This is a genomic window from Stenotrophomonas sp. YJH_SMC_27 (assembly GCF_059369815.1).
Genome location: NZ_JCAFTA010000001.1, coordinates 338298 through 561434, shown reverse-complemented (window position 1 = coordinate 561434; position 223137 = coordinate 338298). Strand labels below are relative to the sequence as shown.

At 64.7% G+C, this 223137-nt stretch carries 205 protein-coding genes, 8 tRNA genes, 1 other RNA gene and 3 pseudogenes (2 of these 217 running past the window's edge); 115 read left to right on the top strand and 102 right to left on the bottom strand.

The window, feature by feature from the left end:
• The 12 genes from AC5P7R_RS02640 to AC5P7R_RS02585 form a co-directional block, all read right to left on the bottom strand.
• Nucleotides 1-127 carry the start of a Gabija anti-defense Gad2 family protein gene (locus AC5P7R_RS02640; RefSeq protein ID WP_155029028.1) on the bottom strand. It extends 530 nt beyond the left edge of the window, so only the first 127 of its 657 coding nucleotides appear in the window; it begins with the start codon at nt 125-127; its stop codon lies beyond the left edge, outside the window.
• 10 nt (nt 128-137) lie between these two features.
• Nucleotides 138-386: a hypothetical protein gene (locus AC5P7R_RS02635; protein WP_004154588.1), complete on the bottom strand. Its 249-nt coding sequence runs from the start codon at nt 384-386 to the stop codon at nt 138-140.
• A gap of 165 nt (nt 387-551) precedes the next feature.
• On the bottom strand, nt 552-2183 hold the full coding sequence (locus tag AC5P7R_RS02630; RefSeq protein WP_004154589.1) for a toprim domain-containing protein: 1632 nt from the start codon (nt 2181-2183) through the stop codon (nt 552-554).
• Complete coding sequence (locus AC5P7R_RS02625; RefSeq protein WP_004154591.1) at nt 2170-2349, bottom strand: hypothetical protein; 180 nt, start codon at nt 2347-2349, stop codon at nt 2170-2172. The genes AC5P7R_RS02630 and AC5P7R_RS02625 overlap by 14 nt, the downstream gene beginning before the upstream one ends.
• Entirely contained in the window at nt 2346-2732 is a 387-nt protein-coding gene (locus tag AC5P7R_RS02620; protein ID WP_004154592.1) for a helix-turn-helix domain-containing protein, read from the bottom strand. Before AC5P7R_RS02620 ends, AC5P7R_RS02625 begins: the two co-directional genes overlap by 4 nt.
• Before the next feature lie 11 nt (nt 2733-2743).
• Entirely contained in the window at nt 2744-3106 is a 363-nt protein-coding gene (locus AC5P7R_RS02615; protein ID WP_004154593.1) for an N-acetylmuramoyl-L-alanine amidase, read from the bottom strand.
• A complete protein-coding gene (locus AC5P7R_RS02610; RefSeq protein WP_049444495.1) occupies nt 3107-3544 on the bottom strand; it encodes a RusA family crossover junction endodeoxyribonuclease in 438 nt (145 codons plus the stop codon).
• A complete protein-coding gene (locus tag AC5P7R_RS02605) occupies nt 3528-4193 on the bottom strand; it encodes a hypothetical protein (protein WP_004154595.1) in 666 nt (221 codons plus the stop codon). The genes AC5P7R_RS02610 and AC5P7R_RS02605 overlap by 17 nt, the downstream gene beginning before the upstream one ends.
• Nucleotides 4193-4351, bottom strand: coding sequence for a hypothetical protein (locus AC5P7R_RS02600; protein ID WP_154267700.1), 159 nt, complete (start codon nt 4349-4351; stop codon nt 4193-4195). The genes AC5P7R_RS02605 and AC5P7R_RS02600 overlap by 1 nt, the downstream gene beginning before the upstream one ends.
• Nucleotides 4351-4635 (bottom strand): hypothetical protein, encoded by a 285-nt coding sequence (locus tag AC5P7R_RS02595; RefSeq protein ID WP_005412421.1) that lies wholly within the window; start codon nt 4633-4635, stop codon nt 4351-4353. The genes AC5P7R_RS02600 and AC5P7R_RS02595 overlap by 1 nt, the downstream gene beginning before the upstream one ends.
• Nucleotides 4628-4771, bottom strand: a complete 144-nt coding sequence (locus tag AC5P7R_RS02590; RefSeq protein WP_005412422.1) for a hypothetical protein — start codon at nt 4769-4771, stop codon at nt 4628-4630. The genes AC5P7R_RS02595 and AC5P7R_RS02590 overlap by 8 nt, the downstream gene beginning before the upstream one ends.
• 44 nt (nt 4772-4815) lie before the next feature.
• Entirely contained in the window at nt 4816-7251 is a 2436-nt protein-coding gene (locus AC5P7R_RS02585; protein WP_004154598.1) for a DNA-directed RNA polymerase, read from the bottom strand.
• A gap of 561 nt (nt 7252-7812) precedes the next feature.
• Here AC5P7R_RS02585 and tig point away from each other — a divergent pair.
• The 11 genes from tig (at nt 7813) to AC5P7R_RS02530 (ending at nt 17107) form a co-directional block, all read left to right on the top strand.
• Complete coding sequence (gene tig, locus AC5P7R_RS02580) at nt 7813-9108, top strand: trigger factor (RefSeq protein ID WP_227854106.1); 1296 nt, start codon at nt 7813-7815, stop codon at nt 9106-9108.
• A gap of 75 nt (nt 9109-9183) precedes the next feature.
• On the top strand, nt 9184-9810 hold the full coding sequence (clpP, locus tag AC5P7R_RS02575; RefSeq protein WP_019659528.1) for an ATP-dependent Clp endopeptidase proteolytic subunit ClpP: 627 nt from the start codon (nt 9184-9186) through the stop codon (nt 9808-9810).
• A 126-nt stretch (nt 9811-9936) separates the two neighbouring features.
• Nucleotides 9937-11226: an ATP-dependent Clp protease ATP-binding subunit ClpX gene (gene clpX, locus AC5P7R_RS02570; protein WP_004154600.1), complete on the top strand. Its 1290-nt coding sequence runs from the start codon at nt 9937-9939 to the stop codon at nt 11224-11226.
• Between the two features lie 143 nt (nt 11227-11369).
• Nucleotides 11370-13820, top strand: a complete 2451-nt coding sequence (gene lon / locus AC5P7R_RS02565) for an endopeptidase La (protein WP_021202276.1) — start codon at nt 11370-11372, stop codon at nt 13818-13820.
• A 217-nt stretch (nt 13821-14037) separates the two neighbouring features.
• Nucleotides 14038-14310 (top strand): HU family DNA-binding protein, encoded by a 273-nt coding sequence (locus AC5P7R_RS02560; RefSeq protein WP_005408270.1) that lies wholly within the window; start codon nt 14038-14040, stop codon nt 14308-14310.
• 11 nt (nt 14311-14321) lie between these two features.
• Nucleotides 14322-14396: transfer RNA gene (locus tag AC5P7R_RS02555), tRNA-Val, on the top strand.
• A gap of 25 nt (nt 14397-14421) precedes the next feature.
• A tRNA-Asp gene (locus AC5P7R_RS02550) sits at nt 14422-14498 on the top strand.
• 83 nt (nt 14499-14581) lie between these two features.
• A tRNA-Asp gene (locus AC5P7R_RS02545) sits at nt 14582-14658 on the top strand.
• An 87-nt stretch (nt 14659-14745) separates the two neighbouring features.
• A tRNA-Asp gene (locus AC5P7R_RS02540) sits at nt 14746-14822 on the top strand.
• Nucleotides 14823-14927: 105 nt separating this feature from the next.
• Nucleotides 14928-15004 (top strand) — tRNA-Asp (locus tag AC5P7R_RS02535).
• Between the two features lie 147 nt (nt 15005-15151).
• A complete protein-coding gene (locus AC5P7R_RS02530; RefSeq protein ID WP_197574830.1) occupies nt 15152-17107 on the top strand; it encodes a peptidyl-prolyl cis-trans isomerase in 1956 nt (651 codons plus the stop codon).
• Nucleotides 17108-17314: 207 nt separating this feature from the next.
• Here AC5P7R_RS02530 and AC5P7R_RS02525 read toward each other — a convergent pair whose 3' ends face one another.
• The gene (locus AC5P7R_RS02525; protein WP_021204522.1) at nt 17315-18514 is read right to left on the bottom strand and encodes a lytic transglycosylase domain-containing protein; all 1200 of its coding nucleotides are present in this window, start codon (nt 18512-18514) and stop codon (nt 17315-17317) included.
• Nucleotides 18511-19275, bottom strand: coding sequence for a hydroxyacylglutathione hydrolase (gene gloB, locus AC5P7R_RS02520; RefSeq protein WP_021204521.1), 765 nt, complete (start codon nt 19273-19275; stop codon nt 18511-18513). Before gloB ends, AC5P7R_RS02525 begins: the two co-directional genes overlap by 4 nt.
• 11 nt (nt 19276-19286) lie before the next feature.
• Between gloB and AC5P7R_RS02515 the strand changes: the two genes are divergently transcribed.
• Genes AC5P7R_RS02515 through dnaQ form a run of 3 tightly spaced genes read left to right on the top strand, consistent with a single transcriptional unit; the run spans nt 19287 to nt 21133 of the window.
• Complete coding sequence (locus AC5P7R_RS02515; RefSeq protein ID WP_019659522.1) at nt 19287-19931, top strand: class I SAM-dependent methyltransferase; 645 nt, start codon at nt 19287-19289, stop codon at nt 19929-19931.
• A gap of 13 nt (nt 19932-19944) precedes the next feature.
• Nucleotides 19945-20397 (top strand): ribonuclease HI, encoded by a 453-nt coding sequence (gene rnhA, locus AC5P7R_RS02510; RefSeq protein ID WP_019659521.1) that lies wholly within the window; start codon nt 19945-19947, stop codon nt 20395-20397.
• 4 nt (nt 20398-20401) lie between these two features.
• Nucleotides 20402-21133 carry a DNA polymerase III subunit epsilon gene (gene dnaQ / locus AC5P7R_RS02505; RefSeq protein WP_019659520.1) on the top strand — a complete coding sequence of 244 codons (732 nt, stop codon included), beginning with the start codon at nt 20402-20404 and terminating at the stop codon, nt 21131-21133.
• Nucleotides 21134-21243: 110 nt separating this feature from the next.
• On the opposite strand, the gene AC5P7R_RS02500 is transcribed toward dnaQ, so the two are convergent.
• Complete coding sequence (locus tag AC5P7R_RS02500; protein ID WP_019659519.1) at nt 21244-21948, bottom strand: PP2C family protein-serine/threonine phosphatase; 705 nt, start codon at nt 21946-21948, stop codon at nt 21244-21246.
• 164 nt (nt 21949-22112) lie between these two features.
• On the opposite strand from AC5P7R_RS02500, the gene AC5P7R_RS02495 reads away from it, so the two are divergent.
• The 20 genes from AC5P7R_RS02495 to AC5P7R_RS02400 all read left to right on the top strand — a co-directional run bounded on the left by AC5P7R_RS02495 (nt 22113) and on the right by AC5P7R_RS02400 (nt 49116).
• Nucleotides 22113-22203 (top strand) — tRNA-Ser (locus AC5P7R_RS02495).
• Between the two features lie 391 nt (nt 22204-22594).
• Complete coding sequence (locus AC5P7R_RS02490; RefSeq protein WP_223224815.1) at nt 22595-23506, top strand: BrxR family transcriptional regulator; 912 nt, start codon at nt 22595-22597, stop codon at nt 23504-23506.
• Nucleotides 23507-23568: 62 nt separating this feature from the next.
• Nucleotides 23569-24069: a BrxE family protein gene (locus AC5P7R_RS02485; RefSeq protein WP_032968954.1), complete on the top strand. Its 501-nt coding sequence runs from the start codon at nt 23569-23571 to the stop codon at nt 24067-24069.
• Between the two features lie 2 nt (nt 24070-24071).
• Nucleotides 24072-24860, top strand: a complete 789-nt coding sequence (locus tag AC5P7R_RS02480) for a DUF1819 family protein (RefSeq protein ID WP_049450114.1) — start codon at nt 24072-24074, stop codon at nt 24858-24860.
• The gene (locus AC5P7R_RS02475) at nt 24841-25416 is read left to right on the top strand and encodes a BREX protein BrxB domain-containing protein (protein WP_049450111.1); all 576 of its coding nucleotides are present in this window, start codon (nt 24841-24843) and stop codon (nt 25414-25416) included. The genes AC5P7R_RS02480 and AC5P7R_RS02475 overlap by 20 nt, the downstream gene beginning before the upstream one ends.
• Nucleotides 25417-25444: 28 nt before the next feature.
• A complete protein-coding gene (brxC, locus tag AC5P7R_RS02470; protein ID WP_070426722.1) occupies nt 25445-29074 on the top strand; it encodes a BREX system P-loop protein BrxC in 3630 nt (1209 codons plus the stop codon).
• A gap of 17 nt (nt 29075-29091) precedes the next feature.
• Entirely contained in the window at nt 29092-31182 is a 2091-nt protein-coding gene (locus tag AC5P7R_RS02465; RefSeq protein ID WP_070426723.1) for an ATP-dependent DNA helicase, read from the top strand.
• Nucleotides 31179-32618 carry a DUF7017 domain-containing protein gene (locus AC5P7R_RS02460; protein ID WP_070426724.1) on the top strand — a complete coding sequence of 480 codons (1440 nt, stop codon included), beginning with the start codon at nt 31179-31181 and terminating at the stop codon, nt 32616-32618. The genes AC5P7R_RS02465 and AC5P7R_RS02460 overlap by 4 nt, the downstream gene beginning before the upstream one ends.
• A 13-nt stretch (nt 32619-32631) precedes the next feature.
• The gene (locus AC5P7R_RS02455) at nt 32632-34524 is read left to right on the top strand and encodes an Eco57I restriction-modification methylase domain-containing protein (RefSeq protein WP_049450105.1); all 1893 of its coding nucleotides are present in this window, start codon (nt 32632-32634) and stop codon (nt 34522-34524) included.
• A gap of 353 nt (nt 34525-34877) precedes the next feature.
• Nucleotides 34878-36452 carry a type II restriction endonuclease subunit M gene (locus tag AC5P7R_RS02450; RefSeq protein ID WP_197653666.1) on the top strand — a complete coding sequence of 525 codons (1575 nt, stop codon included), beginning with the start codon at nt 34878-34880 and terminating at the stop codon, nt 36450-36452.
• Nucleotides 36449-38257, top strand: coding sequence for a DUF262 domain-containing protein (locus AC5P7R_RS02445; RefSeq protein WP_049450101.1), 1809 nt, complete (start codon nt 36449-36451; stop codon nt 38255-38257). Before AC5P7R_RS02450 ends, AC5P7R_RS02445 begins: the two co-directional genes overlap by 4 nt.
• Nucleotides 38254-40779, top strand: a complete 2526-nt coding sequence (locus AC5P7R_RS02440; protein ID WP_070426727.1) for a PglZ domain-containing protein — start codon at nt 38254-38256, stop codon at nt 40777-40779. The genes AC5P7R_RS02445 and AC5P7R_RS02440 overlap by 4 nt, the downstream gene beginning before the upstream one ends.
• Before the next feature lie 5 nt (nt 40780-40784).
• On the top strand, nt 40785-42893 hold the full coding sequence (gene brxL / locus AC5P7R_RS02435) for a BREX system Lon protease-like protein BrxL (protein ID WP_032968948.1): 2109 nt from the start codon (nt 40785-40787) through the stop codon (nt 42891-42893).
• Between the two features lie 341 nt (nt 42894-43234).
• Nucleotides 43235-44191: a DUF932 domain-containing protein gene (locus tag AC5P7R_RS02430; protein WP_049450099.1), complete on the top strand. Its 957-nt coding sequence runs from the start codon at nt 43235-43237 to the stop codon at nt 44189-44191.
• Nucleotides 44191-44700 carry a JAB domain-containing protein gene (locus AC5P7R_RS02425; RefSeq protein WP_004146430.1) on the top strand — a complete coding sequence of 170 codons (510 nt, stop codon included), beginning with the start codon at nt 44191-44193 and terminating at the stop codon, nt 44698-44700. The genes AC5P7R_RS02430 and AC5P7R_RS02425 overlap by 1 nt, the downstream gene beginning before the upstream one ends.
• Before the next feature lie 122 nt (nt 44701-44822).
• On the top strand, nt 44823-45812 hold the full coding sequence (locus AC5P7R_RS02420) for a YqaJ viral recombinase family nuclease (protein ID WP_049450097.1): 990 nt from the start codon (nt 44823-44825) through the stop codon (nt 45810-45812).
• Complete coding sequence (locus tag AC5P7R_RS02415) at nt 45806-46693, top strand: recombination directionality factor (protein ID WP_004146434.1); 888 nt, start codon at nt 45806-45808, stop codon at nt 46691-46693. The genes AC5P7R_RS02420 and AC5P7R_RS02415 overlap by 7 nt, the downstream gene beginning before the upstream one ends.
• Before the next feature lie 319 nt (nt 46694-47012).
• Nucleotides 47013-47318, top strand: coding sequence for a helix-turn-helix transcriptional regulator (locus AC5P7R_RS02410; protein WP_004146436.1), 306 nt, complete (start codon nt 47013-47015; stop codon nt 47316-47318).
• Nucleotides 47318-47662 (top strand): hypothetical protein, encoded by a 345-nt coding sequence (locus tag AC5P7R_RS02405; protein ID WP_070426734.1) that lies wholly within the window; start codon nt 47318-47320, stop codon nt 47660-47662. Before AC5P7R_RS02410 ends, AC5P7R_RS02405 begins: the two co-directional genes overlap by 1 nt.
• Entirely contained in the window at nt 47659-49116 is a 1458-nt protein-coding gene (locus tag AC5P7R_RS02400; RefSeq protein ID WP_004146440.1) for a YfjI family protein, read from the top strand. The genes AC5P7R_RS02405 and AC5P7R_RS02400 overlap by 4 nt, the downstream gene beginning before the upstream one ends.
• 102 nt (nt 49117-49218) lie before the next feature.
• Here the strand turns inward: AC5P7R_RS02400 and AC5P7R_RS02395 are convergent, their stop codons facing one another.
• Together AC5P7R_RS02395 and AC5P7R_RS02390 are read right to left on the bottom strand one after the other, a co-directional pair.
• Nucleotides 49219-49968 carry a MobA/MobL family protein gene (locus AC5P7R_RS02395; RefSeq protein ID WP_004146441.1) on the bottom strand — a complete coding sequence of 250 codons (750 nt, stop codon included), beginning with the start codon at nt 49966-49968 and terminating at the stop codon, nt 49219-49221.
• A gap of 255 nt (nt 49969-50223) precedes the next feature.
• A complete protein-coding gene (locus AC5P7R_RS02390) occupies nt 50224-51930 on the bottom strand; it encodes a DUF4113 domain-containing protein (RefSeq protein ID WP_495203186.1) in 1707 nt (568 codons plus the stop codon).
• Between the two features lie 68 nt (nt 51931-51998).
• Between AC5P7R_RS02390 and AC5P7R_RS02385 the strand changes: the two genes are divergently transcribed.
• On the top strand, nt 51999-54221 hold the full coding sequence (locus AC5P7R_RS02385) for an AAA family ATPase (RefSeq protein WP_495213725.1): 2223 nt from the start codon (nt 51999-52001) through the stop codon (nt 54219-54221).
• Nucleotides 54222-54569: 348 nt separating this feature from the next.
• Here the strand turns inward: AC5P7R_RS02385 and AC5P7R_RS02380 are convergent, their stop codons facing one another.
• Nucleotides 54570-55709 carry a hypothetical protein gene (locus AC5P7R_RS02380; RefSeq protein ID WP_495203185.1) on the bottom strand — a complete coding sequence of 380 codons (1140 nt, stop codon included), beginning with the start codon at nt 55707-55709 and terminating at the stop codon, nt 54570-54572.
• An 8-nt stretch (nt 55710-55717) separates the two neighbouring features.
• On the bottom strand, nt 55718-56953 hold the full coding sequence (locus AC5P7R_RS02375) for a tyrosine-type recombinase/integrase (protein ID WP_231914951.1): 1236 nt from the start codon (nt 56951-56953) through the stop codon (nt 55718-55720).
• 881 nt (nt 56954-57834) lie between these two features.
• On the opposite strand from AC5P7R_RS02375, the gene AC5P7R_RS02370 reads away from it, so the two are divergent.
• The gene (locus AC5P7R_RS02370) at nt 57835-58239 is read left to right on the top strand and encodes a DUF6165 family protein (protein WP_019659518.1); all 405 of its coding nucleotides are present in this window, start codon (nt 57835-57837) and stop codon (nt 58237-58239) included.
• Nucleotides 58240-58257: 18 nt separating this feature from the next.
• Here the strand turns inward: AC5P7R_RS02370 and AC5P7R_RS02365 are convergent, their stop codons facing one another.
• On the bottom strand, nt 58258-59304 hold the full coding sequence (locus AC5P7R_RS02365; RefSeq protein ID WP_058980312.1) for a glycosyltransferase family 9 protein: 1047 nt from the start codon (nt 59302-59304) through the stop codon (nt 58258-58260).
• Between the two features lie 20 nt (nt 59305-59324).
• On the opposite strand from AC5P7R_RS02365, the gene AC5P7R_RS02360 reads away from it, so the two are divergent.
• Nucleotides 59325-60074, top strand: coding sequence for a 3-deoxy-D-manno-octulosonic acid kinase (locus AC5P7R_RS02360; protein WP_021204519.1), 750 nt, complete (start codon nt 59325-59327; stop codon nt 60072-60074).
• Nucleotides 60074-60841, top strand: coding sequence for an MBL fold metallo-hydrolase (locus AC5P7R_RS02355; RefSeq protein WP_206621799.1), 768 nt, complete (start codon nt 60074-60076; stop codon nt 60839-60841). The genes AC5P7R_RS02360 and AC5P7R_RS02355 overlap by 1 nt, the downstream gene beginning before the upstream one ends.
• A gap of 150 nt (nt 60842-60991) precedes the next feature.
• Here AC5P7R_RS02355 and ffs read toward each other — a convergent pair.
• Nucleotides 60992-61088, bottom strand: an RNA gene (ffs, locus tag AC5P7R_RS02350) — signal recognition particle sRNA small type.
• A gap of 300 nt (nt 61089-61388) precedes the next feature.
• Between ffs and AC5P7R_RS02345 the strand changes: the two genes are divergently transcribed.
• Both AC5P7R_RS02345 and AC5P7R_RS02340 read left to right on the top strand, forming a co-directional pair.
• Complete coding sequence (locus AC5P7R_RS02345; RefSeq protein ID WP_021204517.1) at nt 61389-61706, top strand: DMT family transporter; 318 nt, start codon at nt 61389-61391, stop codon at nt 61704-61706.
• Nucleotides 61707-62064: 358 nt separating this feature from the next.
• Nucleotides 62065-72966, top strand: a complete 10902-nt coding sequence (locus tag AC5P7R_RS02340) for an autotransporter-associated beta strand repeat-containing protein (RefSeq protein WP_495213723.1) — start codon at nt 62065-62067, stop codon at nt 72964-72966.
• Between the two features lie 56 nt (nt 72967-73022).
• On the opposite strand, the gene AC5P7R_RS02335 is transcribed toward AC5P7R_RS02340, so the two are convergent.
• The gene (locus tag AC5P7R_RS02335; RefSeq protein ID WP_031270818.1) at nt 73023-73466 is read right to left on the bottom strand and encodes a GNAT family N-acetyltransferase; all 444 of its coding nucleotides are present in this window, start codon (nt 73464-73466) and stop codon (nt 73023-73025) included.
• Nucleotides 73467-73819: 353 nt separating this feature from the next.
• Here AC5P7R_RS02335 and AC5P7R_RS02330 point away from each other — a divergent pair, with 353 nt between their 5' ends.
• The gene (locus AC5P7R_RS02330) at nt 73820-74194 is read left to right on the top strand and encodes a DUF3592 domain-containing protein (protein ID WP_021204514.1); all 375 of its coding nucleotides are present in this window, start codon (nt 73820-73822) and stop codon (nt 74192-74194) included.
• Between the two features lie 499 nt (nt 74195-74693).
• Here the strand turns inward: AC5P7R_RS02330 and AC5P7R_RS02325 are convergent, their stop codons facing one another.
• The 4 genes and pseudogenes from AC5P7R_RS02325 to AC5P7R_RS02310 all read right to left on the bottom strand — a co-directional run bounded on the left by AC5P7R_RS02325 (nt 74694) and on the right by AC5P7R_RS02310 (nt 77103).
• Nucleotides 74694-75695 (bottom strand): type II toxin-antitoxin system PemK/MazF family toxin, encoded by a 1002-nt coding sequence (locus tag AC5P7R_RS02325; protein ID WP_227854109.1) that lies wholly within the window; start codon nt 75693-75695, stop codon nt 74694-74696.
• A gap of 120 nt (nt 75696-75815) precedes the next feature.
• Nucleotides 75816-76787 carry a TIR domain-containing protein gene (locus AC5P7R_RS02320; RefSeq protein ID WP_227854110.1) on the bottom strand — a complete coding sequence of 324 codons (972 nt, stop codon included), beginning with the start codon at nt 76785-76787 and terminating at the stop codon, nt 75816-75818.
• A gap of 28 nt (nt 76788-76815) precedes the next feature.
• A pseudogene (locus AC5P7R_RS02315) lies at nt 76816-76926 on the bottom strand (DUF6538 domain-containing protein); the annotation flags it as partial.
• Between the two features lie 84 nt (nt 76927-77010).
• Nucleotides 77011-77103 (bottom strand) — tRNA-Ser (locus AC5P7R_RS02310).
• A 143-nt stretch (nt 77104-77246) separates the two neighbouring features.
• On the opposite strand from AC5P7R_RS02310, the gene dnaX reads away from it, so the two are divergent.
• The 4 genes from dnaX (at nt 77247) to AC5P7R_RS02290 (ending at nt 80760) form a co-directional block, all read left to right on the top strand.
• A complete protein-coding gene (dnaX, locus tag AC5P7R_RS02305) occupies nt 77247-79295 on the top strand; it encodes a DNA polymerase III subunit gamma/tau (protein WP_227853055.1) in 2049 nt (682 codons plus the stop codon).
• Nucleotides 79296-79301: 6 nt separating this feature from the next.
• Nucleotides 79302-79622 carry a YbaB/EbfC family nucleoid-associated protein gene (locus AC5P7R_RS02300; protein WP_019659509.1) on the top strand — a complete coding sequence of 107 codons (321 nt, stop codon included), beginning with the start codon at nt 79302-79304 and terminating at the stop codon, nt 79620-79622.
• 111 nt (nt 79623-79733) lie between these two features.
• Nucleotides 79734-80333: a recombination mediator RecR gene (recR, locus tag AC5P7R_RS02295; protein WP_058979448.1), complete on the top strand. Its 600-nt coding sequence runs from the start codon at nt 79734-79736 to the stop codon at nt 80331-80333.
• A gap of 67 nt (nt 80334-80400) precedes the next feature.
• Nucleotides 80401-80760 carry a histidine triad nucleotide-binding protein gene (locus AC5P7R_RS02290; protein WP_005408300.1) on the top strand — a complete coding sequence of 120 codons (360 nt, stop codon included), beginning with the start codon at nt 80401-80403 and terminating at the stop codon, nt 80758-80760.
• 76 nt (nt 80761-80836) lie between these two features.
• On the opposite strand, the gene AC5P7R_RS02285 is transcribed toward AC5P7R_RS02290, so the two are convergent.
• The 4 genes from AC5P7R_RS02285 to AC5P7R_RS02270 are packed head-to-tail and all read right to left on the bottom strand — an operon-like array spanning nt 80837 to nt 85203.
• Nucleotides 80837-81364 (bottom strand): Slp family lipoprotein, encoded by a 528-nt coding sequence (locus AC5P7R_RS02285; protein WP_019659507.1) that lies wholly within the window; start codon nt 81362-81364, stop codon nt 80837-80839.
• Nucleotides 81361-83310 carry a transglutaminase TgpA family protein gene (locus tag AC5P7R_RS02280; protein WP_021202629.1) on the bottom strand — a complete coding sequence of 650 codons (1950 nt, stop codon included), beginning with the start codon at nt 83308-83310 and terminating at the stop codon, nt 81361-81363. The genes AC5P7R_RS02285 and AC5P7R_RS02280 overlap by 4 nt, the downstream gene beginning before the upstream one ends.
• Complete coding sequence (locus tag AC5P7R_RS02275; RefSeq protein WP_031269638.1) at nt 83303-84226, bottom strand: DUF58 domain-containing protein; 924 nt, start codon at nt 84224-84226, stop codon at nt 83303-83305. Before AC5P7R_RS02275 ends, AC5P7R_RS02280 begins: the two co-directional genes overlap by 8 nt.
• A gap of 23 nt (nt 84227-84249) precedes the next feature.
• On the bottom strand, nt 84250-85203 hold the full coding sequence (locus AC5P7R_RS02270) for an AAA family ATPase (RefSeq protein ID WP_021202627.1): 954 nt from the start codon (nt 85201-85203) through the stop codon (nt 84250-84252).
• Between the two features lie 42 nt (nt 85204-85245).
• Between AC5P7R_RS02270 and AC5P7R_RS02265 the strand changes: the two genes are divergently transcribed.
• A complete protein-coding gene (locus AC5P7R_RS02265; RefSeq protein WP_019659503.1) occupies nt 85246-87081 on the top strand; it encodes a glycosyltransferase family 39 protein in 1836 nt (611 codons plus the stop codon).
• A gap of 102 nt (nt 87082-87183) precedes the next feature.
• Here the strand turns inward: AC5P7R_RS02265 and AC5P7R_RS02260 are convergent, their stop codons facing one another.
• A complete protein-coding gene (locus tag AC5P7R_RS02260) occupies nt 87184-87753 on the bottom strand; it encodes a Maf family protein (RefSeq protein ID WP_019659502.1) in 570 nt (189 codons plus the stop codon).
• Between the two features lie 113 nt (nt 87754-87866).
• On the opposite strand from AC5P7R_RS02260, the gene AC5P7R_RS02255 reads away from it, so the two are divergent.
• From AC5P7R_RS02255 to AC5P7R_RS02190, 14 genes are all read left to right on the top strand, one after another.
• Nucleotides 87867-88376, top strand: a complete 510-nt coding sequence (locus tag AC5P7R_RS02255) for a YceD family protein (protein ID WP_019659501.1) — start codon at nt 87867-87869, stop codon at nt 88374-88376.
• Between the two features lie 107 nt (nt 88377-88483).
• Nucleotides 88484-88678: a 50S ribosomal protein L32 gene (gene rpmF / locus AC5P7R_RS02250; protein WP_005408308.1), complete on the top strand. Its 195-nt coding sequence runs from the start codon at nt 88484-88486 to the stop codon at nt 88676-88678.
• 91 nt (nt 88679-88769) lie between these two features.
• On the top strand, nt 88770-89747 hold the full coding sequence (locus tag AC5P7R_RS02245) for a beta-ketoacyl-ACP synthase III (RefSeq protein WP_019659500.1): 978 nt from the start codon (nt 88770-88772) through the stop codon (nt 89745-89747).
• 76 nt (nt 89748-89823) lie between these two features.
• Nucleotides 89824-90606, top strand: a complete 783-nt coding sequence (locus tag AC5P7R_RS02240; RefSeq protein ID WP_019659499.1) for a BUD32 family EKC/KEOPS complex subunit — start codon at nt 89824-89826, stop codon at nt 90604-90606.
• 147 nt (nt 90607-90753) lie between these two features.
• Entirely contained in the window at nt 90754-91698 is a 945-nt protein-coding gene (gene fabD / locus AC5P7R_RS02235) for an ACP S-malonyltransferase (RefSeq protein ID WP_019659498.1), read from the top strand.
• Between the two features lie 81 nt (nt 91699-91779).
• Complete coding sequence (gene fabG, locus AC5P7R_RS02230; RefSeq protein WP_005408312.1) at nt 91780-92523, top strand: 3-oxoacyl-ACP reductase FabG; 744 nt, start codon at nt 91780-91782, stop codon at nt 92521-92523.
• A 152-nt stretch (nt 92524-92675) separates the two neighbouring features.
• Nucleotides 92676-92915 carry an acyl carrier protein gene (acpP, locus tag AC5P7R_RS02225; protein ID WP_005415509.1) on the top strand — a complete coding sequence of 80 codons (240 nt, stop codon included), beginning with the start codon at nt 92676-92678 and terminating at the stop codon, nt 92913-92915.
• Nucleotides 92916-93057: 142 nt separating this feature from the next.
• Nucleotides 93058-94320: a beta-ketoacyl-ACP synthase II gene (gene fabF / locus AC5P7R_RS02220; protein WP_019659496.1), complete on the top strand. Its 1263-nt coding sequence runs from the start codon at nt 93058-93060 to the stop codon at nt 94318-94320.
• 92 nt (nt 94321-94412) lie between these two features.
• Complete coding sequence (locus AC5P7R_RS02215; protein WP_227854112.1) at nt 94413-95777, top strand: aminodeoxychorismate synthase component I; 1365 nt, start codon at nt 94413-94415, stop codon at nt 95775-95777.
• 246 nt (nt 95778-96023) lie between these two features.
• Nucleotides 96024-97085 (top strand): endolytic transglycosylase MltG, encoded by a 1062-nt coding sequence (gene mltG, locus AC5P7R_RS02210; protein ID WP_019659494.1) that lies wholly within the window; start codon nt 96024-96026, stop codon nt 97083-97085.
• The gene (gene tmk, locus AC5P7R_RS02205) at nt 97082-97747 is read left to right on the top strand and encodes a dTMP kinase (RefSeq protein WP_019659493.1); all 666 of its coding nucleotides are present in this window, start codon (nt 97082-97084) and stop codon (nt 97745-97747) included. Before mltG ends, tmk begins: the two co-directional genes overlap by 4 nt.
• Nucleotides 97744-98700 (top strand): DNA polymerase III subunit delta', encoded by a 957-nt coding sequence (locus AC5P7R_RS02200; RefSeq protein WP_227854113.1) that lies wholly within the window; start codon nt 97744-97746, stop codon nt 98698-98700. The genes tmk and AC5P7R_RS02200 overlap by 4 nt, the downstream gene beginning before the upstream one ends.
• On the top strand, nt 98697-99050 hold the full coding sequence (locus AC5P7R_RS02195; RefSeq protein WP_004146965.1) for a PilZ domain-containing protein: 354 nt from the start codon (nt 98697-98699) through the stop codon (nt 99048-99050). Before AC5P7R_RS02200 ends, AC5P7R_RS02195 begins: the two co-directional genes overlap by 4 nt.
• Nucleotides 99051-99225: 175 nt before the next feature.
• A tRNA-Val gene (locus tag AC5P7R_RS02190) sits at nt 99226-99300 on the top strand.
• 69 nt (nt 99301-99369) lie between these two features.
• Here AC5P7R_RS02190 and AC5P7R_RS02185 read toward each other — a convergent pair.
• On the bottom strand, nt 99370-100269 hold the full coding sequence (locus tag AC5P7R_RS02185) for a DUF6216 family protein (protein WP_180876260.1): 900 nt from the start codon (nt 100267-100269) through the stop codon (nt 99370-99372).
• A 576-nt stretch (nt 100270-100845) separates the two neighbouring features.
• Here AC5P7R_RS02185 and AC5P7R_RS02180 point away from each other — a divergent pair.
• Complete coding sequence (locus AC5P7R_RS02180; RefSeq protein WP_103283119.1) at nt 100846-101226, top strand: tautomerase family protein; 381 nt, start codon at nt 100846-100848, stop codon at nt 101224-101226.
• A 34-nt stretch (nt 101227-101260) separates the two neighbouring features.
• Here AC5P7R_RS02180 and AC5P7R_RS02175 read toward each other — a convergent pair whose 3' ends face one another.
• A complete protein-coding gene (locus AC5P7R_RS02175) occupies nt 101261-101503 on the bottom strand; it encodes a hypothetical protein (RefSeq protein ID WP_227854114.1) in 243 nt (80 codons plus the stop codon).
• A 145-nt stretch (nt 101504-101648) separates the two neighbouring features.
• On the opposite strand from AC5P7R_RS02175, the gene AC5P7R_RS02170 reads away from it, so the two are divergent.
• Nucleotides 101649-101864: a hypothetical protein gene (locus tag AC5P7R_RS02170; protein ID WP_227854115.1), complete on the top strand. Its 216-nt coding sequence runs from the start codon at nt 101649-101651 to the stop codon at nt 101862-101864.
• 536 nt (nt 101865-102400) lie between these two features.
• On the opposite strand, the gene AC5P7R_RS02165 is transcribed toward AC5P7R_RS02170, so the two are convergent.
• Nucleotides 102401-102976: a hypothetical protein gene (locus AC5P7R_RS02165; RefSeq protein ID WP_021202618.1), complete on the bottom strand. Its 576-nt coding sequence runs from the start codon at nt 102974-102976 to the stop codon at nt 102401-102403.
• A gap of 241 nt (nt 102977-103217) precedes the next feature.
• On the opposite strand from AC5P7R_RS02165, the gene AC5P7R_RS02160 reads away from it, so the two are divergent.
• From AC5P7R_RS02160 to AC5P7R_RS02150, 3 genes are all read left to right on the top strand, one after another.
• On the top strand, nt 103218-103613 hold the full coding sequence (locus AC5P7R_RS02160) for a DUF2946 family protein (RefSeq protein WP_227854119.1): 396 nt from the start codon (nt 103218-103220) through the stop codon (nt 103611-103613).
• 129 nt (nt 103614-103742) lie between these two features.
• Nucleotides 103743-105881 carry a TonB-dependent receptor gene (locus tag AC5P7R_RS02155; protein WP_478436238.1) on the top strand — a complete coding sequence of 713 codons (2139 nt, stop codon included), beginning with the start codon at nt 103743-103745 and terminating at the stop codon, nt 105879-105881.
• Nucleotides 105882-105892: 11 nt separating this feature from the next.
• Nucleotides 105893-107398 carry a PepSY domain-containing protein gene (locus AC5P7R_RS02150; RefSeq protein ID WP_227854117.1) on the top strand — a complete coding sequence of 502 codons (1506 nt, stop codon included), beginning with the start codon at nt 105893-105895 and terminating at the stop codon, nt 107396-107398.
• 9 nt (nt 107399-107407) lie between these two features.
• On the opposite strand, the gene AC5P7R_RS02145 is transcribed toward AC5P7R_RS02150, so the two are convergent.
• Nucleotides 107408-108541, bottom strand: a complete 1134-nt coding sequence (locus tag AC5P7R_RS02145) for an MFS transporter (protein ID WP_227854118.1) — start codon at nt 108539-108541, stop codon at nt 107408-107410.
• Nucleotides 108542-108552: 11 nt separating this feature from the next.
• Entirely contained in the window at nt 108553-109329 is a 777-nt protein-coding gene (locus tag AC5P7R_RS02140) for a DeoR/GlpR family DNA-binding transcription regulator (RefSeq protein ID WP_021202613.1), read from the bottom strand.
• A gap of 159 nt (nt 109330-109488) precedes the next feature.
• Here AC5P7R_RS02140 and smqnr point away from each other — a divergent pair, with 159 nt between their 5' ends.
• Nucleotides 109489-110136 (top strand): SmQnr family pentapeptide repeat protein, encoded by a 648-nt coding sequence (gene smqnr, locus AC5P7R_RS02135; RefSeq protein WP_111098575.1) that lies wholly within the window; start codon nt 109489-109491, stop codon nt 110134-110136.
• A gap of 3 nt (nt 110137-110139) precedes the next feature.
• Here smqnr and AC5P7R_RS02130 read toward each other — a convergent pair whose 3' ends face one another.
• Nucleotides 110140-110814, bottom strand: coding sequence for a class I SAM-dependent methyltransferase (locus AC5P7R_RS02130; RefSeq protein WP_111098574.1), 675 nt, complete (start codon nt 110812-110814; stop codon nt 110140-110142).
• A gap of 134 nt (nt 110815-110948) precedes the next feature.
• Entirely contained in the window at nt 110949-112328 is a 1380-nt protein-coding gene (locus AC5P7R_RS02125; RefSeq protein WP_021202610.1) for an aminotransferase-like domain-containing protein, read from the bottom strand.
• Nucleotides 112329-112461: 133 nt separating this feature from the next.
• Here AC5P7R_RS02125 and AC5P7R_RS02120 point away from each other — a divergent pair, with 133 nt between their 5' ends.
• Nucleotides 112462-113349 (top strand): DMT family transporter, encoded by an 888-nt coding sequence (locus AC5P7R_RS02120; RefSeq protein WP_111103384.1) that lies wholly within the window; start codon nt 112462-112464, stop codon nt 113347-113349.
• A 25-nt stretch (nt 113350-113374) separates the two neighbouring features.
• Here the strand turns inward: AC5P7R_RS02120 and AC5P7R_RS02115 are convergent, their stop codons facing one another.
• Nucleotides 113375-114298, bottom strand: coding sequence for a LysR family transcriptional regulator (locus AC5P7R_RS02115; protein WP_058979452.1), 924 nt, complete (start codon nt 114296-114298; stop codon nt 113375-113377).
• A gap of 106 nt (nt 114299-114404) precedes the next feature.
• Between AC5P7R_RS02115 and AC5P7R_RS02110 the strand changes: the two genes are divergently transcribed.
• Complete coding sequence (locus AC5P7R_RS02110; protein WP_155029053.1) at nt 114405-115922, top strand: MFS transporter; 1518 nt, start codon at nt 114405-114407, stop codon at nt 115920-115922.
• A 279-nt stretch (nt 115923-116201) separates the two neighbouring features.
• Here the strand turns inward: AC5P7R_RS02110 and AC5P7R_RS02105 are convergent, their stop codons facing one another.
• The gene (locus tag AC5P7R_RS02105; RefSeq protein ID WP_005415530.1) at nt 116202-116606 is read right to left on the bottom strand and encodes a GFA family protein; all 405 of its coding nucleotides are present in this window, start codon (nt 116604-116606) and stop codon (nt 116202-116204) included.
• 170 nt (nt 116607-116776) lie between these two features.
• Between AC5P7R_RS02105 and AC5P7R_RS02100 the strand changes: the two genes are divergently transcribed.
• Entirely contained in the window at nt 116777-117751 is a 975-nt protein-coding gene (locus tag AC5P7R_RS02100) for an Lnb N-terminal periplasmic domain-containing protein (RefSeq protein ID WP_227852035.1), read from the top strand.
• The gene (locus AC5P7R_RS02095) at nt 117751-119772 is read left to right on the top strand and encodes an esterase/lipase family protein (RefSeq protein WP_021202605.1); all 2022 of its coding nucleotides are present in this window, start codon (nt 117751-117753) and stop codon (nt 119770-119772) included. The genes AC5P7R_RS02100 and AC5P7R_RS02095 overlap by 1 nt, the downstream gene beginning before the upstream one ends.
• 87 nt (nt 119773-119859) lie before the next feature.
• On the opposite strand, the gene AC5P7R_RS02090 is transcribed toward AC5P7R_RS02095, so the two are convergent.
• Nucleotides 119860-121281 carry an MFS transporter gene (locus AC5P7R_RS02090; protein ID WP_227854427.1) on the bottom strand — a complete coding sequence of 474 codons (1422 nt, stop codon included), beginning with the start codon at nt 121279-121281 and terminating at the stop codon, nt 119860-119862.
• A gap of 29 nt (nt 121282-121310) precedes the next feature.
• Here AC5P7R_RS02090 and soxR point away from each other — a divergent pair, with 29 nt between their 5' ends.
• Entirely contained in the window at nt 121311-121745 is a 435-nt protein-coding gene (gene soxR, locus AC5P7R_RS02085) for a redox-sensitive transcriptional activator SoxR (RefSeq protein WP_021202603.1), read from the top strand.
• Between the two features lie 84 nt (nt 121746-121829).
• Here the strand turns inward: soxR and AC5P7R_RS02080 are convergent.
• Nucleotides 121830-122459: pseudogene (locus AC5P7R_RS02080) on the bottom strand (short chain dehydrogenase); the annotation flags it as partial.
• A 71-nt stretch (nt 122460-122530) separates the two neighbouring features.
• Between AC5P7R_RS02080 and AC5P7R_RS02075 the strand changes: the two are divergent.
• Nucleotides 122531-123406 carry a LysR family transcriptional regulator gene (locus AC5P7R_RS02075; protein WP_021202602.1) on the top strand — a complete coding sequence of 292 codons (876 nt, stop codon included), beginning with the start codon at nt 122531-122533 and terminating at the stop codon, nt 123404-123406.
• 59 nt (nt 123407-123465) lie between these two features.
• Here the strand turns inward: AC5P7R_RS02075 and proC are convergent, their stop codons facing one another.
• Nucleotides 123466-124287 (bottom strand): pyrroline-5-carboxylate reductase, encoded by an 822-nt coding sequence (gene proC / locus AC5P7R_RS02070; RefSeq protein ID WP_021202601.1) that lies wholly within the window; start codon nt 124285-124287, stop codon nt 123466-123468.
• An 18-nt stretch (nt 124288-124305) separates the two neighbouring features.
• Nucleotides 124306-124983 (bottom strand): YggS family pyridoxal phosphate-dependent enzyme, encoded by a 678-nt coding sequence (locus AC5P7R_RS02065; protein WP_111098568.1) that lies wholly within the window; start codon nt 124981-124983, stop codon nt 124306-124308.
• Nucleotides 124984-125070: 87 nt separating this feature from the next.
• On the opposite strand from AC5P7R_RS02065, the gene AC5P7R_RS02060 reads away from it, so the two are divergent.
• From AC5P7R_RS02060 to AC5P7R_RS02050, 3 genes are all read left to right on the top strand, one after another.
• Nucleotides 125071-126108: a type IV pilus twitching motility protein PilT gene (locus tag AC5P7R_RS02060; RefSeq protein ID WP_006422551.1), complete on the top strand. Its 1038-nt coding sequence runs from the start codon at nt 125071-125073 to the stop codon at nt 126106-126108.
• Nucleotides 126109-126207: 99 nt separating this feature from the next.
• The gene (locus tag AC5P7R_RS02055) at nt 126208-127350 is read left to right on the top strand and encodes a PilT/PilU family type 4a pilus ATPase (RefSeq protein WP_019659468.1); all 1143 of its coding nucleotides are present in this window, start codon (nt 126208-126210) and stop codon (nt 127348-127350) included.
• Nucleotides 127351-127531: 181 nt separating this feature from the next.
• Complete coding sequence (locus tag AC5P7R_RS02050; protein WP_019659467.1) at nt 127532-128515, top strand: aldo/keto reductase; 984 nt, start codon at nt 127532-127534, stop codon at nt 128513-128515.
• Nucleotides 128516-128577: 62 nt separating this feature from the next.
• Here the strand turns inward: AC5P7R_RS02050 and AC5P7R_RS02045 are convergent, their stop codons facing one another.
• A complete protein-coding gene (locus tag AC5P7R_RS02045; RefSeq protein WP_021202599.1) occupies nt 128578-129474 on the bottom strand; it encodes a LysR family transcriptional regulator in 897 nt (298 codons plus the stop codon).
• A gap of 484 nt (nt 129475-129958) precedes the next feature.
• Between AC5P7R_RS02045 and AC5P7R_RS02040 the strand changes: the two genes are divergently transcribed.
• Together AC5P7R_RS02040 and AC5P7R_RS02035 are read left to right on the top strand one after the other, a co-directional pair.
• Nucleotides 129959-130171 carry a DUF4287 domain-containing protein gene (locus AC5P7R_RS02040; protein WP_111098566.1) on the top strand — a complete coding sequence of 71 codons (213 nt, stop codon included), beginning with the start codon at nt 129959-129961 and terminating at the stop codon, nt 130169-130171.
• Between the two features lie 110 nt (nt 130172-130281).
• Nucleotides 130282-130989 (top strand): YitT family protein, encoded by a 708-nt coding sequence (locus tag AC5P7R_RS02035; protein ID WP_029379885.1) that lies wholly within the window; start codon nt 130282-130284, stop codon nt 130987-130989.
• An 85-nt stretch (nt 130990-131074) separates the two neighbouring features.
• Here AC5P7R_RS02035 and AC5P7R_RS02030 read toward each other — a convergent pair whose 3' ends face one another.
• Both AC5P7R_RS02030 and AC5P7R_RS02025 read right to left on the bottom strand, forming a co-directional pair.
• The gene (locus AC5P7R_RS02030) at nt 131075-131620 is read right to left on the bottom strand and encodes a DNA-3-methyladenine glycosylase I (RefSeq protein WP_227854428.1); all 546 of its coding nucleotides are present in this window, start codon (nt 131618-131620) and stop codon (nt 131075-131077) included.
• Nucleotides 131617-133422 carry a DUF4153 domain-containing protein gene (locus tag AC5P7R_RS02025; protein ID WP_188250358.1) on the bottom strand — a complete coding sequence of 602 codons (1806 nt, stop codon included), beginning with the start codon at nt 133420-133422 and terminating at the stop codon, nt 131617-131619. Before AC5P7R_RS02025 ends, AC5P7R_RS02030 begins: the two co-directional genes overlap by 4 nt.
• Before the next feature lie 91 nt (nt 133423-133513).
• Here AC5P7R_RS02025 and AC5P7R_RS02020 point away from each other — a divergent pair, with 91 nt between their 5' ends.
• The 4 genes and pseudogenes from AC5P7R_RS02020 to AC5P7R_RS02005 all read left to right on the top strand — a co-directional run bounded on the left by AC5P7R_RS02020 (nt 133514) and on the right by AC5P7R_RS02005 (nt 136271).
• On the top strand, nt 133514-134080 hold the full coding sequence (locus AC5P7R_RS02020) for a YqgE/AlgH family protein (RefSeq protein ID WP_058979385.1): 567 nt from the start codon (nt 133514-133516) through the stop codon (nt 134078-134080).
• Nucleotides 134073-134567: a Holliday junction resolvase RuvX gene (gene ruvX, locus AC5P7R_RS02015; RefSeq protein ID WP_005415547.1), complete on the top strand. Its 495-nt coding sequence runs from the start codon at nt 134073-134075 to the stop codon at nt 134565-134567. The genes AC5P7R_RS02020 and ruvX overlap by 8 nt, the downstream gene beginning before the upstream one ends.
• Before the next feature lie 16 nt (nt 134568-134583).
• Nucleotides 134584-135534, top strand: coding sequence for an aspartate carbamoyltransferase catalytic subunit (locus tag AC5P7R_RS02010; protein ID WP_021202595.1), 951 nt, complete (start codon nt 134584-134586; stop codon nt 135532-135534).
• 246 nt (nt 135535-135780) lie between these two features.
• Nucleotides 135781-136271: pseudogene (locus AC5P7R_RS02005) on the top strand (REP-associated tyrosine transposase).
• Nucleotides 136272-136424: 153 nt separating this feature from the next.
• Here the strand turns inward: AC5P7R_RS02005 and AC5P7R_RS02000 are convergent.
• The 16 genes from AC5P7R_RS02000 to AC5P7R_RS01925 form a co-directional block, all read right to left on the bottom strand.
• The gene (locus tag AC5P7R_RS02000; RefSeq protein ID WP_227854429.1) at nt 136425-137222 is read right to left on the bottom strand and encodes a carboxylesterase family protein; all 798 of its coding nucleotides are present in this window, start codon (nt 137220-137222) and stop codon (nt 136425-136427) included.
• 70 nt (nt 137223-137292) lie between these two features.
• On the bottom strand, nt 137293-137559 hold the full coding sequence (locus AC5P7R_RS01995; RefSeq protein WP_021202593.1) for a hypothetical protein: 267 nt from the start codon (nt 137557-137559) through the stop codon (nt 137293-137295).
• A 59-nt stretch (nt 137560-137618) separates the two neighbouring features.
• Nucleotides 137619-138980 (bottom strand): magnesium transporter, encoded by a 1362-nt coding sequence (gene mgtE / locus AC5P7R_RS01990; RefSeq protein WP_019659456.1) that lies wholly within the window; start codon nt 138978-138980, stop codon nt 137619-137621.
• Nucleotides 138981-139174: 194 nt separating this feature from the next.
• A complete protein-coding gene (gene ptsP / locus AC5P7R_RS01985; protein WP_021202592.1) occupies nt 139175-140944 on the bottom strand; it encodes a phosphoenolpyruvate--protein phosphotransferase in 1770 nt (589 codons plus the stop codon).
• A 2-nt stretch (nt 140945-140946) separates the two neighbouring features.
• Nucleotides 140947-141216: an HPr family phosphocarrier protein gene (locus AC5P7R_RS01980; RefSeq protein ID WP_005408385.1), complete on the bottom strand. Its 270-nt coding sequence runs from the start codon at nt 141214-141216 to the stop codon at nt 140947-140949.
• Nucleotides 141209-141601 (bottom strand): PTS sugar transporter subunit IIA, encoded by a 393-nt coding sequence (locus AC5P7R_RS01975; RefSeq protein WP_019659454.1) that lies wholly within the window; start codon nt 141599-141601, stop codon nt 141209-141211. Before AC5P7R_RS01975 ends, AC5P7R_RS01980 begins: the two co-directional genes overlap by 8 nt.
• A 487-nt stretch (nt 141602-142088) precedes the next feature.
• A complete protein-coding gene (rapZ, locus tag AC5P7R_RS01970; protein ID WP_019659453.1) occupies nt 142089-142973 on the bottom strand; it encodes an RNase adapter RapZ in 885 nt (294 codons plus the stop codon).
• 27 nt (nt 142974-143000) lie between these two features.
• Nucleotides 143001-143951, bottom strand: coding sequence for an HPr(Ser) kinase/phosphatase (gene hprK, locus AC5P7R_RS01965; protein ID WP_019659452.1), 951 nt, complete (start codon nt 143949-143951; stop codon nt 143001-143003).
• Nucleotides 143948-144400: a PTS sugar transporter subunit IIA gene (locus AC5P7R_RS01960; RefSeq protein WP_019659451.1), complete on the bottom strand. Its 453-nt coding sequence runs from the start codon at nt 144398-144400 to the stop codon at nt 143948-143950. Before AC5P7R_RS01960 ends, hprK begins: the two co-directional genes overlap by 4 nt.
• Nucleotides 144401-144421: 21 nt before the next feature.
• Nucleotides 144422-144739 (bottom strand): ribosome hibernation-promoting factor, HPF/YfiA family, encoded by a 318-nt coding sequence (gene hpf / locus AC5P7R_RS01955; RefSeq protein ID WP_004147311.1) that lies wholly within the window; start codon nt 144737-144739, stop codon nt 144422-144424.
• A gap of 58 nt (nt 144740-144797) precedes the next feature.
• Entirely contained in the window at nt 144798-146219 is a 1422-nt protein-coding gene (locus AC5P7R_RS01950; RefSeq protein WP_021202591.1) for an RNA polymerase factor sigma-54, read from the bottom strand.
• A gap of 39 nt (nt 146220-146258) precedes the next feature.
• Entirely contained in the window at nt 146259-146978 is a 720-nt protein-coding gene (gene lptB, locus AC5P7R_RS01945; RefSeq protein ID WP_019659449.1) for an LPS export ABC transporter ATP-binding protein, read from the bottom strand.
• Complete coding sequence (lptA, locus tag AC5P7R_RS01940; protein ID WP_019659448.1) at nt 146978-147529, bottom strand: lipopolysaccharide transport periplasmic protein LptA; 552 nt, start codon at nt 147527-147529, stop codon at nt 146978-146980. The genes lptB and lptA overlap by 1 nt, the downstream gene beginning before the upstream one ends.
• A gap of 103 nt (nt 147530-147632) precedes the next feature.
• On the bottom strand, nt 147633-148208 hold the full coding sequence (gene lptC / locus AC5P7R_RS01935) for an LPS export ABC transporter periplasmic protein LptC (RefSeq protein WP_019659447.1): 576 nt from the start codon (nt 148206-148208) through the stop codon (nt 147633-147635).
• The gene (locus AC5P7R_RS01930) at nt 148205-148753 is read right to left on the bottom strand and encodes a KdsC family phosphatase (protein WP_134732236.1); all 549 of its coding nucleotides are present in this window, start codon (nt 148751-148753) and stop codon (nt 148205-148207) included. Before AC5P7R_RS01930 ends, lptC begins: the two co-directional genes overlap by 4 nt.
• Nucleotides 148754-148819: 66 nt before the next feature.
• Nucleotides 148820-149821 (bottom strand): KpsF/GutQ family sugar-phosphate isomerase, encoded by a 1002-nt coding sequence (locus AC5P7R_RS01925; RefSeq protein ID WP_134732238.1) that lies wholly within the window; start codon nt 149819-149821, stop codon nt 148820-148822.
• A gap of 54 nt (nt 149822-149875) precedes the next feature.
• On the opposite strand from AC5P7R_RS01925, the gene AC5P7R_RS01920 reads away from it, so the two are divergent.
• The 3 genes from AC5P7R_RS01920 to AC5P7R_RS01910 are packed head-to-tail and all read left to right on the top strand — an operon-like array spanning nt 149876 to nt 151713.
• Nucleotides 149876-150106: a BolA family protein gene (locus AC5P7R_RS01920; RefSeq protein ID WP_005408396.1), complete on the top strand. Its 231-nt coding sequence runs from the start codon at nt 149876-149878 to the stop codon at nt 150104-150106.
• A 21-nt stretch (nt 150107-150127) separates the two neighbouring features.
• Nucleotides 150128-151399: a UDP-N-acetylglucosamine 1-carboxyvinyltransferase gene (gene murA, locus AC5P7R_RS01915; RefSeq protein ID WP_126930492.1), complete on the top strand. Its 1272-nt coding sequence runs from the start codon at nt 150128-150130 to the stop codon at nt 151397-151399.
• Nucleotides 151396-151713 (top strand): hypothetical protein, encoded by a 318-nt coding sequence (locus AC5P7R_RS01910; protein ID WP_032957609.1) that lies wholly within the window; start codon nt 151396-151398, stop codon nt 151711-151713. The genes murA and AC5P7R_RS01910 overlap by 4 nt, the downstream gene beginning before the upstream one ends.
• A 114-nt stretch (nt 151714-151827) precedes the next feature.
• Here the strand turns inward: AC5P7R_RS01910 and AC5P7R_RS01905 are convergent, their stop codons facing one another.
• From AC5P7R_RS01905 to purM, 7 genes are all read right to left on the bottom strand, one after another.
• Nucleotides 151828-152511, bottom strand: a complete 684-nt coding sequence (locus AC5P7R_RS01905) for a DUF3108 domain-containing protein (RefSeq protein ID WP_171952374.1) — start codon at nt 152509-152511, stop codon at nt 151828-151830.
• A gap of 2 nt (nt 152512-152513) precedes the next feature.
• A complete protein-coding gene (locus tag AC5P7R_RS01900) occupies nt 152514-153332 on the bottom strand; it encodes a DUF3108 domain-containing protein (protein ID WP_155029070.1) in 819 nt (272 codons plus the stop codon).
• A gap of 68 nt (nt 153333-153400) precedes the next feature.
• Nucleotides 153401-154060: a phosphoribosylglycinamide formyltransferase gene (gene purN, locus AC5P7R_RS01895; protein ID WP_134735833.1), complete on the bottom strand. Its 660-nt coding sequence runs from the start codon at nt 154058-154060 to the stop codon at nt 153401-153403.
• A complete protein-coding gene (locus tag AC5P7R_RS01890; protein ID WP_019659439.1) occupies nt 154057-154716 on the bottom strand; it encodes a DUF2238 domain-containing protein in 660 nt (219 codons plus the stop codon). The genes purN and AC5P7R_RS01890 overlap by 4 nt, the downstream gene beginning before the upstream one ends.
• 40 nt (nt 154717-154756) lie before the next feature.
• Nucleotides 154757-155179, bottom strand: a complete 423-nt coding sequence (locus tag AC5P7R_RS01885) for a hypothetical protein (protein ID WP_111102984.1) — start codon at nt 155177-155179, stop codon at nt 154757-154759.
• Nucleotides 155176-155664 carry a hypothetical protein gene (locus AC5P7R_RS01880; RefSeq protein ID WP_227854464.1) on the bottom strand — a complete coding sequence of 163 codons (489 nt, stop codon included), beginning with the start codon at nt 155662-155664 and terminating at the stop codon, nt 155176-155178. Before AC5P7R_RS01880 ends, AC5P7R_RS01885 begins: the two co-directional genes overlap by 4 nt.
• Before the next feature lie 21 nt (nt 155665-155685).
• Nucleotides 155686-156744 carry a phosphoribosylformylglycinamidine cyclo-ligase gene (purM, locus tag AC5P7R_RS01875; protein ID WP_134732241.1) on the bottom strand — a complete coding sequence of 353 codons (1059 nt, stop codon included), beginning with the start codon at nt 156742-156744 and terminating at the stop codon, nt 155686-155688.
• 99 nt (nt 156745-156843) lie between these two features.
• Here purM and AC5P7R_RS01870 point away from each other — a divergent pair, with 99 nt between their 5' ends.
• The 3 genes from AC5P7R_RS01870 to hda are packed head-to-tail and all read left to right on the top strand — an operon-like array spanning nt 156844 to nt 159856.
• The gene (locus AC5P7R_RS01870; RefSeq protein ID WP_019659435.1) at nt 156844-157983 is read left to right on the top strand and encodes a DUF2066 domain-containing protein; all 1140 of its coding nucleotides are present in this window, start codon (nt 156844-156846) and stop codon (nt 157981-157983) included.
• Nucleotides 157980-159149 (top strand): AI-2E family transporter, encoded by a 1170-nt coding sequence (locus tag AC5P7R_RS01865; protein WP_111099197.1) that lies wholly within the window; start codon nt 157980-157982, stop codon nt 159147-159149. The genes AC5P7R_RS01870 and AC5P7R_RS01865 overlap by 4 nt, the downstream gene beginning before the upstream one ends.
• A complete protein-coding gene (hda, locus tag AC5P7R_RS01860) occupies nt 159149-159856 on the top strand; it encodes a DnaA regulatory inactivator Hda (protein ID WP_021202582.1) in 708 nt (235 codons plus the stop codon). The genes AC5P7R_RS01865 and hda overlap by 1 nt, the downstream gene beginning before the upstream one ends.
• 553 nt (nt 159857-160409) lie before the next feature.
• On the opposite strand, the gene murU is transcribed toward hda, so the two are convergent.
• The 4 genes from murU to AC5P7R_RS01840 form a co-directional block, all read right to left on the bottom strand.
• A complete protein-coding gene (gene murU / locus AC5P7R_RS01855) occupies nt 160410-161120 on the bottom strand; it encodes an N-acetylmuramate alpha-1-phosphate uridylyltransferase MurU (RefSeq protein WP_021202581.1) in 711 nt (236 codons plus the stop codon).
• On the bottom strand, nt 161117-162142 hold the full coding sequence (locus AC5P7R_RS01850; RefSeq protein WP_021202580.1) for an aminoglycoside phosphotransferase family protein: 1026 nt from the start codon (nt 162140-162142) through the stop codon (nt 161117-161119). Before AC5P7R_RS01850 ends, murU begins: the two co-directional genes overlap by 4 nt.
• A 63-nt stretch (nt 162143-162205) precedes the next feature.
• The gene (locus AC5P7R_RS01845; RefSeq protein ID WP_019659430.1) at nt 162206-162475 is read right to left on the bottom strand and encodes a GlsB/YeaQ/YmgE family stress response membrane protein; all 270 of its coding nucleotides are present in this window, start codon (nt 162473-162475) and stop codon (nt 162206-162208) included.
• A 70-nt stretch (nt 162476-162545) separates the two neighbouring features.
• A complete protein-coding gene (locus AC5P7R_RS01840) occupies nt 162546-164039 on the bottom strand; it encodes a M20 family metallopeptidase (RefSeq protein ID WP_021202579.1) in 1494 nt (497 codons plus the stop codon).
• 199 nt (nt 164040-164238) lie between these two features.
• On the opposite strand from AC5P7R_RS01840, the gene AC5P7R_RS01835 reads away from it, so the two are divergent.
• The 4 genes from AC5P7R_RS01835 (at nt 164239) to AC5P7R_RS01820 (ending at nt 167388) form a co-directional block, all read left to right on the top strand.
• Complete coding sequence (locus AC5P7R_RS01835) at nt 164239-164565, top strand: ComEA family DNA-binding protein (protein ID WP_032955193.1); 327 nt, start codon at nt 164239-164241, stop codon at nt 164563-164565.
• 351 nt (nt 164566-164916) lie between these two features.
• Nucleotides 164917-166002: a L,D-transpeptidase gene (locus AC5P7R_RS01830; RefSeq protein ID WP_206621317.1), complete on the top strand. Its 1086-nt coding sequence runs from the start codon at nt 164917-164919 to the stop codon at nt 166000-166002.
• A 17-nt stretch (nt 166003-166019) separates the two neighbouring features.
• Nucleotides 166020-166745 carry a murein L,D-transpeptidase catalytic domain family protein gene (locus AC5P7R_RS01825; protein ID WP_227853963.1) on the top strand — a complete coding sequence of 242 codons (726 nt, stop codon included), beginning with the start codon at nt 166020-166022 and terminating at the stop codon, nt 166743-166745.
• A gap of 34 nt (nt 166746-166779) precedes the next feature.
• A complete protein-coding gene (locus AC5P7R_RS01820) occupies nt 166780-167388 on the top strand; it encodes a HutD/Ves family protein (protein WP_021202577.1) in 609 nt (202 codons plus the stop codon).
• A gap of 213 nt (nt 167389-167601) precedes the next feature.
• Here the strand turns inward: AC5P7R_RS01820 and AC5P7R_RS01815 are convergent, their stop codons facing one another.
• The 13 genes from AC5P7R_RS01815 to AC5P7R_RS01755 all read right to left on the bottom strand — a co-directional run bounded on the left by AC5P7R_RS01815 (nt 167602) and on the right by AC5P7R_RS01755 (nt 181005).
• Entirely contained in the window at nt 167602-169206 is a 1605-nt protein-coding gene (locus tag AC5P7R_RS01815) for a sulfite reductase subunit alpha (protein ID WP_021202576.1), read from the bottom strand.
• Nucleotides 169203-170174 (bottom strand): FAD:protein FMN transferase, encoded by a 972-nt coding sequence (locus tag AC5P7R_RS01810; RefSeq protein ID WP_031269621.1) that lies wholly within the window; start codon nt 170172-170174, stop codon nt 169203-169205. Before AC5P7R_RS01810 ends, AC5P7R_RS01815 begins: the two co-directional genes overlap by 4 nt.
• A gap of 52 nt (nt 170175-170226) precedes the next feature.
• Nucleotides 170227-171030, bottom strand: coding sequence for a DUF4198 domain-containing protein (locus tag AC5P7R_RS01805; RefSeq protein ID WP_021202574.1), 804 nt, complete (start codon nt 171028-171030; stop codon nt 170227-170229).
• A 74-nt stretch (nt 171031-171104) separates the two neighbouring features.
• Nucleotides 171105-171623, bottom strand: coding sequence for a DUF2271 domain-containing protein (locus AC5P7R_RS01800; RefSeq protein WP_021202573.1), 519 nt, complete (start codon nt 171621-171623; stop codon nt 171105-171107).
• A 26-nt stretch (nt 171624-171649) separates the two neighbouring features.
• Entirely contained in the window at nt 171650-172288 is a 639-nt protein-coding gene (locus AC5P7R_RS01795; protein WP_021202572.1) for a PepSY-associated TM helix domain-containing protein, read from the bottom strand.
• Between the two features lie 176 nt (nt 172289-172464).
• Nucleotides 172465-174885, bottom strand: coding sequence for a TonB-dependent receptor domain-containing protein (locus AC5P7R_RS01790; RefSeq protein WP_197574778.1), 2421 nt, complete (start codon nt 174883-174885; stop codon nt 172465-172467).
• Between the two features lie 145 nt (nt 174886-175030).
• Complete coding sequence (locus tag AC5P7R_RS01785; RefSeq protein WP_021202570.1) at nt 175031-175432, bottom strand: hypothetical protein; 402 nt, start codon at nt 175430-175432, stop codon at nt 175031-175033.
• Between the two features lie 164 nt (nt 175433-175596).
• Complete coding sequence (locus AC5P7R_RS01780) at nt 175597-176274, bottom strand: Fe2+-dependent dioxygenase (RefSeq protein ID WP_134735822.1); 678 nt, start codon at nt 176272-176274, stop codon at nt 175597-175599.
• Between the two features lie 10 nt (nt 176275-176284).
• Nucleotides 176285-177004, bottom strand: coding sequence for a tetratricopeptide repeat protein (locus AC5P7R_RS01775; protein WP_227853960.1), 720 nt, complete (start codon nt 177002-177004; stop codon nt 176285-176287).
• 68 nt (nt 177005-177072) lie between these two features.
• On the bottom strand, nt 177073-179379 hold the full coding sequence (locus tag AC5P7R_RS01770) for a TonB-dependent receptor (RefSeq protein ID WP_478436240.1): 2307 nt from the start codon (nt 179377-179379) through the stop codon (nt 177073-177075).
• A gap of 148 nt (nt 179380-179527) precedes the next feature.
• Entirely contained in the window at nt 179528-179932 is a 405-nt protein-coding gene (locus tag AC5P7R_RS01765) for a hypothetical protein (RefSeq protein ID WP_019659414.1), read from the bottom strand.
• A gap of 204 nt (nt 179933-180136) precedes the next feature.
• Nucleotides 180137-180469: a non-heme iron oxygenase ferredoxin subunit gene (locus AC5P7R_RS01760; protein ID WP_010483575.1), complete on the bottom strand. Its 333-nt coding sequence runs from the start codon at nt 180467-180469 to the stop codon at nt 180137-180139.
• Nucleotides 180466-181005 carry a GNAT family N-acetyltransferase gene (locus tag AC5P7R_RS01755; RefSeq protein ID WP_021202565.1) on the bottom strand — a complete coding sequence of 180 codons (540 nt, stop codon included), beginning with the start codon at nt 181003-181005 and terminating at the stop codon, nt 180466-180468. The genes AC5P7R_RS01760 and AC5P7R_RS01755 overlap by 4 nt, the downstream gene beginning before the upstream one ends.
• Nucleotides 181006-181246: 241 nt before the next feature.
• On the opposite strand from AC5P7R_RS01755, the gene AC5P7R_RS01750 reads away from it, so the two are divergent.
• From AC5P7R_RS01750 to AC5P7R_RS01680, 15 genes are all read left to right on the top strand, one after another.
• Nucleotides 181247-184672, top strand: coding sequence for an RHS repeat domain-containing protein (locus AC5P7R_RS01750; protein WP_495213714.1), 3426 nt, complete (start codon nt 181247-181249; stop codon nt 184670-184672).
• The gene (locus tag AC5P7R_RS01745) at nt 184596-186560 is read left to right on the top strand and encodes a fibronectin type III domain-containing protein (RefSeq protein WP_495213713.1); all 1965 of its coding nucleotides are present in this window, start codon (nt 184596-184598) and stop codon (nt 186558-186560) included. The genes AC5P7R_RS01750 and AC5P7R_RS01745 overlap by 77 nt, the downstream gene beginning before the upstream one ends.
• 3 nt (nt 186561-186563) lie before the next feature.
• Nucleotides 186564-187523, top strand: a complete 960-nt coding sequence (locus AC5P7R_RS01740) for an RHS repeat-associated core domain-containing protein (protein WP_227853957.1) — start codon at nt 186564-186566, stop codon at nt 187521-187523.
• A 3-nt stretch (nt 187524-187526) separates the two neighbouring features.
• Entirely contained in the window at nt 187527-187730 is a 204-nt protein-coding gene (locus AC5P7R_RS01735) for a hypothetical protein (RefSeq protein ID WP_010485953.1), read from the top strand.
• A 134-nt stretch (nt 187731-187864) separates the two neighbouring features.
• Nucleotides 187865-188065 carry an SH2 domain-containing protein gene (locus AC5P7R_RS01730; RefSeq protein ID WP_146205522.1) on the top strand — a complete coding sequence of 67 codons (201 nt, stop codon included), beginning with the start codon at nt 187865-187867 and terminating at the stop codon, nt 188063-188065.
• 166 nt (nt 188066-188231) lie between these two features.
• Complete coding sequence (locus AC5P7R_RS01725; RefSeq protein ID WP_146205521.1) at nt 188232-188687, top strand: hypothetical protein; 456 nt, start codon at nt 188232-188234, stop codon at nt 188685-188687.
• Nucleotides 188688-189373: 686 nt separating this feature from the next.
• Nucleotides 189374-190333 carry an RHS repeat domain-containing protein gene (locus tag AC5P7R_RS01720; protein WP_227853956.1) on the top strand — a complete coding sequence of 320 codons (960 nt, stop codon included), beginning with the start codon at nt 189374-189376 and terminating at the stop codon, nt 190331-190333.
• Entirely contained in the window at nt 190330-190797 is a 468-nt protein-coding gene (locus tag AC5P7R_RS01715; protein ID WP_054171181.1) for a hypothetical protein, read from the top strand. Before AC5P7R_RS01720 ends, AC5P7R_RS01715 begins: the two co-directional genes overlap by 4 nt.
• Nucleotides 190798-191282: 485 nt before the next feature.
• The gene (locus AC5P7R_RS01710; RefSeq protein WP_146205519.1) at nt 191283-191726 is read left to right on the top strand and encodes a hypothetical protein; all 444 of its coding nucleotides are present in this window, start codon (nt 191283-191285) and stop codon (nt 191724-191726) included.
• A 105-nt stretch (nt 191727-191831) separates the two neighbouring features.
• Entirely contained in the window at nt 191832-191990 is a 159-nt protein-coding gene (locus tag AC5P7R_RS01705) for a hypothetical protein (RefSeq protein ID WP_258306704.1), read from the top strand.
• A gap of 536 nt (nt 191991-192526) precedes the next feature.
• Complete coding sequence (locus AC5P7R_RS01700; RefSeq protein ID WP_227852009.1) at nt 192527-193033, top strand: hypothetical protein; 507 nt, start codon at nt 192527-192529, stop codon at nt 193031-193033.
• Nucleotides 193034-193719: 686 nt separating this feature from the next.
• A complete protein-coding gene (locus AC5P7R_RS01695) occupies nt 193720-194202 on the top strand; it encodes a hypothetical protein (protein ID WP_227853955.1) in 483 nt (160 codons plus the stop codon).
• A 31-nt stretch (nt 194203-194233) separates the two neighbouring features.
• The gene (locus AC5P7R_RS01690; protein WP_495213712.1) at nt 194234-194695 is read left to right on the top strand and encodes a hypothetical protein; all 462 of its coding nucleotides are present in this window, start codon (nt 194234-194236) and stop codon (nt 194693-194695) included.
• 431 nt (nt 194696-195126) lie between these two features.
• On the top strand, nt 195127-195399 hold the full coding sequence (locus tag AC5P7R_RS01685; protein WP_478419253.1) for a hypothetical protein: 273 nt from the start codon (nt 195127-195129) through the stop codon (nt 195397-195399).
• A 57-nt stretch (nt 195400-195456) separates the two neighbouring features.
• A complete protein-coding gene (locus AC5P7R_RS01680; protein ID WP_010483559.1) occupies nt 195457-195759 on the top strand; it encodes a hypothetical protein in 303 nt (100 codons plus the stop codon).
• 176 nt (nt 195760-195935) lie between these two features.
• Here AC5P7R_RS01680 and AC5P7R_RS01675 read toward each other — a convergent pair whose 3' ends face one another.
• The 5 genes from AC5P7R_RS01675 to AC5P7R_RS01655 form a co-directional block, all read right to left on the bottom strand.
• Nucleotides 195936-197192: a cysteine desulfurase gene (locus tag AC5P7R_RS01675; RefSeq protein WP_227853953.1), complete on the bottom strand. Its 1257-nt coding sequence runs from the start codon at nt 197190-197192 to the stop codon at nt 195936-195938.
• Nucleotides 197189-198451, bottom strand: coding sequence for a Fe-S cluster assembly protein SufD (gene sufD / locus AC5P7R_RS01670; protein WP_021203138.1), 1263 nt, complete (start codon nt 198449-198451; stop codon nt 197189-197191). The genes AC5P7R_RS01675 and sufD overlap by 4 nt, the downstream gene beginning before the upstream one ends.
• A complete protein-coding gene (gene sufC / locus AC5P7R_RS01665) occupies nt 198451-199215 on the bottom strand; it encodes a Fe-S cluster assembly ATPase SufC (RefSeq protein ID WP_021203137.1) in 765 nt (254 codons plus the stop codon). The genes sufD and sufC overlap by 1 nt, the downstream gene beginning before the upstream one ends.
• Before the next feature lie 74 nt (nt 199216-199289).
• A complete protein-coding gene (gene sufB / locus AC5P7R_RS01660) occupies nt 199290-200765 on the bottom strand; it encodes a Fe-S cluster assembly protein SufB (protein ID WP_021203136.1) in 1476 nt (491 codons plus the stop codon).
• Between the two features lie 17 nt (nt 200766-200782).
• Nucleotides 200783-201238: an SUF system Fe-S cluster assembly regulator gene (locus tag AC5P7R_RS01655; RefSeq protein WP_021203135.1), complete on the bottom strand. Its 456-nt coding sequence runs from the start codon at nt 201236-201238 to the stop codon at nt 200783-200785.
• 206 nt (nt 201239-201444) lie between these two features.
• Here AC5P7R_RS01655 and AC5P7R_RS01650 point away from each other — a divergent pair, with 206 nt between their 5' ends.
• The gene (locus AC5P7R_RS01650; RefSeq protein WP_026346957.1) at nt 201445-201912 is read left to right on the top strand and encodes an SET domain-containing protein; all 468 of its coding nucleotides are present in this window, start codon (nt 201445-201447) and stop codon (nt 201910-201912) included.
• 161 nt (nt 201913-202073) lie between these two features.
• Entirely contained in the window at nt 202074-202616 is a 543-nt protein-coding gene (locus AC5P7R_RS01645; protein WP_019659400.1) for a type 1 glutamine amidotransferase domain-containing protein, read from the top strand.
• Between the two features lie 72 nt (nt 202617-202688).
• Here the strand turns inward: AC5P7R_RS01645 and AC5P7R_RS01640 are convergent, their stop codons facing one another.
• The 4 genes from AC5P7R_RS01640 to AC5P7R_RS01625 all read right to left on the bottom strand — a co-directional run bounded on the left by AC5P7R_RS01640 (nt 202689) and on the right by AC5P7R_RS01625 (nt 204971).
• Nucleotides 202689-203285, bottom strand: coding sequence for a YceB family lipoprotein (locus tag AC5P7R_RS01640; protein ID WP_019659399.1), 597 nt, complete (start codon nt 203283-203285; stop codon nt 202689-202691).
• Between the two features lie 82 nt (nt 203286-203367).
• A complete protein-coding gene (locus AC5P7R_RS01635) occupies nt 203368-203916 on the bottom strand; it encodes a hypothetical protein (protein ID WP_021203134.1) in 549 nt (182 codons plus the stop codon).
• Nucleotides 203917-203971: 55 nt separating this feature from the next.
• The gene (locus AC5P7R_RS01630; protein WP_019659397.1) at nt 203972-204280 is read right to left on the bottom strand and encodes a DUF3861 family protein; all 309 of its coding nucleotides are present in this window, start codon (nt 204278-204280) and stop codon (nt 203972-203974) included.
• 292 nt (nt 204281-204572) lie between these two features.
• Nucleotides 204573-204971: an HU family DNA-binding protein gene (locus tag AC5P7R_RS01625; RefSeq protein WP_005408442.1), complete on the bottom strand. Its 399-nt coding sequence runs from the start codon at nt 204969-204971 to the stop codon at nt 204573-204575.
• 372 nt (nt 204972-205343) lie between these two features.
• On the opposite strand from AC5P7R_RS01625, the gene AC5P7R_RS01620 reads away from it, so the two are divergent.
• Nucleotides 205344-205775, top strand: a complete 432-nt coding sequence (locus AC5P7R_RS01620) for an OsmC family protein (RefSeq protein WP_019659396.1) — start codon at nt 205344-205346, stop codon at nt 205773-205775.
• Between the two features lie 99 nt (nt 205776-205874).
• Here the strand turns inward: AC5P7R_RS01620 and AC5P7R_RS01615 are convergent, their stop codons facing one another.
• Together AC5P7R_RS01615 and AC5P7R_RS01610 are read right to left on the bottom strand one after the other, a co-directional pair.
• A complete protein-coding gene (locus AC5P7R_RS01615; protein ID WP_478436245.1) occupies nt 205875-206753 on the bottom strand; it encodes a PhzF family phenazine biosynthesis protein in 879 nt (292 codons plus the stop codon).
• A 113-nt stretch (nt 206754-206866) separates the two neighbouring features.
• The gene (locus AC5P7R_RS01610) at nt 206867-207742 is read right to left on the bottom strand and encodes a PhzF family phenazine biosynthesis protein (protein ID WP_227853952.1); all 876 of its coding nucleotides are present in this window, start codon (nt 207740-207742) and stop codon (nt 206867-206869) included.
• A 75-nt stretch (nt 207743-207817) separates the two neighbouring features.
• On the opposite strand from AC5P7R_RS01610, the gene AC5P7R_RS01605 reads away from it, so the two are divergent.
• The 4 genes from AC5P7R_RS01605 (at nt 207818) to AC5P7R_RS01590 (ending at nt 213860) form a co-directional block, all read left to right on the top strand.
• Nucleotides 207818-210412: a bifunctional aspartate kinase/diaminopimelate decarboxylase gene (locus AC5P7R_RS01605; protein ID WP_021203041.1), complete on the top strand. Its 2595-nt coding sequence runs from the start codon at nt 207818-207820 to the stop codon at nt 210410-210412.
• A 76-nt stretch (nt 210413-210488) separates the two neighbouring features.
• On the top strand, nt 210489-211841 hold the full coding sequence (gene murL / locus AC5P7R_RS01600; RefSeq protein ID WP_111098231.1) for a UDP-N-acetyl-alpha-D-muramoyl-L-alanyl-L-glutamate epimerase: 1353 nt from the start codon (nt 210489-210491) through the stop codon (nt 211839-211841).
• Nucleotides 211822-213231 (top strand): UDP-N-acetylmuramoyl-L-alanine--D-glutamate ligase, encoded by a 1410-nt coding sequence (murD, locus tag AC5P7R_RS01595; RefSeq protein WP_478436246.1) that lies wholly within the window; start codon nt 211822-211824, stop codon nt 213229-213231. The genes murL and murD overlap by 20 nt, the downstream gene beginning before the upstream one ends.
• A gap of 95 nt (nt 213232-213326) precedes the next feature.
• Nucleotides 213327-213860, top strand: a complete 534-nt coding sequence (locus AC5P7R_RS01590; RefSeq protein WP_111101861.1) for a hypothetical protein — start codon at nt 213327-213329, stop codon at nt 213858-213860.
• Nucleotides 213861-213920: 60 nt separating this feature from the next.
• Here the strand turns inward: AC5P7R_RS01590 and AC5P7R_RS01585 are convergent, their stop codons facing one another.
• Nucleotides 213921-214514, bottom strand: a complete 594-nt coding sequence (locus AC5P7R_RS01585; RefSeq protein ID WP_227853950.1) for an SMI1/KNR4 family protein — start codon at nt 214512-214514, stop codon at nt 213921-213923.
• A 133-nt stretch (nt 214515-214647) separates the two neighbouring features.
• Between AC5P7R_RS01585 and AC5P7R_RS01580 the strand changes: the two genes are divergently transcribed.
• Nucleotides 214648-215439 (top strand): dienelactone hydrolase family protein, encoded by a 792-nt coding sequence (locus AC5P7R_RS01580; protein WP_155029096.1) that lies wholly within the window; start codon nt 214648-214650, stop codon nt 215437-215439.
• A 288-nt stretch (nt 215440-215727) separates the two neighbouring features.
• Here AC5P7R_RS01580 and AC5P7R_RS01575 read toward each other — a convergent pair whose 3' ends face one another.
• Entirely contained in the window at nt 215728-216726 is a 999-nt protein-coding gene (locus AC5P7R_RS01575; RefSeq protein ID WP_049452246.1) for a polyprenyl synthetase family protein, read from the bottom strand.
• Between the two features lie 214 nt (nt 216727-216940).
• On the opposite strand from AC5P7R_RS01575, the gene AC5P7R_RS01570 reads away from it, so the two are divergent.
• Complete coding sequence (locus AC5P7R_RS01570; RefSeq protein WP_227853949.1) at nt 216941-218554, top strand: alpha-glucosidase family protein; 1614 nt, start codon at nt 216941-216943, stop codon at nt 218552-218554.
• A 230-nt stretch (nt 218555-218784) separates the two neighbouring features.
• Here AC5P7R_RS01570 and AC5P7R_RS01565 read toward each other — a convergent pair whose 3' ends face one another.
• Together AC5P7R_RS01565 and AC5P7R_RS01560 are read right to left on the bottom strand one after the other, a co-directional pair.
• Nucleotides 218785-221541 (bottom strand): TonB-dependent receptor, encoded by a 2757-nt coding sequence (locus AC5P7R_RS01565; RefSeq protein ID WP_227853948.1) that lies wholly within the window; start codon nt 221539-221541, stop codon nt 218785-218787.
• A gap of 275 nt (nt 221542-221816) precedes the next feature.
• A protein-coding gene (locus tag AC5P7R_RS01560) for a glycoside hydrolase family 97 protein (protein ID WP_227853947.1) crosses the window boundary here: on the bottom strand, nt 221817-223137 show its 3' portion. It continues 734 nt past the right edge of the window; 1321 of the gene's 2055 nt are visible here — the last part of the coding sequence; the start codon falls outside the window, past its right edge — the gene reads right to left on this strand; the stop codon is at nt 221817-221819.

Below are 223137 nucleotides of genomic sequence, written 5' to 3'. Positions count from 1 at the left end.
AGTCGATGTCCTTGATTTCGGTCCCGTCGTAGAACGCGCGCAGGCTTCCGCCACCCAGGATGACCAGGTGGCGGACTTCGGCCGGCAACACGTCGAACAGGGACCGAGCGTGTTGCTCGGCAGTCATGGTTGGTCCCTTAGCGGATCAGGTTGGTGAAGCGCTCGGCAACACGCAGTGCGCGCTCGGCTTCTACCTCGTGCTCGTCGGCCTGCGAGTGCAGGACATCGGCCTTGTCGCGCAGCGTCGAGGCGGTGGCGATGCGGTCGGCGCTGATCTTGAACAGCTTGTCCACCTGGCCCTCCAGCACCTTCACCACGTCGGTCACGGTGTCCTTGCGGAACGGAGCGGTCAGCAGGTCGATTGCGATGGCGACGATCTCTTTCATTGGGGTAGTTCCTCGGCTTTGATGTGGATGACCACGCGCCGCCCTGGCTTGCCGTACATGACACGGCAGGCTTGGTCGGAGCGCGGGAGTTGGTAGGGGAGAACGAGGCTCTCAGCGAAGGAGAGCGGCGCATCAGCTGGGATGAAGCCGACGACCGAGCGGCCGTCAGTAGTCGGAGGTGGATACATCGGATGACTCGTCGGCGAAGTCGCCGTATTCGCCCGGAGCATCTGCATTGAGCAGGCGGCCGGATGCGTGGTCGTAGCTGTAGTAGAGAACCTGGCCGTTCGACTGGCCGGTGAAGCGATCCTTGAGGACGCGGAAGGTCGTGCAGTTGCGCTCGGCCTCGTTCTCGGCCTGGGTGTTGCGCTCCAGGCCGAACGCGAAGTGCGTCCAGAAGCCAATCGCGCGGCTGCCCTTGAAGTGACGGAGCATCACGCGCCCGCCTTCCTCGTGGGGCTTGCCTTCCGGCGTGGCGAGGTGCGAGACCAGGTAGATGCAGATGAGGTGGCGCTGCGCGAACTGCGCGATCTTCGCCATCGTGTCCTCCAGCATCTTCCGCTCGTCCTCGGCACCGGCCGCGAACGACGTGAGGTTGTCGAGGACGATGTGCTTGACGCCCTCGGCGACGACCATGTGGGCCATCTTGGCTTCGATCACGTCCCACTCGGACGAGCCGAAGTGGTCGTAGATGAACACCTGGCCCTTGTCGAGAATCTCGAACGCGGCTTCCAGTTCCTCCTGCGTCCAGCTCCCATCGGGAACGTGGAAGCGGCGGCCTGCAACCTTGCCCGCCATGCGCTTCGCCGTCTCGACCGGCTGCTGCTCCAGGAAGAACAGGCCAACACGGTCGCCGGTTTCCTGCGCGATGAAGGCTGCTTCCTCCATCAGCCAGTCGGTCTTGCCGATGCCGGTGCCTGCGCCGAAGGTGTAGACCTCGCCGTACCGCTTCCCGTAGGTCAGCGCGGTGAGGCGCGGGTCGTGCCAGGGCATGCCCATCGAGACCGGCTTGAGTGCCTTCTCCTTGAGGGAGCCGAATGTCACCACGCCATCGGGGCGCTTGGTCTGCGCTTCGTAGATGGCGCGAGTGATCGCTTCGGCGTCGCCACGCTGGAGCAGCTCGTTCGGGTCTTTCGCTGGGAGCTGTGCGATCTTGGCCTTACCGGGAGTCAGCAGCAGCGCCACTTCCTGCGCGGCGGCCTGGCCCGGTTCGTCCATATCGAACATGAGCACAACCTCGTCGAAGCCGTTGACCCACTCCAGCTCGCGCTTGATGGACTTGGCTGCGCCTTGCGCCCCGTTCGGGACGGACACCACCGGCCAGCGGAGGCCGAGTGCCTGCGCCACGGAGAGCGCGTCGATCTCGCCTTCGGTGATGACGAGGCGTCGCCCAGGTTCGTAGAGGTGCTGGCCGAACAGCCCGCACGCCTTCGAGTCGCCGATGAACGAGAACTTCTTGTCGGGGTAGCGGAGCTTCTGCGCGACGATGCCGCCATCGCGCTTGTAGTTGGCGATCTGCACTGTCTTGCCGTGCTTGTCCTTGCCGATCCAGTAGCCGTACTTACGGCATGCTTCCTCAGTGATACCGCGCTTCGCCAGGGCTTGCGGTTCACCCTTCGCAAAGTCGCTCATGGTTTTCCTGCTGGTGGGTTGAGAGACCTCCTCGCCTTCGGCTGGCTCGTAGTGACCGCAGCCGAAGCAGTAGCCGTGCCCGTCGCTGTAGCGCGCAAGGTTGTCCTTGCTGCCGCAGTTCGGGCACGGCTCTTTGTGGAGGTATTCGGAGTCAGCGCTTTGCACGCTCCACGGACCACATGCGCTTGCGGTAGGAAATGCCGAGGCGACGATTCAGCGCACCCTTGACGGTGCGGCCCAGGCCGCGGAACGGCTTGTCGGCGCGCGCCCATGCGCGCTCGAAAGCCAAGCGCATCGCGGACGGAATGACGGTGGTGGCGGTGTTGGTCATGCGTTCTTCTCCAGCAGGAACTTGGTGAATGCGGCGACTTCTTCGGTCGCATCGTTGGCGTCGAGGCCCAGCTCGTCGGTGCAGTAGTTGCGATACAGCTGGAGCAGCGCATCGACGCGGTACTGCTTCGGAGCGCGGCGCGCTTCCAGGAGCGGAGCCTTGCTGCGCCGCTGACGGCGCGACAGGCGATAGCGCGTGTACCGCTGCCCCGAGGCGTCCTCGCAGGTCTGCGTTTCGATCTCGAAGCCAGCAGCGCGCAGCTCATCGACGCGCGAGGCGAGGCGGCGGATGCGGTAGACGCCTTCGGCCTGCCACGAGGTCAGGTGCGAGTGGCGACGCAGGTGATCCAGGACGACCTGGGTTTGCGGGGGCAGCGGTTTCACGTTGGGTTCTCCTATCGAGGGAAGTCAGGTGCCCACACAACGGGCTTGCCGTAGGCGGCGAGCAGGCGTCGCAGCGCGGCGTGTTGGGCTTCGGTGAAGTTGTCCTCGGGCTGCATGGCGTCGTTGACGCCGCCCAGGAGGCAGACTTGGTATGCGGATTGGTTGTGCTTACCGGCGAGAGCGCCGGGCTGATTCAGCGGGCGACCGTCGTAGATCGAGCCGTCACGTTCGATGACGAAGTGGACGGCGATCTTCGAGTAGCCCTGCGAGCGGTGCAGGCGTGCGAGTTCTTCGCCGGTCGTGACCTGCTCGGGGCGGGTCATGCTGGCGAGGACGAACAGCGCCTCTACCGATTCCAGAGGTTTGAGGCGCACTTAGAGTTTGTAGAGGTGGACTTCGGTGCGTGGCTCTTCGTCCGGCTGCGCCCAGCGCTTACCGGAGAGCAGCCACATGACTTGCTTGTCGTCGGCCCAATAGCCGGTGGCTTTGGTCACAACGTCCATCGGCCCCTTGGCGAGGTTGTCCACGTCGCCCTTGGGAAACGCGGCCTTCGAGGTCTTGGCGCGTTTGCATACCGCGATGATGACCACTAAAACCGGATCGGTCGGCGACAGGTCCAGGTCACCGGCTGGCAGATGCTTCTCTGCGGCTTCCTTCCAGGTCTTGTAGGTCTTGCCGTAGTAGACGCCCCAGCGCGAAACCTTCGGGCGCGAGGCGGGCACCGGGTCAAACGGGAACGTGAGGGAGGCCAAATGCTTGGCCCCCCTCGCGGTGTCCACGATGACCGACAGCGGATCAGTAGTCGCCGTCATCGCCCTCGTCGTCGGAGTCGCTGTCGTCGTCCGAGTCGTCATCGCTGTCGCTGAACGGCGCGCTGTCGGCGGCCTCGTAGCCGTCCTCCTCGCCGAAGCCGTAGTCCTTGGCGTTGCGCTGGCCGAACTCGACCAGCTCGATCACCTGGACGGCGACCATGTAGCAGGTCAGGTAGAACTTCTTGGCCGATTCGACGAACGAGCCGCCGATCTCGTAGGAGACCTTGAGTTCGCTGCCGCCGCCGATCTGCGGCGGGTTGTCGATCTTCTTGCCGCGGGCGTCGAAGATGTCCGGGCGCATGGTGAACTTCTTGCCGGTGCGCTTGCTGACGCCGCTGGCCTTCATCTTGAACTTCACCAGCACGCGGCCGGTGTCATCGCCGTTCTCGTCGGTTTCTTCGGTGAACACCGGGGCCACTTCGGCACCCTTCTTCTTCTTCGGGTTCTCGCTCAGGAACTCCTGGAACAGCTCGTCGCGCCGGGTTTCCAGCTTCTTCGCCAGCGCCTTGAAGTCCTTGTCGTTCGGGTCGAACGCCAGGCTCACGGTGTATTCGCCTTCCGGCTTGAACTTGGTATCCGGTTCGTTCAGGCGCGGCCACACGGCGGTGCCCTTGGGGGAGACGAATCGTTCGCGCTTCTTGGTTGCCATCAGTTGTCGGTCTCGTAGTTGGTCGGGAGATAGATGCCCGCGCGCCACAGGTCAGCGGCGGCGGTCAGCGGGGTGTCGGCGGAAATGCCGAAGGCTTCGTCGATGTCGAAGCCGATGAGCGCCTCGTCGATGAAGGCGTCGGTGATCGGGTCACGCATCACGGGTAGTGCGGTTTCAGCTCGCGCTCCGCGTAGCGGCGCACGGCGTTGAGGGTGTTGACCTGCCGGTAGCGGCAGTCCTGCTCCATGCGCGAGACGACCCGCAGCACTTCCATCGGATCGAGGCCGAGCACTTCGCAGAAGTTCTTGAAGGCGCACGCCAAGCCGATCACCTGATCGGCCGGGTGGCCGAGGGACTGCACGCTGTCGATCACGACGAAAGCGCCGCGTGCGGCGCTCTCGGCAGAACGTGAGTGCAGTCCGTCGATGACGCGATCACGCACCTGCGTGCAGCTCCGTCATGCGGTGCTTGAACTCCTCGACCGTGCCGTGTTCGGCCGGGTTGTAGATGCCGAGGACAACACCGAAGTGGTCCTGGGCAACGTAGGTGTTCAGTGCGTGCTGGTAGTTGATGCTCATGTGGATGTTCTCGTTTGGGGTATCAATTGCCAAAGGGGGATGGACTAGGCAAAGAAATAGCGCGACTCCAGCACCAGGCTGAGGTCCAGGTCGCCATGCGGCGGGAGGGGTGGGAGTTTCTCTGCCGCTTCTGGCGGGAGCTGCTCGACGAGTTGCTGTCGGAAGTCGGCCAGTACGTCGCCGCTGTACTGATCGACGAACGCCTGTCGGAGTGCGGCGGCGAGGATTGCTGCCTTGCCCGCGTGCGTACCGTAGGAGTCGTGGATCATTGCGAACGACTCGATGCCGTTCTCTGCCGCGAGGCAGGTGGTCAGCATCATGTGGCTGGCGTCGCAGGAGTGGACGAAGTTCGGGCTGATCCCGAGGGTCTGCCTGCGACGGTCGAGCTTAGTACCGCCGATGTTGACCACTAAATTCACCTCGCGGCCTCCGACGTGCGGCCGGATGCGGACGCCTTCCTCCTCGCGGTACTCCTGGAGGACCGGGAAGCCAGCCGGGGTCGTCCAGCTCACCGGCAGGTCGGCCGACGAGGCGACCTTAGAGGCGTCGCGCAGCCAATCCATCGCCGCGCGGGCTGCGATCACGACCTCGCCGATGCACTCCCACAGCAGGGTCGCCAGATACTCGGCGGTCTCCCAATCGTCCTCCATGCCCAGCTTCTTGAACTTGGAGAGCACCTGGGCGCGCATGCCTGACTTCGTGACGCCGTAGGGCAGCGTCATCACCGGCTGCTTCACGATGTCGCGGGTGAGCTGGCCGTCCAGCTTGATCGCCAGCGGGTCACCGCCCTCGGCGCGGGCGCGCAGCTTCTCCTGGGCCACGTCCTTCACGCGCGAATAGATGTCGGCGGGCTTCGGTTGCGGGATCAGGTTGGTGGCTGCGCCGCCCACGGAGTCGCGGAGCATGGCCGAGAAGTTCTGGAGGCCGTTGCAGGAGCCGTCGAGCGCGATGGGCAGATGGGAGACGTGATCGCGGCCGTTGAGGCTGTAGCCGAGCCACTCGAAGCACGCGGCCAGCGCGCAGAACGGGCTGTCGGCATCCATCCAGAAGCGTTGTCCGTCCAGCGGATCGAGGGCGCTGTCGAGAATCTGCTCCTCGTGCTCGCGCACCCAGGCCACGCGCTCCTCGAACGACACCTTGTCCACGCCGAAGCAGTTGGCGACGTGGATGGCGAGCCAGTAGGCACCGTCCTCGCCGAGCGGCACGCCTTGGGCGAACGTCAGCAGGCCCTTGGCCGCATCGTCGCCCTGCGGGGTCAGCGTCGGGGGCAGGGGGTAGCACCGGCCGCGGAAGTCGAGGTTGTGCGGGAAGTAGATCGCGGGGTACTCGGCGAACTTCTCCGCCAGGGCGATCTTCTGCGCGGCGGCCAGGCGGGTGGACACGCTGCGCGCGTTGGCCTCGTAGACCTTGGCGCGGTCGCGCTTCCATTCCTTGAACTCGTCGGCGTGGTGCTCCTTGAAGTAGTCCGGGTCGGTCTCCAGCAGGGCAGGGCGGCTCGGCAGGTCCATCAGCTCGCGCTCCGGCAGCCCGGCGACACCGCCGCCTGCGTTCCACAGCTCGCGCATGACCTCCAGGACGGGCACGTTCACCTTCCAGGCGGTTGCCTGGATGGCATTGAGGGCCTGGTAGACGTTGGGCATATCGACCAGCGCCAGCTCGCGCTTGTAGGCGCGGTTGCGGGTACGCACGAGGTCAGCCCGGCCGCCGATGTCGGTCAGGTAGCCGCCGTCGCGGGGCGTGGTCCACGGACGGGGCGGGACGACCATCGGCAGCAGCACCGGCTGGTACAGGGCGGCGCTGTCGTGGGCCTTGGTCAGCCAGTCGAGCACCTTCTGATTCCCGGCGATGAGCAGGTGGCGCTTGCCTCGCTCGGCCACGGTGACCAGCTCGACCAGCCCGGTCGCCTCGACGAACAGCTCGATGAGCTTCATGCCCACCAGCAGCGCGTCCTTGTCGGACAGGTAGAGGCGCTTGTCGTCCTCGGGGGCGAACTCGGCGTCGGCGATGACGTGCCGCATGACGGCGGTGGAGTGCCGGGCCGAGGTGGACTTTTTGAGCTGCTCCTGGACCACCCGGTACAGGCCGGGGTGCTTCTCGCGGAGCAGGGAGAAGTTGATCTCGTTGGCGACCTCGTGGCCCAGGGTGATCGCCACGGACACCGCCTTGCGGTGATCGGCGACCAGCGCGTTGACGCAGGTGAAGCTGGTCAGATAGGCGAGGGCGTGGGGGTTCAGGTGGCGGATGAACTTGAGGGCGGCGTGGCGCTTGCCCGGCTTGCCGGTGTCGGCTTCGGCCACGAACGCCATGATCGCGGCGGCGGTGGCGTCGATGCTCTCCATGACCAGCTTGCGGCCGGGGCCGGTCTCGGCCTCCTGGCGCTGCTCCCTGATCTTCTCGTAGCGGGCAATGCCCAGGCTGGTGCTTTCCTTCTCCAGTTCGAGCTGGGCGGCGTGCAGGTCGTTCTCTTGCCAAGTCGTCATCGTTTGCCCTCGGGGGATGCAAAAGTCAAAACGGGAGGACCGCACCGGGGGCTGCCCGGTACGGTCCTGAGTGGTTCGGTTGTTGGTCCTGGGTGGACCTATGTGGAACTGTAGTAGTCCTCGGTGGTGAACAGCAATGAGTAGTTCTGAATGGTTGTCCTAGGAGGAGGTCCGCCGAAGATGACCACTTTATTCGGCGTCACCTGGTGTCACCTGTCGTGGCACCCGGCGTCACCTATATGTCACCCGAAGCGTCACCTGATAGACTGGAAAGCTGTAAGTAGTTGAGTGGTCAGGACTAAGCGGCAGGGGCTTCGGGATTTAGGTTCCAGTGCCGCAAGGCGTGGGGGTTCGAGTCCCCCCTTTCGCACCAGTGCCGGCCTGTCCCCGCCCTGATCGGGCCATCTGCGCCCCTTGACCGGCACGCGCTGGCAGTGCAGGCCGAATTGGGCGAAACTAAAGGGCTGCGGCAAGCAGGCGCGTCCCAGACGTCGCGTCCTTACAACCGTTTCATCCCAATCATCGAGCCGGGGGCGTGGGCCACCGGTGGCAGGAGTCAACATGCAAGCTTCGATCGAATCCACCGGCAACCTGGAACGCCGCCTGAGCTTCTCGCTGCCGGAAGAGCGTCTGCAGAGCCACATCGCCGGCCGCTTGGGCGAAATCGCCCGTACCACCCGCATCAAGGGGTTCCGTCCGGGCAAGGTGCCGGCCAAGGTGATCGAGCAGCGCTTCGGCGCGCAGGTCCGTGGCGAGGCGCTGGACGGCCTGCTGCGCGAAACCTTCGACGCGGCCGTGCGCGAGCACGACCTGCGCGTCGTCGGCAGCCCGCGCATCGACAAGGGCGACGAGGGTGAATTCTCCTTCGTGGCCACCGTGGAAGTGGTGCCGGACTTCGGCGACATCGACGTCAGCAAGCTGACCGTCGTGCGTCACACCGCCGAGATCACCGAAGCCGACATCGACCAGATGATCGAGAACCTGCAGAACCAGCGTCGTACCTGGGCCCCGGTCAGCCGTGGTGCACAGGAAGGCGACCTGGTCGCGGTGGAAACCTGGTCGCAGGCCGGCGAAGAGCGCCTGCCGGCCGAGGGCGCCGAGAAGGGCTCGATCGTTCTCGGCCAGGGCATGATGTTCGACACCATCGAAAAGGGCCTGGTCGGCCTGGCCAAGGGCGAAGAGAAGACCCTGGACGTCGAGTTCCCGGCTGATTGGCGCGTGCCGGTGCTGGCCGGCAAGACCGTGCAGGTCACCGTCAAGGTTGCCGAAGTGTCCGAGCCGGTCGTGCCGGCGGTCGACGAAGCCTTCATCAAGAGCTTCGGCGTGAAGGGTGGCGACGTCGCGCAGTTCCGCAGCGACATCCGCGCCAACCTGGAGCGTGAGCTGAAGGGCGCGCTGATGAACCGCCTGCGCCGTGAAGTCGGCGAGCAGCTGATCGCGGCCTACTCGTCGGTCGAAATGCCGCCGCGCCTGGTCGAGAACGAAGCCCGCGCCATGCTGGCCCAGCAGGTCGAGCAGCTGCGCCGCAACGGCCAGAACGTCGGCGAGATCCCGGCCGATGCCCACGAAGGCTTCAAGGACGCTGCCGCCAAGCGCGTGCTGGTCGGCCTGCTGGTCGGTGAAGTGGCCCGCATCAACGACCTGCGCCTGGAAGCCAAGCGCCTGAACGAAACGATGCGTCTGATCGCTTCGACCTACGAAGAGCCGGAGCAGGTCATTGAGATGTACCGCAACGACCCCCAGCTGATGTCTGGCCTGCAGAACCGTGTGATGGAAGAGCAGGTGATCGACTGGATCGCCGAGCGTGCCCAGCACACCGAAGAGAAGCTCTCGTTCCAGGACGCGATCCGCCAGTAAGCCGGCGGATCACCGGATGCCCCGCGCCTTTGCCGGCGCGGGGTTGTTGCCCCCCCAAGATAGGTACCTCACGTAATGGACAACCGAACCAAAGCCCTGAACCTGGTTCCGATGGTGGTCGAGCAGACCAGCCGCGGCGAGCGTGCCTACGACATCTATTCGCGCCTGTTGAAGGAGCGTCTGATCTTCCTCGTGGGCCCGATCGACGATCACATGGCCAACGTGGTGGTGGCGCAGTTGCTGTTCCTGGAATCGGAAAACCCGGAAAAGGACATCAACATCTACATCAACTCCCCGGGTGGCGTGGTCACCGCCGGCATGGCGATCTACGACACCATGCAGTACATCAAGCCGAATGTGAGCACCACCTGCATCGGCCAGGCCGCCTCCATGGGCGCCCTGCTGCTGGCCGCGGGCGAAGCGGGCAAGCGCTACGCGCTGCCGAACTCGCGCGTGATGATCCACCAGCCGCTGGGTGGCTACCAGGGGCAGGCCACCGACATCGACATCCATGCGCGAGAGATCCTGACCCTGCGTTCGCGCCTGAACGAGATCCTGGCCAAGCACACCGGCCAGTCGCTGGAGACGATCGCCCGCGACACCGAGCGCGACAACTTCAAGAGCGCCTTCGAGGCGCAGGCCTACGGTCTGGTCGACCAGGTCCTGGAGCGTCGTCCGGATGAGTCGATCCAGGCCGGTTGACCGGCCTTCACGGGGCCATGGAGGCCCCGTTCCTGCAGGGTCGGGCGGGACTGGTGTCCCCTCGGCCCTGTGCTATTCTCGAATCGAACCCCCGTTCAGCGGGTGGGGTAACTGGGTAAGCGAAGCATGAGCGAAGACCGCCAAGGTCGTTCCACGGACACCGGCAAGATCCTCTACTGCTCTTTCTGCGGCAAGAGCCAGCATGAAGTGCGCAAGCTGATTGCGGGTCCGAGCGTATTCATCTGCGATGAGTGCGTGGAGCTGTGCAACGACATCATCCGTGAGGAGCTTGAGGAGAAGGCGCAGTCGGCACGCAGTTCGCTGCCCAAGCCGCGCGAGATCCTCGAGGTCCTCGACCAGTACGTGATCGGCCAGAACCGCGCCAAGCGCACCCTGGCCGTGGCCGTCTACAACCACTACAAGCGCATCGAGAGCCGGCAGAAGAACGACGACGTCGAACTGGCGAAGTCGAACATCCTGCTGGTCGGCCCGACCGGTTCGGGCAAGACGCTGCTGGCCGAAACCCTGGCCCGCCTGCTCAACGTGCCGTTCACCATGGCCGACGCCACCACGCTGACCGAAGCCGGTTACGTGGGCGAGGATGTGGAGAACATCATCCAGAAGCTGCTGCAGAAGTGCGACTACGATGTCGAGAAGGCGCAGCAGGGCATCGTCTACATCGATGAAATCGACAAGATCTCGCGCAAGAGCGAGAACCCGTCGATCACCCGCGATGTATCCGGCGAAGGCGTGCAGCAGGCCCTGCTGAAGCTGATCGAAGGCACCGTGGCCAGCGTCCCGCCGCAGGGCGGCCGCAAGCATCCGCAGCAGGAATTCCTGCAGGTGGACACCAAGAACATCCTGTTCATCTGCGGCGGCGCGTTCGCCGGGCTGGACAAGGTGATCCAGGCGCGTTCCACCGACGTCGGCAGCATTGGCTTCGGCGCCAAGGTGAAGAGCAGCGAGCGCAAGCAGGAAGTGGGCAAGGTGCTGGCCGAAGTCGAGCCGGAAGACCTGATCAAGTTCGGCCTGATTCCCGAGTTCGTCGGCCGCCTGCCGGTGGTCGCGACCCTCGAGGAGCTGGACGAGCCGGCCCTGATCAAGATCCTGACCGAGCCGAAGAACGCCATCACCAAGCAGTTCAAGAAGCTGTTCGAGATGGAGAACGTGGAGCTGGAGTTCCGTCCGGACGCACTGTCGGCCATCGCCAGGAAGGCGCTCAAGCGCAAGACCGGCGCCCGCGGCCTGCGCACGATCGTCGAATCGGTCCTGCTGGACACCATGTATGACCTGCCGTCGCAGGAGAACGTCAGCAAGGTGGTCGTGGACGAATCGGTGATCGAGCACAAGTCCGAGCCGTACCTGATCTACCAGACCCCGGCGGCCCCTGAACAGAAGGCCGCAGGCGCCGAGTGATCCTTCCAGGTTGTTGATTGGAAAGGATTTTAAAGGAATGCCTTGCATCTGAAAGCCGATGGCCCCATAACGGGGCCATCGGCTTTTTTTGTCTCCGGAAGATGCCCTCCCGGAGGCGGTTTTCCCCCTTCCCTGGAGCCCCCATGGCCCGTTCCCCAAGTGAAACCCTCGACCTGCCGGTCCTGCCGCTGCGCGACGTAGTGGTGTTCCCGCACATGGTCATCCCGCTGTTCGTCGGCCGTGACAAGTCCATGCACGCGCTCGAACAGGCAATGGAGGCGGACAAGCGCATCCTGCTGCTGGCGCAGAAGTCGGCCGAAACCGACGACCCGCATGCGGCCGACCTCTACCAGGTCGGCACGCTGGCGCAGGTGCTGCAACTGCTGAAGCTGCCCGACGGCACCATCAAGGTGCTGGTCGAAGGCCTGTCGCGCGTGCAGGTCACCCACGTCGACGAGCGCAACGGCTCGCTGCACGGCCAGGCGGTGGAGATCGAGGCCACTGACGAGCGCGAAGCGCGCGAGGTCGAGGCCATCGCCCGCTCGCTGATGTCGCTGTTCGAGCAGTACGTGAAGACCAACCGCAAGCTGCCGCCGGAGCTGCTGCAGACGCTGTCGGGCATCGATGAGCCGGCGCGCCTGGCCGACACCATCGCTGCGCACATCAGCGTGCGCCTGGCCGACAAGCAGCGCCTGCTGGAAACGCTGGCCGTCGGTGACCGCCTGGAGATGCTGGTCGGCCTGGTCGACGGCGAGATCGACGTGCAGCAGATGGAGAAGCGCATCCGCGGCCGCGTGAAGTCGCAGATGGAGAAGAGCCAGCGCGAGTACTACCTCAACGAACAGATGAAGGCCATTCAGAAGGAACTGGGTGACCTGGACGACGCGCCGGGCGAGCTGGAAGAACTGGCCCGCAAGATTGCCGAGGCCGGCATGCCGAAGGCGGTTGAAGCCAAGGCGCGCAATGAACTGAACAAGCTCAAGCAGATGTCGCCGATGTCGGCTGAAGCCGCCGTCGTGCGCAACTACCTGGAGTGGCTGCTGGGCGTGCCGTGGAAGAAGCGCAGCAAGGTGCGCAAGGACCTGAAGGTGGCGCAGGACACCCTCGATGCCGATCACTACGGCCTGGAGAAGGTCAAGGAGCGCATCCTTGAATACCTGGCGGTGCAGTCGCGCGTGAAGCAGATGAAGGGCCCCATCCTGTGCCTGGTCGGGCCGCCGGGCGTGGGCAAGACCTCGCTGGGCCAGTCCATCGCCAAGGCCACCAACCGCAAGTTCGTGCGCATGTCGCTGGGCGGCGTGCGTGACGAGGCCGAGATCCGTGGCCACCGCCGTACCTACGTCGGTTCGATGCCGGGCCGCATCGTGCAGAACCTCAACAAGGTTGGCAGCAAGAATCCGCTGTTCGTGCTGGACGAGATCGACAAGATGTCGATGGACTTCCGTGGCGATCCGTCGTCGGCGCTGCTGGAGGTGCTCGACCCGGAGCAGAACAACGCGTTCAACGACCACTACCTGGAAGTGGACCTGGACCTGTCCGAAGTGATGTTCGTGGCCACCTCGAACTCGCTCAACATTCCCGGCCCGCTGCTGGATCGCATGGAAGTGATCCGCATCCCCGGCTACACCGAGGACGAGAAGCTCAACATCGCCACCCGTTACCTGGTGCCCAAGCAGGTCAAGGCCAACGGCCTGCAGCCGGAAGAACTGGAGATCGGCAGTGACGCCATCCAGGACATCGTGCGCTACTACACGCGCGAATCGGGCGTGCGCAACCTGGAACGCGAGATCGCCAAGATCTGCCGCAAGGTGGTGAAGGAGATCGCGCTGGCCGGCCCGCAGCCGGTGAAGGCGAAGAAGGGCGCGAAGAAGCCCAAGGCGCTGGTCAATGTGTCCAGCAAGAACCTGGACAAGTACCTGGGCGTGCGTCGCTTCGACTTCGGCCGTGCCGAGGAAGAGAACGAGATCGGCCTGGTCACCGGCCTGGCCTGGACCGAGGTCGGCGGCGACCTGCTGCAGATCGAATCGACGCTGGTGCCGGGCAAGGGCCAGCTGATCCTGACCGGCCAGCTCGGCAACGTAATGAAGGAATCGGCGTCGGCCGCGCTGTCGGTGGTGCGTTCGCGCGCCGTGGGCTTCGGCATCGACAGCGACTTCCTGCAGAAGCACGACGTGCACCTGCACGTGCCCGATGGCGCTACGCCGAAGGACGGCCCGAGTGCCGGCGCGGCGATGGTCACCTCGCTGGTATCGATGCTGACCAAGGTGCCGGTGCGTGCCGACGTGGCGATGACCGGTGAGATCACCCTGCGTGGCCGTGTCACCGCCATCGGCGGCTTGAAGGAAAAGCTGCTGGCCGCATTGCGGGGCGGCATCCGCACGGTCATCATTCCGGAAGAGAACCGCAAGGACCTTGCAGACATTCCGGCAAACGTTACCCGCGATCTGCAGATCGTGCCGGTGAAGTACATCGAGGAAGTGCTGGACCTGGCGTTGGAGCGCCCGTTGGCACCGAAGAAGGCACGCAAGAGTGCGCAGCGTGTCACGGTGCGCAGCAAGGCCAAACCGAGTGGAAGTGCGCGCGTCAAGCATTGACGCGCACCGTCCAATGGCCCGAAACCCGCGTCGTTGCTGGCTTTCCAGCTTGCGTGGGGGTAGGGCCACTGGTATAAAAGCAGCACTCGCGAATGAGTGATCGCTGTCAGCGATGACTGAATCGGCGAACCGTTTCCACATGGCGGCCGCATGCAGAAGGCGTGCGGTTGCTTCCCTGTCGAATAAGCGGAACCCACCGCCAAAGGAGTTGTAGAGAATGAACAAGACCGAATTGATCGATGCCGTTGCTGAAGCTGCGGACCTGACCAAGGCCGAGTCCAGCCGCGCTGTCGATGCCGTCGTTGCTGCCATCACCAAGGCGCTGAAGGACGGCGATGCGGTCACCCTGGTTGGCTTCGGTACCTTCCAGGTCCGCGACCGTGCTGCCCGCACCGGCCGCAACCCGAAGACCGGCGACACCATCAAGATCGCTGCTTCGAAGAATCCGTCGTTCAAGGCTGGCAAGGCTCTGAAGGATGCTGTAAACTAAGCGGCTCGCTGGGGTGCTTAGCTCAGCGGTAGAGCGTCTCCTTTACACGGAGAGGGTCGGGGGTTCGAAACCCTCAGCACCCACCACAGCACCGCGGTAACGTTTGAGTGTGGAGCGGTAGTTCAGCTGGTTAGAATGCTGGCCTGTCACGCCGGAGGTCGCGGGTTCGAGTCCCGTCCGCTCCGCCATTCAACGAGGCCTCCGGCCAAAAGCTGGAGGCTTTGTTTTCTCCCAGGTCCAGGCCGATGGGAAAACAAAAAAGCAACAATGCGGAGCGGTAGTTCAGCTGGTTAGAATGCTGGCCTGTCACGCCGGAGGTCGCGGGTTCGAGTCCCGTCCGCTCCGCCACTACATCAAGGCCCCCGGCCTAAAGCTGGGGGCCTTGTCTTCTCCCCGGAAAGTTCGGGAAGAAGGCGAATAGGTTCTTGCAAGAACGGAGCGGTAGTTCAGCTGGTTAGAATGCTGGCCTGTCACGCCGGAGGTCGCGGGTTCGAGTCCCGTCCGCTCCGCCATTGCAGAGTCTTAAATCCCTGTGAAAAAACTTTGAAAAAAGTGTTCATCGGGCTGGGTTTCCAGGGAGTCTTCGGATATACTGGGCGCCTGCAAAGTTTCAGCGCGGAGCGGTAGTTCAGCTGGTTAGAATGCTGGCCTGTCACGCCGGAGGTCGCGGGTTCGAGTCCCGTCCGCTCCGCCAACCCTAAAAGCCCTCGGCGCAAGCCGGGGGCTTTTTCTTTAGGCCGTCGCAAAGTGATGCGCAGGCCGCGCCGCCGCTGCTTTTGGTCCCTGCGGCGAAGCGGGTTACACTGCCGGGCTCGCCAATCAGGCCTTGTGATTCCTCACCATGCTGCAGAAACTCCGCGACAAGACCTCAGGCTGGATCGTCACCGTGATCCTGGGGCTGCTGATGATTCCGTTCCTGTTCGTGATCGACAACAGTTACCTCGGTGGCGTTGGCGCTCAGAACGTGGCCAAGGTTTCCGCCCCGCCGACCTGGTGGCGTTCGGCACCGTCGTGGTGGCCGGTGCGCATGCTGTGGCAGCACCATGAGATCAGCGCGCAGGATTTCCGCACCCGTTTCGAGCAGGAGCGCATGCGTGAGCGCCAGCAGCAGGGCGAGAACTTCGACCCGCGCGCTTTCGAGAGCACCGAAAACAAGCTGGCCGTGCTCGACCAGCTGATCGATGAGCAGGTCGTGCGCCTGGTCGGTGAACAAGCCGGCGTTGTCATTGGCGATGGTGCGGTGCGCGAGTACATCGCCACCATCCCGGCCTTCCTCGATTCGAACGGCAAGTTCAACGAAAACAACTATCGCCTGGCCCTGGCCGGTGGCAATCCGCCGCGTACCCCGACCCAGTTCCAGGAACTGGTGCGCGAGAGCCTGCAGCAGTCGGTGATCCCGTCGGGCCTGCAGAATTCGGGCTTTGTCACCCAGGCCGAAACCGAGCGCCTGCTGAAGCTGCTGGGTGAAACCCGCGACGTCGAACTGGCCGCGTTGCCGGAAGTACCGGCTGACACCGCGCCGGTGACTGACGCGCAGATCAAGCAGTGGTACGACAGCCACGGCAAGGATTTCCGCCAGGCCGAGAGCGTCTCGCTGGAATACGTCGAGATCAACGGTGCGAACCTGCCGGCACCGACTCCGGCCGATGAAGCGACCCTGCGCAAGCGCTATGAAGAAGAAAAGGCGAAGTTCACCTCGCCGGAGCAGCGCCAGGCCTCGCACATCCTGATCACCGGTGACGGCGCCGAAGCCAAGGCGAACAAGCTCGCTGCCGAAGCCAAGGCGGCCGGTGCCGACTTCGCTGCGCTGGCCAAGGCCAATTCGGAAGATCCGGGCTCCAAGGACCAGGGCGGTGACCTGGGCTGGGTCGAGCGCGGTGCGATGGTCAAGCCGTTCGAAGACGCACTGTTCGCTGCCAAGGCCGGTGACGTGATCGGCCCGGTCAAGACCGACTTCGGCTACCACATCATCAAGGTCGCCGCGGTGCGTGGCGGCGAAGGCAAGTCGTTCGAGGAAGTACGTGACACGCTGGCCGCCGAGCAGCTGAAGGCCGACGGCGAACGCGGCTTCAACGAGCTGGCCGGTCGTCTGGTGGATGCCATCAACAAGAGCCCGAGCGATCTGGCCGCTGCGGCCAAGGAAGTCAACCTGCCGCTGCAGACCCTGGGGCCGATCACCCGCGCAACCGCCAGTGGCATCGCCGCTGACCCGGCCGTGCTGCGTGCCGCCTTCTCTGAAGTGCTGGTGCAGGACGGCACTGCCAGCGACCCGATTGCGCTGGGCGGCGCGACCAACCACAGTGTGGTCATCCGTGTGGCCGCCCATACCCCGGAACAGGCCCTGCCGCTGGACAAGGCCCGCGAGCAGGTGATCGCCGCGATCCGCGCTGACCGCCAGCGCCAGGCCAGCGACAAGGCCGCCGACGCTGTGCTGGCCAAGCTGAAGGCGGGCGCCACCCTGCAGTCGCTGGCCGCAAGCGAGAAGCTGCAGCTGAGCCCGATGCCGGGCCTGCCGCGCAGCCAGCCGGTGCCGACCCCGGAAATCAACCGCGCCATCTTCAGCGCGCCTGTGCCGGCCGAAGGCAAGCCGAGCTACGGCAAGGTCGACGTCAACGGTCACGCGCTGCTGTTTGCAGTGAACAAGGTCAACCCGGGCGACATCAAGGAAGTGACCGCCGAGCAGCAGAAGCAGCTCAAGGAGCAGCTGAGCCAGATCGATGGCATGGCCGCAGCCAAGGCCTACGTGGATGCGATGCGCAAGAAGTTCATGATCCAGACCACCGAAGCGAACCTGTAAGCCTCGCGGCGAGCAGATCGAAGAAGGCCCGGCATTGCCGGGCCTTTTTTGTCTTCGCGTCGTTGGTGTCGCGGTTGCGCTTTGGTAGTGGTCGAGCTTGCTCGACCGCCTTTTGTAGAGTCGAGCCGTGCTCGACTGCATCTGCTGCGCGCAGGCATGAAAAAGCCGAGCATGGGCTCGGCTCTACAGGAGGGCCTGGCTGGCGCGTCAGTCCTCGACGCGCAGCACCGCGCCCGGCTTCAGCACGCTGCTGCCACTCAGGCCGTTCAGTGACAGCAGCGCCTTCACCGGCATGCCATAGCGACGGGCGATGGTCCATGCCGACTCGCCATCGCGCACGGTGTGGCGGCGGCTGCGCGGGCGATCGGCAATCGTGGCGACGGTCTTGGCCGCCTGCGGCGTCGGTGTGGTCGTGGCAGCCGGTGCGGTGCTGGCCACCAGCGTGGTCGCGGTTTCCGTCAACGTCGCATTGGCGGCCGAGACCGGGGCCAGCACCCGGGTGGTTCCCGAGGCACGGTTGCCGGCGGCCAGGGCCGGGTTGAGGCGGGCGATCCTGGCAGGGTCCAGGGCGCGTTGTGCGGCCCACTGCTGGATGCTGGTGCCGGCCGGCAGGGTGTGGTCCTTCAGCACCGGCACGGTGCGGTCCAGCGAGGCCATCACGCCGGGCTGGTCTTCCACGTCCTCCAGCACGCAGGCCAGGGCATGCAGCTTCTCGACATAGGCATGGGTGACCGGTGACAGGCCGGGCAGCGCCGATGGCTTGGCGTTCTGCGCGTTCATGCCGGCCTTGCGCATGGACTGCAGGACCCGGTACTCGCCGGCGTTGTAGGCCATGGTGGCCAGGCGCCAGTCGCCGCCGAACATGCCGTGCAGGGTCTTCAGGTAACGTACCGCGGCCTGGGTGGAATCGACCGCCGACAGGCGGCCGTCGTAGCCGTTGGACATGGGCACCCGATGGTTGCGCGCGGTGGTGGCGATGAACTGCCACAGGCCCGTCGGACCGCTGCCATTGCGTGCATTGGGCCGATAGCCACTTTCCACGAACGGAATCAGTGCGAATTCGGTGGGCAGGTTGGCCTTGCGCAGCTCTTCGACCACGTAGCCGAACAGCACCAGCGCATCGTCATCCTGGTTGGCCAGGCGTGAGGGAGCATGGGCGAACTGCTTCTGCCAGCGCGGGCTGGTGGCCTCGGCATCGCAGCTGGGCTCGGCCAGGCCGTCGCGGAAGCTTGTGAAGATCTCCTGGCCGTTGCGTACCGAAGCGGCCGGCAGCGCCGATGGATCCAGCGGCAGCGCAGCGGCAGCGGTCAGGTTCTGGCTGATGCCTGCGCCCAGCGACTGTGCGCCTGCGGTTCCTGCCAGCCCCAGCGCAAGGCCCAGGGCCAGCGGCAGACTTCGGCGCATCATGCGCGGAAGCCGTCTTTCCAGTGCCGGAGACCGGCCATCACGTCGACGTCGTCCACGACGTCACGGCCCAGGTGCGCCGCCACCGACGCACGGATCGGCGCCGCGTGCACACGCAGGAAGGGATTGCAGTCGAATTCGCTGGCCAGGGTTACCGGCAGGGTGGAACGGTCATCGCGGCGCATGGCCAAAGCCTCCTCTTGGCGCTGCCACAGGGCAGCGTTGGCGGGGTCGACATGCCGCGCGAAGACGGCATTTGACACGGTGTACTCATGAGCGCAACAAAGCAGCAGTTGCGCGGGCAGGGCACCCAGCTTGCGCATCGACGCCAGCAGCTGGGACGGCGTACCTTCGAACAGGCGTCCACAGCCCAGGCTGAACAACGAATCTCCGCTGAAAAGATGTTCAGCAGTGTGAAACGCGATGTGGCTGCGGGTATGCCCGGGCACGGATAGTACGTGGAACGTCCGGCCCAGTGCCTGAACGCGTTCACCTTCACCGACGCGGTGGGTCGCAGTGGGAATGCGCTCCTCGACCGGCGCGATCACCCGGACGCCGGGAAAACGCGCCTGCAGCGCGGGCACGCCACCGATGTGGTCATCGTGATGATGGGTGAGCAGGATCGTGTCCACGCGCAGGCCCTGATCGGCCACCGCAAGCACCGGCGCGGCATCGCCGGGATCGATGACCACGGCGGCGCCATCGTCGTCGATCAACGTCCAGATGTAGTTGTCCGCAAATGCGGGCAGGGCAGTCAGTCGCATAGAATTGGACCATGCCCGCGCTGCAGAGCACCCGTCAAGCGAGCCAGACCCCGTGGTTCGACAGTGAACCGGCGGAATCCCTGCGCGTGCTGGAGCGGCAATTACTGCTGCCGCAGCTGTCAGTGCTGCCGGCACAACCCTGGTTGTGGATCGCGCCAAGCGCGTGCTGGCTTGATGATGCGCAGCTCGGCGGGCGTGGCCTGCGCCTGTTCCGGCAGGGGCAGGGCTATGCCGGCGATACCCGCTGCGCACTGCCGCTGCCGCTGGCCAACGAGAGTGTCAACGCGATCGTGCTGCAGCATGTGACCACCGGCGATGCCGACCAGCTGCTGGATGAGTGCGAGCGCGTGCTGATGCCGGGCGGCCACCTGTGGCTGAGCAGCCTCAACCCGTTCAGCCCCTACCGTACACATTGGCGCCAGCACGGACTGGTGGTGCGCACGCCGCAGCGGATTCGCCTGCTGCTCGGCCGCCACGGGCTGGAGTGCGACGATATGCGTTACATCGGCCCCCTCTGGCGCGGTGCCGGCAGCCGTCGCCCGGGCGGGTGGGCGCCACTGCGCGCGGCCTGCCTGTTCCATGCTGAAAAGCGCACGCTGGCCCTGCCCGGGCCGACACCGCTGCCGGTGCGCTGGCACGGCACCGTAGCCACCTGATTCTGGAGTTGTATTGAAAACCATCGAAATCCACACCGACGGTTCCTGCCTTGGCAATCCCGGCCCCGGCGGCTGGGCTGCACTGCTGCGCTACAAGGGCCATGAGCGTGAACTGAGCGGCGGCGAAGCGCACACCACCAACAACCGGATGGAGCTGATGGCCGCCATTTCCGGGTTGGAGACGCTGACCGAGCCGTGCAACATCGTGCTCTACACCGATTCGCAGTACGTGCGGCAGGGGCTGACCCAGTGGATGCCGGGCTGGATCCGCAAGAACTGGAAGACCGCCGGCGGTGAGCCGGTGAAGAACCGCGAGCTGTGGGAGCGCCTGCATGCGGCCACGCTGCGGCACCAGATCGACTGGCGCTGGGTGAAGGGCCACTCCGGCGATCCGGACAATGAGCGGGTGGATACCCTGGCCCGCAACGCGGCCATCCAGATCCGCGACGCCAGCCCGGTAAACTGAGCCCATGCGTCAGATCATCCTCGATACCGAAACCACCGGCCTGGAGTGGAAGAAGGGCAACCGCATCGTCGAAATCGGCTGCGTGGAGCTGTTCAAGCGCCGCCCGACCGGCAACAACTACCACCAGTACATCAAGCCGGACTGCGAGTTCGAACAGGGCGCGCAGGAAGTCACCGGCCTGACCCTGGAGTTTCTGGCTGACAAGCCGGACTTCGCGCAGATCGCCGATGAATTCCTTGCCTTCATCGATGGCGCCGAGCTGATCATCCACAACGCGGCGTTCGACCTGGGCTTCCTCGACAACGAACTGTCGTTGCTGGGCCCGCAGTACGGGAAGATCACCGATCGCTGCACGGTGATCGATACCCTGGTGATGGCGCGCGAGCGCTTCCCGGGCCAGCGCAATTCGCTGGATGCGCTGTGCAAGCGGCTGGGCGTGGACAATTCGCACCGTGCGCTGCATGGCGGCCTGCTCGATGCGCAGATCCTGGGTGACGTCTACATCGCGCTGACCTCGGGGCAGGAAGAGATCGGATTCGGCCTGGGGGATGACGATGGCGGTGGCGCCGGTGCGGCGCTGCAGGCCTTCGATACCAGCAAGCTGCTGCCGCGCCCGCGCGTAGTGGCCACGCCGTCGGAGCTGGAAGCGCATGCCGCGCGGCTGGAGCGGTTGCGCAAGAAGGCCGGCCACGCGCTGTGGGATGGCCCGAAGGTGGAAGAACCCGTCAGCGCGTAATACATCGAGGTAGTGCCGGCCGCTGGCCGGCATCTACGTGATACGGGGTTTCCCGGTGAGCCGGCCAGCGGCCGGCATTACCGCATCCACGCGTGGCGTGGATCTACCGGTCAATGGCAGCGCACCAGGATCACGCTGATGTTGTCGCGGCCACCGCCGTCGAGTGCGGCTGCGACCAGCGTGTCCACGCATTCCTGCGCGCTGGCATCTTCGTAGGCGAGGGTGCGGGCGATACTGCGGTCGTCCACCTCCTCGGTCAGGCCGTCACTGCACAGCAGCAGCTGCATTCCCGGGCGCAGTTCACCGCTGGTGGTGGCCACGTTCAGGTGTGCCGGATCGGTCACGCCCAGCGCCTGGGTAACCACGTTGCGATGCGGATGCGCACGCGCCTGTTCGGCGGTCAGGTTTCCCTGCGCGACCAGTTCCTGCACCACGCTGTGGTCCTGGCTGAGCTGTGCCAGCTGTCCATCGCGCCACAGGTAGGCGCGGCTGTCGCCGACCCAGGCCACTTCATAGCGGTTGCCCTGCACGCGCGCGGCGACCACGGTGGTGCCCATCGGCAGGCTGTCATTGCGACGGCGTGAGGTGCGGATGATCTCTTCGTCGGCGGTGCGGATGGCCTGGGCCAAAGGCGCGCCACGGCGTATCTCGCGCACGATGGTTTCGCGTGCCAGCGCGCTGGCCACTTCACCGCAGGCGTGCCCGCCCATGCCATCGGCCACCAGCCACAGGGCCAGCTCGCTGTCACCGTAGTAGGTGTCCTCGTTGAGCTCGCGGCGCATGCCGGGGTGGGTGAGGTGTCCGAATTCGATCATGGGGGCTGGGGCAGGGTGTTGCTGGGGAGACAGGCATCATCGGGTGGCCGCACGCATCCGGCAAGGCATGCGCCCAGGAAATTTTCACTTCATGGGCCGGAATGACTTGTCGTCGGCCTCACTTCCTCGTATGATGCGCGTCCCCGGTTCGCCGGGGACCACCCGGAGAGGTGGCAGAGTGGTTGAATGTACCTGACTCGAAATCAGGCAGGCGTTTATAGCGCCTCGGGGGTTCGAATCCCCCCCTCTCCGCCAGATAATTGAACTAAGCCCTTGAGTTTCAAGGGCTTTTTTCATTTCTGGCTTAGCTAGTATGCCATCTGGTATGCCATGGGAAGCTGGCTGCTGCTGGACCATTCTGGACATCTTGGAGCCTATAAGCGGCGCGCATCGGCCTTGCTGGTCAAAGCGTTCGCATGCCAGTGCTTATGGCAGCTAATCTTGATACCTGTTGTGGCCTGATGGCCGCTAGTCGAGCTTATTCAGGTAGAGATGGGCTTCGAAGGAAGATGGTTATCAAAATGCAACCCTTGTGCGATCATCATGCTAGTGTCCGGGTAGTTGCTGATGGATAGCAGGCTTTCACCGATGGATCCACAAGGAATTGCTGACCCGGATGTGCGATCTTTCCGGGTGCACACGGATGATGAACGAACGCTTCACAGATTTGACCCAGCCACAGCGCGATCGTCTCGCGTTCGTGGAATTGCGCGTGCGCTTCATCGGGGAGATACGCCGTCAGGACTTGGTCACGCGGTTTGGCATCCAGTCCGCCGCCGCATCCAGGGACTTGGCGCTGTACAAGGAGTTGGCCTCGGGCAACATCGACTACGACTCCAAGGTCAAGTCCTACGTATTGGGGCCGGACTTCCAGCCCATCTTCGACTTCCCTCCGGAGCGGGTGCTGTCGTGGTTGACCCAGGGCTTTGGCGACGGTGAGCCTATGCGGCTCAAGGCATGGGTGATGAGCGAGAGCCCGTCACGGCTCGCGCATCCGGATCTGGACGTGCTAGCGAGCGTGACCCGGGCGATCCACCAGGAGTGTCCGCTCGGCATTGAGTACTGCTCCATCTCCAGTGGTCGCACCGAGCGGGAGATCGTCCCGTTCGCGTTGATCGACAACGGCTTGCGCTGGCTCGTCCGCGCCTTCGACCGCAAATCGCAGGAATTCCGGGATTTCGTCATTAACCGGATCAAGTGCCCCGTGGCGCTTAAGGCGCAGCTAGTGGCGCCCCACGAGATGAGTGATCAGGACATCCAGTGGACCAGGATCGTGGAACTGGAGTTGGTGCCGCACCCCAATCAACCCCGTCCCGAGATCGCGGAGATGGATTACGGCATGACTGGCGGCATGGTGAAGATGAAGCTTCGGGCAGCGACTGCCGGCTACATCCTGCGCAAGTGGAGCGTCGACTGCACCGCAGACCACAGCCTTCGTGGGCCGGAGTACAGACTATGGCTGAAGGACCACTTGGCCTTGTACGGCGTCAAGAACGCCGTGCTGGCACCAGGGTATGCACCCTTGGATGCGGCCCGAGCAGGAGCGGAATGTGACTGAACAATAGCTACCACTGCCGGCGCCGGTCGCGTCGGTAGAACAAACGAATGACGAGAATTGAGATGAAAGAATCCTACCTACCGACATTGCTGCAGATGAGGATGCTTGTCGGCTTCCTTGGCGAGCGTGCTCAGTACGCCTGGTGGCCAACGGCGTTCTATGAGGCATCAAACAAGCTCTTCCTGGAGCCGGTCTTCTCGAAAACGTCTCGCCTCGCTCAGTACCACGGTGTGCTGGAAGCAGCCAGACGATTGCACGACGAGCATTTGAGCGTGGGTAGCTACCACCTGTTCCGGTTGCCCGAAGAGGTCGAGCAAGACCTGCACGCGACCGTGCAAAGTAGCGTGGGAGAAGAACTCGCCAGCCAGGCGCCACAAAGCAAAGAGGCTGCGCTTGATGCGTTGAAGCGATTGGCTGCCACGGGCGGCACTTCCAGCGTGGGTCCAACGGCGGTCGGGGGCATCAAGGATCTCGATTCCACCGACACACTGAAGGCTATCGCTGCGGCCTATCTATCGGCGTTCACACAGAACGCCAAAACTTATCCGTATCTGGTGGGGTGATCGTGGCCGACAACACGCCCTACACGACTCAGTTGCAAGCAGGCCTTGGGCTCGTCAACGAAACCAAGACGCTGCTCGACCTGTGGTCGCCTGGCATGTCGGCGAACCAGTTGCATCAGGTCGCACTGGAATCGGGTCGATTCCCCACCGTTACCGCGCGCCGACTTCGCAACATCGTCGTCGAATGCTTCGCTCCACGCTATCTCGTGGCAGGTGGTGCACCAGCAGCACATCTCAAGCGGCTGTCCGCAACGATATCCACGGCTGACCTGACGCAGCTCATGCTCGTTTTTACGAGTCGGGCCAACCCGATCCTTGGCGACTTCGTGCGCCATGTTTACTGGGCTCGATACGCCGGTGGATACACACAGATCACCAATGAAGACGCGCGGACCTTTGTCGAGCGCGGCATTGATGACGGCAAGACCATCAAGCGCTGGTCGGAAACCACTGTACGGCGTGTCTCCGCCTATCTGACCGGATGCTGCGCCGACTACGGAATGCTCGAACGTGGACTGCGCTCAAGCCGTCGCATCCTGCCGTTCCGTATTTCGCCAGCCGTGGCCGCGTACTTGGCCTACGAACTGCATTTTTCCTGTGTCGGTGATAACGCCCTGCTGACTCACGAAGACTGGCAGTTATTTGGCTTGGCGCGCGAAGACGTGCTGGAAGAAATCAAACGACTCTCGCTGAAGGGTTTGCTCATCGTCCAGGCTGCTGGCGACGTGATCCGCATCAGCTGGAAACAACAAGACATGGAGGCGCTCTGCGATGTCCTCACTCAAGGCTGATTTCGACGAGTTGCGCGAGCGCATCCGGCACGGGCGCGAGCTTGGCCATGCGAGCTTCGAGCCGATTTATTACCTTGTCTTCCCACCAGAGCAGATCCTCGAGGTGAAGCGGCAAACGCCCGCTTGGGTGGCCAAGCTGCACCAGGAAGGCTGGGACGTGCACACGTTCTCCATCGCTGAACAGATCTGGGCCCTACTGAAAGACGACCCGTTCTGGTCGCTGTGCGTGATGGAGGACAAGTCAGCGCCCTTGGATTGGCCACGTACCAACAAGGCGCTGGCGGACATCCTGACGGCGGATAACGGCCTGCTGAAGCGGCTGGAGGATGCCCTGCAGCCGCTCGAAGCCCAGCAGAACGCGCTGCTGTTGGTAACGGATCTTGAGGCACTGCATCCGTTTATGCGCATCGGCGCCATCGAAAGCCAGCTCCAGGGCAAGTTTCACGTACCGACGATTTTTCTGTACCCCGGCGTGCGAACCGGCAAGACACGCCTGAAGTTTCTCGGCTTCTACCCGGAAGACGGCAATTACCGCTCCGTCCACGTCGGCGGCTGAACAGACAAAAGAACCCTGGGACAAACCTATGACCATTCGCTCACTCTTCGATCCAAGCAAGGACATCTACCGGACCATCGAAAAGGTCATCACCTATGGCGCCTCGCAAGAAGGCCGCCTCAAGGCTGAGATCTCTGAATACGTGGTCACCGAGAGTATTGAGGAGCAGTTCCGCAAGCTCCTCGATCGCATGCAGCTTGCGATGGAGTCCGGTGGCGAAAATGAGGTGGGCGTCTGGGTCTCTGGCTTCTACGGCTCCGGTAAGAGCTCGTTCACCAAGTATCTCGGCTTGGCGTTTGATGATCAGCGCACCATCGACGGCACGCCGTTCATCAACTACCTGCAAGACCGCCTGCACAAGCCACAGACCAAGGCGCTCCTCAGCACTGTAGCGAAGCGCTTCCCGGCTGCAGTGGTCATGCTGGACCTCGCCAGTGAAATGCTCGCTGGCGCCACGATGGAAGACGTCTCCACCGTCCTCTACTTCAAGGTACTGCAGTGGGCTGGCTACTCGCGCAACCTGAAGGTTGCCGCTTTTGAGCGCATGGTCGAGAAGGACGGTCGCACGCCCGAACTCCATGAGCGTATCGCCCAGGCGCTGCCAGGTGCCACCTGGGCTCGCGTGCAGAACAACCCACTGGCCATCGACGGCTTGATCCCGAAAATCGCCCATGAGATGTACCCGGCACTCTTCCCGGAGGCCAAGTCATTCTCGTCCAGCACCGAAGGCTTCTTCCAGTTCGAAGACCAGCGCGTGCAAGAGATGATCGACATCGTCCGCGAGAAGAGTGGTAAGCAGAACATCATCTTCATCGTCGACGAAGTCGGCCAGTACGTGGCCTCACGCGACAACCTGATCCTCAACCTTGATGGCCTGGCGAAGAACCTCAAGAGGCTGGGCGACGGCAAGGCCTGGATCATCTCTACCGCGCAGCAGACGCTGACGGAAGACGACCCGCGCGCCGCGCTGAACTCCGACAAGCTCTACAAGCTGAAAGACCGCTTCCCGATTCAGATCGACCTTGAATCGAGCGACATCAAAGAGATTTGCTACCGCCGTCTGCTCGGTAAATCGCCAGCGGGCGAGACCGAGCTTGGCAAGCTTTTCGATGCCCATGGTCAGGCGCTGCGACACAACACCAAGCTGCAGGACGCTAAGTACTACGACGCAGACTTCAGCAAAGAGAGTTTCACCAATCTCTACCCGTTCCTGCCGGCGCACTTCGACATCCTGCTGCACCTACTCGGCGCGCTCGCAAAGTCCACCGGCGGCATCGGTCTACGCTCTGCGATCAAGGTAATTCAGGATGTCCTGAAAGGTGAAGGCGGTTCCAAGGCCATGGCCGATCAGCCCGTGGGCTGGCTGGCCACCACGGTGACGCTGTACGACGAACTGGAAAAGGACATTCGCCGTGCCTTCACGTCCATCCACCAGGCGGTCGGCAAAGTGCAGATTCGCTTCCCGGATTCACAGCTACATCAGGACATCGCCAAGTCCGTCGCCGTGTTGCAGATCCTCGGCAACTTGCCAGTCTCGGTGCAGAACGTCGCCAGCCTGATGCATCCCTCCGTCACGGCACCTTCGCAGCTCGACACGGTCAAGAAAGCCGTCGAAGAGATGCTGAACGATGTGCATGTGCCGCTCGGCGAGAAAGATGGCAACCTCGTGTTCCTCAGCGAGAAGCTGCGGGATATCGAGCAGGAGCGAGGCGCGATTGCGTTGCGCACCGTGGATGTGAAGCGCATCTTCAACGATGCGCTGCGCGAGTCCTTCGATCCGCTGCCTCGCGTCAGCCTCCACGGCACGATGGCCGTCGCAACGGGCCTGAAGGTCCAGGCCGGCAGCGCCATCACCAGCCTGGCCGGTGATCAGAGCACCATCCAAACCGTTGTTGAGTTGGTGCCAGCCAGTGACTACGACACCGCCAAGAACCGGATGCTGGATGATTCCCGCAGCCGGGCGGGTCGAAACGTCATCGGGCTCTTGGCTCGCGCAAATTCCGAACTCGACGATCTGGCGAACGAAATCTATCGCTGTCAGCGCATTGCCGAGCTGCACCGCAACGAGCCCGACCAAGAGGTAAAGGACTACTGCACCGGCCAGCTCGACCGTGCTGCCAAGCTGGCGACCCAGCTCCAGAGCAAGATCAAACAAACTCTGCAAGCCGGCTCGTTTGTGTTCCGCGGCCAGGCCACGGCGGTGTCGGCACTGGATGCTGATTTGCTGGAGGCCGCCAAGAAGCTGCTCTCCGACGTTGCTGACCAGGTGTTCGACCGGTACGTAGAAGCCCCAGTACGTGCCGGAACCGACACCGCCGAGAAATTCCTGAAGGTCGCCAACCCCGCGGCCATCAGCAGCGCGCTGGACCCGCTCGGTTTGGTGCAAACCGTGGCCGGTCGTGCCTCGTTCAAAACCGACCATAAAGCGATGATCAGCATCCGCGACTACATCGACAAGCGCGGCACGGTCGATGGCAAGCGCCTGCTCGACGACTTCAGCAGCGCCCCGTTCGGCTGGTCGCCGGACACCACGCGCTACATCGTCGCGGCCATGCTTATGGCTGGAGAGATCAAGCTCAAGGTCTCGGGACGCGAAGTCACGGCCGCTGGGCAACAGGCCATCGATGCCCTGAAGACCAACAACTCCTTCAAGCAGATCGGCGTGGCCCTGCGCGACGAGCGCCCGTCCATCGAAACGCTCGGTCGGGCGGCAGAGCGGCTCACTGAACTGGTCGGTGACATGGTGATCCCGCTTGAGCAAGAGATCAGCAAGGCGGCGGCCAAGCACTTCACGCGCTTCCAGCACGATTACGGCTCCTTGGCTGAAAAGCTCAGCGGCCTTGGGCTGGCGGGTAGCGAACGCATCCGTACTTTGAACCAGGACATTGCCGATGTTCTGTTTACAGATGCGTCAGATGCTCCACAGCGTCTGGGTGCCGAAACCTCCGCCATTTACGACAATCTCAAGTGGGCGCTGGAAGTGAAGCGAGCGTTCGACAATGGGCTCGACGCTACCTTGCGTGACTTGCAAGCTCATCGTCGCGACATCGAAGCCTTGCCGGACACTGGCGTGCCAGGAGAGCTGCGCCGCGAACTTGCCGAAGACTTGGGAACCCTGTCAGAGCGCTTGGGCAAAGAAGACTTCTACAAACACACCACCGACTTCAATTCGCAGCTAACCCATCTGAAGGGCCGTTTGCGCGATGCGGTCATCACGCTCTCCGATCAGCAAAAGCTGCGTTTGAAGGAAGGGGTCGAGGATCTGCAGCGCATCACTGAGTGGGAAGAACTCACCCAGGAGGAGCGCGGCAACGCCGTGAACCGGTTGGATGGGCTTGCTCTGTCAGCCACCCAGGATCTGGCCGGACTTAAGAAACTGCTGGCTCGCGACTACGACATCAACAGCACCCTCGACGATCTTAAGCGGTCGATCCAGCGGCAGGGCCAGGAACGTCTGCGCCAGCGCATGGAGGAAGAACGCGTCAAAAACGGAGAAGAAGGTCCGGCCAAGCTGACAAAGTCGATCGCGATTCCCGTGACGATGACGTCGGCTGCGGACATTGATGCGCTGATCCAACAGCTACAGGAAATCAAGGCACAGCTTGGCCTTTATGTAGAGGCGGAAATCAACTTTGTGATGCATGGTCAGGGCGCGTGAGCTGCATGGAAATACAATTGACCGGAGAGCAGTCCGCCGCGCTGGATGCCATTAGAACCTTTCTTCTTGATGACACTCGAGATGCTTTTGTCCTGCGTGGCAGTGCAGGCACTGGTAAGACCACACTTGTTGCCCAACTGGTCAAAACTCTAGAGGAGATGAACCTTTCCTGCAGCCTCCTGGCACCGACAGGCCGGGCAGCCCGAATTCTGGGCAACAAGATCAAGCAAATCACTGGAAACTCTGGATACGAAGGGTCGACTATCCATCGGGCGATTTACATGCTTACCAATTTGGAGGTGAATGAAGGGGCCGAGACGGCTAACGACCCGGGGATGCGGATGATCTTCCCGTTGAAGGAGGAAGAACCGGTTGTTTCCTTGTTTGTGATCGACGAATCGTCAATGGTTGGAGATAAGGAGAATCACGGTGATTTCATGCAGTTCGGTTCAGGCCGATTGCTCCTGGATATCGTGACCTTTGCCCGAATGAACAGATCAGGTCGCACAAAGAATCACCTTACCAAGCTGCTTTTCGTCGGCGATCCTGCGCAGCTACCTCCGGTTGGAGAAAATGCGTCACCGGCCTTGTCAGATGCGTATCTGAGTGAGCAATTCAAGTTGAAGGTGGATTCGTTCGATTTGAAAAATGTCATGCGTCAGGCGCAGGGCAGTGCCATTCTCGACCGCGCGACGGAGTTGCGCGACGCGATGCTGGCCGAGCGGTTCAATAAATTTTCACTGCAGCCCAATGGACAGGATATTGAACAGGTAGATGCCCAAAGAGCCGTCGATCTGGTCGTTCAATGGTTGCAGACAAAAACTTCTAACGTCGCAGTCGTGCACTCTAACGCCAATGCGCTGGACTACAACCGTAACATCAGAGATCGTCGTTGGGGCGATGCCAGTCTGCCTATCCAGGTGGGCGAAACGCTGTTAATAAACAAAAACTCAACAACGCACGAACTCAGCAATGGCGATCTGGTCAAGGTCATAGAGGTGGGAGCAGACGCACAACGTGTGCCAGTAAATCTCAAGGGAGGCCACCATGTTGAGTTGTGGTTCCGCAATATCACCGTTGCTTTTCGTGATGCGGATGGCAGCGTCATCCAGACAAACTGCCTGGTACTAGAGAACTTGCTAGATTCGCCTAACCGTGAATTGACCCCGTTGGAGCAGCGGGCGCTTTTGGTAGATTTTCGAAAGCGCCACCCTGACCTGCATCCAAAGTCGGCTGAATTCCGCAAAGTTATCCGTGACGACCCGTACTTCAACGCGCTCCAGGTCAAGTACGGCTATGCCATGACCTGTCACAAGGCGCAGGGCGGGGAATGGAATACTGTCCTTGTTGACTTCGGGTCCGGCAGGGGCTCTCGCAATGCATCGTTCTTTCGTTGGGCTTATACGGCCATCACGCGAGCAGCCAAGAAACTGATCATCGTGAATCCCCCTGACTTCACACCCACCGGTGACATCGCCTGGACTGGCTCATCAGGCGCGTCTGAAAAACCTGAAAAGGCTGGACTTCAGGAGCTCATGACTGATCCAGACTGGCAGAGGCTTTCGTTCACACCCGCTATTGCCCCCTTGATGAAAACCCATCAGCAGTTACGCCTGGTGTGGGGGGCTCAAGGCATCGAAATTGAACAGTTGCAGCACTTGCAGTATTGCGAGCGCTACACCCTTTCGCGCAATGGCAAACGCGCCGTAGTTCAGTATTACTACAATGGCAAATTACAGGTCAGTCGCTCTGGATCTGTTCCTGGCGCCTTATCAGATAGTCAATTGGCGGAGGATGCGCTCACATCGCTTGGTGTGCTGGCTGCCAAATCCAGCACGGAGCAGCCAAGCCAGTTCATACAAGAGTTTCTGGATGGTCTGGATAAAGCTATTGCCGAATCGGGAATTCAACGTATCGGTCAAAAGTCGATGCCGTATCGGCTGCGATTGAGCTTTGCTGATGCTTGTCGCAAAGGTGAGATTGATTTCACTTACGACGGCGCCTTTACTTGGACGGCTGCTCAGGAAGTCGGCGGCCCAGGCAGTAGCCACGGCCTCTATGAGGAAGTACAGCGCTTGATGACGGCGCAAAAAGAGGAAAACCAGTGAGCTCCAGTGAAATCTTTGCACTTCGCAAGCAAAAACGGCATGCAGAAGCCCTGGATTTGGCCAGGTCGGAGTACCCCCAAAACAATGCTGACGTATGGTTTCTTCGAGCCTACGCATGGGCGCTGTATGACCATGTAAAAGAAATCGTCGATCGTTACGAGACAAAGCAGCTATCTCCTGCGGCGTTATCTGGCCAACTGTCACCGGACATGCGCGAGTTCTCGCACATGGCTGACGCACTGCGTGGCGATAGTGCTTTTTCACAATTTCTTCGCCTTGCGGGGAAGGCATCCAAGGATTGGTCTGAATTTCTTCTTTTTGCCCGCTGGGTGGGAAACGAAAGTTTTTCAGAAGAGGACAAGAAGCCTTTCGTCAATGAGGCAGGAAAGACTGTAGATAGTTTGTATAAACGCTTCATACGTGCCGTCTGTCGTGAGACAGTGGCTAAGGCTGTCGATCCTCAGTCGGATCCGACGCTGAATGAGTGGGGTCTTGGCGTTTTGGAACAAGCGCTAAAGAATGAGCCAAACGACCAATGGCTCAACTACTACCAGAGCAAACTGCACCTGGCCAACGGCGAGCCAGACCTTGCGATCAAGCGATTGACGCCAGTGTTACGTCGACAGTCGCGCGCGGCTTGGCCATGGGCGCTACTAGGCGAGATCCTGGAAGTTGAGCACCCACAGGATGCGTTGACTTGTTATGCCCATGCAACCCAGCTGGCTCGGGAGGAGCAGGAAGTCGCAAGGGTTCGAATCCATTTGGCACAGCGCCTCGCGCTTGCGGGCCGTTTCAATGAGGCAGCACTACAGGCGAACCTGGCACTGCAGTACAGGGAAAAGCACGCCTATAAGGTGCCCCAGGAACTGCATCAACTGCTTACCAGTGACTGGTATCAAGACGCACTCGCCAATAACTCTCTACAGCCGCTGCCGAAAGCTGAGTCCAGTGCACGTGCATTGCTTCAACAACTGGACCGACAAAACCTTACCTACACTCGCGGTGTCATTGACCACATCAATGCAGAAAAGGGGCTCAGCTATATAGCGACCGGCGCCGCTACCGGCCTCGGGCTTTTGCATAAAAAGTTTCCCACAGTGGCAAGCTTGTTGCCAGGTACTGTAGTGGAGATTGGGCGTGCAGAGGTTGAAGGCCAAGCTCTGGATTGGCGAATATCAGAGGTTCAAACCATTCCTGGCCTGTTTGAAATTTTTAGCGGCACTTTGAATAGGCAGGAGGGAAAAACATTTGCATTCATCAGCACCAGCCGAGATGACGTCTTCGTCGCCCCAGAGATGGCAGAGACCTTTACTCCTGAGGTGCAATACGACGTCACCTGTCAGGCCATTCGGCGTACCAACAAGCAGGGTAAGACCGGCTGGCGTGCTGTGAAATTCATCGAGAAAAAAGAGCAGCAGCTCTCCGCTGACTTCTAAGAGACAGGCATACATGGCCTTCGACCAAACAACAAGAAACCGCCTCCAGCGCTTCGTCAACGATGCGCGCCGGGTGCTGGAAGAGGAATTCACCCGCCAGCTGCAGAACGACTATGGCATGGACCCGAACGCGGGCACCGTGGCGGAGCTAGCCAGCTTGCGCCATATCAACGACGCCCAGCGCGAATCCGCCCGCATCCTGCGCGACACCCTGGCCCACTACACCGCTAGTGGCGACATGAATGCTACCCAGGGGCTGGACCGCATCGTCCGCGAGCAAGCCTTTACCGTGCTCAACCGCCTGGCGGCGCTGCGCATGGCGGAGGCGCGTGGCCTACTGGTTGAGTCGGTCGGCAACGGCTTCCAGGCCAAGGGCTTTCAGCTCTACGCCCGGCTGGCTGGCACCGGCCTGGGCGAAACCGGCGATGCCTATCGCACCTACCTGTTCAGTGTGTTCGATGAGCTGAGCCAGGACTTGCCTGGATTATTCGACCGCTACTCACCGCAGGGTCGCCTGTTCCCGCGCGAAGCCGCGCTGCTGCAGGTGCTCAACCTGATCAACGATGCCGACATCGCCCCGCTATGGAGCGAGGACGAAACCATCGGCTGGATCTACCAGTACTTCAACTCCAAAGAAGAGCGCAAGGCGATGCGCGATGCGTCGCAGGCGCCGCGTAACAGCCGCGAGCTGGCGGTACGCAACCAGTTCTTCACGCCGCGCTACGTGGTCGAGTTCCTGGTGGACAACACCTTGGGTCGGCTGTGGTTCAACGCCACGGGAGGCGATACCGATCTGCGCGAGCATTGTCAGTACCTGCTGGTCAAGCCCGACGAAATGCGCCAGGCCGCTACCAAGCTGCGCGATCCGCGCACGCTGAAGCTGCTGGACCCGGCCTGCGGCTCCATGCACTTTGGTCTGTATGCATTTGACCTGTTCGCTGAGATCTATCGCGAGGCCTGGGCCTGGGAGCAGCAGCACGGCCCCGGCTCGCTGGATGTTTCGACCCAACCCCAGGCTGCACTCAAGCCAATGAGCCAGACCTACGAAGATGAGGCTGCATTTCTGCGAGATGTGCCGCGCCTGATCATCGAACACAACATCTATGGCGTGGATATCGACCCGCGTGCCGCGCAAATCGCTTCATTGGCGTTATGGCTGCGGGCACAGCGTGCTTGGCACGATGCCGGTGTCAAAGCCAAAGACCGCCCGCTGATCGGGCGGGGGCATGTGGTGGCCGCGATTGCACCGCCGGCAGAGCGTGAGTTGCGCCAGCAGTTCGTGACCAACCTCGATCAGCGCGACGCCGAGCTGTTCGAGAAGACCCTGCGACTGCTCAAGGGCCTGCCGGAGCTCGGAGTGCTGCTCCAGGTCGAGCGCGAGTTGCCGCATTTGATTCGGCAGGTCTATGTGGGCAAAGGCACCGGCCTGTTTGCTGTGCAGGAGCAGGAGAACTGGCAGCAAGCGGAGGAGCGACTACGCGAGGCACTTACTGAGTTTGCCCAGGCGGCAAAGTCGACGTACCAAGGGCGCCTATTTGCGCAGGATGCGCTACAGGGCTTGCGGCTCATCGATCTGTGCCGAGAAGTGTTTGATGTGGTGGTGATGAATCCACCGTTTGGCGCGCTGGCTGCCAAGACCAAGGATCAACTCGCCAAAGCCTATCCGCGCAGCAAGAACGATTTGCTGGCCATTATGGTGGAGCGTGGCCTGGAACTGCTGCGCCCCGGCGGTCGCATCGGCGCCATCACCTCGCGCACTTGTTTCTTCCTCTCCAGTTTCCAGAAGTGGCGTGAGCAGGTGGCCTTGGGTATTGCCAAGCCAGTAGTCATGGCCGACCTGGGGCATGGCGTGATGGACGACGCGATGGTCGAAGCCGCCGCTTACGTATTGGAGAAAGCCGCGTGACGATCTTCTTGAGATTATTGGCAAGCTCTGAAAAGGAGCAAGAGTTGGCCTCAGTAGTCCGGGCAGTGAGAGCTGGCGGCCTAGATGCTAGGGTTTATGTCCGTGACACATCTGTATTCTCGATGGTTCCGAGTTCTCCATTTTCGTATTGGGAGGCTCAGTGTTTCCTAGAGGCATTCGGCCAAACCCCTCCTTTCGAGTCGAATGGTCGGAGAATATTCAAAGGGGCAGCCACTAGCGACAACTTCAGATTTGTCCGTACTTCGTGGGAGTGTAGTGCTGATCAGAGACTCTGGTTTCCCTACGCTAAAGGCGGTGGGTACTCTCCCGTTTACTCGGACGTCCCGCTTCTCGTGAATTGGGCCAATAACGCCGCTGAAATGGAAGCGGAAGTCCTCAAGAAATACCCATATTTGAACGGTGATGCGGACTGGGTTCTTCACCGAGAATCCTATTACTTACAGCCAGGCATTACTTGGCCGGCTCGAACAACAAGTCAACTCGGTATGCGGGCTATGCCTGCCGGTGCTGTTTTCGGTCATAAGGGACCGGCTGCATTCTTGGAAGAGCATAATGACGATGATCTGTTGAGTTTGCTTTCTGTCTGTATATCAGCCCCTTTCTTGCGATTGATAGGTTTGCAGCTTGCAGCGGGGGATGCGGCTGCACGTTCGTACGAAATCGGGACAGTCCAGCGGACGCCGATACCCGATATCTCAACGGATTCGAAGCACTTATTGGCTGTATTGGGGAGGGAGTATTGGCGCTTAAAGCGCACCCTGGACACCATCGAAGAGACGTCTCACGCGTTTGCGCTGCCCGGTGCACTGCGCGCTCGCCTGGGCGATTACGACCCACCAGCCATTGAAGCTGAGCTGGCTCGCATTCAGTCAGAGATCGACGCCATTGCCTTTGATCTCTATGGCTTTAGCGAAGCCGACCGCACTACCGTGCAGGGAAGCCACGTCGAAGCCAACCAGGGCGATGTAGAAGCCAGCAGAGACGAGGAGAGCGAGGACGATGACAGCGCTACGCCAATCGACCAAACGGCTGGCTTACTGAGCTGGGCCGTCGGCGTGGCCTTTGGCCGCTTCGACTGGCGCCTGGCTACGGGTGAGCGCGCTACGCCTGCTGAGCCAGAACCATTCGAACCACTACCGGCGAAAAGCCCCGGCATGCTCCCCGACGGTACCGCACCTTTTCATGCGTATGCGGGCATCCTGGTTGACGACCGAGGGCACCCGCATGACCTCGCGCGCTTGATTGAGGAAATTCTTGTTCGCGTCGAGGTGCCCGTACCGGAAGACGTGCGCCGTTGGCTGCAACGGGATTTTTTCGCCTTTCATCTACAGCGCTACTCCAAGAGTCGCCGCAAAGCGCCCATCTATTGGCCGCTGTCCACGACGTCCGGCAGTTACACCCTGTGGGTCTATTACCCCAGCCTTACCAGCCAGACGCTGTACACCGCCATCAATGACTTCGTTGAGCCCAAGCTCAAACAAGTCGGTGGCGACGTGACGGTGCTGCGCAATATGGGTTCTGCCCGCACTCGTGACGACGAGAAGCAGTTCGAGGCGCTGCAAGCCTTCGAGTTGGAACTGATCGAGCTGCGCGACACCCTGCTCAAGCTGGCGCCCACCTACAACCCCAACCACGACGACGGCGTGCAGATCAGCGCCGCACCGCTGTGGCCGCTGTTCCGGCACAAGCCATGGCAGAAGGTGCTCAAGGACACCTGGGCCAAGCTAGAGAAAGGCGACTACGACTGGGCGCACCTCGCCATGAACTACTGGCCCGATCGTGTTCGAGAGAAGTGCAAGACTGACAAGTCTCTGGCTATCGCGCATGGGCTGGAGGATCTCTACATCGAGCCCGAGGCCAAACCCAAGAAGGCGCGCGGCAAGAAGAAGGCCGGGGGTGATGAATGATTCAGGATGTCAAAGCGCTGCCGGTCAGCTTCTACTTCAGCCCCGATGGGACCACGTCGTTCTTCATTCCCAAGTACCAACGCGAGTATGTATGGGGCGGCAAGAACTGGGACGCGCTGTTCAACGACCTGGAGGAGTCGCCCAGTGGGCACTTTCTGGGCTCCATCATCTGCGTGAACACCCAGCAAGATGGCATGGCCGGCGGCCGACTTGAGCTGATCGACGGCCAGCAGCGGTTTACCACCATCAGCTTGTTGTTCTGTGCGTTCTACGACAAGCTGAATGCCATTCCGAATCCGGATCGCCGTCTGCTGGTGGAGCTGGACAACCTGGAAAGCCGCATCTTCGTCCGCACTTCTGGCCAGTGGCGTCTGGAGCCCAGCGAGCAAGCGCAGAACAAGACAGATTTCCAGAAGGTGCTGAGCGATCTGTTTCCCAAGCAGGTGAAAGCGCCGAAGGGCTTGAGCAATTTCGGAAACCGCCGCATTGCGCGCGCCTACCGCTACTTCTGTGAGCGACTGGAAGGGCTCAGCCAGGACAGCGCACTGGCCCTGCTGGAAAAGCTCAAAGCGGCCATGCTGGTCAAGATCGAGGTGCGTAGCCATTCCGACGCATTCATGTTGTTCGAGTCGATCAACAACCGGGGCAGCCCGCTCTCGGCCATCGACATCATCAAGAACAACCTGCTGGCCGAGTTGGACAAGCGCCCGGACTACGGCATTGACCGAGCGTTTGACGAGTGGAAAGACCTGATCGACCAGTTGCCCGACCCGGCGGTGCAGGAGCGCTTTTTGCGTCAGCTGTACAACATGTTCAAGTACCTCAAGCGGGTCGAGGTCAAAGGCTGCACCCGCGCCACGCGCTCGAACCTGATCACGATCTACGACACCCTGCTGCGCAAGCGCCCGGTCTGGCTGTTCGGCGCGCTGCAAGCCAAGGGCAAAACCTACTCGGCACTGCTCAACCCCGCCGTGGCGCGTGCGGAATGGGGCGACGCTGCCGCAGCGGCCTTGCAAGACTTGCAGCGCCTGGGAGCCGCGCCGGCTTACGCATTTTTGCTGTGGGCCAGCCAGGTGGCGCAGAGCCAGAAATGGACTGAGGGTGATGCGGTGAGCCGTCTGGCCGCTTTGCTCACCAAGTGGTTCTTTTGGCGCAACCTCACCGATATGCCGCCCACTCGCGAACTCGACCCGATGTTCATGGAACTGGTCAGCCACTTGCTGACGCAGATTCGCGGTGGCGAGATCACGGCGCTGGACGGCTTCATCCAGCAGAGCAGTAATTGGTTGCTGGGACGGGCAGCCCCACAAGATGTTTGCGAGTCGCGCCTCAAGGGCGATGTGTACCTGGAGAATTACGACGCCACGCGGTTCATGCTCTGCAAGCTGGAAGAGACACACCAAACCCGTGAAAACAAACGCGACCTGTGGGTGCATGACGCCAATGATCGCCCCGTTTTTACCGTCGAACACATCCTGCCGAAGACCGAAAACTTGGGGCCGGGCTGGGTGACGATGCTCGAAGGGAACCAGAAAGGCACTGCGGCTGCCATTCGCGAGCGCTGTGCGCACCAGCTCGGCAACCTGACCCTGAGTGGCTACAACTCCAAGCTCGGCACGATGGAATTCTTGAAGAAGCGCGATCGCAAGAACGATCAGGGTGATTTCATTGGCTACCGCAACGGCTTGTACCTGAATGCCGACTTGGCCAGCCGAGATGATTGGAACGAGGCCGCCATTACGGCGCGAACAGACAAGATGCTCAAGGAGGTGATGTCCATCCTGAGCCTGCGGGAGAACAAATGACGATTGCAGAATTCATTCGAGAAAGCGTGCTGCGGCCGCGCCTTAAGCAAGCGGGTGCCTTGGTGGTGTATGACGCCGACAAGCGCTACCGCGAGCAGTGCTTCGACCTAGCAGCCGAGAAGGTTCGGGTCATCGATGCATCTGAAAGCAGCATCGAAAGTCGCGAGGCTGCGCTGCTGGCACTGCGCGAGGTGGGGCAACCCAAGGCGCCACTGGAAGGTGTGTTGATCTATGTGCCCACCAAGCGCCCAGAAACCGACGAGCAGAAGCAAGCTGATCCATTCGCCGTATACGCAGAATGCGGCGCGGTGTTCCCGCAAGATGATGGGGACGAGTATCTGAGCCTGTGCCTGCGTGCTAAGCCAGATTACGCGACAGAAATTCGAAGCCTATTTGTGCGCGAACCACGACCGCAGTATGCGGTGATTGACGCCATTGGCGGCGGTGTGAGTTGGCCCCAGTTGCGAGCCACATTGCGGGTGGAGTCGGGCCGCGAGATTCTGGCCGCACTGCTGGCCCCGAGTGCCAGTCAATCCGAGGCACTCAAGGGGCAGGAGGGCTGGGTGCAAGAGGCGCTTGATTTCCTCCGAGCCACTCTGGGCCTGAGCGTGAAAACGCGCGGCAAGACCTGGTCCGCCCTGGCGGATGAGCTGTGGCGCTACGTACTGTTCAGCGAGTTCGTGTTTGATTTGCCGGTGGCGTTGCCGGACACCTTGAAGGGGGTGCCGCACGCACCGATGGAAGCCAAACCCATCGTCGAGGATGTGTGCGACCGTCTGCGCAGCGACCCGAAGTCACGCGCGATATACATCGAGCGCGCCGAGACCACCGAGGCGGAGCTCAACCTGACCGATCTGTGCGGTGCGATTGAAGACCTGGGCGAACGCGACACCTTCCCCTTCGAAGAGCGGACCTTCCTGCGCACTGCGATCAAGGGCATTGTCAGCGGTGACACCGATGCCACGCGCCGTGTGCTGACCCGCCACAAGAGTTCGGTATGGCTCGGCAAGGGCGAAAGCCAGGCCCAGTGGGAGCTGGTGCGGTCTGGCTTGAGCCTGGTTGAGGCCTGCGACGATTTTGAGCGCCAGCTACCGGATCACGCCCGCTCGCAAGCGGAGCTGATTGACTTCTACCTGGGCAGTCTGCGTGAAGCAGATCGCTTGCAGCGCGAGTTTGAGCAAGCCGCAGGCGACTTCCTCGACCAGCACGGCTTGATGCATGAAGTGATCAGCCAGGCTCGAGCGCGCTATCGGCGCCTGGCCGAAAAGGTCCAGGGCGTGTTCGTGAAGCACGTCGAGACTACGGGATGGCCGCCGACTGGGCGCCTGGCCAATGCCGATGCCTTTGATCGGCTGGTAGCTGATCGACTCAAGGAAAGCGGACGCAAAGTGGCCTACCTGATGGTGGACGCCCTGCGTTACGAGTTGGGCGTGGCCCTCGAAAAGCTGCTGGCGGAAGACGGTCCCGTCGAGTTGCAAGCGGCCTACGCACAGCTGCCGACCATCACCCTAGTGGGCATGGCGAGCTTGCTGCCGGGCGCTCGCACGGGTTTGACCCTGGCGCTGGAGAGCGACTCACTCCTGCCCAAGCTGGCGGGGGCGCCGGTGGGCAACGTCCCGCAGCGCATGAATGTGCTGGCCAAGCGGTATGGAGATCGCTTCGCGGAAATGCCGCTTAATGATTTTGTCCGTGGTAAGCCGAAGATCGCGGAGACCGTCGATCTGCTGGTGCTTCGCTCCACGGAAATCGACAGCCAACTGGAAAGCAACCCAGAGACAACGCTCGGGCTGATCCCTGGCACGCTGAAGCTGATCCGCGTGGCACTGCATAAGCTGCGTGGCATGGGCTTCAAAGAGGCGGTCATCGTCACCGACCACGGCTTCTTCCTGAACGCGCAAGCAGAAGCTGGCGATGTGTGCGTGAAACCGCAAGGCAAGTGGCCGGTGAATGCCCATGACCGCATGATGCTGGGCGACGGCACAGCGGATGGTCACAGCTTGGTTGTCAGTGCAGAGAAGGTCGGCATTCGCGGTGATTTCACCCAAGTGGCACTACCGCGCAGCATGGCGCCTTATCGCTCAGGGCACCTGTATTTCCACGGCGGAGCATCCCTGGCCGAGGCCGTTGTGCCGGTGTTGGTGGCCAGGTTGGATACCGCTGCTCATGCGGAACTGCGCAAGGTGGTGGTGGAGTTGAGCTACAAGAACGGCGCCAAACGAATAACTACGCGATTGCCGGTCATCGAAGTGATACTGGTGGCCGACGACATGTTCTCGCAAGACATGAGCGTGGAGATCTTGCTGGAAGCGCAAGACAGCAAGGGCAATGTGGTGGGAGAGCCGCGCCCAGGTGGCGATGTGAACCCCGCGACCAGAACTTTGACCCTGATGCCAGGCCAGCGCAAGCAGATTGCGCTGCGAATGGATGATGAGTTCAGAGGCAAGTTCTCGGTCAAAGCGCTGAACCCAACGACTCTGGCTGCCTACAGCAATCTGGCGCTTGAAACCGACTATACGGAATGAGCCCTATGGACGAACTCGACCAAAAACTAAACGCCACATTCGACGGCAAGGTGCTTCGCAAAGACCTGCTGCATCGAATCAAAAAAGGCACCAACGTCCCGACGTTCGTCCTGGAGTTCCTCCTTGCCAAGTATTGCGCCAGCAATGACCAGGCAGAGATGGATGCTGGCATGGAGGCCGTGCTGTCGTCACTGCAGGAGAACTACGTTAGGCCGGACGAGGCCAACGCCGCGCAGTCCAAGGTCGCCACCAAGGGCAAGCATCGCTTCATCGACAAGGTCCATGTCCGTTACGTCGAAAAAGAAAAGCGCCACTGGGCATCGCTGGAGAACTTCAACTCGCAACGCATCGCGATTGGTGAAAAATTCTACCGCGACAACGACAGGTTGCTGGAAGGTGGCATTTGGGCGGAGGTGACCCTGGCGCACAACGACATAGATGAAGACGACTATGCGTTTTCCATTGAGGATCTGCGGCCGATCCAGCTGACTCGTTTTGACTTCGACCGTTATGCAGAGGGGCGCGGGGCATTCACGCGTGATGAGTGGCTCGCGGCGGTGTTACGCTCTGTGGGACTGGAACCCAGCAAGCTCTCGAAGCGCGTGCAGATGCACTTCATCGCCAGGTTGGCTGCGCTGGTTGAGCCCAACTACAACTACATCGAGCTGGGACCACGCGGCACCGGCAAGTCCTATTTCTTCAGTGAATTCTCGCCCTACGCCACCTTGATCTCGGGCGGCCAAGCGACCAAGGCAACGCTGTTCTACAACAACGCGCGCCGCAAGGTGGGCTTGGTTGGCTTCTGGGACACGGTTGCCTTTGACGAGGTTGGCGGGATCAAAGTGCGCGATCCGGACACCATCCAGATCATGAAGGACTTCATGGCCAACGGGCGCTTTTCGCGCGGGGCTGAGGTTATTGCTGATGCCAGTTTGAGCTTCGTTGGCAACATCGACGTGTCCGTGCAGCAGGTGGTCAACTCTAACGAGCACGATCTTTTCCAGCCGTTGCCGCCAGAGCTCGACTTGGCCGTGATGGACCGTTTCGCCGCGTACATTCCAGGCTGGGAGATGCCGAAGAACAGCAGCGAGTTCCTGACCAGCAACTACGGCTTCATCACTGATTATTTGGCCGAGGCCTTCCACTACCAGTTCAAGCACACGAATCGGTATGAGGAAGTGAGCAAGCGCATTCGGCTCGGTAAATCAATCGAGGGGCGCGACGAGAAAGGTATCAAGAAGACCGTCTGTGCATTCTTGAAGGTGCTGCACCCCAACGGGCCGCCGACGGATGAGGAGTTCGAGGAATACGTGGCCTATGCCACGGAGTGCCGCCGCCGCGTCAAGGAGCAGATGAACAAGCGCAAACCGGATGACGAGTTTGCCCGGATCAATCTGTCTTACTTCAAGGCCAGCGGTGAGGAGGTGGTGGTCTTCTGCCCTGAGTCCAAAGATGCATCGGCAACACAGGAGCCAGCTCGCCGTCGCTTGAATCAGGCGGATGGGCAGCCGACTGAGGCAGTCGAAGTGCAACCCACTGCACAAGCGGCACCTGCTGCACTGGAGACTCCAGCGGGCCCGACCCCGGTATCACCGGCCCCGGCTTCGATTGCGGTTGGGCCGTCACCGATCGAGCTCAAGGAACAGCACTTCACCATCCTCTATGGCGACACCGGGTACAGCTATGAGTCGATCCTCGGCCCCTACCTCCAAGGCGCGAAGTCTGTCGTGATCGAAGATCCGTACATTCGTCTGCAACACCAGATTCAGAATTTCGTGCGCTTCTGCGAAACGGTGCTGAAGGCTGGAACCGTGAAGAAGATCAGCCTGATCACCGGCTACGACGATAAGACCCAGTTGGCCGACATCGCTGAGAAGCTCGATGAGTTGAAGCAGAGCCTGCTGGAATTGGATGTCGAGCTGGAAGTGAAGTTGAACCCGAACATGCACGACCGAGAGATTCGTATCGACAACGGCTGGGTGATCAAGATTGGCCGGGGGTTGGACTTCTTCCAAAAGCCCGGAGGGTGGTTCGAGGTAGGCGTAAATGATCTCAGTTTGCGTAAATGTCTTGAGACCAAGGTTGATATATTCAGGGTTGGAATAAATATTTGACCTGATTTTCCATAAAAGAAATTCAGTTTAATTTTATTAATATGATTGTAAAAAATCTCAAGCACATATCATTTTGATGAGGCTGGCGGCTGCTGGCTTCGCGTGTAGATGCTCCGCGATGATGCATCTGCTTTGGATATGGCTGTATGAAAGAAAGATCCGATTGTCTGTACTGTGTTTTGGTCGTCGCAGCATCCATCATCGCTGCGGTTGCTCGATGTGCTCTGTCTTCGGGCAGTGAAGACATCGACCCTTTTAATTGATACTGCATTGGCATACGCACAAGGCCCGGCATCGTCCGGGCCTTGTGCGTTTGTGCCGTAAGAAGCGAGGAAAATACGATGCATCTGGTTGAAACAATGGCCTATGCCGGTGCTAAGCCGTGGCACGGTCTGGGCAATAAGCTTGAACAGCAACAGCCCATTGAGGTCTGGAAGCGTCAGGCAGGCATGGATTGGCAGATCGAGGACTCCGAGGTCCGCTTCATCACGGGTAGCAATGCCATCGGTGCCATCCACTCCTTCCCGGAGCAGAAAGTGCTCTATCGCTCCGATACCAGGGAGCCGTTGGCAGTCGTCTCCAAGCGGTTCAAGGTGGTCCAGCCGGGAGAGATCCTGGAGTTCTACCGTAATCTGACGCAGCACAGTGGCTTTGAACTGGAGACGGCGGGTGTGCTCAAGGGTGGCAAGAAGTTCTGGGCCATGGCTCGTACGGGCCAGAGCACGTCGCTGAAGGGGCGTGACCGGGTGGATGGCTATCTTTTGCTTGCTACTGCCTGTGACGGCACGTTGGCCACCACGGCGCAGTTCACCTCGGTGCGGGTGGTGTGCAACAACACCTTACAGATCGCTCTGGGAGACAGCAGCGGAGCCATCAAGGTCCCGCACCGCAGTCAGTTCGACCCGGATGCTGTGAAGCGCCAGTTGGGGATCACCGTCTCGACCTGGGACAACTTCGTGTCTCGCATGAAAGCCATCTGTGACCGTCCAGTTGACCCCGATACGGTCGATGGTCTGTTGCGACGGGTGCTTACCTACCAAGGCCAGGGCACCACCGCTGAGGTCGTCAACGAGCAGGCGCTGGCCAGTGTCCGTGCCCTGTATGAGGGCGGCGGTCGAGGCGCGTTGTTGCCTTCCAGCCGTGCAACGGCCTGGGGCGTACTCAACAGCGTCACGGAGTACGTTGACCACCACCGACGAGCTCGTAGCGATGATCACCGCCGTGATGCGGCATGGTTCGGTGCTGGAGCTCAGCTCAAGCAGCGCGCGTGGGATGAAGTGATGAAGTTGGTGGCCTGATGGAAGCGCAGGCCTATCACATGACCACATTAGGGGCCGGATCCAATGAGGAGGAGAGCAGGATCCGGGTACGTGAGGACAGGACGATTGCGAGGGCGCTGCAGATCCTGCAGAAACGGGCATCGTTGCCAGGGGAGGTGCTGGGAGGAGCAACCCAGGGTGCATTGTTCTTCCGGCTACGTCTGGGAGGCGAAAACCGCGAGCATTTCGAGGTTGCCTTTCTCAACACGCAGTTCCAGCTCATCGCAGTTGAGCGGCTTTTCTCAGGGACGATTGATGCAGCCGAGGTCCATCCTCGGATCGTGGTTCAGAGGGCACTTGCCCACAATGCATCGGCGGTACTCATGGCTCACAACCATCCAAGCGGTAGCTTGCAGCCCTCTGCGTCAGATCGGGCAGTCACGGCGCGGCTGAAGGCTGCCTTGGACACCGTGGACGTGAGGCTGTTGGACCATTTCGTTGTCACCAGCCATGAGGTGGTCTCGATGGCCTCTCAAGGCATGGTCTGACAGAGCTGCAGCGATCAGTGCTGTCGCTTCGCCCATTCATCTTGCCCACATCGATAGCTTGAAATGAAAGACCTGACCAAGGCCGCCCATCAAGGCGGCCTTTTCTATTCCGGAGATTGCCAATGAGCAAGCACACCGCGTTGCGTTTGGTTGATACGCGTTCACTGGATCGCCAGCAGTGGCTGGAGGTCCGCAATGGCGGCATCGGTAGTTCGGATGCTGCCACCGCCGTCGGGTTGAACCCCTACAAGAGCCAGCTGGAGCTGTGGCAGGAGAAGACGGGCCGCAAGCCAATGGAAGAGATCCCCCCTGGACAAGAGGATCCCCGCTACTGGGGAACCCTGCTCGAACCCATGGTGGCCACGGCCTACCAGGAGCGCACGGGGAACCGGGTACGTCGGGTCAACGCCGTTCTGCAGCACCCGACCTTTCCGCACATGCTGGCCAACCTCGATCGAGAGGTAATTGGTTCCCCGGGGGTCCAAATCCTTGAGTGCAAGACAGCAGGGGAGTTCGGCTCTCGGTTGTGGAAAGACGGGGTTCCCGAGTACGTGCAGCTGCAGGTACAGCATCAGTTGGCAGTGACGGGGAAGCAGGCAGCAGATGTGGCAGTGCTGCTGTGTGGCCAGGCGCTGAGGATCCACCGTATTGAGCGAGACGAAGAGATCATCAGCCGCTTGGTGGTATTGGAGGTCCGGTTCTGGGAGCACGTCATCAATGACATCGAGCCACCAGCCGATGGCTCGGAGTCAGCGGCCAGGGCGTTGCGGAGCTTGTACCCAGGCAAGGACACCGTTGTCGATTTCAGTCAGGACCCGGAATTGGTCGAGACCTTCACCAACCTTGTCTCGTTCACTGAGGCAGTTGCAGAGCAGGAACAGCAGGTAGAACTGCTCAAGCAGACACTGCAGCAAGCCATGGGGGACGCTTCCATTGCCCGGTTCGGCTCACTGGGAGAAGTCATCTACCGCCGTAGTAAGGATGGCACGTCACTGGATACCAAGCGGCTCGCAGCCGAGCACCCGGAGATCGCTGCGGCCTACACGGCAGTCCGTCCGGGGTCGCGCCGATTCCGGATCAACACCACGATCAAAGAGGTCACATCATGCTGAAGGGACTGGCCATAACGCCGCCCGTGATTGGGCGTATTTCCATCGGCCGGGTAGTAGAGCGCAATGGCAAGCGGCTGCCCGAAAAGGACGACCAGTTCACCCTCACCAGCCAGGTACAGAACCGTGATGGCTGGGTGCTGCACCCGCTGGATGAAGAGCTGCGGAAGGCATCGGAGGGTAACAAGCTGCGATCCATCCCGGTGCGCCTGCTCTTCGACGATCCAACCCTGAACCTCCGGGCTGACTATTCGCTGTTCAATCGCGAGAACGGAAGACCGCTGTGTGTAGGCAATGGAGACACCTGCCGGCGTGCTGGGCCTGAAGGCATGGAGACGTTGCCTTGTCCTGGTCCGGATGGGTGTCAGTTTGCCAGTGGGGGCTGCAAAGCCTATGCCCGCTTGAATGTGGTCATTGGGGACGGGGCGGGGGATGTGATGGGTAGCTTTGTTCTGCGCACCACCTCCTACAACACCATCCGCACACTGGCAGCACGGCTGCACTACCTCAGTGCAGTGTCGGGCGGAAGGCTGTCTTGTCTGCCGCTCGAGCTGAAGCTGCGGGGCAAGTCCACGACGATGAGCTACCGATCAGCGATCTACTACGTCGATCTGGTGGTTCGGAGCGGGCTGACGCTCGAACAGGCTGTCGCAGAGGCGATTGAGCGACACGCAACAAGAGCTGCAGCGGGGATCGACCAAGCTGCACTGGATGAGGCGGCGAGACAGGGCTTCGCTAACGGGGCCTTCGAGGACCTGGACGAAGACGTGCCGGCCGTGGTCGAGGAGTTCTATCCATCAGGCCAGGGTGAAGTTGTGCAGGTATCAGCGAACGGAAGTCTCAAGGACAGACTGAAAGCGCAAGCGTCTCGGTTGGTGTCGTAGGAGAGCCGTACCGGTACGGATCTGTATCAGGTACGGACAAGAGGCAGTTCAGGTCCTGAGCGGACATCGGATGGAACGGACCGGTTTGTGGGCGCAAAGGACGAGACATGCCAGGGAGCGAAAGCTCCCTGGTATGTAAGTGTTTGATTTTTCTTTGATCTGGTCGGTTGTGCGCGTCCCTGGAAAAAACCTGGATTTTTTTTCCCTGTACCCCCAACAGCAGCATATCGACACTGATCACGTCGGAGGCCAATCACCTTCGATAGGAAACCGGCCGGATTCCTTCCTGAAACGTTCAACACAACGAAGGAATCAACAAATGAAGCACATGACGTCCAGTCTGCGCCAGGGCGTAGACAAAAGCATGACTTTGGCCGAAGAGAACAACAGTGCTGGGAAAGCAGGTTGGCCGGATAGTCCGACGCTGCGTCTGAAGGAGCTGATCAAGCTGCTCCGCGTCAGCAGGAGCAAGGCATACGAGCTGATGAAGACCGATCCGGACTTCCCGAAGGGCATTCCGCTCTATGACAGCGAACTGTCCCCGAAGTTCTACTGGACGCATGAGGCAATGGCATGGGTAGAAGGCCGTGCAGTGAAGTTCCGTCGTGCGAAGGAGGAGAAGTGATGATGGCTAATTTTGCAGTCCACTCTTCGCCGCTTGACGCGCTCACGCACGCTTTGAGTGAACAGTCGACCAAGGGGAAGGGCAAGCTGGAGCAGGACTTCAGGCAGGCCTATCCGATCCTGGAACAGCACATCGCAAAGAAGATGAGCAAGAAGATCTTGGTAGAGCAGTTCAATGCTGCGTACAAGCATGATCTGAACCTGATTCAGTTCCGCAAGCTGCTCAAGGAGGAGCGTTTTCGTCGCCATGCGGAGGGCGATGCTGCTCGGTGCCAGAGCTGTGGCCATCTGTTGGTTGAGGTTGAAGAACAGACCGCGGTTGGCTCGACAGAGGAGGATGCATGATGACAACCAATTGGCAGCGTTATGCCCCCAAATATCCCCTGGAAACCTTTCACCATGTTGCTCGTGAGGCAGGCCTTGAGCTCCTTCGCAACGTTCAAGTTCCCGACGCCATGGTTGGCATGGGTCTTATCAATGCCATTTCGATGGCGTGCCAAGGTCTGATTGATGTCAAGTTGCCGACCGGACAGATCAAGCCTGTAACCCAGAACTTGATGCTTGTGGCTGAGTCTGGTGAGCGCAAGTCCACGGTGTTCGAGCTACTGCAGGCGCCTTTCCGCGATGCAGACACGAAGGAGATGGCTGCGTTCAAGCAGCAGACTGAGGCTTATGAGATCGACTATGGACTCTGGACGGCCAAGATGAAGGGGCTGAGGAGCGCGATCAGTAAAGCAGTTGCTGCTGGCAAGTCTGTCGAAGCACTCGAGGCACAGCTGAAGGAGTTTTCAGAAAAGAAACCTCTGCAGCCCCGCCTGCGTTGCTTCCTGAGGCAGGACATCACGGCCAAGGCCATCATGGAGGCCGTTCAGGGTGATGGTGAGTCCATCGCCATCACGACTGACGAAGGTCATATGCTGTTCAAGAGCGAGGCAATGGCGAATGTGGGCCTGCTCAATCGTCTCTGGGATTCGCCAGGAATGATGCCGTTGGATCGTGCGGAGAACGAGCATCTGATTGCGATGAATCCGCGCGTTTCTGTGAGCATCATGACCCAGTACGAACCGTTCAAGCAGTTCCTCAATAGGCGAGGCTCTGTTGCAAAGGGGAGTGGACACTGGGCACGCTATTTGGTTGCGTGGCCTCGCTCCATGATGGGCTACCGGCGAATCGAGGACGTAGAACCGGTGTGGGAGCATTTGCCGGCATTCCATGAGCGAATCGCGGAGCTGTTGTTCAAGTACAAGGAGCGGTCAGCCTCGGGCGCCATTGCTCGTGAAGTGGTGTCCTTCTCCATCGATGCCAGGGCACGCTGGGTAGAGTTGGCATCAGAAACTGAGTCTTTGCTGCGCGACGGGGAGTACTTGAGTGATATCAATGACTTCGCGGCAAAGATCATGGAGATCGTGGCACGACTCGCTGCATCGATGCAGTACTTCAGTGGAGAGGGAGGTGACATCACCCTCGATACGATCAATCGTGCCTTCGACATCGTTCGGTGGCATGTTGATGAGTACAAGCATCTGTTCTCACCAGCGTTCGTGGTATCGCAGGATCAGGTCGATGCTCAAGCTTTGGATCGGTATCTGTATGCCAAGTGGTGGAAAGGGATTTATTCGGATACGTACGTTCCCAAGAACCAGGTTTTGCGCTATGGACCTGTACGTGACCGAGCAAGGCTGAATGCAGCTATCTCGATTCTTGAAGGTCAGGGAGCAATTCAGGTCTGCAGTGGGTACCGGGACAAGAGGATGTATCTGCGCTTGATGAATCACTACTTTGACCGGAGGGCACTGTAAGCGGTCTTGATGCCAAGGGGGCCCCGGCGATATGCCGGGGCTTTTCTGCTGTGGTCAGTAGGTGCCATTGCGATTCTGCGACTTTGTCGCAGAATCGCTGGGTTAGGCACTTACCTCTCCCAGATTTTCAACTGATGAAGCTGCCTTCACGGCTTTACGACATTGTGCATACTGCGACTTCTCTGCATCTGCCATCTCCTTGACGAAGCGTTGGCCGAGGTGGCGCTCTGGGGGCCTGGCAATGCCTTGATCACGCAAGCTGCGGTGGTCTACGCGGGTTGAATAACCGTTTTCTTCAAGGAACTGATTCTGGGTGTCCGCTACAAGTTTTCGCTGTGCAGTCACCTGCTGCTTCAACTCCATTGGGCTCTTTCCGCCACTATCCTTGCGGCATCCGCCTGCGGAAGGATTCTTGGCGTTGTAGCGGGCGAAGGTCTGTTCAGGTGTACGGGGGATGCCATCAGGCAGTCTGTCCGAGCACATCAGATGGATGTGCGGGTTGGGATCCCCACCGAGTTTTCCTTCAGGTGCATGGAGCGCGTACTGGTAGGGTTTGATCCCTGCGAGATTCTTTGCAAGCCGGTCGGCAAGTTCGACCTGCTGTTCAGTACTGAGCTCACTCGGAAGAGTGATTTCGTGTTCTCGGTACACTGCTCCGTTGGCACGCTCATGCTTGTCAGCAACGCTCCAGAACCGTTTCGGATCATCTCCTGCCCATTCGGGCATGTTCCCATGTCCTGTTTGGATAAGGTCCTTCTTGTCACTATGAGATCCTTTACGATCGATATAGTTGGCGTGCCTGCGTGCGCTGCCTTTCTTTCCACTTTTGATGCTGTAATGGAAGCTTGCCATTGCTGTATCACCCTTTCTCTAAGGAGAATAAAAAAGCCGACAAGAGTGATTCTTGTCGGCTACCGGTAGATACTCATGATCGAAGAGTGTTGTGATTAGATAGAAAGGGTAAGTGCGCGTACCACACCCTGCCTGTAATCTATCGTCAGTTCTATTTGATTTCTATTTCCTTCGATGCCTTTCGTTCTTCGTGTTGCTGCTTCGAAGGACGTGAGTGAGTTTCTACATATGTATAAGGGTGATGCAAGTTAAAAATTACACTGAATGCGAAGTGGCTTGATCTTCGATGTATTGAATAAGGTCTTCGCAAAAAATGTTGATCTTTGTCTCGTATTCGTTGCCTGCTTCAAGATCGAAATGAGAGTGAGCTATGGTCATGTGCTTCAGATATGAGATCTGGAATCTCATAAATGCTTCCATGCGGTTGCTGCGCCCGAAAAGTAATGCGTAGGCGATGCAATATCGATGATAGAGGGTGAGCATCGCACCTTGCGGGATGTAATCCTCTTCATATAGCTCTTCGATGTCTCTTGATGTGTCCAGGTGACTCAGTAGGCGAGATACAGCTTTCTCGCTTGAGCTCTGCCCTTTCCAGTAGGGCGTGTACTTCGTTTTGATCTTCTTTTGTATCTTAATGGCTGAAAGGGCTGCAACGCAGTCGGCCATTGAAATGTTGACGACGTCATGATCTGTTCTGTGCCATTCGTGGAAGACATAGGCATGCAGAACCTTCTGCGTTTCGTCGGCTATGTTTGTGATCTCGCTGGATCTCAACTCATAACCAGTGGCTTGGTGAACCAAGCGTGCCAGCTCATTTGCATTGGTTTGCAGGAAGGAGTGAATAGCTGCGAGAGATGTGACAGGTCGCAATAGGGCATCGCACTCCGTCGGTGAGGAGATGGCGTGAGCGAAGAGTGGCTCTATCTTGTATTTGCTCAACTCGTCGTTTTCTGATTCGACAACCTGCTGACACTCTCCAACGAAGTGCAGGAATGGGAGAGTCAGCAAATAGATGTATAGCCTTTCGTGTACGGGGGCGCCTTCTTTGCTGGGTAAGGCATTTGAGGGTTGATAGCTTTCTATTTGATGTGCGCCAAACATAAAGGCGCTTGCAATGGCTTCATCATTGCCGACGAAAGCCATGTAGATAGGTTCTATAAGCTCCTTTATGTGTCTGGCGTAGTATTCAAGGAGTTTCGATGGTGTGAGTCTGTTGATGTGGATGTGCTTAAGTATCTCCTCGTCGATCTCAAGCTCAAGCGTGGACATGAGATAGGAGGCTGCTTTTATGGTCTTTTCATTTCTTGGGGTGTTGCGTTCTGTCCAGTGCTCGAAAGTGGCCTTGATGGTTCCTGGTTTCGAGATTCTTTGGAGTAACTGAGTGTCGCTGGAGTCGTTCTTGAGGTAAAGGAGCTTGATTGTTTTTAGGGTGGAGATTGGAAGTGTGCAGTTCCCGGTAGGAATCTCTTGTCCCAATGTGGAGTTGATGAAGTCAATGACTCCATTAAGTTCCTTGCGGGTTATTGTTTTTCCTGAGGCATTGGAGTGTTCGGCTTCTTTGCCATTTTCTGTGCGCGCCATCTCGTAATTGAGCTCTTGCAAAAGCTCATTGATGGTTCCAGTCTCGGAACGATCTTTGTTGTGATCTTTATCGAAATCGAAGCGTGGTTTGTACTTTCCTGATTCGATGTTGCTTTCTTCCATCTTCAACCGCCATCCTTTTGGTTGTGTATAGTGTTTGATGTTTGCTATTTCAAAGATCTTTGTCAGCGTGCCTGCAGAAGGCTGCTCCACTTCGTTGTATAGCTTGGTGACAAATAATGCAATTTTGCTCGCCATTGGGCGTTGCCATGCACCATGGAGCCTCTCCCCCGGCCTTGCTCCACCAACCCGCCAGCCCGCGCTGTCTACTCCCACAGTGCCTCTTCCGAATTTCGTGTTGATCTGGTCCAGTACGGCCATGGCCCGTTCTGCGTTCTCAACGGACCTGATGCTCTGGTACAAAGAGAGTACATAGGGGGGCAGTGAGCATGATCCGAACAATCACAATCCATCGTCACAAGAGCTTTCATCCCACCAACGCGCATTCGGTCCAGATCCCGAACAAACCTGCGACTTACGTCTACGGTCTCAACGGAGCAGGAAAGTCTTCTATCGGTGAAGTGGTCGACGGGCTGGCACGCAACGATCCCGCCTTTGCGCACTGCAGGATCGAGACAACCGACAATGCGCGCTACCGATACTTGGTCTACAACCACCACTACGTTGAACGCCTGATCGGCCAGCCCATCCAGGGCATCTTCACTGTCGGCGAAGTCGACACTGTCCGCCAGCAACGTATCCAGGACATCGAGACCCGAAACGGCGAGTTGGACGTTCTGATCGCCGACGCCACCACAAGTGTCAAGGCAGCCGAAAGCAACCTTGCCATGGAGCTGGTGCGGGCCAAAGACGAGATCTGGAAGGCCCACGACTGGGGCAAGAAGACGGCACTGGCTTCCTTGCTTGAGGGCTACGGCCGGAACAAGGAAAAATTCTTCACCGACCTGCGCACACATGCCCTGCCCGAGAATGGGCAGCTGGACACGATCGAGCGACTTGAAAGGCGCTGGGCCGATGTCTCTGGCATCGAAAGTGAGCGTGCATTGGTGTCCCTGGATACCAGTGTGCTGAGTCGGATCGAGAATGACCCTATTTGGGGTGAGGTCGTGGAGGTGTCGACCTCGAGTCGCCTAGCACCATTCGTTGCCGAACTGGGCAACGCGGACTGGGTCGCGCGTGGACAGGCTTACACGCATAAGGATCGATGTCCGTTTTGCCAGCAGGGGTTGCCCCACGATTTCCGCGAAGAGTTGGCGAGACTCCTGGAAGGCGAGCGCAAGGCGAAGGTCGACAGGATCTCGCTGCTGGTTCAGAGCTACGCCGTCCAGCTCGACGCGTTAGAGCAGCGTATCCAGGCCATTTTGACCGACCCCGACGCAAGAGAGGCAGGGGTGGAGCTTGCCTGGACCCAAGCTCGGGGGGCATTCCACGACACACTGACGGCGTTGCGTCGGAAAGAAGCGCAGCCGGGGGAGGCGGTGTCCATCTCCCCTGTCAATGTAGACGCATTGGTCGAAGCATTGGCCAAGCTCAACGCTCTGATCGCTGACTTCAATGCGCGCATCCGGGATCGCAGGGGCGAGCGTGAGCGGATCAAGGCCATGTTTTTCCAGGTCATGCATGTCGAGCGTATGGACGCCTACGCGCACCATGATGCGTTACTCGGACCGCTGCAGCAAGCCGAAACACAGGCAAAGGCAGGCCTGCAAGCGAAGAGGCAGGAGCGAGATGGCCTCAACACCGAATTACGTGAGCTGCGCCGGCTTCAGAAAGGCGTTGATGCCTCAATCGATGCGATCAACGATCGACTCCGCAGCTTGGGGATCACGGCGTTTAGCATCGATCGGAAGGTAGACGAGGATCGCGTGTACTGCCTGGCGCGCCCAGGGGTAGCCAGCAGCGAGACCAAGTCATTGAGCGAGGGTGAGAAAACGCTGATCGCGTTTCTCTACTTCATGGAGTCGCTCAAGGGGTCGCAAGATGAAAACGAGAATGTGGATCCTCGCCGCACTATCGCCGTCATCGACGATCCGATCTCCAGCCTGTCCCAGAATTATGTGTATGACATCGCCACGATGATCCACCGCGAGCTGGCCAAGCCAGACGGACGGCCCCAGCTCGTGAAGCAGGTGATCGTCCTGACGCACAACCTGTACTTCTTCCATGAGCTGCTCCGTCAGCACAAGGTGAGTCTGCCCAAGGCGCACAACCACTGCGGATTGCTGCGCGTGGTCAAGAACGTGTATTCGGAAGTCGAAGCGCTGGATCCCACCAAGCTATTAAATGATTACGACGTGTGGTGGCAGATCCTCAGGGATGCCAAGGACGGGAAGATCCCGACCCAGATCGTGCCCAACGCCATGCGTAACATTCTGGAGCAATTCTTCACCTTCACCACCGGGTCTTCTGACTTCCCCGTGGCAGTCCAGCAATTGGCCGACGCAGATACATCCAGTAAGTACGCAGCGCTGGATCGTTTCGTCGATCGAGGTTCCCACCGAGATGCAATCAATGGTCCGCCAATTGACTGGACCGAATACGACGTGTCCTATCTATTGGGCAAGTTCCGCGCGATGTTCAATGCCATCGGCCAAGAGCCACACTACATCATGAAGATAGGTGAGGATGCCTTGGAGCCAGTACATGCCTGATGCACGACTAGCGACGCTTTCCGAGTACTTGGCGATAACGGAGCACAGCTTCACCCATGCTGAGCTTTGAGCCTGGTGAAGCTGGGCAGTCTCACCAGCGCAACTTCCACCTGTGAACTTTCAGGGCTTAATCGGAGCGCGTTAACGTTCAAGCTTTCCTTGCCCCGTGTGGGGGCTAACAAGGAGAGGAACATGGCAAAGGTTAATGGCGGATCGGCTGGGAAGGCAGGTGGTGGCTCGAAGGGCGGCTCGACTGCTGGCGGCGCTCGAGGCCCCGCTGGGTGGCCGTCGACCAAGCCTGGGATGCCGTCTGGCGGCAACCGCACCAACGCCCCTGCGAAGCGCTGATTACGGATCGATCAGCCAAGCTGGGGGCAGTGGGCCTGTCGACGGGGCCTGGGGTGGGTAGCGGTGTCTATGCCGCTCCCACCATCCCAGATATGCCTCCCGCCAGCCCGTGCGGTCCATGTGGCCCGCGGTGGTTGGGTGGTCTGGCAGGAGCAGGCTCAACAAGAGTGCGGCCACCAGGTAGGTTTCAAGCAGGTCCGCTTGGCCATCGAGATCAGACGCCTTCGCTTTGGGGGTCCAGAGTTGGGTGTGGACCAGTGTTCTGAATGACTTTCGAGTTAGCCGGGCCTTGCCACTTCTCAAGCCGCGAACGAACCGATTGCCCTCGCCAAGCCGTGTCCCTGATAGATCTGCCTGGGTGCCCATGTCCGCGATAGGGAGCGGGCGCTGAGGCCAGCTGCCCTCTCGCAAGTAGTGGCCGACGGCGCCGATGAAATCTACGAGGCGCGCGGTAGGGTCAGCCGGGGTATGGCGGTGCCGATTAGTAGGCCCAGGTGGTGCCAGCAGCACGGCAAATCTTGGGAGGCCTGCAAAGGCATCTGGTACCCCGGTCCGTCCAATCCAATGCCCAATTTCGTGATCTACGGCTGCCAAGAATGACAGCGCCATGTTGGCACGGCGGTTTAGGGCAAGATTGATGGCGGTGCGCTCCGGTTCGGTCAGTTCCAGCTTCAGCTCCAGCGAGGGATCTCTAATGTCTGCCACCGTCAGGGGGGTGCAGTAGGCTGGCCCCAGTTGGGACCGTGGCCCGATCTCGTCGAGAAAGCCGTATACGTCAGTGTCTGAAAGCTTACAAAGTCGTTTGTCTGACGCATCGAACATGGCGACCAGTTCTCTGGTTGCTGGGGACGTGTGCTCGTTGAGCAAACCTAGCCCATAGAGCATGATCGCCGAATGTCCTTGGGGGATATCCTCTTTGAATCCTCGAAATTCGGCGTCTGGGATGCCTCGTTTCTGGAGCATGCGCAGGAGTAGTGAATCCGAATGCGCTTCGACTTGCTCACGCTTGGCCATGAGAGCTGTATAGCCGCGGCCTCGTCGATAGTTCATGTGGCTCAGCCCCGTCGCGTATTCGAAGAACGCTGCGGGGGCCATGCCAACGAGTTTGTGAGCAACTTCGATGTGGAGTGCGAAGAGCATTGCCTATCTCATGCTGTTGCTGGAAGGACGAAATCAGCCCACGCCTGCATCATGGGGCGTCGCTGCTCCAGCAGATCCGTACGGTGATAGGCAGCTTCGACCTTGTTTTTGACAGTGTGGGCCAGCGCGCGTTCAGCAAGATCCCGGGCATAGCCTTCCTCGCTGCACCAGTCGCGAAAGCTTGACCGGAAGCCGTGCGCGGTGGCTATCCGCTTATCGCTATCGCTGTGGGCCTTCAAGCGGCGCAATAGTGCAGTTAGGGTCATGTCCGAGAGGACTGTTCGGGATTGGATCGATGGGAAGACCAGATGATCGTGCTTGCCTGCCTGTACCTGCAGCAAAGTGATGGCTTGCTCAGAGAGTGGGACTCGATGGGTCTGGCTGGCTTTCATGCGATCGGCAGGAATGATCCAGACTTTGTTGCGCAAATTGACCTCATCCCAAGTCATTCCCCTGACTTCGCCAGAGCGCGCGGCGGTCAAGATCAAAAACAGCAGCGCACGTTTGGTGACATCTAGCTCGTTTGTATCCACCAGTCTGGTTTTGACAAATGCGGGGATGTCGGTCCACGGCATGGCCGGTTGATGCTCTTGTCTGACCGTCTTGCTGGGTTGTACCGGCAACAGATGTGTGACTACATCCACGGGGTTGGCTTGGTTGAACCCGTGTGCCCAGCCCCAGGCCATCACGGCATGCAAACGCTGCTTTACCCTGGAAGCGGTCTCCGCTTTTTCCAGCCAGATCGGGCGCAAGACATCGGCCATATGACGAGGCTGAAGTTGATCCATCGGTAGGGAGCCGATCTTGGGGAAAACGTATTCGGTAAGTGTGTTGATCCACTGCTGCGCGTGCTTGGCGTTCTTCCAGCCTGGCTTCAGTTCGGCGTGTACCTGTTTTGCTGCCTCTTGGAAGGATGGCATCACCGGCGCGGCTACAGGTGTCTCCTTGATCTCCAGGGGGTCTTGCCCCAATGCAATCTCTTCGCGCATCTCGCGAGCCAGCTTGCCGGCAAGAGCGACGCCCACGTGCGGGTAGCTGCCTAGGCCGGCGTTGCGCCGCTTGCCAGTGACAGGGCTTACGTAGCGCAAGACCCACTTGCCTTGGCCCTTCTTTGTGCGTGAAGGAAGCAGACTCAGGCCAGTAACTCCGCCGTGTGGCAGTGCTGCGCTTCCGGGAGTGATGCTTCGAGCTTTGATGTCGGTTAGCAGTGCCATGCGTGCCTGGTATGCCATCTGGTATGCCATCTAGTATGCCATCTGGTATGCCATTTCGCGTTGGGTGATGATGGGTGTTGCTGGACAGTGCTGGATATGTTTCATGCAAGTCATTGAAAGTAAACGGCAAATATATGAACTTATCGATTCCCCTGGATTTCCTTGGACGGATCTATGGCAGTCCCCCTCTCCGCCAGATAAAGAAAAAGGGCTGCCGAAAGGCAGCCCTTTTTCTTTATCTGGCGCGGGACGCGACGCGCTCTGCGCGTCGCCCCAAACGTTGCTGCGCAACGCGTGGGCCCCTCCCTTTGCCGGCCTCTCCCCGCCCCTGTCGGGGCAGCCCCTCAACAGAGGGGCTTGGTCCTCCAGATGCATCACGGGAGATCCGCGCGGTGCGTGGATGCGCGGCGGGCATCCCGCCGTAGTGACCCTGTACTGATCTGGCGCGGGACGCGACGCGCTCTGCGCGTCGCCCCAAACGTTGCTGCGCAACGTATGGGCCCCTCCCTTTGCCGGCCTCTCCCCGCCCCTGTCGGGGCAGCCCCTCAACAGAGGGGCTTGTTCCTCCAGATGCATCACGGGAGATCCGCGCGGTGCGTGGATGCGCGGCGGGCATCCCGCCGTAGTGACCCTGTACTGATCTGGCGCGGGACGCGACGCGCTCTGCGCGTCGCCCCACACGTTGCTGCGCAACGCGTGGGCCCCTCCCTTTGCCGGCCTCTCCCCGCCCCTGTCGGGGCAGCCCCTCAACAGAGGGGCTTGTTCCTCCAGATGGATCACGGGAGATCCGCGCGGAGCGTGGATGCTGTTCCTGCTGGCAGGCTCATCCACGCATGGCGTGGATCTACCCGGGATATCCGTGCGGACGCTGCGGGTTAACATGTACGCATCACCTGCTGGAGCTTTTCCCGATGACCGCTGAAATCCTCGTCCCCGTTTCCTTCGGCGAGCTGCTGGACAAGATCTCGATCCTGCAGATCAAGTCCGAGCGCATCAGCGACGAGGGCAAGCTGGCCAATGTGCGCAAGGAGCTGTCGGCGCTGGAGCAGACCTGGATGGCACACCCGGCCGCGGTGAAGGACATCGCCAAGCTGCGTGCCGAGCTGAAGGCGGTCAACGAGCAGCTGTGGGACATCGAGGACGACATCCGCCTGAAGGAGAAGGTGCAGGCGTTCGACCAGGGCTTCATCGACCTGGCGCGCAGTGTCTACCTGCGCAACGACGAGCGCGCGCGCATCAAGAAGGCGATCAACCTGGCGCTGGGCTCGGCGTACGTGGAAGAGAAGTCCTACCAGGATTACGCGCAGCGCACGTAAACCCGGGCAGGCTGCCGATCACCCCAGGTGGTCGGCGACGTAGCGTTCGAACGCAGCGATACCGTCTTCCACGGTGATCAGTTCCATCACATCGTCGAATTCGATCTTGGTGCCCCACTTCAGGTCCGCCGCCTGCTTGGCCAGGTACTTGCGCGCGGCATCATCGTAGCGGTCCACGCAGTAGCGGCGGTCCGAGTACGGGCCACTGCGGTCCGGATTGCTGGCTGCATGCAGGCCCAGCACTTTGGCGCCCATCGCGTTGGCGATGTGCATCGGGCCCGAGTCCGGGGTCATCACCAGATTGGCGCGGGCCAGCAGGGCAGGCAGCTGCTTCAACGTGTCCTTGCCGACCAGGTCCAGTGCCGGCGTCTGCAGCTGCGCCTGGATCGCATCGGCCATGTGGCGCTCCAGTTCGCTGCGGCCACCGCACAGCACCACCCGCCAACCGCGCTGTGCGGCGTGGTTGGCCACCGCTGCATAGCGGTCCGCATACCAGTTGCGCCGCACGTGGCTGGAGCAGGGCGAGATCATCAGCACCGGGCGGCCATCGTCCTGCCACTGCGCGGCGGCCCACTCGAAGGCGGAGGGCGGCACGGCCAGATCCCAGCTGACTTCGGTCTGGCGCAGGCCCAGCGGTTCGCAGAAGCTGCCGATGGCATCCAGTACATGGATGCCGGGGCGGTCAGGAATGCGCTCGTTGATGAAGAGCCCGTGCAGGTCCTTGGAGCGGCTGCGGTCGTAGCCGATGCGGCGCTCGGCCGGAATGAAGGCTGACAGCAGGTTGGCGCGGAATGCGACCTGCATCTGCAGAAGCGCCTCGAAGCGCCCCGGTGGCAGTTGCCTGCGCAGTTCCTTGACCCCAGCCATGCCGCTCTTCTTGTCGTAGGCATGGAAGGTGACACCGGGCAGGCCGTCAAGCAGCTTGTGGCCAACCTTGTCGATGATCCAGTGGATCGGCGTGTCCGGGCGCGCAGCCTGCAGGGTTCGCACCAGGGGCACCACGTGGGTGACGTCGCCGAGTGCGGACAGGCGCAGGAGGCACAAGGAGGAGGACGCTGATGCCATGTGTTGTTAGACTCAATGAAATGGTCGCATTCGACGCCAATGAAGCGCTGACGCCATGCCGCGAGGGTCGCGGCATCGGGGCCATTCTGTTCGACCGCGAGCGGCTGCGGCAAGCCGACATCGGCCTGTTCTCGCCCCAGCACTGGGGCAGCAGGGCCCGGCCGGTGGGCGAGGGCGGCCGCGGCAGCGCCTGGTTCGTCGACGCGCCGTTCGGGGCCAGCGTGCTGCGGCACTACCTGCGGGGCGGCCTGGCCGCGAAGCTCAGCCACGACCAGTACCTGTGGCGCGGTTCGGACCGGACCCGCAGCTTCGCCGAATTCCGGCTGATGCGCGCGCTGCGCGAGAAGAAGCTGCCGGTGCCACGGCCGATCGCCGCGTTCTACATGCGCGAGGGCCTGCGCTACCGGGCCGCGATCCTGATGGAGCGGATCGAGGGCGTGCGCTCGCTGGCCGACCGCGCCCTGGTCGCCGGCCGGGGCGCGCCCTGGGAGGAGACGGGGCGGCTGATCGCCCGCTTCCATCGTGCCGGCCTGGACCATGCCGACCTCAACGCGCACAACATCCTGTTCGATGGCAACGGCCATGGCTGGCTGATCGACTTCGACCGTGGCGTGATCCGCATCCCGGCCACTGCCTGGCGCGAACGCAACCTCAAGCGCCTGCTGCGCTCGCTGATCAAGTTGCGCGGCGAGCGCAGCGTGGAAGATGTGCAGAAGGACTACGCGCGGCTGCGCCGTGCCTATGACATGGCCTGGAACCGGGGCACCTGATGGATTGGTCGTTGCGTTTCCTCGGCGTCGGCAATGCGTCGGCGGTCGAGCTGGGGTCGCCGATGTCGGTGATCGAGCGGGATGGGCGTCCGTGGCTGACCATTGATTGTGGTGGTGAAGGGCTGACCGCGTTCAAGGCGCACTACGGCCACATGCCGCAGGCGTTGTTCGTGACCCATGTGCACCTTGACCACGTGGCTGGCTTCGAACGGCTGTTCGTGGACACCTTCTTCAATGCGCAGCGGCGCGGCAAGGTGCGCCTGTATGTGCCGGCCACGGTGGTGCCGCTGCTGCACCAGCGCATCGGTGACTATCCGAACGTGCTGGCCGAGGGCGGTGCGAACTTCTGGGATGCCTTCCAGCTGATCGTGGTGGGCGATGCGTTCTGGCACGAGGGAGTGCGCCTGGAGGTGTTCCCAGTGCGCCACCACTGGCCGGAGACGGCCTATGGCCTGCGACTGCAGGGCGCGCTGACCTGGAGCGGCGATACCCGGCCGATTCCGGAGATGCTGGCCCGCTTCGCCAATGACAACGAGCTGATCGCCCACGACTGCGGCCTGCACGGCAACCCGTCACACACGGGTGTGGACGACCTGGAGCGTGAGTACAGCATCGAACTGCAGGCGCGGATGATGCTCTACCACTACGCCAGCGTGGCCGATGGCCAGGCGCTGGCCGCGCGCGGGCACCGCGTGGCGCAGCCGGGGCAGTGCGTGCCGCTGGCCGACCCGACCGCGCCGCACGTACTGGCGCAGGATCCGCCGTGAGCGGAACCGGCCAGCCCGCCGATACGGCGCTGGCCGCTGGACTGGAGGCGCTGGAGCGCGCGCTGCAGTAGCGCGGGGCCATGCCCGGCAAAGGGCGCCAACCAAGGTTGGCATCTAGCAGAGGCGCGGGCGTCGCCGGAAAAGGCGGTGGCCCCGCCGGCTGACCTCGGCGCCCGCGTCGATCGATACCGTTGCTGCCTTCCGGCCCTGGCGGGGTTTTCGACCTAGCGTCGCGAGGGGCCGACGGGGCCACCATAGAGACGTTGGCCGCCCGGTGGGCGGCCAGTTCACGGATCAGGGGAAGCAGCGCGCGATGCGCCGGAGACCACAGCCGGACTGCACATCGGCTGGCCGATGGCAGGCGCTCATTCTAGCGCAGGCGGGTGCGTCGATGCCAGCTTCACGCACTGAATCGGCTGTAACCCGTCGCCGCCGGCAGCGGCCGGCACCCACCCCCGTTGCTAGAATGCCGGCCAGGAGGAACGACCTCCCCCACATCGGGAACCAATGACCAGGACGGCCTGGCCCTACCAAGAGGAGGGCCGTCATGGCCTGGATCTATCTGTTGTTTGCCGGCCTGCTGGAAATCGTCTGGGCCGTGTCCATGAAGCAGTCCGAAGGCTTCACCCGGCTCACCCCCACCGTGCTCACGATCATCGGCATGATCGCCAGCTTCTGGCTGCTGGCGGTGGCCATGCGCAGCCTGCCGCTCGGCACCGCCTATACGATCTGGACCGGCATCGGCGCAGTCGGCGCGTTCGCGGTCGGCATCGTGTTCCTGGGTGAGCAGGTCAGCCCGATGCGGATCGGTGCAGCGGTGCTGATTGTTTCCGGTCTGGTGCTGATGAAACTCTCCAGTAGCTGAATTTATTTACTCATGGCGGGGATGGATTCCCCGCCACATATAGCGATATGCATTTTCGGCAAAACCATTCTGCCGGCCCCTTTTATTTGACGTGCGTCATGAAAATAACGCGCGCGATTCACATGCCGCTGGCACGGCGGGTCGCACAGTGCCGCCATTCGTCGGGCGAAACCGGGGAGTTTTTGCCTTGAGGGACATGCTGACGTACCTGTCCCGGGGTGCGATCACGTGAAGATGTGAAGATTTTCAGGAGTTAATGCCTTCAGGCCTTGTTCCCGTCTCGGGAGCAGGGGCGGCCCGCATTGTCTCCAAAAAACCTGCCAGCTGTGCCATCCGGTCTTTTCATGGAGATTTGCCGATGAACCGCATTTACCGTCTGGTTTTCAATCGCGCCCTTGGGGTAATGCAGGTTGCTTCGGAGGTCACCCGCAATCCCGGCGGAAGCGCGGTCAGCGCAGGACGGGTGCCGCGATTGCGGGCGCACCAGCTGGCGGCGGCATTGGCCGCCACACTGGCCAGCGGATCGGCATTCGCAGCGTGCACGGGCACCACGACCGTGAACTGCGACAGCACCACCAACATCAACAACTACTCCAACGCGACCAACGGCCTCACGCTGAACATCGCTGCGGGTGCATTGCTGCGTACGCCGCCGATCGTAGGTGGAGGCAACGCAGCAACGCTGACCGGCGACAACGTGACGGTCAACAACAATGGCACGATCGATCCGAGCTCGATCGTCCTCGCCTCGCCCGGCCTGGTCATCGGCAATGCTTCTGCCAACAACAGCGCGATCGTCGTCAACAACAATGCCAGCGGACAGATCAAGGGTGTCGTCAACATCGCAACGCTGCTGGGCTTCGGTGGACAGGCGCTGGTGGCACAGAATGTCAACGGCACCACCACCATCAACAACGCCGGCCTGATCAGCACGTCGTTGATCGGTGCAGGCAGCGTTTCCGACGCGACCACGGTGGTGACCTATGGTGGTGCAGCCGCCGCTGTGACCAACACCGGCACCATCGACGGACGCGTCGGCCTGGGGGCTTCTGGCGGTAACACGTTCCTCAATGCGGGGGCGGTCAGTGGCAGCGTTCACCTGGGTGATTCAACCGGCGGCAACACCTTCACCGCAGTGTCGGGTTCCAGCGTTGTGAGCGGCGGCGGCACCGCTCTTGCCGGCGTGATTACCGGTGTCACCGGGGTAAAGGTTGCGGCTGCGGGATCGGTCGACGCCGGTACCGGCAGTGGTGCGGCCAACAACACGCTGGTGCTGCAGAACGTCGTCAGCGGCCCGGGTTCCGGCACCGGCGGCGCGGTGACCACGCTGGGCTGGAACCAGTACCTCAACTTCCAGAAGCTCACCGTCAACAGCGGTACCTGGAACCTGCAGGGTGCGTGGGCGGGTGCGGGTACGACCACGCTCAATGATGGCCTGGTCAATTTCAACAATGCCGGTTCCTTCGGCACCGGGCTGTTCACCGCCAACGGCGGTGCCATCGCCTCCTCCACGGCCGGTCTGAACCTGGCCAACGCTTTCAGCCTTGGGGGCAATCTGTCCCTGGCAGGGACCAATGCATTCAGCCTGGGGGGCGTGCTGTCCGGTACTGGCGGGCTGACGGTCAACAACACCGGCATCGTTACTCTCGGCGGCGCAAACCTGTTCTCCGGCGGCGTCAACCTCAATGCCGGCGGCCTGGTACTGGGCAATGCCGGTGCACTGGGCAGCGGCAACCTGACCGTGGGTGGCAGCGCCTCACTGGATACGACGGCGGGCTTCAACCTGGGCAACAATCTGGTGATCAATGGCGGGGGCTCGCTGAACCTGCTGGGCAGCAATGCGTTGTCATTGAATGGTTCGATCTCCGGTGCCGGCAACCTGACCAAGAACGGCGCCGGTACGCTCACCTTGAACGGCGCCAATGCGCTGACCGGCAGTTTCAACCTGGCCGGGGGCGCGTTGGCCTTGGGCGCGGGCGGCAGCCTGTCGCCCACCGGTGCGGTCACGGTCGGCGTCGGTACCACCCTGGACCTGTCGGCGGCCGCCAACCAGACCATCGGTTCGCTGGCGGGCCTCGGCGGTTCGGTCAACCTGGGCAGCCGCACGCTCACCCTCGCGGGGCTGGGCGATACCAGCTACAGCGGCACGTTCGCCGCAGGCACGGGGGGCCTGGTCAAGCAGGGCACCGGCGTGCAGACCTTGTCGGGCGTGAACAACCTCAGTGGCGGCGTGGCACTCAACGCCGGTGGCCTGCTGCTGGGCAATGCTGCTGCGCTGGGCAGCGGTGCGCTCAGTGTCGGTGGCAACGTGACGCTCGATGGAACCACGGGGCCGCTTGCACTGGCCAACGCGGTCAACCTTGGTTCGGGCGCCAGCCTCAATCTGCTTGGCGGACAGGCGCTCACGTTCAACGGCGTGATCGGTGGCGCCGGTGGCCTGGTCAAGAGCGGTGCGACCACGCTGACGCTCAACGGTGCAAATACCTTTGGTGGTGGGCTGGCGCTCAATGCCGGTGGCTTGGTCCTGGGTAATGCCGGCGCGCTCGGAACCGGCGCGCTGAATGTCGGCGGTGCGACAACGCTCGATGCCAGCGCGGCGCTGAGCGTGGGCAATGGCATCAACCTCGGCGCAAGTGGCCTGCTGAATGTACTGGGCAGCAATGCATTGACGCTGGGCGGCGCCATCGGTGGCACCGGCAGCCTGGTCAAGAACGGTGCCGCCACGCTTACGCTGGGTGGCGCGAATACCTTCACCGGCGGCCTGGCGATCAATGCCGGCAAGGTTGCGGTGGGCAGCGGCGGAAGCCTGGCCGCCGGCGGTGCGGTCAGCCTGACCGGCGTTGGCGCGGACCTGGACATCTCGCTCGGCGGCAACCAGACCATCGGCGCGCTGTCCGGTATTGCCGGCAGCACGGTGACGCTGGGCAGCAGCACGCTCACCTTCGGTGATGCCACCAACCAGACGTTCGCGGGCGTGATCGGCGGCACCGGTGGCCTGATCAAGCAGGGCACCGGCGTGCAGACGCTGACCGGCGCCAATACCTTCAGTGGTGGCCTGGACCTTGCGGCCGGTGGCCTGGTACTGGGCAATGCCGGTGCGCTGGGAAGCGGCGCACTGACGGTCAGTGGCAACGGATCGCTGGATGCCACGACAGCGCTGAACCTGGGCAGTGCGATCAACCTCGGCGCGGCCCTGACCCTGCCGGGCAGCCAGAACCTGGCCCTGGCCGGCAACATCACGGGCACCGGCAGCCTGGTCAAGAACGGCGCGGCGACACTGACCTTGAACGGTACCAACACCTTCAGTGGTGGACTGAGCGCGAACGCTGGCGCCCTGCTGCTGGGCAACAGCGGCGCACTCGGCAGCGGGACGCTGGGCATCGGTGGCAACGTCTCGCTCGACGGCAGTGCGCCGCTGAACCTGGGCAACAACGTGGCACTGGGTGCAGGCACCGCGTTGTCGCTGCCGGGTTCGCAGGCGATCACGCTGGGTGGGGTGGTGTCCGGTGCGGGCAGGCTGGTGAAGAACGGTGCCACCACCTTGACCCTCAATGGCGCCAACAGCTTCGGTGGGGGGCTGACCGTCAACGGCGGCGGCCTGCTGCTGGGCAATGCCGGCGCGCTGGGCACCGGTGCATTGTCGGTGGGGGCCGATACCACGCTGGACAGTTCGGTGGCCCTGAATCTCGCCAACGACGTCAACCTCGGTGCAGGCGCGGTGCTGGATCTGCTGGGCAGCCAGGACGTGTCGCTGGGCGGTGTCATCAGCGGCACTGGCGGCCTGGTCAAGAACGGTGCGGCGACACTGGCGTTGAACGGAGCCAACACCTTCAGCGGGGGTGTTGGCCTCAACGCGGGCCTGCTGCAGCTGGGCAATGCGCAGGCATTGGGTACCGGCCAGCTGGACGTGGGCGGCAACGCTTCGCTGGATGCAGCATCGGCGCTCACCGTGACCAACAACATAGGCCTCGCCGCCGGCGCCAACCTCACGGTGCTGGGCAGCAATGACCTGACGCTCGCCGGCCCGGTATTCGGTGTTGGCGGGCTGATCAAGGACGGTACGGCGCGGCTGACGTTGTCTGGCGCCAATACCTACAACGGTGGCACGACCATCAACGCAGGCACGCTGGCGCTGGGAGCGGGCGGCAGTCTTGCCGCAACCGGTGCAGTGGATCTTGCGGGCGCCGGTGCGGCACTGGACATCTCCGCAGCGGGTGCAGCGCAGACCATCGGCGCACTGAACGGCGTGGCAGGCAGCCAGCTGCTGCTTGGCGCGCAGTCACTCACCTTCGGCGGTGCCGCCGATGGCAGTTTTGCCGGCGTGATCGACGGTACCGGTGGCCTGATCAAGACCGGTACGGGCGTGCAGACGCTGTCCGGCGCCAACACGTTCAGCGGTGGCCTTGCGCTCAACGCGGGTGGCCTGATTCTCGGCGACTCCAGTGCGCTCGGCACGGGTCCGCTGGGCATCGGTGGCACCACCACGCTGGACAGTACCGTGGCGCTGAACCTGGCCAACGCGGTGAACTTTGGTGCCGGTACGCAACTGACGCTGGGCGGCACCAATGATGTCACCCTCGGCGGCGTGGTGGCTGGCAACGGCAGCCTGGTCAAGAACGGTACGGGTCTGCTGACGCTCAACAACACCAACACGTTCGATGGCGGCCTGACCTTGAACGGCGGCAGCCTGGTGGTGGGCGCCAACGGGGCGCTGGGTTCCGGCACGCTGGCGGTGAACAACAGTGCTTCGCTGGATGCCGGCACCGCGGTGACGCTGGGCAACGCGGTGAACCTTGGCTCGGGCGTGGCGCTGACCGTAGCGGGCAGCAATGCGCTGACCCTGGGCGGCATCGTGTCCGGCAATGGCAGCCTGATCAAGAACGGCACCGCCACGCTGACACTGGACGGCGCCAACACTTACAGCGGTGGCACCACCATCAACGCCGGCACGCTGGCGCTGGGCGTGGGGGGCAGTCTGGCTGCCGCTGGCGACCTCACGCTCGGTAATGCCGGCGCGGGCTTCGATATCTCCGGCGCGACCGGCAACCAGACCATCGGTGCGCTCAACGGCGTGCTCGGAACCACACTGGCGCTGGGGGGCAATTCGCTGACCTTCGGCACCGCGACCAACGGGGCCTTCGATGGCGTGATCAGTGGTGGTGGCGGGCTGGTGAAGGTCGGCGCCGGGGTGCAGACCCTGTCCGGTGCCAATACCTTCGGCGGCGGCGTCTCGCTCGATGCCGGCGGCCTGGTGCTCGGCAATGATGCCGCGCTGGGTACCGGCGTGCTCATCGTCGGTGGGGCGACCACGCTGGATACCACCGCGCTGGCGACGCTGGCCAACAACGTGGTGCTCAACGCCGGGCTGACGGTGCTGGGCACCAGCGCGCTCACCCTCAACGGTGTGCTCTCCGGTGCCGGCAGCCTGACCAAGAACGGCACTGCGATGCTGACCTTGAACGGCGCCAACACCTACACCGGCGGTACCAACGTCAACGCCGGCACGCTGGCACTCGGCGCCGGGGCCAGCCTGGCCGCAAGCGGCACCGTCAATCTCGCCACCGGCGCCACGCTGGACCTGTCGGCCGGCAACGGCACGCAGGTGTTCGGCACGCTGGTTGGCAACGGCACGGTCAACCTGGGCGCCAACAACATCGAAGTGGGCAGCGCCGCCAACGGCACCTTCAGCGGTTCGATCGCCGGCACCGGTAGCCTGACCAAGGTCGGTAGCGGTATCGAGACACTGACCGGCACCAATACCTACACCGGCGGCACCACCATCAACGCCGGCACGCTGGCGATCGGTCTCGGCGGCAGTCTGTCCTCGTCCGGAGCGGTGAACGTCGCCGCCGCCGGCGCGGGCTTCGACATTTCGGGTTCCGGTGCCAACCAGACGATTGGTTCACTGTCTGGCGTGACCGGCTCCCTGGTCAGCCTCGGCGCCAACTCGCTGATCCTCGGCGGCGCCGACAGCAGCACCTTCGACGGTTCGATTTCCGGCACCGGTGCGCTGGTCAAGAACGGCGTGGGTATCCTCACCCTGGGCGGCGCCAACCTGTTCAGTGGTGGTCTGGCCTTGAACGGTGGCGGCCTGGTGGTCGGCAACAACAGCGCGCTGGGTACGGGGGCGCTGGACGTGGGGGCCGACGCGACGCTGGACAGCAGCCTGGCAGTCACCCTCGGCAACGCCATCAACCTCTCTGCCGGCAACAACCTCACCCTGCTCGGCAGCAATGGGCTGACCCTGGACGGCATCATCAGCGGTGCCGGTGGTCTGGTGAAGGACGGCGCAGCCACGGTGACCCTGACCGGTGCCAACACCTATTCCGGCGGCACCACCATCAACAACGGCACGCTGGCCATCGGTGCCGGAGGCAGCCTGGCGTCCACCGGCGCGGTGAATCTGGCCGGTGCCGGCACGCTGGACATCTCCGGCGGTGGCAGCCAGAGCATTGGTTCGCTGGCCGGCGTGGCCGGCAGCACAGTGGCGCTGGGCGGCAACACGCTGACCCTCGGCGGCGTCGCCGACAGCACCTACAACGGCGTGATCAGCGGCAGTGGCGGCCTGATCAAGAACGGCGCCGGCGTGCAGACGCTGAATGGTGCCAATGCCTTCAGCGGTGGCGTCACGCTCAACGCCGGTGGCCTGGTGGTCGGCAACAATTCCGCGCTTGGCACGGGTACGGTGACCGTGGGTGGCAATGCCTCGCTCGATTCCAACAGCGCGATCACGCTGGGCAACAACTTCGTTCTCAATGCCGGCCTGACCGTGCTGGGCAGCAACGATCTGACACTCAACGGCAATCTCAGCGGCACCGGGTTCCTCACCAAGGAGGGCCTGGCCACACTGACCTTGAACGGCACCAACACCTATTCCGGTGGCACCAACATCAACGCCGGTACGCTGGCGCTGGGCGCGGGCGCGAGCCTGCTTGCCAGTGGCACCGTCAACCTGGCCACCGGCGCGACCTTCGATCTGTCGGCCGGTGCGGGTACGCAGGTGTTCGGCACGCTGATCGGCAACGGTACGGTGAATCTGGGCGCGAACACGCTGACCATCGGCGATGCCAGCAACGGCACGTTCGGTGGTTCGATTGCCGGCACCGGCGGCCTGATCAAGGAAGGCACCGGCACCGAAACCCTGACCGGTACCAACACCTTCACCGGCGGCACCACCATCAATGCCGGCACGCTGGCGATCGGTGCCGGTGGCAGCCTGGCGGCGACCGGTGCGGTCACCCTCGCCAATGCGGGTACCGCGTTCGATATCTCCGCAGGCGGCAACCAGAGCATCGGCTCGCTGGCGGGCGTGGCGGGTTCGAGTGTGGCGCTGGGTGGCAACACGCTGACTCTCGGCGGCGTCGGCAACACCACGTTCGACGGCACCATCGGCGGCACGGGAGCGCTGATCAAGGACGGCGCTGGCGTGCAGACGCTGGGCGGTGCGAACACCTTCAGCGGCGGCGTCACCCTCAATGCCGGCGGGCTGGTGGTCGGCAACAATGCCGCGCTCGGTACGGGTGCGTTGAACGTGGCCGGGAACGGTTCGCTGGATGCCAACGCGGCGGTGACCCTGGCCAACAACGTTGCACTCGGCGCCGGTGCCACGCTTGATGTGCTGGGCAACAACGACCTGACGCTGGCCGGTGCGGTCTCCGGTGCAGGCGGCCTGACCAAGGACGGTGCGGCCACGCTGACCCTGGCCGGCGCCAGCAGCTACACCGGCACCACCACCATCAACAGCGGCACGCTGGCGGTGGGCGCGGGCGGCAGCCTGTCCGACGCCAGCACGGTGAACCTGGCCGGCACCGGTACGCTGGACATCAGTGCCGGTGGCAACCAGAGCATCGGTGGCCTGGCCGGTGTTACCGGCAGTACGGTGGCGCTGGGCGGTGCAACGCTGACCACTGGCGGCAACAACGCCAGCACCACGTTCGCCGGCGTGATCGGCGGCACCGGTGGCCTGGTGCAGAGTGGTACCGGCACGCTGACCCTGAGCGGTGACAACACCTACACCGGTGGCACCACCATCAACGGTGGCAGCACGCTGCAGATCGGCAACGGTGGCAGCACCGGCTCGGTGCTGGGCGACATCACCAACGACGGCAGCCTGGTCTACAACCTCGGCACCACGGCAACCGTGGGCGGTGTGGTCAGCGGCAGTGGCAGCCTGACCCAGGCCGGCAGCGGTACGCTGGTGCTGACCGGCAACAACACCTACACAGGCGGTACCACCATCAATGCCGGTGGCACATTGCAGGTGGGCAACGGCGGTGCAACCGGCGCGATCGTGGGTGACATCACCAACAACGGTGCGCTGGTATCCAACGTGGCCGGCAACACCACGCTGGGCGGCACCATCAGCGGCGCCGGTGGCCTGACCCAGGCCGGCAGCGGCACGCTGACCCTGACCGGCAACAACACCTATACCGGCGGCACCACCATCAATGCCGGTGGCACGCTGCAGGTGGGCAATGGCGGTGCGACCGGCGCGATCACCGGCAACGTTGCCAACAACGGCAGCCTGGTGTTCAACGTCGGTGGCAACACCACAGTCGATGGCGCGATCAGTGGCAGTGGCACGCTGATCCAGGCCGGCGCTGGCGTGTTGACCCTGGTTGGCAACAACACCTACACCGGCGGCACCACCATCAATGCCGGTGGCACGCTGCAGGTCGGCAACGGCGGGGCAACCGGCTCCATCGCTGGCGACATCACCAACGATGGCGCGTTGATCTCCAACGTGGGCGGCAACACCGCGCTGGGTGGCACCATCAGCGGCAGCGGCGGCCTGACCCAGGCCGGCAGCGGGACGTTGCTGCTGACCGGTACCAACACCTATACCGGCGGTACCACCATCAACGCCGGCGGTACGCTGCAGCTGGGCAACGGCGGTGCGACGGGCTCGATCGTCGGCGACGTCACCAACAATGGCACGCTGCTCTCCAATGTGGCGGGCAATACCACGCTGAATGGCACCATCAGTGGCAGTGGCGGCCTGACCCAGGCCGGCAGCGGCACGCTGACCCTGAACGGCAACAACACCTATACCGGCCAGACCACCATCAATGCCGGTGGCACCCTGCAGGTCGGCAATGGCGGGGCGACCGGTGCCATCGGCGGCAGCGTCGTCAACAACGGCAGCCTGGTGTTCAACGTGGGTGGCAACACCACCGTCGGCGGTGCCATCAGCGGCAGCGGCGGCCTGACCCAGGCCGGCACCGGCACCGTGGTCCTGACCGGTAACAACACCTATACCGGCGGGACCACCATCAACACCGGCGGCACGCTGCAGGTCGGCAACGGTGGCGCGAGCGGTGCGATCACCGGCAACGTTGCCAACAACGGCAGCCTGGTGTTCAACGTCGGCGGCAACACCACGGTGGGCGGCACCATCAGCGGCAACGGTGGCCTGACCCAGGCCGGCACCGGCACCGTGGTCCTGACCGGCAACAACACCTACACCGGCGGCACCACCATCAATGCCGGCGGCACCGTGCAGGTCGGCAATGGCGGCGCCAGCGGCTCGATCACCGGCAATATCACCAACAATGGTGGCCTGGTCATCAACACCGGCGGCACCACCACGCTGGGCGGCACCATCAGCGGTGGTGGCAGCATCGTGCAGGCAGGCCCGGGCGGCCTGAACCTGGGCGGCAACAGCGGCGGCTTCAGCGGCACCGGCCAGGTCACCGGCGGTGGCCTGAATGTCACCGGCAACATCGGTGGCCAGTGGACCATCGGCAGCGGTACCACGCTGTCCGGTACCGGGACCATCGGTGGCACGGGTGGCGGCGTGACGGTGTCCAGCGGCGGCGTGCTGTCGCCGGGCAATGGTCCAGGCAACAGCGGCGGTGCGGGCAATGGCGCCGGCACCATTACGGTGGGCGGCAATCTGACCCTGTCGCCGGGCAGCACGCTGGGCATCGACCTGGGTGCCACCGGCAGCGACACGGTGCAGGTGGGCGGTAGTGCAAACGTGGGTGGCAGCACGGTGCGGGTGAACACCATTTCGCCGAGCACCAGCTACCAGCAGGGCCAGCAGTACACGGTGGTCAATGCAGGTGGTGGCCTGAGCGGGCAGTTCGCTTCGGCAACCTCGCCGTCGGCCTTCCTGACCATCACCCCGGTCTACACCGCCAACACGGCCAACCTGCAGATAGACGTGGCGCAGACCGCAGCATTCACCACCGCAGCGACGACGCGCAACCAGTACAACACTGCCGCAGCGCTGGACAGCCTGCCGCAGAGCGGCCCGGCGCTGGGCCTGTACAACACCCTGCTGATGTATGACGCGGGCACTGCGCGCGCGGCGTTCGACCAGCTTTCGGGTGAAGTGCATGCGGCCAGCCGCGCGGTGCTGCTGTACGACAACTACCTGGAGGAGGGTATCCGCCAGCGCCTGGGCAGTGAGCTGCCGACCGTGCGTGGTGAGCGAGCCTCGGCCTGGCTGGCCGGGAGTGGCAAGGTGTTCCGCCAGGACGGTGACGGCAACGGCGATGACATCCGCTCCAACCGCAATGCGCTGATGGCGGGCGTGGACTGGCAGCTGGGCGAGCACGTGGTGCTGGGTGCGGCCGCAGGCAACGAGCGGCTGGATACGCGCCTGTACGATCGCAGTTCGCGGGCCCGCCTGCGTGGCCGCACGTTCGGCCTGTATGCACAGGGCCGGTGGAACAACGGTTTCGCGGTCGGTGGCAGCGTATCGCGCGGCGACTACCGCACGCGCACCACGCGTGAGGTGCCGCTGCTGGGCCAGACCCTGTACAGCCGCCAGGACTCGGATGTGACCATCGCGCAGGTGGAGGGCAGCTGGACCTGGTCCCATGGCAGGACCCAGCTGCAGCCGTACGTGCAGTTCACCAAGCACTGGGTCGACAGCGATCGCGCAGTGGAGCAGGGCGGCACTGCTGCGCTGGCGCTGGAAGGCGGCAAGGACACGCTCAATGTCAGCACCGTGGGCGTGCGTGGGCGCTGGGACGTGGGCAGCGGCGAGCGCTTCCCGGCACAGCTGACGGTCGGCCTCGGCTGGCAGCACGCCTCGGGTGACACCGATGTGGCCAGCCGCAATCGCTTCGCGGTGGGCGGCAATGCCTTCGATGTCTACAGTGCGGTGATGGCGCGCAATGCGCTGGTCAGCCAGCTGGGCGTGGCGGTCGGCCTCGGCCGCAACAGCCAGCTGTCGATGTTCGTGCAGGGCCAGCATGGCGATGGCCGCCGCGACGTGGGTGGGCAGATCAACCTGCGCGTGGGCTTCTGAGGGAAGTGCGGCGATGTTGGATCCAGGCTTGCGTGGATCCGGGGCGGGGCGGAGGGCTAGACCCCCCGCTCCATCTCCACGGCGTCGATCCCGGCGCCGTGGCCATTGGACACGATCCGCGTCACCTGGAAGCCCAGCCCGGCATAGAAGCCCTGGGTGTGCTGGCTGGTACTGAGCGTGATGCGCTTGATCGACGGATCCGCTTCGGCCTGGCGCAGGCGTGCCAGCGCCAGTTCGCGGCCCAGTCCCTGCCGGTGCAGCGCGCGCTGCACCATGCCCCAGCAGAAGCCGGCACTGCCGTCGCCGCGTCGCGACAGGCCGCCACAGGCCACGATGCTGCCATCGCGCTCGATCACCTGGAATGCACAGTCCATGGCCTGCTCGCGCAGGAAGCGTTCAAAGTCGCTGCGCTCTTCGGGCGCGAAATAGGTGGGCACGTTGCTGTCGAACATCGACAGGCAGGCGCTGGCGTCGGCGGGGCGGTAGAGGCGGAGGTTCATGGGAAATGCCATGGAGTTGCCCGGCTGCATTTTCAACCGTCCAGACGTTGGGAGGGGGCGAAGCGTTCCAGGGTACATGGAGCGATGCCGATCCTTTTCCAGGTGACTTTTCCCCACTCGAATGACCGTGCTCGGGACGCAGGCGCCTGTACCAGGCGGGTGCGTCGTTCGCGGGCAATGGCGAGGCGCATGCGGCCGCGATGGCGCGCAGCGGGGCGCGGCGGCTTCCGGGCTATGCTTTCGACACATGGGACTGACCGCGCGGCAGGATCCGCCGGCCCCATTCGTCTTCCTGCCTGCAACGGAGCTGCCCAGTGACGCCCGACCCTTCTCTTTCCCGGACTGCCCAGCTCATGCGTGGTCTGCTGTTTGGCGCGGTGGGCCTGTTGAGCCTTGCCGTGGCCGCCCTCGAGGTGACGCATCGTCTTGAGTTCCTGGAGGTCGCGCAGGCCGTTGATGGCCAGGTCGAGCGCCTGAACGCCGGCGGATCGCATCCGCAGGTCGCGTTCACCACCGCGACCGGCCAACGCATCTCGTACCCGCAGGGCGGCATGATTTTCGGCTATGAGCCTGGGCAGCCGGTACGCGTGCTGTACGACCCGGCGCGACTGCGGCTGGAGCCGGTCCTGGATACGTTCGGTGCGTTGTGGGGAATGACGGTCGTGTGGGTGCTGCTGGGGCTGGCGTTCGTCGGCGCCTGCGTGCGGGGACTGCTCCGGCGCAGATGACTCGCGGCCGATCGCGCGCCGTCGGCGGGCGGGCCGTTGGACCGGCCACGGCGGCAGGCCCTGTTCAGTCCGGTAGTACCTGCGACGATTCCCGCCAGCCAAACAAAAAAGCCGCCCACTGGGCGGCTTCTTCATTTATCTGGCGGAGAGAGGGGGATCGAGTCAACCCGACCCTAAGTCCTTGATTCTCCTACAGGACGCAAACCAAGAATGTGTCCTGTTTTGTGTCCTGTCATTGTAGCGATTCTGAGTGGCACAGTGATAGTTTTCCAGGCGTCCAGCCGCTCCCACGCCTACAGCGCCCTCGGTCCAAAGTCGTGAGGCCGGAGCGCGCAGAGGCCAAGTGCCTATCTTTGGACACAAAAAAACCGCCGTTAAGCGGTTCTTTTGTAAGCTTTTTATGTTGCAGCAAGGCCCTCTTGGGCCGTCGCGAGGCTCTGTTGCTGCTCCAGAGGTCCCCGCCGCGTGAGATCAAATCTACGAGGGTTCATCGGCGAAGTCAAGAAGCGGCGTGAAGCTCTCTAAGTAGCTTTACTTCCTCGTTCAGATTCGTGCCTATCTGCGTTGCCCACATCTCCGCGATCTCCTTGCAAAGTCTAAGGTCTTCAACTTCTTCTTCGAGGGTCGCGGTGTGTGATTGTGACGCAAGTAAACCAGCTATAGCTGACTCCGCACTTTTCAGCTCAACTCGCACATCAGACAGATTTTGCTTGACCTGTTGATAGTCCGTAACTCCAATGGAGTGAAGGAGCGATTCGCGAAGCATTCTCTCTTCGTTCTTGGATAGGGATATCCCGTATTGAGTGTCTCGTCCGACCTGAGTTTGGCTAAGTTTCTGGTAGTAAGAGAGCGGCGGTAAAACTCTGCGTGAAGATACAGTTTCGATCATGCCGCATATTGCCCAGCTGCGCTTCCCCGAGCTTCCATAAAACTTCAATTTACTCAGAGTGGATGATTCCAATTCAAAGTAGGTCTTGTCAGTGTTCGAAGGTTCGTCAGATGTGACCGGAACGACTTGAATGGAGGATCTTCTCACGTTAACAACTATTGCAAGACGGCGTTTGTGCATTTCGCCACTCTGTCGAGTGTCGCTATATCGCTTGTTAGATGTCACGTTCCCATCACTACGGCCGATCGCCTGTATGAAGCCATAATCAACTTCAACCAAGCTTCCTTGGTGAATGATTCGATTGATCGCCTTTCCGCTCTTCTTTAGGGTTTGTGACAAATACTCTGGCGGGGGATCGAAAACTTTCGAAAGCGTTACTTGATAGCTGCAGCCGTTTGCTGAGGCGGCAGTTAACTCGACTCGTTCTACAAACCAACGATAGGTAGGGAGCCCAGAGAATTTCTTAACGAAAAAAACGGAGTGCCCCCCATCATGGCGTGGAAGGAGCGCCTCGGAAATCCCGTCGAACGTCTCACTTCCAAGATGGCTCAAAACATCGTTGCCATCAACGTCCTTGGATAACTCCTGATATGCAACAACGATGTCCGGCACTTTGCGGCTCCTTTGATTGTTGAAAGTTGGCCGAAGCCAACCGAAGTTCCAGAGCGAAATGATAGCCGGCGGCTCAGCTTTTTTTTCAAGCCGAAGTTCTTGAAATTGAGGGGGGCTCTCTCAGTTGTCATTTCGTTGAAGTGGGTCTATGACCAAGCCCCACAGGAGCTCCGCCGCCCCCTCTTGGGTCAGCTTCTGCTCCCGATCGCGCCCAAACGACGACATGCCCAAGCTGGTCAGGAAGAGCATTTGGTCGCCAGCGTCGACTGAAAGGGACTCGTTGGACGAGTTGCTGCTGGTGGTCTCGCCTTGGACGTAGTTGATCGCGCCGAGCATGCCGCCCAGGTAAACCGTCGCCCGGGCAACGTCTTTGCCGTCCTTGTAGATCGTTGCAAAGAAGCGGTTGGCATCCACGCGTCGGAACGTGCCTTGGTAGCCTGGGTTCCGAGCCTCGAGCTCCGCTAAGGAATTCTCGAAGTAGCGCGCGATGTATTCAAACGTGTCGGCCTTGAATTGGTCCTTGTCCCTTTGGGTGAAGGTCTTGGACAACCGCAGCTTGCTCGAACGGGGACCGGGTCTCGATGGGGTGGCATCACCTGCGGTGATGGATGCCTGTGGGCGAGGAGGTCGTATGGTGGCAGGGGCCTTGCTACCAGAAAGGCGTCCGGCGGCGTCCCGGACCGCCCTCGCAACTCGGAGGAAGGCCTCATCCCGGTCCAGCCATTGGGTTACTGGCTTCCCATCCGTAGGAGTGGCCATCAGCTTGCCAAAGGGGGCATAGGTCCATTCGCAGGCCCTCAGAATCACTGGGATGACGATAGCTTCGCCTGCCTCGTGACGCTCCAGTGCCCGCTTCATCTCAATGTTGTAGCAGTAGTCCGAGGAAATGAAGTCCTGGCTCACCAGTAGCAAGATGATGTCATCGGTGTTGATGTGGTCATCGATGACCTGTCCGAGCTCCTGACCCGCGCCAATACGGCGATCGTGCCAAGTCTCAATCACCCCCTGACGCTTGAGCATGGCTAGCTGCTTCTCCAACTGGTCGCGCAGGTCCTCGTCGGCATGGGAGTAGGAGAAGAAGACGGTTGGCAAGGGAAACCCCAAGTTGGCTGGGCGCCCCGGTGCGTTTGATGAGGCGACGCTCTAGCAGCTCTTGTAGGTCAGCAGGAACCCGCTGACGAAACGGCCAGAGCCCTGAAGAGGAACGAACCAGATGATGGGGAATGCGCATCGGGAGATGTGTCCCGATTTGTGTCCTGCACCCGGTCGGGGCCAGAAACGAAAAACCCCTGACGAGTCAGGGGTTTGCGTGATCTGGCGGAGAGAGGGGGATTCGAACCCCCGAAGCGCGGTTTAGACGCTTACACACTTTCCAGGCGTGCTCCTTCAACCACTCGGACACCTCTCCGGATCCCTGCCACCGGCAAACGCCTCAGCAGGGGCGCAGATTCTAGCGGGCGGCGCGGCCGGACACAAGCGCCCAGATCACGGACGCATCCGGGCGCATTGTTGGCGAGGGGGCTGGACAGGCATGGCACAATGGAACATCCGATGGAAAACGGTGGCCTGATGTCCTACCTCGTCCTTGCCCGCAAGTGGCGTCCGAAGCGTTTTGCCGAGCTGGTGGGCCAGGAACACGTGGTCCGTGCGCTCAGCAACGCGTTGGACAGCGGCCGTGTCCACCACGCGTTCCTGTTCACCGGTACCCGCGGCGTGGGCAAGACCACCATCGCGCGCATCTTCGCCAAGTCGCTGAACTGCGAGCAGGGCACCAGCGCCGACCCGTGCGGCCAGTGCGCGGCCTGCCTAGACATCGACGCCGGCCGCTACATCGACCTGCTGGAAATCGATGCCGCGTCCAACACCGGCGTGGATGACGTGCGCGAGGTGATCGAGAACGCGCAGTACATGCCGTCGCGCGGCAAGTACAAGGTCTACCTGATCGACGAAGTGCACATGCTGTCCAAGGCGGCGTTCAATGCGCTGCTGAAGACGCTGGAAGAACCGCCGGAGCACGTGAAGTTCCTGCTGGCCACCACCGACCCGCAGAAGCTGCCGGTCACCGTGCTCAGCCGCTGCCTGCAGTTCAACCTCAAGCGCCTGGACGAGGATCAGATCCAGGGCCAGATGACGCGCATCCTGGCGGCAGAAGAGATCGAGGCAGACGGCAGTGCCATCGTACAGCTGGCCAAGGCCGCTGACGGCAGCCTGCGCGACGGCCTGTCGCTGCTGGACCAGGCGATCGCCTATGCCGGCGGCGCGCTGCGCGAGGACGTGGTGCGCACCATGCTGGGCACGGTCGATCGCACCCAGGTGGCGGCGATGCTCGATGCGCTGGCCGAGGGCGATGGCCCGCGCCTGCTGCAGGTGGTGGCCGCGCTGGCCGAATTCTCACCGGACTGGAGTGGCGTGCTGGAAGCGCTGGCCGAAGGCCTGCACCGCATCCAGGTGCAGCAGCTGGTACCGGGTGCGGCCGCTGCCGAAGGCCTGGACGCCGTCGCATTCGCCGAGCGCCTGCGCCCGGAAGTGGTGCAGCTCTGGTACCAGATGGCCCTGAATGGCCGCCGCGACCTGCCGTTGGCGCCGAGCCCGCGCGCAGGTTTCGAAATGGCCGTGCTGCGGATGCTGGCATTCCGCCCGGCCGTAGCAGTCCCGCCGGTACCGAAGTCGGTGGATGGTGCAGGCAATGCGCCGGGTGGCAATGCGGCCGGTGGTGGCACCGGTGCGGGTACCCACGAAGCGATGCCGGCGACTGCCGCCGCTTCGGCAAGCCCGGCCGTGGTGGCGCAGGTGGCCGCTCCGGTGCAGGCCGCGCCGCGCGAACCTGAACCCGAACCCGAGCCGGCCCCGCAACCCGAGCCGGACCCGACGCCGGAGCCCGAGCCGGTTCCGGTGGAAGAGCCTGTGCAGCCGCCGCCGATGAAGGCCGAGGCCGCTCCACCGGCTGCTGAAGCGGAAGCGGGCGACGACCTGCCGCCGTGGGCCACCGACGAAACCGAGGCGCGTGACGAGGCGCTGGCGGCCGAGATGGCGGGGCCAGACGCCGCCATGGTCGCGCCCTGGCATGAGCCGCCGGCTCCCGTCGTGGCTCCCAGCGAGCCTGCACCGCCCGAGCGCCCGTTCCGCATTGAAGGCATTGCCATCGCGCCGGCCGAGCCCGCGCCAGTGCAGGGGACCGCGCCGCTGGAAGGTGTCAGCGACCTGGCCACGGCCGAGGACTGGCTGGATCTGGTGGCCAACAGCGGCCTCAGCGGCCCGTCGCGGCAGCTGGCGGCCAACGCTGCCTTCATCAGTTGCGAGCACGGGACCTTGAAACTGGGCCTTTCGCCCGGATTTGAGTACCTGCGCTCTGAGCGTGCGCTGGCCGCCCTGGGCGAGATGCTGGAGAAAGCCCTTGGCCAGGCCCCGAAGATCGTGGTCGAGACCGTGGAGATCGAGCACGTTCCGGCCGAGACCCTGCATCAGCGTGCCGACCGCCAGCGTAGTGAGCGGCAGCAGGTGGCAGAGGCTGTTTTCATGGACGATCCGGAGGTGCAGGTGCTGATCCAACAGCACGGTGCCCGGGTTGTTTCCGATTCCATCCGTTCTTTTGACGAGTAAGAGACTATGCGCGGCAACATCGCCCAACTGATGCAGCAGGCCCAGAAGATGCAGGAGAACCTGCAGAAGGCCCAGGAAGAAATCGCAAGGATCGAAGTGACCGGCAGTGCCGGTGGCGGCATGGTCAGCGTGACCCTGACCGGCGCCAAGGAATGCCGCAAGGTGCGCATCGACCCGTCGCTGACCAGCGACCCGGAGATGCTGGAAGACCTGATCGCCGCCGCCTTCAACGATGCTTCGAACAAGATCGATGCCGAGTCGAAGTCGAAGATGGGTTCGGCCACCGCTGGCATGCAGTTGCCGCCGGGCATGAAGCTGCCGTTCTGATTCTTGGCGGGGCGCCTGCTGCTGCAGGCGCCCGCTGCAACCCTCAGTCGAGCATGGCTCGACTCTACACGTAGCTGTCGAGCTTGCTCGACGCCATCAAAGCACACCGCCGTGTCCGCACCCCTGCTTGAACAATTGATCGACGCGCTGCGGGTGCTGCCTGGCGTGGGCCAGAAAACGGCGCAGCGCATGGCCTACCACCTGCTAGAGCGTGAGCGCGAAGGTGGCCAGCGCCTGGCCCAGACCTTGGCGCTGGCGGTGGAGCGCATCGGCCACTGTGCGCAGTGCCGCGATTTCAGCGAAACCGAGCTGTGCCCGACCTGTGCCAACGGCAGCCGCGAGCGCAGCCAGCTGTGCGTAGTCGAATCGCCGGCCGACCGCCTGGCCATCGAAAACGCCACCGGCTTCCGCGGTGTCTACTTCGTGCTGCAGGGGCGACTGTCGCCGCTCGATGGCGTCGGCCCGCGCGAACTGGGCCTGGAGCAGCTGGAGCGACGGCTGGCCGAAGGCGAGGTGCAGGAGCTGATCATCGCCACCAGCGCCACTGTCGAGGGCGAGGCCACCGCGCATTACCTGGCGCAGCTGGCGCGCGCACGCAAGGTACAGCCCAGCCGCCTGGCGCAGGGCCTGCCGCTGGGCGGCGAGCTCGAATACGTTGATCGTGGCACGCTGTCGCACGCGTTCGGTACGCGCAGCGAATTCCGCGATTGAGCAACGGCCGGACGTGGCCGGGCGTGGGCGGCCTACAATGCGGGAGACATCTCCGCCGAGGCCGACCATGAGCAACGAAACCCTTTTCAGCAAGATCATCCGTCGTGAGATCCCGGCCACCATCGTCTACGAGGATGACGAGGTGCTGGGCTTCAAGGACATCGCACCGCAGGCGCCGGTGCATGTGCTGTTCATCCCGAAGAACGAGATCATTCCGACCCTGGATGACCTGCAGCCCTCGCAGGCGCACCTGATCGGCAAACTGGCCCTGGCCGCTGCCGAGTACGCGCGCCGCGAGGGCTTCGCGCAGGACGGCTACCGCATCGTGATGAACTGCCGTGAGCATGCCGGGCAGACCGTGTTCCATATCCATATGCATCTGCTGGCGGGGGCACCGCTGGGGCATTTCGGTGCGCCTGGGCGTTGAAGCCCCCGTCCACGCCATGCGTGGATGAAAAAGGCCGCCCGAGGGCGGCCTTTCCGTCATGCCTGTGCGGTGGCGATCACCACCAGCCCCAGCGGCCATAGCCGCCCCAGTAAGGGCCCCACGGACCCGGACCCCACGGGCCATAGGGGTAGGGCACCACATCGACCTGGCGCTGTTCCGGCCACAGGTAGATGACATCGGCCGCCAGCTTCGGCAGGCGATAGTCGTACTCGCCGATGCGGGTGTTCTGGTAGCCGTCGATCTTGCCGATGAAGGTGACGTCACGACCGGCCTCGAACACCGCCGGGTCGTAGAAGCCGGCACGGCAGGCGATGAAGCGGCCGTCGCTGGCATCGGACGAGGTGGTGTTCGGGCGGCCACTGCCATTGAGCGGGCGCGAGATGATCTGGAAGCAGGTCTCGCCCTGGCCAGGCTTGGTTTCGATGATGCGACCGCCCCAACGGACCGGCGTGCCGACCTGCTGGGTAGCGACCGAGTCGCGAGGAGAGACCAGGCTGAACTGTCCCTGCAGCGGCTTCGGGGCCGTGGCGCAGGCCGACAGGGCCAGCGTGGCCACAGCGGTGAGGAGGAACTTGGTGTTCATGGGGAGGCTCCGGAAGTCGGGCGATGCCTGCGCAGGTCCCGCAATAATGAGGCGAGGTCGTTGCAAGTTCCAGCGTAGCGCGCGTCGGCGAAACGCTGGCTGAGCGCGAGCAGGGTCGGGTCGGGTCGCTGCCGGTGAACCCGCTGTGCCCAGTGCTGTGCGGTTTCGTGCGGTTCTCGGGCCAGGCCGAGGCGGGCGTAGCGTCGCCCGAGGCGATGCCAGGCGCGCAGCAGCGGGTCGCGTTCGCGCTCGCCGCGGGCCAGCAGCCAGGCCATCCACGCCAGTGCCAGCAGGGCGGCCACGACGAAGCCGGCGACCAGCTGCCCGGGACCCAGATCGTCCAGCCCGAAAGGCTTGAGCAGTTGCTGCTGGCGGCGCGCATCGAAGGACAGCACCAGATCGTTCCAGCCGCGGCGCAGCCAATCCCCCATCTGGCCCAGCTGCAGCCACCGCTGTCGCAGTGGTGTGTCCGTGCCGGCCTGCAGGCGGTCGTCCAGCGTGTCCAGGATGCGTTCCGGTGCCACGGCCGCCGTCGGGTCTACCCGTACCCAGCCGCGCTGCGGCAGCCACACCTCGGCCCAGGCGTGGGCATCCATCCGCCGCACCACCCAGTAGTCGCCGATGCGGTTGCGGGTGCCGCCGGCGAAACCGGTCACCACCCGCGCGGGTACACCCGCGTTGCGCATCAGCACCACGAAAGCCGAGCTGAAGTGTTCACAGAAGCCGGCCTTGTAGCCGAACAGGAACTCGTCGATCGGGTCGCGCCCCGCCGCCGGGGTATCCAGCGTGTACGAGAAATCGGTGGTGATCCACTGCAGCGCGCGGCGCACGATGGCCTCGTCATCACCGCCGGCGTCCTGTCGCCATTGCTGGGCCAGGGTGGCGGTGCGCGGGTTGAAGCCGGCCGGCAGCTGCAGCGTCGCGCGGCGCAGAAGGGGCGACAGCGTGCTGTCGAACTGCCGTGGAGGGGCCGAATGCAATCGCCAGCGGCTGAGCGAGGCCAGCGGGCGCTCGCTGCGCAGGCTCATGTCCGCATCCAGCATGCTGCCCGCAGGCGCACCGCTGGGCAGGTCCAGCGCCACAAGCTGGCGGCGGTCAGTCGGCTCGTAGTCGATCTGGTAATCCCAGCCCTGTGTACCGGCTTCAACCACCGCAGCAGGTCGCCGCGCGCTCGCAGGCTCGCGTGTCCAGCGCCGTCCATCGAAGGCGGTCAGTACAGGGCCGCGCCAGTAGCGCTGCGCCGGCTCGGGTGGGGCACCGAAGAACTGCACGCGCAACGCCGGGGTGTCGTCGGCCATCAGGTCCAGCCACTGGCCGGGTTCCATGCTGTCGGACAGCCCCGGTGTACCCACGGCGCGCTCGGGAACGCCCCACAGTGGCGTGGCAAGGCGCGGGAACAGCCAGAAGCAGGCCAATGCCAGCGGCAGGCCGATCGCCAGCAGGCGGCCGACACCACGCAGCTGCCCGCGCAACGGCAGGCGGCCAGCATGGCCTTCATCCTGGGCCAGGCGTTGCAGGGCGAGCAGTGCGCTGACCCCGGCCAGCGCGGCCAGTGCTGTTGTCAGCGGCCCCTGGTCGAGCAGGAATGCTGCAAAGGGCGAGAACAGCGCAAAGCCGAGCAGACTGCGGGCATCACGCAGGCTGCGCAGCTCGCTGGACTTGATCGCCAGCATCGCGGCCAGCAGCGCGCAACCGGTGTCGCGTCCTGGGCGCACCATGCCCATCTGCCAGACGATGGCGCCGAGCATGGCCAGCACCAGCAGCAGGCGCACCGGCATCGGCAGCACTGTCCGCCGCGACAGGGCGGCGGTGAAAATCGCCGCCAGCGCGATCACGCCCGCCAGCAGTGGCGGCAGCTGCAGCAGCAGCGGCAACAGAGCCAGCGCCGCGCTGGCCAGGGTCCAGTTGCGGGCGTTGCGGTCGAGCAGCTCCGGGGTCTCAGTCATGCGGCATCAGCGCCAGCGCGCGCAGGCACAGGTGGTGGTGGCTGGCGCCCAGTCCGGGCCCGAACGGCGGGTGTGCAGGCAGCAACAGGGTGTAGCGGCGGCCCTCGCGCTCGGCTACATCCACCCAGCGCGCCAATCGAGCGATGCGTGCTTCTTGGCCCAGCGGCGCCAATGCGCGCCAGTCGAGGACTACTTCGATGCCGACCGGTTTTTCGTACTCGCGCACCAGCAGGCTGTCGCGGCGTGCCGAGTGCTTCCAGGAAATGCTGCGCGGCGCATCGCCCGCCCGGTAGGGGCGCAGCTGATGCAGTTCCTCGCCGCTGGCGTGGGCACGGGTATGCAGCGGATCGCTGCCGCTCTCCGGCAGTGCAGGCGCCAAGGCTTCGGCCAGTGGGTAGACCAGCAGCGGCTGTTCCGGCCACACCCACGACCACGCCCGCACCAGGCCCAGGGGCTGGGTCGTGGACAGGCGGATACGTGGAAGCTCCAGCCAGCCCCGGCGTTCGCTGGGAACCTCCAGTTCCACTTCACCACGGCCGTGTGCAGGCAGCGAGGTCCAGGCCTGGCTGTCGCCCAGCTGGAGATGAAGGCCGTGCCGCGCACGCGGATCCCGCAGAGAGAGGTCCACGCGCAGGCGCAAGGGTTGCCCGGCCGGTACCGGCTCGGCGGAGATCGCGTCGATCTGTACGCCGGACAACTGGAGATGCGCGGCAATGGCACTGGCGATTGCCGCTGCCGCCAGCAGCAGGGCCAGCAGCAGGGCGGGATTGTTGTTGTAGTTCAGCGCGCCCAGCAGCATGGCTGCCAGCAGGATTGCAACGAACAGGCCGAAGCGGGTGGGCAGCACATAGATGCGATGGCGATCCAGTCGCTTCGGCAAGGCTTCGGGCCTGCGCGGCCGAGCCAGCAGCTGCATGCGTGCCCAGCGTGTGGCCACGTTCAATCCACCGCGACGGTCTGCAGGATCGCGCGTGCCAATGCCGGCCCCGAACTGGATTCGGCTTCCGCCACCAACCGGTGGCCGGCCACGGCGACGAACAGCGTCTGCACGTCCTCGGGCACCACATGCCCGCGACCCAGCAGCAGTGCATGTGCTCTGGCTGCACGCAGCAGCGCCAGGCCGGCACGCGGCGACAGGCCGACGCGCACGCCTGCGTGCTGGCGGCTGCGGGTCAGCAGGGCCTGCACATAGTCGATCAGCGCGTCGCTGGCATGCACCTGGTTCACCGCGTCGCGCAACGTGCGCACCTGGGTGTCATCCAGCTTCGGCACGGCCCGCGCGATCAGGTCGCGGCGGTCGCTGCCACGCAGCAGCTCGCGCTCGGCCTGGGCGCTGGGATAGCCCATCGCCAGCCGCAGCAGGAAGCGATCCAGCTGTGAATCCGGCAGCGGGAAGGTGCCTGACAGGTCCACCGGGTTCTGTGTGGCGATGACGAAGAAAGGGTCCGGCAGCGGGTGCGTCTGCCCGTCCAGGGTGACCTGCTGCTCGGCCATCGCTTCCAGCAACGCGCTCTGCGTGCGCGGGGGGGCGCGATTGATCTCGTCGGCCAGCAGTACGTGGGTGAATACCGGGCCTGGGTGGAACTGGAACTGGCGGCTGCCGGCTTCATACACCGACACGCCCAGCACATCGGCCGGCAACAGATCTGAGGTGAACTGCACGCGCTGGAAACTGAGGCCCAGGCTGCTGGCCAGCGCATGCGCCAGCGTGGTCTTGCCCAGGCCGGGCAGGTCTTCGATCAGCAGGTGGCCGCCGGACAGCAATGCGACGAAGGCCAGCCTGACTTCCGGCACCTTGCCCAGCACCAGTGCGTTGACCTGATCCTGTGCCTCCCGCAGGGCCTGACGCAATTGATCGGTTAGCATGCTGGGATTGGGGGACGAGGCTGGCATGATCGTCTCAGATCTGGAATCCACTCGATTATCCATAGAGCAATGCAAGGCGAACAGCGCGCACGGACGATATTTCTCTGGTTATGGACGCTGGTCACAGCGGCCAAGCTGATCGTTGCCGCGCGCCTGCCGCTGTTCGTCGACGAAGCGTTCTATTGGCAGGAAGGCCAGCATCTGGCCGCAGCCTATTCGGACCTGCCCGGGCTGACCGCGTGGCTGGCCCGGCTGGGCGTTGAGATCGGTGGCCATCACGTGCTCGCGTTGCGCCTGCCATTCCTGGCCATCGGTGCGCTGCTGCCGCTGCTGGTAGTGCGCACGGCCACGCGCTGGTTCGGCAACGTGGCCGGTTGGCAGGCGGGCAGCCTCACGCTGTTGATGCCGTTGTCGGCGACGCTGGGCCTGCTGGCGGTGCCGGACGTGCCGATGGCACTGGCGGCGGTGATCTGCCTGCATGCCGGCGCGCGCCTGCTGCACAACGTGGATGCCTCCTCGGCGATGAAGCTGGCGCTGGGCCTGTTGATCGGTGCGCTCAGCCATTACCGCTTCATCGGTGTCATCGGCGTGGGTTTCATTGCGCTGCTGGCATTGCCGCAGGGGAGGCGCATGCTGGCCGATCCGCGCGTATGGGTCGCGTTGGCGGTGGGCGTGCTGGCGTGGCTGCCACTGCTGGCGTGGAATGCGGACAACCACGATGCCGGGCTGAAATTCCAGGTGGTCGAGCGTCATCCCTGGGCCTTCGAATGGGGCGGGCTGTGGTTCCTGGTGATCCAGCCGATGCTGGTGACGCCGATCCTGTGCATGGCGATGTGGAAGGTAGCGCTGGCAGGAACCCGGAGCGGTGGCGGCGCGCGCGTGCAGTGGCGCTATTTCGGCCTGGTGGGCGGCGTATCCACGCTGGGCATTTTCGTGCTCGGCTTCTTTACTGACGTCGAGCGGATCAGTTTCCACTGGCCGCTGCCGGGTTACCTCGCACTGCTGGTGGCGGTGCCGGTGGTGCTCAACGGCTGGCCGCGCTGGCTGCGCCGCACCGGCTGGTGGTTGGCCGGTGCGGGCATGGTGCTGGCCTTCGGCTACTACCTGATGGCCTCCACGCCGGCACTGCGCGAGCAGATGGCCGGCAGCAAGTACTACCCGCGCAATTTCGCCGGCTGGCAACCCCTGGCGGTAGCGGTGCGCGAGGAGTTGCGGCAGATGCCGCAAGGGACACGCGTGCTGGCCGGCAACTTCAAGGTTGGCGCTGAACTGGGTTTCCAGCTGGGCAATGGCAACATCGAGGTGCTGCCGCATCCGCTCAATGACAAGCATGGCCGCACCGCACAGCTGGCACAGTGGGGCCTGCTGCATGAGGGCGAGCGCACGGCGCCGATGCTGCTGGTGCTGTCACCCAGCGACCAGCGCTATCGCGAACTGCTGGCGCGCTATCACGCCATCTGCGATCAGGTGGGCCCGCTGCCTGCGCCACGCGTGGTCAGCAGTGATCACGGATTCCAGCGCTTCCTGTTGTTCCGCCTGCCGGTGCAGCGCGCGCAAGGGCCGTGCGTGACGCCGGCGATGGCGTGGCTGGATGCGCCGTCCAACGGCGAGAAGGTGTCCGGCACGCTCGCGATCAAGGGCTGGGCGTTCAAGGATGGCGTCGGCCTGGCGCGGGTTGAAGTGCTGGTCGATGGCCGCTCCATCGGTGATGCCCGCTACGGGCGTGTGTTCGACGTGCGCCACACCTGGCCGGACAGTACCGATCCGCAGCATCCGGCGGTGGGCTTTGATGCCTCGCTGGATACCGCCACGCTCGCGCCGGGCAGGCATTGGCTGGGCCTGCGCCTGCACGGGCGCGACGGCAGCGTGGAGCAATGGCAGGAGCAAGCGTTCGAGGTCCGTTGAGGTCCGCTGGTCCTGTAGAGCCGAGCCGATGCTCCGCTGCTTCTGCTTCAGATGGCAGGCAGCCTCAAAAAAAACAGCCGGGCATGGGCTCGGCTCTACCGTTCACGGCACCGCGAAACCTGCCCTGCGCAGCAATCCGCATAGCGTGATCAGCGGCAGGCCGATCAGCGCGGTCGGGTCGCGGTTGTCGATGGCGTCGAACAGGCTGATGCCCAGGCCCTCGCATTTGAAGCTGCCGGCGCAGTCCAGCGGCTGTTCGGTGGCCACGTAGCGGGCGATCTCGTCCGGTTCCAGTGCACGGAAGCGGACCTCGGTCAGATCGGTGGCCGTGAATGATGCTCCATCACGGCTGAGGCAGACGGCGGTATGGAAGTGCACGGTCTGCCCGGACATCGCCGCCAGCTGTGCGCAGGCGGCCTCGACCGTACCCGGTTTGCCCAGTGGCTGGCCGTTCAGGTCCGCGACCTGGTCCGAGCCGATCACCCACGCGCCGGGATGCCGGCACGCCACCTCGACCGCCTTGGTGGCGGCCAGGCGGGTGGCCAGGGCCAATGGCGCTTCGTTGTTCAACGGGGTTTCATCCACCTCAGGGCGCGCGCAGTCGAAGGGCAGGCCCAGCCGCTGCAGCAGTTCACGGCGGTAGCGGGACGTGGAGGCCAGGACCAGTGACATGCGACAATACCGGGGCAGGGCGAAGCAGTCTGGCCCGTCTGCAGCGCCAGCGGCAAGTCCTGTATGGCGGGCATTTGACAGCCGCCGCTCCGATCCTTAGTATTCAGCGGCTTATGTCCGCGAACGTGCCCGAAACGCTGGATGCCTGGCGGATGGTTGTAGCGCGAAGGCGCTTCGACGGTCAGGTCTCCCTGGCTGAATTGACCCGCCTGCAGGGGTTGGTCGCAGATACCGACGGCGAGTGCGTCTACTCGCTTGAATTCGGTCGCGACGACGTCTTGCGGGTATCCTATGTGGAACTGACCATCGACACCGCGTTGCCGCTGACCTGTCAGCGCAGCATGCAGCGATTCCTGTTGCCGGTGAAGGTGACCCAGAGGCTTGGCCTGATCCGCGACGAGGACGAGGAATCGTCCCTGCCGGAGGAATACGAGGCGTTGCTGGTGCCGGAAGATGGCCAGCTGAAGCCGCTGGATCTGGTCGAGGACGAGCTGGTGCTGGCGGTGCCGGTGGTACCGCTGTCGCCCGACGGTGAAGCAGTCGACAAGGACTGGGCGCCGAGCGAAGAAGAAACAAAGAAGGCCAACCCGTTTGCGGCGTTGGCGGCATTGAAGAAACAATAGCAGCCGGTTGTCGTCGGCGGCTGCGGCGAAAGCGAAAAGTGTGCTGGGCGCTGGCGTCCTGTGCGACGAAACGACGAAGCAAAACGAACCGAGTTTGGAGCAATCCCATGGCTGTCCAGAAATCCCGTGTTACCCCGTCCCGCCGCGGCCAGCGCCGTTCGCATGACGCCCTGAGCGCCAAGCAGCTGTCGACCGACCCGACCACCGGCGAAGTGCATCTGCGTCACCACATCACTGCCGATGGTTTCTACCGCGGCAAGAAGGTCATCCAGACCAAGACCTCGGCCGTCGAAGAAGATTGATGTGCCGGGAAGGCCGCTGCCTCCGGGCAGCGGCCTTTGCCTTCTTTCCCGGGCGTGCCGGTGATCGGCGGCCCGCGCAACAGGAAACATGATGAGCAAGCGGATCTACTCGAGGATCGCGGGCACCGGCAGCTATTTGCCGGAAAAAGTCCTGACCAACGCCGACCTGGAAAAAATGGTCGAAACCTCGGACGAGTGGATCCAGTCGCGCACCGGCATTCGTGAACGGCACATCGCGGCCGAAGGCGAAACCACCAGCGACCTTGGCTACAACGCCGCCCTGCGCGCGCTGGAAGCCGCAGGCATCGACGCTTCGCAGCTCGACATGATCGTGGTCGGTACGACCACGCCTGACCTTATTTTCCCGTCCACCGCGTGCCTGATCCAGGCCAAGCTCGGTGTGGCCGGGTGCCCCGCCTTCGACGTCAACGCAGCCTGCTCGGGCTTCGTGTTCGCGCTGGGCGTGGCCGATAAATTCATCCGTTCCGGTGACTGCAAGCACGTGCTGGTGATCGGCACCGAAACGCTGACCCGCATGGTCGACTGGAACGATCGCACCACCTGCGTACTGTTTGGCGATGGCGCTGGCGCCGTCGTGCTCAAGGCCGACGAAGAGACCGGCATCCTCAGCACACACCTGCATGCCGACGGCAGCAAGAAGGAGCTGTTGTGGAACCCGGTCGGCGTCTCGAGCGGTTTCAAGGACGGCGCCAACGGTGGCGGCACCATCAACATGAAGGGCAACGACGTGTTCAAGTACGCCGTCAAGGCGCTGGACTCGGTCGTGGACGAGACCCTGGCCGCCAACGGCCTGGACAAGTCCGACCTGGATTGGCTGATTCCGCACCAGGCCAACCTGCGCATCATCGAAGCCACCGCCAAGCGCCTGGAGATGTCGATGGACCAGGTGGTGGTGACTGTCGACAAGCATGGCAATACCTCGTCCGGCTCGGTGCCGCTGGCGCTCGACGCCGCCGTGCGTTCGGGCAAGGTCGAGCGCGGCCAGCTGCTGCTGCTGGAGGCCTTCGGTGGTGGCTTCACGTGGGGTTCGGCTCTGTTGCGCTATTGATAGTGCAAGTTACGACAATGTGAAGCTTTGTCGTTGCGGCCCTCCGGGGCCGTAACGCGTTTAAGGAGGACCTGTCATGGTTGAGCCCATCGTCATCGAAGGGCAACGTGCCTGGCTGAAGCAGTACGGCAAGGGAAGCCGGGCGCTGGCCCTTGGCCTGCTCAATTTTGTTGCCCGTCGTTTCCACCTCGATGCCCTTCGTCCTCCTCCGCACCGTGGCGGCGACGCCGCACGCGAAACCGAGGCCCGCCGCCTTGCAGAACTGCAGGCGCAGGGTGTGAACGTGCCTGACGTGCTGGGCACCGGCCATGCCGCGCTGGTAATCGGCGACAACGGCAGCTCGTTCAATACCTGCCTGCGCCAGGCCGACGAGGCCGGTCGTGATCGGCTGGTCATGGCGGCGATGCAGGCCATTGCCGAAGCGCATGCGCGCGGCGCCTATTTCGGCCAGCCGTTGCCGCGCAACCTCACCTGGGATGGCGACAAGGTCGGTTTCATCGACTTCGAGGAAGATCCACTGGAAGTGATGGACCTGTCCGAAGCCCAGGCCCGCGACTGGCTGATGTTCGGCTATGGCGTGGCCAAGTACTATGCCGACCGCCCCGAGCACCTGCAGGCGATGATGGCCGAGGCGATGGGCGGTGCCCAGGCACCGGTGCGCGAGCACGTGCATGCGGTCAGTGGCCGCCTGCGCAGCCTGGCCAGGGTCTGCATGAAGCTGGGCCGGTCAGCGCGCGCGCTGGCCCATTCGATCTTCATCACCCACGGTGCCAGCACTGCTGGCGTGCTGATGCTGGTGGGCCTGTGCGTGGATTTCCTCGCCGACGGCGATCTGGACGTCCTGCAGCTGTTCTGCTGATCGTCGGCCGGGGTCAGATCCCATTTCCGGTGGAAAAGGGATCTGACCCTGTCATTGCTCCATACGCCTGCATACGCGCACGTACAGACGACACAGCGGATTCCCCCTTATCATGGCCCGCTTCGATTGCAACAAGCGGATGACCGCGTGACCGTATCCACCCTCGCTTTTGTCTTCCCCGGCCAGGGCTCGCAGTCTGTGGGCATGCTGGCCGAGCTGGCCGAACTGCACCCGCAGGTGCGTGAAGCCTTCACCGAGGCATCCGATGGTGCCGGTGTCGACCTGTGGGCGTTGTCCCAGGGCGGCCCGGAGGAAATGCTCAACCGTACCGAATACACCCAGCCGGCCCTGCTGGCCGCCAGCATCGGCGTGTGGCGCGCCTGGAACGCCGTGGGCGGCCCGCGCCCGTCGGTGCTGTCCGGCCACAGCCTGGGCGAGTACACCGCCCTGGTCGCCGCCGGCGCGCTGAGCCTGCATGACGGTGCGCACCTGGTGCGCCTGCGTGGCCAGCTGATGCAGGAAGCGGCACCGGCCGGTGTCGGGGCCATGGCCGCCGTGCTCGGTGCCGAAGACCAGCTGGTGCTGGACGTCTGCGCCGAAGCCGCAGGCAGCCAGGTGGTGGTGCCGGCCAACTTCAATTCGCCGGGCCAGATCGTGATCGGTGGCGACGCCGATGCGGTCGACCGTGCACTGGCGCTGCTGGCCGAGAAGGGCGTGCGCAAGGCGGTCAAGCTGGCCGTCAGCGTGCCCTCGCACACCCCGCTCATGCGCGAAGCCGCCAACCGCCTGGCCGAAGTGATGGCCGGCCTGTCCTGGCAGGCGCCGCAGCTGCCGGTGGTGCAGAACGTCGATGCCCAGGTGCACGACGGCGTGGACGCCATCCGCACCGCGCTGGTCCAGCAGCTGTACCAGCCGGTGCAGTGGACCGGTTGCGTGCAGGCGCTGGCCGCCCGCGGCATCACCCAGATCGCCGAGTGCGGCCCAGGCAAGGTGCTGACCGGCCTGGTCAAGCGCATCGACAAGGCCATCGACGGCCGTCCGCTGGCCACGCCGGGCGACTTCGAAGCCGCCCGCGAGGCATGGTCGGCCTGACCTTCCCTGTTCCTGCCGGCCGTACCGGTGGCCGCTGCAAGCGGCACGGTGCGGCGGCCGCTCCCGTCTGAGGAAAACATCATGAGCAAGCCCCTGCAGGGTGAAATCGCACTGGTCACCGGTGCCAGCCGTGGCATTGGCGCCGCCATCGCCGATCTGCTGGCCGCCCAGGGCGCCACCGTCATCGGCACCGCCACCACCGAATCCGGCGCTGCCGCGATCGGCGAACGCCTGGCTGCCCACGGCGGTCACGGCCGCGCGCTGAACGTCACCGATGCCGCCGCGCTGGACAGCGTGCTCGATGGCATCGCCAAGGAATTCGGCCCGATCTCGATCCTGGTCAACAATGCCGGCATCACCCGCGACAACCTGCTGATGCGCATGAAGGACGAGGACTGGGCGTCGATCATCGACACCAACCTGACCAGCGTGTTCCGCACCAGCAAGGCGGTGATGCGCGGCATGATGAAGGCACGCAAGGGCCGCATCATCAACATCGCATCGGTGGTGGGCGTGACCGGCAACGCCGGCCAGGCCAACTACGCCGCGGCCAAGGCCGGCATCATCGGCTTCAGCAAGTCGCTGGCCAAGGAAATCGGTTCGCGCGGCGTCACCGTCAATGTTGTCGCACCTGGCTTCATCGACACCGACATGACCAAGGCGTTGCCGGAAGAAGCGCGCACCGCGCTGATCAACGACATCGCCCTCGAACGCCTGGGATCGCCGGAAGACATCGCCCATGCGGTGGCCTTCCTGGCCAGCCCGGCTGCCGGTTACATCACCGGCGAAACCCTCCATGTGAACGGCGGCATGTACATGCCGTAAGCAAGGGGCGCAGGGATTGCGCCGCAAGTGGTTGATCTGCGGGGGTTTTTGCTGCAATGCAAGGCCGCGCCGGTTTCCACTACACTATCCCACGGCCATCGCCCTTGATGGCGACCACTTTTGAACCACAACTCCATCTGGAGCGAGATCCCATGAGCACCATCGAAGAACGCGTCAAGAAAATCGTCGTCGAACAGCTTGGCGTCAAGGAAGAAGAAGTCACCAACAGCGCATCGTTCGTCGATGACCTGGGCGCTGACTCGCTGGACACCGTCGAGCTGGTGATGGCCCTGGAAGAAGAATTCGAGTGCGAGATCCCGGACGAAGAAGCCGAGAAGATCAGCACCGTGCAGGCCGCCATCGACTACATCAAGGCCCACGTCAAGGCCTGATGTCAGACGGCAGTGCGCGCGCGGGCTCACGCTCGCCGCGCACCGCACCCCATGGGGCCGCAGTTGCGGCCCCGTGTGTTTGGGCATCACACCGAAGCAAACCGTGTTACCCGATTGAACCTTCGGGTCAGGAGAATCAGCAATGAAGCGTCGCGTCGTCGTAACCGGCCTGGGTATCGTCTCGCCGTTGGGCAATGATCTGGCCAGCAGCTGGGAAGGCATCACCCACGGTCGTTCGGGCATCGGTCCGCTGACCAACATTTCTGATGCCTACCTGGATCGGTTCACCACCAAGATTGCAGGTGAGGTCAAGGGCTTTGACATCACCGCCGACAACGAACTGTTCGGCAAATTCCGGGTCAGCGGCAAGGATGCCAAGAAGATGGACCCGTTCATCCATTACGGCCTCGGTGCCTCGTTCATGGCCCTGCACGACTCGGGCCTGGAGATCACCGACGCCAATGCCGAGCGCATCGGCGCCATCGTCGGCGCCGGCATCGGCGGCCTGCTCGGCATCGAAGAGCAGACCATCGAGTTCCACGAGGGCAAGAAGATCTCGCCCTTCTACGTGCCCAAGACCATCATCAACATGCTGCCGGGCCAGCTGAGCATCATCACCGGCCTGAAGGGCCCGTCGTTCTCGGCGGTGTCGGCGTGCGCGACCTCGAACCATTCGATCGGTACCGCGATGCGCATGATCCAGTACGGCGACGCCGACGTGATGGTGGTCGGCGGTGCCGAACGTGGCTCGTCGCCGACCGCACTGGGTGGCTTCTGCGCGATGAAGGCCATGAGCACCCGCAATGACGCCCCGGAACAGGCTTCGCGCCCGTGGGACAAGGACCGTGACGGCTTCGTGCTGGGCGACGGCGCCGGCATCCTGATCCTGGAAGAGTACGAGCACGCCAAGGCGCGTGGCGCAAAGATCTACTGTGAACTGGCCGGCTTCGGCGCCAGCTCCGACGCGTACCACATGACCGCACCGAGCGAGAACGGCGAAGGCGCCGCGCGCTGCATGGTCATGGCCATGAAGGACGCGGGCGTGACCCCGGAACAGGTGGGTTACCTCAACGCGCACGGCACCTCCACGCCGCTGGGCGACCTGGGCGAGACCATGGCCATGAAGACCGCCTTCGGCGACCACGCCTACAAGATGATGGTCAGCTCCACCAAGTCGATGACCGGCCACCTGCTGGGCGCTGCTGGCGGCGTGGAAGCGATCTTCTCGGTGATGGCGCTGCAGGACAACGTCATTCCGCCGACCATCAACCTGCAGCAGCCGGGCGAAGGCTGCGACCTGGACTACGTGCCCAACGAAGCACGCCAGGCCAAGGTCGACGTGGTGATGTCCAATGGCTTCGGCTTCGGCGGCACCAACGGCACGCTGATCTTCAAGCGCGTCTGACCGAGTTGTAGCGTCGGGCCATGCTCGATGCCGCGTTCTACGGAGCCGCCGCAAGGCGGCTTCCGTGCATCTGAACCCCCGACCTGGCCGCCATGACCCACGCACCGCTGATCCACCCGCTGCCGCACCCGATCGATCTGCTGGCCCTGCAGCAGCATGACCCGGCGCGCTTCCCGCTGCTGATGGAATCCACTGCCTCGGGCACCGCCCAGGGCCGCTGGAGCCTGCTGCTGGCCACGCAGGGCGAGGGCCTGCGGCTGGACGCCGATGGCCAGGTGCGCGACCTGCAGGGTGCCGTGCAGCCCGGCACGTTCCTGCAGGCGCTGGATCGCGCCTGGCAGCACGAACGTCTGCCGCACGACGGCAGCCACAGCCTGCCGTTCCGTGGCGGCTGGGCGCTGATGCTGGACTACGAAGTGGCCAGCCAGATCGAACCGGTGCTGCCGGCGCGCGCGCGCGCGGACGGCCGCCCGACCGCGCTGGCGCTGCGCTGCCCGGCCGCGGTGCTGCACGACCACCAGAACGACGCCAGCTTCGTCATCGCCGAAGCCGGTGAGCAGACCCTGCTGGAGGCGCTGATGACCTTGGCGTCGCAGGCATTGCCGGAGGCCGGGCAGGGCTGGCAGCCGCCGCAGTCGGTCGGCGAGGATGCGCCACAGCGCTTCACCGATGGCGTGCGCCGGGTGATCGACTACCTGCGTGCCGGCGATGTGTTCCAGGTAAACCTGTCGCGGCGCTGGAGCGCGCAGTTCGCCGCGCCGGTCAGCCCGCAGGCGTTGTATTCGCAGCTGCGCCGTGCCAACCCCGCACCGTTCGCCGGGTTGTTCAGCGCGCACGGCCGCCACGTGGTCAGTTCCTCGCCGGAACGGCTGGTGTCGGTGCATGCCGGCCACGCGCAGACGCGTCCTATTGCCGGCACGCGTCCGCGCTTCGAGGGCGACAATGATGCCGCGCGCATCCAGGAACTGGTCGGCCACCCCAAGGAGCGTGCCGAGCACGTGATGCTGATCGACCTGGAGCGCAACGACCTGGGCCGTATCTGCCTGCCCGGTACCGTGGTGGTCGATGAGCTGATGACCGTGGAGAGCTACGCGCATGTGCACCACATCGTCAGCAACGTCAGCGGCCACCTGCGCCCGGAGGTCACGCCCGGCGAGGTGATCGCCGCCACGTTCCCGGGCGGCACCATCACCGGCTGCCCCAAGGTGCGCTGCATGCAGATCATCAGCGAGCTGGAGCAGGTGCCACGTGGTGCCTACACCGGCGCGTTCGGCTGGCTGAACCGCGATGGCGACCTGGACCTGAACATCCTGATCCGCACCGCCGAAGTGGACGGCCAGGAGGTGAGCTTCCGCACCGGCGCCGGCATCGTGGTCGATTCGGACCCGGACAAGGAACTGGACGAGACCCGCGCCAAGGCCCGCGGCCTGCTGCGCGCGCTGGGCCAGCAGGGCTAGGCGTGCACCGGTAGTGCCGGCCGCTGGCCGGCAACGCCATTCCCCCACGGTGGGTGCCGACCGTTGGTCGGCACGGAGTCCTCCATGGCCATTCATCCACGCATGGCGTGGATCTACTGATCGCCGCGCCAGGCATGGATTGTGGTGGGTGCCGACCGTTGGTCGGCACGCAGGCGCGACCCCGGTCATGACCCCAATCCACCGGCACGGTATCCTGCACGACGGAATCGAGTTCAGAGGTAGTCCATGGCGGGAGCCAAGCGCGGGTGTCTGTTCGTGGTAACGCTGGTGGTGGTGCTGGCCGCCGTCGTGGCCGGCGCGGGCGCGTGGTTCTTCTACCAGCAGACCCGGTTCGCCGATGCCCCGATCACCCCGACCGCCGAGAGCGTGGTCATCGCCAGCGGCGATGGCATGAACAGCGTGCTGCGCAAGCTGCGCGATGCCGGCGTGGACGAGGGCCAGGACACCCAGTGGCAACTGCTGGCGCGCCAGCTCGATGCGGCCGGCAAGCTGAAGGTGGGCGAGTACGCGCTCAGTGGCGAGCTGACCCCGCGCGAGCTGTTGCTGCGCATGCGCGCCGGCAAGGTGCTGCAGCACCGCGTCACCATTGTCGAGGGCTGGAACATCCGCCAGCTGCGTGCTGCACTCAAGCGCGCCGAGCCGCTGCTGCACACCACCGATACCCTGGATGACGCCGCGTTGATGCAGCGCCTCGGCTTCGGTGGCCAGCACCCGGAAGGCCGCTTCCTGCCGGAGACCTACGTCTACCAGCGCGGCGACAGTGATCTGGACGTGCTCAAGCGCGCCCACGCCGCAATGGAAAAGGCGCTGGACGAAGCCTGGGAAAGCCGCGCGCCGGACCTGCCGATCAACACGCCCTACGAACTGCTGACGCTGGCGTCGATCATCGAGAAGGAAACCGCGCTGGCCAGCGAGCGCCCGCAGATCGCCGGCGTGTTCATGCGCCGCCTGAAGATCGGCATGCGCCTGCAGACCGACCCGACCGTGATCTACGGCATCGGTGCCGCGTATGACGGCAACATCCGCCGCCGCGACCTGACCACCGATACGCCGTACAACACCTATACCCGTGCGGGCCTGACCCCGACCCCGATCGCCATGCCCAGTCGCGACGCGCTGATGGCCGCCGCGCAGCCGGCCGCCGGTGACGCGCTGTACTTCGTCGCCGTGGGCGACGGCAGCGGCGCGCACGTGTTCTCGCCCAGCCTGGAGCAGCACAACGCCGCCGTAGCCCGCTACCTGCAGCAGCTGCGCCAGCAACGTACCCAGGAGATCCCGGCGCAATGAGTCCCGCGCTGCTTCGTCACCCGCGTTTCGTCAGCCTGGAAGGCGGCGAGGGCGCGGGGAAGACCACCGCCATCAATGCCATCCGTGACTGCCTGCGCAGCCACGGCCACGAGGTGGTGCTGACCCGCGAGCCGGGCGGTACGCCACTGGCCGAGCGCATCCGCGGCCTGGTGCTGAAGCCTGATGCCGAGATCGCTGCCGAGCCGCTCAGCGCCGAAGCCGAGTTGCTGCTGGTGTTCGCCGCACGCGCCCAGCATGTGCGCCAGGTGATCCGGCCGGCGCTGCAGCGCGGTGCCTACGTGCTGAGCGATCGCTTCACCGATTCCAGCTACGCCTACCAGGGCGGCGGCCGTGGCCTGGATCCGCAGTGGATTGCCGACCTGGAGCGCCGCGCGGTCGGCCTGCTGCCGGGCTTGACCCTGCTGCTGGATGTGGATGTGGCGGTGGGCCGCGCCCGCGCGAATGGCCGTGACCTGTGGCCGGACCGCATCGAGAGCGAGCAGGACGATTTCTTCCAGCGCGTGCGCGCCGTGTTCCGCAGCCGCGCACAGCAGGACCCGCAGCGCTTCGCGCTGATCGACGCCGGCCAGGTGCAGGAACGCGTGGCCGCCGATGTGGTCGCACGTATCGAGCGTTGGCTGCAGGACGGGGAGGGCGCATGAGCACGTTTTCGCCGTGGCAGCAGCGCGCGTTCGACCAGACCGTGGCCGCGCTCGACGCCGGTCGCCTCGGTCATGGCCTGCTGATCTGCGGCCCGGCCGGGCTGGGCAAGCGCGAAGTGGCGCTGGCGCTGGCCGACCACGTGCTGGCGCAGGGTGATGCAACGCACGCCACGCGCACGCGCCAGCTGATCGCCGCCGGCACCCATCCGGACCTGCAGCTGGTCAGCTTCATTCCGAACAAGAGCGGCGACAAGCTGCGTACCGAGATCGTCATCGAGCAGGTGCGCGAGATCACCGAAAAGCTGGCGCTGACCCCGCAGTACGGCGTGGCGCAGGTCGTGATCGTCGATCCGGCCGATGCGATCAACCGTTCGGCCGCCAACGCGCTGCTGAAGACGCTGGAGGAGCCGCAGCCCGGCCGCTACCTGTGGCTGATCAGCAGCGATCCGGCACGCCTGCCGCAGACCATCCGCAGCCGTTGCCAGCGACTGGAATTCAAGCTGCCGCCGCAGCACGAAGCACTGGCCTGGCTGCAGCAGCGGGGCCACAGTGAAGCATCGGCGCGCGAAGCGCTGGAGGCCGCCCGCGGCCATCCCGGCCAGGCCGACAACTGGCTGCGCGAAGACGGCCTGAGCCTGCGCCGCGAAGTCGGTCGAGATCTGGAACAGCTGGCCGCCGGCAAGACCGGCGCGGTGGAGCTGGCGCAGAAGTGGTGCGGTGATGACAACGCGGCGCTGCGCCTGCGCTTCGCTGCCGATCTGGCGCTGGCCCAGGCCAGTACCGATGCCTTGACCACGCCGGAGCGATTGCACAAGCTTGCAGCCTGGTTCGATGCGGCCAACCGCACCCGGGACCTGCTGCGCACCACGGTGCGTGCAGACCTCGCGGTGGTCGAGTTGCTGCTGGCCTGGAACAAGGTGAACGAGCGGCCTGCCGCAAGGGGAAATCGATGAGTGCCAGCAACGCCCGCCAGGGCATCCTGTCCCTGGCTGTGAAGGACAAGGCCGCGCTGTACAGCGCGTACATGCCGTTCGTGAAGAATGGCGGCATCTTCGTGCCCACGCCCAAGCGCTACTTCCTGGGCGACGAGGTGTTCCTGCTGCTGACCCTGCCCGATTCCAGCGAGCGCCTGCCGGTGGCCGGCAAGGTGATCTGGGTGACCCCGGCCGGCGCGCAGGGCAACCGCACCGCCGGCATCGGCGTGCAGCTGGCCGACGGCGCCGAAGGCGAGGGCGTGCGCCACAAGATCGAGACCCTGCTGGCCGGGCTTACCAGCTCGGACAAGCCGACCCATACGATGTGATTCCGGTAGCGCCGGGCTGGGCTCGGCTGCATGCCCCGAAACGCCTGTGAACCCGCTGTTCTGTAGAGCCGAGCCATGCTCGGCTGCGCGCCCCGAAAACACCCGTGAACACGAATGTGAAAAAGTGTTGACGGCCTCTGAAAAGCCCCTATAATGAGCGGCTCAGCAACACACCGGGCGGTTAGCTCAGCGGTAGAGCATTGCCTTCACACGGCAAGGGTCACAGGTTCGATCCCTGTACCGCCCACCAAATAGAACCCTGATTTTTCAGGTGTTATGAAGAAGCCGGCCTTGAGCCGGCTTTTTCGTGTTTGCTTGATCAGTGGTCGGAACGTCGACGCTGTCCAAAAATCGACAGGTGAATGCAAAGCTTCCGGGGTCTCGCAATGACGGCCTGCTGTGCAGCGGGGTTTGTCTTCTGAAGGCGCTGCGCGAGATTCTGCGCGGTGAGACCTTGAATCATGAGGATGAACGTGAAAACGCTCATTCCCCCACACAATACAGCTAAGTAGATCAAACTGCGGCGCTGGGCCTTGACTTCCTCGTTGATAACTTTGGACAGTTTGGCATCGTTGAAGACCTCACACAGAATTTCCTTGTCCCTCGGGCTGAGCCAGTTGGAGGGCTTCGGCTCGCCCGAGCGTGGCGCAAGGGGTTGGCAGAGGACATTTTTCTCGATGGTCACGCCTTTGAGAAACCAATTGCGTTGGGATACATGGTCTGGCGAGAGCCAGATTTTTGTTCCTGTCTCCTTGAGCGACGTCATGAAGTCACCTTCAGTAGACATGCCGGCTAGGATGACAGCAGGAACGAAGAAGAATAGGGCAAGCAAAAAAACAATGATGTTCTGCCCTCGGCGCGGCAACTGCTTTTCACGCATGGTCAGTGCAGAAATGTCGAACGCCCTTCCCGCTCGGCTAATCAAAGATAGAGGGATGTTTTTTGCAAGGGCGAACGAAATAACACCCTCTGCATCTTGCAGTGTTTCCGCCTTTATCCCGCTGCTGAATCGAAATGCGAGAAGCGACGATTCATCCAAAATATGTTGATTTATTGTTTCGTTGGTCAGGTCGCGCCTTGAGACGAAGATCCGGATCAGCCGTAGTCTTATGTGATGGAGTGACTCTGCCCGATACCAAAGATAGATAAATCCAAAGAGGATGAGCGCCGGTGGCACTATCACCGGAAGAATATTGATGAATGGAATTTCAAGCAGCATGTTTGGCTGGTATGTGTTAGGGGTGTGCTTCCGAGATCGGCGATGCTTCCGGAAACTTTATAGTGGAAATTCTTCTCCATCTGCGTGCGCGACTGACGGCTGTTTGCAATTCGCGCCGTAGTCGATCCCCACGCACCGGCCGCCATTGAAGGCAATCGGTGCATTCTCTCTGCTGCGACGTAAACCGCAGCGATGAGTATTCGTTCGTTTATTCGAGACGCCAATCCCGGCCAAGGTGTCTTGCCCCGGCGCGGCGATCTTCAAGCCGGGCAATCACATCGGTCTGTAAGGAAAATTCTCAACTGTCCCTAGGCAGGCCAGACGTTTCCCGATGTGTGCCGTCCAGCACCCGCGAGTAGTGCGGCCCATCACTGATGGCGCACATCGCCGCCCCTGCCGACCGTGCACATGACGACTCCGGAGGGATGCCGCCATGGCAATCGCGTCACCCCGAGCGCCGGAGGCGGGGACCATGCCACGCATGGAGCCAGAGGGTTCCATCCCTGTGCTGTCCCACCGCCCCGGGCAGGCGTAGTCTCAGCCTGTCGTCGTACCCATCCAGTCTGGAGTGCCACCATGCCGCTCGCCCGCATCGATCTTCGCAAAGGTAAATCCGCCGACTACCTGCAACGGGTCGGTGAAACCATCTACCAGGCCCTGCGCGCAGTGGGCGTGCCGGAGAACGACCGCTTCCAGATCTTCCAGGAACACGCGCCCGGCACGCTGATCTACGATCCCGGCTACCTGGGCGTGGATCGCACCGACGACTTCATCTGCATCCAGATCACCTGGAACGAAGGGCGCACGCTCGAGCAGAAAAAGGCGTTGTACGCCGGCATCGCCGATGGACTGCATGCGGCGGTGGGCATCCGCCGCGAAGACGTGTTCATCAATCTTGTGGAAGTGAAGAAGGAGAACTGGTCGTTCGGGAACGGCCAGGCGCAGTACGTGAGTTGATGCGGGAACGGTGTCAGCGCCTGATGCGGCTGGGTCAGGCCATGCGCGGCGACTCCTGCTGTTGTGCCTGTTGCTCGTCCTGCGCCAGCCGGCTTGCGTCGCGGGATTGCTGCTGCACATTGGCCTGCTGATACAGCGTATCCGCGTCGCCCTGCTGCGTATCGAGCAGGGACAGGCGCTGGCGATTGGCGGCAGGGTCCGGCGAGGCGGTGTCGCCGCTGCGATGCAGGAATACGTAGCCGGGTGCCTCGGCGGTGCTGTTTGAACTGAATGCCACCTGCAGCGTGTCCTTTTCGCTGAAGCCGGCCTGCACCGCCGCGTGGGTCAGATGGCCGGCCAGTCGTTCGTGCTCCTGGCCGGGGGGGCAGTCCCTGCTGTTCGCTGGCCTGGGCGAGTGCGGTACGCACTTTCTGGTCCAAGGCATGAAGGCTGTGCCCCGGTGCGCGCGCGTCCGCAGCCAGACGCTCGCTCAAGGGGCCATCAATGCCATCGGTTTCGCTGAGCAGACGCTGCTTCAAGCTGCGCTCGGGCAGGGGATGAGTGGTGGTGCGGTTGAGTTCGCTGTTGGGGAAAGGGGGCTCAATGCTGTCCACGCCATGGATGTTGCGCAGCGGACGATAGCCGTCCTTGCCCTGTGACTGGACGCCCAGCGGAATGCGGACATCGGGCAGCAACTGGCCGACGGGGCCGCCGATGCTGTTCACGTCCAGGCTGTGCTTGCGCTGGATGCCGGCATGATTCAATGCGCCCCAGGTGAAGTCCACGCAGTTGTGGCGCACGTCGGCGTAGTGCTTGCTGAAGCCGTGCGCCACTGGATCGTCGCCGAACGCCTTGAGCTTGTTGTACTGGGCTTCGGTGATTTCCAGAGAGCGCGTGTAATGCGGGTTCTTGTAGGTCTTTGCATCGCTGTCCACGATGTCGCCAGGTCCGTTCATGCTGCCGTGCTTGATCGGTGCAAAGCCGTAGCTCGCTGGATCTTTCCCCGGTGCTCGCAGGACGTAGAACATGTGACCGGGCCCGGATGTCTGCGGGGAACCATCCGGATTGCTCAGCGGCTGCTGCGTTGCGGGGTCGAGAAGCGGTGTACCCGGTGCCGCAATGACGATATCGACGATGTAGCGTGGCTTGTCCATGTGCGTGGTGTTCCTCCTGGAAGGTGTACGAAGGCGCTGTGCTACTTGGCGAGCGGACGCGATTCGTGAATCAGCATCCTGGCGCTTGCGCCACGAAGTGGTGCGATGTCTTCAACCGTGCTGACCTGGACCCGATACCGGCCATGCGCCTGCAACGGCAGCAACGCGACATGCAATCGGTATGCGCCATCGCTGCCCCGTTGGATCTGGGCGTAGTTCAGACCCTTACCGCGGTGCCAGTCTGGCAGTGGCTGGCCAGATTGCGACTGTGCGATCTGATACGCGTCGGGGCTTGCCAGCGGCTGCCAAGTGCCGCCGGACCATTGCTGAAGTCCAACGCGTAAAGGAATGTGCAGGTCGCGCGGAGAAGCAGCATCTGGCGATGGGGAGACGTGCTGCAGATCCAGTTCCACCGCATAAGTGCGGTAGCTGGCAAAATTGCGCGCCGTGGTTTCGAACTCGAACTGCACCTGCTGGCCGGGCGCGTCCACGGCGATGGGCTGTGAGAGTTCCAGCGGCTCTGGCGGTGGGGGCGGCCCCTTGTCGGCGCAGGCAGCAAGCAGCGCGGTCAGGCCGAGCAGGCTGATGCGCTGCCGGTGTGTGATGCGGGTGGTCATGCAGCTTCCTCTGGCTCCTTGCCGTGGCCAATTGAACCCTAACGTTGGCGAGGCAGAGCCCGCAAGCGCAGGGACCGCGGTGTGGTGCATTCACATGTCGCCGCGCGAGGCGAGCTCCTGCGTCACCGTGTCGCAGGGGGCAAACCCTGAACGGGGTCCAAGGTTGGCCATGGCCCCGTAGAATGGCGACGTGCGCCGTTCTGTTCTCCACCGCCGGTTCCAGGCCCTGGCATGGCTTGCCATGCTGCTGGTGCTGCTTGCCCCGCTGGTGAGCCGCTGGCTGGCGCATGGTCACGTGGCTGCCGCTGCGCCGGTGGCGGCCATGGACCACGCAATGCAGGCAGAACATGCTCAGCACGCGTTGGAAGGGCACCACGACCATCACGCGATGGCGATGCCGCACGGCGAGACCGCAAAGAAGCCGCCCGCCGATCCGCATGCCGATCATGAGATGGGCGTGGATTGTGATTACTGCCTGATTGCAGCGCGGTTGATCACCCTGTTGGTGGCGGCAGTGCTGCTGTTGATGCCGATGGCTCCGGTGTGCCGTGCGTTGCGCGGTGCCGTGCAGGCGTTGCCGCAACGAATCGGCGGCACGTTGGGAGCGCGTGGGCCACCCGCACTGATGGCTGCCTGAGCCGCACGCGCGTTGCACTGATCGTTTTTCCATGAGGTTGCCGGCCACGGCCGGTGCCCGCACGCGCGTGTCTGTCCCTTTCTGATTGCTGCCCTGCCATCGCGGGGTGGCCTTGCATGCCGTGAAAAAATGAAAACGAACCCCAACTCCGCGCGCCTGCGCCGGGCGACGCTGCCTGTCCTGTGCGCGTTGCTCCTGCATGCCGCGCCCCTGCTTGCCGCCGACGCGGCACCCCCGACCACGCTGGAGACCGTGCGCGTGGTCGATGCCCGCAGCGGCGAGCTGTCGTCCACCGCCAGCGCCGGCTCTGCGTTGGGTCTGAGCGTGCTGCAGACGCCGGCCAGCCTGACGGTGATTTCGCGCGAACAGCTGGAACAGCGCGGCGACAGCAACCTCAACGATGCGATCAGCCGGGCGGGTGCGATCAGTGCCATGCCGCACCCGGGCAACGGCTTGAGCGCGCTTTCCAGCCGTGGCTTCACCGACGGTGCTTCGGTGATGCGGCTGTACGGCGGGCTGCGCCAGTACGGCGGCGTGGGCATCACCTTCCCATTCGATACCTGGTCGATCGAGCGCATCGAGGTACTGCGCGGGCCGGCCTCGGTCATCCACGGCGACGGTGCGATCGGCGGGGTGATCAACATCGTGCCGAAGAAGCCCTCGCGCGGTGCCATCGAAAACGAGATCAGTGTGACAGTGGGCAGCGAGGACACCGCGCGGCTGGGCTTCGGCAGTGGTGGCGCGCTGACGCCCGAGCTGGCCTACCGGCTGGATGTGAGCGGCAACTACAGCGGTGGCTGGGTCGATCGGGGACGCAACGGCGATGCCACCTTCTCCGGCGCGCTGCTGTGGCAGCCGCGCACCGACCTGCAGCTGACCCTCACCCACGCGCAGGGCCATCAGAAGCCGATGCGCTACTTCGGCACGCCGCTGGTGGAGGGACGCCAGTTGGAGGCGCTGCGCCACCGCAACTACAACGTCGATGACAGCGAGATCCGCTTCCGCGACCGCTGGACCCAGCTCGACGCGCTGTGGACACCGAACGCGAACGTGGAATGGCGAACCCGCGTCTACCAGATCGACAGCCAGCGTGATTGGCGCAATGCCGAGGCCTATGTCTACAACCGCGCTACCGGCTTGATCGATCGCTCGGGCAATACCGAGATCACCCACAACCAGGACCAGACCGGACTGACCTCGACGCTGCGCGTGCAGGGAACGGCGGGTGGCCTGCAGAACAACTTCGCGGTGGGCCTGGATGCCAACCGCGCGCACTTCAAGCACACCAACAACACCTATGCCGGCAGCTCGGGCCCGGTCGATCCGTTCGATCCGGTGCCGGGCCAGTTCGCCAGCGACGCGCCGAACCTGCCGCGCTATCGCAACCGCGCCGAGCAGTACGCGCTGTTCGTGGAGGACCGGCTGGCGTTGAGCGAACGCTGGTCGGTACTGGGTGGGCTGCGCCACGACCGCGCGCGCATCCATCGCACCGATCTGATCAGTGGCCAGAACGCGTTCTCGAAGACCTACAGCAGCACCGGCTGGCGTGCAGGTACCGTATTCGCGCTGCAGCCGGCGCTGAGCCTCTACGCGCAGTACTCACAGGCGGCGGACCCGGTCAGTGGACTGCTGATGATCAGCCCAGCCAACGGTGCCTTCGATCTGGCCAAGGGCCGGCAGATCGAGGTGGGCCTGAAGCAGGCCTTCGATGGCGGCGAGTGGACGCTGGCGGCGTATCGCATCCGCAAGACCGGTCTGCTCAGCCGTGATCCGCTGGTGCCGGATCGCCGCGTGCAGGTGGGGGCGCAGACCTCGCGCGGTATTGAAGCGTCGTTGACCTGGAACGTCGCGCCGCACTGGTCGCTCGATGCCAACGCGACGGTGCTGAAGGCCGAGTTCGAGGACTTCCTGGAAACCACGGGTTCGCCGGCGGTGCTGGTATCGCGTGATGGCAACGTGCCGCCGAACGTAGCCGAGCGCCTGGCCAGTATGTGGCTGAACTGGCAGTTCGCACCGGACTGGAGTGCGGCGGGTGGCGTGCGTTACGTCGGCAAGCGCTACGCCGACAACGCCAACACACTGGAGCTGCCCGGCTACAGCACCACCGACCTGGCACTGACTTGGCAGGCGGCACCGCGCACGCGGCTGTCCGCGCGGTTGTTCAACGTGTTCGACAAGGCGTACTACGCCACCGCGTACTACACCAGCACGCAATGGCTGCTGGGTGCGGACCGGCGCGTCGAATTCACCGTCGACCATCGCTTCTGAGGAGGCCGGCCATGACGCTGCGATCCACCGCCAGGCGCTGGACCTACCTGGTGCATCGCTGGCTGGGCATCGGCGGATGCCTGCTGATGCTGCTGTGGTTCGTCAGCGGCATGGTGATGCTGTTCATTGGTTACCCGAAGCTGACGCCCGGCGAGCGGCTGGCGGCGTTGCCGGTGCTGGGTGAGGCCCGCGACCTGCAGGGGCTGTCGGTACTGCCTGCCGCCGTGCAGGCCGAGCCGGAGGCTGTGGCATTGACCACGCTACGCGGCGAGCCGGCGTATGTGGTGCGAAGTGGCAGCAATGTGGGCGCCTGGTCTGCCGTGACCGGCCAGGCGCTGCTGCCGGTGTCGGCACAGCGCGCCGAAGCATCCGCTGCACAGTTCGCCGGAGGCCCGGCCTTTGTGGGTGCGCTGCGCGTGGAGGAGGACCGCTGGACGCATTCGCGCGCATTGGATGTGCATCGACCGCTCTATCGCGTCGAGGTGGGCGGCGCGCAGCCGGGCGACCTGTACGTGTCCTCGCGTACCGGCGAAGTGGTGCTGGACGCCCCTCATGTGCAGCAGCGCTGGAACTATGTGGGCGCCTGGCTGCACTGGTTGTATTTCCTGCGCATGCAGTCGGTGGACCCGGTGTGGACGTGGGTGGTGATCGTGCTGTCCGCACTGTGCACGCTGGCGGCGGTCAGCGGCATCGTGGTGGGTGTGTGGCGCTGGCGTTTCCGTGGGCACTATCGTTCCGGTGCGAAGACACCGTACGTCGAGCCGTGGATGCGCTGGCACCATCTGATCGGTCTGGTGGCAGCGGCCTTCGTGTTCACCTGGATCTTCAGTGGCCTGATGTCGATGAATCCATTGGGTGTCTTCAGCAGCACGCATGCTGCGATCGACGGTGGGCGCTATCGTGGCGGCGCGGTGGCGGTGGATGGCGCGTTGGGCGATCCGGCGAAGCTTCTGGCGGTGGCCGATGCTGAGTGCTTCCGGCCAGTTGAGATCCAGTGGCGGCGCATCGGTGGTGAGCTGTTCGCGGTGCTGCTGGATGGGAAGGGCGGCACCCGCATCGTGTCCAGCACCCATGGGCGCCTGCAGGTTGCGCGGTTGCTGCCGGCCGCGTGGCTGCAGCAGAAGGTGCGGGCGCTGTCCGATGCGCCGATGCAGGATTTCGTGGTCCGACATGTACCGGATGCCTACTTCTATCCGCGTGCGCCCGAGGCCATGAATGGTGCGGCGGTACGCCGCTTCCCGGTGGCAGTGGTGGACTTTGGCGATGCGGAGGCGACGCGCGTCTATCTCGATCTGGCGACCGGCGATCCGTTGCTGACGATGGGGCATCGCGAGCGGGTGGGGCGCTGGTTGTTCTACTTCCTGCACAGCTGGGACCTGCCGGCGATGCTGCGCCAGGAAGGTGCCCGGCTGGCGGTGTTGCTGCTGCTGAGTGCTGCTGGCACCGCGTTGTGTGCCACGGCGACGGTGATCGGCTATCGGCGGTTGCGGATGAAGCTGCGGCGCAGGCGGCGTTGATGCCTTGGGCTACACCCGCAGCCAACGCGTGGACATCGCCACCAGCAACAAGGCCGTGGCAACGCCGATGAATGCAGCGATCAGGCCGAAGTGGTTGGCAGCAAAACCGATCAGTGCCGGCCCGGCGAGAATGCCGGCAAAGCCGAGCGTGGAAACGGCGGTGATCGCCAGGGCGCCGGGCATGCGGGTCTGGTGGCCGGCCAGCGAGAACAGCGCGGGTGCGATGTTGGCACAGCCGAGGCCGACCAGCACATAGCCGATCAGTGACGCCTGCCACGGCGTGACCAGGGTCAGCACCAGCACGCCCGCAGCGGCGAGCAGGGCCCCGAACACGATCGCGCGTTGGCGGCCCACGCGCGCCACCAGTGCATCGCCGAACAGGCGCGCGACGGTCATGGTCAGGGTGAAGGCCACATAGCCGATGCCGGCCAGGCTTGCATCGACGCGGCGCACGTCGCTGAGAAACACCGCGCTCCAGTCGAGCATCGCACCTTCGCCGAGGAAGGCGACGAACGCCAGCACGCCGATGAACAGCACGATGCCGTGTGGCAGGGCCAGCATCGGCGTGTCATGCGGCATGCGTTCGCTGTGCCAGTACGACGCCGACAACAGCATCACCAGCAGCATGGCGCCAACGCCGATCAGCACCGATGCCAAGGGCGGCAGCTGTGCGGACAGCAGCACGGTCATGGTGGCCGCGCCGAGGAAGCCACCGATGCTGAAGAAGGCATGGAAGCCGGACATCATCACGCGCCGTGCTTCGCGCTCGACGATGACGGCCTGTACGTTCATCGTGCAGTCCATCGCGCCCACGGCGGCACCGAACACGAACAGGACCAGCCCGAGTGTCCAGGCCGAACCGGCCAGCGCCAGGCCGGGCACGGTCAGGCAGATCAGCAGGCTGCTGGCCACCATCACCCGCCGGCAACCGAGGCGCGCGGCCAGCACGCCGGACAACGGCATTGCCAGCAGCGAACCGGCACCGAGGCAGAGCAGCACCAGCCCCAGCGTGGCGTCGTTGATCCCGGTGCGTGCCTTTGCGAACGGCACCAGGGTGGCCCACAGCGCGGTGGCGAAGCCGGGAATGAAGAACGCAGCGCGGGTCGCGTGCTGTTCGGCACGCGCGCGGTTGGCAACGGACATGAGCGGTACGGTCAGGGGGGAGTGGGGTGTACCGCGATGCCGGCGGCGCGGAAGCGTGCCGCCAATGCGGGCGGCGCGGTGGTGGTCAGCACCAGGTCGTCGATCTCGTCGAGGCTGGCGATCTGCCAGTTGCCGCGGGCACCGAGCTTTTCAGTCGTGGCGGCGACGATGACGCGGCTACTGCAGGCCACCATCGCGCGTTTCAGCGTGGCTTCTTCCGCATCCATTGCCCACACGCCGGTGTCGCCGTCCACCGCGCAGGGGCCGGGCAGGTACACGTCGGCACGCAGGCGCTGCACCTGGGCCAATGCCTCGGCGCCGACCGCACCGCCACCGCTGGCCAGGCGTCCGCCGATCAGCTGCACCGAGGTACCTTCGAGCATGCTGGCGGCGGTGGCGATCTGCGGGGCATTGGTGATCACCGTCAGGCCGAGGGCGGCCGGCAATTGCTGGGCGATCGCCAGGTTGGTTGAACCGGCATCGAGCAGTACGACCTGGCCGGGGTGCAGCAACGCGCAGACGCGGGCGGCCAGCTCGGCCTTGTCGCCGCGGTCGCGGGTCAGGCGCTCGCGCAGCGGGCGTTCCTTGGGCGGTGGCAGCACGGCGCCACCGTAAACGCGCTGGCACATGCCCTGTGCGGCCAGTTCGCGCAGATCGCGGCGGATCGAATCTTCGGACACGGCATAGCGGCGCGCCAGTTCGGCGGCGACTACGCGGCCCTGCTGGCGCAGTTCCTCGAGGATCTGCCGGGTGCGCTGGGCGGGGAGGGGGCTGGGATCGGAGCTCATGCTGCAAGTCTGCACGTTCGTTCATTAACGTGCAACAACGTGCATTCGGCATTGGGGGACGCAGGGCGGCTGGACTGCCGGTGAATCCGCCCGCGCCCACGTCTATGGATCGCCCTCGCGGCCCGGCATGATGGCGGGGCACCTGGCATGGAATCCCTGATGTCCCCCACCGTTCACCGCAAGCTGCGCATCGGCGCGGACCAGTACACCGGCCAGAAAGTGGTCGACCAGCAGTTCCATGAGTGCGATTTTTCCGGTGTCGACCTGACCGCCACCGAGTTCATCAACTGCAGCTTCTACGATGCCGACAGCCGCAGTGGCTGCCGCTTCAATGGCACCACATTGAAGGAGGCCAGCTTCCGCAGCTGCGACATCAGCATGTGCCACTTCAACTTCATCAAGGCGCTGGGCCTGGAGATCAGCGAGTGCCGCGCGCAGGGTGCGGATTTCAGCAACGCCAGCTTCATGAACCAGATCACCACGCGCAGTTGGTTCTGCAGCGCCTTCATCAAGAAGTCGAACCTGCGCTATGCCAATTTCTCGCGGGTCACGCTGGAGAAATGCGAACTGTGGGAGAACCGCTGGGACGGTGCGAACGTGAGTGGCGCAAGCTTCGCGGGCTCGGACCTGTCCGGTGGCCAGTTCGAGGGAATCGACTGGAACAGCGCCAACTTCACCGACTGCGACCTGACCAATTCCGATCTGGGCGAGCTGGACCTGCGCAGCACCAACCTGCGCGGCGCCACGCTGGACGTGCAGCAGGTGGCGCTGTTGATGCAGCGGATCGGCATCACCGTGGTGCCGTAGACATCACCCGGCGTACGCCACCCAGCCCTTGAAGCTGAAGCCCGCATAGAACAGCTCCACGCCATCGAAGCCGGCCTCCTGCATCAGCGCGACCTCCTGTTCGGGGGCCAGCAGCGGCAACCGCTCGGCAATGGCGTCGATCGCGCGCTGTGCATCGGCGTGGGCAACCCCCGAGGCTTCGGCGAACGCGGCGTAGCGCTGCAACCAGCGCAGCTTGCCGGCCGGATCCTGCGGCACGCTGTGGTGGGCCACCACCAGCGGTGCGCCGGGCTGCAGGCGCCTGTGCAGCTCGCGCAGCGTGTGCAGGCGCTGCGCGGCGTCGAGGAAGTGCAGGGTCAGCAGGCAGCTGGCACCATCGAAGCGCAGATCGGGTGCATCGTCGATGTAACCTTCCAGCAGCTGCACGCGCGGCATCAGCGGACCCAGTGTCTGCTCGGCCAGGGCCAGCATCGGCGCGGCCGGATCCACACCCAGCAGCTGCCAGCCCGGCTGCGCTTCGGCAAAGGCCTTCAGCTCAAGCCCGCCCCCGGCGCCGAGTACCAGCACGCGGCCCTGTGCGGGAACGTGTTCGGCCAGCAGCAGGCGGGTCATCTGCTGCAACGCGAGGAAACCGGGCACCTGGCGCAGCGGCGCTTCGGCATAGCGGGCCACCGCCTGCGGATCGGAGAACGTGGACATGCGCGGATTCCTGCGGCGGAGGACATGCCACTGTAGCGCGGCGCGCAAGAGGCGTTGCGCGCCGCTGCCGCATCGTCGCGGCCAGTTGCGGGGCGTACGCATGGTGGTGGCTGCGCTGGTCGCGCATTCCCGGCTCAGCGCAGCGCGCGCGCCAGTACCTGCCAGATTCTCGGGTCCTGGCACTGCGAAACGTTGAAGCGCAGATAGTCGGCCGCGCGCTGCGACTGGCTGAACGCGTTGCCCGGCGCCAGCACGATGCCCTCGCGCAGGCAGTGCCGCGCCAGTGCGGCGGCGTCGCGGCCGTCGGGCAGCTGGCACCACAGGAACAGGCCGGCTTCCGGCTGCAGCCACGGCGTGATGCCCAGCGCCTGCAGCTTCCGCAGTGTGTGCCGGCGTGCATCGGCCAGGCGCGAACGTATGGACTGCATGTGGCGGCGGTAACCGCTATCGGTCAGCGCGATGTGCATCAACTGCGCGGCCAGATGGCCGCCGCCAAAGCTGGTCGCCAGCTTCAGGTCGGTCAATGCCTCTATCCAGTCGTGGCGCGCAGCGATGTAGCCGCAGCGCGACGCTGCCGACAGCGTCTTGGAGAAACTGCCGACGTGGATCACCCGTGACAGTCCATCGAGCGCGGCCAGCCGCGGTGCCGGCTGCAGTTCGAAGTCGGCGAAGATGTCGTCCTCGACGATGATCAGCTCGCTGCGTTCGGCCAGGCCCAGCAGGCGGTGCGCGATGTTGGCTGAAAGCACCGCGCCGGTCGGGTTGTGCAGTCCGGAATTGGTGAGGTACAGCCGCGGCGAATGCGCCTGCAGGGCTTGCGCGAACGCCTCCAGGTCCGGGCCGCTGTGCGTGTACGGCACGCCGATGGCCTGCACCTGGTGCGCCTTGAGCAGTGCGTGGTAATTGAAGTAACTCGGGTCATCGACCAGCACGCAGTCGCCGGGCTTGAGCAGGAAACGGCAGAGCAGATCGACCGCGTGCGTACCGGATTCGGTCAGCAGGATCTGCTCCATCGGTGCATCGATGCCAAGCGAGGCGCTGCGCCTTTGCAGCAGCTGGCGCAACGCGGGCAGCCCGAGCGGGCCGGCGTAGTCCACCAGTTGCATGGCATCGGCACGCGCCAGCCCGCGCAGGCCGCGGCGCACGCCATCGTGATACAGCCAGTCACTGGGCATCCAGCCGCACCCTGGCTTGAGATCGCCCGCGGGCGTTTCCAGCGATTGTCGTGATACCCACAGCGGATCCACCGCGCGATCCAGCCGCGGCTCCATTTCGGCCAGCGTCAGCGGTGCGGCCGGGCCACTGACGTAGAAGCCCGAGCCTGCGCGTGCACTGATCAGGCCTTCGGCCGCCAGGCGCTCGTAGGCCTCGACCACGGTGGAGACTGAAACTCCCATGGTCGCTGCCTGCGCACGTACCGAAGGCAGGCGGGAGCCGGGGCCATCCACCCGTGCACTGATGCGGGTGCGGACGGTCTGGATGACCGATTCGATGCGGGTGAGCGGGCGCGGCATGGTGGAACCGTAGTGGAAGTGTGGGCAGTACAGTTACTTGCGGCTGTACTGGATTGTAGCTGGGGTCGTTCCGCGCTGGATGCTTCCATACAGGTGCAGCCGGGCATCGTCCGGCACCTTCAGGAGTACAGGCGTGGAACGGTCGGCGAGTGGTTGGATCAATGGCTTCATCGGTGTGGTGATCTTCGCCGGCTCATTACCGGCCACCCGCCTGGCGGTGCTGCAGCTGGATGCCGGGTTCGTCACCGCCGCACGCGCCACCATCGCCGCGGTGCTCGGCCTGGGCCTGTTGTTGATGCTGCGCCAACCGTGGCCGCGGCGCGGCGACCTGCCGGGGCTGGTGGTGGTCAGCCTCGGCGTTGTGGTCGGCTTCCCGCTGCTGACCGCGCTCGCGCTGCGCCATGCTTCGTCGGCACACACCATCGTGTTCCTCGGCCTGCTGCCGTTGAGTACAGCGGTGTTTGGCGTGCTGCGCGGTGGCGATCGGCCGCGCCCGGCGTTCTGGCTGTTCTCGTTGCTGGGCAGTGCCTGCGTGGTCGGCTATGCCGCGCGCAACGGCATCGAAGCCTCCTTGCAGGCCGACCTGCTGATGCTGGCGGCGATCGTGGTGTGCGGGCTGGGCTACGCGGAAGGTGGTCGGCTCGCCCGTCATCTGGGCGGCTGGCAGGTGATCAGCTGGGCATTGCTGCTGGCGTTGCCGGTGATGCTGCCGATGACGGTGCTGATGCGCCCGGCCTCGCTCTCTGCGGTCGGTGCCTCGGCGTGGTGGGCACTGGGCTACGTGGCAGTGTTCAGCATGCTGATCGGCTTCCTTTTCTGGTACCGCGGGCTGGCCCAGGGCGGCATCGCCGCTGTCGGCCAGCTGCAGCTGCTGCAGCCCTTCTTCGGCCTGGCCCTGGCCGCGCTGCTGCTGCACGAATCGGTCAGCCTCAGCATGGTGCTGGTGACTCTGGTCGCAGTGATCTGCGTCGCCGGCGCGCGCCGCTTCAGCCGCCAGGAAAAAGGGGACGGAAGGGGTTAAGTCGTTTCAGGCACAGCAGGGCCAATTACGACTTAATCCCCTCCGTCCCCTTTTCCGGGGTGCTGCGGAAAAGGTGCGCAACGGCGTAGTCGATGAACACCCGCAGGCGTGCACTGGGATGGCGCCCACCGGGCCATAGCAGCGAGAACTGCCCCTGGTGCGTGGGCAGTGTGGGCAGCACCTGTTGCAGGCGGCCATCGGCCAGCGCGTCGGCTGCGAGGAAGTCAGGCATCCAGGCCAGGCCCATGCATCCGATCGCAGCGGCCAGCACGGCCTCCATGTTGTTGCAGGTCATCGCCGTGGGAAGGCGCGCCCCGGCGTCGCCTTCGATGCCCGGCAGCTGCCACGGATGCAGCTTTCCGGTGGTGGGGTAACGGAAGCGCAGCGCGGTATGCATGCGCAGGTCGCCCACATCGCCGGGCGTTCCATGCATCTGCAGATAGCCCGGCGCCGCACAGAGGATGAAACGAAAACCACCCAGCCGCCGTGCGGTCAGGCTGGAATCGGCCAGTTCGCCACTGCGTATCACTGCATCCAGGCCTTCGCTGACCACATCGACGATGCGGTCGTTGAAGTCCAGTTCCAGCTGCACCTGCGGATAGCGTTGCTGGAAGCCGGGGAGCACCGGCAGCAGGAAGCGGTAGCCGATGGTGGGCAGGCCGATGCGCAGCAGTCCGCTGGGGGCGTGCTGTCGCTGCGCCAGGTCCGCCTGCGCTTCGGAAAGCTCATCCAGCGCACGCCGGCAGCGTTGCAGCAGCAGTTCGCCTTCGTCGGTGAGATGCACGCGGCGGGTGGTGCGCTGGAACAGGCGCGTGCCGAGTTCCTGTTCAAGCCGGGCGATGCGCTTGCCGACGGCCGAGGCTGACAGGCCGAGTACGCGGGCGGCACCGACGATGCTGCCTGCCTCCGCGGTACGGACGAAGGCGAGCAGGGCGGAGATGGAGTCCATGCTTGGATGATTGCGGAACATCTCGCCGCAATCAACGTCCACCGAGCCTGTTTTTCTGGAATAGCGGCCTGTCCATCATCAATGCCCCTGATGGATGGAGGCCCGCATGGCCCCGGATTCGATGCTCCCTGTACCTGTCCGCGCGCAGCAGCGCTGGGCGCTGCTTGCGGTCTGCCTGGCCGCGCTGGCGTTGCCGTTGTCCTTCTCTGCCGGTGCAGTCGCGGTGCCGGCGCTGGCCCGTTCCGCGGCGGCATCGCCCACCGCGCTGGCCTGGGTGACCAACGCCTTCATGCTCACCTTCGGCAGTCTGTTGCTCGCTGCGGGCGGCTTGGCCGATCGATATGGCCGTCGGCGGCTGTTCCTGCTGGGCACGGCGGGCTTCACCACCGCCACCGCCGCCGTCTGCCTTGCTCGCACGCTGCTATGGCTGGATCTGGCGCGCGGGTTGCAGGGCGTTGCCGCGGCGGCGGCGCTGGCATCCGGCACGGCGCTGCTGGCACAGGCCTGGCAGGGGCCGGCGCGTGCCCGTGTCTTCGCCCTGCTGGGCACCACGTTCGGCATGGGGCTGGCGTTGGGGCCCCTGCTCGCGGGCCTGCTGCTGCAGACATTGGGATGGCGCAGCGTGTTCGCCGCGGGCGGTGTGCTCACGTTGGTGGCCTTCGGCCTGGGGGCACGCGCGTTGCCTGAAAGTCATGGCGAGCGCCGACCACTGGATATCGGCGGCATGCTGAGTTTCAGCCTGACGCTGGCGGCGTTGACCCTGGCGCTGCTGTGGTCGGGCGAGTTCGGCCTGCATGCCGCGCGCGTGCAGCTGGCGCTGCTGGCGACGCTGCTGTTGGGCGGGGTGTTCGTCTTCATCGAACGGCGGCACCCCTCACCGTTGCTGGACCTCTCACTGTTCTCGCAACCGGCGTTCCTTGGTGTCCAGTTGCTGCCGGTGGCGACCTGCTTCGGCTACGTGGTGCTGCTGGTCGTGTTACCTCTGCAATTGCTGGGCGTGCATGGCCAGAGCGCGACGCTGGTGGGACTGCAGATGCTGGCCCTGTCCGCGCCGATGCTGGTGCTGCCGATGCTGGCCGCGCGCTGGGCGGAGCGCGTGGGAAGTGCGCGGCTGTGCACGCTGGGTCTGCTGGTGTGTGCCGCCGGCCTGTACCTGTTGTCGCGGCAGGCGTCGCACCCGTCGCCCTCGCAGTGGGTGCCGCTGCTGATGCTGGTCGGCGCAGGCACGGCTTTGCCGTGGGGGCTGATGGATGGACTGTCGGTGAGCGTGGTACCGGTGCAGCGCGCCGGCATGGCCGCAGGCATATTCGGAACCGTGCGGGTGGCCGGCGAAGGCATCGCGTTGGCCACAGTCACTGCCTTGCTTGCGCTGCTGATCGGCCATCAGCTGCAGGGCGCGTCGCCGGCATCGCTGGTGCGTGCCGGTGCCTATCTGGCCACGGGGGCGCGGGAACAGGCGCAGGCACTGCTACCGACGATAAGCGGCATGCAGCTGCAGCACGCCAGTAGTGAGGCGCTGGCGACACTGCTGCGTGTACTGGCGCTGCTGACCGCCGCCTGTGCCGCCGTGTTGCGCCTGTTGTTGCGGAAAAGGACAGGTGCCTTGGTCGGGAACATGGTGTAGCAGGCTCATCGCCGCCTCCGCCGTCATCCCGTTGTCGTGTCCCGCTCACGTCGCCTATGCCCACCCGGGCCTAGTCTTGATCGTCCCCGTCCCCCCACGGAGACCTGCCATGTGGCTGCTCGACCATCTCTGGCCCGGCCGTCGACCCCTTCCTCCCCCGGTCGAGGACGCGCCACTGGCACCGTCACGCCGGCCCTGGCTGAAACGCCCGGCGCGGGCGGGGCGCAGCGGCATGGCGCCCTGGCAGAAGATCGCCACGCCGCCGCGGCGCACGCGCCACTAGCCGGTGCGGTCTGACGGGTGGTTGACCCCGTCGCTGACCGGAATAACCCCCAGCGCGAACGGATCAATGCCCTCCAGGCAGGCCACGTTGTAGCCGTACTGGTCGGGGTTGGAGCGGCGCCGGTGATGGGTGTAGATGCCGCACACCCCGCAGAAGTAGTGCTCGGCCACATGGGTGTTGAACTGGTACTTCTGCAGGTGATGCTGCCCGCGCACCACCTGCAGGCCCTGGCGGGGGACGCTGGCGGCGATGGCACCCCGGCGCCGGCACATCGAGCAGTCGCAGCGGCGGGGATCGACGATGCCGTCCGGCAGGTCCAGCAGCAGCTCGACCGTGCCGCAGTGGCAGGTTGCGCGGTGCCGGGGTTGGACCGGAACGCCGGCCACGGAAGTGATGCCCATCATTGCTCCTGTGTGATCCATCTGGCCGTGCGGCCGCCGGAGACGGTGCGCCGGCGTGCCTGAACGGGCCGTAGATGCCACGGTGAACCCGCTTGTGGCTAACTATGCGGCTTCGGGACCGCGACAGGATGCCAGTGAGAGCCGCAGGACGTTGGATGACAGGAAGTGCCATGGCGCTGGCGGCGTTGTGGGTGACCGGGCTGCTGGCCTATCAGGTGCCGGGGCCGGGCTGGCTGGCCAATGGCATTGCGGCGCTGTGGCTGCTGGTTGCGCTGTGGGCGTCGTGGCAGGTCGCGCGTGGCCGTGGCCATCGTCGCCTGGGCATGGCGTTCGGGGCATCGCTGGCGCTGGCCGGCCTGTGGTGGCTGCTGCTGACCCCGCGCCAGGACCGCGTATGGGCCGATGACGTGGCCCAGCGCCTGCATGTGGTGTCCTTCGACGGGCGCCACGTGGTGCTCGACAACGTGCGTGATTTCACTTGGCGCAGCGAAACCGACTACGACGCGCACTGGGTGCGCCGCGCGTACGACCTGGACCAGCTGCGTTCGGCCGACCTGGTGCTGTCGTACTGGATGGGCCCGGCGATCGCCCACACCCTCATCTCGTTTGGCTTCGAGGATGGGCGCCACGTGGTGTTCTCGCTGGAGATCCGCAAGGAACGCGGCGAATCGTTCTCGGCGCTGGGCGGCTTCTTCCGCAAATTCGAGATGACCCTGGTGGCCGCGGAGGAGACCGACATCATCCGCACCCGCACCAATGCGCGTGGCGAGGATGTCTACCTGTACCGCCTGCACGGCATGGACCGTGCGCAGCTGAAGGAGCTGTTCGCCGCGTACATCGCGCAGGCGCGCGAACTGGATGCGAAGCCGGGCTTCTACAACACACTCACCAGCAACTGCACCACGATCGTCTTCGATCTGGCCCGCCAGATCGCGCCGCGCCTGCCGCTGGACTACCGCCTGTTGCTGTCCGGCTACCTGGCCGAGTACGCACAGGAGGTCGGTGCACTGACCCCGGGTGTGCCGTACGCCGAGCTGCACGACAAGGGCCGCATCACCCAGCGTGCGTTGGACCTGGGCAGCGGCGAACACTTCTCCACCGTGATCCGCCAGGGCGTACCTGGCACCGAGCAGGACCCGCAGTAATGACTCGACTCCTCCTGACCCGCTGGCAGCGTGCGCTGCCGGTGTTGTTCGCCGCCTTCCTGCTGCTGGGCAGCAGTGGTTGCGCGATGGTCACCGTCAAGCAGGTCAAGTCCAGCGATTCGCTGGTCAACAAGCGTGCCGACGTGCTCAATACCGGCAAGCTCAGCCCCGCCGCGCGCGAGACGCTCAGCGCGGCAGGCCTGGACGAATCGCAGTGCGAGAAGGACTTCCTGGTCTGCCGCAGCACGCTGCTGATGACCGACGATCTCAATGTCGAGCAGCGGCTGTCTGCGCTGTCCGAACTGTGGGTGAAGGCCGCGCTGGCGCTGACGCCGAAGAAGACCGCAGCCGGTGATCCGCCGATGAGCGACGCAGCGCTGGACGCCTGGCTGGAAGCCGCGCGCTACGCCTATGCCTACCTGTTCTACAGCGGCCGCTCACCATCGGATCGCGCCTTCGAAGACCGGCAGACGCAGGTGCGTGACTACTACAACTACGCGGCCGAGAAGGCGGCGGTGGTGCTGTTCGTCCGCGCGCGCGCCGCTGCGTTGGCGGGCGAGGACTACACGAAGCCGATCTCGGTCGGCAGCTGGTCGCTGGCTTCCAACTACCAGCAGCTGAACCTGAAGAGCATTCCCGCGCAGCTGGTGCCAGCCGGCACGGTCAGCTTCGTCGGGCTGCGCAGTACTTATCGCCGTGATGGCTTCGGTGCCGAGCTGGTGATGGTGATGGACCCGCCGAAGCTGGTCGCACCCGTAGTCGCAGCGGATGGCCCGAAGGCCGAAACGGCAGCGGATGAAGGCGGTGACGAGCGCCGTGGCCGTCGCCACCGGCATGACAATTCGGTGCCTGAGTTCAGCGAGATGTCCTCGATCAACGTCACCGCGTTGCTGCGCTTCGAAGGCAGCAACCTGGACGATGTGATGCGCACGCGCCGGGTCGAGCTGGACGCTTATTCGCCCGAAGCGACCGAGCGCATCTCCCTGCATGGCGAGCAGGTGCCGCTGGCCGGCAACTTCACCGCCGCCTATGGCCTGTGGTTGGCGCAGAGCGGTTTCGCCCGGCAATCACTGCGCACCCTGTTCGGCATGAGCGAGGGCATCGGCGAACCGCACATCTACCTGATGCAGCCGTGGGACCCGAACCGCCGCATCATCTTCATGCTGCACGGCCTGGCCAGCAGCCCGGAAGCCTGGGTGAACCTGGCCAACGAGATCATGGGCGACCCCGAGCTGCGCCAGCAGTTCCAGGTGTGGCAGGTCTACTACCCGACCAACGCGCCGATCGCGCTGAACCGCTACGAGATCGCCAACGCGTTCAATGACACCCTCAAGCACTTCGACCCCAACGGCAGCACGCGCGCATCGAAGGACATGGTCTATATCGGCCACAGCATGGGCGGCGTGCTGGCGCGGCTGCTGGTGAGCGACTCGGGTGATGTGCTGTGGGATGACCTGCTGGCCAACTATGACCTGAAGGGCGAGCGGCTGAAGCGGGTGCAGGCCAAGCTGGGGCCACTGCTGCATTTCAAGGCGCAGCCGAACGTGGAACGCGCGATCTTCATCGCCGCGCCGCACCAGGGCACGGATATCGCCGGCAACAGGGTCGGGCGGCTGATCGGTCGCCTGGTACGCCTGCCGCTGACCATTCTCGGCAAATTCGAGGACGTGTTCATGGCGCTGGCACAGGCCGAGCAGCAGGTCGACGGCACCGCCAAGCCGAAGATCCCCAACAGCATCGACAACCTCAAGGCCAGCGATCCATTCGTGAAGGCCGCAGCGCAGCTGCCGATCGAAGCGGGACTGAAGTACCACTCGATCATCGCCCAGCGCAAGCCGGAGCTGCCGGTGGAAAAGTCCGATGACGGACTGGTGCCGTACTGGAGTGCGCACCTGCCGGGTGCACAGTCGGAGAAGGTCATCATTTCCGGCCACAGCGTGCAGGAGACCCCGCAGGCAGTGCTGGAAGTGCGGCGCATCCTGCACCGGGACATCGATGACGTAGGCACGGGGACCCGGTAGTGCCGGCCGCTGGCCGGCACCATCATGGGAGTCCCGCGTGCGCGGAGGTTGCCGGCCAGCGGACGGCACTACCGAAACCCGGCGGCGCTACACCCGTCGCGCGATCACCGCGGCCAGCACCGCCAGGCCGAAGGTGATCGCCAGGCACAGCAGGTAGCCGGTGTGCGGCGCGCTTTCCACGAACAGCGCGAACAACGCACCGGAGACCGCCAGCGCGGTGGCAACCGACAGGGCCTCGCTCAGCTGCAGGGCAGAGGTGTTGGCACCCTGCTCATGCGCTGCTGACAGTGACAGCGTCAGCACCGAGAGGCTGGCGTAGATCATGCCCATGCCGAAACCGGTGACCGTCCAGCCCCCCAGGGCCACCAGCAATGGCACTGCATTGAACAACACCGCAAGCGTTGCGGCGATACCGAGCGTCATCATCGCCGTGCCGACGCGCAGCAGCTGCTGGCGTGACCAACCGCGCTGCTGGTGACCCTGCAGCCAGGAGCCGGCGAACCAACCGAGTGCGCCGAGGCTGAGCACCGCGCCGGCCCAGCTGGGCGGGAGCCCGCGTTCGCGCTGCAGCAGCAGCGGCAGGTAGGCTTCGCAGGCGAAGAATGCGGCAGCGGCGATGCCGCGCAGTGCGATCACGCTGGGCAGGCCCCTGCGCAGGATCAGCGTTCCGGCCGGCAGCAGGCGATGCACGCATAGCAGCAGCGCCAGCATCGCCACGCCGATGCAGAGCAGGGCGGTCGGACCATGCTGCTGGCCGCCGAAGTACAGCAGCAGCGCCGCCAGCGATGCACCACTGGCCCAACGCACGAGGTTGCCGCGCCCCTCGTCGTCGTTGCTGTCGGCGGAGGGCTGCATGCGCGCCAGCGCAGGCCGCAGCAACAGGGCAGCAGGGACTGCCAGCAGCGGCACCGCCAGGAACACCCAGCGCCAGCCGAGATGCTGGACGATCAGGCCGCTCAGCGCCGGGCCGACCATCGAGGGCACCACCCAGCCCGCCGAGAATGCCGCGAACACCTTCGGCCGCAGGTGCTCGGGGTAGCTGCGGCCGACCATCACGTACAGCGAGACCGAAATCGCGCCCGCGCCCAGGCCCTGCATCAGGCGCCCGGCCACCAGCATGCCCATGCGCACGGCGAAGCCGGCCAGCAGCAGGCCCAGCACGAAGCAGGCCAGGCCGTACCACAGCGGCCGTGCCGGGCCCTGGCGGTCGGCCCAGCGTCCGGCCAGGGTCATGCCGATCACGCTGGTGGCCAGGGTGCCGCCAAAGGCCAGCGCGTACAGGCGCAGTCCATCGAGTGCTTCGGCCACGGTGGGCATCGCGGCCGCGACGGCCAGTGCTTCGAAGGCGTGCAGCGCGACCAGTGCGACCATGCCGATGGTCGTGGCGCGGTAGCGCGCGGACAGGATCGAGCTGTCAGCCGGCAGGTGGGTGTCGGCGGGAGAGAGGGTCGGGGTCATACGGGTCAGGTGCGGGCCGCGCTTGTCAACGGGCGGCGAAGATAGCAGCATGCCACCTCAACTATAGTTGAGGTCAAGCAATGGCATCCCAGGAACTCAGCGTTGGCGAGGTCTCCCAGCGCAGTGGCGTGGCCGTTTCCGCACTGCATTTCTACGAGCGCAAGGGGCTGATCAGCAGCCTGCGCACCTCGGGCAACCAACGCCGTTACAGCCGCGACGTGCTGCGCCGGTTGGCGGTGATCCGCGTGGCGCAGCGGGTGGGCATGCCGCTGGAAGCAGTCGGCCGTGCCTTCGAAAGCCTGCCTGACGGCCGCGCACCAACCAAAGCGGATTGGGCCAGGTTGTCCGCGCGCTGGCGCACCGAGCTGGAAGAGCGCATCCACATGCTGCAGCTGCTGCGCGATGAACTGACCGGCTGCATCGGCTGTGGCTGCCTGTCACTGCAGCATTGCCGCCTGGCCAACCCCGGCGACGTCCTCGGCGAACGCGGCGACGGCCCGATGCGCTGGGAGTGAGCGACAAAAAGGGAACGCGCTCCCGGTAGCGCCGGGCCATGCCCGGCGGACGAAAACGACTTAATCCCCTCCGTCCCCTTTTTCTTACCAGACCGTGATCGTCTCGCCGCTCTGGATGCCTTCCACTGCACGCTGGAAGGCCAGTGCGGCGCGTTGTGCGCTTACCGCTTCGAAGCCCGGGAAGTAGGGGCCGTAGGCCGCCATCGATTCGATCAGCACGTTCGGGCTGACCACGTTGATGCGCAGGCCGCGCGGCAGCAGCTCCAGTGCGGCGGCGCGCACGAAGCCTTCCAGTGCGGCATTCACTGCGGTGGCGTTGACGCCGTCGCGGATCGGCTGCGCGCTGATGATGCCGCTGGTCAGGGTGATCGAGCCACCGGCATTGAGGTGGTGCTGCGCGGCCAGTGCCAGCCGCACCTGTCCCAGCAGCTTGTCCTGCAGGCCGATAGTGAACTGCTCGGGCGTCATCTCCTGCAGCGGTCCGAAATGCACCGAGCCGGCGGTGGAGATCACCGCATCGACTGCGCCGGTACGCGAGAACAGTTCGGCAACGCTGGCGTCATCGGTCAGGTCCACGCGCAGTTCGCCGCTGCTGCGGCCGGCGGCGAGAATCTGATGCTGTTGGCCGAGCTGGCGGGCGACTGCCTGGCCGAGGGTGCCGCTGGCACCGACGAGGAGGATCTTCATGGCGGTTCCTTGCGTGAGGGTGTGAGCGCAGTCTGCGCCGTCACATTGGGGTTAGGTAAGCGGCGTATGATTTGCAGATTCCTAACTTTGGATTAGCAATGGATACCCTTCGCTGCATGCAGGCCTTCGTCGCCGTGGCCGAGCGCGGCAGCTTTGCCGGGGCCGCCGAACAGCTGCAGGTGTCGGCGGTGATGGTGGGCAAGTACATCCAGCAGCTGGAGGCGCATCTGGGCACCGCGCTGCTGCAACGGAACACCCGCCGCCAGCGCCTGACCGAAGCCGGCAGCGCCTATCTGGCCGGCTGCCGGCAGGTGCTGGAGCAGGTGCAGCAGGCCGAGGCCGATGTGGCCGGTCTGCAGGTACAGCCACGTGGTCTGCTGCGGGTCAGTGCGCCGACCACCTGGGGCAGCTGCGTGCTGGCGCCGCAGCTGGCCGGCCTGCTGCGCGCACAGCCGCAGTTGAACATCGAACTGGACCTGAGCAACCGCCGTGTGGATCTGATCGAGGACGGCTTCGACGTGGCGATCCGGGTCGGGCCGTTGCCATCGCAGGAGGTGGTGGCGCGGCCGCTGCCGCCGTATGCGATGAGCCTGTGCGCGGCGCCGTCTTACCTGCGCCGGCGCGGCACGCCGCGTACGCCCGCCGATCTGGCAGGGCATGACTGCCTGAGCCATCTGGCCTGGCGCGGTGGCCACGGCTGGCAGTTGGCCAATGGCGAACAGGTGGATTGGGAGGCGCGTCTGACCTGCAATGATGGGTTTGCGTTGCGCGAAGCGGCGGTCGCCGGCGCGGGGCTGGTGCTGCAGCCGACCGCATTGCTGGCCGGCGAGATCGCGGCAGGGCGGTTGAAGCCGCTGCTGCGCGACTATCTGCCTGAACCACGGCCGATGCACCTGATCTACCTGCCCGACCGCAGGCCGCGCCCGCGGTTGCAGTGCTTCGTCGATTTCGTCATGACCACGTTGGGGCAATGAGCATCCACGCCAGACGTGGATGACGGTGGGTGCCGACAGTTGGTCGGCACGCATCGGGATCAATCATTCGCCGCAGACAGTTCCTGCCCACGCACCTGCGCGGCGCGCAGTGCGGTGTCCACCAGCGCCTCGAAGCCACCGGCCTGGAAGCTCTCGATCGCGGCCTGGGTGGTTCCGTTCGGCGAGGTCACGCGGCGGCGAAGCTCGGCCGGGCTCTCACCGGCTTCATCAAGCATGCGCGAGGCACCCAGCAGGGTCTGCACCACCAGCGTGCGCGCGGCGTCGGCTGGCAGGCCCTGGGCAATACCCGCCGCTTCCATCGCTTCGGCCAGCAGGAACACATAGGCCGGGCCACTGCCGGATACGGCAGTCACTGAATCCATCAGCGCCTCGCTGTCGATCCAGACGGTGCGGCCTGCGCTGGCCAGCACCTTCTCGGCCTGTGCGTGCTGCTGCGTGTCCACCGACGGTGTGGCGAACAGGCCGGTCACACCTGCGCCGAGCAGGGCAGGGGTGTTCGGCATCGCGCGCACCACTGCCTGGTCGCCTCCCAGCCAGCGCTGCAGCTGCGCACTGGTGATGCCGGCGGCAATCGACACCACCAACGGCTGGTTTGCCTGGGCCAGCGTCTGCAGCGACTGGCAGACCTCACGCAGCACCTGCGGCTTCACCGCCAGCAGCCAGGTGCTGCCCTGCGCAGCGGCATCAATCGCGTTGTCATGCACCTGCACACCGAAGTCGGCGGCCAGCGCCTGGCGCAGTGCGGCCACCGGTTCGGCGACGTGGATGTGCGCGGCGGGTGTGCCCTGACGGATCAGGCCGGCGATCAGGCTGCGCGCCATGTTGCCGCCGCCGATGAAAGTGATGGAATCAGCTGCCATGGAAAGCTCCTTGGAAAGTCAGGCTGGGCGCGGGCGCGCGCCGAACAGGGCGGTACCGATGCGAACCAGGGTGGCGCCCTCGGCGATGGCTTCGGCGTAGTCGCTGCTCATGCCCATCGACAGCGTGTCGATCTGCACGTGCTGGGCAGCCAGCGACTCGAAAAGTGTGCGCATGCGCACGAATGCATCCCGACGGCGCTCGGCCTCGGGCCACGGCGCGGGAATCGCCATCAGTCCGCGCAGGCGCAGGGTGGGTTCGGCGGCAATTGCGGCGGCGAGTGCGTCCACTTCCTCCGGTGCACAGCCGTGCTTGCTGGATTCATCGTCGATGTTGACCTGGATCAGCACATTCAGCGGGCCGCATGCGGCCGGGCGATGGCGCGCCAGCGCCGTTACCAGCTTGGGCCGGTCCACGCTCTGCACCCAGTCGAAGTGGGTGGCCACGGCATCGGCCTTGTTCGACTGCAGGTGGCCGATCAGGTGCCACTCCAGCGCCAGGTGCTGCAGCGCCTGCATCTTGGCCAGCGCTTCCTGCACATAGTTTTCGCCGAAGGCCTGCTGGCCCTGTGCGGCCAGCGCAGCCACGGCCTCGGCCGGTTGGGTCTTGGACACGGCCAGCAGGCGCGGATCGGGCCGGCCGGCCGCCTCGGCGGCGGCATGCAGGTTGCTCAGGATCTGGGGCAGGGGAGTGGCCACGTAACGCGTTCCATTGAATCAGGAGGCTATACTGCCGCCCGGGGAAAGATCCTTCCAGTCGAAGCCGTTATTGGGGAGTAGCCGCTCATGGATATCGCCGAACTGCTGGCGTTTTCCGTAAAGAACAAAGCGTCCGACCTGCACCTGTCTGCAGGCCTGCCGCCGATGATCCGCGTGGACGGCGATGTTCGCCGGATCAACATCCCGGCCCTGGACCACAAGCAGGTCCACGCGCTGGTGTACGACATCATGTCCGACAAGCAGCGCCGCGATTACGAGGAATTCCTCGAAGTGGACTTCTCCTTCGAGATCCCGTCGCTGGCGCGCTTCCGTGTGAACGCGTTCAACCAGAACCGCGGTGCCGGTGCGGTGTTCCGTACCATTCCGTCCGAGGTGCTCACCCTCGAGGACCTGGCCTGCCCGCCGCTGTTCCGTGAAGTGATCCAGCAGCCGCAGGGCCTGATCCTGGTGACCGGCCCGACCGGCTCGGGCAAGTCGACCACGCTGGCGGCGATGATCGACTACATCAACAAGAACGAATACGGCCACATCCTCACCGTCGAGGATCCGATCGAATTCGTGCACACCTCGCAGAAGTGCCTGATCAACCAGCGCGAAGTGCACCGCGACACGCATGGCTTCAATGAAGCGTTGCGCTCGGCACTGCGCGAGGACCCGGACATCATCCTGGTCGGCGAACTCCGCGACCTGGAAACCATCCGCCTGGCACTGACCGCTGCGGAGACCGGCCACCTGGTGTTCGGCACTCTGCACACCAGCTCGGCGGCCAAGACCATCGACCGCATCATCGACGTGTTCCCGGCCGGCGAAAAGCCGATGGTGCGCTCGATGCTGTCCGAGTCGCTGCGTGCGGTGATCTCGCAGGCGCTGCTGAAGAAGGTCGGCGGTGGCCGCACCGCAGCGTGGGAAATCATGGTCGGCACGCCGGCCATCCGCAATCTGATCCGCGAGGACAAGGTGGCGCAGATGTACTCGGCCATCCAGACCGGCCAGCAGTACGGCATGATGACCCTGGACCAGCACCTGCAGGACCTGGTCAAGCGCAGCCTGATCACCCGCAACCAGGCCCGCGACTACGCCAAGGACAAGCGCCTGTTCGAGTAAGGCAGGGCAGCCACGGGCGGCGCGTGCAATGGCGCGGCCGCTCCGTGTTGTTTCCTCCACCGACCGTTACCTGGTAAACCGCTTTTCCGGGAGCCTGCCGTGAACACCACCGCGACCACCATCGATTTCACTTCGTTCCTCAAGCTGATGGCGCACCAGCGCGCCTCGGACCTGTTCATCACTGCGGGCATGCCGCCGGCGATGAAGGTCAACGGCAAGATCTCGCCGATCACGCAGACTCCGCTCACGCCGCAGCAGAGCCGCGACCTGGTGCTCAACGTGATGACCCCTGCGCAGCGCGAGGAGTTCGAGAAGACGCATGAATGCAACTTCGCCATCGGCCTGTCCGGTGTCGGCCGCTTCCGCGTCAGCTGCTTCTACCAGCGCAACCAGGTCGGCATGGTGCTGCGTCGCATCGAGACGCGCATTCCGACCGTGGAAGAGCTGAGCCTGCCGCCGATCATCAAGACGCTGGCGATGACCAAGCGCGGCATCATCCTGTTCGTTGGTGCCACCGGTACCGGCAAATCGACATCGCTGGCGGCGATGATCGGCTACCGCAACCAGAACTCGACCGGCCACATCATCACCATCGAAGATCCGATCGAGTTCGTGCACAAGCACGAGGGCTGCATCATCACCCAGCGCGAGGTCGGCATCGATACCGACAGCTGGGAAGCGGCCCTGAAGAACACCCTGCGCCAGGCGCCGGACGTGATCATGATCGGCGAGGTGCGTACCCGCGAAGGCATGGACCACGCCATCGCGTTCGCCGAAACCGGCCACCTGGTGCTAGCCACGCTGCATGCCAACAATGCCAACCAGGCGATGGATCGCATCATCAACTTCTTCCCGGAAGACCGCCGCAACCAGCTGCTGATGGACCTGTCGCTGAACCTCAAGGGCGTGGTCGCGCAGCAGCTGGTGCCGTCGCCCGACGGCCGCTCGCGCAAGGTGGCGATGGAGATCCTGCTGGGCACGCCGCTGGTGCAGGACTACATCCGCGACGGCGAGATCCACAAGCTGAAGGAAGTGATGAAGGACTCGGTCCAGCTAGGCATGAAGACCTTCGACCAGAGCCTGTTCGAGCTGTACCAGGCCGGCGAGATCAGCTACGAGGACGCACTGCGCTACGCCGACTCGCAGAACGAAGTGCGCCTGCGCATCAAGCTCAGCCAGGGCGGCGACGCGCGCACGCTGTCGCAGGGCCTGGATGGGGTGGAGATCTCCGAGATCCGGTGACCTGGCGATGTGTGGAGTCGACTGTCAGGAAGCGCAGTCGACTAACAGTCGACTCTACCCGTCGACTCTACTGGGCGCGCAGGCGATTGATGAATTCCAGTCATGACCGACTGTCGTCCAACCGGCTCAATCCATCGCCGCTGCAGGCGTATCGTCAGCACTCCCCCTCTGGAGTACGACGATGCAGACACGTGAACTCGGCCGCAGCGGCCTGAAGGTTTCCGCCCTGGGCCTGGGTTGCATGGGCCTGACCCATGCCTACGGCCAGCCGGTCGAACCGAGCCAGGGCATCGCCCTGCTGCACGCTGCCGTCGAGCGCGGCGTGACCTTCTTCGATACCGCCGAAGTGTACGGCCCGTACACCAACGAAGACCTGCTCGGCCAGGCCCTGGCACCCTACCGCGACAGGCTGGTGATCGCCACGAAGTTTGGTTTCAGGGACGCGCGCACCGATGCCGGCCTGGACAGCCGCCCGGAGAACATCCGTGCCGTGGCCGAAGCCAGCCTCAAGCGCCTGCGTACCGACCATATCGACCTGTTCTACCAGCACCGCGTCGACCCGAACGTGCCGATCGAGGACGTGGCCGGTACCGTGCGCGACCTGATCGCCGAGGGCAAGGTCGGCCACTTCGGCCTGTCCGAGGCCAGTGCTGCCACCGTGCGTCGCGCGCATGCGGTGCAGCCGGTGGCTGCGGTGCAGAGCGAGTACTCGCTGTGGTGGCGCGAACCGGAGCGTGAACTGCTGCCGACGCTGCAGGAGCTGGGCATCGGCTTCGTGCCGTTCAGCCCGCTGGGCCGCGGCTTCCTGACCGGTGCGATCAACGCCGACACCACCTTCGACGCCAACGATTTCCGCAACAGCGTGCCGCGTTTCGAAGTGGAAGCGCGTCGCGCCAACCAGGCGCTGGTGGATCGCATCAGCACGATCGCGGCGGCGCGGGGTGCGACCCCGGCGCAGGTGGCGCTGGCCTGGCTGCTGGCACAGGCGCCGTGGATCGTGCCGATCCCAGGCACCACCAAGGTCCATCGCCTGGAGGAAAACCTGGGCGCGGCCGACCTGCAGCTGGCACCGGAGGAGCTGCAACGCATCGCACAGGCGCTGGACGAAGTGTCGATCGTCGGCGAGCGCTACAACGCGCAGCGCGCCGCCCAGGCCAAGGGCTGATCAACAGCTGGGTGCGGACCGTTGGTGGTGGGGGCGGACCGTTGGTCCGCACTCCTTGATCCTCACCCCATCGGCCCACGCAGCGCATCAAGCACCGTCCGCATCGCCACGGTCACGTGGCGGCGCGAGGGGTAGTACGCGTAATAGCCATCGAAGTGCGGGCACCAGTCGTCCAGCACCGAAAGCAGGCGGCCGTCGTCCAGCATCGGCTGTACCTGGTCCTCCGGCAGCCAGGCCAACCCGCTGCCTGCCAGTGCGGCGGCGCGGGTCATGCCCATGCTGTTGAAGATCCACTGGCCGCTCACACGCACGCTCAGTTCATTGCCGTCCTGGCCGAAATCCCACGGCATCAGCCCGCCATGCGTGGGCAGGCGCAGGGTGACGCAGTTGTGCCCGGCCAGGTCGTCCGGGTGCCGCGGCACCAGGTGCTGGCGGAAGTAGCTGGGCGCCCCGACCACGCGCATGCGCAGCGGCGGGCTGATCGGTACGGCGATCATGTCGCGCGCCAGCCGCTCGCCCAGGCGGATGCCGATGTCGTAGCGCTCGGCCACGATGTCGGCCAACCCGTAGTCGGCCGCCAGTTCCACCTTCAAGTCCGGATACTGCTGCAGCAGCGGCGCCAGCCTGGGCCAGGCGATGTACTCGGCGGCGTGGCCGGTGGCATTGATGCGGATGGTGCCGGCCGGGCGTTCACGGTACTCGGCCAGCGCGGCCAGCCCGTCCTCGATCTCGGCCAGGCGCGGGGCCAGGGTATCGAGCAGGCGGGCACCGGCTTCGGTGGTCGAGACGCTGCGGGTGGTGCGGGTCAGCAGGCGCACGCCCAGGCGCTGCTCCAGTCCGCGCATGGCATGGCTGAGCGCGGACTGGGACACGCCCAGCTGGGCGGCAGCCTTGGTGAAGCTGCCCTCGCGGGCAACGTGGACGAAGGCCTGCAGGTCGTTGAGGTTTTCGCGGGGCATGAGGGGATGATACGGCCGCGCTGCGCCCGGCAGCTGCCGAATCAACGTCAACGGCAACGTCAAAAGCTGGCTTCCCGTGGGAGGCGGGGTGGCTCAGGTTGCAGGGGACGGCGCAAGTCCCCCTCCGGGGCCCGGCCCAGCCGCTGGCGGCTGTGCGTTCGGGCGCTTGCGAAGCAGTGCTTCGCAAGCAAAGCGCCCTCACCCATGTAGCCTCGGTCGCGCTTGCTCGTGTGCGCTGTCCTGCGCACACGGCAAGACCGGGGTTGGGCGTCCTGCCCAACCCGTCCGAGGCATGCCTCGGGACCATGGCGCTCACGCCCCCGCAACCTGAGCCACCCCGCCTTCGACAATTTCCCGCGAGCTGTTGGAACGGCATTCTGCTTTGGTGGGTGCCGACCGTTGGTCGGCACTGGGTCGGACGTGTGGGTATGTCGATTTCTGCGTCTGTGGTTCGTCGAATGAATGACTTCAACGGGAGCTGCACATGAGCACTGACACCAAGCCCAAGGGCCCGGCCTCGTACTTCCCCTCCATCGAGAAGACCTATGGGCAGCCGGTCGCCCAGTGGCTCGGGCTGCTGGCAGGGAAGAAGGGCCTGAAACACATGGAACTGGTCAGCTTCCTGAAAAGTGAGCATGGGCTGGGCCATGGCCATGCCAACGCGCTGGTGGCGCACCATCTGGCCGGCAAGGGCTGAGCAGCGGCGGGCCCGGGGCAGGGCGGGGCGCATTCAGCTGAACGATTTCATCTGCAACTGTCATGCAGATCGTGTCTAATACCGCTCCCCACCTGCTGTTCCCCACCCGTATGTCCCTTCCCTCCCATGGCCCCGCGCCGTGCGACGACGCTGACGGCCACCTGGTCACCGCCGGTCCGCTGACCCCGCCGCCCGACAGCGCCGGTACCACCGCCGACGAAAAAGCGCTGCGTCACTCGATCGCCGAGGACGTGCAGGGCATGGTGCTGGCCACGATGGTGGCCTCGCTGGGCCTGGCCATCTTCGCCAAGAGTGGACTGATGATCGGCGGCATGGCCGGCATGGCGTTCCTGCTGCATTACGCGCTGGACTGGAACTTCGGCGTGGTGTTCGTGCTGGTCAATCTGCCGTTCTACTGGGTGGCGGTGCGGCGCATGGGCTGGGAATTCACCCTGAAGACCTTCGCCGCGGTCACCGCCTGTGGCGTGCTGACCGACCTGCTGCCGCGCTGGATCGACTTCTCGCACATCCACCCGCTGTATTCGGCGATCGTCGGTGGCGCATTGTCCGGCCTGGGCATCCTGTTCTTCATCCGCCATCGTGCCAGCCTCGGCGGTATCGGCATCCTGGCGGTGTACCTGCAGCGCACCCGTGGCTGGAGCGCGGGCAAGGTGCAGATGTCCTACGACGCCTGCCTGATGGTGGCCGCGTTCTTCGTGCTGTCGCCTTCCAAGGTGCTGTACTCGGCCATCGGCGCGGTGGTGCTCAGCCTTGTGCTGATGTTCAACCACCGCCCTGGCCGCTACATGGGTGTGTGATCGCGCTCTCCGCGTTCGCCGGGCATGGCCCGGCGCTACTACGTGGCGGTTCCGGTAGCGCCGGGCCATGCCCGGCGGCTGTCCTTCAACGTACGGCGGCCTGCAGCCACGGCGGTGACAGCATCAGCAGCCGCGCATGCACCGGGCAATCCTCGGCGTGCGCACCGGGCAGGTAGCCCAGGCTCATCAGGAATTCGCCGGTGATCTCGCCGCCAGTGAAGCGGAACATCTTCTTGAACAGCTTCACCCAGTCGGCCTTGTTGCGTGGGTGGTGCGCATCCAGCCACGCCGCGAAGCTGCCATGGCTGGCCCGCAGCTGCTGGATCACCTGCGCGTTGTGGATCGCCGCCAGCACCTTCAGGCGGTTGCGGATGATGCCCGGGTCCGACAGCAGGCGCGCGATGTCCTGCTCGGCGTAGGCCGCCACGCGGTCCACATCGAAGCCGTCATAGGCTGCGCGGAAGCCCTCGCGCTTCTTCAGGATCGTTTCCCAGCTCAAACCGGCCTGGTTGATTTCCAGTACCAATCGCTCGAACAGTTCACGCTCGTCCCGCTGCGGGAAGCCGTACTCGTTGGCGTGGTAGTAGTCGTGCACCGGATGGCCGGGGGCAATCAGGCAGTAACCGCTCATGGGGAAGGCTCGTTGGATTCGGATTCGGATTCGGATTCGGGTTCGGGATCGATGGCCACTGCAGGGTGCCCGCCGATGGACAGCATCGGCCAGCGCGGTGGCACGAGCGTGAGTTTGCCGTTACGCAGGGCCTGGTTGATCGCCTCGGCCGGCCCGCTGACGGTGCCGAACAGCGCACCGGCCCGGCGCCACTGGGAATCGCTGCCACGTGCGTACAGCACGCAGTCCGGTCCACGGTGGGTGTACAGCTCGCACAGCAGCACTTCGCCGGTACCATCACCGTCCAGGTCGCGATGCACGATCAGGCAGTCGCGCTCGCTCTGTGCGCAGGATTCGCCATTGATCGATCGGGTGGCCAGAGCTTTCCACCAGTCGTCCGGTGGCGAGCTGGATCCGGCGGCCAGCTTCAGTGCGCGCCGCAGGGCGGCGACGTCCTGCGGCCCCTTGTCGAGGCGGTGGCCGTCGTCCCAGCGGGAGGTACGCGCCAGCGCTGCCGCGACCACCTGTGGCGCGTTGGCATCGGCGATGATGGCCGGATCACGCTGCAACTCGCGCAGCGCCTGCACGCCACGGCGGCCAAGATCGAAGCGCAGCACGTTGACGTCACTGCTGGTGATCGCCGGCGGGTCCGCGCGCAGGCGCTCCAGCTGGCTGGACAGGGTCAGCCGCACCGGGTCCAGCAGGGGCGAGTTGCCCAGCAGGGCCAGTGCGAGCACCACCCAGCACATCCAGCGGTTGACCGGTTCCAGCGCCTGCAGCCAGCGGCCCTGGCGACGCAGTACCGCCAGCGCATAGCCCAGGGCATAGCCGGCCACGGCCAGCGCGATCAGCAGTGCCCAGAACCGGTCCACTGTCCACCCGTACTGCACCACGCGCAGGCCCAGCGCATACAGCGCCAGCGCGGCGTAGACCGGCAGCGCCAGCAGGCTGGCCTCGACCAGACGGCGCAGCACGAGAGGGTACGGCGGGGAGTCTTCCCCCTGCTGGTAGACCGCATTGGTGAACGTCACCAGCAGCAGTGACACCACCACCAGCAGGCTGGCGGCCGAACGGGTCTTCCACAGTGGTTCCAGCCCGGCAAGCGGCAGGCTCAGCACGAACAACACGGCGATGAACGAGAGCAGTGGCAGCAGCCCGCGGCAGATCGCGAACAGCACCTGGCGGGTGATCTGGATCGCCCGATGCTGGGTGCGCCCGATCAGCACGCCAAACCCGGCCAGGCTGCCGGTGGCCAGTGCGATGAAAGCATCCTGGCGGAACAGATCGCGGAAGAAGGTGACCTCCAGCAGCTGGAACAGCGCCGCCCACAGCCACAGCAGCAGCCAGGTCAGCCCGGTGAACAGCGCCGCCAGGGCCAGGGTCAAGCCGTTCTGCCAGGCGCGCTCGAACAGCTCGGGGTAGCTGGCGCGCCACTGACCGTGCTGCAGCTGGAACTGCCACCAGGGCAGGGCCACGAACACCGCCACGCCCATGCCCAGGGTCAACGGAAACTGCAGCGCGCCCGATTCCAGTGCGGCCTCGCCATTGAGGTTCCAGCCGATCCAGGCGGCCAGTGCCAGCACCACCACCGAGCCGAGCGCCGCCTGCAGCCACAGGCGGCGTTGGCCCAGCTCGACCAGGCTCAGCGCCACCGCGCTGGGAATGGCCAGCACCCAGGCGTACCAGCAGTAGCGCCAGCCGATATCGCGGAACGGCCACGCATCGGACAATTCCTGCGCGGCATACAGCATCAGACCCTGCAGCAGGGCGATCAGGACGATGGCGCTGCGTGCCGGCAGGGTCAGGGGCGATGAAGACTGCATCGATGACCTTCCATGGCAAAGCACCATCCTAGCCCATCGCGGTTCGGCGCCATCGCGCGACCATCCCGCCCCCAGCAGGTAGAATGGACCCATGCCTGTAATGCCGACCTCCCTTGCCGATCACCTGCTCGTCGCGCTGCCGTCGCTGCTCGACGCGACCTTTGCCCGCAGCGTCGCGCTGATCTGCCAGCACGACGAGAACGGGGCGATGGGCGTACTGGTCAACCAGCCTTCCGAATACACGCTGGGTGAAGTGCTTGCGCAGATGGACATCACCACCGGTGATGGCGAGCTGCAGGCGCGCATGGTGCTCAATGGCGGTCCGGTGCATCCCGAACGCGGCTTCGTCATCCACGACGACGCGCGCGCGTGGGATTCCAGCCTGACCGTGGGCGACGGCCTGTACCTGACCACCTCGCGCGACATCCTCGAAGCGATGGCGCGTGGCGAAGGCCCGGCCAATGCGGTGGTCACCCTCGGCTGTGCCGGTTGGGGCGCAGGGCAGCTGGAAAGCGAGCTGTCCGAGAACAGCTGGCTGACAGTGCCGGCCGATGCCGAGCTGGTGTTCCAGCTGCCGCTGGAGCAGCGCTGGCAGGGGGCGGCTTCGCGCATCGGCGTGGACCTGTTCCGGCTGACCGACTACAGCGGCCATGTCTGAGCCGGCCGCGCCCGCACCGGTTCCTGCTGCCCCGGCGATCCGCCGTGACGGCACCGTTCTGGGTTTCGATGTTGGCTCGCGACGCATCGGCGTGGCCATCGGCAGTGCTTTCGCCGCCCATGCGCGCGCGGTGGCCGTGGTCGATGTGCACGGCAACGGCCCGGACTGGACCGCGATCGAGCGCCTGCTCAAGGAATGGAAGCCCGACGGCCTGGTGGTCGGCGATCCGCTTACGCTGGACGGCCAGGACCAGCCCAACCGCAAGCGCGCGCAGGGCTTCGCCCGCCAGCTGCGGGAACGTTTCAAGCTGCCCGTGGTGATGATCGACGAGCGTTCCAGCTCGGTCGAGGCCGCACGCCGCTTCGCCGTCGAGCGCGCCGAAGGACGCAAGCGCCGCCGCGATGCGGCCGCCCTCGATGCTGTGGCCGCGGCGGTGATCATCGACCGCTGGCTGTCGTCCCCCGACGACGCCACTCCCATTCCCTGACTGCACGACTCCCGCCATGACTGCCCAGCAAATCGATGCCTCCGGACGCCTGCGCCACCTGCTGACCCTGGAGGGCCTGCCGCGCGAAACACTGCTGCAGTTGCTGGACCGGGCAGGGCAGATCCGTGACGCCGCAGTCGGCCGTGTCGGCAACAAGCGCCACGTGCTGGCCGGTTCTGCGGTATGCACGCTGTTCTTCGAACCGTCCACGCGCACCCGCAGCTCGTTCCAGCTGGCCGCGCAGCGCCTGGGCGCCGATGTGCTGAACTTCGACGCGTCGACCTCGTCCACGCGCAAGGGCGAAACGGCCTGCGACACGTTGCGCAACCTGGAAGCAATGGGCGTGCGCGGCTTCGTGGTGCGTCACCCCGATGACGGCGCCGTGGCCGCGCTGGCCGAGGCGGCGGGCGAGGGCACCGCACTGATCAACGCCGGCGACGGCCGCAGCGCGCACCCGACCCAGGGCCTGCTGGACATGCTGACCCTGCGCCAGGCCAAGGGCCCGGATTTCTCGAAGCTGAAGGTGGTGATCGTCGGCGACGTGAAGCACTCGCGCGTGGCGCGCACCGACCTGCATGCGCTGCGCACGCTGGGGGTGGGCGAGATCCGCGTGTGCGGCCCGCAGTCACTGCTGCCGGACGACGAGACCCTGAAGGGCTGCGTGGTCGGCGATGATTTCGATGCGATGCTGGAAGGCGCCGACGCGCTGATGATGCTGCGCCTGCAGCGCGAGCGCATGGAAGAAGGCCTGGTGCCGTCGCTGGAGCAGTACCACGCCCAGTACGGCCTGACCAACGAACGCCTGGCCCGTGCCGGCAAGGACGCTGCGGTGCTGCATCCGGGCCCGATCAACCGTGGCGTGGAAGTCACCGATGACGTGGCCGACGGCCCGCAGTCGTGGGTGCTGCGCCAGGTCGCCAACGGCGTCGCCGTGCGCATGGCCGTGCTGGAAACCCTGCTGGGCTGACCACTTTGGTGGGTGCCGACCGTTGGTCGGCGCGGTTGATCTGTCCTCATCCGACCCGGTGGGGGCCGACCGTTGGTCGGCACGGCAGATCTGTCCTCATCCGACCCGGTGGGTGCCGACCGTTGATCGGCACCGAACCATCAGTGCGGTGAAGTGCGGGCCTGGCCATTGAATGGTTCCGGGCCTACCTGTACTGACGTGGTAGCCCGATAGAAGAGGGATACCGGCAGGCGCACGCTTGGGCCCATGAACCGCGCACGCCTACGCCTTGGCCGTCATTCCCGGATCGGGCAATCCTACATCCTGACCACCGTCACCCAGGAACGTCGACGCTACTTCGATGATGCCACTGCGGCACAGGAGGTGATGGATGTGTTCCGTCGCATTGATGATGATGGCCTGACGCACTCACTTGCTATGTGGTCATGCCGGACCACATCCATTGGCTTGTGGAGATCCGCGCGTTCTCGTTGGACTACATCATGCAACGCTTCAAATCGAGCAGTGCATTGCGGATCAACCGCATGCTGGGTAAGACAGGACCATTTTGGCAATCGAGCTATCACGATCACGCCATGCGTTCTGAAGAATCACTGTTTCGCCATGCGATGTACATCGTCGCCAACCCGGTCAGGGCGAACTTGGCGAGCTGCGTGGGAGAGTATCCGTATGCCTGGTGCCGATGGGAGATCGATGGGAGGTACCAAGCAATGGATTACCCCGAAGCGGAGAGATAGTGCCGACCAACGGTCGGCACCCACCAATACCCGAGCCGACCAACGGTCGGCACCCACCAATACCCGAGCCGACCAACGGTCGGCACCCACCAATACCCAAGCCGACCAACGGTTGGCATCCACCCACAGATGTTTCCCAGCAGAAGCTATGGCTCAGCGCTTCTGCGCGAACATCCATTCCCACATCGCCGGGTCGGCGTAGGTGGCGTCCCAGGCATTGTGGTTGCCTTCCGGGTATTCGGTGTAGCGCACGTCACGCGCGTTGGCGTTCTGGAATGCGGCGTGCAGCCGGCGGTCGTCATTCGGCGGCACCACGTCATCCAGCGCGCCATGGAAGATCCAGATCGGCGTCTGCCGCAGGCGCTGGGCAATGGCCGCATACGGGTCGGTTTCACCGGCCACCTGTTCGACGAACAGGGTCGGACGTACCGCGCGCGGGGCCAGCACCGCGCCGCACACCGGCACGATCGCAGCAAATCGGTGCGGGTTGTCCAAGGCGATATTCCAGCTGCCGTAGCCACCCATCGACATGCCGGTCAGGTATTGCCGCGCCGGATCGGCACCGAACTCGGCGATCGCTGCATCCAGCGCGGCCAGGGCCACACGGTTGTTGCGCCCGCTCCATTCCCCGCGTCCCGGCGCCTGCGGAAATACGGCCAGCGCAGGGAAATCGGCGGCCTGCTCGCGCAGGTACGGTCCCAGCCCCGCGTGGGTCTGCTTCACGCCATCGGCGCCGCGCTCGCCCGAACCGTGCAGGAACAGCACGACCGGCAGTGAGCCCGGTGTACGCGCCGATGCGGCCGGAATGAATACCTGGTAGTAGGCCGTCTCGCCATCCACCTTCACGGCGCGGGCTTCGAAGCGACCCCGCGCGCCATCCGGCAGCGACGTGCAGGCGCTCATCAACAGAAGGGCCAGCAGTGGCAGCCAGCGCGACAGCAAACGGACCATGGGGTTTTCCGAAGTGGCGAGATCGCCTGCATCGTAGTCCGCTGTCGCCAGCGCGGCATCGTGCGCCGCGTCACTGCGGGCGCGGGAAGCTGGCAATGATGTCCAGTTGTTCCTGCGCATCGGCATTGCCTGCCGCCGCCGCAGCCTGCACCTGCGCCATATCCGGGTGCAGGACCACCAGCAGCGGGTTCTCGCAGACCGGGCAGTCATACTCGGTGGCGTCCTCGTCCAGTTCCATCTCCATGGCGCGCGAGCTGCCCTTCCACTCGCAGGCCGGGCAGGTGTGCTGCTGGTCGCGCCAGCCGGGCTGGAAATAGTTTTCGATCGTTGTTGCCATGGGTGTTCCGGTTGGGTGGAGTCAACGACCCGCGTGGCGGGGGCCGATCCTCGATGCGGTCAGTGCAGCAGCACCAGCGTGGCCAGGCCGAGGAAAGTGAAGAAGCCCATCGAGTCGGTCACTGCGGTCAGGAAGATACCGCTGGCCAGCGCTGGATCGAAGCCGAAGCGTTTCAGTGTGAGCGGCACCAGCACGCCGGCCAGCGCTGCGAACAGCAGGTTGCAGGTCAGCGCGATGGCGATCACCGCAGACAGCCCGGGTGAATGGAACCAGGCCAATACGATCAGGCCCAGCACCGAGCCGAGCATCACGCCGTTCAGCAGCGCAACACGCACTTCCTTCCACAGCAGGGTGCGCGCGTTGGAGGCGCCCACTTGGCCCAGCGCCAGGCCGCGCACCATCAGCGCCAGCACCTGGGTGCCGGCGTTGCCACCGAGGCCGGCCACGATCGGCATCAGCACCGCCAGCGCCACCAGCTTGTCGATGGTGCCCTCGAAGTGACCGACCACGCTGGAGGCCAGGAAGGCCGTGCACAGGTTGATCGACAGCCACATCAGGCGGCGGCGCATGGCGCGCCAGACCGGGCTGAACAGATCCTCGTCCTCGTCCAGGCCGGCGGCGCCCAGCGCCTGGTGCTCGGCCTGGCCACGGATGATGTCGACCACGTCATCGATGGTGATGCGACCAACGAGGATGTTGTTCTCGTCCACCACCGGTGCGGAGATCCAGTCATGGTCGGAGAACTGCCGCGCGACTTCCTGGTCGCTCTCGCCGACGTCGATGGCCGGCTGCTCGTCGTCGATCAGGCGGTTGATCGGGGTGGTGTCCTCGTGGGTCACCAGTGCCGCCAGCGACACCCGGCCAAGGTACTGATGGCGCCGGCTGACCACGAACAGGTGGTCGGTGTGGTCCGGCAGTTCGCCGCGCAGGCGCAGGTAGCGCAGCACCACGTCCACGTTGACGTCGGCGCGCACGGTCACCACGTCCGGGTTCATCAGGCGGCCGGCACTGTCCTCGGGATAGGACAGCACCTGTTCCAGGCGCTCGCGGTTCTCGCGGTCCATCGACTTGAGGACTTCGTCGATGACCGTATCGGGCAGGTCTTCGACCAGGTCGGCCAGGTCGTCGATGTCCAGGTCTTCGACCGCGGCGATGATTTCGTCCGGGTCCATGTCCGCGAGCAGGCTCTCGCGCACGTCGTCGCCGACGTGGACCAGCACCTCGCCGTCATCTTCCGGATCGACCAGGCCCCACACCACCTCACGCTTGCCCGGCGGCAGCGATTCAAGCAGGTTGCCGATCTCGGCCGGGGCCAGGGTGTTGACCAGGCGACGCACCGGGCCCAGCCGACCGCTGTCCAGTGCGTCGGACAGCATCCGCAGTTGGCGCGCAGTCTTGTCGTGGCGTACGGCTTCAGCCATCGCAGCTCCCGCAGGATAAGAAAAGCCGCGATCCCGGCAAGGATGCGGCAACAGGGGTGTTCAGCGCGTCATTATCGCAAGGGGATGTTTCAACGCATAGCCGAGGGGCGGTGGTTGCGCCGGCCGCTGGCCCGCAATCGTCCCCATCGAAGTCCACGAGATTGCCGGCCAGCGACCAGCACTACCCTCGGCAGTCAGGCCGTTTCGGCCACCAGCGCCAGCCAGCGCTCGATCGCGCGGCGGTCGCGTGCGGCCAGCAGCTTCGGCGCGCGCGCGCGCAATGCGGCCAGATCGGCATCGCGGATCGCACGGCGCACTTCCAGCAGCGTGCCGGGGTGCAGGCTGAACTCGGTCAGGCCCAGCGCCAGCAGCAGCGGGGTCATCCGTGCGTCGCCGGCCATCTCGCCGCAGACCGCCACCGGGATGCGGTGACGCGCGCCGGTCTCGATCACCATCTGCAGCAGTCGCAGCACGGCCGGATGCAGTGGCGAATACAGTTCGCCCAGTGCCTCGTTGTTGCGGTCGGCGGCCAGCAGGTACTGCACCAGGTCATTGGTGCCGATCGACAGGAAATCGACCAGGTCGATGAAGCTCTCCAGCGCCAGTGCTGCCGCAGGAACTTCGATCATCGCGCCCAGCGGCACGTGGTCGGACACCATGTGGCCCTCGCCGCGCAGCTGTTCGGTCAGCTTGAGCATGCGCCGGCGCACCGCCAGCAGTTCCTCGCGGGTGCTGACCATCGGCACCAGCACGCGCAGCTTGCCGTAGGCGGAGGCGCGCAGGATCGCGCGCAGCTGGGTATCGGCCACCTTCGGGCGTGCCAGCGACAGGCGTACGCCGCGCAGACCCAGGGCGGGGTTCTCTTCATTGCTGAGGGTCAGGCCGGTGCGGTCGGCCTTGTCCGCGCCCAGATCGAGCGTGCGGATGGTGACCGGTCGCCCGCTCATGCCCAACGCGGCATCCCGGTAGGTCTGGAACTGTTCTTCTTCATCCGGCAGCTCGTTGCGCTGCAGGAACAGGAACTCGGTGCGGTACAGGCCCAGTCCCTGCGCGCCCAGCGCGTGCGCCTGGGTGACGTCTTCCAGCGATTCGGCATTGGCCAGCAGGGCGATGTCGACCTGGTCGCGGGTGCGGCTGGGCTTGCTGCGCAGGCGGCCGAGCTCGCGCTGCTCGCGCGCATGCTCCTTCAGGCGCGCGCGATAGTCACGCAGGTTGTCGGCCTGCGGGTTGGCGGTGATGCTGCCGTCGGCGCCATCGATGATCAGCACGTCGCCATCGGCGATGCGGCTGAGCAGCTGCGGAACGTTCACGATCAACGGCAGATGCAGGCTGCGCGCCAGGATCGCACTGTGCGACAGCGCGCTGCCGGCGGCGGTGACGATGCCAACCACGCCCTGGGCCTGCAGCTGGGCCAGTTCGGACGGGGCGATGTTGTCGCAGACCAGGATCTCGCCGGCCAGGCCCTTCATCACCGGCGCGCGTTCAGGCTGCAGGAACGCGTGGATGCGGCCGATGACATGGTCCAGGTCGTCCATGCGGCTCTTCAGGTAGGCATCGTCCATGCCATCGAAGACCTTGGCCAGGCGGTCACGCTGCAGGCGCAATGCGTAGCCGGCACTGTAGGGACCGCTGCGGATCAGCTCGTCCAGCCCGAACAACAGCTCGGGATCGTCCAGCAGCAGCGCGTGCAGGTCCAGGAACTCGCCCACTTCCTGGTTCAATGCGCCATGCAGGCGCTGGCGCAGTTCGTGCATTTCCGTGCGCGCGGCATCCACCGCACGATGCAGGCGGGCCAGCTCGGCCTCGACCTGGTGGGCGCCGATGCGTTGCTCGGCCACCTCCAGCGCATGCGGCAGGCGTACCCGTGCGCGGCCCATCGCCGCGCCACGGGCAGCACCGTGCCCAGCCAGCAGCTGGACCGGCCGCTGGCCGGAAGGAGCCTGGCCGGCGCGCGCGCGCGGCACGCTCAGCTGTCCTCGTCGAAGCGGCGCTCGAACAGACCGACCACCGCTTCCATCGCGGCGGCTTCGTCCTCGCCGTTGATGCGCACCGTGACCGGAGTGCCCTGGCCGGCGGCCAGCAGCATCACGCCCATGATGCTCTTGGCGTTGATCTCACGGCCCTTGGCGGCCATGGTCACGTTGCAGCGGAACGGCGCCAGGGTCTGCACCAGCTTGGCGGTGGCCCGGGCGTGCAGGCCCAGGCGGTTGCTCACGGTGAGTTCTCGTTCAAGCATCGTCGACTATCGCTCCATTACGGGTGCCCGCCGCGGCTGTGGCGGGCAGTTGATCCAGTCCCTGTTCCGGATAATTCATCACCCGCAGCAACATCGGCAGGCTCAGCGCCGATACCCGGCGAACCGGGGTCCCCAACCGGGCCAGCTGCCCGGCTAGGTTGGCGGGGCTGGCGCCGTACAGGTCGGTCAGGATCAGCACGCCATCCCCTGCATCGACCCGCCGCAGGGCGGCCGAGGCGAGCGGGAGCAGGGCGTCCAGGTCTGCGTCGAACGGTACTTCGAAAGCTTCGGTTTTCAGCGGCAATTGCCGCAGGAGCCGGGTCGCCACCTCAAGCAGGGCGGGCCCGACCCCCGGATGTGTTACGAGGAGAATGCCACAGGTCATTACTGCACGTTAACAGGTCAAGGTGAATTGGCGATAGCAGCAGATGAGGGGCACTGTGTCCCGTATTCAGCGTTGCTCGCAAGGGGAGCCTTTCAGTTGAGAAAGAGATCCGACCCCATCCGTTTTTCGATGCCTGACAGCGATTCATCCACGCACGCGTGGATCCATCGTGTCGACCAGGGTCGACACCCACCAGCAGCAGAAATCTGTCAGAGGTGGGGCGGTGTGGGTCTGCAGGACCGTTGGCGCCATGGATGGCGCCATCGAGCCCCCAGGGGTGAGGGCGCTTTGCTTGCGAAGCACTGCTTCGCAAGCGCCCGAACGCCCAGCCGCCAGCGGCTGGGCCGGACCGCGGAGCGGGGTCTACGGCGTGTCCTGCAGATCCACACCGCCCCGCCATCCCACGGATTGCCGCTTCTGCTGTTGCTGTTGCCGGCCAGCGGCCGGCACTACCGGCGGGTGCTGGGCGCAGCCCGGCCGACCACCCTCAATCCTGTTCGCGGTGATACGTGGCCACATCTTCCCAGCCCATCTCGCGGGCATGCCGGGCCAGGCGCTCGGCCAGGAACACCGAGCGGTGCTTGCCGCCGGTGCAGCCGAACGCCACCGTCACGTAGCTGCGGGTGCCATCCCCCAGTTTCGGCAGCCACGTATCGAGGAAATCCATCAGCTGGGCCAGGTAACGCTGCACGTCCGGCTGTGCTTCCAGATAGTCGCGCACGCCCGGTTCGCGGCCGCTCAGCGCACGCAGATCGGGGTCCCAGTGTGGATTGGGCAGCACCCGCGCATCGAATACGAAGTCCGCCTCGGCCGGCACGCCGCGCTTGTACGCGAACGATTCGAACAGCAGGGACAGTCCGGTGGCATGGTCCAGCGTGAACTCGGTGATGATCCGCCGCCGCAGCTGATGCACGTTGAGGTTGCTGGTATCGATCACCGCATCGGCCTCGCGGCGCAGCGGTGCCGTCAATTCACGTTCGCGTGCGATCGCTTCGGGCAGCGACAGGCCCAGCTGGCTCAGCGGATGACGGCGCCGGGTGTCGGCGTAGCGCTTGAGCACAGCCTCATCGCTGGCCTCGAAGAACAGTACCTTCACTTCCACGCCGGCGTCAGTGGCCAGCTGCCGCCAGTTGCCCAGCTGGCTCAGATCGGCCTGTCCGCGAACGTCGATGCCCACGGCCAGGCGGCGCGGCGCGCTGCCGTCATGGTTGGCCAGCAGGCTGCGCACGAAGTCGGGCAGCAGATTGATCGGCAGGTTGTCCGAGCAGTAGTAGTCCTGGTCCTCGAAGGTCTTCAGGGCGACGGATTTACCCGAGCCGGACAGGCCGCTGACGATGATCAGGGTCGGGGCGGAGGGGGTGACGGTGCTCATGGACAGGCTCTTCGAGGGGCAGGGAAATCAGGGTGTTCGCCGTTCCAGCAGGTTGCTGTGGCGGGCGATGAACATAGCCGCCGGGTCGATGCCCTTGGTGCGCAGGATGTGCAGGCGGGTCGCGGCTTCGGTCAGTACGGCCAGGTTGCGGCCGGGCATCACCGGCAGGGTGATCAGCGGAACGTCCAGGTCCAGCACATGGCGGGTGCCCGAATCGCCGGTCAGGCGTTCGTAGCCATGTGGGGTGGGTTCGGTCATCGGCTTGGTCAGGTGGACGATCAGCCGAAGGTACTTGTTCTTCTTTACAGCCGTGTCGCCGAACATCTCGCGCACGTTGAGCACGCCCAGGCCGCGCACTTCCAGCAGGTCCTGCAGCAGTTCGGGGCAGGTGCCGTCGAGTACGTCCGGGGCGATCTGGGTGAACTCGGGGGCATCGTCGGCGACCAGGCGATGGCCGCGGGTGAGCAGCTCCAGCGCCAGCTCGCTCTTGCCCGATCCGGCCTCGCCGGTGATCAGCACGCCGATGGAATAGATCTCCATGAACACGCCGTGCAGGATCACCCGCGGCGCCAGCGTACGCGCCAGATGGTAGGACAGGTGGTTGAGCAGTTCGTGGCCGCGCTTGGGCGAGAGCCACAGCGGCGTGCCGGATTCGTCAGCAGCGGCGCGGAGGTCTTCCGGGCAGGGCTGGTTGCGGGTCAGCACCAGCGCCAGCGGGTGCGACTGCATGATCTTTTCGATGGTCTCCCAGCGCTGGCGTGGTTCCAGTGCATCCAGCCAGGACAGTTCCTCGGTGCCCAGGATCTGCACCTTGTTGGGATAGATCGCGTTGAGGTAGCCGGCCAGCGAGGGACGCCGCGAGACGGTATTGCCGGCCTCCAGCTCGCGCTTCTCACCGGACTTGCCGGCGGCCCAGCGCAACCCCAGCCGCTCGCGCTGCTGTTCGAACAGTTCACGGGCGGTGATGCTGGTATTCATGCGGCACTCGCAGGAGGGGTCATGTCCAGCGCCTCGCGCAGCGCCCGGGCATCGCCCGCTTCGCGCAGGGCCTGGCGGATGTCCGGCGCGGAAAACAGTTCGGCCAGCTCGGACAACAGCATCAGGTGCTGGTGGGTGTAGTGGGCGGGGACGGCCATGGCGAACACCAGGTCCACCGGTTCGTCGCCGCCGAAATCGACCGGGGCGGCCAATCGCAGCAGGGCGCCACGGGGGCGATCAAGGGTAGGCGCGCGGCCGTGGGGGATGGCGATGCCGTGGCCGATCGCGGTGCTGCCCAGGGCTTCGCGCTGGCACAGGTTCAGGTAGATCTGTTCGGCATTGGCCTGGCGGCAGGCCAGCAACCCGGCGGCGGCCTGCAGGACGCTGTCACGGTCGGTGGCCGTGCAGAGCTGGGTCTGCACGGCCGCCAGGAGGTCAGTCAGGGGCATGTCTGCGGGGAACGGTGGCGATCAGCCACCATTGTCGCCCACCGGCAGCGGCGCGTGCTGCTGTTTTTTCTCCTTGTGCTTGATCACCAGGCGGTCAAGCTTGTCCGCAAGCAGGTCGATCGCGGCATACATGGTCTGGGCATTGGCCTCCGCGTGCAGGGTCTGGCCCGGGATGTTGAGGCTGGCGTCGACATGGTGTTCGGTCTTCTGCAGCTTGAGGGTCACCCGCGCTTCGCAGTGCTGGTCGAAGTGCTTTCCGATCCGGGCCAGCTTTTCCTCCACATAGGACTGCAGGGCCGGGGTGACTTCGACATCTTTGCCAAACGTTTCGATGCGCATCGGGTTTCTCCTGTGTTCGGATGTGCCAATGAACCTCTCCGCCGGGCGCGGCGGCGCGTCAAGCGATTCTGACCCTTTCGTGCGAGGCGGAAATGTTCATGGCTTCACGATACTTCGCCACGGTGCGCCGCGCTACTGGGATTCCCGACGATTTGAGCAGGTCAGCCAGCTTGGCGTCAGAAAGCGGCTTGCGCGGATTCTCATCGTCGATCAGGCGCCGGATCATCGCCTGGATGGCGGTGCTGGACGCCTCGCCGCCGCCTTCGGTATCGATGCCGGAGGCGAAGAAGGCCCGCAGTGGCAGGGTGCCGCGCGGGGTGCGCACGTGCTTGCGGGCGATCGCACGCGACACCGTGGATTCGTGCAGGCCCAGTTCGGTGGCAATCTCGCGCAGGGTCAGTGGGCGCAGCGCCTGCTCGCCGAATTCAAGGAAGCCGGCCTGCTGCAGGATCAGGCTTCGCACGACGCGCAACAGGGTTTCGCCGCGCTGCTGCAGGCCTTTCAGCAGCCAGCGTGCTTCCTGCAGCTGGGCACGCAGGTAGCCGGCATCGGCATCGCCGCAACGCCGGATAAGCTGTTCGTAGCCGCGGTGGATCACCACCTTCGGCCCGGCATGGGCGGCCAGTGCAGCGCGCCACACGCCGTTCTGCCGCCATACCACCACGTCCGGCACCACGTAAGTGTCCTGCGACAGCGGTGCGATCTGCGTGCCCGGGCGCGGGTCCAGCGAGCGCAGCAGCGCGACGGCAGTCTCGACCTCGTCCATCGGCTGCTTCAACTCATGAGCAAGCCCGGCGACGCCACTGCGTGGCAGCCGTTCCAGCGGGCCTGCGGCAATCTGTCGCGCCAGCGCCAGCCCGGGCGTTTCGCCGGGCAGCACATCCAGCTGAAGCAGCAGGCATTCGCCCAGCGTGCGTGCAGCCACACCCACCGGATCGAAGCGCTGGATGCGATGCAGCACGGCGAGGATCTCGTCCTCGCCGGCGTGGATCGCCGGCAACAGGGTGTCGGCGATGGTGCCCAGCGGTTCGCGCAGATAACCGTCATCGTCCAGTGCATCGATGAGCGCGGCACCGATGCTGCGATCACGTGGGGACAGATGCGACAGATGCAGCTGCCACAGCAGATGGTCGGCCAGCGTTTCGGTTTCGGCTACGCGCTCGGCGGCGCTGCCATTGTCGTCGTCATCGTCGAAGCTGCCGCCGCTGCCGGACGCGTTCCAGTCCAGTTCCGCCGGCGCCCAGTCGTCGCCGGCATCGGCGCGTTCTGCGGGCGCATCGTTGCCGTTGTCGTCGCCTTCGCCGGCAGGACTGCTGCTGTCACTGCTGTCGGCCCAGTCCAGCAGCGGATTGCTTTCCACCGCCTGGGCGATTTCCAGCTCCAGCTCGGTGGTGGACATCTGCAGCAGCTTGATCGCCTGCTGCAACTGGGGCGTAAGCACCAGTTGCTGTCCCAACGATGTCTGCAGCCGAGTCTTCATGCCTGTGCCGAAAGGAAGGAAAGGGACCCGGCGACTGCTTCACAGCTTGAAGGAATCCCCGAGGTAGACGCGGCGTACATCGGCGTTGTCCAGGATCGCTTCCGGCGAACCCTGGGCCAGCACGCTGCCCTCGGCGAGGATATACGCGCGGTCGCAGATACCCAAGGTCTCGCGCACGTTGTGGTCGGTGATCAGCACGCCGATGCCACGCTGCTTGAGATGGGTGACGATGCGCTGGATCTCGCCGACCGAAATCGGATCGACACCGGCGAACGGCTCGTCAAGCAGGATCAGGCGCGGCTGCGCTGCCAGGGCGCGGGCGATCTCGCAGCGGCGGCGTTCGCCACCGGACAGGCTGGCGCCAAGCTGGTCGGCAACATGGCCCAGCTGCAGTTCGTCGAGCAGGCTGTTCAATTCGCGCTCGCGGCCGGCCGCATCCAGGTCTTCGCGCAGCTCCAGCACCAGGCGGATGTTGTCGGCCACGGTCAGCTTGCGGAATACCGACGGTTCCTGCGGCAGATAGCCCACGCCCTGCTTGGCGCGGGTATACATCGGGTCGCCGGTGATGTCCTTGCCGTCGAGCACGATGCTGCCAGCGTCAGCCGCAACCAGGCCGACGATCATGTAGAAGCAGGTGGTCTTGCCGGCACCGTTGGGGCCCAGCAGGCCGACCACTTCGCCGGCGTCGAGGGTCAGCCCGAAATCCTTGACGACTTCGCGCTGCTTGTACTTCTTGCGCAGGCCCTTGGCGACGAGCATTACTTCCTGCTCCCGGCCGGCTGCGCCGGCGTGGTGGCCTTGGGCTGTGCCGCAGGCGCGGCCGGGGTCTTGTTCTTCGGCGGGATGACGGTGCGCACACGGCTGCCGTCACCACCGGAGTTCATTTCGCCGGTGCGGGTGTTGTAGACCATGCGCTGGCCGGCATTGGTGCCGCGCGCGCTGGTGACCTTGTAGTTGCCGGTCAGGGTGATGATCTCGGTCTTGATGTCGTAGTCGATGCGGTCGGCAACGGCATCCATCCAGGTGCCGTCATCGAGCTGCTGCTTCATCTTGGCCTGCTTGCCAGTGAACACCGCGCGCACGGCTTCGCCATCCTTGAGGTAGATCTCGGCCTCGGACGAGCGCAGGTCCAGCGTGCCCTGGGTGATGATCACGCCCTGCGACAGCACGGTCTTGCCGTCGCCGGTGAGCGTGCCGGACTGGGCGCCGGAATCGATGTGCATGTCTTCGTTGCGGTCGGTGGACTTGGCGAAGGCGGCGCTGGGGACAAGAAGACCGAGCGCGAGTACGGCGGCAAAGGAAATCTTCATCGGGGTCCGTTCTACCGGTGGGGGCCTCCCGGGCGGGCCGGGGGCGGAGGGTGGGGCTGCCGGCCCTGCGCCTGTCCGGAGACGTCGCGGGCTGGCGGCGGAATCAGCGTTTGGGCGTGTAACGGCCCTTGGACTGGCTGAGGAAATGATACGTGTTGTTCTTCGAATCCACTTCGAAGCCGACGCCGGACTGTTCCATGCCCGGGCGGGTCATGGTCACCAGGGCGTCGGTGCGGGCGCGGTTCTCCTTCGGGAACACGTCCAGATGGTCGGTGCGGAAGGTGGTCGGCACCACGCCCGGATCGGCCGGGCTGTCGCCGGCCACATTGCCGCGCAGCTTCATCTGGTCGCCCTTGGCGCTGAGCCAGCCGGTCTCGGCACGCAGGGTCCAGTGCTTGCCATCCTTGTCCGGCATCTCGAACAGCGGCGTGGCGATGTTGATGGTCTGGTCGCCACGCTGGCGCTCCAGCCGCGGCGCACGCAGGGTGGTCGACTCCTTGCCGTGCTCATCCAGGGCCACGATCTGGAAGTCGTGCAGAACGTAGTCCACACCCGGCTCCTGGCTGTCGTTGGCCGGGCCCTTGTCGCGGTTGCGCAGGGCGGCCCAGCTGCTGAGCAGCGCCGCCAGCAGCAGGCCGACGCCCAGCAGGGTGCGCCAGTTCAGTGTCGGCAGGCTCATGCGCCGAACCTCGCCAGCACCGAATCCACGTGGCCCTGTGCGGCCAGCAGGATGTCGCACAGTTCGCGGGCGGCGCCACGTCCGCCGTCGGCGCGGGTCTGCCAGTGCACGCGCTCGGCGATCCACGGGTGGGCGTTGGCCGGGGCCACTGCCAGGCCGACCGCGCCCAGCGGCGCCAGGTCCGGCAGGTCGTCGCCCATGAAGGCCACCTGCTCCAGGCCGACGCCGTGCTGCGCGCACAGCGCCTGCACGCTGGCCAGCTTGTCGCCCACGGCGATCTGGGTGTCGATGCCGAGGTCGGCGCCGCGCTTGAGCGCGGACTGGCTGTTGCGCGCGGTGATCAGCACGGGATGGATGCCGTGCTGCTGCAGCAGTTTCAGGCCCAGACCGTCCTGCACGAAGTACGCCTTGCTCTCGTTGCCGTCCTTGTCGTAGTACAGCCGACCGTCGGTGAGGGTACCGTCCACGTCGAAGCAGGCCAGGCGGACGCGGACCGCAGCGGCATGCAGGTGGGCGGGGAACGCGGGCAGCGGGGACCAGGGCATCAGGCGATCAGGCTCGGTGGGGGCGGGTGGGGCATTACAGACTGAATGGGGTCTACGGACTGTCGGTTAAACCACCCGGGCCCGCAACAGGTCATGAATGTTCAGGGCGCCGACCGCACGGCCCTGGCCATCGACCACGATCAGGCCGTTGATTTTCTGGGTCTCCATCTGCCGCGCGGCCTCTACGGCCAGCTGGTCGGCACCGATGGTGCGCGGGTTGCGGGTCATCACATCGGCGATCTTCGCGGTGCGCACGTCCAGCGCGCTGTCCAGCGCCCGGCGCAGGTCGCCGTCGGTGAACAGGCCGATCAGCACGCCATCGGCGTCGACCACGGCGGTCATGCCGAGCCGCTTGCGGCTCATTTCCACCAGCGCCTCGCTGAGGCTGGCATCGGCGCCCACGCTGGGCAGGTCGTCGCCGGTGTGCATGACATCGGTGATGTGCAGCAGCAGGCGACGGCCGAGGCTGCCGGCCGGGTGCGAGCGGGCGAAGTCGTCGGCGGTGAAGCCGCGCGCGTCAAGCAGGGCTACGGCCAGCGCATCGCCCATCGCCAGCGAGGCGGTGGTGCTGGAGGTCGGCGCCAGCGCCAGCGGGCAGGCCTCGGCCGGCACGCTCACATCCAGGTGGATGTCGGCGGCCGTGGCCAGGCTCGACTGCGGGCGGCCGGTCATGGAAATCAGCACGTTGCCCTGGCGCTTGAGCACAGGCAGCAGCATCAGCACCTCATCGGACTCGCCCGAATAGGACAGGGCCAGCACCACGTCGGCTTCGGTGATCATGCCCAGGTCGCCGTGGCCGGCTTCGCCGGGATGCACGTAGAACGCCGGTGTGCCGGTGGAGGCCAGGGTGGCGGCGATCTTGCGGGCAATGTGGCCGGATTTGCCCATGCCGGTGGCGACCACCCGGCCGCGGCTGGCCAGGATCGCCTCGCAGGCCTGCTGGAAAGCCTCGCCAAGGCGGTCGGCGACGGCATCCAGCGCCTGCCGCTCGATCTCGAACACGCGGCGGCCACTGGCGACCAGGCCGGCAGGGTCGACGGAACGGGGGGGCAACAGGGATTCGGCCATGCGGACGCCACGCAGCGGAAGTAGAATGGAGGCACATTTTATTAGGAAAGCCCGTTGGACGCCGACACCATCCGCAATCTGATCGAAACCGGCCTGCCTGGCGCCCGCGCCGACGTGCAGGGCGATGATGGCGTGCATTTCGAAGCGACCGTGGTCTGCGAGGCGTTCGCCGGCAAGATGCCGCTGGCCCGCCACCGCATGGTCTATGCCACGCTGGGCGACCTGATGGGCGGCGCGATCCACGCGCTGGCGCTGAAAACCGTGACCCCGGCCGAAGCCGGCTGAACCGCAGAAGATCCCGAATACATGGCCAAGATCGTTGTGACCGGCGGCGCTGCGCTGCACGGTGAAGTGAGCATCTCCGGCGCCAAGAACGCCGTCCTCCCCATCCTCTGCGCGACTCTGCTGGCCGATGAGCCGGTGGAGATCACCAACGTGCCGCACCTGCACGACGTGGTCACCACGGTCAAGCTGCTGGGCGAACTGGGTGCCAAGGTCACCATCGACCAGGGCACGCTGTCGCGTGGCAGTGCGATCGTGGTCGACCCGCGCTCGGTCAACCAGCATGTTGCACCGTACGAGCTGGTCAAGACCATGCGCGCCTCGATCCTGGTGCTGGGCCCGCTGCTGGCCCGCTTCGGCGCGGCGGAAGTGTCGCTGCCCGGCGGCTGCGCGATCGGTTCGCGTCCGGTCGACCAGCACATCAAGGGCCTGCAGGCGCTGGGTGCCGAGATCGTGGTCGAGAACGGCTTCATCAAGGCCACTGCCAAGCGGCTGAAGGGCGGCCATTTCACCTTCGACATGGTCAGCGTCACCGGCACCGAGAACGTGCTGATGGGCGCGGTGCTGGCCGAAGGCACCACCATCCTCGACAACTGCGCGATGGAACCGGAAGTGACCGATCTGGCGCATTGCCTGATCGCGCTGGGCGCGAAGATCGAAGGCCTGGGCACTGCCCGCCTGGTCATTGAAGGCGTCGAGCGCCTGTCCGGCGGCCGCCACGAAGTGCTGCCCGACCGCATCGAAACCGGTACCTTCCTGGTCGCTGCGGCGATGACTGGCGGCAAGGTCACGGTCAACCGTGCGCGCCCGAACACCATGGACGCGGTGCTGTCCAAGCTGGTCGAGGCCGGTGCGAAGATCGAGACCACCGACGACACCATCACCCTGGACATGCAGGGCAAGCGGCCGAAGGCGGTCAACCTGACCACCGCGCCGTACCCGGCATTCCCGACCGACATGCAGGCCCAGTTCATGGCGCTCAACTGCGTGGCTGACGGCGTGGGCGTGATCAACGAAACGATCTTCGAGAACCGTTTCATGCACGTCAACGAACTGCTGCGCCTGGGCGCGGACATCCAGGTTGAAGGCCACACCGCCATCGTGCGTGGCAGCGAGCACCTGAGCGGTGCGCCGGTGATGGCCACCGACCTGCGTGCGTCGGCCTCGCTGATCCTGGCCGGCCTGATGGCCAGCGGCGAGACCACCATCGACCGCATCTACCACCTTGATCGTGGCTACGAGAACATCGAAGAGAAGCTGTCTTCGCTCGGCGCCACCATCCGGCGCGTGCCATGATCCTGCGTGGCAAGTTCAGCCCGCGTCGCAAGGCACTGCTGGCCCTGGTGCTGATCGTGCTGGCGTGGCTGGGCTATGCCTGGTACGCCAACATCGCCATTACCCAGGGCATCGAGCAGAAGGACATGGACTGGAATGGCGACGGCACGGTCTCGCGTGACGAGATCATCGAATCGTTCTACGCGGTCGCGGTGAACGACAGCCAGGACGGCAACCGCCATTGCCGCACCTTCGTCTGGCGCAGCACCGGCGAGCAGATCCGCGTGGACTGCCGCACCGAGTTCAAGCCCGCTGCGGCCGAGGAAAAGAAGTAAGAAAAACGCCCGCGAAAGCGGGCGTTTTTCCCGGGGCGTCCATCCACGCATGGCGTGGATCTACTCCAGGTTTCCAGTAGATCCACGCCATGCGTGGATGACGTGGATCTCCGGTCAGTTCAGCGCCTTGATGGTCAGGTCCAGCGCATCGCGTCCGCCCTCACGCTGCAGCATGCGCGCCGGCACCGGGAACTCCGGCACGATCCAGGCGATCAGCTCCTTGTTGCCGTCGGCGCGCGAGACCTTGGTGGCCTCGTAGCTCTTGCCGCCCACGCTGATCGATTCCTTGCCGACCACGCGGTAGGTCATGTTCTTGATGCGGCCTTCGTCGACCATGCGATAGGTCAGCGGCTTGCCGGCGGCCAGGTCACGGGTGATCGCCAGGTTGATCAGCAGCGCATCCATGTCACCGGCCTTCAGCGCGATGGGGCCGGCACGGTCCGGCTTGATGTCGCCGGTCCAGGTGGCCTGGTTGCTGGTCCAGTTGTAATTGGCCTGCACGTTGCGCTTCTTCACCAGCAGCGCCGAGCGGTCCTGGCTGCTCAGCGGGCGCAGTTGCCCACGTACTTCCTCGAACACGGTGCTCTGGCTCAGGTCGGCCAGCTGGTTCTTCACCTGCAGGCTGTAGCGCCACTTGTTGCTGCCTTCGTTGGACAGGGTCATCGTGCCGTTGGCCTGCATGCCCATGTAGCTGGCCAGGTAATCCGCCTTGAAAGGTTGCAGGGCCATGGCCGGCAGGCTGGCCACGGACAGGGCAGCGGCCGCGATCCAGGCGAGGGGGCGGGTCGGGATGCTCATGCTCAGACTCCTTGGTATTCGATCAGGCGCAGATCGACGCGGTCTTCGCCGTCTTCGCGTTGCAGGATGCGCACCGGGGTGGGGACCCCGTTGGCGATCCAGAGGATGGTTTCATTTTTGCCGCCGTTGGTCCGGTAGACCCGCAGCGCGTTGTAGGACAGGTCGCCGACCTCGACGTTCTCGGTCTGCGGCGCGGCCTGGTAGTCATGCTGGCGGACCTTGCCCATGTCCACGTAGCGGTAGTGCATCGCGGCGCCTGGGCGGGCGTCGCGCATGATTGCCAGATTGATCAGCAGCGCACTCTGGTCGCCCGGCTGCAGCGGAATCGGCTGTGCGCGCTTCTTCTCGACATCGCCGCTCCACTGCGCGGTACCGGCCTGCCAGTTGTACGTGCCGACCGCCTTCTTGCCGAGAAACAGGCCCTTGCGCACCGTGCTCTGGCTCAGCGGTGCATAGGTGCCAGCGCGCTCCTCGAAGACCGTGCTCTGCTCGATGTTCAGTCCCAGCACGCTGGCGAACCCGCGGCGGCCGACCACCTGCATGTCCACCCGCCACTGGTTGCCGCCGGTGTGGGTGACCTGCATGCTGGCATCGCCGGCCTCCTTGCCCTTGTAGAAGGCCTGGTAGGTGGCGCTGAACGGCTGCAGCGGCGGCGGTTCCCACGCCAATGCCGGCAGGGCCGGGGCCGTCGTTTCGGCCGGCGGCTGCACCGCTGGCGCCGGAACCGGCGAGGCAGGCGCCTGTGCCTGGCCCCAACCCACGCCGGGAAGCACGACAAGCGACAGCAGCAATGAAGTGGACAGCAGGGTCGTGGTCTTCATGGAGGACAGGAGCTGCAGGAGGGGGGCAGAATGCCAGCCCCGCAGTCAGCGGGGCGTGTGCGTGGGCGTTACCGGTTCAGGTTCCCGGCGGAATCTAGGACCAGTGGGCTAAACAGGGGGTGACCATCCAGCAGTGGCTGACCCTCCCGTTCAGCCAGGCGGCCGGCGCACAGCAGCTGCAGGGTGGCGATCAGCAGCGGATGCTCCACCGCCAGCACACGCGCCGCCAGGCTGTCGGCGTCATCGCCGCGCATCACCGGCACCCGCGCCTGGGCCAGCACGGCGCCGGCATCCAGCTCGGGCACCACCAGGTGCACGCTGGCCCCATGCTCCGCATCGCCGGCGTGCAGCGCCCGCGCATGCGTGTCCAGCCCCTTGTGCAGCGGTAGCAGGGAGGGGTGGATGTTGACCAGCCGGCCATTGAAGCGCTGCACGAAGTCGGCGCCGAGAATGCGCATGTAGCCGGCGCAGACGATCAGATCCGGCGCGACCGCGGCCAGTGCATCGCCCAAGGCCTGCTCGTAGGCGGCGCGGTCACCGAATTCTTTCGGTGCATGCGCCCAGCGCAGGCTGTCGCCGACCCGTTGCAGCGCGGCTGCGGCTGGGCGGTCGGAGAACACGCCGACAACCTCGGCGGGCAGGCGGCCGTCAGCAATTGCGTCAAGGATGGCCTGCAGGTTGCTGCCGCGGCCGGAGGCGAGCACGGCAATGCGGGTGGGCGTGCTCATTGCCGGGCACTCCGGCGGATCAACGGCCAGGTCAGCAGACTGCCCAGGGTCGCCAGCAGCATGTCGGCATGAGCGTCCCACATGTCGCCCTGCTGCCCGTTGTAGGCCTCGGCGGCGTCGGGCGACAGGGCAAGCGCGATGGCCCACTCGAACCACTCGTAGACCAGGCTGGCGCACATCACCGTCATCACCGCCAGGCTGAAGGCCTGGCCCAAGCGCAGCGCCGGCCAGGCATGCCGGGCCAGCTGCAGCAGCGCGGGGGTGAAGCAGACGCCGAACAACAAGTGGATGAGACGGTCGAAGTGGTTGCGCTGCCAGCCGAAGGCGGCATTCGGCGACCAGCCGGCCAGCGCCTGTGCCCAAGCGTCGTAGGGCACGTTGGAGTACAGCCAGCGCGCGCCCACGCAATGCAGTGCGATGAAGCCACAGATCGCGATGAAGGCGCCATTGCCCAGCCAGCCACGCCGGTCCACCCAGAGCAGGGCAGCCAGGCCGACGACGGTCAGCGAGCTGTGCAGGGCCTGTTCGACGGGCCACAGCGGATCGATCCAGCTGACCAGGAACACGGCCAGTACGGCGGCGAAGGCCAGCTTCTTGGGCAGTGAAACACGATAGCCGCGGGCAGTGGCGTTTGCGGCGGTGGCGGGCGCGGACATGTCGGATCGGTCAGGAGGAAGCGATGGGTTGCCTGCGGGCTCAGGCACTGAGGTGGTCGCCGCGGTCGAACAATGCGGCCATGTCAGGCTTGGACAGGAACACCCGGGCATAGGCCGTCAGCGCCATGCCCAACGGGCCGGCAAGCACTGCCAGCCATGCCGCGCGCTGGCACCAGGCCAGCCCGGTGCGGCGCGACAGCAGGCGCGCGGTGTGCAGCTGTACGAAGCCAAGCGCCGCCGCCAACAACGAAATGACCCCGTAGACCGTGCCCAGCGCCGCGCCTTCGTCCAACCCCCGGGAACTGGCGACCAGGCCGATGAAACCGAGGAAGGCCAACGCGGCCAGCCAGTGGAAACCTGCCAGCGCGTAGAACAGCACCTTCAGCGTCTGCAGGTGGCTGGCCAACTGCAGCTGCGCCAGGGTCTGCTGTGGCAATGGCGGAGGCGCGCCCGGCATCGTCATGCAGCCATGCCAGCTGCATCGAAGGCGGCCTTCACCTGCGGGCGCAGCAGTGTGACCAGGGTGAACACCCCTAGAACGGTGCCCAGCGGCGCGAACAGGCAGAGCAGGCCGGCCACGATCAGGCACAGCAGGTAACGACGCCGCCGGGCCACGCAGCGGCCGGCATGGATGACGAATGCGGCCATGCCCAGGCCGCCGGCGACGAACACGGTCCCCAGGACCGTGAACACCCAGCCGAACAGGCGCTGTTCGGCCGGCGACGAGGGCTGGCCCCCGGAGTTCATCGGCAGATGGCCGCTCAGCGCACTGATGCCGAGCACGATGTACAGAATGAAAAACAGCGAGAGCAGCGCAATCAGGCCACCGAACACATAGTGGGCGATGGACAGCGCGCGCAGGTGGTCAGCGTCCTGCCTGCTGAAGACCGGCACCGCCGCCAACGGCGGTGGTACCGGGGTGGGTGCCAGGGGGGGCGTTGCGTCCATGCGGGCTCCTGGTTGCCGGGCTCAGCCGATGTGGACGCGCTCGGCGCCTTCGGCGGTGACCACCTGGCCGATGGTCCAGTGCTCCAGGCCCTGCGCCCTGACCGCCTCGGACACGGCAGCCTCCTGGTCCGGCGCGACGATCAGCACGAAGCCGATGCCGCAGTTGAAGGTGCGCCACATCTCGCTGTCGGCCACGGCGCCTTCCTTCTGCAGCCACTGGAATACCGGCGGCAGGGTCCAGGACGAGGCCTGGATGTCCAGGCCGAGGCCGTCGGGCACCACGCGGATGATGTTCTCGGTCAGCCCGCCACCGGTGATGTGGGCCATGCCGTGAATGGCCTCGCCGTGTGACTTCAGCAGCGCCAGGATCGGCTTGACGTACAGGCGGGTCGGCGCCATCAGCGCATCGACCAGCTTCACGCCGCCTTCCAGCTCCAGCTCGGCCGGGCGGCCGGCACGGTCGTAGATGCGGCGCACCAGCGAGTAGCCGTTGGAGTGCGGGCCGGACGAGGCGATGCCGATCAGCACGTCGCCGGCAGCCACGCTGGCGCCGTCCTTCAGCTCGCTCTTCTCGACCGCGGCCACCGTGAAGCCGGCCAGGTCGTATTCGCCCGGGGCATACATGTCGGGCATTTCAGCGGTTTCACCACCGATCAGCGCGCAGCCGGCCTCGGTGCAGCCGTTGGCGATGCCGCCCACGACCGCCGCGGCGGTGTCGATGTCCAGCTTGCCGGTCGCGAAGTAGTCCAGGAAGAACAGCGGCTCGGCACCCTGTACCAGCACGTCGTTCACGCACATGGCGACCAGGTCGATGCCGATCGTATCGTGGCGGTTCAGCTGGTGCGCCAGCTTCAGCTTGGTGCCCACGCCGTCGGTACCCGACACCAGCACCGGCTCGCGGTACTTGTTGGACAGGTCGAACAGGGCGCCGAAGCCGCCCAGGCCGCCCATCACTTCCGGCCGGAAGCTGCGCTTGACCAGGGGCTTGATCCGCTCGACCAGCGCGTTGCCGGCGTCGATGTCGACACCCGCGTCACGATAGGTAAGGGGGGAGGGGGCGGAAGACGGGGTGTTGGTCACGGGCGTCGGCGCTGGCAGGGGTTGAACGGGCGATTTTAACAGGCCGCATTGGCGCAAAGGCCGTATTCGGGCAACAATTCCCCCGGATACGTCGAGCCAATGGATGTCCTGATGCGCCGCAGCCTGATTCTGACCCTGCTCCTTGCGCTGAGCCTGCCGGTGGCCACGATGGCCCAGAGCGGCCTTCGCACCGAGGGTGATGTCGCCACCGCCAGTGGCGCGTACGAGGCCGAAGTGCCCGTCAACAGCCAAGCCGAAGCCGATCGCAACGGCGCCCTGGCCCGCGCCCTGAGCGTGGTACTGGGCAAGCTGTCCGGTGATCGCAACGTGATGTCGCGCCCCGGTGTGGTGCAGGCACTGCGCAATGCCAAGGACTACGTGGCCAGCTACGACTACAAGCAGGACCAGAGCGTAGGCGCCAGCGGCGCGCCGAGCTTCCGGACCCTGCTGGTGGCCCGTTTCCGCGAGGACGACGTCGATTCGCTGGTCTCGGCGCTGGGCCTGCCGCTGTGGCCGCAGCCGCGACCAAAGCCGGTGGTGTGGCTGGCCGTGGATGACGGCAGCGGACCGCGCCTGGTCAGCGTGCAGCAGGCCAATGCCGCCCGCCCACTGCTGAACCGCGCCATCGAGCGCGGCTACAAGCTCGGCCTGCCCAGCGGCGGTGCCGCCGAGCAGGCGCTGGCCGGTGCCATCTGGCGCCAGGACAGTGCCGCCGTGGCCCGCGCCTCCTCGCGCTACTCACCGCCGATGCAGCTGATCGGCAAGCTCTACCGCGCCAACGGCGGCTGGCAGGCGGACTGGGTGTTCGTCGACAACGGCCGTGAGCTGAACAAGTGGACCAGCAAGGACGCCAACGCCATGCGGGCGATGGCGGCCGGCGCCGATGGCGCCGCCGATGCGCTGGTCAGGCGCTATGCGAAGGCCGGCGCCGCCGTCGGCCAGGCCGGAACCTACCGCGTGGTGGTCACCGGCATCAACAGTGCCGACGACTACCTGCGCCTTGCCGCCGGCCTGCGCGAGGTGCCGGTGGTGCGCAACGTCACCCCGCTGCATGCTTCGGCCGGCCAGCTGGAGCTGAGCCTGGAGATGACCACCGGCCTGGCCGGCTTCAACCGCATGCTGGGCGACAACGGTGTACTGGTGCCGAGCGCGCCGCTGCCGGCCCTGCCGACGCCGATCGACGACACCACCGGTGCCCCGGTCGCAGCACCGGTCAGCAATGAGTACCGCCTGCGATGACCCTGACCCCGGAAGCGGAAATCGCGCAGTTCCTGCGCCGGCTGAAGTACATCCTGTTCGCCGGCCTGGTCGGCTGGGTGGTGTGGCTGCTGGCCCCGATCCTGACCCCGTTCGTGCTGGCGCTGGCACTGGCCTGGCTGGGCGACCCGCTGGTGGACCGCATCGAGGCCACCGGCCGCTCGCGCATGACCGGCGTGGTGCTGGTGTTCGCGGCGATGGTGCTGGTGATCGTGGCGCTGCTGCTGGTGCTGGTGCCGATGATCGAGCGCCAGATCACCACCCTGATCGCGGTCGCGCCGCAGGCGCAGGCGTGGCTGATGGAAAAGGGGATTCCCTGGTTCGAGCAGAAGACCGGCCTGGAAGTGATGCAGTGGCTGGATCCGGACCGCCTGATCGAGTGGGTGCGCAGCCACTGGCAGCAGGCCGGCGGCGTCGCCACCACGTTCATGGGCTACGTCTCGCGTTCGGGTTTTGCGATGGTGACCTGGGTGGTCAACATCCTGCTGCTGCCGATCCTGGCGTTCTACTTCCTGCGCGACTGGGACAAGCTGGTCGAGCGGGTGGCCTCGGTGATTCCGCGCAACCACATCGGCACCATCACTGCGCTGGCGCGTGAGTCCAACGAGGTGTTGGGGGCGTTCATCCGCGGCCAGTTCCTGGTGATGCTGGCATTGGGCGTGATCTACGCCGGCGGCCTGTCGCTGGTAGGCCTCAAGCTGGGCCTGCTGATTGGCCTGATTGCCGGCCTGATCAGCTTCATCCCCTACCTGGGCGCGACCACCGGCGTGCTGATGGCGGTGATTGCCGCGCTGGTGCAGGCACAGGGCTTCGACCTGAAGCTGCTGATCCTGGTCGGCGTGGTGTTCACCGTGGGCCAGCTGCTGGAGAGCTACGTACTGACCCCGCGCATTGTCGGCGACAAGATCGGCCTGCATCCGGTGGCGGTGATCTTCGCGGTGATGGCCGGCGGCCAGCTGTTCGGCTTCCTCGGCATGCTGCTGGCGCTGCCGGTGGCGGCGGTGACCAACGTGCTGCTGCGCTATGCCCACCAGCGTTACCGCCAGAGCGAGCTGTACGTGGGCGAGAAGCCGGCGATCGTGCTTGATGGCGTGGTCGACGCCCCCCATATCATCGTTCCGACCGACAAGGGCCCCGACCTGAAGTGATGGGCGTGCCGCAACTGCCGCTGGCCCTGCATTACCCGCGGGACCAGCGCCTGGAGACCTTCATCGGTGCGCCGGATGGCGCGCTGGCGCAGCTGCGTGCGATCGCGGTCGGCGCCAGCCACGATTGGGTCTACCTGGAAGGCGCGGCGGGCACCGGCAAGACCCACCAGGCGCTGGCGACGTGCTCCAGCGCCGAGCAGGCCGGGCGCCTGCCGACGTACGTGCCACTGGCCAGCGCCGCCGGCCGCGTTCGTGCAGCGCTCGACGGGCTGGACGCACGCGAACTGGTGGCGCTGGACGGGCTGGACGAAGTTGCCGGCAACCGCGAGGACGAGATCGCGCTGTTTGATTTCCACAACCGCGCGCGTGCAGCAGGCGTGACCGTGCTGTACACGGCGCAGAAGGCGCCGGAAGAACTGGGCCTGGTACTGCCGGACCTGCGTTCGCGGCTGGGCCAGTGCGTGCGCGTGCTGCTGCAGCCGCTGGATGAGGAAGGTCGTGCTGCGGTGCTGCGCGAGCGCGCGCTGCGACGCGGCCTGGCCATCGACGAAGCGGCCATCGAGTGGCTGCTGTCGCACACCGGGCGCGAGCTGGGTGGGTTGATCACGCTGCTGGACTGGCTGGACCGCGAATCGCTGGCGGCGAAGCGGCGGATCACCGTGCCGTTCCTGCGCCAGGTGCTGGAAGAAGGCCGGCCTCGATACTGAGGGTGGGGTTTGTTTGCAGGGCTGCGCCCTGCACCCGCGGTAGTGCCGGCCGCTGGCCGGCAGCTTCAACAGCAACGTCAAAAGCGGGCTTCCTGAGGGGAGGCGGAGTGGCTCAGGTTGCGGGGGACGGCGCAAGTACGTCCCTGTAGCCTCGATCGCGCCATCCATGGCGCTCACGCCCCCGCAACCTGAGCCACCCCGCCTTCGACAGGTTCCCGCGATCTGCCGGAACTGCGTACTGCACTGCTGTTGGTGGGTGTCGACCTTGGTCGACACGTGTCTTGCTTGTGGTGGGTGACGACCGTTGGTCGTCACCAGAGCAAGCGCAGCGAAGCGACCCGCTCTTGCTTTTCTTTCTTTCTTCCATGGCTGGACGCCCACGGAAACTGTCAGAGGCCGGTCGGCGTGGGTTCGCGGGGGTGTCCGCGGCATGGATGCCGCGGCCAAGCCCCCAGGGACGGGTTCACGGCGTCCCCCGCGAATCCACACCGCCCGGCTAGCTCACAATGACAGTCGACTAACAGTCGACTCTACGCGTCCAGCCACGAGGGGCTCAGCCGTTCGCCGCCAATTCAGCATCCAGCGCGCGCAGGCGATCCACGGTGCCGACGTCGGTCCAGCGCCCGCGATGGTGCTGCCCGGTCATCAACCCCTGCGCCATGAAATGCTTCTGCAGCGGCACCACCGAGAACTTCGGCGGCAGCCGCTCGCTGCCCGGCGCATCGCCGATCACCGCGCGCCAGTCGGCCACGATCGAAGGACGGTACACGCCGATGCCGGCATAGGTCAGGCAGGGACCTTCGCGGTCATGGTGCAGCACCCCCTGCGTATCGAGGCGGTAGTCACCGTCGGGGTGTTGCGCCGGATTGTCGACCAGCACCAGGTGTGCCTGGCCCTGCGGCTCGCGCGGCAGCGTGGCGAAATCGAAATCGGTCCAGATATCGCCGTTCACCACCAGGAACGGGGCATCGCCCAGCACCGGCAATGCGTTGAGGATGCCGCCGCCGGTTTCCAGCGGGGTCGGCCCTTCGTGCAGGAAATGCAGGCGCACGCCCCATTGGCTGCCATCGCCCAGCGTTGCAGGGAACTGCTCGGCCAGCCACGCGGTGTTGACCACCACCTCGCGCACGCCGAGTGCGGCCAGGCGTTCCAGGTGCCAGACGATCAGCGGCTTGCCAGCCACTTCCAACAGCGGCTTGGGCGTGTGCAGGGTCAGCGGGCGCATGCGCTCGCCGAGGCCGGCGGCAAAGACCAGCGCCTTCATCGGGCCACGCGCATCGGTGCACCCAGCTCGGCCAGCGCCGGCTTGATGCGCTCGTCCAGCAGCTGCTGCAGCGGTGCCAGCTCGCGGTAGCGCGGCAGTACTTCATCCAGGTAGCCGATGAAGCGCGGCGCGTCGTCCAGGTAATGGCCCTTGTTGTCGCGGTAGCGCAGGCGGCAGAACAGGCCAAGGATCTTCACGTGGCGCTGGATACCCATCCAGTCGGCATCGCGCAGGAAGGTGGCGCGGTCGGGTACCGGCAGGCCGGCGTCGCGTGCGCGCTCGTGGTACTGCGCCAGCCACTCGTCCACGCGCTGCAGCGGCCAGCTCAGGAAGGCGTCCTTGAACAGGCTCACCGCATCGTAGGCGATCGGGCCACGCACCAGGTCCTGGAAATCCAGCACCGCGGGGCCGTCGTCGACCGGCATCAGGTTGCGCGGCATGTAGTCGCGGTGGGTCATCAGCTGGGCCTGGCCCAATGCGTTGTCCATCAACCGGCGGTGTACCAGCTGCAGCCCTTCGATCTCGCCGCAGTCCAGTTCCAGCTGCAGGTGGCGTTGCAGGAACCATTCGTCGAACAGGCCGGCATCGCGCTGCAGCAGCGCTTCGCCGAACTGGCCGAAGTCGGCCGGTACCGGGATCGCCTGCAGGCGCAGCAGCTGTTCGATCGAACGGCCGAACCATTCATCGGCGTTGCGCTCGTCGAGGATCCTGGCCAGGGTCGGGCCGCCGAGATCTTCCAGCAGCAGGAAGCCGGCTTCCAGGTCCTGCGCCAGCAATGCAGGTACGCGCAGGCCGTTGTCGTGCAGCAGGCCGCGCATGCGCAGCCACGGCCGCGGATCTTCCAGCCCCGGCGGAGCGTCCATCACGATGTGGCTGCCGCGCGTGCTGATGGTACGCCAGTAGCTGCGCATGCCGGCATCCACCGAAGCGCGTTCGACTACCGCGTTGGCGTCATCGAGCTGGGTACGGGCCCACTGCAGGCGCTGCGCGCTGCGCTGGGGATCGGAGGCGGGTTCGGTCATGCGGGCATATCCGGGCGCGCCGGGCGCGCCAACGTCGGGAGCAGGGGGGAAGGAGGGACGGGGTCAGCGGCGGCCGCTGAACAGGCGCAGGACGGCCAGCACGGCCACCGCGCCCACTACCGCACCGAGGAAACCGGCCGGTTCGCCGGGAGCGTACCAGCCCATGTACTGGCCGAACCAACCGGCCACCAGCGCGCCAATGATGCCCAGCACGATGGTCAGCAGGCAGCCCATGCGGTTGTTGCCGGGCATGAAGAAGCGCCCGAGCAGGCCGACGACGAAGCCGACCAGCAGGATGTACAGCCAGCTGCTGCTGCCGAACAGACCATTCATGTGCATGTGTTCCGCTTTGGGTGGACGCAGCCTAGCAAGGCCAGGCTGCGTCCGTCACGGTGTGCCGTAATCAGCAGCAGCCGTGGTCGCCGTGGCGGGTGCCGCTGTCGGCAGCCACCGGCGAACCGCTGGTCTCGCCGCGCAGGCTGGCGGCATAGTGCTCGCTGATCACCTTGGACACGCAGGCGGTGACCTTCTTGCCCATCGGGATGTGCAGGAACTCGTTGGGGCCATGTGCATTGGAATGCGGGCCGAGCACGCCGGTGATCATGAACTGCGCGCCCGGGAACTTCTCGCCCAGCATGCCCATGAACGGGATCGAGCCGCCTTCGCCCATGTACATCGCCGGCTTGCCGAAGAAAGCCTGGCTGGCGTCGTCAATGGCCTGGGTCAGCCACGGCGCCATGGCCGGTGCGTTCCAGCCGGTGGAGGCCTTTTCCAGGTCCAGGGTGACCTGCGCGCCGTTCGGCGGGTCGCGCAGCAGCGCTTCCTTCAGCAGTTCCCCGCAGGTCTTGCCATCGGCAGTCGGCGGCAGGCGCAGCGAGAGCTTCACCGAGGTCTGTGGACGCAGCACGTTGCCGGCCGATTCCAGCGGCGGCATGCCACCGACGCCGGTGACCGACAGCGCCGGGCGCCAGGTGCGGTTGAGCACCAGCTCGGTCAGGTCCTCGTTCATGGGGCGCAGGCCGTCGACCATCGGGAACTTCTCGAAGATCTCGGTATCCACCACTTCGGCCGCGCGCTTGGCCTGTTCCAGGCGTTCGGCCGGGATTTCCACGTTCATGCCGTCGATCAGGATGCGGCCGGTGTCCTGGTCCTCGATGCGCGACAGTAGCTGGCGCAGCAGGCGGAAGCTGGACGGCACCACGCCGGAGGCATCGCCGGAATGCACGCCTTCGTTGAGCACCTTCACGGTGAAGTTGCCGCCGGTCAGGCCGCGCAGCGAGGTGGTGCACCACAGCTGGTCGTAGTTGGCGCAGCCCGAATCCAGGCAGACCACCAGCGACGGCTTGCCGATGCGGTCGGCCAGGTGGTCGACGTAGGCCGGCAGGTCGTAGCTGCCCGATTCTTCACAGGCTTCGATCAGCACCACGCAGCGGGCGTGCGGCAGGCCCTGGGCCTGCAGCGCCAGCACCGCGGCCAGCGAGCCGAAGATGGCGTAGCCGTCATCCGCACCGCCGCGGCCATACAGTTTGTCGCCGCGCAGGACCGGGGTCCACGGGCCGAGATCGTCGTCCCAGCCGGTCATTTCCGGCTGCTTGTCCAGATGGCCGTAGAGCAGGATGGTGTCGTCGCCGGTTTCCGGGCCGGAGGCCGGAATTTCCAGGAAGATCAGCGGGGTGCGGCCTTCCAGGCGCACCACTTCAACCTTCAGGCCGGGCAGCTGTTGGGCCCTGGCCCAGTTCTCCATCAGCGTGACCGCCTGTTCCATGTAGCCGTTCTGCACCCAATTGGCGTCGAACATCGGCGACTTGTTGGGAATGCGGATGTAGTCGACCAACTGCGGGACGATTTCACTGTCCCACTTGTCATTGACGAATTGGCCGAGCTTGGCGCTGTCCATCTGAAACTCCGGTTGCATGGGCTGATCCCGCCATTCTACGCCTGTGCCACGGGTAGGGTTTTTCCTACATCACGTCGGGTATTTGGCTGGCTTTTAGAAATCCAGGAAACCGATAGGCTGTGTGCATGTGGTGACGGACACTGTTCCTACCGACGGGATTGCCGGTCGGGACGTCCAGAATCACAAGGAGATACACGTCATGCCTTGGAGTGTCGTGTTGAGGGCACTGGTGCTGGTCGTGTGGATCGCTGGGGCGCATGCCGCCGAACCGATCGACATCAACCGCGCCGATGCCCAGGCGCTGCAGCAGGGATTGACGATGGTCGGAGCCGCCAAGGCCGAGGCGATCGTCGAGCACCGGCGCAGACACGGCCCGTTTCATCGCGTCGAGGACTTGGCGCAGGTGAAGGGGATAGGGAAAGCCATCGTCGAACGGAATCGACAGCGGATCACCGTAGGCAACAGGTTGTTGCCGGCGGATCCGGTACCCGGATCGGTACCGGTGCGAACCGTACCGAGGCGCTGACAGCAGGAATCGTCGGAACCGGCAGGACGCTGGTTCACCGGTCACGGACAGGACGCCCGTGACCACCGACCGCCGCAGGACGCGGCACCACTCACCAGGATGGTGGCATCACAGACCTGTGGAAGGGGCTGAGATACAAACAGGACAGACGCGGCCGCGTGCAGGATGCAACGCTACCCCCACAGCGCAGGATGCGAGGGGGCGGCAGCAGGCCGACAAGGACGTAACGATTGCCCGGTACGACACATGGCTGTGTCGCCGGGCAATTTCATTTCCGGCGCCTGGTTTTGCCGCGGCCACCACGGGCCGATGGTGTACGGTGGCCGCTCCGCATGGAAAGGACCCCGCTGGATGCTTGTGCACCGCCCCACCAACCTGATGCTCGCCCTGGCACTGACCCTGCCACTGCAGGCCCACGCCGCTGCGCCTACGCCGGCCGCCAAGCCTGCAGCTGCCGCTGCGGCCACCGCCGAGGTACGCGGACCGACCGACCTCAAGCCGGGCGAATACCTGTGGCATCCGGAAATCTCGCCGACCGGCCCGATCGTGCTGGTGGTCAGCCTCGATGAGCAGCGCGCCTATGTCTACCGCAACGGTATCGCCATCGGCCTGACCACGATCAGCTCGGGCAAGGCTGGGCACGAGACGCCAACCGGCGTGTTCACCATCCTGCAGAAGGACAAGGACCACAGGTCCAACCTCTACAACAGCGCGCCGATGCCGTACATGCAGCGGCTGACCTGGGACGGTATCGCTCTGCATGGCGGCAGCCTGCCCGGGCATCCCGCCTCGCACGGCTGCGTGCGCCTGCCGCAGGCCTTCGCGCAGAAGCTGTTCAGCGAAACCCAGCGTGGCGATACCGTGGTCGTGGCCGACGCCAAGAGCTCGCCGATGACCCTGGCCTATCCGTCGGTACTGGCACCCGTGAATGCGCGTGGGCAGGCCCTGCCGGAGGCAGAGGGCGGAGCGCCGGCGCAGGCGTGGTGGAACGACAGCGTGGCCCCGGCCGGGCAGGTCGGCATCCTGGTCAGCCTGCACGACCAGCGCCTGTACGTGCTGCGCGATGGGGTGATGATCGGCGAGTCGCCGTTGAAGGCGGACGCGCTGCCGGCCTTCCAAGGGACCACGCTGTTCGTGATGGGGCAGGGTTACAGCGACACCCCCAGCCCGCTGGACGTGAACCAGCGCCTGCACCAGTGGACGGCCTACCCGTTGCTGGGCCAGGACCGCGCCCAGGCCACGCCGGACCTGCTGGCCACGCCCTCGCTGCCGATGGCGCTGCCGGCCGATTTCGCCCGCCAGCTGTACCAGGTGCTGGTGCCGGGCACGACCCTGCTGGTGACCTCGCTGCCGGCGGTCCGCCCAAGCCCGGCTGAATCTGGAATGCAGCCGGTCTTGGAATCCGAGCCGCCAGGGTCCACCCTCAAGGGCAACTGAGTCCCCTCGTTGTGCCCATGACTGCATCCCGCCTGTGCCGGCTGGCCGCGTTCGGCCTGCTGGCGACCTCGGCCTGCGCCCCGGCGCTGGCACAGACGCCCGCCCTCGCCACCTCTGCCGATGATCTGGCTGCCCTGCTGTCGCGCAGTGCGCCCAAGGCCGACCGCCACGTGTTGCAGCTGGCGGCGCGCGCCATGCGCTGCGCGCTGCAGCGGCCGGAGCTGGGCATCAACGGTGATCGGCTCAGCGTGATCGATTACTCGCGCCCGTCCACCGAGCCGCGCCTGTGGGTGTTCGACCTGGCCCACCAGCGCCTGCTGTTCGAGGAATGGGTGGCGCATGGCCGCAACAGCGGCGAGAACCGCACCGAGCACTTCTCCAACCGCGACGGCAGTTTCATGTCCAGCCTCGGCGCGTTCACCGCGCAGGAGACCTACATGGGCGGCAACGGCTATTCGCTGCGCCTGGCCGGCCTGGAACCGGGCTTCAATGACCGTGCGCGCGATCGCGCGATCGTCATCCATGGTGCGCCGTATGTGAACCCGGCCACCGCGCAGCTGCAGGGGCGGCTGGGACGCAGCCTGGGTTGCCCGGCGGTGCGGCTGTCGGTGGCCAAGCCGCTGATCGATGCGTTGCGTGGTGGCACGATGGTGTTTGCTTACTACCCCGACCAGGACTGGTTGAAGCACTCGCAGCTGCTGGCCGGCGGGTGCGGTGGCCAGGGCACGCTCGCCACGCGGTGATGCACGACGGCGCGCGGCATGATGCAATGCGCCGATGAACATCGACTCCCTGCTGCACACTCCGAGCCAGTTGATCTCCCGCCTGGACTACCGCCGCGAACGTTGGCGCAACGGCCTGGGCTGGACCCGCGAGATCCTGCGCCTGCCCGCGCAGGGGGATGACTGGGCGCTGCGCCTGTCGGTGGCCGAAATCGAACAGGACGCCGCGTTCTCCGCCTTCCCCGGCGTGGAGCGAGAACTGGTGCTGCTGCAGGGCAATGGCGTGCGCCTGCATTTCGAGGATGGCCGCGTGGCCCAGGTGCTGCCGCCGCACGGGCGCGTGCGCTTTGCGGGAGAGGAAAGGCTGCACGGCGAACTGGTGGATGGCACCACCCACGATTTCAACCTGATGTGGAAACGCGATCTGCTGCAGGCCGAACTGCTGCATCGGCCGCTGGTGGGCGCGATGTTCTTCTTCTGCGAACCGGGCGTGGCCTGGGCGTTGCATCTGCTGTCCGGTCAGGCGGAGTTCGGTGCCGACAGCGGCCTGCCCGCGCTACGGGCCGGCGATACCGCGTGGTTGGCGGCCGGCGAACGTCAGCGGCACGCGTTGCAGGGCGGTGGCGAGTTGTTGGCGATACGGGTCAGTGCGGCGGCGGGATGATGCCTGGGCGCCGGTGGCTCAATCCACGCATGGCGTGGATCTACTGGGGTGTAGTTGCCATGCCTGGACACGCCGCGCAGTAGATCCACGCCATGCGTGGATACGGCCGCCAATGCTGCGTCATGGTGCGAACCAAGGTTCGCACCCACCAGAAGGCGGTTCGCAGGCGTCGGTGCGTTCAGTAGATCCACGCCATGCGTGGATGCGGCAACCTCAATACACATCGCGCCGGTAACGACCGGCCAGCAACAGCGCTTCCTTGCCCGCAACACCCAGCACCTGTTCGATCACCGCATCCACCGCCGGGGCCATGCCCTGCAGGCTGCCGCAGACCAGGATCGTGGCGCCCTCATCCACCCACCGCCGCAGTGTTGCCGCTTCGGCCAGCAACCGGTCCTGCACGTAGCGATGCGCACCGCCATCGCGGCTGAACACTGCATCCAGCCGCGCCAGCGTGCCGTCGGCCAGCATCGCCTGCAGTTCTTCACCGAAGTGGAAGTCGTGCGTGGCGGTGCGCTCACCGAACAGCAGCCAGGTGCGGCGGGCGCCACTGCGCACGCGTTCGTGCAGGTGTGCGCGCAGGCCGGCGATGCCAGTGCCGTTGCCGATCAGCAGCAGCGGTACCTCGGCGGGCACGCCGTGGAAATTGTCGTTGCGGCGCAGGCGCAGCTGCACCGGCTCGCCAATGGCCGCGTGGTCGCACAGCCAGCCACTGCCGATGCCGGGTGTTCCGTCGGCGCGCAGCTGGCGGCGCAGCAGCAGCTCGACCGCACCGTCGGCCATCACCGAGGCGATCGAGTACTCGCGATGGGGCAGCGGTTGCAGGGTCGCCAGCAATGCGGGCAGATCACCCGGGGGAACCAATGAGGGCAGGTGCGAGCGCGCGACGCGTGCCAGCAACGTCTGCCCGTCATCCAGCACGGTATCCGCATCGAAGCGTTGTGCGTCCAGCCAGGCACGCACGGTGTGCGGTGCGTGCTGCGGGCCGATCTCGGCGATGTCACCGGCCTGCCACTGCGCATCTGCATCGGCCGGGGGCTGCAGGCGCAGCCAATACACCGCGCCGCCGGGGCTGCCCGGGTTCAGATGCTCACGTTGCAGCAGCGTCCACGGCTGGTATTCGGCCGGGCTCCAGTCGGGCAGTTCGCTGGCGCCGCCGCCGAGCTGGCCCAGCAATTGCTGCCAATGGCGCAGCGCGGCCGGATCGGCGTTGTCGACCTCGATCGCATCGAACAGCGGATGCGCACCGTGCTGGCGCAGCCATTGGTCGAGCTGGTGGCCGAATCCGCAGAAGTGGCCGTAACTGCGGTCGCCCAGTGCGAGCACGCCGTACTGCAGGTGCTGCAGCGCAGGCGGTGAGGTCATCACGCCGCGCAGGAACGGCAGCGCATGATCGGGTGGGTCGCCTTCGCCAGTGGTGCTGGCGATGAACAATGCACGCTGGCTGTCGACCAGCAGCGTGGCGTCGACCTCATGCAGGCCGCGCACACGCACCGGCACGCCGGCACCGCGCAATGCCTCGGCACTGCGTTCGGCCAGTTCGCGGGCAAAACCGGTCTGGCTGGACCAGACCATCAGGATCGGTGCGACGTCGCCAGAGGCAGCATCGTCGCGCGGTCGCCCACGCCACCGCAGTGCGGCGCAGGCCAGCGCATACAGTGCGGTGGCGATGATCGCGATCTGCGTTTGCCGTGCCGGCGGCGCGCCCTGCCACCAGGCTTCGCCGAGATGCAGTCGCAGCAGCGCCCAGGCGATCAGCGCCAGCAGGAGCAGGACCAGTGCGTTGCCAAGCCACGCGCGCGATGGACGTGCGCTCATGCGTCCTGCTCGTCGAGCAGGCGCTGGAAGGCGCTGCTGAGAAATTCCCGCGGGCCGTCTGCTGCACGCTGCAGGTAGCGTGCAGCCAAGCCTTCGCGTTCGGCCAGCGCCATGCCCTGTTCGTGGCCGAGCACGGTCAGTGCGGTAGCCCAGGCATCGGCGTGCATGGCGTCGTCGGCCACCACGGTGACCGCTGCGGCGACCTGGCGCACCGGCCTGCCGGTACGCGGATCGAGGCTGTGGCTGTAGGCCTGGCCATCGGCCTGGTACTGGTGCCAGCGATCACCGGAGGTGGCCACCGCCTTGTCCTCCAGCGCCAGCACCCGCGGTGGTGTTTCGGTGTGCGCGTCTTCTTCCGGTGCGGATTCCACCAGTACGCGCCAGGGGTGGCCGTCCGGTTTTCGGCCGTAGCCGGCCAGTTCGCCACCGACCTCGATCAGTGCAGCAGCGATGCCCTGATCGCGCAGCCAGGCGGCCACGTGATCGACGCCGAACCCCTTGGCGATCGCCGACAGATCCAGTTCCAGTCCGCCCGGTTGCAGCAGCGCATCGCCGCGCCATTGCAGGCGCTGCCAACCGCAGCGCTCGCGCGTGGCCTGCACGGTGGCGGCGTCGGGTTGGCGGCGTTCGCCGGCATGTGCACCGAAACCCCACAGTGCCACCAACGGGCCGACGGTGGGATCAAAGGCGCCGCTACTGGCGGCAGCGATGGCCTGTGCGCAGGCCACAACGTGGCGGGTCTCGGCCGGCAGCACGCACCATTGGCCCGCGTCGGCGCGGTTGTAGCGACTCAGGTCCGAGCCAGGCTCCCAGGTGCTCATCTGCGCCACCACCGCATCCAGCCGCGCCTGGATGCCGGCATGCAGCGGGTGCAGGTCGCGCTGGCGCGGCGCGACCAGCGACACGCTCCACGTGGTGCCCATGGTGGTGCCGCCGAGGCGGGCGATGTCGAGCTGGGAATCGGTCATGGTGATGCGTTGCGGCGGCGATGCCGGGGAATGCCCGGCATCGCGGTCCACATTACTGCGGCAGCACTTCCAGCGTGGCCACGTAGCTGAGGCGGCGCTTGGCGGCCTGCTTCACCGAGGTCTTGTTGTCCTCGGTGCCGGTCTCCAGCCAGTACATGCCGGCTTCCGGCCAGGTCACCTTGATCTCGCCCTTGGCATCGCTGGTGACCTTCAGTTCGTCCTGTGCGTTGCGGTAGCGGGTGGCACCACGCACGATCTCGAATTCCAGGCCGGCGGCCGGCTTGCCATCGACCAGCACGCGGAAGGTGGCTTCCTCGCCGGCGAACAGGTCATTCGGGTGGCCGACGGCGACCAGCTCGATGCCGCGGTTGGTCGGCTTCAGCGCGGTGTCGTTCGGCGCGCCGTTGGTGACGAAGGTCTCCACGCGGCCGACCGACTGGCTCACTTCCAGCTTCTTCGCATCCTTCGGCAGTTCACCGAAAGTGGCAACGCTGCCACGCCAGCGCTTGCGCTCGCCGTTCTGCTCGTAGGTGGCGAACAGGCCGTCATTGACCGACGCGATGCGGTAGGTGCCCGGCTGCTTCAGTTCGATGTCGAACACGCTGCGGTACTTGCCGGTCGCTGCGTTCTGCGGCTGCACGGTGCTGCCGTCCGGCGCGGTGATCACCACCGATTCCAGGCGCAGCGGCACGTGGTTGAAGTAGAACAGGTCGTTGGAGACCGCACCGTCGACGGTGATCCACGGTGCGTTGCCGGCGATCACGGTCTGCGAGGGCAGCAGCCAGGCCTTGTGGGCCAGGGCGGAGAAGGGAAGGGCAGCGGCCAGGGCGGCGGCGAGGACGAGCGTGCGCTTCATGCGGAGGACTCCAGTGGATGCGGGGTGATGCGGCAAGGAGAAGGGGATTACGACTTGATCCCCTCCGTCCCCTCTCAGGGTTTGACGGACAGGGTGACCTGGCCCAGTTCGGTGGCGCCCTGCGCCTTGCCGTTCTGCGCGGCGGTGGCCGGCCAGGTAAAGGGGATCTTCAGCAGTTCACGGCCGCCGACTTCGCGCACCGCCTCGACCACCAGGGTGTAGTTGCCGGGGGCCAGCTGCTTCAGTGCCGGCTGCTTGTCGTTGAACGACAGCGCGTGCTTGCCGGCCGGGCGGGTCGGGCCGGTCACGCCGTCCACCGGCACCTGCAGGGTGCGGCCGCTCTTGCGCCACCACTGGCGCAGGTCGGGCAGCCACTTGGTGCCGTGGCCTTCGCTGTTGCTGGTCTGCTGGTACCAGACCGACAGATTGGCCGCGACCTTCTGGTCGGCGCCTTCCAGCCACACTGCCACGTACGGGCGGTGGTACTCGGCCACGTTGAGCTTGGGCACTTCGACGTTGATGTCGAGGGTGGTGGCATAGGCCGGCGAGGTGGCCAGCAGGCCGCTGAGGGCGATGGTCAGGGTGACGCGCATGGGGCGGCTCCGGAAACGAAGGAAAGTCAGTGGATCAGCAGCAGGGCGATCAGCAGCGGGATCATCAGGCCGAGGCCGACCAGCGGCCAGGTCATGCGCCGCTGCCGCGCATGCAGGTGCAGCAGGAACAGGCCGGTGATGCAGAACACCAGGCAGGCCACGGCGAACAGGTCCAGGAACCAGCCCCACGCCGGGCCCGCGTTACGGCCCTTGTGCAGGTCGTTGAGGTAGGACACCGCGCCGCGCGAGGTCGATTCGTATTCCACCGCGCCGGTCTCGCGGTCGATGCTCAGCCAGGCGTCGCCACCGGGGCGCGGCAGCGACAGGTAGATCTCCTCGGTCGACCACTCGGCCGGGCGGCCGCCAATGGCGATGCCCAGCTGCGTGTCCAGCCATTGCCGGGCCGGGCGCGGAATCGGTGCGTTGCCGTCCTCGCGCGTGCCCAGTTGGCCCAGCAGTTCGGCCGGCAGCTTCAGATGCTGGTTCTGCACCTCGGGCTTGGCCTCGATCTTCGCTGCATGGTTGAGGGTCAGGCCAGTCACCGCGAACAGCAGCATGCCGATCAGGCACACCGCCGAGCTGATCCAGTGCCACTGGTGCAGCGTCCGCAGCCAGAAGCCACGGTTCTGTTGCTGCTGCACGGTGGAAGAGGCAGGACGGCTCACGGCACGGTTCGAGGCGGACGGGGACTGCCCATTACATCATTGATGAGAATGGCTCGCAATTGCGTGTCGTTCTGTATCCCTGGAGGGCGATTGCCGGCCAGCGGCCGGCACTACCAGGGTTCCGGGAAACAACGTCGGATTGCCGGCCAGCGGCCGGCACTACCGGTGCGTGGCGGTCAGAACTTCGCGTTCAGCGAAATCCAGTAGCTGCGGCGCTGGTCCTTGGTCGCGTAGTCGTCCACGCAGTTGAACTCGCTCTGGCTGATCAACAGGCACGACTGCGAGACGAAATCCTTGTCGAGCAGGTTGTTGACCCGTGCGTTCACCGTCAGCCAGGGCGTGGCCTTCCAGCTGCCACCGAGATGGAAGATGGTGTAGTCCTCGTAGTAGCGGGTGTGGCTGGCGCCGTTGGCGTCCAGCAGCGTGTCGCGGTAGCGGTCGTAGCGGCCCTCGCCGATCAGCGACAGGCTGACTGCTTCGTTGACCTGCCAGTTGAGGCTGGCGTTGGCCATGTGTTTTGCCGGCATGGTGCCTGAGATCGGGCGCCCCTTGTCGGGGCCGCTGGTCTGCTCGCTCCTGGTCCAGGTGTAGTTGCCGCGCAGCTGCAGAGTGTCGAGCAGGTCGACGTGGGCGGCCAGTTCGGCACCCCGCGTTTCAGCCTTGTCGATGTTCACGCTCTGGGTGAAGGTGCTGTAGCCCAGCGCGGCCCAACCCGGACCGATGTCCACGCAGTAACCGCTGCCGGCCGGCGCCACTTCGCAGTTGGGGAAGGTGCCGCCGCTGGCGATCTTGTCCTCGAATTTGTTGAAGAAGCCGGTCACGTTGAAGCCCCAGCGCTGGCCCTCGTAGTAGGCGGCCACCTCGTAGTTGGTGCTGGTTTCAGGCTTCAGGTTCGGCGAACCCACCAGCGGCAGCACGCCCTGGCCACCGAAGCCGGTGATGCCCGGGAACAGCTGGTCCGGACGCGGGGTCTTGTAGCCGGTGCTGACGCCGCCCTTGAAGGTCCACGCGTCGCTGGCGTTCCACACAAGGTAGCCGCGCGGGCTGACATGGCTGCCGAACACGTTGTGGTCGTCGTAGCGCAGGCCGAAGGTAGCGGTGAGGGTATCGGTCAGCGCCCAGTTGTCCTCGGCGAACAGCGCCCACATGCGGTGCTTCTGCTTGGTGTTGCTGCGGTAGCCGGCGCCATCCATGCCGAACACGCCATCGATCATGTCGGTGTCGTTGTACTGGCCGCCGACGGTCAGCTTGTGCGCGCCGAAGTCGAGGTCAAGCATCGTGTCGAGCACGTAGCCTTCCAGTTCCATGGTGCGCAGCGGGCGCGGCAGGAACGCCTGCAGGCGCGCCATCTCGCTGGGATTGAGTGCGGTCAGCGCATTGCCGCGGCCGGCCGCACAGTTGCTGGCGGCACCGGTGCGGCGGCAGACGTCATTCCACAGCGTCTGCAGGTTGGCGCGCTCGTCCAAGGTCAGCGGCAGCGAACGGCCGAGGTTGCTGCTCTTGCTGTGGGTCAGCGAGGTCTGCCAGGTGCCGAAGCTGTAACGGCCCTGGTGGGTCAACGACAACTGATCGCGCTCGTAGCGCTGGTAGGCGGTGTAGCCCACGCGCGGCTGCACCACGCGGCGGGTGACGGTGCCGCTGCCGTTCGGGTTGGGGATGACCGCGTTGCCGACGCGCCAGAGGCTGGCCAGGCTGTCCAGCGTGCCGGTCTGTCCTTCGCTGTTGTCGTACTTCTGCCGCGACACGTCGTAGTCCAGCCACAGTTCGTGATCGTCGTTGACGCGGAAATCCAGGCGTACGCCAGTGTTCCAGTTGGTGTTGGCCACCGACTTGCCACCGCCGCCGAAGCCGATGCTGCGCTCCCACAGGCTGCCGTCGGGCAGGGGCAGTGCATCCCACTCCGGATTGGAGGCCTTGGCGTCGTAGTAGCTGCCGCGCACCGCCAGGCTGAGGCGGTCCTTCAGCAGCGGGCCGCTGAGGTACAGGTCGGTGGTGCGTGCATCACCGAACTGGTCATCCTGCTGCACGGTGAAGCCCTGGGTCACGGCGCCGTGCCAGCTGTCCTGGTTGCGTCGGGTGATGATGTTGATGACGCCGCCCATCGCGTCCGAGCCATACAGCGTGGACATCGGGCCGCGCACCACTTCGATGCGTTCGATCGCGTCCAGCGGCGGCAGGTAGGCGAACTGGCCGCCACCGAAGTTGTTCGGGTACAGCTGGCCGACATTGCTCTGGCGGCGGCCGTCGATCAGCACCAGGGTGTACTCGGACGGCAGGCCGCGCATGGAGATGGTGGCGCGGCCGTTCTTGTCGCTGGCCTCCAGGCCGACATCGATGCCTTCGACGTCGCGCAGCGCGTCGACCAGGTTGGTGTAGGGGCGCTTGCTGAGTTCTTCGCGACTGACCACGCTGATGCTGGCCGGTGCATCGACCACCTTCTGCTCGAAGCCGGAGGCGGTGACCACCACCTTGTCCAGCGTCTGTGGCGTGCCGGAAGCGTCACCGTGGGCGAAGGCAGGGGCGGTCATGGCCACCAGCACGGCGCTGGTCAGCAGGGTACGGGACAGGGACGAACGGACACGATGGCGCTGGGCCATGGCAGTAACCTCGAAGGATGCAGGGTGGTGCGATGCCAGGCGCGAACGGTCGGCATGCACGGGGAGGCCCGGTCAGGGGCGGCAGGGATGAAGCAGGCAGCGGCGCGCTGACGCGACCGTGCAGGTGGTCACGCGGGGCCGTGAATCAGGCGAGCGGCGGCGCCTGGCCGCGTTGCTGGCGGCGTCCGGGCGCGTCGGCCCAGGGCGTGTCCGGAGCGGCCAGCGGCCAGTCCGGGCGCACGCCGGGCATGGCCGGCGTAGCGGGTACGAGTTCAAGCTCGGTGCGCAGCCATTGGCTGGCCAGCAGCAACGGCGGGCGTGCCTTCTCGGCTGATTTCACCGGGGCGGCAGCACAGCGGCGCAGCTTGGCCGGTGCCTCTTCCAGCAGGGGGGCTTCGCCACCGCGCTCTTCCAGCGGCATCTGCACGGCCATTCCGGCTTGCCCGTGTGGCAGCAGGGGCAGGGTGCCCAGCAGCAAGGCCAGCATCGCCACCCACGCCAGCAGGCTGGCCAGCGCAGGACGCTGGCCGCGCATGGCGGTGCCCATCTTGCGATGGATGAGTGGGCGAGGGCGAAGCGGGCGCAGCAAGCAGGGGTCCCCAAGGGTCTGCCGGCAGCGGCCGGCATCAACGGGGCGTGATTGTAATGAGAGCTGTTATCTGTTGCAAATGAGAATGATTGCCAAAATGTCGCGGACTGGCCGGATGGGGCTCAGACTTCGCTCCATCGCCGCAGCAGGTTGTGGTACACGCCGGTCAGCTGCAGCACCGCCTCGGCGTCGCCGCCGGTCTGCCGCAGGCGCTCGATCGCGCCATCCATTTCCCACAGCAGGCGGCGCTGCACATCGTCGCGGACCATGCTTTGTACCCAGAAGAACGAGGCCACGCGCGCACCTCGGGTGACCGGCCGCACCTGGTGCAGGCTGCTGGACGGGTACACGATCAGGTCGCCAGCGGGCAGCTTCACTTCATGCTCGCCGTAGGTATCGCTGATGATCAGTTCGCCGCCCTCGTACTCGTCCGGCGCGGACAGGAACAGGGTGCAGGAGATGTCCGAACGCAGCTGTTCGCCGTTGGCCAGGTTCATCACCGCGCCGTCGACGTGGAAACCATAGGTGCCGCCGCCGCTGTAGCGGTTGAAGCGCGGTGGCAGGTACTTCAGTGGCAGCGCGGCGCTGAAGAACAGCGGATGCCGGGCCAGCGCGACGAGGATGATCTCGCCCAGTTCGCGGCGCAGCGGCGAGGCCTCGGGCAGCTGCTGGTTGTGCTTGGCCTGCGCGCCCAGATGGCCGACGGTCTCGCGGCCATCGGTCCAGTCGGCGGCATCCAGCCGGCGGCGGAAGTCGGCCACCTGGTCGGCGCTGAGAACGTCGGGGATGTGCAGCAGCATGCGGGACTCCTCAGAGGGACGGCGGTGCGACCAGGGCGCGCACCTGTGGATGCGGCGATGCGGCCAGTTCCGGCACGAGATGCGCCATGAACGCCGGGCTGCCGTGGGCCAGTGCCAGCTGCAGCCAGTGCACGGCCTGCTCGACCTGGCCGGCCTGCAGCAGGATCGAGGCGTAGTTGGCCTGGCCGCGGAAATCACCGGCCTCGGCCGCGCGCTGGTACCAGTCCAGCGCCGCCTGCGGATCGCGCTCGATCTCCAGTCCGTCTTCGAGGTGGCGGGCCAGCAGGTTCATCGATTTGGCGTGGCCCAGGTGCGCGGCACGCGTGTACAGCGCCAGCGCCTGCGCGCGGTCCAGCGGCACGCCGCGGCCGGTGGCCAGCAGGTTGGCCAGGTTGTACAGGCCCCAGTCCAGCCCGGTGTCGGCCGCGCGCCGGTACCACACTGCGGCCAGTGCCGGATTGGCCGTGGTGCCCTGGCCCAGTTCGTGGCAGCGGCCAAGCATGTTCATCGCCATCGGCGCGCCGTTGTTGGCGGCGGTTTCGTACCAGAGCAGTGCCGCCGAGGCGTCCTGCGCGGTGCCTTTGCCTTCCATGTGCATCTGCGCGAGCAGCAGCTGTGCCTCGACCTGTCCGGCCCGCGCGGCGTCGCGCACATGCGCGAAGGCCGCCTGCGGATCGTGCTGCAGCAGCTCGGCCAGAGCTTCGCTGTCGATGGGGGTACGGGGTGCCATGAGGTGAGTATCGCCGGAAACAAAAACGGCGGCAGGAGCGCCTGCCGCCGTGGTGGAGCGAAGTTACATCAGAACTTCACGTTCAGTGCCAGGGTGGCCGAGCGACCCGGGGCGATGCTCGCGTAGTGCGAGGCATAGGCCTTGGTGAAGTAGGTCTTGTCGGTCAGGTTCTGCACGTTGAGCTGCAGGCTGATGTTGCCCTGGATCGCGTAGCTGGCCATCGCGTCGAAGCGGGTGTAGCTGGCAATCCACTTGGTGTTGGCCACATCACCGTACTGCTTGTGCGAGTAGAACGCACCGGCGCCGACGGTCAGGCCGATCGGGAAGCGGTACGTGGTCCACAGGTTGGCGCTGTGCTTGGCGGTGTTCGGGAATTCGTTGCCGTTGTTCGGCGATGGCACGTAGACGTTGGACGGGCAGGTGCGGCCCACCGGTGCGCCACAGACAAAGCCATTGTCCTTCAGCTCGGAATCGAGGTAGGTGTAGCCGCCGTACAGGCTCCAGGCCTCGGTCAACTGGCCGTTGAAGCCCAGCTCGAAACCGTTGATCTCTTTCTTGCCGGCGTTCTGGCTGGTGCCGTTGTCGATGGTCACGCGCGCGTTGTTCATCACGGTGTGGAAGATCGCAGCAGTCAGGTTCAGGCGGTTGTCCAGCAGGTCCCACTTGGTGCCCAGTTCGAGGTTCTTCGTGTCCTGCGGCTTGAGGTCGGCAACGGCCGCGCTCAGGCCGTCCGAACCGTCACCACCGTCCATGCCCGGCGGGGTCGAGGAGGTGCCCCAGGACAGGTAGATGCTGCCGTTGGCGGCCGGCTTGAACACCACGCCGGCCTGGTAGTTCAGGAAGTCGTTGCTGTTGCGCACGCGGGTCGGTGCCTTGCCGGCCACCGGCGTGGTCAGGGTGGTACGGAAGTCGTCGTAGCGCAGGCCGAGGTTGATCATCCACTGCTCATTGAGCTCGATGGTGTCGAACACGTAGGCCGAGGCGGTCCTGGTGCGCTGCTCGACGTCCAGCGCCTTGTCGCTGCGATAGACGATCTGACCGGCCGCCCACGGATCGTTCGGGTTCGGCTTGTTGAAGTCGGTGCAGTTGTAGCCGGTGGCCGCGCCGGACACCTGGCAGCGAGTGCTGTTGGCGCTGTTTTCAAGGGGATTGGCGGTGCCCGGCGACATCAGGTAGCTGCCACGGGTCATCTTCTCGTCGCTGTACTCCAGGCCCGCGCTGTAGCTGTGCTTGAGCGCGCCGGTCTGGAACGCACCGGTCAGGCCCAGCTGGTCGGCGAAGCTCTTGACGTCGACCGCACGGGTGTTGGTGCGACGCCACAAGGTGCCGTACAGGTTGGGGTTGCCCTTGCTGTCGTCCGGCTGGGTCCACAGGTAGTCGTTGCTGGTGTTGCCCAGGCGCGCGATGTTGCGAAGCTTGTGGCCACCGAAGTCGTAGCTGGCGTCCAGAGTGCTGATGTCGGCGCGGGTGCGCTGGAAGTCACGGTCGACCAGGCCGTAGTAGTTGTTGCGGTCCGGCACCACTGGGCGGCCATCACCGTTCCTGGCCACGTTCGGGCCGCTGGAGAACGGATTGTTGTAGGGGAAGCCACCCGCATCGGGCAGGTCATCGCTCTGCATGTGGTAGTGGCTGGCGATCAGCTGCGCCGGGCCGTTCAGGCCGAACGCGATCGACGGCGCGATGCCCCAGCGGCTGACATTGGCCGCATCACGACCGGCGATGTCAGACGCGTGCTTCATCAGGTTCAGGCGGGCGGCGATGCCGTCGCCCAGCACGTAGTTGGCGTCCACGGTGCCGCGTGCGTAGCTGTCGGTGCCGATGCCCATGCTGGCGCTGGTCTCGTTCTTCAGCTTCGGCGTCTTGCTCACCAGGTTCAGGCTGCCACCGCCGGAGTCACGGCCGCCGTAGGCCGAACTCGGTCCCTTGACCACTTCCACCTGCTCCAGGTCGAAGATCTCGCGGGTCTGCGAGCCGACGTCGCGCAGGCCGTCGACGAACACGTTGCTCTGCGAATCGAAGCCACGGATGAACGGGCGGTCACCGGTCGGATTGCCGCCTTCGCCGGCACCGAAGGTGATGCCCGGCACCATGCGCAGCGCATCCTGCAGGTTGGTCGCACCGGTTTCGGCGATCAGCTTCTCCGACACGATCGACACTGACTTCGGGGTGTCCAGCAGCTCGGCGGTGAACTTCGGCGAGGACGGGTTGAACCAGCTGCCGCGCACCTGCACCTTGTCCAGCTCAGTGGCGTTGCGGGAGCCGGCGTCGGCGCTGTCGGCGGCCTGCGCAGCCAGCGGCGCGAAGCCCGCGGCCAGGGTGGCGGTGGCGAGCAGGGAAACGCGCGGGGCGTGCTTGCGGGACGTGATGTAGGTCATGGCGATGGGTCGTGGCGTGGATCGGGAAAGGGGGAGAGCCGCAGCGCAGGCAGCGCGTGGGCACGTGGAGGGCTTCGTCTGTAGAGCCGAGCCGATGCTCGGCTATGGGCGAATGACGTCAGACGCACGGCAACAGCCGCAGGGCGTCTCAGCTGGCGTGCGGTGCGGGCGGTGCGTGGCCGGGGTTCAACCGCAGTGCGGGATCGTGCAGCTGCCAGCGCAGGGCGTTGGAGCGCCACAGCGGAACATGTACGACCAGGGCGGCGCGCGGGGGAGCCAGTCCGGTACAGGGCGTGGTGCCCTCGCCATCCAGCGGCGGCTCCGGTGCTGGCGCGGCAGGGTGCGGGCACTCGTCCGCCGGCGGGGCCGGCATCGGCATGACCTGCTGCAGATCTTCAGCCTGTGCCTGCCAGCCGTTGGCAGCAGGGCCGTTGTCGCGTCCTTCGTGCAGTGCCGACCAGCCCAGCAGCAGCGTCAGCAGCACGGCCACAAGCAGCGGCCACCCTTGACGGGCAAGCTGGCACAGCGTGGCGGTGGGCGCGGGCGAAGCCATGGCGCGAGGGGCGGAGTCGTTACGAAGATGTTACGTAGAATAACATCAACGATAATGATTCGCATGTACGGGGCGTGGCGGCCCCCCGAGGCGGCCACGGGGCGCCCTGGAAGGGTCCTCATGGCTTTCCGATAGATCCACCCCATGGGTTGATGCTCTCTGGCGGGGCGCCCCGTGAATGATCTCTCCGGGCGGAGCGCCGCCTCAATCCCGGTCGTCGCGGGTCCAGATGGCGTCGTGCTCGCGCTTCACCGGAAACTTGGGCACAGGGCTGTAGGCCGGCGCGCACAAAGCGCGCCCGTCACGCACGTCGAAGCGCGCCCCGTGCAGCACGCACTCCACACTGCCTTCGGTGGTGTTGAACTCGCCCGAGGACAGCTCGAACTCTTCATGCGTGCACTGGTCTTCCAGGGCGTACAGCTCGCCGTCGAGGTTGAATACCACGATCGGCGTGCCGGTCACCTCGTCGAACACACTCTTCATTTCGCCCGGCAACAGCTCGGCGCCGGCACAGACAAAGGTCCAGGCCTCGCTCACGCGACGGCTCCGGTCAACGGCTTTTCAAGGATCTCGAAGCGCAGGTCGTCGCGCTTGGGGATGCCGAAACGCTCGTCGCCATACGGGAACGGCTTCTTGATGCCGGTGCGGCTGTAGCCGCGACGCTCGTAGAAGGCGATCAGTTCGTCGCGCACGTCGATCACCGTCATCTGCATCACCGGCACGTTCCATTCGCGTGCGGCGTGCGCTTCGGCGGCGTCCATCAGCTGCTTGCCAACGCCGCCACCCTGCTGGGCCGGGTCGACCGAGAACATGCCGAAGTAGCCCTTGCCGTCGACATCGGCGACATGGGCGCAGGCCACCAGCTGGTCCCCGCGCTCGGCCAGCAGGATGGTGGAGCGCGGGCGGTCCAGGTCGGCCTGGATGCCTTCGGCGTCGATGCGGGCGCCGTCCAGCAGGTCGGCTTCGGTGGTCCAGCCGACGCGGCTGGCATCGCCGCGGTAGGCCGAGGTGACGAGGGCAATGAGGGCGGGGATGTCGGCCGGCGTGGCGGCGCGGAAGGTCAGGGTGCTCATGGGGACATTCTAGGTGGAGCAGGGAAGGGCACGGGAGGCTGCTGGCTGACGTGACTTTGCCGAGTGTGGCCAATGCGTGGACTTGACGCCATCTTCATTATTCGTTCATATCTGTGACCAGCACCCGCCCACCGTGAAGCAACGCGTGGCTGTCTGCCGGCGTGGGTGCCGCCTGGTCGAAGGCCAACTGCCGTTCGGCGCGGGTGGGGCACACAGGGACGTCGATCCAGGGAGGATCTGCATGCAGTCTGGCCTCATTTCTCATCCGCGCGCCGCAATGGCTGCCAAGGGTCTTCTTCTCGGTGTCGTTGCCCTGTGCGTGCTGGCACCGGTCGGCGTTTCCGCCCAGATCGTTCCCACCTGGCGGCAGGAGTACGACAAGCGACTGAAGTACGGGGACCTTGTCGAACCGCTAAAGGGCGAGATCTTCGGCGAGCAGGTCAACCTCTATGACGGTTCGATCAGCTTCAAGGCCACGGATGTTTCGATTCCGGGCAATGGTGGGCTCGCGGTTTCGCTCAGCCGCAGTTATGGGGATGTCAGCGGCAGTGCAAATGACAAGGAGTATGGAAACTGGGATCTCGACATTCCGTCGCTTTCAGGCACTTACGGAGACCAGCCGGAAACTGCGATCGGCGGGCATTGGACTCCAAGCGCCCGTTGCTCGACAGTTTCCGCACCTCCGTCGCTGGATGTCTGGAACTACAAGCATACCCAGACCATCAATTTTTCTCCCCACACCTATTGGGATGGGGTGAGGCTTTCATTGCCGGGCGGAGGCGGTGAAACCGTCCTGGCGGGCAGCGGGGACGCGCGCCAGCCAACTCCGCAGGTTGGCACGCCAACGCCCTGGAACACAAAAGGGGGATGGTTCTTCTCCTGCCTCAGTGCGCTCAAGAGCGGCCAGCCGGGCGAAGGCTTTCTGGGCCACGCGCCGGATGGAACCAAGTACTACTTCGACTGGATGGTGGCGCGCGAGAACGAGTCTGCCGTTCTCCAGCCCTACGACACCATCACCCATGCCACGCTGAAACGGAAAAAGGTCTTCCTTTATCCATCACAGGTTGTCGATCGTTTCGGCAATTGGGTCCGCTACGAATGGAGTGGCGGGCGGCTGGATCGAATCATTGCCAACGATGGGCGCAGCATCAGCCTTGCCTATGACTCCCTGGGCCGTATCGCAACGGCGACGGCAGCGGGTCGAACCTGGACCTATGGCTACACCCCGGCCGGTGTGTTGCAGTCGGTGACGCTGCCGGACGGGACGGCGTGGAGCTACAACCTGCCGCCTGTCAATGTGACGAAGAAGTATCAGGAGTACACCGGGCAGGACGTTTGGGCCTATATGGAGGTCCCGGCTCTTTGCGCGAAGACGAACAAGATTGTGCAGACCGAGGTTGCAGCCTCCATCACGCACCCATCAGGCGCGGTGGGAACCTTCGTGTTCCGACCCTTCCGGCATGGCCGCAAGAATGTTCCGTTCAACTGCCAGACTTCCGGCGACGACCAGTTGCTGGCCGACGGATGGAATCTCACGCCTATCTATCGGGACGCGATGTCGCTGGTGGCAAAGCGGATAAGTGGCCCGGGGATGCCCACGGCGGAGTGGAGCTATCAGTACACCAATCTGGGGTGGGAGTACGACAGGAGAGTCGACCAGGCTGGGTGGCCGGCGATCCCGGTGGGGCAGGCAGAGCCCAAGATAACGATTGAAACCCTGCCGGATGGCACGATCCGGACATACGAATTCGGAAAGGAAGTTGGCTATAACGACGGTCTGCTGCTGTCGACGACAACCAGCTCTGGTGGCGCGGTGGTTCGAACCGAGCGCAGTAACTACTACCCGGACGCGCAGCTTGCCAGCGCACCGTTCCCGCGCGAGGCGGGTCGGAATCTCAAGTACGGGGCCACGGAGCTGGGAGAGCATCTGAACCGCCCAGTGCAGAGCACGATCATCAATCAGGACGGCGTGCAGTTCACCCGTACGGTGCAGGCCTTTGATGCCTTCGTCCGCGAAGTTTCCGTTGTCGAAGCGAATTCCGCCGGCCAGAGTCGCACCAGCAGCACCAGCTACTACGACAATCCCGCGCTATGGGTGAACGGCCAGGTGGCGCGCAGTGTGCTCAATGGCATCGAGCAGTCGCGAACCGAATTCGATACGGCCAAAGCACTGCCGTTACGCGCCTATGCATTCGGCCGCCTGGCGCAGCAGGTGACCTACGCAGCCGACGGCACGGTTGCCTCGGTGGCCGATGGCCGCGGCAATACCAGCCATCTGTCGGGATGGAAGCGTGGCGTTCCGCAGCAGCTGCGCATGCCGGCCACGCCCGAAGCGCCCAATGGCGCGGTGCGCACGGTTGCCGTCGACGACAACGGTTGGATCACCTCGCTGACCGACGAAACCGGCGCAACCACCAGCTTCAGCTACGACAGCATGGGCAGGCTGCGCAGCCAGCAGTTCCCTGGCGGCGACAGCGTGAACTGGAATGGCGTAACCATGGACCTGCAGCGGCTGGGTGGCGCGCAGCTGGGGGTGCCCGCCGGTGCGTGGAAGCACTCCCGCACGCAGGGCGGGCGGCGCACGGATACCTACCTGGATGCGATGTTCCGCCCGGTGCTGGTGACCGAAAACGCCAACAACGTGCTGGACAGCGCCGTGGTGACCCGCTACGACACCAGCGGCAAGACCGTGTTTGCCTCGTATCCCACGCGGCAGTTCTCCGATATCAATGCCACCCTGGCCGGCACCACGACGCAGTACGACGCGTTGGGCCGCCCCACCGTGGTCAGTCAATCGTCCGAGCTGGGGGCACTGGTTACCCGCACCGAGTACGTGGGCAATCTGTCGGTGAAGGTGACCAATCCACGCGGCCAGGCCACGACGACCCGTCATCTTGCCTACGACCAGCCCAGCTATGAGATGCCGCTGACGCTGCAGCATCCGGAAGGCGTGGTGACCGAGATCCAGCGAGACACGTTGGGCAAGCCGCTGGCGATCACCCGCCGCAGTGCAGACGGCAGCCAGTCGCTGACCCGCCGCTACGTCTATGACGGCTACCAGCAGCTGTGCAAGACCATCGAACCGGAAACCGGCGCGACCGTGCAGGACTACGACGCGGCAGGCAACGTGCTGTGGTCGGCGGCCGGCACGGGTTTGACCAGCACCACCGACTGCAACCGCAGTGAAGCGCTGGCCAGTGGACGTGCGGTGAAGCGCAGTTACGATGCTGCCAACCGCTTGTCGACCCTGATCTTCCCGGATGGGCGCGGAAATCAGAACTGGTCCTACGCGCCTGATGGTCTGCCTGCCGAGATCAATACGCAGAACGACCCGGCCCGGCCGATGGTCGTCAACCGCTACCAGTACAACCGCCGCCGCCTGCTCAGTGGCGAAACCCTGCAGCATCCGGATCTGGGAAGCCTGAGCCTGGCCTATGGCTACGATGCCAACGGCACACTGGCCAGCAATATCTACCCGGGGGGGCGCGTCGTCAGCTATACGCCGGATGCACTGGGTCGGGCGACGACGGTCGGTGGCTATGCGAAAGAGGCCAGTTACTTCGCCAACGGCGCATTGGCCCGCTTCGTCTATGGCAACGGGATCGTGCACCCGCGGGCTGCCCGACCGCAGCCGCGATGCCACCGCAGCGGCCGCAGTGCTGGATGACAGCTACGACTACGATGCCGGCGGCAATGTGATGGCCATTTCCGATGGCCTGCCCGGGGCGCCCGGTAACCGGGACATGACCTATGACGGCCTGGACCGGTTGCGGACGGTCACTGCACCGGGCTTCGGCAACGCACTGTATGAGTATGATGCGCTGGACAACCTGCGCCGTGCCAAGGTCGGCAGCCGCGATCGTACGCACTATTTCGATCCGACCAATCGGCTGGTCAACGTGATCGAAACCGGAACCGGGGCAACCGTCACCGGTCTTGGCTATGACGTGCAGGGCAATCTATCGGTGCGCAATGGTCAAGCTTTCGCGTTTGATTACGGCAACCGACTGCGTGCGGCGGGTACAGCAGAGAGTTACGAGTACGACGCCCACGGGCGCCGGGTGAAGGCCAGCGCCAGTGGCAAGGGGGCGATCTATTCGTTCTACGACAACGGCGGTGTGCTGCGATTCCAGCGCAACGAACGTACCGGCAAACAGACCGACTATCTCTACCTGTCAGGCAGCCTTGTGTCCCAGGTGCATGGCGAAGCCGCACCCAGCGTTCCCGCGCTGAGTGCGCCGGGCTACATCACCCAGGGCAGCGTTAACCTGACCTGGAGCCCGGCCGGTGGTGCCAACCGCTATGAGCTGCAGCGTGCGCTTGCGGGCACCTGGAGCACGGTCTTCGATGGCGCGGCGCAATCGTTCACCAGCACCGGCCTGGTCACGGGAACCTATCAGTTCCGGGTGCGCGGCTGCCGGGCGGTGTGCGGCGGATGGAGCAATGTCGCATCAGTGGCCGTGGCACTGGCGCCATCGACCGTGCCGACCTTGAACGTGCCTGCCACAGCCTTCAATGGCAGTTTCAGCGTGGCATGGTCTGCGGCCTCCGGTGCCGAGCGCTATGAGCTGGAGGAAAGCGCCAATGGTGGCGCCTGGGCCCAGGTGCATAACGCCATCGGTCAGTCCAAGGCCTTCAGTGGCAAGGCAGCGGGAAGCTACAACTACCGGGTTCGCGCATGCAATCCGGTGGGATGCACGGGATACAGCGCCACGGCTGCGGTGACGGTGGTGTATCCGCCCGCCACTGCGCCAGGTCTCTCTGCGCCGGCACGCGCTGCGCCGGGCAGTATCGGCATTGGCTGGAACGGGGTGGCTGGTGCCACGCGTTACACCTTGCAGGAAAGCAGCAATGGTGGCGGATGGGTCACGCTGTTCGACGGCAACGCGGGTTCCTATGCCACCGCTGCGCGCGGGGTCGGCAGCTATGGCTATCGGGTTGCCGCCTGCAATGGCGCAGGCTGCGGACCGTGGTCGGCCACGTCGACGGTAGCGGTGATCGGACCGCCGACGATCGAGCCGGTGATCAGCGCGCCGGGCCTGGTGAACGTGCCGCAGTACAGCCTGAGCTGGTCGGTGCCGGCCAACAGCGAGAGTTTCGTGCTGGAGGAGAGTGCCAACGGTGGTGGCTGGACGGTGGTGCATAACGGCGGCGGGAACAGCTTTGGTGCCAGCCGTGGCAAAGGCAGCTACGCCTATCGCGTGAGGGCGTGCAATTTCGCGGGGTGCAGTCCGTACTCGGGCATTGCGACGGTTGTGGTCGCACTTCCGCCAGGGACACCCTACTTCTATCTTGCGGAATGGCTGACCACTCGCAAGGCACCGTATCAGGTGCAGTGCTCGGTGGGCTGGAGCCAAGTGGCCGATGCGACCGAGTACCAGCTTGAGAGTGGTGGCGGTGGAAAGCGCCTGTATACCGGGCCGAACGCTTATGTGAGTGCAGACGGCAATGCCTACTGTGCTGGTGACTATCGCGTGCGTGCCTGCAATGCCGGTGGTTGCTCGCCGTGGTCGGCCGACCATCCCGTCACCCGCGGCGTACTGAGCTGGGACTAACCCATGAATGGACTCTCTTTGCTGTTGATTCGGGCGGTACTCGCGGTGGTGGTGCTGGCGGCCTGTGTGGCTCCGGCGGTCGCCCAGGAAGTCGTCGAGTACATCCACACTGATGCACTGGGTTCACCGGTAGCGATCACCGATGCCAGCGGAAACGTCATCGAGCGTACGGTGTATGAGCCGTATGGGGCGGTGGTCAATCGGCCGTTGAAGGATGGGCCGGGATATACGGGGCATGTGACGGACTCGGGGACCGGGCTGAGTTACATGCAGCAGCGGTACATGGATCCGGCGTTAGGGGCTTTCCTGAGCGTTGATCCGGTAACGGCTGAAGGGGGCGATATGCGCCATCTAAACCGCTACGCCTATGCTTACAACAGCCCGTACAAGTTCAAAGATCCGGATGGGCGCTGCCCCCAGTGCTTGTGGGGCGCGCCAATAGGCGCAGTTGTGAACATCGGTGTTCAGATGGCTATGGCTGAAGGGTCGATGGGCGAAAGATTCTCCCAAGTAAAATGGGGGCAAGTCGCTGTCGCAACAGCGGCTGGTGCGCTAAGTGGTGGAGTAAGTGCCGTTGCAAGCACAGCTGCCACTACCGGTGGAACCATTGCCGCAAACGTGGTTGGAAATGCAGCCGTCGGCGCAGTTTCAGTTCAAGCAAATGCACAGCTTGAAGGTAAGACCGCTTCTGTATCCGAGGTTGCAAAAGGCGCAGCCTTGAGCGGAGGAACGGCTGGCTTAGGGGCAGCTGTTTCTGCTGCGCCTGGTGTGGCGGCTAGAAGTGCGAGTGCTGGGATGACACAGACTGAGCGAACTGCGACAGGAAATCTGATGCAGGGTATAAAGGAAGCCACTCCTGGGTTTAAATACTCCAATCCCACCCAAACAGCGGCCAATGCCGTCGGTACGGCGGTCAGTTCATCAGGCGATCTCGAACCACTTGTGAACGATACGTCGAAGTAGGATATGAAGATCAAATTGATCCTGAAGGGCGTCGCCGTGTATTACGCGAAAGCTGCTGTTTTCACGATCGCCAGCTATGGGTTGCTGCGTCTCGTTTACGGGCATACAGGGATTTCATTCATTGAATGGACGCTCATACTTCTGGCGGCGTTTACGGTGGCTTACATACCACTTTTCGTTGGCTTGCTGCGCGGGAAGAGTTCGTAGCTGTCTTAGGCAGGAGCGGCAAATCCGCCCAGTGCTTACCGCCCTTTAATGATCCTCTGAACAACCATTTCGGTAGTGCCGGCCGCTGGTCGGCCGCATGAGAGACAATGGCGGCACACGTTGAGAAGCTATCCATGCAGCTGATATTTGATGATGCCGAGGGTCTGGGCAAGCGTGAGCAGACCAGACGCGAGATCTGGACCGGCCAGATGCGTCGACGGACGATCTACTTCTTGGCGGAATCCATGCTCCGCTTGATGTCTGATTTCTTCGGGTCCCCGGCCCAATGCCACGTGGCGCCATTGAGGAAGTGGCGCTGGATCTGGAAGACTTGAAGTGACTGCAGCGGTTGTGAGGTGGCCCCCGGATGAATACTGTCCATAAGCCTGCAGTAGTGCGCAGCGTTTGTACCTTTTCCCGATTGAAGCGCATGCGTTGATCGGGTGGGCGCGCAACCGCCCCTCGGGGGACTCGTGTGGTTGCAAATGCAGGAGACTCCTGATGGCGGAAGATGAACTGCTGCTTGAACGGCTTTACAAGATGTCGCGGGTTCTCGCGGCCGAACCCGACTCTTCAAGCTATGTATTGGTATCGAGGTCATTGTTCCATTGTGATCCGGAGATCCGAGAGAGGGCCATTTTCATCGGCGGGCTGCGTTGGGCAGATCCGTTGATTCTTGGTTGTTTTATTGGAATTGTTACGGTGGGGCAGGAGCCTGTTGATGATAATCGGAGGCTTATGATTGAATCGCTTGTTTCTGCAGTGCTTCGGAGGAGGCTTGATGCAGCTTCAATCGAGGAATGGCTCAGGGCGGTGCTCCATTCGAATGATTCTAAGTCACTCCTGGCTAAGTCAGCCTACATTGGCTTGCTGCGCATTCAAGGGAAGATGTCGGTTTCTGAGTTTGCATCTATTGATTACGATGGTGTGTCTGTTGATTCATCATTAGTTTCTTGACGCCCGCATTTCATTTTCCGCTTTGAAGAAGGCAGTGTCGCATGATGGTGGTTGGGGCTCGTTCGTCGATCAACCGTTAGGGACGGTTGTGTCACTGGCTGCCAACTGGAGAGCGGTGCCGATGGCGGGGAGATGCATTCCGATCCAGGCCCATGTCGGATCCAGCTGCGATGTCTGACGCGCTGGTGATTTTGCACGCCTTCAACCGTAGCGTGCTGAGCCGGAACCTTTCCTGCTGATTCGCGCGAGGAGCGTGCCAACGGTGGTGGCTGGACGGTAGTGCATAACGGCGGCGGGAACAGCCGTGGCAATGGCAGCTATGCCTACGGGTGAGGGCATGCAATTTCGCGGGGTGCAGCCCCTACTCGGGCATCGCCACTGTCTCCGTGGTCCTCCCTCCCGCAGCCACTCAGATCTACGTGGCAGAGTGGCTCAGCACGCGCAAGGCGCCCTATCAGGTGCAATGCAGCGTCGGCTGGCGCGCGGTTCCGGGGGCAACGGAGTATCAGCTTGAGCCTTCCGGAGCTGGACGGCGCCTGTACACCGGCCCCAATACCTACGTGCAGTCGAGCGGCGGGACCTACTGCGCCAGTCTCTACATTGTCAGGGCCTGCAACGCCGGTGGCTGTTCGGCATGGTCCGCAGACTTCCCCGTCACCCGCGGCGTATTGAATTGGGACTAAGCCATGAATGGACTCTGTTCGCTGTTGATTCGGGCGGTGCTCACGCTGGTGGTGCTGGCGGCCTGTGTGGCTCCGGCGGTCGCACAGGAAGTCGTCGAGTACATCCACACTGATGCACTGGGTTCACCGGTGGCGATCACCGATGCCAGCGGAAACGTCATCGAGCGTACGGTGTATGAGCCGTATGGGGCGGTGGTGAATCGGCCGTTGAAGGATGGGCCGGGATATACGGGGCATGTGACGGACTCGGGCACGGGTCTGAGCTACATGCAGCAGCGGTACTATGACTTCCAAACTGTCGCATTTCTGGGGGCTGATCCAGTTGCAGCTAGTTCGGAAGGGGCTTCATTCAATCGCTATCGCTATGCTTCTGCCAATCCCTATAGGTTCAAAGATCCGGACGGCAGGGCAGACATGAACGTGTTCGGTGAAGCTGATCCGAACGGGCTGAGAGCGGCAGGAGATGCGCTCAATATTCCGGGCAAGTTCACGGTCGCAGGGCACGCCAATAACATGGTCATTCAGGACCAGCGAGGGGGGCGCATGGAAAATTACTCCACAGTCAGCTCCTGGGATATGGCTCGGACCCAGTTTGGGCTAAAGCAGGGCCAGGAAATATTCATGGCAGGTTGCCACTTGGGGGCGGAAATCGGTCAGGCAAAGGCTTTTGCTCAGGGGTGGGCGAACCTGAATAAGTCGTCCGTATATGCTCCCAACGGATTCGTTCGCTATCCAAAAAACTACAAGCCTGGAGATGATATGACGCTCCGTGTCAGTATGGGTGAGAACGGAGCCGGAGGTGCAGGTGTATGGCAGAGGTTCTCGCCTGGAGGGACGGGGCCGACGGGCCCCGCTATTCGTTCGATTACGATCAAAGCTGATGGTTCAATATCCTATCAGTTTGCTGAGCCTGAATTGGGGTCCAGAATTCGTAGAATGGAAACGGTGAAGGTTAAGCAATGAAAATTCTTTCGAATTCCGTTGTTTTGTCTTTGCTGCTTGTTGGCTGCGGCAACGGGGAGCCTCAGGAAGAGCGGCTTTCCCGAAATGAGAAACATGATGAAGCGCCAAGTTTGGCCCTTTCCGAGGAAGAATTGGAGCGTCAGATTTCGATGGCTGAAAACGGGAATGCAGAGGCCCGTCTAAAGCTCGAATGGCACTACTCGACGCGTGGCGACATGGAGCGGTATCGCTACTGGCTTGAGGAGGGGGTCGCACGAATGGACGTTAGTTCAATGCAGCGATTGGCACTGTTCCTCTCCCTTGAGCAAGGCGGGGGGGACTGTAAGCGCGCAATGCAAATCCTCGAGGAAGGCTTGCGTCTTGATCCGCCGGAGACTACGCGCGAACTGATGGAGATGGATCTTCAGAGATTGCGGCATGAACGGGTCGGGGTTCCACCTTGCGGGGTGGGGCTCTCCAATTAGAGGCAGCAGTTGCGCAAATGCCGATAATAATTCGTTCGGATTCAATGATAGGAATGGCTGATGCGGAGCGTATTCTGGTTTGAACTCGAGGTTATTGGATGGGCAGGTTTCGATGAAGATCAAATTTTTTCTATCTGCTGCCTTATTGATGCCGCTTCTTGCCTCCTGTGTGCAGGAGCGCGGTTGTCTTCTTCGGGTAGCCAACCAGGACCACGACAGCTCCTCATCTCAGAAGATTCATGCTGATATGGATGAGGTAATACATTCGCGCCCTGTGGATAGGGCGCGGGAAGTGAATGCAGAGTTGGTGGTATCGCAGCTCGAACTCTCTCGGGAGGGTCGGAGAAATAGAAGGATATTCTATGTATTGACTGATGGCGGGGGGAAGTTCTTGACTGCGGGGACTTGCGGTATTGACGAAGACCAGTGTGCCTCGGTCATTGTGAAGCGAATGATCGGGTTCTGTGAAAGGATGTAGATTGCGGGTGCGCCAAGTTTTGGGAGGTATTTCAGTGAGAAATTCCCAAGTGCTTGATCGCTTTGGGTGGCTGGCCGGTATTATTGTGGCGGCGCTTTGTTTTTTAGGAATTGCCGCCTGTGGCGGAAGAGATGAACGTTTGGATGTGGTCATGAATCATGATCCGGGAAACGCAGCGGCTAATCAATACGAACTGGCGCTCGAGTCAGTTTTCAATTCTTTCGAAAATGTGTCAGAAGCACAAATATGCAGGGTGCATTTAATTGATGTCAGGAGATCATTTGATCAGGATGGGAGCGAAAGGTTAAGGGTATATTTCGTCTTGGTCGATCGTTATGGTGTCGTCAAGTCGGCTGACACCTGTGGGCTTCCTTTGAATGAGTGTGTGACGATTATTGCCGAGAGGTCGAGGGTGGGCTGCCGGAAGGAAAAAGGGCTGGCTTTCCACTGATTCGGGCGGCACTCGCGGTGTTGGTACGCATGGCCTGTATATAGTGCTGGGCGCTGCCGATGAAGTGGTCATGTACACTTGCACCGATGCTTGGCTTCACCGGCGGTGATTACCGCTGTCAATGGAAATGTCATCGAGCGTACGGTGTATGAGCTTTCTGGTGAGGTGGTTCGGATGGTCATGGCTGAAGGGGTGATGGGCGAATGGCTATCCCAAGTAGAATGGGAGCACGTTGTCGTCAAACAGTGGCTGACGCGCTATTGATAGAATCACCACCGCAAACGCGGGTGGACACGCGGCCCACGGTGTTCCTTCCTGGGTTTCTCGACAAGTGGCGGGAGTGCTGTGAAATCCACAAGTTCATCTCGATGCCGACGACCAGCGATGGTTCTTCAAGGGTTTGCGCGCACTTCAGTGCTATGTCTTGTATCTGTCGCTGGTTGTTCGCTACATGAAATAGGAAGCGGTCGGCTGGATGACAACTGTCTTTTGGTGGTGGCTGACTATGTAAAGTCGTCGCGGGGGTGGGGTGGGGATGTCTACGACATTGCTCCTGATGGGACGGTGGCAGGGTTGCGCGGATATGCAGTAATGCATCGCTCGGACGACGGGAAACTACCGTCCGAGGAGTTGAAATCATTTCATGTCGATTTGGATTCCAAGTGCAAGGCTGTTGTTGATGAACTTGGCTATCAATGATTCTGCGAATTTTTCGGCTGGCAGAGGAGGGGCGGTTTGCGGGAGTGCAGCGAAAGTGGGCGGTATCCCATGGCGCTGGATGGCGACGCAGAGGTGTGGGCGTGAATGTTGATTTCCGGTTTTTCATGGTTATTGTTTTTATTTTCTACGGGACTGGTTGCAGGCATCAAGAAGGCGGGGGCGAACCGTCTGGAAAGAGCTGTGGGGTCGAGGGCAGCTCCGCTTGCCGAGTCAGCTTCCGGGAAATAGCTGCTACGCCCCGGCTATTCGATGGAAAGTTGGTGCGGATGGAGGGGTATCTCGGGGTGAGTGGGGGGCTCTTTGTACTGAATTCAAGCAAAGAGTTGTTTGAGGCCGGAGTGACTGAGGAGACTCAAGTTCGAATTAGAGGTCCAGTAGATATGCAGCGAGGCGTATTTGACGAATACGCGTATTCATGGGTTTCGATAATTGGGGTGTACAGGACAAGAGAAGCTGACAATTCGACAGGTGATCTGCTGCTTGGCGAAATTCACGCCCCCCTTGAAGTTCGCTCCCTACGAATCCCTGGTCCCGTGCCACGTGCGAAATTTGGGGACGTGCTCGTCAATCTTGAAGATCTGAAGTGAGTGATAGGTTGTGGAAATGACGTCATGTGCTTTCATTTCTGCCTTCTATGGCAGGAAAGCGGGATGATTCAAAGGCGCGCCTAACATGTGATCACATGTTCCCCGTGTTAGGGGTGAAACTTGCCAGGAAGGGGCCTCGGAACGTTCTCGATCGCTGGTAGAGTCGCAGATGTCAGAGTACGCCATGGCACTCCTGGGCAGCTCAGTTCTCCACGTTGCGCGATTGCGTCTATGTCATTGCGAGCTGATCGATCACGCCGATAGGCTTTGGGGGAATTTCCCCTTGGTTGAATAATATGAGGTTTCGCATTGAGCGCTATCGATGAAAAGAATATCGTTCTAGCCTGTCTGCGGAGGCTGTTGGAATCCGAGCCTGCTTCCGAGGAACAGGTGTCTGGCTGGTACCAGCGGGCGGAATTTATCAAGAACGTGATTCGGTCAAGTTCGTATGAAATAGGGGTTCCTCACGTGATATGGCACTATCTTGATGATGCCGATATCCGTATTCGCGATCCCCGCTATGCCGAAGCACAGGTGTTGGCCGTTAGGCGGAGTATTGATGAGTGGGCTTGAGTGCAGTCAGAGAAGCCATGAGCAATAAATGTTGCTTGCCAGACTGCATAGCGGCATGCCTCTCAGATGCTACCGCTCCGGATCTCCCTCTTCTCCGGAAAGACTGGGCCGGGATGGCGTTTGATCGCAACCTGTATGAGGATTCTGTTCCGAATGATGTTTGGGTGGCGTGGCTGAGCGCACTTTCGGAGCACTTTGCAGATATCGCGATGTGCGCGGTTCGATGTTCAGAGTGCTCCGACGGTGGAAGCTCTGTGGAAATTGAGCGAGGGCTGGATAGCCTGCGCTTCTACTGGCTGGAAGATGGGAACTTCATGCGTGATCATTTCTTGTTTTCGCGTGATGGTCGCTGGGTCGTAAAGCTGGATCAGGACGTGACGTTATTTGCGGGAGATGTCACTTTCCTTGCGGATGTTGTCGCGCGACTTGGTGGTGTAGAGCATGTCGAGAAGATGATGCGACGGGACCTGATTGGTACAGCTGAGGACGTAGTTGGCCTCGGTGGGTACGTCAAGGGTCTTCTTGCGCCCTTGAACGCATCGACTCCTCAGCCCGGCTCAGCGCTGAACGAACCGGAACCAAGATTAAAGAGGTGATTAAGGTTGGACTTAAGGAGGAGTAGGTTGCATGTTTGGTGATGATTCCCTGCTTTTTATGAAATATGTGAAAGGGCGGAGCAACGCTGTATACCCGTGGTCGTTGTCAATTGTGGATTGCTATTTTATATGGCTCGCATTTTGCAAGGTCTCTGGCAGTGACCGGTCGCTGCTGTCGAGGATATCTGCGGACGGCGAGCAGATTGAGGATGTTCTCATTGCTGATGCCTACGATATTTACGAGATTGATAGTCGCGCTGAAGGTTTCGAAGTTGTGCTGCGCCACCATTCGTCCGGCTCACTGTGCTATTGGGATATTCATGAGCGTTTTGTTGTAGCTGTTGGTGGTCGTGATTTTCTTGAGGTGGCAAGCCCCTATCCTGGGGACATAGAAAAACATCGCTATATTGAGGAGATGATGCATAGAGAGGCGCTCGGAATTGATGAGCCGCCTGAAGTGATTTATGCGGCCATCTCCAATCCGTTCTCTTGAAGGAGTGGCTAGCGTCGTTGTTCAACACTTCAGTTGATCAACTCGCTGTGATAGTTGGGCTCGCCGGGTGAGAGACTAAACACCCGTGGGAGGGTGAACCCTGTCGGGCATCGTGAGAATCTCTGTCGCGCTTCCCGAGCTGATCAGTGCTCGCGAACGGTGCCAGCTTCTCGCTTCAGCTGAGCAGGGTGTAAGTGTGGCGGCTGAGTCATCGAGCGCCGTCGCGTTGTTGATGGCTTTGGAACACTGGCCGGGGCGGTACATCAGTTCGGGAGGTGCAGATTCTTCTCCATGTTCGGAGGCTGCAAGAAATGGCGAAATGCAAGCTGGGTGCTGAGCACTCAACCGCGTGGAGTGGTCGAATCCAATCATGCCTGGCTGCTGTGGTTCTTTCGCTGGGGTTGCAGGGTTGTGATTGGTTGTCGGATCCGGTGATTGTTGTAAAGAATGTTGGAAGGGGCGTGATTTATGGCGTCAGCTTGGAGGTTGGCGGTGGTGTGGTAGGCGTAGGATCAATTCCTGTCGGTGAAAGTAGGGTTGTGAAGCCTGAGGTCGCTACTGATTCCTCACTTCTTGTAACTTACTACGAGAGCAGTGTCCGCGTGGTTTGCCATGGGGATGTGTATTTTACGAATAATCTCTACGTCAGAGTTGAGGCGGATGTGGGTGGAGGGGTTTGCCGTATTGCAGAAATTGCGGAATGATTTGATCTGCCGAGCGTGTTTGACGATTTTTATAGCGCGGTGCCAGGGTGAAGAACGATGAAAAGCCTTGTTGAGAGCTTCCCCATTTGGGCTTCCATCATCCTAGGTGCCATGTGGATAAACGCATTTGCGGCTCACAGGATGTTGCTGAAAATCGAGCGTGAACGGCCGGAAGTACTTGCTGCAGTCGGAATCATCAAGGTTGATTGGTGGCTTAGGTGCTTGCGCGGTATTGCAGTGCTTGCCCTTACTTCCAAAGGGCAGGCGCTCCATCAGGGGGAGCGGTGGGTGTTGAGGGGCGTCGTGATGATGTACGTTTTCTTGATTGCCTCCGGGGTATCCATGCTTGTTGGCATGTAGGAGACGGTGCCTCAAGGCCGTTGATGGTGGATGGATCGGCATTACGGTGAGATTGCCCGTTCCTGGTGTCACTCGGTGCTTCCCGGTCACGCCTCTGCTTGCTTGCGTCCAGCGCGCAATAAAAAACGCCGCAGTTCCCTGCGGCGTTCTCGTAGTTCCCTGATTCTGGCGAATCCTCAGCCCAGCAGCTTCCGCACCTTGGTTAGTGCGGTCATGAACCGCTCGATCTCGGCATGCGTGTTGTAGAACGCCAGCGAAGCTCGGCAGGTAGCCGCGACGCCGAAGTACTGCAGCAGCGGATGCGCGCAGTGCTGGCCAGAGCGCACGGCCACGCCTTCCAGATCCAGAAGGGTGGCCAGGTCGTGCGCATGCGCACCGTCGATCAGGAACGAGACCACGGCGGCCTTCTCCGGCGCTTCGCCGATGATGCGCAGACCGTCGACGCGGCGCAGCTCTTCGGTGAAGTGCGCCAGCAGTTCGGCCTCGCGGGCTTCCACGTTCTCCTGGCCAAGCTGCTGCAGGTAGTCGGCAGCCACACCCAGGCCGATGAAACCGGCGATGTTCGGGGTGCCGGCTTCGAACTTGTGCGGGGCATCGTTGAACACGGTGCCGTCGAAGCTGACTTCCTTGATCATCTCGCCGCCACCGAGGAACGGCGGCATCGCATCCAGATGCTCGCGGCGCGCCCACAAGGCGCCGGTGCCGGTCGGGCCGCACATCTTGTGGCCGGTAATGGCGTAGAAGTCGCAGCCGATCGCGGCCACGTCGACCTTGCGGTGCGGCACGGCCTGCGAGCCATCGACCACGGTGATGATGCCGCGCTTGCGTGCTTCGCGGCAGATCTCGCGTACCGGGTTGACCGTGCCCAGCACGTTGGATACGTGGGTGACGGCCAGCAGCTTGACCTCCGGGGTCATCGCCGCGCGCAGCGCATCCAGATCGAGTGTGCCGTCAGGCGTGATATCGGCCACGCGGATGGTGGCGCCGGTACGCTGCGCGACCAGCTGCCACGGCACGATGTTGGCGTGGTGCTCCATGCGCGTGATCAGGATCACGTCGCCGGCCTTCAGCCGCGGCAGCGCCCACGAATAGGCCACCAGGTTGATGGCGAAGGTGGTACCACTGCACAGCACCAGGTCGCTGGGCCGCACGTTGAGGAAGCGTGCCAGCGTGTTGCGTGCGCCTTCGTAGGCGTCGGTGGCTTCGCTGCCCAGTGCATGCACCGCGCGGCTGACGTTGGCGTTGTAGCGGCGGTAGAACTCGTCCACCGCGCCGATCACCTGCACCGGCTTCTGGCCGGTGTTGGCATTGTCGAAATAGACCAGCGGCTTGCCGTGCACTTCACGCATCAGCAGCGGGAAGTCGAGGCGGACGCGGTCCCAGTCGGGGGCGCCGGTGCGTTCTTCGATCGGGCGCGGCGTGGACAGGTTCATGCCACACCCGCCTCGGCCAGTGCCTTGTCCAGGCGACGTGCCAGCTGCGCACGCAGCGCGTCCGGCAGGATCTTCAACGGCTCGTGGCAGAACGCGGCGCTCAGCAGTGCCTGCGCCTGTGCCTGCGGCAGGCCGCGCGAGCGCAGGTAGAACAGCGCATTGGCGTCGAGCTGGCCGACGGTCGCGCCATGCGCGGCCTTCACTTCATCGGCGTCGATCACCAGCGTCGGCTGGGTGTCGATCTCGGCATCGGCCGACAGCAGCAGGTTCTTGTTGGACAGGTTCGCGTCGGTGCCATCGGCGCCTTCGCGGATCTGGATGCCACCATGGAACACCACGCGGCTGCGGTTGGCGGCGACGCCGCGCCACAGCAGTTCGCAGGCGGTATCGCGTGCGATGTGGTCGATACCCAGGCGGGTTTCGACGTGGCGGCGGCCATTGCCAAGCAGCACGCCGTTGGCGGTCAGCTGGGCATTGTCGCCTTCCAGGCGCACGTTCAGTTCATGGCGGCTGAGCGCGGCGCCCAGTTCCAGGTCCACGCGGTGGTACTGCGCGTCGCGGGCCAGCACCGCGTCGGTGCGCAGGAAGCTGGTCTGGCGCGCGCTGCCGGCCTGCACGCGGGCGTGCTTGAGCACGGCATCGCGGGCGACATGGGCATGCAGCACGGTATTGTCCAGGTGGGCGGAGTCGCCCACGCTGAAGCGATGCTCGACCACGCCCAAGCTGGCGCCGGCACGCAGTTCGATCAGGTGGCGGTGATGCCAGGCCAGGTCGGTGTCACCGGCGACGCTGGCGAACACCAGCTGCAGCGGCACGTCGACCTGCACGCCTTCATCCACGCGCAGCACCACGCCTTCATCGGCCAGCGCAGCATTCAGGCGGGCGAAGATCTCCTCGCTGCGCTCGTAGCGGCGGCCAAGGAAACGCACGGCGTCTTCGCCAGCGGCCAGTGCGGCCGACAGCGGCTGCAGCTGCACGCCGGCCGGCAGGGCCTGCACGTCGCTCAGTGCGGCATCCAGGCGGCCATTGACGAACACCAGGCGCGGTGCCGGAATGTCCTCCAGCAGGGCGGCGTCCAGCGCCGGGCCCTGCAGCGGTGCCGCAGCGAACGCACGGCGTTCCAGCTGCCGCAGCGAGGTGTACTTCCAGGCTTCGTTGCGGGCGGCCGGCAGGCCATCGCGCAGGGCCGCATCCAGCACTTCGCGGCGCGCATCGCTGCCGCAGAAGGCCTGGGCCATCGAATCAAGCAGGGCGCTCATCAGACCGCCGCCTCGGGCACGACCCGGTCCTTCAGGAAATCATAGCCGTGCGCTTCCAGTTCCAGGGCCAGTTCCGGGCCACCGGTCTTGACGATGCGGCCATCGGCCAGCACGTGCACCACGTCCGGCTTGATGTAGTCCAGCAGGCGCTGGTAGTGGGTGATGACCAGGAACGAGCGATCAGCAGCGCGCAGTGCGTTGACACCATCGGCCACGCTCTTCAGTGCATCGATGTCCAGGCCCGAGTCGGTTTCGTCCAGGATCGCCAGCTTCGGTTCCAGCACGGCCAGCTGGAAGATCTCGTTGCGCTTCTTCTCGCCACCGGAGAAGCCTTCGTTGACGCCACGGTGCAGCAGTTCGTCCTTCAGGTGCAGCACGGCCAGCTTCTGGCGCACCAGCTTGAGGAACTGCATGGAATCGAGTTCTTCCTCGCCGCGTGCCTTGCGCTGGGCGTTCAGTGCCGCGCGCAGGAAGTAGGTGTTGTTCACGCCCGGGATCTCCACCGGGTACTGGAACGCCAGGAACAGGCCGGCAGCGGCGCGCGCTTCCGGGTCCTGCTCCAGCAGGTCGACGCCGTCGAACTGCACGCTGCCTTCGGTCACTTCGTAGCCGTCGCGGCCGGCCAGGACATTGCCCAGGGTGGACTTGCCGGCGCCGTTCGGGCCCATGATGGCGTGCACCTGGCCCGGCTGTACGTCCAGCGACAGGCCCTTGAGGATTTCCTTGTCGCCGATGCGGGCGTGGAGGTTTTCGATCTTCAGCATGGTGGGGTTTTCCGTGGGGCGGGCCGCGGCCCGCCGGTAAAGAGAATGCGTTTGCGAGGGGCAGGGGCGGGCGGTCAGCCCACCGAACCTTCCAGCGAGACTTCCAGCAGCTTCTTGGCTTCCACCGCGAACTCCATCGGCAGTTCGCGGAACACCTGTTTGCAGAAGCCGTCGACGATCATCGACACCGCGTCTTCCTGGCTGATGCCACGGGCGCGGCAGTAGAACAGCTGGTCGTCGGAAATCTTCGAGGTGGTGGCCTCGTGCTCGACGGTGGCGCCCGGGTTCTTCACCTCGATGTAGGGGAAGGTGTGGGCGCCGCACTGCTTGCCGATCAGCAGCGAATCGCACTGGGTGTAGTTGCGCGCGCCATCGGCGTTGCGGTCCACCCGCACCAGGCCGCGGTAGGTGTTCTGGCCTCGGCCGGCGCTGATGCCCTTGCTGACGATCTTGCTCTTGGTGCGTTTGCCAACGTGGATCATCTTGGTGCCGGTGTCGGCCTGCTGGCGGTGATGGGTCAGCGCCACGGAGTGGAACTCACCCACCGAGTCGTCGCCCAGCAGCACGCAGGACGGGTACTTCCAGGTGATCGCCGAGCCGGTCTCGACCTGGGTCCAGGTGACCTTGCTGCGCGCGCCACGGCATTCGGCACGCTTGGTGACGAAGTTGTAGATGCCGCCGACGCCGTTCTCGTCGCCCGGGTACCAGTTCTGCACGGTGGAGTACTTGATCTCCGCATCTTCCAGCGCGACCAGCTCGACCACTGCGGCGTGCAGCTGGTTCTCGTCGCGCATCGGCGCGGTGCAGCCTTCCAGGTAGGACACGTAGGCCTTGTCCTCGCACACGATCAGGGTGCGCTCGAACTGGCCGGTGTGGCCGGCGTTGATGCGGAAGTAGGTGCTCAGTTCCATCGGGCAGCGCACGCCCTTGGGAATGAACACGAAGCTGCCATCGGAGAACACCGCCGAGTTGAGCGCGGCGAAGTAGTTGTCGCCGACCGGCACCACGGTGCCCAGGTACTGGCGGACCAGCTCCGGGTGCTCCTTGATGGCCTCGGACATCGAGCAGAAGATGATGCCCTTCTCGGCCAGTTCCTTGCGGAAGGTAGTACCGACCGACACCGAGTCGAACACCGCATCCACCGCCACGCCGGCCAGCTTGGCGCGCTCGTGCAGCGGCACGCCCAGCTTGTCGTAGGTGTCCAGAAGCTCCTTGGGCACGTCATCCAGCGAGGCGTACTTCGGGCCCTTCGGCGCGGAGTAGTAGCTGAGCGCCTGCAGGTCGATCGGGGCGATCTCCAGCTTGGCCCAGTCCGGCATCGGCAGGGTCAGGAAGTGGCGGTAGGCGTCCAGGCGCCACTGCGTCATCCACTCCGGCTCTTCCTTCTTGGCCGACAGGGCACGGATGGTGTCCTCGTCCAGGCCCGGCGGCAGGGAGTCCGACTCGATCTCGGTGATGAAGCCGGCCGAATACTTGCGGCCGAGCTGCTCGTGGATCTCGCGGTTGGGGGTGTCGTCGTGAGCGACGTTTTCGATGGTTTCGGTGGCCATGGGGGGCTGCCTGTGGATCAGGAGACGACGTCGACAGCGATGGTGCGGCGCTGTTCGTCATCGGCAAGGGGGAGAGGGGGCAGGATCTGGGCGAGGGTGACATCGCGCAGGGCCTCGGAGACCACGTCGTTGATCAGCCGCCAGCTGCTGCGCGCGCCGCACTTGGGCGCCATGCCGCACTGGTGGTGGTCGTGGCTGCATTCGGTCAGGGCCAGCGGCCCTTCCATCGCTTCGACCACTTCGAACAGCGAGATCTCGACGGCCGGGCGGGTCAGGCGGTAGCCGCCACGGACACCGCGCAGGCCTTCGACCAGGCCGGCCTGGGCCAGTGGCTTGAGCACCTTGCTGACGGTGGGCGGCTCCAGGCCGGTGAATTCGGCCAGCTCGGTGGCACTGAGCACCTCGCCCGGACGGGCGGCAAGCACGGTCAGTACCACGGTGGCGTAATCGGTGAGCTTGGTGACACGCAACATGGGGATGCGAGTGGTTCTTAAAGCGGACTGAAATTGTACGCTTTTATTCGCCGCCATCCAACCCGGGCATTCAGCCGGCGCTGGGCCGGGCGGGAGGACGCGCCGGGCCGTTGCCGGGGCGCCATGCTGCGCTACCGGGGTGATTTTCGCAATCACCCGGAATGGGCGAGAATCCAGGTTCCATCCGCTGCAAACAGCCCGTGCCGATGCCGAAGAAGATCCAAGCCCGCAAGTCCGCCATCCATGGCAACGGCGTGTTCGCCGTGGCCCCGATCAAGCAGGGCGAGCGCGTGATCCAGTACAAGGGCCTGCTGCGCAGCCACGGCGATGTTGATGCCGATGACAGCGGCGACGTCGAAAGCGGCCACACCTTCCTGTTCACCCTCAACGACGACTGGGTGATCGATGCCAACTACAAAGGCAATGACGCGCGCTGGATCAACCACAGCTGCGAGCCGAACTGCGAGGCCGTGATCGAGGAAGACGAGGACGGCGACAGCCGCGGTGACAAGGTGTTCATCGAGGCGCTGCGTGACATCACGCCCGGCGAGGAACTGACCTACAACTACGGCATCACTCTGGCCGAGCGTCACACTGCCAAGCTGAAGAAGATCTGGGAGTGCCGCTGCGGCTCGCCCAAGTGCACCGGCACCATGCTGCAGCCCAAGCGCTGACCGGTACCGGGTAGGGCCGGCCGCTGGCCGGCATGGCGCGATGCAGGTGCCGGCCAGCGGCCGGCACCACCTGGAGCTCTCCACCTGCCGTGCACGGCAGGGTCACTGCCCTGCAAGGGCCGTTCTTCCATTCTGTCGGCTCCCCAAACCGGAGTGCACCCATGGCAGAACGATTGAAGGGCAAGCAGATTGCCATCCTGGCCACCCACGGCTTTGAACAGTCCGAATTGACCGAACCCAAGCGGCTGCTGGAAGCCGAAGGCGCACGGGTCAGCGTCGTGTCGCCCGCAAAGGAAGCGACGATCAAGGGCTGGAAAGAGAAGAACTGGGGCGACGCCGTTGCAGTGGATATTCCGCTGGATGAGGCCGATCCGGCCAGCTTCGATGCCCTGGTGCTGCCGGGAGGGGTCATCAATCCGGACACGCTGCGTACCGACGAGGCTGTACTCGGCTTCGTCCGCGCAGTAGACGAAGCAGGCAAGCCTGTGGCGGCGATCTGCCATGGCCCGTGGCTGCTGATCAACAGTGGCCTCGCCGATGGCCGCGCGCTGACGTCCTGGCCGTCCCTGCAGCAGGATCTGACCAATGCGGGGGCGAACTGGCGCGATGCCGAGGTGGTGGTCGACGGTAACGTGATCACCAGCCGCAAGCCGGATGACATTCCGGCCTTCAGCGAGGCGGTGGTAAAAGCACTTGCCGCGTGATGCCTTGCCGGTAGCGCCGGCCCCTGGCCGGCACGCAAGTGAGACGCGTGCCGGCCAGCGGCCGGCACTACCTTATTTGCCCAGCAGGCCCGCTGGCACCAGGTTGCCCAGGTTCTGGTTGAAGGTGACCACCAGCTTGCCGTTCTTCACCTGTGCCGATTGCACCTGCAGGGCGCCGAGCATGCCGGCCACGGCCGGGTCCAGCTTGTAGATCGGCTCCCGCTGGGCGTAGTCGCTCAGCCAGGCGTTGAGCAGGCCGCGGGTACGGGAGTCGAGACGACCGCCCTGGTTGGCCGGGGTGAAGTCATCCACGCTCGGCTGCTGCAGGTGGAACCCCTGGGTCTGCGCGTCGTAGCGCAGGCCGCTGCTCAGCTTCACCGTACCAAGTTTGGCCGGGCTACCACCGGCGGTGGCCAGCGCCACATCCATGCCCAGGTTCAAGCGCTCGCCGGCCGGAAGGCTCAGCTGCGGGTGGCTCATCGTCAGGGCGATCAGGCCGCCGAGCGCGTCCTGCGTGCGCGGGAAGCTGCCATCAAGGTACTGCTGTACGTCGCTGGCACCGACCGACAGTTCCCGGCCGGAAATGGAAGGCGCAGCCTGGGCGCCGATTGCAGCGGCGATCAGCACGGTGGAGGCCGCGAGGCGGGTCATCAGGGAACGCAGGCGCATGGCAGAGACCGATGGATGCGGAATGGATGGTTCAAAGAGTAGCCTTGCCGGCTGAATCGCGCGTGCATGCCGCCGCAACGGTTCAGTCCAGCGATGGCCGCAGTTGTGCCGACTGGATCTGCCAGGCGCTGCCGTCGGCGCTGGGTTGCACCCGGTACCAGCCGCCGAAGCGGAAGGTGCCCTCAGGAGTCACCGCGCGGATCCGCACCGGAACCTCCAGCAGCTGCGGCGGCTGGTGGCCGTCGCGCGCGATCGGCAGCTCGCTGGTCAGGCGCAGGCTGCGTACGTCCGTCAGCTGGCGCAATGCGGCATCGTCAGCGCGCCGGGCATCGCTGGGCGGGAAAGTCCACGCGGCATCGGCGGCCTTGCGATCGCGATTGAGCAGGGCCATGACATACGCGTTGAGCATGGCCGCGGGCAGCTCGGCGTCGGCCGCGACGGCGGCAAACAGGGGATCGACATCGATGGCCCGCGCAGCCGCTGCATCGCTTGCTGCGGCGGTCTGCGGCTTCGTGCTGGCAGTCGTGCTGGCCGCTACCGGCGGTGCGGCATCCGCTGCGTCGGATTGCGATGGCGGCCTGGAGCAGGCCAGCAGCACCAGTGGTGCGATCAGTATCAGGAACCTGCGCATGCCAGCCTCCTCCCCGAGGCGAACGGAAGGAGGCAGTGTATCGGCTGTGCGGCGATCAGCGGGAGGAGGGCAGCTGTTCCAGTGCATCCAGCGCCGGCAGCACCTGCGCGGCGATGGCGGCCAGGGCATGGCCTTCTGTTTCGGCGTGGCGCTGCACGATGTCGCGCAGCAGCTGGGTGGCGATCACCAGGGTCGCGCGCTCGTCGCCGCTGACGCCAGCGGTGCGCGGCGCCGCTTCCAGCAGGCGCATGAGGTCTCGGCTGGCGCGATGTTCCAGTTCGATGGTGCAGCGCCCGGTGCACTGCAACCCGTCCTTTTCGATGGGGGTCACCGAGATCCGGTAGCGGGTGGAGGGGCTGGCCATGGGGGTGCTCGCCGTAGCTGTGGAGGATGTGCCCACCATAGGCAAGGCCACGGCCGGCGGCGACGGCCACCGCTGCACGCAGTGTTCCACCCGGTACGTGCCAGCGCCTGCCGGGCGGCGCCCGGCCAATGGCGACGGGCTTGAACGGGGATCGCCCAGCGTGCGGCAACGCTGTGTTGCGGATTGCTCCGGGGCGACGTCCCGCGCATGGCGCGGATCCCCGCAGGGCGCGCGCAAAAAAAAAACGGGACGGCCAGAGCCGTCCCGTTGCAATCCGCGTTGGGGCGCGCGCTTACAGCGCGGCGTCCTTCAGCTTCTTCAGCGGACGCACCTTCAGCTTGGTGGTGGCCGGCTTGGCAGCGAACCACTGCTCTTCCTTGGTGAACGGGTTGATGCCCTTGCGCTTCGGCTTGGCCGGCACATTGACGGTGGTGATCTTCAGCAGGCCCGGCAGGGTGAACGAGCCAGCGCCCTTCTTGTGCACCGAGGAGGCGACGGCGCTTTCCAGCGAGGCCAGCACAGCGCGGACGTCCTTGGCGACGACGCCGGAGGCTTCAGCGATGTGTGCAACCAGGCCGGACTTGGTCAGCACTTCCTTGATCGGCTTCGGAGCGGCCGGCTTGGCGGCTGCCTTCGTCGCGACTTTCTTCACTGCCTTCTTCGGGGCAGCCTTCTTAGCGGTCTTTGCCATGGTTTCCTGTTCCGTGAACGGTTGGTTGTTTGGTCGGCGCCGAACCCCGTCGGCAAGCGCAATGTAGGGCAACTCTTGGGCGCCGCCAATAGCCCGAAGCGCGGAAAGTGCATGTTTTTTCATATCCAGGCCGATCCAGTACATGGCCGGCGGTGGGGGCTGGGGGCGTGTAAGCGTGCTCGAAGCCCGCCGCCTGCCCATTGGTGCACTGCGCGAAACCACTGAAAACAAGAGGAAAATGCGTTGCGCGCTGGCGAGGAAGTGTCCATCTTCCGGGGGCGGGGGCGACGTGGGGCGTGCGGCGGAGCGACGCAGGGCTAACGCGTGGCATGCGAGGGTGGCCGTTCATCACCGCCACGCAGGAGCAGCACAATGGGAATCTCGCGACACGCCACCGCGCACTGGGAAGGCGATCTGAAGTCGGGCAAGGGGCAGCTGAGCACGCCGCAGAGTGGACTGCTGGACAAGACCCGCTACGGCTTCAACAGCCGCTTCGGCGACGAAAAGGGCACCAATCCGGAAGAGCTGATTGCCGCCGCACATGCCGGCTGTTTCACCATGGCGCTGTCGGCCAAGCTCGGCGAGGCTGGCTTTACCCCGACCTCGCTGGACACCGAAGCCAAGGTCGACCTGTCGATGGAAGGCGGCCCGCAGCTGTCGCAGATCCGGCTGAAGGTAAAGGCGGTGGTGCCTGGCATCGACGCGACGCAGTTCCGCGCCATTGCCGATGACGCCAAGCAGAACTGCCCGGTGTCCAAGGCGCTCAGTGCGGTGCCGATCAGCCTGGAAGCCGAACTGGGCTGAGCCGACGCATCTGTAGAGCCGAGCCCATGCTCGGCTTCTGCAGCTCCCGTGATCTGGCCGGAGAGCAGCCGAGCGCGGGCTCGGCTCTACAGTGTCCCTTTACCAATCGATGGTGCCGGTGATGACGGTCTGCACCTGGCCGCCTGACCATACCTCGCCATCCTCATCGACCAGCAGGGTCAGGCGCGCGTCATGGCCGACTTCGCGGCCTTGGCTGACTTCGAACGGCGTCCGCCCACGCGGCAGCGCGTCGCGCAGGTCCAGCCATGCGGCAAGCACCGCATTGGCCGCACCCGAGGCGGCGTCCTCGAAGCGGCGACCGTTGCCGACGAAGGCACGCACGACCAGATCGAATCCCTCACCGCCATCGCTGAAGGCATAGGCGAACACGCCCATGCTGTCGGTGGACTCGGCCAGTGCGGCCACCGCATCCCAGTCGGGCTGCAGGGCGCGCAACGCGGCTTCATCGGCCACCTGCACCACCCACCAGCTACGCCCGCCCTGCATGCGCGCCGGCGGCAACGAACCCAGCGGCCAGCCCCTCAGTGCAGCCTGCAGGCGTGGATCGCAGGCCTCGGCAGTTTCGGCCAGCTGCGCGCGCGGGGTGCGGATGGCGATGCGCTGTTGCGTACCCTCACCGCTGACGCGCAGCGGCAGCGCGCCGGCAATGCCGTCCTGCACCAGCACACCGTCAACCGCTCCGGCCAGGCCCACCTGCAGCACCGCATGCGCGGTGCCGACGCTGGGGTGGCCGGCGAACGGCACTTCCTTCTGCGGGCTGAACATGCGCAGCCGGTAGCTGGCACCGGCTGCCTGGGGCGGGAACACGAAGGTGGTCTCGGGCAGACGCGTCCAGCGCGCGATCGCCTGCATGCTGGCGTCGTCCAGGCCCTCGGCATCGAGCACCACGGCCAGCGGGTTGCCAGCGCCGGCGCGCGGGGAGAACACATCCAGCTGCAGGAAACGGCGGGTGGTCATCGGGGCGAAACTCCAGGATCGGTTGGCGCGCAGCTTAACGCGCGGTTGTAGAGCCGAGCCCATGCTCGGCTGTGTCGGGGTGTGAGAAGAAGCAGCCGAGCGTGGGCTCGGCTCTACAGCCAACGGATCTGGCCGTCGATGACCGGCTGCACCTGGCCGCCGATCCACACCGTGCCCTGCGCGTCGACCTGCACCTGCACGCGGCCATCGCGGCCCACTTCGCGGCCCTGGCTGGCCACGTAGCGGCCCTCGCGGCCGGGCAGAGCATTCCGCTGCCGCAGCCAGGCGCCTATCAGCGCATTGGCACTGCCGGTCACTGGATCCTCGGGCACGGCGGGCGCATCAGCGGGGCAGAAGGCACGCACCACGCGGGTGTGGTCGGAGCTGGCCTCGTCGGCGAAGACGGCCAAGCCTGTAGCGTCGGTGGCGAGACTCCAGGCGGCCAGCGCGGCCATGTCCGGTGCCAGCCCGCGTACGGCGGCGGCGTCGCGTAGCGGCAACAGCCACCAGCGCGCGCCGTTGTCCCAGAGTTCGGGCACGTGCCCGTTGGCGGCGAGGGCCAGCAGTGTTTCGGGTGCTCCGTCCGCGGCCGTGTCCAGTTGCCGTGCCGGCGGGCTGGCCAGCTGGATCTCCAGTGCCTCGGCCGGGCCGCTCACCCGTACTGGCAGCAACCCTGCCACGCATTGCTGCAGCAGGGCGCCGTCGCGAGGCTGGGCCAAGCCGCAGCTCACCGCCGCCCAGGCCGCGCCGACGCTGGGGTGGCCGGCAAACGCCAGCTCGCGGGTCGGGGTGAAGATGCGGATGTGGTAATCGGCGCCGGGCGCGGTGGGGCGCAGGAAGAACACCGTCTCGGAGAGGTTCAGCCAGGTAGCCAGGGCCTGCATCTGGCGGCTGGAGAGCCCGTCGGCGTCCAGGATGGCGCCCAGCGGGTTGCCGGTGCCGGGGCGGGCGGCGAAGACATCGAGCTGCAGGTAACGGAGGACGGCCATCTACGGGGATATTGCGCTTAGAATCAAAGGTTCCGCCCCCGAGGGCGGCTTCCCCACATTCTACATAGCCAATCCATGTCAGCTTCCCCCCTTGTCGATCGTTGGATCGTACTGAAGTTCGGCGGCACTTCGGTGTCGCGTCGTCACCGCTGGGACACGATCGGGAAGCTGGCGAAAAAACGCGCGGAAGAGACCGGCTCGCGCGTGCTGGTGGTGGTATCGGCGCTGTCCGGGGTCACCAACGAACTGACCGCGATTGCCGACGGCGCGCCCGATAGCCGGGACCGCGTGGCAGCGCTGGTCGAACGCCATGAAGGCTTCCTGGCCGAACTCGGCCTGGGTCGCGAGGTGCTGGCCGAACGGCTGGCCGCGCTGCAGGGCCTGCTCGACGATGCGCGTGCAGCCACCCGTCCGCTCGACTGGCAGGCCGAAGTGCTGGGCCAGGGCGAGCTGCTGTCCTCCACCCTGGGCGCGGCCTACCTGCGCGCCTCGGGCCTGGACATGGGCTGGATGGATGCCCGCCAGTGGCTGGACGCGATGCCGCCGCAGCCGAACCAGAGCGACTGGTCGCAGCGCCTGTCGGTGAACTGCCAGTGGCGCGCCGACGCGGAATGGGTGCAGCGCTTCCGCGCGCAGCCGACCCGCCTGCTGATCACCCAGGGCTTCATTTCGCGGCACGCCGATGGCGGTACCGCCATCCTCGGCCGCGGTGGCTCGGATACCTCGGCGGCGTACTTCGGTGCGCTGCTCGGTGCCAGCCGCGTGGAGATCTGGACCGATGTGCCGGGCATGTTCAGTGCCAACCCGAAGGATGTGCCGGACGCGCGCCTGCTGACCCGCCTGGACTATTACGAGGCGCAGGAAATCGCCACCACCGGCGCCAAGGTGCTTCACCCGCGCTCGATCAAGCCGTGCCGCGATGCCGGCGTGCCGATGGCCATCCTCGATACCGAGCGCCCGGAACTGCCGGGCACCAGCATCGATGGCAGCGCCGCACCGGTGCCGGGGGTGAAGGCGATCAGCCGCCGCAACGGCATCGTGCTGGTGTCGATGGAAGGCATCGGCATGTGGCAGCAGGTCGGCTTCCTGGCCGATGTGTTCAACCTGTTCAAGAAGCACGGCCTGTCGGTGGACCTGATCGGTTCGGCCGAGACCAACGTCACCGTGTCGCTGGACCCGTCCGAGAACCTGGTCAACACCGATGTGCTGGCCGCGCTGTCGGCCGACCTGTCGCAGATCTGCAAGGTGAAGGTGATCGTGCCGTGCGCGGCGATCACCCTGGTGGGCCGCGGCATGCGCTCGCTGCTGCACAAGCTGTCGGACGTGTGGGCCACCTTCGGCCGCGAGCGCGTGCACATGATCTCGCAGTCGTCCAACGACCTGAACCTGACCTTCGTCATCGACGAGGCCGATGCCGATGGCCTGCTGCCGATCCTGCACGCCGAGCTGATCGACAGCGGCGCGATGCCGGTGGAGGAGACCGAAGTGTTCGGCCCGCGCTGGCGCGAGATTGCCGGCACCGTGCGCCCGCGCGGCACGCCGTGGTGGCGCGGCCAGCGTGCGCACCTGCTGCAGCTGGCCGATGCCGGTACGCCGCGCTACGTCTATCACCTGCCGACGGTGCGCGCCCGCGCCCGTGCACTGGCCGCAATCAAGCCGATCGACCAGCGCTACTACGCGATCAAGGCCAACAGCCACCCGGCCATCCTGCAGCTGCTGGAAGCCGAAGGCTTCGGCCTGGAGTGCGTGTCGCACGGCGAGCTGAAGCATGTGTTCCAGCACCTGCCGGAACTGTCGCCCAGGCGCGTGCTGTTCACCCCCAGCTTCTGCCCGCGCAGCGAGTACGAGGCGGCGTTCGCGCTGGGCGTGACCGTGACCGTCGACAACGTGGAAGCGCTGCAGCGCTGGCCGGACCTGTTCCGCAACCGCGAGCTGTGGCTGCGCGTCGATCTGGGCCGGGGCGAGGGCCACCACGCCAAGGTCCGTACCGGTGGCAAGGAGTCCAAGTTCGGCCTGCCGATCGCCCGCGTCGACGAGTTCGTGCGCGCGGCCACCGAACTGGGCAGCCGCGTGGTGGGCCTGCATGCGCACCTGGGCAGCGGCGTGGAAACCGCGCAGCACTGGCGCCTGATGTGCGATGAGCTGGCCGGTTTCGCCCGCCGCATCGGCAGCGTGCAGACCATCGATATCGGTGGCGGCCTGCCAATTCCGTACAGCGACGAAGACGAACCCTTCGACCTGGACGCCTGGGCCGAGGGCCTGGCCGAGGTCAAGGCGCTGCACCCGGCATTCCGCCTGGCGATCGAGCCGGGCCGCTACCTGGTGGCCGAATCGGGCGTGCTGCTGACCCATGCCACCCAGGTGGTGGAAAAGGACGGCGTGCGCCGTGTCGGCCTGGACGCCGGCATGAACGCACTGATGCGCCCGGCGCTGTACGACGCCTGGCATGACATCGAGAACCTCAGCCGCCAGGGCGGTTATGCCGAAGCGGCGTTCGATGTGGTCGGCCCGATCTGCGAATCCAGCGATGTGTTCGGCAAGCGCCGCAAGCTGCCGGTGTCCACCGCGCCGGACGACGTGATGCTGATCGCAGATGCCGGTGCCTACGGCTATGTGATGGCCAACACCTACAACCAGCGGATGTTGCCGCGCGAAGACGTGATCGAATGATCACCATGCGCGCCCTGCACCCGCCCACCGACACGCCCCGCGCCCTCGCGCGGGCCCGTGCCTGACCGGATACACCATGACTGCTTTCGACAAACACCAGGTTTCCCGCTTCCGCTTCGTCCGCTGCGACTTCGCAGCGGATACGGGCGTGGCCCGGCTGGTCTACGCCTTCGACGACGGCCCGGAGATGGTGGAAACCATCACCGTGCCCGGTGCCCCGTTCGCGCTGGACGAGGCGCGCGCCGCCGCCGTGCAGCGTGCGCTGCAGCTGCTGCACCTGATTGCCGGCGTCAGCTACTACAAGGCCGGCGTACCGGATACGGTCAGCATCGACAGTTACAGCATCGATGCCGATACCGCCGCACTGGTGGAGACCATTTACCTCAATGGCCTGGGCGAATTCGCCTACCGCAACGGCCTGAACCTGCGCGGCCGCTTCCGGTTGCCGGTGCAGGGCGAGGCCGTGCAGGCGCCGGCGCTGGGTCTGCGGTCGCACGCGCTGGTGGCCATCGGCGGCGGCAAGGATTCGCTGGTGAGCATCGAAGCGCTGCGCCGTGCCGGCGTGGACGAGACCGTGACCTGGATCGGTGGCTCGCAGCTGATCCGTGCGTGCGCCGAGCGCACCGGCCTGCCGACATTGAACCTGGGCCGCACGCTGGCGCCGGAACTGTTCGAGTTGAACCGCCAGGGCGCCTGGAACGGCCATATCCCGGTGACGGTGGTGAACTCGGCAATCATGGTGCTGGCCGCGTTGCTGCACGGCGTGGACCAGGTCGTGTTCTCCAACGAGCGTTCGGCCAGCTATGGCAGCCAGATTCCGGGCACCGGCGAAGTGAATCACCAGTGGTCCAAGGGCTGGGCCTGCGAGCAGGCGTTCGGCAGCCATGTGCGCAAGTACGTGGCGGCGGACCTGCAGTACTACTCGCTGCTGCGCCCGATGTCCGAGCTGGCGGTGGCCCGCCAGTTCGCCAAGACCGATTTCTACGACGCGCACTTCTCCAGCTGCAACCGCAATTTCCACATCCTCGGCGAGCGCCCGGTGAACCGCTGGTGCGGCGTCTGCCCGAAGTGCCATTTCGTCTTCCTGGCGCTGGCCCCGTTCATGCCCAAGACGCGCCTGGTGCGCATCTTTGGCCGCAACCTGCTGGACGATGCCGAACAGGCCGGTGGCTTCGACGCGCTGCTGGAATTCCAGGACCACAAGCCGTTCGAGTGCGTGGGCGAAGGCCGCGAATCGCGTGCGGCGATGGCGACCTTGGCGCAGCGCCCGGAATGGAAGGAAGACCTGTTGGTGAAGCGCTTCTGCAACGAGATCCAGCCGCAGCTGGATGCCGCCGAACTGGAACTGGTACCTCTGCTGCAGTTGCAGGGCGAGCACCGCGTTCCGGCTGCGCTGTGGGAACGGGTGCGTGAAGATTTCGAAGCTTGAAGGAAAGCGCGTCGCGCTGTGGGGCTGGGGCCGTGAGGGCCGCGCCGCGTTTGCGGTGCTGCGTGAGCGCCTGCCAACGCTTGGCCTGAGCCTGTTCTGCCCGGCCGCTGAAGCCGAAGCCGCGCGTGCGGAAACGCAGGGCGCGCTGCAGGTACTTGGCGAACCCTCGGCCGAAGCGCTGGCCGCGTTCGATGTGGTGATCAAGTCGCCCGGCATCAGCCCTTACCAGCCGATCGCGCTGGCGGCGGCAGAGCAGGGCACCACCTTCATCGGCGGCACCGCGCTGTGGTTCGCCGAACACGCGGCCGACGATGGCATCGTGCACGACACCGTGTGCGTGACCGGCACCAAGGGCAAGAGCACCACCACCGCGCTGGTCGCGCACCTGTTGCGCGCGGTCGGGCATCGCACCGGACTGGGCGGCAACATCGGCCTGCCGCTGCTGGAAGTGCTGGATCCGCAGCCCGCGCCCGAGTACTGGGCCGTCGAGCTGTCCAGCTACCAGACCGGTGAAGTGGCGCGCAGTGGCGCTCATCCGCAGGTGGCGGTGGTACTGAACCTGTTCCCGGAACACCTGGACTGGCACGGCAGCGAACAGCGTTACATCGAGGACAAGCTGCGGCTGGTGACTGAAGCTGCGCCGCGCATCTCCGTGCTCAATGCCGCAGATCCGCACCTGGCGGCACTGTCGCTGCCCGAGAGTGAGGTGGTCTGGTTCAACCAGCCGCAGGGCTGGCACATGCGGGGCGACATCGTGCATCGCGGTGAGCAGGCCGTGTTCGATACCCGCAACACGCCGCTGCCGGGCCGTCACAACCGCGGCAACCTGTGCGCGGTGCTGGCCGCGCTGGAAGCGCTGGGCCTGGATGCGGTGGCGCTGGCACCGGCGGTGCAGGATTTCCGCCCGCTGCCGAACCGCCTGCAGCGCATCGGCGTGGCCGATGGCCTGACCTACGTCAACGATTCGATCAGCACCACGCCGCACGCCAGCCTGGCCGCGCTGGAGTGCTTCGCCGGGCAGCGCATCGCGCTGCTGGTGGGCGGGCACGACCGTGGCCTGGACTGGACCGATTTCATGCAGCACATGGCCCACGACGTGCCACCGGTGGAGATCGTGACCATGGGCAGCAACGGCCCGCGCATCCATGCCATGCTGCAGCCGCTGGCCGATGCCGGCCGCTTCGGTCTGCACGCGGCGTCGGATCTGCCCGAGGCGATGGCCTTGGCGCGCGCCGCGCTGGGGGCGCAGGGCGGGGTGGTGCTGCTGTCGCCGGGCGCGCCAAGCTTTGGTGCCTACCGCGATTACGTGGCGCGTGGCCGCCATTTCGCCGAACTGGCCGGGTTTGACCCGGACAGCATCAGCGCGATTCCGGGGTTGGGCATCGCCTGATCCACCGGCCCGGGGTCGGATCCCTTTCCGCAGGAAAGGGCTCTGACCCCAGCGAGTTACCATCGGCGCATCCCCGGACGGACCCGGATACCCGCATGTGCACCTTCGTCACCCTGTTCCTGCCCACCTCGTGTGCGAACGTGAAAGCCGCCACGATCATGGAGCGGAGCGGCCGGCGCCTGTTCGTACAGGATTCGCCCAGCCTGCAGGCCGCGGTCGGGCCCGGCTGGCAGCCGTGGCTGAGCGCCGCGCACTGCGATTGCGGCACGGCGCTGGCCTCGTCGCGGGCCGAGCGGGAGTGGAAGGGCGATGCCGAGCGCTGGCGGAAGAAGGGCTGGAGCGAAGCCAAGATCGCCCGCGCGCTGGCCGAGCAGCGAGCGCGCCATGAACAGGATCAGCAGGTACGTCGCGATGAAGCTCTGGGGGATGCCGGCCAGTGGTTGCAGCGCATCGATGCCCTGCTGGCCGCAGGCGCGGCACGCGTCGGACTGCTGGTACGCGACTACGACGGTTCGGTCGGTGCCCGGCAGCCGAAGCCGCCGGAACGTCACTGGCCGCGGGGCCAGCTGGCCGCAGCGGATCTGCTGGCGTTCGAGCCGGGCACATTGAATTGGATCGAAGGCGGGTGAGGCCGTCATCCACGCATGGCGTGGATCTACTGTAGAGCCGAGCCCATGCTCGGCTGGATTTCAGTCCTCGTGCCGGATGAACGCGTAATCGCGATCAATCAGCTGCTGCAGGTACGCATCGAAGCTGGGTGCGATGATTATGTAGCTGTCCGGATCGTGCAGATAGCGCACCACCTGGCCGACGGTACCGCCCGGTGCCGGATCGAAATCCAGATACAGCATCGAGGTGCCACCGTTGTTCATGCAGTGCGAGAAACACAGCCGGCGGCTCATCGGCAGATCCGCATCGATGCCCTCGCCGAGAATCTCCGGCTCGTCATCCAGCCACTCTTCGTAGATGGAACGGATGCTGTCGTCCCACCGCTGCTGGTCCTCGAAGATCTGCGCGACCGATCGCAGGTAGTACGGATAGCCGCCGTCCTCGACATCCGAGCCGAGCATCAGCACGCAGACCTTGCCCGCGGGGTACTCCCGGTAGTGGGTGCCATCCACGCGCGACAGCAGTTCCACCAGGCTGCCCGGCACCTGCGGCCACTGCACATGCAGGCGCTGCAGGTCCTCGGCGCTGGCGCCCTGGACATGTGCCCACTGCGGGGCATCCTCGGCAGGCAAACGCGGGATCAGGCCAGACAGAAAGCGATCAACAAGATTCATGCGAAAAAAGGGGACGGAGGGGATTAAGTCGTATCCAACCACACCTGCGTCACGCCGCCAATGCAGAATGCGACGCGGGAGGGGCGTTTACGGCTTAATCCCCTCCGTCCCCTTTTTCTTGCGGAGCAGGCGCATGAATCGTTGGCGATGCGGTGTGGCGGTGATCCTGGGGCTGGCGGCGATGCCGGCGTGGGCGGCGATGAAGACGCAGCCGGTGGAGTGGAAACACCAGGGCACGACCTTCAGTGGCGTGCTGGTCTATGACGATGGCGAGCATGACCAGCGCCCCGGCCTGGTGATGGTGCCGAACTGGAAGGGTGTGAACGAGTCGGCAGTCGAGAAGGCCAAGCAACTGGCCGGCGACGACTACGTGGTGCTGGTGGCCGATGTCTATGGCAAGGACGTGCGGCCGAAGACCGATGCGGAGGCGGGGCCGGTGGCCAGCAAGCTGCGCAACGACCGGCCGCTGCTGCGCGCGCGTGCACTGGAAGCGGTGAACGTGCTCAAGGCGCAGGCCGGCAAGGTACCGCTGGATGCCAGCCGGATCGGTGCGGTCGGTTTCTGTTTCGGTGGCACCACGGTGCTGGAGCTGGCTCGTGCGGGCGCACCGTTGGCCGCTGTGGTCAGCCTGCACGGCGGGCTGGGTTCACCGCTGCCGGCGCAGGCCGGTGGCAGCCATCCGTCGGTGCTGGTGCTCAACGGCGCCGACGACAGGAGCGTGACCGCCGAGGACATCGCTGGCTTCCAGAAGGAAATGGACGCGGCCAAGGTCGATTGGGAGTTCACCAACTACAGCGGTGCGGTGCACTGCTTCGCCGAGCGCGACGCCAACAGCCCGCCGGGGTGCCAGTACAACGAGCGGGCGGCCAAGCGCGCATGGAAGGCGCTGGATGAGTTCTTCGAGGAGCGCTTCGAGAAACGTTGATTCGTGCAGCGGTAGTGCCGGCCGCTGGCCGGCAACCTCATGATGCTGCGGATGTCATCGGGAATGCCGGCCAGCGGCCGGCACTACCGATGCTTCAGTGCCGACCAACGGTCGGCACCTACCGATGCTTCAATGCCGGCCAGCGGCCGGCACCTACCGAGGCTTCAATGCCGGCCAGCGGCCGGCACTACCAGATGCGGTCAATGCGACCGTTTCAGTGCCGACCAACGGTCGGCACCCACCGGAATGCCGGTTTGGTACGTGCCGACCGTTGGTCGGCACTACCGGTCAATGCGAGCGCTGCACCGCGTAGCGGGCCAGGCCACGCAGGGCGGCCACGGCATCGTTGTCGCCCAGGCCATCGAGCGCGCGCTCGGCGGCTTCGGCATATTCCTCGGCACGCGCGCGGCTGTACTCCAGGCCGCCGGTGGCACGGATCGCGGCCAGCACTTCCGGCATCGCCGAGGCGTCGCCGTCCTGCACGATGGTGCGCAGGCGTTCGCGGGTAGCGTCGTCGGAGTGGGCCATCGCGTGGATCAGCGGCAGCGTGGCCTTGCCCTCGGCGAGGTCGTCGCCCAGGTTCTTGCCCAGCTCCTCGGCGTTGGCCGAGTAGTCCAGCACGTCGTCGGCAATCTGGAACGCGTAGCCCAGATGCATGCCGTAGTCGAACAGGGCCTGCTGGGTGGCTTCATCCACGCCGCTGGCCAGCGCGCCCAGGCGGGTACCGGCGGCGAACAGCACCGCGGTCTTGCGCTCGATCACGCGCAGGTAGGCGGCTTCGTCGGTATCCGGGTTGTGCACGTGCAGCAGCTGCAGCACCTCACCCTCGGCGATGCGGTTGGTGGCATCGGCCAGGATCTGCATCACCGACATGCGCTCCAGCTCGACCATCAGCTGGAAGCTGCGCGAGTACAGGAAGTCGCCGACCAGCACGCTCGGCGCGTTGCCCCACAGCGCGTTGGCGGTGCTGCGGCCGCGGCGCAGGCTGGATTCGTCCACCACGTCATCGTGCAGCAGGGTGGAGGTGTGGATGAACTCGATGATCGCCGCCAGCTGGTGGTGTTCCGGGCCGGCCTGGCCCACCGCGTGGCCGGCCAGCATCACCAGCATCGGGCGCAGGCGTTTGCCGCCGGCGGAAATGATGTGGTCGGCGATCTGGTTGATCAGCACGACGTCCGAAGACAGCCGGCGCCGGATCAGGGCGTCGACGGCGGCCATGTCGGCCGCGGCAAGCGACTGGATCTGGGGCAGGCCCAGGGCGGGACGGGTGTCTTCGGTGATGGTCATGCGATCAGGCTTTCAGGCTCACCACTGATTATAGGCGCTGGCCGTGAATTCGGGCGCAAACCGGTCCGCGCGGCAATTCCAGCCCGGCCTGCGCGGCCCTCCGCGTGAATACGTATGCAGGTTGCGCCATGCCCCGGAGGCCACCGCTAAGCTTGCCGGAACAGGATTTCGGCCCGCTTCCGGTGGGCCCTGCATGCCCGGAGGGGGGCTGTCGATGTCGCACTATCCATGGTGGCGCGGAGCCGTCATCTACCAGATCTACCCGCGCAGTTTCCTCGATGCCAACGGCGATGGGGTGGGCGACCTGCCGGGCATCATCGAGCGCCTGGACCACATTGCCGCGCTGGGCGTGGATGCGATCTGGATCTCGCCGTTCTTCAAGTCGCCGATGGCCGACTTCGGCTACGACATCGCCGACTACCGCGACGTCGACCCGCTGTTCGGCAGCCTGGACGACTTCGACCGCCTGCTGGCCAAGGCCCATGGCCTGGGCCTGAAGGTGATGATCGACCAGGTGCTGAGCCATACCTCGATCGAGCATGCCTGGTTCCGTGAGAGCCGCCAGGACCGCAGCAATCCGAAGGCGGACTGGTACGTCTGGGCCGACCCGCGCGAGGACGGCACCCCGCCCAACAACTGGCTGTCGCTGTTCGGCGGCTGTGCCTGGCAGTGGGAGCCGCGCCGCGAGCAGTACTACCTGCACAACTTCCTGGTCGACCAGCCGGACCTGAACTTCCACCACCCGGACGTGCAGCAGGCCACCCTGGACAACGTGCGCTTCTGGCTGGACCGCGGCGTGGACGGCTTCCGCCTGGACGCCATCAATTTCTGCTTCCACGATGCGCAGCTGCGTGACAACCCGCCCAAGCCGGCGGAGAAGCGGGTGGGGCGCGGCTTCAGCCCGGACAACCCGTACGCTTACCAGTACCACTACTACAACAACACCCAGCCAGAGAACCTGCCGTTCCTGGAGCGCCTGCGCGCGCTGTTGGATCAGTACCCGGGCGCGGTCAGCCTGGGCGAGATCTCCTCGGAGGACTCGCTGGCGACCACCGCCGAGTACACCCGCGAAGGCCGCCTGCACATGGGCTACAGCTTCGAGCTGCTGGTGGATGACTACAGCGCGGCCTACATCCGCGACACGGTCTCGCGGCTGGAAGCGGCGATGACCGAAGGCTGGCCGTGCTGGGCGGTTTCGAATCACGACGTGGAGCGGGCGGTCAGCCGTTGGGGCGGGCACCCGGCCGACCCGCGGCTGGCGCGGATGCTGGTGGCGCTGCTGTGCTCGCTGCGCGGCTCGGTGTGCCTGTACCAGGGCGAGGAGCTGGGCCTGGCCGAGGCCGAGGTGCCGTTCGAGGCCCTGCAGGACCCCTACGGCATCACCTTCTGGCCGAACTTCAAGGGCCGTGATGGCTGCCGCACGCCGATGCCGTGGACCGATGCGCCATTAGCCGGTTTCACCACCGGGCAGCCCTGGCTGCCGATCCCGGCCGAGCACCGCGCGGCGGCGGTGGCCGTGCAGGAGCGCGACCCGCATTCGGTGCTGGCGGCGTTCCGCGCGTTCCTGGCCTGGCGGCATACCCAGCCGGCGCTCCTGCACGGCAGCATCAGATTCCTTGAAAGCGCCGAGCCTGTGCTGCTGTTCGAGCGTATGCTTGCAGATGAAACCCTCCTGCTGGCCTTCAACCTGTCGGCCGAGGCGGTGACCCATCCGCTGCCGCCGGGGAACTGGCAGCAGGCGGCGGTACCGGGCCCGGATGCGGGCACGGTGCAGGGCAACGAACTCCAGCTGCCGCCGCGCGCGGTGTATTGCGCCCGACGCAGCTGACCGTTTTCTCCGGTGGCGGTACTTGCGGGGACGGGGCCGAAGCGCCCCGTCCCTTTTTTATGAGCGGCATGGCCGGGCGCCGGTCGGTGGCATGCCGGTGACCGGGCGAAAGAAAACCCGCTGCCTGCGCAGCGGGTTTCCGGTCCTGCTCCTGGCTTCCGTCGCCGGGCATGGCCCGGCGCTACCGATGGGGTGGTTGCCGGCCAGCGGCCGGCACTACCCGGCTGTGGTCAGAACTTGTAGTTCACGCCCAGCATGTAGGTGCGGCCCCATTCGATGTACTCCAGCGGGCGGTCCTTGCTGCCGGCGTAGGTGCGGTACGGCTCGTTGGTCAGGTTGCTGCCCTGCAGCAGCAGGGTCAGGCCACGCAGGGCGCTGCTGTCGCTGAAGGTGTAGCTGACCTGCGCATCGGTCACGTTTTCGCCGACGACATAGCGCAGGCTGCGGTTGCCGTTGAAGTTGCCGATCTCACCGATGAAGTCCGATCGGCGGCGCTGGCTGACGCGTGCTTCAAAACCGCTGCGCTCGTAATAGGCAGTGAAGTTGTACACGCGCTTGGACAGGCCCGGCAGGCTGATCGGGTCACTGCCCACGCTGGAGGCGCTCTCCGGATCCAGGATGGTGATGTCGCTCTTGTTGAAGGTCGCGCTGGCCTGCACGCCGAAGCCACGCAGGCTGTCGGTCAGCATCTCCAGCGGGAACGATGCGGTCAGCTCCAGGCCCTTCAGCGTGCCGCCCTTGCCGTTCTGCGGCGCGGAGAAGGTGCCGGTGGTCAGCACCGGTGCGGTCATGCCCGGCGGCGGCACGTAGCTGCCCAGCAGCGCGGTGAAGTCGTAGTTATCGACCGACTGGGTGTAGACGTAGCTCTTCAGGTCCTTGTAGAAGATCGCGGCGGCCACGTAGGCCTTCTCGCCGAAGTACTTCTCATAGGACAGGTCCAGCGCGGTGGCACGCCATGGGTCCAGCAGCGGATTGCCGCCGCTGCCGCCGGGGCGGCCGGTGCCGGTGTCCACGCCGAACTCCAGGCCGGCGCGCATCTGGTCCACACGTGGGCGTGCGACCTGCTTGGCGACGGCGAAGCGCAGCGTCTGCTGGTGCGGGAACAGGAAGGCCAGGTTCAGGCTCGGCAGCCAATCGTTGTAGGTGCGGCCGTTCGAGTACGGCTGCACGTTGTTGCCGGCCGACTGCGAGCTGTCCCAGTAGCGCGAATCCGAGCTCTGGTCGGTGTGCTGCATCTGCACGCCGATGTTGCCGCGCACGCCGACGTCGCCGATGTCGGCGTTGATGTTCAGGCGCGCCCAGGCGGTGGTGATCTTCTCCTGCACCGTCCACGACTTGGGAATCAGGTAGTCCAGGTTGTCGACCGGGTTGAAGGTCATGTAGCGGCCGACCGCGGCCGGGACGTTCCAGGCCGGGATGGTGCCGAGGCCGGCGAAGCCGAGGTTGACCGGGCGATACTGCAGGTCCGAGGCGATGTTGGCATCGCCCTGCGCACCCAGCAGGATGTTGCCTTCGGACTGGGTCTTCACCTTGCGGCGGTCGGCGTAGTTCACGCCGATGTCGATGTCCGGCGCCCACGACGCGATGGCATCGGGCAGCGCGATGGTGGCGGCCAGCTTGCCACCCTTCAGGCGGTCTTCCACCTGCGGCACCTTGCCGTAGCCGGAGCCGTAGATGGTGTTGGTCAGGAACAGCGCATCGGGATTGGAGTAGTTCAGGCCCGGGCTGATCTGCGAGAAGCCGTTCTGGCGGATCGACACGCCGACCGTATCCAGCTGTGGCATCGGGGTCAGCTGCAGGTTGTTTTCCAGGTTCAGCTCATCGCGCGTGGCCTTGGAGTAGTTCAGGTCGGCGACCAGCTTGACGCCGCCGAAGTTGAACTCGTTGTTCCAGCCGAACGCATCGATCTTGTCCTTGCGCTTGTTGTACATGCCGCGCACCAGCGGATACACGCCGCTGGCGGTGCCGCCGGTGAACGAACCATTGGCGTTGACCTGCGGGTTGCTGACCAGCAGGCCAGGGGTGTAGTTGCCGTTGTAGTTGCTGAGGTTCAGCTCGAACTGGTTGGCGGTGTCGATCTGCTCGGCTTCGGTGTGGAACGCATCGAAGGTGCTGGTCCAGCTGTTGTTCGGCCGGAACTGGATCGTGGCCATCACGCCGTCGCGCTTGTTGTTGCCGGTGCGGCGCAGCGCCTTGATGCCATCGGAGAAGTAGGTGCCGGCACCCACGCCCGGACGGTCGCCCTTGTCGGTGTGCTCGGTGGTCCACGGTTCGTACAGGCCGACCTGGTTCTCCTGGATCGGCATGTCGCTGTGCGCATAGCCGATGGCGATGCCCAGGGTCTTGTCCAGGAACTGGTCGATGTAGCTGGCGCTGAAGCGGTTGCCGTACGGATCGGTGTTGGCGGCGCGGCCCAGGGAGCTCTTCTGGTAGCGGCCGCTGACCGCGATCACGCGCTCGCCGAAGCTGAGCGGGCGTGCGGTCTGCATGTCGATGGTGCCCGACAGGCCCTGGCCGACCAGCGCCGCGTCCGGGGTCTTGTACACCGTCACGCCGTTGACCAGCTCGGACGGGTACTGGTCGAACTCGACGCCGCGGTTGTCGCCGGTGCTGACCACTTCGCGGCCGTTGAGCAGGGTGGTGGCGAAGTCCGGCGACAGGCCGCGCACGCTGATCACTTGCGCACGGCCCGCCACGCGCTGCGCGGCCAGGCCGGGCAGGCGCGAGATGGACTCGGCGATGCTGACGTCGGGCAGCTTGCCGATGTCTTCGGCGGAGATCGCTTCGACCACCGAGGTGGCGTCCTGCTTGACCGCGATCGCGCTCTCGATGCCGCGGCGGATGCCGGTGACCTGCACCGTATCCAGGTTGGTGGCGGCGGTGCCGGCCGGCGTGGTGGTGCTCTGCGTGGACTGTGCCGACGCCAGCGTCGGCGCCAGGACAACGGCCAGCGCGATGCTCAGCGCGCTGCGCTTGTGGTTCAACATTTTCCCCTCCCAGGCAATGTTGCAGATCGATTTGTGAGCGTTCCGGCGGGGCCGTGAACGTGCGACGCGGTGGCCGCTGTCGTCGCCGCTATGGTAGGCAGCGCGTTCTTCGCGGGAATCACCCTGCATACGTATTCAATGGCGTCTGCAGGGATGTAATCGCTTTCAAGTGTCTCGTTCTGTAGAGCCGAGCCCATGCTCGGCTGCATTTCGGTGCTACGCACCGCCGCCCGAGCGTGGGCTCGGGCGCTACGGGGGCGCAGGCAGGAAAACGTTCAGCGGATCGGCGTGAAGCGAATGGCCTGGCCACCGCCGGGTGCCAGCACCAGCGTCAGTGCATCGGCGCTGGTCACTTCGCGGGTTTCGCGTGCGAACGCGAATGGATTGCTGCGGAAATCCGCGCCCTCGCCATCACGGTAGATCTCGGCGCGATAGCGCACGCCCGGCTCAAGGAAGCCCAGCGATACCGGCAGCATGCGGCCGTGCTCATCGGTGATGCTGCCGAGGAACCAGTCGCGGCTGTTGCGGTCGCGGCGCACGATCGTCACGTAGTCGCCCACTTCACCATCGAGCACGCGGCTCTGCTCCCAGTCCACCGCCACGTCCTCGATGAAACGGAACGCCTCGCGATGCTGCAGGTAGTGCTCGGGCAGGTCGGCGGCCATCTGGATCGGGCTGTACAGCACCACGTACAGCGCCAGCTGGCGCGCCAGCGTGCTGGGAATGGCCTGGCCGTGGCGGCCCTTCAGGCTGAGAATGCCGGGGGTGTAATCCATCGGCCCGGCCAGCATGCGGGTGAACACCAGGTTGACCTCGTGCTCCGGCGGGTTCGGTGGTTGGCCCCAGGCGTTGTACTCCATGCCGCGTGCGCCTTCGCGCGAGATCCAGTTGGGGTAGGTGCGGCGCAGGCCGGTGTCCTTGATCGGCTCATGCGGGTTCACCGACAGGTGCCGGCGCGCGGCTTCCTGCACCACCTTCAGATGGTGGCGGGCCATGAACTGCCCGTCGTGCCACTCGCGCCACAGCGGTCCCCCTGCCGGATTGCGGCGGTCGACCTGGCCGTCGTCACAGACGTAGCCGGTCTTGAACTGGTCCACGCCCAGCCGTGCATACAGGTCCAGCGCGGCGCCCAGCTGGTCCTCGTAGTGCTCGATGGCGCAGCCGGTTTCATGGTGGCCGATCAGGTGTACGCCCTTCTTCAGGCCATATGCCGACAGCGCTTCAATGTCGAAATCGGGCGTGGCCCGGGTGAAATCGAAGTCATAACCATTGCCCACCCACATGCCGTCCCAGCCCGGGTTCCAGCCTTCCACCAGCACGCCACGGAAGCCGTGCGCGGCGGCGAAGTCGATGACTTTTTTCGTCTTGGCGGTGGTAGCCGCATGCTTCCGCCCGGTCGCCCAGCTCTCGTTGTCCAGGTGCATCGACCACCACACGCCCAGGTACTTGGCTGGCTTCACCCAGCTCACATCGCCCAGCGCGTTGGGTTCGTTGAGGTTGAGGATCAGGTCCGATTCGACCAGACCACCGGCACGGTCGGCGATCTGCAGCGTGCGCCACGGCGTGGCGAAGGGCAGGGCGCGGCGTACCTTCCAG

Excerpts from the sequence above, each read along its gene's own strand:
- AC5P7R_RS02300 (WP_019659509.1), top strand. The coding sequence starts at position 79,302 with ATGCGCGGCAACATCGCCCAACTGATGCAGCAGGCCCAGAAGATGCAG.
- rpmF (WP_005408308.1), top strand. The coding sequence starts at position 88,484 with ATGGCTGTCCAGAAATCCCGTGTTACCCCGTCCCGCCGCGGCCAGCGC.
- AC5P7R_RS02130 (WP_111098574.1), bottom strand. The coding sequence starts at position 110,814 with ATGTCCACGTTCTCCGATCCGCAGGCGGTGGCCCGCTATGCCGAAGCG.
- AC5P7R_RS02170 (WP_227854115.1), top strand. The coding sequence starts at position 101,649 with ATGAAGGCTGTGCCCCGGTGCGCGCGCGTCCGCAGCCAGACGCTCGCT.
- murA (WP_126930492.1), top strand. The coding sequence starts at position 150,128 with ATGGCCAAGATCGTTGTGACCGGCGGCGCTGCGCTGCACGGTGAAGTG.
- AC5P7R_RS02270 (WP_021202627.1), bottom strand. The coding sequence starts at position 85,203 with ATGCCAGCCTCGTCCCCCAATCCCAGCATGCTAACCGATCAATTGCGT.
- AC5P7R_RS02275 (WP_031269638.1), bottom strand. The coding sequence starts at position 84,226 with ATGCAGCTGCTGGCTCGGCCGCGCAGGCCCGAAGCCTTGCCGAAGCGA.
- AC5P7R_RS02100 (WP_227852035.1), top strand. The coding sequence starts at position 116,777 with ATGGCGCTGGCGGCGTTGTGGGTGACCGGGCTGCTGGCCTATCAGGTG.
- AC5P7R_RS02095 (WP_021202605.1), top strand. The coding sequence starts at position 117,751 with ATGACTCGACTCCTCCTGACCCGCTGGCAGCGTGCGCTGCCGGTGTTG.
- gloB (WP_021204521.1), bottom strand. The coding sequence starts at position 19,275 with ATGCGACTGACTGCCCTGCCCGCATTTGCGGACAACTACATCTGGACG.
- AC5P7R_RS02430 (WP_049450099.1), top strand. The coding sequence starts at position 43,235 with ATGCATCTGGTTGAAACAATGGCCTATGCCGGTGCTAAGCCGTGGCAC.
- AC5P7R_RS02040 (WP_111098566.1), top strand. The coding sequence starts at position 129,959 with ATGAGCACTGACACCAAGCCCAAGGGCCCGGCCTCGTACTTCCCCTCC.
- AC5P7R_RS02115 (WP_058979452.1), bottom strand. The coding sequence starts at position 114,298 with ATGGACTCCATCTCCGCCCTGCTCGCCTTCGTCCGTACCGCGGAGGCA.
- AC5P7R_RS02245 (WP_019659500.1), top strand. The coding sequence starts at position 88,770 with ATGAGCAAGCGGATCTACTCGAGGATCGCGGGCACCGGCAGCTATTTG.
- AC5P7R_RS01900 (WP_155029070.1), bottom strand. The coding sequence starts at position 153,332 with ATGAAGACCACGACCCTGCTGTCCACTTCATTGCTGCTGTCGCTTGTC.
- mgtE (WP_019659456.1), bottom strand. The coding sequence starts at position 138,980 with ATGGCTGAAGCCGTACGCCACGACAAGACTGCGCGCCAACTGCGGATG.
- AC5P7R_RS01650 (WP_026346957.1), top strand. The coding sequence starts at position 201,445 with ATGCCGAAGAAGATCCAAGCCCGCAAGTCCGCCATCCATGGCAACGGC.
- brxL (WP_032968948.1), top strand. The coding sequence starts at position 40,785 with ATGGACGAACTCGACCAAAAACTAAACGCCACATTCGACGGCAAGGTG.
- AC5P7R_RS02400 (WP_004146440.1), top strand. The coding sequence starts at position 47,659 with ATGATGACAACCAATTGGCAGCGTTATGCCCCCAAATATCCCCTGGAA.
- AC5P7R_RS01780 (WP_134735822.1), bottom strand. The coding sequence starts at position 176,274 with ATGCTGCTGCACATCCCCGACGTTCTCAGCGCCGACCAGGTGGCCGAC.
- AC5P7R_RS01805 (WP_021202574.1), bottom strand. The coding sequence starts at position 171,030 with ATGAAGCGCACGCTCGTCCTCGCCGCCGCCCTGGCCGCTGCCCTTCCC.
- AC5P7R_RS02360 (WP_021204519.1), top strand. The coding sequence starts at position 59,325 with ATGGTCGCATTCGACGCCAATGAAGCGCTGACGCCATGCCGCGAGGGT.
- smqnr (WP_111098575.1), top strand. The coding sequence starts at position 109,489 with ATGTCCCCCACCGTTCACCGCAAGCTGCGCATCGGCGCGGACCAGTAC.
- AC5P7R_RS01695 (WP_227853955.1), top strand. The coding sequence starts at position 193,720 with ATGGCGTTTGATCGCAACCTGTATGAGGATTCTGTTCCGAATGATGTT.
- AC5P7R_RS01730 (WP_146205522.1), top strand. The coding sequence starts at position 187,865 with ATGCAGCTGATATTTGATGATGCCGAGGGTCTGGGCAAGCGTGAGCAG.
- AC5P7R_RS02075 (WP_021202602.1), top strand. The coding sequence starts at position 122,531 with ATGGATACCCTTCGCTGCATGCAGGCCTTCGTCGCCGTGGCCGAGCGC.
- AC5P7R_RS02255 (WP_019659501.1), top strand. The coding sequence starts at position 87,867 with ATGTCCGCGAACGTGCCCGAAACGCTGGATGCCTGGCGGATGGTTGTA.
- AC5P7R_RS02340 (WP_495213723.1), top strand. The coding sequence starts at position 62,065 with ATGAACCGCATTTACCGTCTGGTTTTCAATCGCGCCCTTGGGGTAATG.
- clpP (WP_019659528.1), top strand. The coding sequence starts at position 9,184 with ATGGACAACCGAACCAAAGCCCTGAACCTGGTTCCGATGGTGGTCGAG.
- AC5P7R_RS02030 (WP_227854428.1), bottom strand. The coding sequence starts at position 131,620 with ATGAGCGGTTACTGCCTGATTGCCCCCGGCCATCCGGTGCACGACTAC.
- hprK (WP_019659452.1), bottom strand. The coding sequence starts at position 143,951 with ATGAATACCAGCATCACCGCCCGTGAACTGTTCGAACAGCAGCGCGAG.
- AC5P7R_RS02200 (WP_227854113.1), top strand. The coding sequence starts at position 97,744 with ATGAGCACGTTTTCGCCGTGGCAGCAGCGCGCGTTCGACCAGACCGTG.
- AC5P7R_RS02415 (WP_004146434.1), top strand. The coding sequence starts at position 45,806 with ATGCTGAAGGGACTGGCCATAACGCCGCCCGTGATTGGGCGTATTTCC.
- AC5P7R_RS01815 (WP_021202576.1), bottom strand. The coding sequence starts at position 169,206 with ATGAGCGCACGTCCATCGCGCGCGTGGCTTGGCAACGCACTGGTCCTG.
- AC5P7R_RS01810 (WP_031269621.1), bottom strand. The coding sequence starts at position 170,174 with ATGACCGATTCCCAGCTCGACATCGCCCGCCTCGGCGGCACCACCATG.
- AC5P7R_RS02380 (WP_495203185.1), bottom strand. The coding sequence starts at position 55,709 with ATGCTCTTCGCACTCCACATCGAAGTTGCTCACAAACTCGTTGGCATG.
- AC5P7R_RS01615 (WP_478436245.1), bottom strand. The coding sequence starts at position 206,753 with ATGACCACCCGCCGTTTCCTGCAGCTGGATGTGTTCTCCCCGCGCGCC.
- AC5P7R_RS02280 (WP_021202629.1), bottom strand. The coding sequence starts at position 83,310 with ATGACTGAGACCCCGGAGCTGCTCGACCGCAACGCCCGCAACTGGACC.
- AC5P7R_RS01605 (WP_021203041.1), top strand. The coding sequence starts at position 207,818 with ATGTCAGCTTCCCCCCTTGTCGATCGTTGGATCGTACTGAAGTTCGGC.
- AC5P7R_RS02125 (WP_021202610.1), bottom strand. The coding sequence starts at position 112,328 with ATGCCGCGCCCGCTCACCCGCATCGAATCGGTCATCCAGACCGTCCGC.
- AC5P7R_RS02025 (WP_188250358.1), bottom strand. The coding sequence starts at position 133,422 with ATGCAGTCTTCATCGCCCCTGACCCTGCCGGCACGCAGCGCCATCGTC.
- AC5P7R_RS01620 (WP_019659396.1), top strand. The coding sequence starts at position 205,344 with ATGGGAATCTCGCGACACGCCACCGCGCACTGGGAAGGCGATCTGAAG.
- clpX (WP_004154600.1), top strand. The coding sequence starts at position 9,937 with ATGAGCGAAGACCGCCAAGGTCGTTCCACGGACACCGGCAAGATCCTC.
- AC5P7R_RS02390 (WP_495203186.1), bottom strand. The coding sequence starts at position 51,930 with ATGGCCGTACTGGACCAGATCAACACGAAATTCGGAAGAGGCACTGTG.
- AC5P7R_RS01765 (WP_019659414.1), bottom strand. The coding sequence starts at position 179,932 with ATGGCTTCGCCCGCGCCCACCGCCACGCTGTGCCAGCTTGCCCGTCAA.
- AC5P7R_RS01680 (WP_010483559.1), top strand. The coding sequence starts at position 195,457 with ATGAAAAGCCTTGTTGAGAGCTTCCCCATTTGGGCTTCCATCATCCTA.
- AC5P7R_RS02600 (WP_154267700.1), bottom strand. The coding sequence starts at position 4,351 with ATGCGTGACCCGATCACCGACGCCTTCATCGACGAGGCGCTCATCGGC.
- AC5P7R_RS02090 (WP_227854427.1), bottom strand. The coding sequence starts at position 121,281 with ATGCTGCTATCTTCGCCGCCCGTTGACAAGCGCGGCCCGCACCTGACC.
- AC5P7R_RS01630 (WP_019659397.1), bottom strand. The coding sequence starts at position 204,280 with ATGGCCAGCCCCTCCACCCGCTACCGGATCTCGGTGACCCCCATCGAA.
- AC5P7R_RS02440 (WP_070426727.1), top strand. The coding sequence starts at position 38,254 with ATGACGATTGCAGAATTCATTCGAGAAAGCGTGCTGCGGCCGCGCCTT.
- AC5P7R_RS01950 (WP_021202591.1), bottom strand. The coding sequence starts at position 146,219 with ATGAAGACTCGGCTGCAGACATCGTTGGGACAGCAACTGGTGCTTACG.
- AC5P7R_RS02485 (WP_032968954.1), top strand. The coding sequence starts at position 23,569 with ATGAAAGAATCCTACCTACCGACATTGCTGCAGATGAGGATGCTTGTC.
- mltG (WP_019659494.1), top strand. The coding sequence starts at position 96,024 with ATGGCGGGAGCCAAGCGCGGGTGTCTGTTCGTGGTAACGCTGGTGGTG.
- AC5P7R_RS01645 (WP_019659400.1), top strand. The coding sequence starts at position 202,074 with ATGGCAGAACGATTGAAGGGCAAGCAGATTGCCATCCTGGCCACCCAC.
- AC5P7R_RS02185 (WP_180876260.1), bottom strand. The coding sequence starts at position 100,269 with ATGCTGCTTGAAATTCCATTCATCAATATTCTTCCGGTGATAGTGCCA.
- AC5P7R_RS02110 (WP_155029053.1), top strand. The coding sequence starts at position 114,405 with ATGGCCCCGGATTCGATGCTCCCTGTACCTGTCCGCGCGCAGCAGCGC.
- AC5P7R_RS01635 (WP_021203134.1), bottom strand. The coding sequence starts at position 203,916 with ATGCGCAGGTTCCTGATACTGATCGCACCACTGGTGCTGCTGGCCTGC.
- tmk (WP_019659493.1), top strand. The coding sequence starts at position 97,082 with ATGAGTCCCGCGCTGCTTCGTCACCCGCGTTTCGTCAGCCTGGAAGGC.
- AC5P7R_RS02515 (WP_019659522.1), top strand. The coding sequence starts at position 19,287 with ATGCCCGCGCTGCAGAGCACCCGTCAAGCGAGCCAGACCCCGTGGTTC.
- dnaQ (WP_019659520.1), top strand. The coding sequence starts at position 20,402 with ATGCGTCAGATCATCCTCGATACCGAAACCACCGGCCTGGAGTGGAAG.
- AC5P7R_RS01835 (WP_032955193.1), top strand. The coding sequence starts at position 164,239 with ATGCCTTGGAGTGTCGTGTTGAGGGCACTGGTGCTGGTCGTGTGGATC.
- AC5P7R_RS02605 (WP_004154595.1), bottom strand. The coding sequence starts at position 4,193 with ATGGCAACCAAGAAGCGCGAACGATTCGTCTCCCCCAAGGGCACCGCC.
- AC5P7R_RS01830 (WP_206621317.1), top strand. The coding sequence starts at position 164,917 with ATGCTTGTGCACCGCCCCACCAACCTGATGCTCGCCCTGGCACTGACC.
- AC5P7R_RS02045 (WP_021202599.1), bottom strand. The coding sequence starts at position 129,474 with ATGCCCCGCGAAAACCTCAACGACCTGCAGGCCTTCGTCCACGTTGCC.
- AC5P7R_RS01655 (WP_021203135.1), bottom strand. The coding sequence starts at position 201,238 with ATGTTGCGTGTCACCAAGCTCACCGATTACGCCACCGTGGTACTGACC.
- AC5P7R_RS01930 (WP_134732236.1), bottom strand. The coding sequence starts at position 148,753 with ATGCCCTGGTCCCCGCTGCCCGCGTTCCCCGCCCACCTGCATGCCGCT.
- AC5P7R_RS02610 (WP_049444495.1), bottom strand. The coding sequence starts at position 3,544 with ATGACGGCGACTACTGATCCGCTGTCGGTCATCGTGGACACCGCGAGG.
- AC5P7R_RS01575 (WP_049452246.1), bottom strand. The coding sequence starts at position 216,726 with ATGACCATCACCGAAGACACCCGTCCCGCCCTGGGCCTGCCCCAGATC.
- AC5P7R_RS01580 (WP_155029096.1), top strand. The coding sequence starts at position 214,648 with ATGAATCGTTGGCGATGCGGTGTGGCGGTGATCCTGGGGCTGGCGGCG.
- AC5P7R_RS01800 (WP_021202573.1), bottom strand. The coding sequence starts at position 171,623 with ATGCGCGTCACCCTGACCATCGCCCTCAGCGGCCTGCTGGCCACCTCG.
- fabF (WP_019659496.1), top strand. The coding sequence starts at position 93,058 with ATGAAGCGTCGCGTCGTCGTAACCGGCCTGGGTATCGTCTCGCCGTTG.
- AC5P7R_RS01885 (WP_111102984.1), bottom strand. The coding sequence starts at position 155,179 with ATGACGATGCCGGGCGCGCCTCCGCCATTGCCACAGCAGACCCTGGCG.
- AC5P7R_RS02635 (WP_004154588.1), bottom strand. The coding sequence starts at position 386 with ATGAAAGAGATCGTCGCCATCGCAATCGACCTGCTGACCGCTCCGTTC.
- AC5P7R_RS02500 (WP_019659519.1), bottom strand. The coding sequence starts at position 21,948 with ATGATCGAATTCGGACACCTCACCCACCCCGGCATGCGCCGCGAGCTC.
- AC5P7R_RS02000 (WP_227854429.1), bottom strand. The coding sequence starts at position 137,222 with ATGGTCCGTTTGCTGTCGCGCTGGCTGCCACTGCTGGCCCTTCTGTTG.
- hpf (WP_004147311.1), bottom strand. The coding sequence starts at position 144,739 with ATGCGCATCGAAACGTTTGGCAAAGATGTCGAAGTCACCCCGGCCCTG.
- AC5P7R_RS02215 (WP_227854112.1), top strand. The coding sequence starts at position 94,413 with ATGACCCACGCACCGCTGATCCACCCGCTGCCGCACCCGATCGATCTG.
- AC5P7R_RS02050 (WP_019659467.1), top strand. The coding sequence starts at position 127,532 with ATGCAGACACGTGAACTCGGCCGCAGCGGCCTGAAGGTTTCCGCCCTG.
- AC5P7R_RS01975 (WP_019659454.1), bottom strand. The coding sequence starts at position 141,601 with ATGACCTGTGGCATTCTCCTCGTAACACATCCGGGGGTCGGGCCCGCC.
- AC5P7R_RS02385 (WP_495213725.1), top strand. The coding sequence starts at position 51,999 with ATGATCCGAACAATCACAATCCATCGTCACAAGAGCTTTCATCCCACC.
- AC5P7R_RS02020 (WP_058979385.1), top strand. The coding sequence starts at position 133,514 with ATGCCTGTAATGCCGACCTCCCTTGCCGATCACCTGCTCGTCGCGCTG.
- hda (WP_021202582.1), top strand. The coding sequence starts at position 159,149 with ATGGGCGTGCCGCAACTGCCGCTGGCCCTGCATTACCCGCGGGACCAG.
- AC5P7R_RS02365 (WP_058980312.1), bottom strand. The coding sequence starts at position 59,304 with ATGGCATCAGCGTCCTCCTCCTTGTGCCTCCTGCGCCTGTCCGCACTC.
- AC5P7R_RS02035 (WP_029379885.1), top strand. The coding sequence starts at position 130,282 with ATGTCCCTTCCCTCCCATGGCCCCGCGCCGTGCGACGACGCTGACGGC.
- AC5P7R_RS02355 (WP_206621799.1), top strand. The coding sequence starts at position 60,074 with ATGGATTGGTCGTTGCGTTTCCTCGGCGTCGGCAATGCGTCGGCGGTC.
- AC5P7R_RS02330 (WP_021204514.1), top strand. The coding sequence starts at position 73,820 with ATGCGTGGTCTGCTGTTTGGCGCGGTGGGCCTGTTGAGCCTTGCCGTG.
- AC5P7R_RS02195 (WP_004146965.1), top strand. The coding sequence starts at position 98,697 with ATGAGTGCCAGCAACGCCCGCCAGGGCATCCTGTCCCTGGCTGTGAAG.
- sufD (WP_021203138.1), bottom strand. The coding sequence starts at position 198,451 with ATGAGCGCCCTGCTTGATTCGATGGCCCAGGCCTTCTGCGGCAGCGAT.
- AC5P7R_RS02105 (WP_005415530.1), bottom strand. The coding sequence starts at position 116,606 with ATGGGCATCACTTCCGTGGCCGGCGTTCCGGTCCAACCCCGGCACCGC.
- AC5P7R_RS01590 (WP_111101861.1), top strand. The coding sequence starts at position 213,327 with ATGTGCACCTTCGTCACCCTGTTCCTGCCCACCTCGTGTGCGAACGTG.
- AC5P7R_RS02165 (WP_021202618.1), bottom strand. The coding sequence starts at position 102,976 with ATGACCACCCGCATCACACACCGGCAGCGCATCAGCCTGCTCGGCCTG.
- AC5P7R_RS02060 (WP_006422551.1), top strand. The coding sequence starts at position 125,071 with ATGGATATCGCCGAACTGCTGGCGTTTTCCGTAAAGAACAAAGCGTCC.
- AC5P7R_RS02140 (WP_021202613.1), bottom strand. The coding sequence starts at position 109,329 with ATGAGCTCCGATCCCAGCCCCCTCCCCGCCCAGCGCACCCGGCAGATC.
- AC5P7R_RS01640 (WP_019659399.1), bottom strand. The coding sequence starts at position 203,285 with ATGCGCCTGCGTTCCCTGATGACCCGCCTCGCGGCCTCCACCGTGCTG.
- AC5P7R_RS02145 (WP_227854118.1), bottom strand. The coding sequence starts at position 108,541 with ATGTCCGTTGCCAACCGCGCGCGTGCCGAACAGCACGCGACCCGCGCT.
- lptB (WP_019659449.1), bottom strand. The coding sequence starts at position 146,978 with ATGCTCGTCGCCAAGGGCCTGCGCAAGAAGTACAAGCAGCGCGAAGTC.
- AC5P7R_RS01775 (WP_227853960.1), bottom strand. The coding sequence starts at position 177,004 with ATGGCACCCCGTACCCCCATCGACAGCGAAGCTCTGGCCGAGCTGCTG.
- AC5P7R_RS01625 (WP_005408442.1), bottom strand. The coding sequence starts at position 204,971 with ATGGCAAAGACCGCTAAGAAGGCTGCCCCGAAGAAGGCAGTGAAGAAA.
- AC5P7R_RS02375 (WP_231914951.1), bottom strand. The coding sequence starts at position 56,953 with ATGGCATACCAGATGGCATACCAGGCACGCATGGCACTGCTAACCGAC.
- AC5P7R_RS01740 (WP_227853957.1), top strand. The coding sequence starts at position 186,564 with ATGAATGGACTCTCTTTGCTGTTGATTCGGGCGGTACTCGCGGTGGTG.
- AC5P7R_RS01925 (WP_134732238.1), bottom strand. The coding sequence starts at position 149,821 with ATGGCCGAATCCCTGTTGCCCCCCCGTTCCGTCGACCCTGCCGGCCTG.
- AC5P7R_RS02425 (WP_004146430.1), top strand. The coding sequence starts at position 44,191 with ATGGAAGCGCAGGCCTATCACATGACCACATTAGGGGCCGGATCCAAT.
- AC5P7R_RS02410 (WP_004146436.1), top strand. The coding sequence starts at position 47,013 with ATGAAGCACATGACGTCCAGTCTGCGCCAGGGCGTAGACAAAAGCATG.
- AC5P7R_RS02530 (WP_197574830.1), top strand. The coding sequence starts at position 15,152 with ATGCTGCAGAAACTCCGCGACAAGACCTCAGGCTGGATCGTCACCGTG.
- murL (WP_111098231.1), top strand. The coding sequence starts at position 210,489 with ATGACTGCTTTCGACAAACACCAGGTTTCCCGCTTCCGCTTCGTCCGC.
- AC5P7R_RS02180 (WP_103283119.1), top strand. The coding sequence starts at position 100,846 with ATGCCGCTCGCCCGCATCGATCTTCGCAAAGGTAAATCCGCCGACTAC.
- AC5P7R_RS02475 (WP_049450111.1), top strand. The coding sequence starts at position 24,841 with ATGTCCTCACTCAAGGCTGATTTCGACGAGTTGCGCGAGCGCATCCGG.
- brxC (WP_070426722.1), top strand. The coding sequence starts at position 25,445 with ATGACCATTCGCTCACTCTTCGATCCAAGCAAGGACATCTACCGGACC.
- proC (WP_021202601.1), bottom strand. The coding sequence starts at position 124,287 with ATGGCAGCTGATTCCATCACTTTCATCGGCGGCGGCAACATGGCGCGC.
- AC5P7R_RS01890 (WP_019659439.1), bottom strand. The coding sequence starts at position 154,716 with ATGTCCGCGCCCGCCACCGCCGCAAACGCCACTGCCCGCGGCTATCGT.
- AC5P7R_RS02265 (WP_019659503.1), top strand. The coding sequence starts at position 85,246 with ATGCAAGGCGAACAGCGCGCACGGACGATATTTCTCTGGTTATGGACG.
- AC5P7R_RS01675 (WP_227853953.1), bottom strand. The coding sequence starts at position 197,192 with ATGAACCTGTCCACGCCGCGCCCGATCGAAGAACGCACCGGCGCCCCC.
- AC5P7R_RS02335 (WP_031270818.1), bottom strand. The coding sequence starts at position 73,466 with ATGAACCTCCGCCTCTACCGCCCCGCCGACGCCAGCGCCTGCCTGTCG.
- AC5P7R_RS02010 (WP_021202595.1), top strand. The coding sequence starts at position 134,584 with ATGACTGCCCAGCAAATCGATGCCTCCGGACGCCTGCGCCACCTGCTG.
- dnaX (WP_227853055.1), top strand. The coding sequence starts at position 77,247 with ATGGAAAACGGTGGCCTGATGTCCTACCTCGTCCTTGCCCGCAAGTGG.
- sufC (WP_021203137.1), bottom strand. The coding sequence starts at position 199,215 with ATGCTGAAGATCGAAAACCTCCACGCCCGCATCGGCGACAAGGAAATC.
- AC5P7R_RS01585 (WP_227853950.1), bottom strand. The coding sequence starts at position 214,514 with ATGAATCTTGTTGATCGCTTTCTGTCTGGCCTGATCCCGCGTTTGCCT.
- AC5P7R_RS02285 (WP_019659507.1), bottom strand. The coding sequence starts at position 81,364 with ATGAACACCAAGTTCCTCCTCACCGCTGTGGCCACGCTGGCCCTGTCG.
- AC5P7R_RS02420 (WP_049450097.1), top strand. The coding sequence starts at position 44,823 with ATGAGCAAGCACACCGCGTTGCGTTTGGTTGATACGCGTTCACTGGAT.
- AC5P7R_RS01820 (WP_021202577.1), top strand. The coding sequence starts at position 166,780 with ATGAACATCGACTCCCTGCTGCACACTCCGAGCCAGTTGATCTCCCGC.
- soxR (WP_021202603.1), top strand. The coding sequence starts at position 121,311 with ATGGCATCCCAGGAACTCAGCGTTGGCGAGGTCTCCCAGCGCAGTGGC.
- AC5P7R_RS01570 (WP_227853949.1), top strand. The coding sequence starts at position 216,941 with ATGTCGCACTATCCATGGTGGCGCGGAGCCGTCATCTACCAGATCTAC.
- AC5P7R_RS01750 (WP_495213714.1), top strand. The coding sequence starts at position 181,247 with ATGCAGTCTGGCCTCATTTCTCATCCGCGCGCCGCAATGGCTGCCAAG.
- AC5P7R_RS01785 (WP_021202570.1), bottom strand. The coding sequence starts at position 175,432 with ATGGGCACCGCCATGCGCGGCCAGCGTCCTGCGCTGGCCAGCCTGCTG.
- AC5P7R_RS01755 (WP_021202565.1), bottom strand. The coding sequence starts at position 181,005 with ATGAGCACCCTGACCTTCCGCGCCGCCACGCCGGCCGACATCCCCGCC.
- AC5P7R_RS01715 (WP_054171181.1), top strand. The coding sequence starts at position 190,330 with ATGAAAATTCTTTCGAATTCCGTTGTTTTGTCTTTGCTGCTTGTTGGC.
- AC5P7R_RS01610 (WP_227853952.1), bottom strand. The coding sequence starts at position 207,742 with ATGGCCGTCCTCCGTTACCTGCAGCTCGATGTCTTCGCCGCCCGCCCC.
- AC5P7R_RS01905 (WP_171952374.1), bottom strand. The coding sequence starts at position 152,511 with ATGAGCATCCCGACCCGCCCCCTCGCCTGGATCGCGGCCGCTGCCCTG.
- AC5P7R_RS02560 (WP_005408270.1), top strand. The coding sequence starts at position 14,038 with ATGAACAAGACCGAATTGATCGATGCCGTTGCTGAAGCTGCGGACCTG.
- AC5P7R_RS01850 (WP_021202580.1), bottom strand. The coding sequence starts at position 162,142 with ATGACCGAACCCGCCTCCGATCCCCAGCGCAGCGCGCAGCGCCTGCAG.
- AC5P7R_RS01565 (WP_227853948.1), bottom strand. The coding sequence starts at position 221,541 with ATGTTGAACCACAAGCGCAGCGCGCTGAGCATCGCGCTGGCCGTTGTC.
- acpP (WP_005415509.1), top strand. The coding sequence starts at position 92,676 with ATGAGCACCATCGAAGAACGCGTCAAGAAAATCGTCGTCGAACAGCTT.
- AC5P7R_RS01960 (WP_019659451.1), bottom strand. The coding sequence starts at position 144,400 with ATGCCCCTGACTGACCTCCTGGCGGCCGTGCAGACCCAGCTCTGCACG.
- AC5P7R_RS02345 (WP_021204517.1), top strand. The coding sequence starts at position 61,389 with ATGGCCTGGATCTATCTGTTGTTTGCCGGCCTGCTGGAAATCGTCTGG.
- tig (WP_227854106.1), top strand. The coding sequence starts at position 7,813 with ATGCAAGCTTCGATCGAATCCACCGGCAACCTGGAACGCCGCCTGAGC.
- AC5P7R_RS01840 (WP_021202579.1), bottom strand. The coding sequence starts at position 164,039 with ATGGACAGCGCCAAGCTCGGCCAATTCGTCAATGACAAGTGGGACAGT.
- lptC (WP_019659447.1), bottom strand. The coding sequence starts at position 148,208 with ATGAGCCTGCCGACACTGAACTGGCGCACCCTGCTGGGCGTCGGCCTG.
- AC5P7R_RS01870 (WP_019659435.1), top strand. The coding sequence starts at position 156,844 with ATGGATGTCCTGATGCGCCGCAGCCTGATTCTGACCCTGCTCCTTGCG.
- lptA (WP_019659448.1), bottom strand. The coding sequence starts at position 147,529 with ATGAAGATTTCCTTTGCCGCCGTACTCGCGCTCGGTCTTCTTGTCCCC.
- purN (WP_134735833.1), bottom strand. The coding sequence starts at position 154,060 with ATGAGCACGCCCACCCGCATTGCCGTGCTCGCCTCCGGCCGCGGCAGC.
- AC5P7R_RS02160 (WP_227854119.1), top strand. The coding sequence starts at position 103,218 with ATGCTGCTGGTGCTGCTTGCCCCGCTGGTGAGCCGCTGGCTGGCGCAT.
- murU (WP_021202581.1), bottom strand. The coding sequence starts at position 161,120 with ATGAAGGCGCTGGTCTTTGCCGCCGGCCTCGGCGAGCGCATGCGCCCG.
- sufB (WP_021203136.1), bottom strand. The coding sequence starts at position 200,765 with ATGGCCACCGAAACCATCGAAAACGTCGCTCACGACGACACCCCCAAC.
- AC5P7R_RS02405 (WP_070426734.1), top strand. The coding sequence starts at position 47,318 with ATGATGGCTAATTTTGCAGTCCACTCTTCGCCGCTTGACGCGCTCACG.
- lon (WP_021202276.1), top strand. The coding sequence starts at position 11,370 with ATGGCCCGTTCCCCAAGTGAAACCCTCGACCTGCCGGTCCTGCCGCTG.
- AC5P7R_RS02155 (WP_478436238.1), top strand. The coding sequence starts at position 103,743 with ATGAAAACGAACCCCAACTCCGCGCGCCTGCGCCGGGCGACGCTGCCT.
- AC5P7R_RS02490 (WP_223224815.1), top strand. The coding sequence starts at position 22,595 with ATGAACGAACGCTTCACAGATTTGACCCAGCCACAGCGCGATCGTCTC.
- ruvX (WP_005415547.1), top strand. The coding sequence starts at position 134,073 with ATGTCTGAGCCGGCCGCGCCCGCACCGGTTCCTGCTGCCCCGGCGATC.
- AC5P7R_RS02585 (WP_004154598.1), bottom strand. The coding sequence starts at position 7,251 with ATGACGACTTGGCAAGAGAACGACCTGCACGCCGCCCAGCTCGAACTG.
- AC5P7R_RS02150 (WP_227854117.1), top strand. The coding sequence starts at position 105,893 with ATGACGCTGCGATCCACCGCCAGGCGCTGGACCTACCTGGTGCATCGC.
- AC5P7R_RS01720 (WP_227853956.1), top strand. The coding sequence starts at position 189,374 with ATGAATGGACTCTGTTCGCTGTTGATTCGGGCGGTGCTCACGCTGGTG.
- AC5P7R_RS02455 (WP_049450105.1), top strand. The coding sequence starts at position 32,632 with ATGGCCTTCGACCAAACAACAAGAAACCGCCTCCAGCGCTTCGTCAAC.
- AC5P7R_RS01980 (WP_005408385.1), bottom strand. The coding sequence starts at position 141,216 with ATGCTTGAACGAGAACTCACCGTGAGCAACCGCCTGGGCCTGCACGCC.
- AC5P7R_RS01770 (WP_478436240.1), bottom strand. The coding sequence starts at position 179,379 with ATGACCTACATCACGTCCCGCAAGCACGCCCCGCGCGTTTCCCTGCTC.
- AC5P7R_RS02240 (WP_019659499.1), top strand. The coding sequence starts at position 89,824 with ATGGTTGAGCCCATCGTCATCGAAGGGCAACGTGCCTGGCTGAAGCAG.
- AC5P7R_RS02290 (WP_005408300.1), top strand. The coding sequence starts at position 80,401 with ATGAGCAACGAAACCCTTTTCAGCAAGATCATCCGTCGTGAGATCCCG.
- AC5P7R_RS02525 (WP_021204522.1), bottom strand. The coding sequence starts at position 18,514 with ATGATGCGCCGAAGTCTGCCGCTGGCCCTGGGCCTTGCGCTGGGGCTG.
- AC5P7R_RS01825 (WP_227853963.1), top strand. The coding sequence starts at position 166,020 with ATGACTGCATCCCGCCTGTGCCGGCTGGCCGCGTTCGGCCTGCTGGCG.
- AC5P7R_RS02590 (WP_005412422.1), bottom strand. The coding sequence starts at position 4,771 with ATGAGCATCAACTACCAGCACGCACTGAACACCTACGTTGCCCAGGAC.
- AC5P7R_RS01910 (WP_032957609.1), top strand. The coding sequence starts at position 151,396 with ATGATCCTGCGTGGCAAGTTCAGCCCGCGTCGCAAGGCACTGCTGGCC.
- AC5P7R_RS02395 (WP_004146441.1), bottom strand. The coding sequence starts at position 49,968 with ATGGCAAGCTTCCATTACAGCATCAAAAGTGGAAAGAAAGGCAGCGCA.
- AC5P7R_RS01725 (WP_146205521.1), top strand. The coding sequence starts at position 188,232 with ATGGCGGAAGATGAACTGCTGCTTGAACGGCTTTACAAGATGTCGCGG.
- AC5P7R_RS02370 (WP_019659518.1), top strand. The coding sequence starts at position 57,835 with ATGACCGCTGAAATCCTCGTCCCCGTTTCCTTCGGCGAGCTGCTGGAC.
- AC5P7R_RS01880 (WP_227854464.1), bottom strand. The coding sequence starts at position 155,664 with ATGGACGCAACGCCCCCCCTGGCACCCACCCCGGTACCACCGCCGTTG.
- AC5P7R_RS01735 (WP_010485953.1), top strand. The coding sequence starts at position 187,527 with ATGAAGATCAAATTGATCCTGAAGGGCGTCGCCGTGTATTACGCGAAA.
- rapZ (WP_019659453.1), bottom strand. The coding sequence starts at position 142,973 with ATGAGCACCGTCACCCCCTCCGCCCCGACCCTGATCATCGTCAGCGGC.
- AC5P7R_RS01845 (WP_019659430.1), bottom strand. The coding sequence starts at position 162,475 with ATGAATGGTCTGTTCGGCAGCAGCAGCTGGCTGTACATCCTGCTGGTC.
- AC5P7R_RS01690 (WP_495213712.1), top strand. The coding sequence starts at position 194,234 with ATGTTTGGTGATGATTCCCTGCTTTTTATGAAATATGTGAAAGGGCGG.
- AC5P7R_RS01865 (WP_111099197.1), top strand. The coding sequence starts at position 157,980 with ATGACCCTGACCCCGGAAGCGGAAATCGCGCAGTTCCTGCGCCGGCTG.
- AC5P7R_RS02625 (WP_004154591.1), bottom strand. The coding sequence starts at position 2,349 with ATGACCAACACCGCCACCACCGTCATTCCGTCCGCGATGCGCTTGGCT.
- AC5P7R_RS01790 (WP_197574778.1), bottom strand. The coding sequence starts at position 174,885 with ATGGCCCAGCGCCATCGTGTCCGTTCGTCCCTGTCCCGTACCCTGCTG.
- AC5P7R_RS02445 (WP_049450101.1), top strand. The coding sequence starts at position 36,449 with ATGATTCAGGATGTCAAAGCGCTGCCGGTCAGCTTCTACTTCAGCCCC.
- fabG (WP_005408312.1), top strand. The coding sequence starts at position 91,780 with ATGAGCAAGCCCCTGCAGGGTGAAATCGCACTGGTCACCGGTGCCAGC.
- AC5P7R_RS02260 (WP_019659502.1), bottom strand. The coding sequence starts at position 87,753 with ATGTCACTGGTCCTGGCCTCCACGTCCCGCTACCGCCGTGAACTGCTG.
- AC5P7R_RS01745 (WP_495213713.1), top strand. The coding sequence starts at position 184,596 with ATGGCAACGGGATCGTGCACCCGCGGGCTGCCCGACCGCAGCCGCGAT.
- AC5P7R_RS01995 (WP_021202593.1), bottom strand. The coding sequence starts at position 137,559 with ATGGCAACAACGATCGAAAACTATTTCCAGCCCGGCTGGCGCGACCAG.